Annotated in this window: 225 protein-coding genes, 25 pseudogenes and 1 riboswitch (2 of these 251 cut by a window edge); of the genes and pseudogenes, 104 read left to right on the forward strand and 146 right to left on the reverse strand. The window is 72.4% G+C overall.

The window, feature by feature from the left end:
• A pseudogene (locus FU792_RS15065) lies at positions 1-1,549 on the forward strand (efflux RND transporter permease subunit); its annotated part reaches 1,490 nt to the left of the window's first position; the annotation flags it as partial.
• A 91-nt stretch (positions 1,550-1,640) separates the two neighbouring features.
• Complete coding sequence (locus FU792_RS18630; protein WP_275100727.1) at positions 1,641-1,808, forward strand: hypothetical protein; 168 nt, start codon at positions 1,641-1,643, stop codon at positions 1,806-1,808.
• A 328-nt stretch (positions 1,809-2,136) separates the two neighbouring features.
• Here FU792_RS18630 and FU792_RS17415 read toward each other — a convergent pair whose 3' ends face one another.
• The 3 genes from FU792_RS17415 to FU792_RS15085 are packed head-to-tail and all read right to left on the reverse strand — an operon-like array spanning position 2,137 to position 6,783.
• Complete coding sequence (locus FU792_RS17415) at positions 2,137-4,824, reverse strand: nitroreductase family protein (RefSeq protein WP_202804762.1); 2,688 nt, start codon at positions 4,822-4,824, stop codon at positions 2,137-2,139.
• The gene (locus FU792_RS15080) at positions 4,811-5,194 is read right to left on the reverse strand and encodes a hypothetical protein (RefSeq protein WP_022925812.1); all 384 of its coding nucleotides are present in this window, start codon (positions 5,192-5,194) and stop codon (positions 4,811-4,813) included. The genes FU792_RS17415 and FU792_RS15080 overlap by 14 nt, the downstream gene beginning before the upstream one ends.
• A complete protein-coding gene (locus FU792_RS15085) occupies positions 5,194-6,783 on the reverse strand; it encodes a phenylacetate--CoA ligase family protein (RefSeq protein WP_022925813.1) in 1,590 nt (529 codons plus the stop codon). Before FU792_RS15085 ends, FU792_RS15080 begins: the two co-directional genes overlap by 1 nt.
• A gap of 123 nt (positions 6,784-6,906) precedes the next feature.
• Here FU792_RS15085 and FU792_RS15090 point away from each other — a divergent pair, with 123 nt between their 5' ends.
• A complete protein-coding gene (locus tag FU792_RS15090; protein WP_022925814.1) occupies positions 6,907-8,352 on the forward strand; it encodes an OmpA family protein in 1,446 nt (481 codons plus the stop codon).
• A 155-nt stretch (positions 8,353-8,507) separates the two neighbouring features.
• Here the strand turns inward: FU792_RS15090 and FU792_RS15095 are convergent, their stop codons facing one another.
• From FU792_RS15095 to FU792_RS15115, 5 genes are all read right to left on the reverse strand, one after another.
• On the reverse strand, positions 8,508-9,872 hold the full coding sequence (locus FU792_RS15095) for a glucose-6-phosphate dehydrogenase (RefSeq protein ID WP_022925815.1): 1,365 nt from the start codon (positions 9,870-9,872) through the stop codon (positions 8,508-8,510).
• A 57-nt stretch (positions 9,873-9,929) separates the two neighbouring features.
• Positions 9,930-11,183 carry an MFS transporter gene (locus tag FU792_RS15100; protein ID WP_022925816.1) on the reverse strand — a complete coding sequence of 418 codons (1,254 nt, stop codon included), beginning with the start codon at positions 11,181-11,183 and terminating at the stop codon, positions 9,930-9,932.
• Positions 11,184-11,264: 81 nt separating this feature from the next.
• Positions 11,265-11,846 carry a class F sortase gene (locus FU792_RS15105; protein ID WP_022925817.1) on the reverse strand — a complete coding sequence of 194 codons (582 nt, stop codon included), beginning with the start codon at positions 11,844-11,846 and terminating at the stop codon, positions 11,265-11,267.
• Positions 11,847-11,864: 18 nt separating this feature from the next.
• Positions 11,865-12,461: a hypothetical protein gene (locus FU792_RS15110; protein WP_022925818.1), complete on the reverse strand. Its 597-nt coding sequence runs from the start codon at positions 12,459-12,461 to the stop codon at positions 11,865-11,867.
• Positions 12,462-12,624: 163 nt separating this feature from the next.
• On the reverse strand, positions 12,625-14,544 hold the full coding sequence (locus FU792_RS15115) for a cation:proton antiporter (RefSeq protein ID WP_022925819.1): 1,920 nt from the start codon (positions 14,542-14,544) through the stop codon (positions 12,625-12,627).
• Positions 14,545-14,713: 169 nt separating this feature from the next.
• Between FU792_RS15115 and FU792_RS15120 the strand changes: the two genes are divergently transcribed.
• Positions 14,714-15,778, forward strand: a complete 1,065-nt coding sequence (locus FU792_RS15120; protein WP_022925820.1) for a hypothetical protein — start codon at positions 14,714-14,716, stop codon at positions 15,776-15,778.
• A gap of 99 nt (positions 15,779-15,877) precedes the next feature.
• Here the strand turns inward: FU792_RS15120 and FU792_RS15125 are convergent, their stop codons facing one another.
• Positions 15,878-16,486 carry a biotin transporter BioY gene (locus FU792_RS15125; protein WP_022925821.1) on the reverse strand — a complete coding sequence of 203 codons (609 nt, stop codon included), beginning with the start codon at positions 16,484-16,486 and terminating at the stop codon, positions 15,878-15,880.
• 181 nt (positions 16,487-16,667) lie between these two features.
• On the opposite strand from FU792_RS15125, the gene FU792_RS15130 reads away from it, so the two are divergent.
• Genes FU792_RS15130 through ilvA form a run of 3 tightly spaced genes read left to right on the forward strand, consistent with a single transcriptional unit; the run spans position 16,668 to position 19,422 of the window.
• Positions 16,668-17,687: a 6-phosphofructokinase gene (locus tag FU792_RS15130; RefSeq protein ID WP_028131170.1), complete on the forward strand. Its 1,020-nt coding sequence runs from the start codon at positions 16,668-16,670 to the stop codon at positions 17,685-17,687.
• A gap of 11 nt (positions 17,688-17,698) precedes the next feature.
• Positions 17,699-18,121 (forward strand): DUF3592 domain-containing protein, encoded by a 423-nt coding sequence (locus FU792_RS15135; RefSeq protein WP_022925823.1) that lies wholly within the window; start codon positions 17,699-17,701, stop codon positions 18,119-18,121.
• Between the two features lie 41 nt (positions 18,122-18,162).
• Positions 18,163-19,422, forward strand: a complete 1,260-nt coding sequence (gene ilvA, locus FU792_RS15140; protein WP_022925824.1) for a threonine ammonia-lyase IlvA — start codon at positions 18,163-18,165, stop codon at positions 19,420-19,422.
• Between the two features lie 124 nt (positions 19,423-19,546).
• Here ilvA and FU792_RS15145 read toward each other — a convergent pair whose 3' ends face one another.
• The gene (locus FU792_RS15145; RefSeq protein WP_149814875.1) at positions 19,547-20,383 is read right to left on the reverse strand and encodes a siderophore-interacting protein; all 837 of its coding nucleotides are present in this window, start codon (positions 20,381-20,383) and stop codon (positions 19,547-19,549) included.
• Between the two features lie 111 nt (positions 20,384-20,494).
• Here FU792_RS15145 and FU792_RS15150 point away from each other — a divergent pair, with 111 nt between their 5' ends.
• From FU792_RS15150 to FU792_RS15180, 7 genes are all read left to right on the forward strand, one after another.
• Positions 20,495-21,541 (forward strand): iron-siderophore ABC transporter substrate-binding protein, encoded by a 1,047-nt coding sequence (locus FU792_RS15150; RefSeq protein WP_022925826.1) that lies wholly within the window; start codon positions 20,495-20,497, stop codon positions 21,539-21,541.
• Positions 21,538-22,596, forward strand: coding sequence for a FecCD family ABC transporter permease (locus tag FU792_RS15155; protein WP_022925827.1), 1,059 nt, complete (start codon positions 21,538-21,540; stop codon positions 22,594-22,596). Before FU792_RS15150 ends, FU792_RS15155 begins: the two co-directional genes overlap by 4 nt.
• Positions 22,593-23,654, forward strand: coding sequence for a FecCD family ABC transporter permease (locus FU792_RS15160; protein ID WP_149814876.1), 1,062 nt, complete (start codon positions 22,593-22,595; stop codon positions 23,652-23,654). Before FU792_RS15155 ends, FU792_RS15160 begins: the two co-directional genes overlap by 4 nt.
• Complete coding sequence (locus tag FU792_RS15165) at positions 23,651-24,466, forward strand: ABC transporter ATP-binding protein (protein ID WP_022925829.1); 816 nt, start codon at positions 23,651-23,653, stop codon at positions 24,464-24,466. The genes FU792_RS15160 and FU792_RS15165 overlap by 4 nt, the downstream gene beginning before the upstream one ends.
• A 52-nt stretch (positions 24,467-24,518) precedes the next feature.
• The gene (locus tag FU792_RS15170) at positions 24,519-24,983 is read left to right on the forward strand and encodes a hypothetical protein (RefSeq protein WP_022925830.1); all 465 of its coding nucleotides are present in this window, start codon (positions 24,519-24,521) and stop codon (positions 24,981-24,983) included.
• 102 nt (positions 24,984-25,085) lie between these two features.
• Positions 25,086-25,502 (forward strand): hypothetical protein, encoded by a 417-nt coding sequence (locus FU792_RS15175; protein WP_149814877.1) that lies wholly within the window; start codon positions 25,086-25,088, stop codon positions 25,500-25,502.
• Between the two features lie 57 nt (positions 25,503-25,559).
• Positions 25,560-27,131 carry a fused MFS/spermidine synthase gene (locus FU792_RS15180; protein ID WP_022925832.1) on the forward strand — a complete coding sequence of 524 codons (1,572 nt, stop codon included), beginning with the start codon at positions 25,560-25,562 and terminating at the stop codon, positions 27,129-27,131.
• A gap of 10 nt (positions 27,132-27,141) precedes the next feature.
• On the opposite strand, the gene FU792_RS15185 is transcribed toward FU792_RS15180, so the two are convergent.
• Entirely contained in the window at positions 27,142-28,779 is a 1,638-nt protein-coding gene (locus FU792_RS15185) for an MMPL family transporter (RefSeq protein ID WP_238706002.1), read from the reverse strand.
• Positions 28,776-29,342: a hypothetical protein gene (locus tag FU792_RS18185; protein WP_238706003.1), complete on the reverse strand. Its 567-nt coding sequence runs from the start codon at positions 29,340-29,342 to the stop codon at positions 28,776-28,778. Before FU792_RS18185 ends, FU792_RS15185 begins: the two co-directional genes overlap by 4 nt.
• A 96-nt stretch (positions 29,343-29,438) precedes the next feature.
• On the opposite strand from FU792_RS18185, the gene FU792_RS15190 reads away from it, so the two are divergent.
• The 3 genes from FU792_RS15190 to moaA all read left to right on the forward strand — a co-directional run bounded on the left by FU792_RS15190 (position 29,439) and on the right by moaA (position 31,619).
• Entirely contained in the window at positions 29,439-29,906 is a 468-nt protein-coding gene (locus FU792_RS15190; RefSeq protein ID WP_022925834.1) for a MarR family winged helix-turn-helix transcriptional regulator, read from the forward strand.
• Positions 29,907-30,060: 154 nt separating this feature from the next.
• Complete coding sequence (locus FU792_RS15195) at positions 30,061-30,594, forward strand: MogA/MoaB family molybdenum cofactor biosynthesis protein (RefSeq protein ID WP_033419017.1); 534 nt, start codon at positions 30,061-30,063, stop codon at positions 30,592-30,594.
• The gene (moaA, locus tag FU792_RS15200) at positions 30,588-31,619 is read left to right on the forward strand and encodes a GTP 3',8-cyclase MoaA (RefSeq protein WP_022925836.1); all 1,032 of its coding nucleotides are present in this window, start codon (positions 30,588-30,590) and stop codon (positions 31,617-31,619) included. Before FU792_RS15195 ends, moaA begins: the two co-directional genes overlap by 7 nt.
• Positions 31,620-31,670: 51 nt before the next feature.
• On the opposite strand, the gene FU792_RS15205 is transcribed toward moaA, so the two are convergent.
• From FU792_RS15205 to FU792_RS15225, 5 genes are all read right to left on the reverse strand, one after another.
• The gene (locus FU792_RS15205; protein ID WP_022925837.1) at positions 31,671-32,543 is read right to left on the reverse strand and encodes a GNAT family N-acetyltransferase; all 873 of its coding nucleotides are present in this window, start codon (positions 32,541-32,543) and stop codon (positions 31,671-31,673) included.
• Between the two features lie 83 nt (positions 32,544-32,626).
• Positions 32,627-34,438, reverse strand: a complete 1,812-nt coding sequence (locus FU792_RS15210) for a purine-cytosine permease family protein (protein ID WP_202980387.1) — start codon at positions 34,436-34,438, stop codon at positions 32,627-32,629.
• 11 nt (positions 34,439-34,449) lie between these two features.
• Positions 34,450-35,736 (reverse strand): ABC transporter substrate-binding protein, encoded by a 1,287-nt coding sequence (locus FU792_RS15215; protein ID WP_202980388.1) that lies wholly within the window; start codon positions 35,734-35,736, stop codon positions 34,450-34,452.
• Between the two features lie 242 nt (positions 35,737-35,978).
• Positions 35,979-36,218 (reverse strand): MoaD/ThiS family protein, encoded by a 240-nt coding sequence (locus tag FU792_RS15220; RefSeq protein WP_022925840.1) that lies wholly within the window; start codon positions 36,216-36,218, stop codon positions 35,979-35,981.
• Between the two features lie 36 nt (positions 36,219-36,254).
• Complete coding sequence (locus FU792_RS15225) at positions 36,255-36,785, reverse strand: GNAT family N-acetyltransferase (protein ID WP_022925841.1); 531 nt, start codon at positions 36,783-36,785, stop codon at positions 36,255-36,257.
• A gap of 573 nt (positions 36,786-37,358) precedes the next feature.
• Here FU792_RS15225 and FU792_RS18190 point away from each other — a divergent pair.
• The gene (locus tag FU792_RS18190; RefSeq protein WP_157609219.1) at positions 37,359-37,628 is read left to right on the forward strand and encodes a hypothetical protein; all 270 of its coding nucleotides are present in this window, start codon (positions 37,359-37,361) and stop codon (positions 37,626-37,628) included.
• On the opposite strand, the gene FU792_RS18195 is transcribed toward FU792_RS18190, so the two are convergent.
• From FU792_RS18195 to FU792_RS15240, 4 genes and pseudogenes are all read right to left on the reverse strand, one after another.
• Entirely contained in the window at positions 37,611-37,922 is a 312-nt protein-coding gene (locus FU792_RS18195; RefSeq protein WP_168714884.1) for a hypothetical protein, read from the reverse strand. The genes FU792_RS18190 and FU792_RS18195 overlap by 18 nt on opposite strands.
• Positions 37,919-38,233: pseudogene (gene mobA / locus FU792_RS18200) on the reverse strand (molybdenum cofactor guanylyltransferase); the annotation flags it as partial. The gene FU792_RS18195 and the pseudogene mobA, both read right to left, overlap by 4 nt.
• Positions 38,234-38,238: 5 nt before the next feature.
• Positions 38,239-39,384 (reverse strand): ThiF family adenylyltransferase, encoded by a 1,146-nt coding sequence (locus FU792_RS15235; RefSeq protein ID WP_022925846.1) that lies wholly within the window; start codon positions 39,382-39,384, stop codon positions 38,239-38,241.
• A gap of 43 nt (positions 39,385-39,427) precedes the next feature.
• Positions 39,428-40,294: a glycosyltransferase family 2 protein gene (locus FU792_RS15240; protein ID WP_149814878.1), complete on the reverse strand. Its 867-nt coding sequence runs from the start codon at positions 40,292-40,294 to the stop codon at positions 39,428-39,430.
• Between the two features lie 142 nt (positions 40,295-40,436).
• Here FU792_RS15240 and FU792_RS15245 point away from each other — a divergent pair, with 142 nt between their 5' ends.
• Positions 40,437-41,108, forward strand: coding sequence for a response regulator transcription factor (locus FU792_RS15245; RefSeq protein ID WP_022925848.1), 672 nt, complete (start codon positions 40,437-40,439; stop codon positions 41,106-41,108).
• A gap of 7 nt (positions 41,109-41,115) precedes the next feature.
• Here the strand turns inward: FU792_RS15245 and FU792_RS15250 are convergent, their stop codons facing one another.
• Positions 41,116-42,855 carry an alpha-amylase family glycosyl hydrolase gene (locus FU792_RS15250; protein WP_022925849.1) on the reverse strand — a complete coding sequence of 580 codons (1,740 nt, stop codon included), beginning with the start codon at positions 42,853-42,855 and terminating at the stop codon, positions 41,116-41,118.
• 79 nt (positions 42,856-42,934) lie between these two features.
• A complete protein-coding gene (locus FU792_RS15255) occupies positions 42,935-43,129 on the reverse strand; it encodes a VOC family protein (RefSeq protein ID WP_022925850.1) in 195 nt (64 codons plus the stop codon).
• Between the two features lie 23 nt (positions 43,130-43,152).
• Here FU792_RS15255 and FU792_RS15260 point away from each other — a divergent pair, with 23 nt between their 5' ends.
• Entirely contained in the window at positions 43,153-44,394 is a 1,242-nt protein-coding gene (locus FU792_RS15260; protein WP_022925851.1) for a multidrug effflux MFS transporter, read from the forward strand.
• Positions 44,395-44,494: 100 nt separating this feature from the next.
• Here the strand turns inward: FU792_RS15260 and FU792_RS15265 are convergent, their stop codons facing one another.
• From FU792_RS15265 to FU792_RS15290, 6 genes are all read right to left on the reverse strand, one after another.
• Entirely contained in the window at positions 44,495-44,947 is a 453-nt protein-coding gene (locus tag FU792_RS15265; RefSeq protein ID WP_149814879.1) for a hypothetical protein, read from the reverse strand.
• 38 nt (positions 44,948-44,985) lie between these two features.
• A complete protein-coding gene (locus FU792_RS15270; protein WP_022925853.1) occupies positions 44,986-45,333 on the reverse strand; it encodes a formate dehydrogenase subunit delta in 348 nt (115 codons plus the stop codon).
• Positions 45,330-48,323 (reverse strand): formate dehydrogenase subunit alpha, encoded by a 2,994-nt coding sequence (fdhF, locus tag FU792_RS15275; RefSeq protein WP_022925854.1) that lies wholly within the window; start codon positions 48,321-48,323, stop codon positions 45,330-45,332. Before fdhF ends, FU792_RS15270 begins: the two co-directional genes overlap by 4 nt.
• The gene (locus FU792_RS15280) at positions 48,320-49,855 is read right to left on the reverse strand and encodes a formate dehydrogenase beta subunit (protein WP_028131173.1); all 1,536 of its coding nucleotides are present in this window, start codon (positions 49,853-49,855) and stop codon (positions 48,320-48,322) included. Before FU792_RS15280 ends, fdhF begins: the two co-directional genes overlap by 4 nt.
• The gene (locus FU792_RS15285; RefSeq protein WP_022925856.1) at positions 49,852-50,334 is read right to left on the reverse strand and encodes an NADH-quinone oxidoreductase subunit NuoE family protein; all 483 of its coding nucleotides are present in this window, start codon (positions 50,332-50,334) and stop codon (positions 49,852-49,854) included. The genes FU792_RS15280 and FU792_RS15285 overlap by 4 nt, the downstream gene beginning before the upstream one ends.
• A gap of 97 nt (positions 50,335-50,431) precedes the next feature.
• Positions 50,432-50,629, reverse strand: coding sequence for a hypothetical protein (locus FU792_RS15290; RefSeq protein ID WP_022925857.1), 198 nt, complete (start codon positions 50,627-50,629; stop codon positions 50,432-50,434).
• 81 nt (positions 50,630-50,710) lie between these two features.
• Here FU792_RS15290 and FU792_RS15295 point away from each other — a divergent pair, with 81 nt between their 5' ends.
• Positions 50,711-51,115: a VOC family protein gene (locus FU792_RS15295; RefSeq protein ID WP_022925858.1), complete on the forward strand. Its 405-nt coding sequence runs from the start codon at positions 50,711-50,713 to the stop codon at positions 51,113-51,115.
• A gap of 33 nt (positions 51,116-51,148) precedes the next feature.
• Here the strand turns inward: FU792_RS15295 and FU792_RS15300 are convergent, their stop codons facing one another.
• Positions 51,149-51,961 (reverse strand): MOSC domain-containing protein, encoded by an 813-nt coding sequence (locus FU792_RS15300; protein ID WP_022925859.1) that lies wholly within the window; start codon positions 51,959-51,961, stop codon positions 51,149-51,151.
• Between the two features lie 62 nt (positions 51,962-52,023).
• On the opposite strand from FU792_RS15300, the gene FU792_RS15305 reads away from it, so the two are divergent.
• Positions 52,024-53,292 carry an Nramp family divalent metal transporter gene (locus FU792_RS15305; RefSeq protein WP_022925860.1) on the forward strand — a complete coding sequence of 423 codons (1,269 nt, stop codon included), beginning with the start codon at positions 52,024-52,026 and terminating at the stop codon, positions 53,290-53,292.
• Between the two features lie 137 nt (positions 53,293-53,429).
• The gene (locus FU792_RS15310; protein WP_028131175.1) at positions 53,430-53,861 is read left to right on the forward strand and encodes a pyridoxamine 5'-phosphate oxidase family protein; all 432 of its coding nucleotides are present in this window, start codon (positions 53,430-53,432) and stop codon (positions 53,859-53,861) included.
• A gap of 346 nt (positions 53,862-54,207) precedes the next feature.
• Here the strand turns inward: FU792_RS15310 and acs are convergent.
• Positions 54,208-56,180, reverse strand: a pseudogene (gene acs, locus FU792_RS15315) (acetate--CoA ligase).
• Between the two features lie 230 nt (positions 56,181-56,410).
• Here acs and FU792_RS15320 point away from each other — a divergent pair.
• Positions 56,411-57,238 carry a SurA N-terminal domain-containing protein gene (locus FU792_RS15320; RefSeq protein WP_022925863.1) on the forward strand — a complete coding sequence of 276 codons (828 nt, stop codon included), beginning with the start codon at positions 56,411-56,413 and terminating at the stop codon, positions 57,236-57,238.
• A gap of 9 nt (positions 57,239-57,247) precedes the next feature.
• On the opposite strand, the gene FU792_RS15325 is transcribed toward FU792_RS15320, so the two are convergent.
• The 8 genes from FU792_RS15325 to FU792_RS15360 form a co-directional block, all read right to left on the reverse strand.
• Positions 57,248-58,759, reverse strand: coding sequence for a sodium/solute symporter (locus tag FU792_RS15325; RefSeq protein ID WP_022925864.1), 1,512 nt, complete (start codon positions 58,757-58,759; stop codon positions 57,248-57,250).
• A gap of 3 nt (positions 58,760-58,762) precedes the next feature.
• Complete coding sequence (locus FU792_RS15330; protein WP_022925865.1) at positions 58,763-59,137, reverse strand: hypothetical protein; 375 nt, start codon at positions 59,135-59,137, stop codon at positions 58,763-58,765.
• Complete coding sequence (locus FU792_RS15335; protein ID WP_028131176.1) at positions 59,134-59,895, reverse strand: LytR/AlgR family response regulator transcription factor; 762 nt, start codon at positions 59,893-59,895, stop codon at positions 59,134-59,136. Before FU792_RS15335 ends, FU792_RS15330 begins: the two co-directional genes overlap by 4 nt.
• Positions 59,896-59,935: 40 nt before the next feature.
• Positions 59,936-60,325 carry a type II toxin-antitoxin system VapC family toxin gene (locus FU792_RS15340; RefSeq protein ID WP_022925867.1) on the reverse strand — a complete coding sequence of 130 codons (390 nt, stop codon included), beginning with the start codon at positions 60,323-60,325 and terminating at the stop codon, positions 59,936-59,938.
• On the reverse strand, positions 60,322-60,543 hold the full coding sequence (locus tag FU792_RS15345) for a type II toxin-antitoxin system Phd/YefM family antitoxin (protein WP_022925868.1): 222 nt from the start codon (positions 60,541-60,543) through the stop codon (positions 60,322-60,324). The genes FU792_RS15340 and FU792_RS15345 overlap by 4 nt, the downstream gene beginning before the upstream one ends.
• A gap of 39 nt (positions 60,544-60,582) precedes the next feature.
• Positions 60,583-61,797, reverse strand: coding sequence for a histidine kinase (locus FU792_RS15350; RefSeq protein ID WP_149814881.1), 1,215 nt, complete (start codon positions 61,795-61,797; stop codon positions 60,583-60,585).
• A gap of 90 nt (positions 61,798-61,887) precedes the next feature.
• Positions 61,888-63,438 (reverse strand): NCS2 family permease, encoded by a 1,551-nt coding sequence (locus tag FU792_RS15355; protein ID WP_022925870.1) that lies wholly within the window; start codon positions 63,436-63,438, stop codon positions 61,888-61,890.
• The gene (locus FU792_RS15360; protein WP_420329318.1) at positions 63,419-64,069 is read right to left on the reverse strand and encodes an amidohydrolase family protein; all 651 of its coding nucleotides are present in this window, start codon (positions 64,067-64,069) and stop codon (positions 63,419-63,421) included. The genes FU792_RS15355 and FU792_RS15360 overlap by 20 nt, the downstream gene beginning before the upstream one ends.
• 94 nt (positions 64,070-64,163) lie before the next feature.
• Between FU792_RS15360 and FU792_RS18205 the strand changes: the two are divergent.
• Positions 64,164-65,351: pseudogene (locus FU792_RS18205) on the forward strand (molybdopterin cofactor-binding domain-containing protein); the annotation flags it as partial.
• Here the strand turns inward: FU792_RS18205 and FU792_RS18210 are convergent.
• The 4 genes and pseudogenes from FU792_RS18210 to FU792_RS15380 form a co-directional block, all read right to left on the reverse strand.
• Positions 65,244-66,194 (reverse strand): annotated as a pseudogene (locus tag FU792_RS18210) (2Fe-2S iron-sulfur cluster-binding protein); the annotation flags it as partial. The pseudogenes FU792_RS18205 and FU792_RS18210 sit on opposite strands and share 108 nt — an antisense overlap.
• Before the next feature lie 365 nt (positions 66,195-66,559).
• On the reverse strand, positions 66,560-67,561 hold the full coding sequence (locus FU792_RS15370; RefSeq protein WP_149814581.1) for an IS3 family transposase: 1,002 nt from the start codon (positions 67,559-67,561) through the stop codon (positions 66,560-66,562).
• Positions 67,558-67,920 carry a transposase gene (locus FU792_RS18985; protein ID WP_193559849.1) on the reverse strand — a complete coding sequence of 121 codons (363 nt, stop codon included), beginning with the start codon at positions 67,918-67,920 and terminating at the stop codon, positions 67,558-67,560. Before FU792_RS18985 ends, FU792_RS15370 begins: the two co-directional genes overlap by 4 nt.
• Positions 67,921-68,201: 281 nt before the next feature.
• The gene (locus FU792_RS15380) at positions 68,202-68,903 is read right to left on the reverse strand and encodes an HAD family hydrolase (RefSeq protein WP_022923697.1); all 702 of its coding nucleotides are present in this window, start codon (positions 68,901-68,903) and stop codon (positions 68,202-68,204) included.
• Positions 68,904-69,334: 431 nt separating this feature from the next.
• Between FU792_RS15380 and FU792_RS15385 the strand changes: the two genes are divergently transcribed.
• Positions 69,335-69,610, forward strand: coding sequence for a hypothetical protein (locus FU792_RS15385; RefSeq protein WP_161600280.1), 276 nt, complete (start codon positions 69,335-69,337; stop codon positions 69,608-69,610).
• 663 nt (positions 69,611-70,273) lie between these two features.
• Positions 70,274-71,474: pseudogene (gene dxr / locus FU792_RS15390) on the forward strand (1-deoxy-D-xylulose-5-phosphate reductoisomerase).
• A 327-nt stretch (positions 71,475-71,801) separates the two neighbouring features.
• Here the strand turns inward: dxr and FU792_RS15400 are convergent.
• Together FU792_RS15400 and FU792_RS15405 are read right to left on the reverse strand one after the other, a co-directional pair.
• Positions 71,802-72,182, reverse strand: a complete 381-nt coding sequence (locus FU792_RS15400; protein ID WP_237739965.1) for an HIT family protein — start codon at positions 72,180-72,182, stop codon at positions 71,802-71,804.
• Positions 72,183-72,954: 772 nt separating this feature from the next.
• On the reverse strand, positions 72,955-73,224 hold the full coding sequence (locus FU792_RS15405; protein WP_149814883.1) for a hypothetical protein: 270 nt from the start codon (positions 73,222-73,224) through the stop codon (positions 72,955-72,957).
• Positions 73,225-73,869: 645 nt separating this feature from the next.
• Between FU792_RS15405 and FU792_RS15410 the strand changes: the two genes are divergently transcribed.
• Positions 73,870-74,724 carry a glycosyltransferase gene (locus FU792_RS15410; RefSeq protein WP_202980390.1) on the forward strand — a complete coding sequence of 285 codons (855 nt, stop codon included), beginning with the start codon at positions 73,870-73,872 and terminating at the stop codon, positions 74,722-74,724.
• 69 nt (positions 74,725-74,793) lie between these two features.
• Positions 74,794-75,129 (forward strand): dihydrofolate reductase family protein, encoded by a 336-nt coding sequence (locus FU792_RS15415; protein WP_022923692.1) that lies wholly within the window; start codon positions 74,794-74,796, stop codon positions 75,127-75,129.
• Between the two features lie 36 nt (positions 75,130-75,165).
• Here FU792_RS15415 and FU792_RS15420 read toward each other — a convergent pair whose 3' ends face one another.
• The 5 genes and pseudogenes from FU792_RS15420 to FU792_RS15440 form a co-directional block, all read right to left on the reverse strand.
• Positions 75,166-75,525, reverse strand: coding sequence for an MFS transporter (locus FU792_RS15420; RefSeq protein WP_022923691.1), 360 nt, complete (start codon positions 75,523-75,525; stop codon positions 75,166-75,168).
• A 146-nt stretch (positions 75,526-75,671) separates the two neighbouring features.
• The gene (locus FU792_RS15425) at positions 75,672-76,655 is read right to left on the reverse strand and encodes a 2-hydroxy-3-oxopropionate reductase (RefSeq protein ID WP_275100785.1); all 984 of its coding nucleotides are present in this window, start codon (positions 76,653-76,655) and stop codon (positions 75,672-75,674) included.
• A pseudogene (locus FU792_RS15430) lies at positions 76,619-77,441 on the reverse strand (hydroxypyruvate isomerase family protein). The gene FU792_RS15425 and the pseudogene FU792_RS15430 overlap by 37 nt, the downstream one beginning before the upstream one ends.
• An 89-nt stretch (positions 77,442-77,530) precedes the next feature.
• Positions 77,531-78,617: pseudogene (locus FU792_RS19415) on the reverse strand (DUF6986 family protein).
• A pseudogene (locus FU792_RS15440) lies at positions 78,614-80,000 on the reverse strand (NAD-dependent malic enzyme). Before FU792_RS15440 ends, FU792_RS19415 begins: the two co-directional pseudogenes overlap by 4 nt.
• Positions 80,001-80,142: 142 nt before the next feature.
• On the opposite strand from FU792_RS15440, the gene FU792_RS15445 reads away from it, so the two are divergent.
• Together FU792_RS15445 and FU792_RS15450 are read left to right on the forward strand one after the other, a co-directional pair.
• A complete protein-coding gene (locus FU792_RS15445; RefSeq protein WP_028130768.1) occupies positions 80,143-80,922 on the forward strand; it encodes an IclR family transcriptional regulator in 780 nt (259 codons plus the stop codon).
• Positions 80,923-81,122: 200 nt separating this feature from the next.
• On the forward strand, positions 81,123-81,407 hold the full coding sequence (locus FU792_RS15450) for an ECF-type sigma factor family protein (RefSeq protein WP_337587840.1): 285 nt from the start codon (positions 81,123-81,125) through the stop codon (positions 81,405-81,407).
• Between the two features lie 43 nt (positions 81,408-81,450).
• Here FU792_RS15450 and FU792_RS15455 read toward each other — a convergent pair whose 3' ends face one another.
• From FU792_RS15455 to FU792_RS16905, 3 genes are all read right to left on the reverse strand, one after another.
• Entirely contained in the window at positions 81,451-83,046 is a 1,596-nt protein-coding gene (locus tag FU792_RS15455; RefSeq protein WP_022923683.1) for an MDR family MFS transporter, read from the reverse strand.
• A gap of 84 nt (positions 83,047-83,130) precedes the next feature.
• Positions 83,131-83,367 carry a MarR family winged helix-turn-helix transcriptional regulator gene (locus tag FU792_RS15460; protein ID WP_149814884.1) on the reverse strand — a complete coding sequence of 79 codons (237 nt, stop codon included), beginning with the start codon at positions 83,365-83,367 and terminating at the stop codon, positions 83,131-83,133.
• The gene (locus FU792_RS16905; RefSeq protein ID WP_161600281.1) at positions 83,364-83,537 is read right to left on the reverse strand and encodes a hypothetical protein; all 174 of its coding nucleotides are present in this window, start codon (positions 83,535-83,537) and stop codon (positions 83,364-83,366) included. Before FU792_RS16905 ends, FU792_RS15460 begins: the two co-directional genes overlap by 4 nt.
• A gap of 110 nt (positions 83,538-83,647) precedes the next feature.
• On the opposite strand from FU792_RS16905, the gene FU792_RS15465 reads away from it, so the two are divergent.
• Together FU792_RS15465 and FU792_RS15470 are read left to right on the forward strand one after the other, a co-directional pair.
• Positions 83,648-84,067, forward strand: a complete 420-nt coding sequence (locus FU792_RS15465; protein ID WP_022923681.1) for a VOC family protein — start codon at positions 83,648-83,650, stop codon at positions 84,065-84,067.
• Entirely contained in the window at positions 84,064-85,068 is a 1,005-nt protein-coding gene (locus tag FU792_RS15470; protein ID WP_022923680.1) for a sigma-70 family RNA polymerase sigma factor, read from the forward strand. The genes FU792_RS15465 and FU792_RS15470 overlap by 4 nt, the downstream gene beginning before the upstream one ends.
• A 2-nt stretch (positions 85,069-85,070) precedes the next feature.
• Here FU792_RS15470 and FU792_RS15475 read toward each other — a convergent pair whose 3' ends face one another.
• Positions 85,071-85,664, reverse strand: coding sequence for a DUF5701 family protein (locus FU792_RS15475; protein ID WP_022923679.1), 594 nt, complete (start codon positions 85,662-85,664; stop codon positions 85,071-85,073).
• 105 nt (positions 85,665-85,769) lie between these two features.
• Between FU792_RS15475 and FU792_RS19420 the strand changes: the two are divergent.
• From FU792_RS19420 to FU792_RS15490, 3 genes and pseudogenes are all read left to right on the forward strand, one after another.
• Positions 85,770-85,967 (forward strand): annotated as a pseudogene (locus FU792_RS19420) (GNAT family N-acetyltransferase); the annotation flags it as partial.
• Positions 85,968-86,211: 244 nt separating this feature from the next.
• Entirely contained in the window at positions 86,212-87,216 is a 1,005-nt protein-coding gene (locus tag FU792_RS15485) for an aldo/keto reductase family protein (protein ID WP_022923677.1), read from the forward strand.
• 93 nt (positions 87,217-87,309) lie between these two features.
• A complete protein-coding gene (locus tag FU792_RS15490; protein ID WP_022923676.1) occupies positions 87,310-87,933 on the forward strand; it encodes a hypothetical protein in 624 nt (207 codons plus the stop codon).
• Here the strand turns inward: FU792_RS15490 and FU792_RS15495 are convergent.
• Entirely contained in the window at positions 87,923-89,185 is a 1,263-nt protein-coding gene (locus FU792_RS15495; RefSeq protein ID WP_022923675.1) for a glycoside hydrolase family 32 protein, read from the reverse strand. The genes FU792_RS15490 and FU792_RS15495 overlap by 11 nt on opposite strands.
• A 35-nt stretch (positions 89,186-89,220) precedes the next feature.
• Between FU792_RS15495 and FU792_RS15500 the strand changes: the two genes are divergently transcribed.
• Positions 89,221-90,372, forward strand: a complete 1,152-nt coding sequence (locus tag FU792_RS15500) for a MalY/PatB family protein (protein ID WP_022923674.1) — start codon at positions 89,221-89,223, stop codon at positions 90,370-90,372.
• A gap of 98 nt (positions 90,373-90,470) precedes the next feature.
• On the opposite strand, the gene FU792_RS15505 is transcribed toward FU792_RS15500, so the two are convergent.
• Both FU792_RS15505 and FU792_RS15510 read right to left on the reverse strand, forming a co-directional pair.
• Positions 90,471-91,724: an MFS transporter gene (locus FU792_RS15505; protein ID WP_022923673.1), complete on the reverse strand. Its 1,254-nt coding sequence runs from the start codon at positions 91,722-91,724 to the stop codon at positions 90,471-90,473.
• A 44-nt stretch (positions 91,725-91,768) separates the two neighbouring features.
• Entirely contained in the window at positions 91,769-93,376 is a 1,608-nt protein-coding gene (locus FU792_RS15510) for an SLC13 family permease (protein WP_022923672.1), read from the reverse strand.
• Between the two features lie 211 nt (positions 93,377-93,587).
• On the opposite strand from FU792_RS15510, the pseudogene FU792_RS19425 reads away from it, so the two are divergent.
• From FU792_RS19425 to FU792_RS16910, 3 genes and pseudogenes are all read left to right on the forward strand, one after another.
• Positions 93,588-93,812: pseudogene (locus FU792_RS19425) on the forward strand (saccharopine dehydrogenase); the annotation flags it as partial.
• The gene (locus tag FU792_RS15515; RefSeq protein WP_149814885.1) at positions 93,813-94,490 is read left to right on the forward strand and encodes a Rossmann-fold NAD(P)-binding domain-containing protein; all 678 of its coding nucleotides are present in this window, start codon (positions 93,813-93,815) and stop codon (positions 94,488-94,490) included. It abuts the pseudogene before it with no gap.
• Between the two features lie 527 nt (positions 94,491-95,017).
• Positions 95,018-95,176 carry a hypothetical protein gene (locus tag FU792_RS16910; protein WP_022923670.1) on the forward strand — a complete coding sequence of 53 codons (159 nt, stop codon included), beginning with the start codon at positions 95,018-95,020 and terminating at the stop codon, positions 95,174-95,176.
• A gap of 19 nt (positions 95,177-95,195) precedes the next feature.
• On the opposite strand, the gene FU792_RS15520 is transcribed toward FU792_RS16910, so the two are convergent.
• From FU792_RS15520 to FU792_RS15530, 3 genes are all read right to left on the reverse strand, one after another.
• Entirely contained in the window at positions 95,196-95,789 is a 594-nt protein-coding gene (locus tag FU792_RS15520) for a LiaF domain-containing protein (RefSeq protein WP_022923669.1), read from the reverse strand.
• A 140-nt stretch (positions 95,790-95,929) separates the two neighbouring features.
• Positions 95,930-97,165: an acyl-CoA dehydrogenase family protein gene (locus tag FU792_RS15525; protein WP_237739963.1), complete on the reverse strand. Its 1,236-nt coding sequence runs from the start codon at positions 97,163-97,165 to the stop codon at positions 95,930-95,932.
• Positions 97,166-97,202: 37 nt separating this feature from the next.
• Positions 97,203-98,000, reverse strand: a complete 798-nt coding sequence (locus FU792_RS15530) for a PIG-L deacetylase family protein (RefSeq protein ID WP_022923667.1) — start codon at positions 97,998-98,000, stop codon at positions 97,203-97,205.
• 90 nt (positions 98,001-98,090) lie between these two features.
• Here FU792_RS15530 and FU792_RS15535 point away from each other — a divergent pair, with 90 nt between their 5' ends.
• Both FU792_RS15535 and FU792_RS15540 read left to right on the forward strand, forming a co-directional pair.
• Positions 98,091-98,783: a response regulator transcription factor gene (locus FU792_RS15535; protein ID WP_022923666.1), complete on the forward strand. Its 693-nt coding sequence runs from the start codon at positions 98,091-98,093 to the stop codon at positions 98,781-98,783.
• On the forward strand, positions 98,780-101,545 hold the full coding sequence (locus tag FU792_RS15540) for a DUF4153 domain-containing protein (RefSeq protein ID WP_022923665.1): 2,766 nt from the start codon (positions 98,780-98,782) through the stop codon (positions 101,543-101,545). Before FU792_RS15535 ends, FU792_RS15540 begins: the two co-directional genes overlap by 4 nt.
• On the opposite strand, the gene FU792_RS15545 is transcribed toward FU792_RS15540, so the two are convergent.
• Positions 101,535-103,286, reverse strand: coding sequence for an AMP-binding protein (locus FU792_RS15545; RefSeq protein WP_022923664.1), 1,752 nt, complete (start codon positions 103,284-103,286; stop codon positions 101,535-101,537). The two genes, FU792_RS15540 and FU792_RS15545, sit on opposite strands and share 11 nt — an antisense overlap.
• A 112-nt stretch (positions 103,287-103,398) precedes the next feature.
• On the opposite strand from FU792_RS15545, the gene FU792_RS15550 reads away from it, so the two are divergent.
• Entirely contained in the window at positions 103,399-103,710 is a 312-nt protein-coding gene (locus tag FU792_RS15550; protein ID WP_420329303.1) for a DUF3072 domain-containing protein, read from the forward strand.
• Between the two features lie 25 nt (positions 103,711-103,735).
• Here the strand turns inward: FU792_RS15550 and FU792_RS15555 are convergent, their stop codons facing one another.
• From FU792_RS15555 to FU792_RS15585, 7 genes are all read right to left on the reverse strand, one after another.
• Positions 103,736-104,164, reverse strand: coding sequence for a type II toxin-antitoxin system VapC family toxin (locus FU792_RS15555; RefSeq protein ID WP_149814886.1), 429 nt, complete (start codon positions 104,162-104,164; stop codon positions 103,736-103,738).
• On the reverse strand, positions 104,161-104,445 hold the full coding sequence (locus FU792_RS15560; protein ID WP_022923661.1) for a ribbon-helix-helix protein, CopG family: 285 nt from the start codon (positions 104,443-104,445) through the stop codon (positions 104,161-104,163). The genes FU792_RS15555 and FU792_RS15560 overlap by 4 nt, the downstream gene beginning before the upstream one ends.
• Before the next feature lie 47 nt (positions 104,446-104,492).
• Positions 104,493-105,401, reverse strand: coding sequence for a LysR family transcriptional regulator (locus tag FU792_RS15565; protein ID WP_022923660.1), 909 nt, complete (start codon positions 105,399-105,401; stop codon positions 104,493-104,495).
• 279 nt (positions 105,402-105,680) lie between these two features.
• Positions 105,681-106,391 (reverse strand): matrixin family metalloprotease, encoded by a 711-nt coding sequence (locus FU792_RS15570; protein WP_022923658.1) that lies wholly within the window; start codon positions 106,389-106,391, stop codon positions 105,681-105,683.
• A gap of 29 nt (positions 106,392-106,420) precedes the next feature.
• Positions 106,421-107,068, reverse strand: a complete 648-nt coding sequence (locus FU792_RS15575; RefSeq protein ID WP_022923657.1) for an FMN reductase — start codon at positions 107,066-107,068, stop codon at positions 106,421-106,423.
• A 32-nt stretch (positions 107,069-107,100) separates the two neighbouring features.
• Positions 107,101-108,255, reverse strand: coding sequence for an LLM class flavin-dependent oxidoreductase (locus FU792_RS15580; RefSeq protein WP_022923656.1), 1,155 nt, complete (start codon positions 108,253-108,255; stop codon positions 107,101-107,103).
• A 148-nt stretch (positions 108,256-108,403) separates the two neighbouring features.
• Positions 108,404-108,934 carry a transglycosylase family protein gene (locus FU792_RS15585; RefSeq protein WP_022923655.1) on the reverse strand — a complete coding sequence of 177 codons (531 nt, stop codon included), beginning with the start codon at positions 108,932-108,934 and terminating at the stop codon, positions 108,404-108,406.
• Between the two features lie 142 nt (positions 108,935-109,076).
• On the opposite strand from FU792_RS15585, the gene FU792_RS15590 reads away from it, so the two are divergent.
• The gene (locus FU792_RS15590; RefSeq protein ID WP_022923654.1) at positions 109,077-109,769 is read left to right on the forward strand and encodes a response regulator transcription factor; all 693 of its coding nucleotides are present in this window, start codon (positions 109,077-109,079) and stop codon (positions 109,767-109,769) included.
• Between the two features lie 24 nt (positions 109,770-109,793).
• On the opposite strand, the gene FU792_RS15595 is transcribed toward FU792_RS15590, so the two are convergent.
• A complete protein-coding gene (locus FU792_RS15595) occupies positions 109,794-110,606 on the reverse strand; it encodes an SDR family NAD(P)-dependent oxidoreductase (protein WP_022923653.1) in 813 nt (270 codons plus the stop codon).
• Between the two features lie 108 nt (positions 110,607-110,714).
• Here FU792_RS15595 and fucP point away from each other — a divergent pair, with 108 nt between their 5' ends.
• Positions 110,715-112,043, forward strand: a complete 1,329-nt coding sequence (gene fucP, locus FU792_RS15600; RefSeq protein ID WP_022923652.1) for an L-fucose:H+ symporter permease — start codon at positions 110,715-110,717, stop codon at positions 112,041-112,043.
• A 13-nt stretch (positions 112,044-112,056) separates the two neighbouring features.
• Positions 112,057-113,055 (forward strand): substrate-binding domain-containing protein, encoded by a 999-nt coding sequence (locus FU792_RS15605; protein ID WP_022923651.1) that lies wholly within the window; start codon positions 112,057-112,059, stop codon positions 113,053-113,055.
• A gap of 30 nt (positions 113,056-113,085) precedes the next feature.
• Here FU792_RS15605 and FU792_RS18635 read toward each other — a convergent pair whose 3' ends face one another.
• Positions 113,086-113,208 carry a hypothetical protein gene (locus FU792_RS18635; RefSeq protein ID WP_022923650.1) on the reverse strand — a complete coding sequence of 41 codons (123 nt, stop codon included), beginning with the start codon at positions 113,206-113,208 and terminating at the stop codon, positions 113,086-113,088.
• A 77-nt stretch (positions 113,209-113,285) separates the two neighbouring features.
• Here FU792_RS18635 and FU792_RS15610 point away from each other — a divergent pair, with 77 nt between their 5' ends.
• A complete protein-coding gene (locus FU792_RS15610; protein ID WP_022923649.1) occupies positions 113,286-114,218 on the forward strand; it encodes a LysR substrate-binding domain-containing protein in 933 nt (310 codons plus the stop codon).
• 93 nt (positions 114,219-114,311) lie between these two features.
• Here FU792_RS15610 and FU792_RS15615 read toward each other — a convergent pair whose 3' ends face one another.
• Positions 114,312-114,701, reverse strand: coding sequence for an ankyrin repeat domain-containing protein (locus tag FU792_RS15615; protein WP_022923648.1), 390 nt, complete (start codon positions 114,699-114,701; stop codon positions 114,312-114,314).
• A gap of 20 nt (positions 114,702-114,721) precedes the next feature.
• On the reverse strand, positions 114,722-115,645 hold the full coding sequence (locus tag FU792_RS15620) for a cation diffusion facilitator family transporter (protein ID WP_022923647.1): 924 nt from the start codon (positions 115,643-115,645) through the stop codon (positions 114,722-114,724).
• A 125-nt stretch (positions 115,646-115,770) separates the two neighbouring features.
• On the opposite strand from FU792_RS15620, the gene FU792_RS15625 reads away from it, so the two are divergent.
• The 3 genes from FU792_RS15625 (at position 115,771) to FU792_RS15635 (ending at position 118,484) form a co-directional block, all read left to right on the forward strand.
• On the forward strand, positions 115,771-116,568 hold the full coding sequence (locus FU792_RS15625; RefSeq protein WP_149814887.1) for a HEAT repeat domain-containing protein: 798 nt from the start codon (positions 115,771-115,773) through the stop codon (positions 116,566-116,568).
• A gap of 109 nt (positions 116,569-116,677) precedes the next feature.
• Complete coding sequence (locus FU792_RS15630; RefSeq protein ID WP_022923645.1) at positions 116,678-117,940, forward strand: AAA family ATPase; 1,263 nt, start codon at positions 116,678-116,680, stop codon at positions 117,938-117,940.
• 79 nt (positions 117,941-118,019) lie between these two features.
• Positions 118,020-118,484, forward strand: a complete 465-nt coding sequence (locus tag FU792_RS15635; protein WP_022923644.1) for a GNAT family N-acetyltransferase — start codon at positions 118,020-118,022, stop codon at positions 118,482-118,484.
• 37 nt (positions 118,485-118,521) lie between these two features.
• On the opposite strand, the gene FU792_RS15640 is transcribed toward FU792_RS15635, so the two are convergent.
• The 3 genes and pseudogenes from FU792_RS15640 to FU792_RS18215 form a co-directional block, all read right to left on the reverse strand.
• On the reverse strand, positions 118,522-119,346 hold the full coding sequence (locus FU792_RS15640; protein WP_022923643.1) for an SGNH/GDSL hydrolase family protein: 825 nt from the start codon (positions 119,344-119,346) through the stop codon (positions 118,522-118,524).
• A gap of 146 nt (positions 119,347-119,492) precedes the next feature.
• Positions 119,493-119,765 carry an HU family DNA-binding protein gene (locus FU792_RS15645; protein ID WP_022923642.1) on the reverse strand — a complete coding sequence of 91 codons (273 nt, stop codon included), beginning with the start codon at positions 119,763-119,765 and terminating at the stop codon, positions 119,493-119,495.
• 130 nt (positions 119,766-119,895) lie between these two features.
• Positions 119,896-120,015 (reverse strand): annotated as a pseudogene (locus FU792_RS18215) (IMP dehydrogenase); the annotation flags it as partial.
• A 109-nt stretch (positions 120,016-120,124) separates the two neighbouring features.
• Here FU792_RS18215 and FU792_RS15655 point away from each other — a divergent pair.
• Complete coding sequence (locus FU792_RS15655; protein ID WP_022923641.1) at positions 120,125-121,036, forward strand: aminotransferase class I/II-fold pyridoxal phosphate-dependent enzyme; 912 nt, start codon at positions 120,125-120,127, stop codon at positions 121,034-121,036.
• Here the strand turns inward: FU792_RS15655 and FU792_RS15660 are convergent.
• Both FU792_RS15660 and FU792_RS15665 read right to left on the reverse strand, forming a co-directional pair.
• Positions 121,020-121,220 (reverse strand): hypothetical protein, encoded by a 201-nt coding sequence (locus tag FU792_RS15660; protein WP_022923640.1) that lies wholly within the window; start codon positions 121,218-121,220, stop codon positions 121,020-121,022. The two genes, FU792_RS15655 and FU792_RS15660, sit on opposite strands and share 17 nt — an antisense overlap.
• Positions 121,220-121,813 carry an SRPBCC domain-containing protein gene (locus FU792_RS15665; RefSeq protein WP_022923639.1) on the reverse strand — a complete coding sequence of 198 codons (594 nt, stop codon included), beginning with the start codon at positions 121,811-121,813 and terminating at the stop codon, positions 121,220-121,222. Before FU792_RS15665 ends, FU792_RS15660 begins: the two co-directional genes overlap by 1 nt.
• Before the next feature lie 404 nt (positions 121,814-122,217).
• Here FU792_RS15665 and FU792_RS18640 point away from each other — a divergent pair.
• From FU792_RS18640 to FU792_RS15745, 20 genes and pseudogenes are all read left to right on the forward strand, one after another.
• Positions 122,218-122,598 (forward strand): annotated as a pseudogene (locus tag FU792_RS18640) (ABC transporter substrate-binding protein); the annotation flags it as partial.
• Positions 122,599-122,777: 179 nt separating this feature from the next.
• Complete coding sequence (locus tag FU792_RS18645) at positions 122,778-123,059, forward strand: ABC transporter substrate-binding protein (RefSeq protein WP_275100786.1); 282 nt, start codon at positions 122,778-122,780, stop codon at positions 123,057-123,059.
• Positions 123,060-123,087: 28 nt separating this feature from the next.
• Positions 123,088-123,594: pseudogene (locus FU792_RS18650) on the forward strand (iron chelate uptake ABC transporter family permease subunit); the annotation flags it as partial.
• Positions 123,595-123,698: 104 nt separating this feature from the next.
• Positions 123,699-124,166 carry a FecCD family ABC transporter permease gene (locus FU792_RS18655; protein WP_275100730.1) on the forward strand — a complete coding sequence of 156 codons (468 nt, stop codon included), beginning with the start codon at positions 123,699-123,701 and terminating at the stop codon, positions 124,164-124,166.
• Between the two features lie 101 nt (positions 124,167-124,267).
• A pseudogene (locus tag FU792_RS19430) lies at positions 124,268-124,687 on the forward strand (ABC transporter ATP-binding protein); the annotation flags it as partial.
• A gap of 500 nt (positions 124,688-125,187) precedes the next feature.
• Positions 125,188-125,331: pseudogene (locus FU792_RS19435) on the forward strand (cob(I)yrinic acid a,c-diamide adenosyltransferase); the annotation flags it as partial.
• The gene (locus FU792_RS19440; RefSeq protein ID WP_420876881.1) at positions 125,261-125,692 is read left to right on the forward strand and encodes a cob(I)yrinic acid a,c-diamide adenosyltransferase; all 432 of its coding nucleotides are present in this window, start codon (positions 125,261-125,263) and stop codon (positions 125,690-125,692) included. The pseudogene FU792_RS19435 and the gene FU792_RS19440, both read left to right, overlap by 71 nt.
• Positions 125,693-127,123 (forward strand): annotated as a pseudogene (locus FU792_RS19445) (cobyric acid synthase); the annotation flags it as partial.
• Positions 127,124-127,289: 166 nt separating this feature from the next.
• Positions 127,290-127,643: pseudogene (locus FU792_RS19515) on the forward strand (adenosylcobinamide amidohydrolase); the annotation flags it as partial.
• Complete coding sequence (locus tag FU792_RS19520) at positions 127,595-127,981, forward strand: adenosylcobinamide amidohydrolase (protein ID WP_149814888.1); 387 nt, start codon at positions 127,595-127,597, stop codon at positions 127,979-127,981. The pseudogene FU792_RS19515 and the gene FU792_RS19520, both read left to right, overlap by 49 nt.
• Complete coding sequence (locus FU792_RS15705) at positions 127,978-129,141, forward strand: CobD/CbiB family cobalamin biosynthesis protein (protein ID WP_022923632.1); 1,164 nt, start codon at positions 127,978-127,980, stop codon at positions 129,139-129,141. The genes FU792_RS19520 and FU792_RS15705 overlap by 4 nt, the downstream gene beginning before the upstream one ends.
• Positions 129,142-129,214: 73 nt before the next feature.
• The gene (cobU, locus tag FU792_RS15710) at positions 129,215-129,739 is read left to right on the forward strand and encodes a bifunctional adenosylcobinamide kinase/adenosylcobinamide-phosphate guanylyltransferase (RefSeq protein WP_022923631.1); all 525 of its coding nucleotides are present in this window, start codon (positions 129,215-129,217) and stop codon (positions 129,737-129,739) included.
• A 5-nt stretch (positions 129,740-129,744) separates the two neighbouring features.
• Positions 129,745-130,872 carry a nicotinate-nucleotide--dimethylbenzimidazole phosphoribosyltransferase gene (gene cobT, locus FU792_RS15715; RefSeq protein WP_022923630.1) on the forward strand — a complete coding sequence of 376 codons (1,128 nt, stop codon included), beginning with the start codon at positions 129,745-129,747 and terminating at the stop codon, positions 130,870-130,872.
• 6 nt (positions 130,873-130,878) lie between these two features.
• Positions 130,879-131,631: an adenosylcobinamide-GDP ribazoletransferase gene (cobS, locus tag FU792_RS15720; protein ID WP_022923629.1), complete on the forward strand. Its 753-nt coding sequence runs from the start codon at positions 130,879-130,881 to the stop codon at positions 131,629-131,631.
• Between the two features lie 150 nt (positions 131,632-131,781).
• Positions 131,782-132,789, forward strand: coding sequence for a phosphodiesterase (locus tag FU792_RS15725; RefSeq protein WP_337587837.1), 1,008 nt, complete (start codon positions 131,782-131,784; stop codon positions 132,787-132,789).
• 229 nt (positions 132,790-133,018) lie between these two features.
• Positions 133,019-133,978: an aminoglycoside phosphotransferase family protein gene (locus FU792_RS15730; RefSeq protein WP_022923627.1), complete on the forward strand. Its 960-nt coding sequence runs from the start codon at positions 133,019-133,021 to the stop codon at positions 133,976-133,978.
• A 55-nt stretch (positions 133,979-134,033) separates the two neighbouring features.
• A complete protein-coding gene (locus FU792_RS15735) occupies positions 134,034-134,429 on the forward strand; it encodes a hypothetical protein (protein WP_022923626.1) in 396 nt (131 codons plus the stop codon).
• A gap of 11 nt (positions 134,430-134,440) precedes the next feature.
• Positions 134,441-134,617, forward strand: a complete 177-nt coding sequence (locus FU792_RS16915; protein ID WP_022923625.1) for a hypothetical protein — start codon at positions 134,441-134,443, stop codon at positions 134,615-134,617.
• Between the two features lie 109 nt (positions 134,618-134,726).
• Positions 134,727-135,536, forward strand: a complete 810-nt coding sequence (locus FU792_RS15740; protein WP_238706005.1) for an aldo/keto reductase — start codon at positions 134,727-134,729, stop codon at positions 135,534-135,536.
• 179 nt (positions 135,537-135,715) lie between these two features.
• Positions 135,716-136,219 (forward strand): GNAT family N-acetyltransferase, encoded by a 504-nt coding sequence (locus tag FU792_RS15745; RefSeq protein WP_022923623.1) that lies wholly within the window; start codon positions 135,716-135,718, stop codon positions 136,217-136,219.
• Positions 136,220-136,244: 25 nt separating this feature from the next.
• Here the strand turns inward: FU792_RS15745 and FU792_RS15750 are convergent, their stop codons facing one another.
• Positions 136,245-137,612 carry a cryptochrome/photolyase family protein gene (locus tag FU792_RS15750; RefSeq protein WP_028130763.1) on the reverse strand — a complete coding sequence of 456 codons (1,368 nt, stop codon included), beginning with the start codon at positions 137,610-137,612 and terminating at the stop codon, positions 136,245-136,247.
• Between the two features lie 59 nt (positions 137,613-137,671).
• Positions 137,672-138,376, reverse strand: coding sequence for a DJ-1/PfpI family protein (locus FU792_RS15755; RefSeq protein ID WP_238706006.1), 705 nt, complete (start codon positions 138,374-138,376; stop codon positions 137,672-137,674).
• 279 nt (positions 138,377-138,655) lie between these two features.
• Here FU792_RS15755 and ald point away from each other — a divergent pair, with 279 nt between their 5' ends.
• Complete coding sequence (gene ald, locus FU792_RS15760; RefSeq protein WP_022923620.1) at positions 138,656-139,771, forward strand: alanine dehydrogenase; 1,116 nt, start codon at positions 138,656-138,658, stop codon at positions 139,769-139,771.
• Positions 139,772-140,223: 452 nt separating this feature from the next.
• On the forward strand, positions 140,224-141,501 hold the full coding sequence (locus tag FU792_RS15765; RefSeq protein WP_022923619.1) for a Shedu immune nuclease family protein: 1,278 nt from the start codon (positions 140,224-140,226) through the stop codon (positions 141,499-141,501).
• Between the two features lie 1,359 nt (positions 141,502-142,860).
• On the opposite strand, the gene FU792_RS16920 is transcribed toward FU792_RS15765, so the two are convergent.
• The 3 genes from FU792_RS16920 to FU792_RS18660 all read right to left on the reverse strand — a co-directional run bounded on the left by FU792_RS16920 (position 142,861) and on the right by FU792_RS18660 (position 144,183).
• Positions 142,861-143,175 (reverse strand): HIRAN domain-containing protein, encoded by a 315-nt coding sequence (locus tag FU792_RS16920; RefSeq protein ID WP_161600283.1) that lies wholly within the window; start codon positions 143,173-143,175, stop codon positions 142,861-142,863.
• 510 nt (positions 143,176-143,685) lie between these two features.
• The gene (locus tag FU792_RS15775; RefSeq protein WP_022923617.1) at positions 143,686-144,045 is read right to left on the reverse strand and encodes a type II toxin-antitoxin system death-on-curing family toxin; all 360 of its coding nucleotides are present in this window, start codon (positions 144,043-144,045) and stop codon (positions 143,686-143,688) included.
• Between the two features lie 3 nt (positions 144,046-144,048).
• A complete protein-coding gene (locus FU792_RS18660) occupies positions 144,049-144,183 on the reverse strand; it encodes a hypothetical protein (RefSeq protein WP_269087266.1) in 135 nt (44 codons plus the stop codon).
• Positions 144,184-144,680: 497 nt separating this feature from the next.
• Here FU792_RS18660 and FU792_RS15785 point away from each other — a divergent pair, with 497 nt between their 5' ends.
• Complete coding sequence (locus tag FU792_RS15785) at positions 144,681-144,986, forward strand: hypothetical protein (RefSeq protein WP_022923615.1); 306 nt, start codon at positions 144,681-144,683, stop codon at positions 144,984-144,986.
• A gap of 98 nt (positions 144,987-145,084) precedes the next feature.
• Here the strand turns inward: FU792_RS15785 and FU792_RS15790 are convergent, their stop codons facing one another.
• On the reverse strand, positions 145,085-145,312 hold the full coding sequence (locus FU792_RS15790; protein WP_022923614.1) for a hypothetical protein: 228 nt from the start codon (positions 145,310-145,312) through the stop codon (positions 145,085-145,087).
• Positions 145,313-145,417: 105 nt separating this feature from the next.
• Positions 145,418-145,732 carry a hypothetical protein gene (locus FU792_RS15795; RefSeq protein ID WP_149814890.1) on the reverse strand — a complete coding sequence of 105 codons (315 nt, stop codon included), beginning with the start codon at positions 145,730-145,732 and terminating at the stop codon, positions 145,418-145,420.
• A gap of 149 nt (positions 145,733-145,881) precedes the next feature.
• Between FU792_RS15795 and FU792_RS15800 the strand changes: the two genes are divergently transcribed.
• Positions 145,882-146,202: a hypothetical protein gene (locus tag FU792_RS15800; RefSeq protein WP_022923612.1), complete on the forward strand. Its 321-nt coding sequence runs from the start codon at positions 145,882-145,884 to the stop codon at positions 146,200-146,202.
• 97 nt (positions 146,203-146,299) lie between these two features.
• Here FU792_RS15800 and FU792_RS15805 read toward each other — a convergent pair whose 3' ends face one another.
• On the reverse strand, positions 146,300-146,671 hold the full coding sequence (locus FU792_RS15805) for a hypothetical protein (RefSeq protein WP_157609167.1): 372 nt from the start codon (positions 146,669-146,671) through the stop codon (positions 146,300-146,302).
• 88 nt (positions 146,672-146,759) lie between these two features.
• Between FU792_RS15805 and FU792_RS15810 the strand changes: the two genes are divergently transcribed.
• Entirely contained in the window at positions 146,760-147,170 is a 411-nt protein-coding gene (locus tag FU792_RS15810; RefSeq protein WP_022923610.1) for a VOC family protein, read from the forward strand.
• A 12-nt stretch (positions 147,171-147,182) separates the two neighbouring features.
• On the opposite strand, the gene FU792_RS15815 is transcribed toward FU792_RS15810, so the two are convergent.
• Positions 147,183-148,478 (reverse strand): DUF418 domain-containing protein, encoded by a 1,296-nt coding sequence (locus FU792_RS15815; protein ID WP_084484999.1) that lies wholly within the window; start codon positions 148,476-148,478, stop codon positions 147,183-147,185.
• A gap of 113 nt (positions 148,479-148,591) precedes the next feature.
• On the opposite strand from FU792_RS15815, the gene FU792_RS15820 reads away from it, so the two are divergent.
• Together FU792_RS15820 and FU792_RS15825 are read left to right on the forward strand one after the other, a co-directional pair.
• Positions 148,592-149,098, forward strand: a complete 507-nt coding sequence (locus tag FU792_RS15820) for a hypothetical protein (protein ID WP_022923608.1) — start codon at positions 148,592-148,594, stop codon at positions 149,096-149,098.
• Positions 149,076-149,585, forward strand: coding sequence for a putative immunity protein (locus FU792_RS15825; RefSeq protein WP_022923607.1), 510 nt, complete (start codon positions 149,076-149,078; stop codon positions 149,583-149,585). Before FU792_RS15820 ends, FU792_RS15825 begins: the two co-directional genes overlap by 23 nt.
• On the opposite strand, the gene FU792_RS19455 is transcribed toward FU792_RS15825, so the two are convergent.
• From FU792_RS19455 to FU792_RS15890, 13 genes and pseudogenes are all read right to left on the reverse strand, one after another.
• On the reverse strand, positions 149,540-149,845 hold the full coding sequence (locus FU792_RS19455) for a GNAT family N-acetyltransferase (protein ID WP_149814891.1): 306 nt from the start codon (positions 149,843-149,845) through the stop codon (positions 149,540-149,542). The two genes, FU792_RS15825 and FU792_RS19455, sit on opposite strands and share 46 nt — an antisense overlap.
• A 24-nt stretch (positions 149,846-149,869) precedes the next feature.
• Positions 149,870-150,136, reverse strand: coding sequence for a hypothetical protein (locus tag FU792_RS15835; RefSeq protein WP_028130761.1), 267 nt, complete (start codon positions 150,134-150,136; stop codon positions 149,870-149,872).
• Complete coding sequence (locus FU792_RS15840; RefSeq protein ID WP_022923606.1) at positions 150,093-150,407, reverse strand: VOC family protein; 315 nt, start codon at positions 150,405-150,407, stop codon at positions 150,093-150,095. Before FU792_RS15840 ends, FU792_RS15835 begins: the two co-directional genes overlap by 44 nt.
• 128 nt (positions 150,408-150,535) lie before the next feature.
• Positions 150,536-150,793 carry a type II toxin-antitoxin system RelE family toxin gene (locus FU792_RS15845; protein ID WP_028130760.1) on the reverse strand — a complete coding sequence of 86 codons (258 nt, stop codon included), beginning with the start codon at positions 150,791-150,793 and terminating at the stop codon, positions 150,536-150,538.
• Positions 150,793-150,984 (reverse strand): annotated as a pseudogene (locus FU792_RS17435) (type II toxin-antitoxin system Phd/YefM family antitoxin); the annotation flags it as partial. The pseudogene FU792_RS17435 and the gene FU792_RS15845, both read right to left, overlap by 1 nt.
• 320 nt (positions 150,985-151,304) lie before the next feature.
• Complete coding sequence (locus FU792_RS15855) at positions 151,305-152,075, reverse strand: ABC transporter permease (RefSeq protein ID WP_161600285.1); 771 nt, start codon at positions 152,073-152,075, stop codon at positions 151,305-151,307.
• A 151-nt stretch (positions 152,076-152,226) separates the two neighbouring features.
• The gene (locus FU792_RS15860; protein ID WP_168714891.1) at positions 152,227-153,174 is read right to left on the reverse strand and encodes an ABC transporter ATP-binding protein; all 948 of its coding nucleotides are present in this window, start codon (positions 153,172-153,174) and stop codon (positions 152,227-152,229) included.
• A gap of 298 nt (positions 153,175-153,472) precedes the next feature.
• On the reverse strand, positions 153,473-153,709 hold the full coding sequence (locus tag FU792_RS15865; RefSeq protein WP_149814892.1) for a hypothetical protein: 237 nt from the start codon (positions 153,707-153,709) through the stop codon (positions 153,473-153,475).
• Between the two features lie 146 nt (positions 153,710-153,855).
• Entirely contained in the window at positions 153,856-154,470 is a 615-nt protein-coding gene (locus tag FU792_RS15870) for a response regulator transcription factor (protein WP_022923599.1), read from the reverse strand.
• Positions 154,471-154,493: 23 nt separating this feature from the next.
• Positions 154,494-155,537 (reverse strand): sensor histidine kinase, encoded by a 1,044-nt coding sequence (locus tag FU792_RS15875; protein ID WP_022923598.1) that lies wholly within the window; start codon positions 155,535-155,537, stop codon positions 154,494-154,496.
• A gap of 68 nt (positions 155,538-155,605) precedes the next feature.
• On the reverse strand, positions 155,606-156,778 hold the full coding sequence (locus FU792_RS15880; RefSeq protein ID WP_022923597.1) for a sensor histidine kinase: 1,173 nt from the start codon (positions 156,776-156,778) through the stop codon (positions 155,606-155,608).
• Between the two features lie 536 nt (positions 156,779-157,314).
• A complete protein-coding gene (locus FU792_RS15885) occupies positions 157,315-158,355 on the reverse strand; it encodes a succinylglutamate desuccinylase/aspartoacylase family protein (protein WP_420329305.1) in 1,041 nt (346 codons plus the stop codon).
• 8 nt (positions 158,356-158,363) lie between these two features.
• Positions 158,364-158,852, reverse strand: a complete 489-nt coding sequence (locus tag FU792_RS15890; protein WP_022923593.1) for an ATP-dependent zinc protease family protein — start codon at positions 158,850-158,852, stop codon at positions 158,364-158,366.
• A gap of 25 nt (positions 158,853-158,877) precedes the next feature.
• Between FU792_RS15890 and rimK the strand changes: the two are divergent.
• Positions 158,878-160,124 (forward strand): annotated as a pseudogene (gene rimK / locus FU792_RS15895) (30S ribosomal protein S6--L-glutamate ligase).
• A gap of 148 nt (positions 160,125-160,272) precedes the next feature.
• Here rimK and FU792_RS15900 read toward each other — a convergent pair.
• From FU792_RS15900 to FU792_RS15910, 3 genes are read right to left on the reverse strand one after another with little or no spacing between them, the layout of a single operon-like run.
• Complete coding sequence (locus FU792_RS15900) at positions 160,273-160,959, reverse strand: SDR family oxidoreductase (RefSeq protein ID WP_022923591.1); 687 nt, start codon at positions 160,957-160,959, stop codon at positions 160,273-160,275.
• Positions 160,960-161,005: 46 nt separating this feature from the next.
• Complete coding sequence (locus tag FU792_RS15905) at positions 161,006-163,294, reverse strand: FdhF/YdeP family oxidoreductase (protein ID WP_022923590.1); 2,289 nt, start codon at positions 163,292-163,294, stop codon at positions 161,006-161,008.
• A gap of 41 nt (positions 163,295-163,335) precedes the next feature.
• Complete coding sequence (locus FU792_RS15910; protein ID WP_022923589.1) at positions 163,336-163,773, reverse strand: MFS transporter; 438 nt, start codon at positions 163,771-163,773, stop codon at positions 163,336-163,338.
• A gap of 92 nt (positions 163,774-163,865) precedes the next feature.
• Here FU792_RS15910 and FU792_RS15915 point away from each other — a divergent pair, with 92 nt between their 5' ends.
• A complete protein-coding gene (locus FU792_RS15915; RefSeq protein ID WP_022923588.1) occupies positions 163,866-164,576 on the forward strand; it encodes a B3/B4 domain-containing protein in 711 nt (236 codons plus the stop codon).
• Between the two features lie 76 nt (positions 164,577-164,652).
• Here FU792_RS15915 and FU792_RS15920 read toward each other — a convergent pair whose 3' ends face one another.
• From FU792_RS15920 to FU792_RS19460, 9 genes and pseudogenes are all read right to left on the reverse strand, one after another.
• The gene (locus tag FU792_RS15920; protein WP_022923587.1) at positions 164,653-164,859 is read right to left on the reverse strand and encodes a helix-turn-helix transcriptional regulator; all 207 of its coding nucleotides are present in this window, start codon (positions 164,857-164,859) and stop codon (positions 164,653-164,655) included.
• Positions 164,852-165,259 (reverse strand): hypothetical protein, encoded by a 408-nt coding sequence (locus tag FU792_RS15925; protein WP_022923586.1) that lies wholly within the window; start codon positions 165,257-165,259, stop codon positions 164,852-164,854. Before FU792_RS15925 ends, FU792_RS15920 begins: the two co-directional genes overlap by 8 nt.
• 3 nt (positions 165,260-165,262) lie before the next feature.
• Positions 165,263-165,538 (reverse strand): LacI family DNA-binding transcriptional regulator, encoded by a 276-nt coding sequence (locus FU792_RS18990; RefSeq protein ID WP_084484995.1) that lies wholly within the window; start codon positions 165,536-165,538, stop codon positions 165,263-165,265.
• 84 nt (positions 165,539-165,622) lie between these two features.
• Entirely contained in the window at positions 165,623-166,333 is a 711-nt protein-coding gene (locus tag FU792_RS15935; protein WP_028130756.1) for a sirohydrochlorin chelatase, read from the reverse strand.
• Positions 166,330-167,547, reverse strand: coding sequence for a uroporphyrinogen-III C-methyltransferase (cobA, locus tag FU792_RS15940; RefSeq protein ID WP_149814893.1), 1,218 nt, complete (start codon positions 167,545-167,547; stop codon positions 166,330-166,332). Before cobA ends, FU792_RS15935 begins: the two co-directional genes overlap by 4 nt.
• Before the next feature lie 127 nt (positions 167,548-167,674).
• The gene (locus FU792_RS15945; RefSeq protein WP_022923583.1) at positions 167,675-168,490 is read right to left on the reverse strand and encodes a thioesterase family protein; all 816 of its coding nucleotides are present in this window, start codon (positions 168,488-168,490) and stop codon (positions 167,675-167,677) included.
• A 71-nt stretch (positions 168,491-168,561) separates the two neighbouring features.
• On the reverse strand, positions 168,562-169,080 hold the full coding sequence (locus FU792_RS15950; protein ID WP_022923582.1) for an acyl-CoA thioesterase: 519 nt from the start codon (positions 169,078-169,080) through the stop codon (positions 168,562-168,564).
• Positions 169,077-170,162 (reverse strand): homocysteine S-methyltransferase family protein, encoded by a 1,086-nt coding sequence (locus tag FU792_RS15955; RefSeq protein WP_149814894.1) that lies wholly within the window; start codon positions 170,160-170,162, stop codon positions 169,077-169,079. Before FU792_RS15955 ends, FU792_RS15950 begins: the two co-directional genes overlap by 4 nt.
• A 41-nt stretch (positions 170,163-170,203) precedes the next feature.
• Positions 170,204-170,410: riboswitch (cobalamin riboswitch) on the reverse strand.
• Positions 170,399-170,905: pseudogene (locus tag FU792_RS19460) on the reverse strand (DNA glycosylase AlkZ-like family protein); the annotation flags it as partial. It overlaps the preceding riboswitch by 12 nt.
• 62 nt (positions 170,906-170,967) lie before the next feature.
• Between FU792_RS19460 and FU792_RS15970 the strand changes: the two are divergent.
• Entirely contained in the window at positions 170,968-171,525 is a 558-nt protein-coding gene (locus tag FU792_RS15970) for an LURP-one-related/scramblase family protein (protein ID WP_022923580.1), read from the forward strand.
• 17 nt (positions 171,526-171,542) lie between these two features.
• On the opposite strand, the gene FU792_RS15975 is transcribed toward FU792_RS15970, so the two are convergent.
• From FU792_RS15975 to fdhA, 3 genes are all read right to left on the reverse strand, one after another.
• Entirely contained in the window at positions 171,543-171,872 is a 330-nt protein-coding gene (locus tag FU792_RS15975) for a TfoX/Sxy family protein (RefSeq protein ID WP_022923579.1), read from the reverse strand.
• A 1-nt stretch (position 171,873) separates the two neighbouring features.
• A complete protein-coding gene (locus tag FU792_RS15980) occupies positions 171,874-172,443 on the reverse strand; it encodes a mycothiol transferase (RefSeq protein ID WP_022923578.1) in 570 nt (189 codons plus the stop codon).
• Positions 172,444-172,512: 69 nt separating this feature from the next.
• Positions 172,513-173,727, reverse strand: coding sequence for a formaldehyde dehydrogenase, glutathione-independent (gene fdhA / locus FU792_RS15985; RefSeq protein WP_022923577.1), 1,215 nt, complete (start codon positions 173,725-173,727; stop codon positions 172,513-172,515).
• Between the two features lie 94 nt (positions 173,728-173,821).
• Here fdhA and FU792_RS15990 point away from each other — a divergent pair, with 94 nt between their 5' ends.
• Positions 173,822-174,523, forward strand: a complete 702-nt coding sequence (locus FU792_RS15990; RefSeq protein WP_028130754.1) for a M50 family metallopeptidase — start codon at positions 173,822-173,824, stop codon at positions 174,521-174,523.
• 10 nt (positions 174,524-174,533) lie between these two features.
• Here FU792_RS15990 and FU792_RS15995 read toward each other — a convergent pair whose 3' ends face one another.
• The 5 genes from FU792_RS15995 to FU792_RS16015 all read right to left on the reverse strand — a co-directional run bounded on the left by FU792_RS15995 (position 174,534) and on the right by FU792_RS16015 (position 177,527).
• Positions 174,534-175,166, reverse strand: coding sequence for a sulfotransferase family 2 domain-containing protein (locus tag FU792_RS15995; protein ID WP_022923575.1), 633 nt, complete (start codon positions 175,164-175,166; stop codon positions 174,534-174,536).
• Positions 175,167-175,202: 36 nt separating this feature from the next.
• A complete protein-coding gene (locus FU792_RS16000; RefSeq protein WP_022923574.1) occupies positions 175,203-175,415 on the reverse strand; it encodes a VOC family protein in 213 nt (70 codons plus the stop codon).
• Positions 175,416-175,488: 73 nt separating this feature from the next.
• On the reverse strand, positions 175,489-175,677 hold the full coding sequence (locus tag FU792_RS16005) for a PspC domain-containing protein (RefSeq protein WP_022923573.1): 189 nt from the start codon (positions 175,675-175,677) through the stop codon (positions 175,489-175,491).
• A 160-nt stretch (positions 175,678-175,837) separates the two neighbouring features.
• Positions 175,838-176,335, reverse strand: coding sequence for a DUF2087 domain-containing protein (locus FU792_RS16010; RefSeq protein ID WP_022923572.1), 498 nt, complete (start codon positions 176,333-176,335; stop codon positions 175,838-175,840).
• Positions 176,336-176,552: 217 nt separating this feature from the next.
• Positions 176,553-177,527, reverse strand: coding sequence for a helix-turn-helix transcriptional regulator (locus FU792_RS16015; RefSeq protein ID WP_022923571.1), 975 nt, complete (start codon positions 177,525-177,527; stop codon positions 176,553-176,555).
• Positions 177,528-177,628: 101 nt separating this feature from the next.
• On the opposite strand from FU792_RS16015, the gene FU792_RS16020 reads away from it, so the two are divergent.
• Positions 177,629-178,207, forward strand: a complete 579-nt coding sequence (locus FU792_RS16020; RefSeq protein WP_022923570.1) for a TIGR03086 family metal-binding protein — start codon at positions 177,629-177,631, stop codon at positions 178,205-178,207.
• 22 nt (positions 178,208-178,229) lie between these two features.
• Here FU792_RS16020 and FU792_RS16025 read toward each other — a convergent pair whose 3' ends face one another.
• Both FU792_RS16025 and FU792_RS16030 read right to left on the reverse strand, forming a co-directional pair.
• The gene (locus FU792_RS16025) at positions 178,230-179,384 is read right to left on the reverse strand and encodes an alpha/beta fold hydrolase (RefSeq protein ID WP_149814896.1); all 1,155 of its coding nucleotides are present in this window, start codon (positions 179,382-179,384) and stop codon (positions 178,230-178,232) included.
• Between the two features lie 34 nt (positions 179,385-179,418).
• Complete coding sequence (locus FU792_RS16030; RefSeq protein ID WP_149814897.1) at positions 179,419-180,705, reverse strand: citrate synthase; 1,287 nt, start codon at positions 180,703-180,705, stop codon at positions 179,419-179,421.
• 51 nt (positions 180,706-180,756) lie between these two features.
• Here FU792_RS16030 and FU792_RS16035 point away from each other — a divergent pair, with 51 nt between their 5' ends.
• From FU792_RS16035 to FU792_RS16050, 4 genes are all read left to right on the forward strand, one after another.
• The gene (locus tag FU792_RS16035) at positions 180,757-181,899 is read left to right on the forward strand and encodes a citrate/2-methylcitrate synthase (RefSeq protein ID WP_022923567.1); all 1,143 of its coding nucleotides are present in this window, start codon (positions 180,757-180,759) and stop codon (positions 181,897-181,899) included.
• 16 nt (positions 181,900-181,915) lie between these two features.
• The gene (locus FU792_RS16040) at positions 181,916-182,377 is read left to right on the forward strand and encodes an aldose epimerase family protein (protein WP_161600286.1); all 462 of its coding nucleotides are present in this window, start codon (positions 181,916-181,918) and stop codon (positions 182,375-182,377) included.
• Positions 182,378-182,423: 46 nt separating this feature from the next.
• Entirely contained in the window at positions 182,424-183,026 is a 603-nt protein-coding gene (locus FU792_RS16045; RefSeq protein WP_022923565.1) for a rhomboid family intramembrane serine protease, read from the forward strand.
• A gap of 246 nt (positions 183,027-183,272) precedes the next feature.
• Entirely contained in the window at positions 183,273-184,289 is a 1,017-nt protein-coding gene (locus FU792_RS16050; RefSeq protein WP_022923564.1) for an LLM class flavin-dependent oxidoreductase, read from the forward strand.
• 122 nt (positions 184,290-184,411) lie between these two features.
• Here FU792_RS16050 and FU792_RS16055 read toward each other — a convergent pair whose 3' ends face one another.
• Positions 184,412-185,809, reverse strand: coding sequence for an MFS transporter (locus FU792_RS16055; RefSeq protein ID WP_238706008.1), 1,398 nt, complete (start codon positions 185,807-185,809; stop codon positions 184,412-184,414).
• 136 nt (positions 185,810-185,945) lie between these two features.
• Positions 185,946-186,428 (reverse strand): MarR family winged helix-turn-helix transcriptional regulator, encoded by a 483-nt coding sequence (locus FU792_RS16060; protein ID WP_022923562.1) that lies wholly within the window; start codon positions 186,426-186,428, stop codon positions 185,946-185,948.
• 100 nt (positions 186,429-186,528) lie between these two features.
• Here FU792_RS16060 and FU792_RS16065 point away from each other — a divergent pair, with 100 nt between their 5' ends.
• Positions 186,529-186,936: a VOC family protein gene (locus tag FU792_RS16065; RefSeq protein ID WP_022923561.1), complete on the forward strand. Its 408-nt coding sequence runs from the start codon at positions 186,529-186,531 to the stop codon at positions 186,934-186,936.
• A gap of 45 nt (positions 186,937-186,981) precedes the next feature.
• Positions 186,982-188,031 (forward strand): NAD-dependent epimerase/dehydratase family protein, encoded by a 1,050-nt coding sequence (locus FU792_RS16070; RefSeq protein ID WP_022923560.1) that lies wholly within the window; start codon positions 186,982-186,984, stop codon positions 188,029-188,031.
• Here FU792_RS16070 and FU792_RS16075 read toward each other — a convergent pair.
• The 3 genes from FU792_RS16075 to FU792_RS16085 all read right to left on the reverse strand — a co-directional run bounded on the left by FU792_RS16075 (position 188,021) and on the right by FU792_RS16085 (position 191,002).
• Positions 188,021-189,055 (reverse strand): lactonase family protein, encoded by a 1,035-nt coding sequence (locus FU792_RS16075; RefSeq protein ID WP_022923559.1) that lies wholly within the window; start codon positions 189,053-189,055, stop codon positions 188,021-188,023. The genes FU792_RS16070 and FU792_RS16075 overlap by 11 nt on opposite strands.
• A gap of 34 nt (positions 189,056-189,089) precedes the next feature.
• Positions 189,090-190,334 carry an alpha-amylase family protein gene (locus FU792_RS16080; RefSeq protein ID WP_022923558.1) on the reverse strand — a complete coding sequence of 415 codons (1,245 nt, stop codon included), beginning with the start codon at positions 190,332-190,334 and terminating at the stop codon, positions 189,090-189,092.
• Between the two features lie 107 nt (positions 190,335-190,441).
• Positions 190,442-191,002: an AMIN-like domain-containing (lipo)protein gene (locus FU792_RS16085; protein WP_022923557.1), complete on the reverse strand. Its 561-nt coding sequence runs from the start codon at positions 191,000-191,002 to the stop codon at positions 190,442-190,444.
• A gap of 97 nt (positions 191,003-191,099) precedes the next feature.
• Here FU792_RS16085 and FU792_RS16090 point away from each other — a divergent pair, with 97 nt between their 5' ends.
• Positions 191,100-193,142, forward strand: coding sequence for an NADPH-dependent 2,4-dienoyl-CoA reductase (locus FU792_RS16090; RefSeq protein WP_149814900.1), 2,043 nt, complete (start codon positions 191,100-191,102; stop codon positions 193,140-193,142).
• 30 nt (positions 193,143-193,172) lie between these two features.
• On the opposite strand, the gene FU792_RS18235 is transcribed toward FU792_RS16090, so the two are convergent.
• A complete protein-coding gene (locus FU792_RS18235; protein WP_022923555.1) occupies positions 193,173-193,601 on the reverse strand; it encodes a MarR family winged helix-turn-helix transcriptional regulator in 429 nt (142 codons plus the stop codon).
• 110 nt (positions 193,602-193,711) lie between these two features.
• Here FU792_RS18235 and FU792_RS17100 point away from each other — a divergent pair, with 110 nt between their 5' ends.
• Positions 193,712-193,921 (forward strand): hypothetical protein, encoded by a 210-nt coding sequence (locus FU792_RS17100; RefSeq protein WP_022923554.1) that lies wholly within the window; start codon positions 193,712-193,714, stop codon positions 193,919-193,921.
• Here FU792_RS17100 and FU792_RS16105 read toward each other — a convergent pair.
• The gene (locus FU792_RS16105) at positions 193,902-194,561 is read right to left on the reverse strand and encodes a pyridoxamine 5'-phosphate oxidase family protein (RefSeq protein ID WP_022923553.1); all 660 of its coding nucleotides are present in this window, start codon (positions 194,559-194,561) and stop codon (positions 193,902-193,904) included. The genes FU792_RS17100 and FU792_RS16105 overlap by 20 nt on opposite strands.
• Positions 194,562-194,642: 81 nt before the next feature.
• Between FU792_RS16105 and FU792_RS19465 the strand changes: the two are divergent.
• The 3 genes and pseudogenes from FU792_RS19465 to FU792_RS16115 all read left to right on the forward strand — a co-directional run.
• Positions 194,643-194,909: pseudogene (locus tag FU792_RS19465) on the forward strand (GntR family transcriptional regulator); the annotation flags it as partial.
• A gap of 325 nt (positions 194,910-195,234) precedes the next feature.
• Positions 195,235-196,188 (forward strand): annotated as a pseudogene (locus tag FU792_RS17445) (aminotransferase-like domain-containing protein); the annotation flags it as partial.
• Positions 196,189-196,247: 59 nt separating this feature from the next.
• A complete protein-coding gene (locus tag FU792_RS16115; RefSeq protein ID WP_022923551.1) occupies positions 196,248-196,514 on the forward strand; it encodes a YdeI/OmpD-associated family protein in 267 nt (88 codons plus the stop codon).
• A 144-nt stretch (positions 196,515-196,658) separates the two neighbouring features.
• Here the strand turns inward: FU792_RS16115 and FU792_RS16120 are convergent, their stop codons facing one another.
• Genes FU792_RS16120 through FU792_RS16135 form a run of 4 tightly spaced genes read right to left on the reverse strand, consistent with a single transcriptional unit; the run spans position 196,659 to position 199,179 of the window.
• Complete coding sequence (locus FU792_RS16120) at positions 196,659-197,339, reverse strand: nucleoside/nucleotide kinase family protein (protein WP_022923550.1); 681 nt, start codon at positions 197,337-197,339, stop codon at positions 196,659-196,661.
• Positions 197,340-197,389: 50 nt separating this feature from the next.
• Complete coding sequence (locus FU792_RS16125; protein ID WP_022923549.1) at positions 197,390-198,115, reverse strand: class I SAM-dependent DNA methyltransferase; 726 nt, start codon at positions 198,113-198,115, stop codon at positions 197,390-197,392.
• Between the two features lie 60 nt (positions 198,116-198,175).
• Positions 198,176-198,622 (reverse strand): helix-turn-helix domain-containing protein, encoded by a 447-nt coding sequence (locus FU792_RS16130; RefSeq protein ID WP_022923548.1) that lies wholly within the window; start codon positions 198,620-198,622, stop codon positions 198,176-198,178.
• Entirely contained in the window at positions 198,619-199,179 is a 561-nt protein-coding gene (locus FU792_RS16135) for a hypothetical protein (RefSeq protein ID WP_237739961.1), read from the reverse strand. Before FU792_RS16135 ends, FU792_RS16130 begins: the two co-directional genes overlap by 4 nt.
• Before the next feature lie 206 nt (positions 199,180-199,385).
• Between FU792_RS16135 and FU792_RS16140 the strand changes: the two genes are divergently transcribed.
• The gene (locus tag FU792_RS16140) at positions 199,386-200,042 is read left to right on the forward strand and encodes a DUF2461 domain-containing protein (RefSeq protein ID WP_022923546.1); all 657 of its coding nucleotides are present in this window, start codon (positions 199,386-199,388) and stop codon (positions 200,040-200,042) included.
• A gap of 587 nt (positions 200,043-200,629) precedes the next feature.
• Here FU792_RS16140 and FU792_RS18995 read toward each other — a convergent pair.
• The 8 genes and pseudogenes from FU792_RS18995 to glsA form a co-directional block, all read right to left on the reverse strand.
• The gene (locus tag FU792_RS18995; protein WP_338101191.1) at positions 200,630-201,253 is read right to left on the reverse strand and encodes a molybdopterin cofactor-binding domain-containing protein; all 624 of its coding nucleotides are present in this window, start codon (positions 201,251-201,253) and stop codon (positions 200,630-200,632) included.
• Positions 201,231-202,769 (reverse strand): annotated as a pseudogene (locus tag FU792_RS19000) (xanthine dehydrogenase family protein molybdopterin-binding subunit); the annotation flags it as partial. The pseudogene FU792_RS19000 and the gene FU792_RS18995, both read right to left, overlap by 23 nt.
• A gap of 13 nt (positions 202,770-202,782) precedes the next feature.
• On the reverse strand, positions 202,783-203,766 hold the full coding sequence (locus FU792_RS16155) for an FAD binding domain-containing protein (RefSeq protein ID WP_338101132.1): 984 nt from the start codon (positions 203,764-203,766) through the stop codon (positions 202,783-202,785).
• Positions 203,763-204,347, reverse strand: a complete 585-nt coding sequence (locus FU792_RS16160; protein WP_022923542.1) for a 2Fe-2S iron-sulfur cluster-binding protein — start codon at positions 204,345-204,347, stop codon at positions 203,763-203,765. Before FU792_RS16160 ends, FU792_RS16155 begins: the two co-directional genes overlap by 4 nt.
• A 4-nt stretch (positions 204,348-204,351) precedes the next feature.
• Positions 204,352-204,996: an alpha/beta fold hydrolase gene (locus tag FU792_RS16165; RefSeq protein ID WP_022923541.1), complete on the reverse strand. Its 645-nt coding sequence runs from the start codon at positions 204,994-204,996 to the stop codon at positions 204,352-204,354.
• Positions 204,993-205,664: a PAQR family membrane homeostasis protein TrhA gene (trhA, locus tag FU792_RS16170; RefSeq protein WP_022923540.1), complete on the reverse strand. Its 672-nt coding sequence runs from the start codon at positions 205,662-205,664 to the stop codon at positions 204,993-204,995. The genes FU792_RS16165 and trhA overlap by 4 nt, the downstream gene beginning before the upstream one ends.
• Before the next feature lie 230 nt (positions 205,665-205,894).
• The gene (locus FU792_RS16175; protein WP_149814901.1) at positions 205,895-206,827 is read right to left on the reverse strand and encodes a DUF559 domain-containing protein; all 933 of its coding nucleotides are present in this window, start codon (positions 206,825-206,827) and stop codon (positions 205,895-205,897) included.
• Between the two features lie 404 nt (positions 206,828-207,231).
• Positions 207,232-209,028: a glutaminase A gene (glsA, locus tag FU792_RS16180; protein WP_022923538.1), complete on the reverse strand. Its 1,797-nt coding sequence runs from the start codon at positions 209,026-209,028 to the stop codon at positions 207,232-207,234.
• 55 nt (positions 209,029-209,083) lie between these two features.
• On the opposite strand from glsA, the gene FU792_RS16185 reads away from it, so the two are divergent.
• Positions 209,084-209,476 (forward strand): hypothetical protein, encoded by a 393-nt coding sequence (locus FU792_RS16185; RefSeq protein ID WP_022923537.1) that lies wholly within the window; start codon positions 209,084-209,086, stop codon positions 209,474-209,476.
• Complete coding sequence (locus FU792_RS16190) at positions 209,446-210,021, forward strand: hypothetical protein (protein WP_022923536.1); 576 nt, start codon at positions 209,446-209,448, stop codon at positions 210,019-210,021. Before FU792_RS16185 ends, FU792_RS16190 begins: the two co-directional genes overlap by 31 nt.
• On the opposite strand, the gene FU792_RS16195 is transcribed toward FU792_RS16190, so the two are convergent.
• The 3 genes from FU792_RS16195 to FU792_RS16205 form a co-directional block, all read right to left on the reverse strand.
• Positions 210,013-212,010, reverse strand: a complete 1,998-nt coding sequence (locus tag FU792_RS16195) for a BCCT family transporter (RefSeq protein WP_022923535.1) — start codon at positions 212,008-212,010, stop codon at positions 210,013-210,015. The genes FU792_RS16190 and FU792_RS16195 overlap by 9 nt on opposite strands.
• Before the next feature lie 77 nt (positions 212,011-212,087).
• Positions 212,088-213,596, reverse strand: coding sequence for a SulP family inorganic anion transporter (locus FU792_RS16200; protein ID WP_022923534.1), 1,509 nt, complete (start codon positions 213,594-213,596; stop codon positions 212,088-212,090).
• Between the two features lie 175 nt (positions 213,597-213,771).
• Positions 213,772-214,239 carry an SRPBCC family protein gene (locus FU792_RS16205; protein ID WP_022923533.1) on the reverse strand — a complete coding sequence of 156 codons (468 nt, stop codon included), beginning with the start codon at positions 214,237-214,239 and terminating at the stop codon, positions 213,772-213,774.
• A 115-nt stretch (positions 214,240-214,354) separates the two neighbouring features.
• Between FU792_RS16205 and FU792_RS16210 the strand changes: the two genes are divergently transcribed.
• On the forward strand, positions 214,355-215,233 hold the full coding sequence (locus tag FU792_RS16210; protein ID WP_022923532.1) for an alpha/beta fold hydrolase: 879 nt from the start codon (positions 214,355-214,357) through the stop codon (positions 215,231-215,233).
• 81 nt (positions 215,234-215,314) lie between these two features.
• On the opposite strand, the gene FU792_RS16215 is transcribed toward FU792_RS16210, so the two are convergent.
• Complete coding sequence (locus tag FU792_RS16215; RefSeq protein WP_149814902.1) at positions 215,315-215,776, reverse strand: SRPBCC family protein; 462 nt, start codon at positions 215,774-215,776, stop codon at positions 215,315-215,317.
• A 122-nt stretch (positions 215,777-215,898) separates the two neighbouring features.
• Entirely contained in the window at positions 215,899-216,843 is a 945-nt protein-coding gene (locus tag FU792_RS16220) for an EamA family transporter (protein WP_052327703.1), read from the reverse strand.
• A 40-nt stretch (positions 216,844-216,883) separates the two neighbouring features.
• Between FU792_RS16220 and FU792_RS18245 the strand changes: the two genes are divergently transcribed.
• The 3 genes from FU792_RS18245 to FU792_RS16230 all read left to right on the forward strand — a co-directional run bounded on the left by FU792_RS18245 (position 216,884) and on the right by FU792_RS16230 (position 218,161).
• Entirely contained in the window at positions 216,884-217,066 is a 183-nt protein-coding gene (locus FU792_RS18245) for a helix-turn-helix domain-containing protein (RefSeq protein WP_238706011.1), read from the forward strand.
• The gene (locus FU792_RS16225; protein WP_238706012.1) at positions 217,063-217,755 is read left to right on the forward strand and encodes a LysR substrate-binding domain-containing protein; all 693 of its coding nucleotides are present in this window, start codon (positions 217,063-217,065) and stop codon (positions 217,753-217,755) included. The genes FU792_RS18245 and FU792_RS16225 overlap by 4 nt, the downstream gene beginning before the upstream one ends.
• Positions 217,756-217,867: 112 nt before the next feature.
• Positions 217,868-218,161 (forward strand): antitoxin, encoded by a 294-nt coding sequence (locus FU792_RS16230; protein ID WP_161600289.1) that lies wholly within the window; start codon positions 217,868-217,870, stop codon positions 218,159-218,161.
• Between the two features lie 18 nt (positions 218,162-218,179).
• Here the strand turns inward: FU792_RS16230 and FU792_RS16235 are convergent, their stop codons facing one another.
• Complete coding sequence (locus FU792_RS16235) at positions 218,180-219,079, reverse strand: LysR family transcriptional regulator (protein ID WP_022923527.1); 900 nt, start codon at positions 219,077-219,079, stop codon at positions 218,180-218,182.
• Between the two features lie 73 nt (positions 219,080-219,152).
• On the opposite strand from FU792_RS16235, the gene FU792_RS16240 reads away from it, so the two are divergent.
• The 3 genes and pseudogenes from FU792_RS16240 to FU792_RS16245 all read left to right on the forward strand — a co-directional run.
• On the forward strand, positions 219,153-221,210 hold the full coding sequence (locus FU792_RS16240) for an NADH:flavin oxidoreductase (RefSeq protein WP_022923526.1): 2,058 nt from the start codon (positions 219,153-219,155) through the stop codon (positions 221,208-221,210).
• Between the two features lie 87 nt (positions 221,211-221,297).
• Positions 221,298-221,480: pseudogene (locus FU792_RS18250) on the forward strand (aromatic ring-hydroxylating dioxygenase subunit alpha); the annotation flags it as partial.
• A 41-nt stretch (positions 221,481-221,521) separates the two neighbouring features.
• Positions 221,522-221,701, forward strand: partial view of an SRPBCC family protein gene (locus FU792_RS16245; RefSeq protein ID WP_238706013.1) — the 5' portion only. Its footprint extends 819 nt past the window's final position; only the first 180 of its 999 coding nucleotides appear in the window; its start codon is at positions 221,522-221,524; its stop codon lies beyond the right edge, outside the window.

Consider the following 221,701-nt stretch of genomic DNA (forward strand, 5'->3'; position numbering starts at 1 on the left):
CGCCACCGTGGCGGTCTTCCTGCCGCTGGGCTTCGTCGGCGGGCAGGTGGGTGAGCTGTTCCGCCCGTTCGCGGTCACCGTGGCGTTGGCCATGCTGGCCTCGCTGCTCGTGGCGTTGACGATCATCCCCGTCCTCGGCTTCTGGTTCCTCGGACGCCGCACCGGGGGCGGCAAGCACGAGCCGGAGGCACCGCAGACCGAGGAGGAGGACTCCCCCGACCGGCTCCAGCGGGCCTACCTCCCGGTCCTGCGCGCCGCGCTGGGGCGGCCCTGGCTCACCGTGCTGGTCGCCGTCGCGCTGCTCGGCGGCACGGGGTATGCCGCGACCCTGCTCAAGACCGACTTCATCGGGAGCACGGGCGAGAACACGCTGCAGGCGACCCTCACGATGCCGACCGGGACCACGCTGGAGGACACCGACGCGCAGGCGGCGCAGGTGGAGGAGTGGCTGGCCGAGCAGGACGAGGTCGTGACCTCGCAGGTGACCGCGGGGAGCCCCGGCGGCATCGAGGCGGTCTTCCTCGGCAGCGGGGCCAACAGCGCGACCTTCGCGGTGACGCTCGAGGAGGGAGCGGAGGGCGAGGCCTTCGGCGACGAGCTGACCACCGCGGTCGAGCTGCCCGAGGGAGCCACCTTCACGGCTCAGGTCGGCCAGCAGGGCGGGCCGTCCGCCGCCGGGCTGGAGGTGCAGGTACAGGGTCAGGACGTCGAGGACCTCCGGGAGACCGCCGACGAGGTGACGGCGCTCATGTCCGACGCCGGCGCGCTGGACGTGAGCAACAACCTCACCGAGACCGTGCCCGCGCTGCAGGTGCGGGTCGACCGTGCGGCCGCGGCGGAGGCCGGGATCGCCGAGGCCCAACTCGGGCAGGTCATCCAGGCCGCGACCGACGGGGCGACCGTCGGGCAGGTCGAGATCGACGCCAGCCAGGTCGACGTCGTGGTCAGCGACGGCCAGGTCGACGACCTCGACACGCTGCGCGAGCTGGAGGTCGGCAGCGGGGCCGACGGTGGAGCCGTGAGGCTCGGCGACGTGGCCGAGCTGGAGACGGTCGAGGAGGCGGTGAGCATCACCCGCATCGACGGGCTGCGCGCCGCGACGGTGAGCGGCCGCTCCACGGCCGACGACCTCGGTGCGCTCACGGCCGACCTGCAGCAGCGGATCGACGACCTGGAGACGCCCGAGGGCGTGCAGGTCTCGCTCGGCGGGGTCAGCGCCGACCAGGAGGAGGCCTTCGCCGCCCTCGGCCTGGCGCTCGTGGCCGCGATCGCGATCGTCTACCTCGTCATGGTGGCGACCTTCAACTCCTTGGTCCAGCCGCTCATCCTGCTCGTGTCGGTGCCCTTCGCGGCGACCGGCTCGATCGGGCTGCTGCTGCTCACCGACACCCCGCTGGACATCGCGTCCATGGTCGGGCTGCTCATGCTCATCGGCATCGTCGTGACCAACGCGATCGTGCTCATCGACCTCGTCAACCAGTACCGTGCCCGCGGTCTGGAGCGCACCGACGCGGTCGTGGAGGGGGCCCGGCACCGGTTCCGGCCGATCGTCATGACGGCGGCGGCGACGATCCTGGCGCTCACCCCGATGGCCTTCGCGATCACCGGGGGGGGCCTTCATCTCCCAGCCGCTGGCCATCGTGGTCATCGGGGGCCTCATCTCCTCGACGGCCCTCACGCTCATCCTCGTGCCGGTGCTCTACGAGCTGGTGGGCCGCGGGGCTGCCCGGGTCGCCCGGGTGGGTCGGCGCGAGGATGAGAAGAGCGGGCCCGAGCGGCGCGACGAGGCGGCCGAGCAGCCCGCCTGAGCGGCTGGGGCTGACGGTTGGCTCGGCGCACCTGTGAGGTACCTGCTGGACACCAGCGTGGTGTCCGCGCTGCGGGTCCGGGGAAGAGACCGCGCTCTCGAGGCGTGGGCCACATCGGTGCCGTTCGGCGATCACTTCGTGTCGGCGTTCACGATCGCCGAGATCGAGCGCGGCGTGATCGCGAAGGGGAGCGCGCCGACCCGCGGCAGGGGGAGGTCCTGCGTCGGTGGTTCGAGGACCATGTCGTTCCTGCGTTCGCGGGTCGCGTGCTGGCCTTCGACCTGGCCGCGGCACGCATCCTCGCCGGGTATCGAGTGCCCGAGCGCTGTCAGTCGGTGAGGCGCGGGCTGCGGTATGCCCAGGGCTTGGCGGGGCGCCCGCAGCGCCAGACGGCGTAGGCCTGGGCGGGACGGCCACGCACGCCGCTGACGTGGGCGTCGACGGCCTGTGCCGACGACGGCTCGTCCAGGAGCTCGCTGAGGGGGTGCGCCGACCACCCCTCCCGTTCTCCCGCCAGCCAGGCCGACAGCAGCGCACCACCCAGCGGCCCGAGCTCGTCCAGCGACAGATGGGGCGCGGCCCAGAGGGCGAGGACGGTGCCACGGGGTCGCGCCTCGCTCACCCGTGCCATGACCCGGTCGAGCCGGGTCCTGGCAAGAGCCGAGCGCAGACCCCGTGAGCCGGTGAGCAGCCCGAGCCCGGCCGCCTCTGCCCGCCCCAGGCCCAGCGCCAGCGCGCTGAGCCCGTCGAGATCGTGGCGCGGGTGCCGCTCGCTCAGCCGCAGCCACCCGGCCAGCTCCTGCGCCGGGGGCCCGGTGAGGGTGTGCGCTGTCGCACCGGGAAGGAGGTCGTCGACCAGGTCGTCCGGCAGCGCCAGCAACCCGGTGCCCTCCGGCAGGCCCGCGATCCGGGCGATCTGCGTGACCTGCGCGGTGGTGGGTCGCTCCGCGTAGGCCGCGCGCACGGTCGACCGCTTGTGCAGCTCGGCGAGCGACCACGGTGGGCCCGATCCTGTGTCCGGGGCGCTCCCCTCGGTCAGCCGGAAGGTGGCCGCCGTTCTGGCGTCCACGTCCACGTCCCAGTCGATCTGCGCCTCGAGCCCGAGGTCGGCCGCGACCACCTCCACCGACAGCGCGAGCGACCCGAGCGAGAGCAGCAGGTCGCGCCGCGTCGCGTCCGCGACGGGCAGCTCGCGATCGGCGTGCCAACCGAGGAGCAGGGTGGTGTCGTCGAGCGCCCGCAGGTCCCACGGCTGGGTGTTGTGGGCGCTGGGTGCCCGCCCCCAGTCGGCGGACCGCGCGAGCAGCCGCGCCGCCGGTGACCCGGGCCGTGCCCGTCCACGCGCGACCGGCGCCCCGGGCAGGGTCCCCTCCCGCGCGGCCTCTCCCCCTCCGGTGTCCTCGGCCGCGGCATCGACGGCCCGGGTGTAGAAGCAGGTCCCGTGCAGCGGTGCCCCTCCCATGGCGCGGAACTGCGCCTGCGACCCGACGTTGTCGTCCTCGACGAAGGTCACCCGCAGCGAGGCATACCCTCCGGCCTGCAACCCTTCCAGCAGCTCGCGGGACAGCCACCGCATGAGGCCCTGCCCGCGGGCGCCCGGCACGGTCCCCTTGATGATGAGCACCGCGTCGCGGCGGTAGCGGCCCTTGGTCACGAGCAGCCGCGCCATGTCCACGGGCGAGAGACGGCCGCCGGTGGAGCGCACGAAGGCGGTGAGGTCGGGCACGACGAGCACGAAGGCGACCGGTTGCCCGTCCTGCTCCAGCCACAGCAGCAGCCGTTCGTCGAGGAGGTGCGCCAGCCCGTCGGTCGCCGCGGCGAGCTCGTCGGCCTCGATGTGGGTGTAGTAGCCGAGCTCGGCGAACGAGGCGTTGAGCATCTGGCGCAGGAGCGGGAGCTGCTCGGCCAGGCGCCGCCGGTCCGCGCGGCGCAGCACGATGCCCTCGGGGAGCCGATCCACCGGGAAGACCTCGGCCGGGTCCATCGCTCCGAGGTCGCGGCAGACCCAGGTCGTCCCCTTCCAGATCCGCTCGAAACCCAGCGCCTCCCAGTCCCTCGGGTAGTGGGGCGGGCTCCACGGCCCGTCGAGGAAGCCCGGCTCGTCCCAGCCGGAGGTCACCACCCCACCGACCTGGTTCGGCAGCAGCGAGACCGGCCCCAGGAGCCGGGTGCGTCCGCGCTGCCGCGCGACCGCCTCGGCATACCGGACCATGGCGGTGAGCGCCGCCTCGCCGGCGAACTCGGTGGCCCCGAGCAGCAGGGTCGGCTCGCCGAGCTTCTCGTCCATCCGGGCGTCGGTGTGCAGGGTCGTGCGGCCGGCCACCGCGCCCCACGGGTCACGGACGACGACGAGCTCGACGGGCCCGTGCTCGCGGTGCGGCCCCTGGCCGGTGAACCACGAGCGGATCGTGCTGTGCCACAACGGCACCCCGTGCGTCTCCCGTCGGGTGCCCCAGGGGTGCACCGTGAGGAAGTCGCGCAGGTCGGCGCGGGTGCGCACCGGCTCGACCCGCAGGTCCTCAGCCCTGGCCTCCGTCGGCTCCCCCTCCGCTGCGGCGTGGGGGCCGTCGGGCGAGCGCGGGGCTGGGGAGCTGGTGGTGGGTTGGCCCGGTCGCCGGCCGTCATGGGCGCGCACCACGGTCGGCCCCACCTTCTCGGCTCCGATCGGGGTGAACCGCTCGATGTGGCGCATCAGGTGGTCCTCGGCGCGCCACACCCCGTTGCTGTAGCCGTCGGGGTGGGCGTGGTGCTCCTGCACGTCGCACCTCCCGACCGCCCGCTCCACGGTATGCCGCGCCGCCGCCGCCTGCTCCGGCGACGCGAACCACGCCACCACCCCGGCCGGACGGGCGCCGTCGAGCAGCCACTCGCGGCGCACCAGCCCCTCGGCCCGGCGCACCGCCCGGGCCGCCCCGGCGAGCCAGCGCGGCGAGGCTCGACCCGAGGCGGGGGCGAGCGTCAGCATCGCCGAGGCCTGCGCCACGGGCGGGGCGTGGGAGAAGTCACGGGTGCGCATCGGCACCCGTCTCGACGTCGGGGGCCGGAGCCGTCGCGGTGAGCGCGCTGTCCGCACGCCCGTCCGGAGCACCTGGCAGCTCGTAGAGCCGGATGTAACCGCCGGTGGCGTTCTCCGTGCCGTCGGTCACCCACTGCATGAGCTCACGGTGGACACCGCTGCGGGCGAAGCGCATGAGATCCTCGCGGGTCGCGAACCAGCCGATGGTCCCGAGCGTGAAGGGCGGGTCGTAGTAGACCTGGTGGTGGACGTAGCCGGGCATCCGCCGCATCTGTCGCACCATCGCGCGCCACCGCGGGGCGAGCCGCGCCCAGGCGAGCGGGGAGGCATACCTCGTGGCGCCGACGAAGACGGCCCCGGCCCGCTCCATCAGGCCGGACCCGAGAGGTAGACCCGCTTGAGCTTGTCCGGGAGGTCGGCGAAGGGCCCGGTGCCCGCGTCGTGCACCCGCACCTCGATGTCTTCGCTGCGGTCGCTCTCCTCCAGCGACTGCGCGAAGTCGCGGCTCGTCCGGGCGAGGTAGTCGACGACGCCCTCGCGGACCTCCGCGGCCAGCGCCACCCGGCCCGGCGCGTCCACGTCCACCCCCTCGCGCAGCTCGAGGTGGATCGTCGGCTGCTGCCGGGTCGCGTCACCCTCGACGTCCTCCAGCGTCAGCGTGAAGGAGCCGATCTGGGCGGCCCGGCGCGGGTCGGTGTAGAGGCCGTTCTCCACGTCCTGCGGGTAGATGTTGGCGCCCATGAAGGAGATCGTGGCGTCGGCCCGGCCGAAGAGCAGCAGCAGCGGCAGCTTCATCCCCTGCTTGGCGAAGGCCTCCCGGGCCGGGGCCTGCCACTGCGGCTGGCTGCGCAGCACCGCGGCCAGGTCGTGCCAGTCCATGAGCCGCGCCTCGTCGCCGATGTTGTAGCGCAGCTTGGGCGAGAGCACCGCGGTCGAGGTGAGCGTGCAGAGCAGCTGCCCCTCCTCGGTGGTCTCGAGGTAGGTCTCCAGCGGGTTGTACTGGAAGATCATCGGGGTCCGCGACTCCCCCGGGCCGAGCACTGCCTCGCGCAGGTCGTGGTCCTGCAGCAGCGCGCGCCGCAGCCACACAGTGAGGTCGGTCTCGCCGCCGATGCCGATGGTGAGGTCGGACGCGCCGTAGCCGGAGCGGACGGTGAGGAAGCGCTCCTCGCAGTAGTCGCGCAGCGCCTCGGTCATGCCCTCCCCGCCGACCAGGCCGTGCATCCGCCAGGCCGGCCAGTCCCAGCCCTCGGCGTCGAGCCGGTCGCGCAAATCCTTGAGGAAGGGCGGGTAGGCCGCGACCAGGTAGGTGAAGCCGGGCCCGAAGTGGCGCAGCGTGTCGACGATCTTGTCCAGGTCGGGCCCGGTGTTCTTCACCATCGCGATCTTGGCCATCGCGATGCCGGTGTTGGTCCCGGTCGCCCACGCGCCCATGGAGTAGGCGTTGACGACGAAGAGCCGCTCCTCGTCCCGCATCATCAACGCGGTGAAGCCGGCGACGTTGCGGTGGATGTCGGCGAGCTCGTCCCGGCCACGGACCCAGTTGAAGGGGGTGCCGGAGCTGCCCGAGCTCTCGTCCACCAGCGTCCCCCGCAGCTCCAGGCGACCGGCGCGCGTGCGGGCGGCCTCGTCATACCGCTGGACGTAGCCCGACTTGTCCGTCGGCGGGTAGTTGGTGAGATCCCACCAGCGGAAGCGCCAGTCGTGCTCGGCCAGGTGCTGGCGGTATGCCGGCACGTGCAGCGACCCGAGCTGGCAGGTCATCCACGCGTGCAGCCGGGCGAAGTCGCCCATCCACGGCTGGTAGTGGGTCGCGGTGAAACGCCAGGTGGCCGGGTGCACCTTGTAGAGGCTGTAGGTGGTGGTGAGCGCCCGCGTCCCCGCGCGCAGGGTGCCGCGCCGGGCCGCGGTGAGCGGCCGACTCATCCAGACCTTCTCCCCCACGTCCCGCCAGCGCATGACGAGACTCTAGCCTGCTGCCGCCGGGAGCCGGGGCGAGCGCGCACCACCGTGCGACGATGGTCGGGCTCCACCCCCGGGGGACCACCACGGGAGGCACGCACCCCGTCGGAGGCACCCGCGATGGCCCGCACCACCCGCACCACCCGCACGCTCCTGCCGCTCGCCGCGCTGGCCACCGCTGTCGGGCTCGGCGCCTGCACCGGGCAGGAGCAGCCGGTCGCCCCCACCGGTGAGGCCAGCACCGAGGCCCCCGCCGCCACCTCGCCCGAGGTCACCGCGGAGCCCACCCCGGACGTCCCGCTGGGCGAGAGCTATCCCGTCCCCGACGACCTCGACCGCGCCCTGCCGGAGTCCGTGGACACGCTGGAGGGTCCGTCGGGGCAGAGCTTCGACCTCACCGGCGTCCACCGGCTGGGTGCCGACCGGGTGGTCGTGAGCGGCGTCGTCACGCTGGAGGACGGTGGCTCGGACACCATCGACCCGCACGAGTGGCGGGAGGAGGGCTACCCCGAGATCTCGCTGGCCCGCGGCTTCGAGTTCGCGCCCTTCGTGCTCACCGTCGAGGGCGACGAGGCGCGCTACCTGCCGGTGCGCGCGGCGGACGACGCCTGCCTGTGCAGCGTGCTCCGGCCCGGCTTCCAGGAGGGTGGGGCCGAGCTGCCGGTGATGACGGTGATGTCCGCGCCGGCCGACGCCGAGAGCGTGGACCTGGAGATGCCGGGATTCGGCGAGCTCACCGACGTCCCCGTGGCCCCGATCCCCGACGCAGGCGGCACCAGCTCCGCGTGGGGCAAGACCGAGGCGTTGACGGTGCGCTCCGCGACCCGGGCGGACGGCGTCGTCACCGCCCGGGTGACGGTGGGAATGCCCGAGGATGCCTCGGGCTACGGCTACGGCGTCTACAACTTCGGGCAGGAGCAGCTGTGCTTCGCCGGGCTCAACGCCGCCGGCGCGACCAGCCTGGCCGGGAAGCCCACGGTGGAGGGCGAGGACTGCGTGCGCGGGATGCTGCCCGCGGCCGGCGAGGCCGTGGACCTCGAGGTGAGCATGCCGGACCCCGGCACCGACGAGCTCGTGCTGCTCCCGTGGAACGGCTACCCCGTGACCGTCGAGCCCACCGGCGAGCCCCAGGAGGGGTCGGGCGAGACCCTCGTCGCGTATGACGCTCGCACCAGGACCGAGGGCGCCACCGTCGCGCAGGGCCAGGAGGTGAGCGTCAGCCTGGACACCTCTGTCCTGTTCGACTTCGGCGAGTCGACGCTCACCAGCGAGGCCACGGAGACGCTCGCCGTGGCGGTCGAGGCGCTGGAGCAGCAGGAGGGTCGCTCGCTGACCATCGAGGGGCATACCGACACCCAGGGCGAGGAAGAGTTCAACCAGCAGCTGTCGGTCGAGCGTGCCGAGGCGGTGGGTGACGCGCTCGCCGGGGAGCTGGGCGAGGGGTGGACCTTCTCGGTCGAGGGCTACGGCGAGGAGCAGCTGCTCGTGGAGGAGCAGGGCGGCCCCGAGGAGGTCGAGGAGGCCCAGGCGCGCAACCGCCGGGTCGAGATCACCGTCGGGGACTGAGTCGGTTCGCGACGTCTGCCGGTCTCAGGGGCAACCACCCGCGGCGCTCGGTGGGGTCAGGGGCAACCACTCGCGGCGCTCGGTGGGGTCAGAGGTAACCATTCGCGGCGCTCGGTGGGGGTGCCGGCGCCGGCAGGATCACCGGCCCCGGGTCATCACCAGCCGCCGGGGCCGTCCGAGCCCGCGGCATACTCCTCCAGCGGCACCTCGCCCGCCCGCCAGGCGGCGTAGACGGGTTCGACGATCCGCCACAGCTCCTCGGCCTCGTCGCCGCGGATCGTCAGCAACGGGTTGCCGTCGAGGATGGCGCCGAGGATCTCGCCGTAGGGCAGCATGCGGGACTTGCCGAGCTCGGCGGCGAGCTCCTTCTGCTCCAGGTCGAAGGGGTCGCCCTCGGCGTTCATCGACAGCTCCAGCGCGACGCTGCCGGGCTTGAGCTCTAGCACCAGCCGGTCCGGGCCGGGTGCCGGGCTCAGGCCCGTGGGGGTGTGCGCGGGCTCGCGGAAGACGACCACGACCCGCTTCGCCGTGTCCCCGAGCGCCTTGCCCGAGCGCAGCACGAAGGGCACCCCGCTCCAGCGGGCGTTGTCGAGCTGCACGGTGAGCTGGGCCAGGGTCTCGGTCTCGCGCTCGGGGTCGACGCCCTCCTCGGAGGCGTAGTCCGGGACCTGGGTGCCCTCGACCTCACCGGCGGTGTAGCGCGCCCGGCGGGAGGCGGCCGCCGGGTCGTGCCCCCACGGCTGGACGGCCCGCAGCGCCTGCGCCTTGAGCCCGCGGATCTCCTCCGGCTGCATGGTCGCCGGGGCCTCCATGGCGAAGAAGGCCAGGATCTGCAGCAGGTGGCTCTGGATCATGTCCATGAGCGCACCGGCGTGGTCGTAGTAGCCGGCGCGGCCCTCCAGCGCCAGGGTCTCGTCGTAGCAGATCTCGACCCGCTCGATGTGCTCGGCGGTCCAGATCGGCTGCAGCAGCCGGTTGGCGAAGCGCAGGCCGATGAGGTTGAGGATGGTGCTGACGCCGAGGAAGTGGTCGATCCGGAAGATGCTGCCCTCGGGTACCACCCGCAGCAGCTGCCGGTTGAGCTCCTGCGCGGACTCCAGGCTGTCGCCGAAGGGCTTCTCCAGCGCGAGCCGGGTCCCCTCCGGCACCCGCAGCTCCTCCAGGAGCACGCAGACCTTGACCGTGACCGCGGGCGGCAGCGCGAAGTAGAGCGCCAGCGGGGAGCCGGTCTGCTCCAGCAGTGCGCGGAGCTGGTCCTTCTCGAGCAGGTCGGTGCGGTGATAGGTCGAGTCGGCGACGACCCGCTCGGCCACCTCCTGCGGCACCTCGGCCTCGGCCAGGCTGTCGCGGACCTTGGCCTGCCAGTCCTCCTGGCTCAGCTCGACCCGGTCCGCCCCCATGACCCGCACGGTCCGCCCCGGCTCCTCGCGCAGCAGGGTGCCGAGCCCGGGGAGCAGCAGCCGGCGGGTCAGGTCGCCGGAGGCGCCGAGGATGAGCAGGGTGGTGGTCTGATCAGGCATACGAGCGGTCCCTCCCGCGGGTTTGTCGGGTCGGCGTCAGTCTGGCAGGTCCGGGGCTCAGCCGCGTGCCGCAGCCCGGGCGCGGGGTCCGACGTCCCGGCGGTGGACGAGCAGCGAGACGCCGAGGACGGCGAGCCCGCCGAGCGAGAGCGCCGCACCGACGAGCGCCGGGGCGCGGTAGCCGTAGCCCGCCGCGATGACCAACCCGCCGACCCAGGCGCCGAGGGCGTTCGCGACGTTGAGCGAGGCGTGGTTCATCGCGGCACCCAGGGTGCGCGCGGAGCCCGCGACGTGCATGAGGCGCAGCTGCAGCCCCACCACCCACGCCGAGCTGGTCAGCCCGATGGCAGCCACGGTGAGCAGCGCCGGGACCGTCGCGCCGGAGCTCCAGAAGAAGACGAGCAGCGAGAGGGCGGAGCCGGCGCCGGTGAGGACCAGGGTGCGCAGCACCGACCAGTCCCCCAGCCGACCGCCGAGCCAGGTGCCGAGGACCGACACCACGCCGTAGACGAGGAGGAAGACCGGGACCCACCCCTCGTCCAGCCCGGTGACCTCGGTGACCGTGGGGGCGATGTAGGAGTACGTGGCGAACATGCCGCCGAAGCCGATGGCGCCGATCGCCAGGGTCAGCCAGAACTGCGTGCTGGTGAAGGCCCGCAGCTCGGCCCGCCGCGACTGCGTGCGGTCCCGTGGCGTCCGCGGGACCCAGACCCGCACCAGCAGCGCCGCGAGCAGACCGATGACCGCGACGGCCCAGTAGCTCACCCGCCACCCGAAGACCTGCCCGGCCCAGGTGCCGAGTGGCACCCCCAGGAGCAGCGCGATGGGGATGCCCAGCATGACCGTGCCCACGGCGCGCCCACCGCGGCCGGGGGCAGCCAGGGAGACGGCCACCAACGAGGCGAGTCCGAAGAAGCCGGCGTGCGGCAGCCCGGCCACGAAGCGTGCGACCACGAGCGTGCCGAGCGACGGGGCCAGCGCCGCCGCGGCGTTCGCGAGCGCGAAGAGCAGCATGAACCCCACGAGCAGGGCCCGGCGCGGCGCCCGGGCCGCGCCCACCGCGGCGACCGGCGCCCCGACGACGACCCCGAGGGCGTAGGCGGAGATGGCATACCCCGCGGTCGGGATGCTCACGTCCAGCCCGGTGGCGATCTGCGGCAGCACGCCCATGGTGACGAACTCGGCGACCCCGATGCCGACGCCACCCAGGATGAGCGCCGCGAAGGCGAGGGTATGGCGCGGCCCGGCGGCGGGGTCGGGCGCGCCGTCGGTGGCGGTGCCGGGGCGGACGGGGGTGTGCGGGGTCGACAAGGAGAACCTCTGATCGGAGGAGCACGACGGTGGGGAGGCCTCCAGCCTACGCCCGCCGCCGGGGGATCGTCGACGAGCAGGTCAGCCGTCGACCGCCTCGGCGATCGCGACGAAGTTGGCCTTCTGAGCGCCGTCGCTGCGCTGCCCGAGCGAGGGGTCGCAGGTGATGAGGGCGATCCGGGCGACCTCCTCCTGGTCACCCCACACCGCGTCGCTGCGCTGGAGGCCCTCCTTGGAGATCTGCTGGGTGGAGGTGACGACGAAGTCCCTCGTCCCCCCGTGCCCGTAGCCGACGGTGACGATCTCGCCGTCCTCGACCTCGGCGAGGTCGTAGAAGACGTCCGGCTCGTCGTAGTAGCTGACGTGCGCCGCGATCACCGCCGTCCCCACCTGACCGGGCACCACCCGGTCGGACCCGGCATACCAGATCGCCTCGCCCTGGTCCGGGTTGATGGTGCCCTGCGGGGTGAGGCCCTCCGGGGCGATGGGTTCGTGCTCGAGGCCAGCGCCGGGGACGGTGACCCAGGTCGGTGCACCCTCGCCCTCGGCGTGGACCGGGCGACCGTCGGTGCCCTGGATCGCCCCCACGGCCTGCACCGCGAGAGCGCTCACCCCGAGCGTCCCGACCAGCAGCCCGGTGGGCAGCAGCAGACGCGCGTTCACCGGCCAGTCCTGCGGAGGTCAGCCCTGCTGGCTGCCCCGGCGACGCACGCCCACGGCGGCCGCCCCGGCGCCGACCAGCGCCAGCACCGCACCGCCGACGAGCAGCGGCGACATCCCGGTCTCTTGGAGCGGGCCTGCGGTCTCGACGGCCGGGCCGGCCGTCTCGTCGTCGGCCTCGTCCTCGCCGGTGGCGGAGTCGTCGTCGGAACCGTCGGCCGCCTCGGCGTCGTCGCCGGCTTCGTCCTCCGCGGGGGCCTCCTCGGCGTCAGCGGCGGCCTCGGCGGCCGTGCCCTGGCACAGGGTGATCTCGCGGATGATCGCGCCACCCTCGCTGCCGTAGGTCTCGCCGTACTCCGGGTCCTCGACCGCGACCTCGCCCTCGTCGGAGGTCAGGGTCAGGGCGACCCACTCGTTGTCGCCGTCGAGGTAGGGCCCGTGGACGGCCTCGTCGATGTAGGTGGCCGTCGCCGTCCCGGGCATCGCCATGACGTCACAGCTGACGTCGGCGTAGCCCTCCAGGTCGTCTTCGTCGACCGCCACGGCCGGGGTGGCGAGCGCGAGCGCGAGGCCCGCACCGCCGGCGATGGTCAGCGTCCGCAGGGTCGTGGTGCTCATCGTCGATCCTTTCCCGGGCGACCGGGCAGCGGTCGCGGTCCTCGTGCGCGCCGGTCTGTCAGCCATGATCACGTGAACCACATTCGTCACATCCAGCGCACGAGCACCATAGCGTCGGGCCGGTGTCGACCCCGTGGCGATCAGGCGGCGTGTCGCGGATGCCTCACCCGCCGCGCACCAGGGCGACCAGCGTCGCGCCCTCCTGCGGCAGGTGCGTCCGCGGCGTGACCACGGTGGCGACGCCGTCGACGACGAGGAACATCAGGACCGCGTCGGGCTCCCGGGCGCGGAAGTCGTCCAGGGTGTGCTGGTCGGTGAGCTTGGTGCGCCGCACCTGCATGCCCTCGCGGGTCGCGGCGTCCAGCTCCGGGGCGGACATCGGCGGGGAGAAGGCGACCCGGGCGGTGAGCTTGCTGGCGGTCTGCTGCTTGGCGCGGGACTCGGTCATCCGCTGCTCGTCCTGGCCGACCTCCCGCTCCTTGGGTTGCGACCTGCGCGGGAGCGGCTCCCCCTGCCGGCGCAGCTGGTAGGTGTTGGCCTGCCCCAGCGCGTGCCCGAACTCCCGCGCGGCGGTGGAGTTGGTGTCGTCGTCGTGGGTGGCCGCGACCAGCGAGCCGATGCCGGCGAGCTCCATGTCCTCGACGGCATACTCCGACAGGATGTGCGTGCGCTCGACCTTGAGCCCGGACATCCGCCCCTGCGCGACCTCGCTGGGGGCCAGCGAGACGAGCAACGTCGGCACCTTGAGCTCGCCGAGCACGCCGGCCGCCTGGCGGGCCCACACCGGAGCCCCGGCGAAGAGCACGCCGTGCGGCGAGGTGGTCGCCAGGCCGAGCCGTTCGGCGAGCCGCCCGACACCGAGGCCGTAGAGGGCCACGGTCACCACGATGGTCACGAAGACCAGCGGCACCAGCCCGGAGGACTCGAGCACCAGCTGCTCCAGGCGCTGCGCCGAGGCCTCCAGCGCCAACGTCTCCTGCGGGGTGTCGCCGCCGAGCGCGGCGGCGTGCCTGGCCTCGTCGGCCGCGTGCTCGATCTCCAGCGCGAAGATGCTCGTCACCGCTGCGGCGACGATGCCGCGCGGCGCCATGAAGGCGAGCAGGGTCCGCTCCTCGCGGGTCGCCTCGGTGCCCAGCAGCCCGAGAGCCACCGACACCGGGCGGACGACCAGCACGAGCAGCAGCACGAAGAGGGCCGCCGTGGGGGCGATGGCGACGACCTCGCCGGGGCTGACCCGCCCGGCGAGCAGCACGAAGAGGGCACCGACGATGAGCACCTGGAGGTGCTCCTTGAACTCCCGCACGTGCTCCAGCCGCAGCCCGGGCCGGTTCGCGAGGTAGATGCCGAGCATGGTCACGGTGAGCAGCCCGCTCTCGGCCTGCAGCTCGTTGGAGATGACCAGGGACCCCACGGCCACCGCGAGGAAGGCCACGCCCTCCAGGAAGTCGGGGATGAGGTGGCGGCGCATCGCCACCTCCAGCAGGACGCCGAAGACGAGCGTGAGGACGGTGGAGATGAGCAGCGTGCGCCCCAGCGTCAGGGCGGCCGTCGTGAGCGCCCCGTCCGGACCGCCGACGATGAGCGCCTGGAAGACGAGGACGGCCAGGATGGCGCCGATCGGGTCGACGACGATGCCCTCCCACCGCAGCATCGAGGAGACCCGGCGGGTGGGGCGCAGCTGGCGGATGATCGGGGCGATGACGGTGGGGCCGGTGACCACGAGCACCGCACCGACGAGCAGCGAGAGCTGCCAGTCCACGCCGGCCACGACGCCGGCCGCGGCGGCGAGCCCCCAGGCGAGCAGGACGGTGACCGAGCAGAGCCGCAGGACCGCGCTGCTGAGGCCCCGCAGCTCACGGAAGCGCAGCGAGAGCGAGCCCTCGAAGAGGATGATGCCGACGGCCAGGTTGACGCCGGCGAAGAGCAGGTCGCGCCCGAGCACGCTCTCCGGCGAGACCCACTGACCCAGGCCGAAGCCGGCGATCAGGAGCAGCAGGATCGAGGGCACCCGCAGGCGGTAGGCCACGAGCTGGCAGAGGATGGCGACCCCGAGCACGAGGGCGAGGTAGGGAGCGGGCGTCACCCGCGCCAGTGTGCCAGCCGCACGGCGGCAGTCCCGGGTGCCAGATGACAGACCGGCGCTCAGACAGCCTGGCCGGCTCGGGCGGGCAAGGGCACCGACCCGCGCGACAGGCGGGCTAGCTGTACTGACCGGACCAACCTGTCCGGTCAGTACAGCTAGCCTGCCGTGCATGGTGGAGGAGGCTGACGAGGAGGCGCTGCGCGCGGCGGTCTCCGCCGTGTATGCCGTCGCCCCCGCCGACTTCGTCGCCACCCGCAAGGAGTGGGTCGCGCGGCTGCGCTCCGAGGGCCGCAAGGACACGGCGAAGGAGGTCGCGGGGCTGCGCAAGCCGAGCGTCTCGGCCGCCGCCGTCAACGCGCTCGTGCGCGCCCAGGACCCGGTGGTCGAGGCGCTCCGGGACGTCGGCGCGCGGCTGCGGCACGCGCAGTCGGCCATGGACGCCGCCGGGCTCGCGGGGTTGCGCGGCGAGCGGGACGAGCTCCTGCGGGCCTGGGTCACGGCCGGCCGCGAGCACGCCGCAGCACCCCTGACGGGAGCCGTCGAGAGCGAGGTGCGGGACACGGCCGTCGCGGCCCTGGCGGACGCAGAGGCGACCGAGCTCGTGCTCGGCGGCACGTTGACCCGTGCGCTGTCCTACAGCGGGTTCGGCGAGGTCGACGTGGCCGACGCCGTGGCGCGCACCAGCACCGGGGTGGTGCTCACCCGCATCGACGGTGGCGGGCAGAGGGCTGAGGAGGACGCCCGCGAGAGTGCCGACACGGAGGTGGGGTCTGCGTCGGGCGGCGAGCGGTCGGCCCCGGGCGGCGACGGACCGGCTGCCGGGGGCGACGGGTCTGCTTCGGGCGGCGACGGACCGGCTGCGGGCGGCGACGGGTCTGCTCCGGGCGGCGGGGGCTCGGCTCCGCGCGCCGAGGGCTCGACCGCCGAGGACACGGACCTGGAGGCCTTGCGGTCGGCGTTGCAGACGGCGGAGAGCGAGGTGGAGGCGGCGCGTGAGCGGCGCAGGGCGGAGGCAGAGGCGGCGACCTCGGCGCAGGACAAGGTGCGGGTGGCCGAGGCCGGGGTGGACCAGGCCCGCCGCCTGCTGGCGCAGGCGGAGCAGCACGCCGCGAAGGCGCAGCAGTCGGTGGAGCGGGCGCGGGAGGCGCGGGAGCAGGCCGACGAGCAGCTCACCGAGGCGCGTGCCCGGCGGGACGCCGCCCGGACCGCCCTCGAGGAGGCCGAGGACCGCTGACCCCCGCGGTGAGGAGGAGCCGGACGCCTGGCCCGACCGACGCGCGGACCCGCGCTCAGCGGTCGCCCCCGAGTCGGCTCACGAGGCGCGGACCCGCGCTCAGCGGTCGGCGTCGAGGCGGCGCACGACCGCCCAGGCCGCCGGGAAGATCGCGGCGGCGACGCCGGCCTTGATGATCCCCGGCACGATGAACGGCGTCACGCCGATCGCGGCGATCGCGGCCGGGTCGCTCAGCTGCAGGAGCGCCGCCATGTAGGGCACACCGACGAGGAAGGGCGCGGCGGTCGCGAGCAGGAAGCCGACCAGGGCCAGCCCGACGTGCCGGTCCCAGGCCCGCTCGGCGGCCCAGCCCGCGATGGCCGCAGCGGCGACGAAGCCGATGAGGTAGCCGAACGAGGGCGCCGTGACATAGGCCGGCCCCCCACCGCCGGCGAAGACCGGCGCCCCGGCGAGCCCGACCAGCAGGTAGGTCACCAGCGTGGCGGCGCCCCGGCGCATACCGAGTGCGGAGCCGACGAGCATCACACCCAGCGTCTGGCCGGTGATCGGCACCGGCCCGATCCGGAACTGCACCAGCGCGAGCAGCGAGACCACGACGACGCCGCCCGCGACCAGCGCGACGTCGGTGAGCACGCCACGACGCGGCACCAGCCGGTCGGCGAGGACGAGCGAGGAGGTGTGCGAGGAGGGCGCGGCGGCGGTCGACATGGCGCACACGATGCCACAACGTCGGTGCCGCCGGTCGGCGGGCGACGGCCGCGCCGACGCCCGGCGAAAGTGGAACCGAGGTGACGTGACGTCATACCCTGGGAGCGCATCGGCGCCGGTCACCGTCCCTGGGGTGGCTGGCGCCCACGCGCATCACCCGCCCTGTCGTGAAGGACACATGATGAAGATCGGCCTGCTGACCTCAGGCGGAGACTGCCCCGGCCTCAACGCCGTCATCCGCGGCGTCGTGCTCAAGGGCGACCGGATCTACGAGCACGAGTTCGTCGGGATCAAGGACGGCTTCCGCGGCCTCGTCGAGGACGACATCATCCCGCTGCCCCGCAAGAAGGTCCGCGGGCTGTCCAAGGTCGGCGGCACCATCCTCGGCACCTCCCGGATCAGCCCGATCCGCACCGGCGGCACCGACCGGGTCAAGGAGGTGATGGACAAGCACGAGATCGATGCGCTCGTGGCGATCGGCGGCGAGGGGACGCTGACCGTCGCCCGGATGTTCCACGACGAGGGCATCAACGTCGTCGGCGTGCCCAAGACCATCGACAACGACCTGTCGGCCACCGACCGCACCTTCGGCTTCGACACCGCCGTGTCGATCGCCACCGAGTCGATCGACCGGCTCCGGACCACCGGCGAGGCGCACTCCCGGTGCATGATCGTCGAGGTCATGGGGCGGCACGTCGGGTGGATCGCGCTGCACGCGGGCATCGCCAGCGGCGCCCACGCCATCCTCATCCCCGAGGTGCCGGTGTCGCCGGAGCAGCTGTGCGAGTGGGTGCAGAACGCCATGGACCGTGGCCGCGCCCCGACGATCGTCGTCGCCGAGGGCTTCACCTTCGCCGGGGCGGACCAGGTCGCCAGCGACCGGGTCGACGGCTTCGGGCGCCCGCTGCTCGGCGGGATCGGCGAGGCCGTCACCCGGCTCGTCGAGGAGCGCACCGGCATCGAGACGCGCAACACCACGCTGGGGCACCTGCAGCGCGGCGGCGTCCCGAGCTCCTACGACCGGGTGCTCGCCACCCGCTTCGGCACCGCCGCGATCGACGCCGTGAGCGCCAAGAAGTGGGGGACCATGGTCGCCCTGCAGGGGATCGACATCGTCGGTGTCAACCTCCGTGACGCCACGAGCGCGATCAAGACCGTCCCGCGCGACCAGTGGGACGAAGCCGCGATCATGTTCGGCTGACCGGGGACGTCATGGAGGGCCCTCCGATCGCCGCGATCATCGGCATCGTCGGCGCCGTGGCCGGCATCTCGCTCATCCTCCTCGGCGGACGCAGCGTCGCCCGGCAGGCCTCCCGCGCCAGCCGGTGGCGACGGGAGCGGGCCACCGTCGTCGGCTACGACTGGCGCGGAGCCGACGACTACGCGGTCCAGCACTGGCGGATCGAGCGCACCGACGCGCGTGGCACCGTGCACCGCACCACCTCGCAGCTCGGGATGTCGCACGGCACGATGCGGCGCTTCCCCTTCGACGTCGACGTGCTCGTCGACCCGCACGACGAGTCCTCCTTCGTGCTCGCCGGGGGGTGCCGGTCCGGCTGGGGCGGGCTGCTGGCGGTCTTCGCCGGGCTGTTCACGATGCTCATCGCCGGGTCGATCGTCGCGCTCATCGCCTGAGCGGGCTCGGCCTGACCCGGCGTCACCCCTACGATCGGGGTATGCCGGTCCACTCCCCCTCGCTGCCCACCGCCGCCGACGTCGACGCCGCGGCGCAGCGGATCGCCGGCAGGGTGCACCGGACGCCGCTGGAGCGCAGCACCCGCCTCTCCGAGGAGACCGGTGCGCAGGTCTGGGTGAAGCGGGAGGACCTGCAGCCGGTGCGGTCCTACAAGGGCCGTGGCGCGGCCAACCTCATCGCCCAGCTCGACAGCGAGCAGATCTGGGCCGGGGTGGTCTGCGCGAGCGCCGGCAACCACGCTCAGGGTGTCGCGTATGCGTGCGCGACCCTCGGCGTCAACGCGCGGATCTATCTGCCCGCCAACACCCCGCGGCAGAAGCGCGACCGGGTCGCCACCATCGGCGGCGACTGGGTCGAGGTCGTCGTGGTGGGCCGGACCTACGACGAGGCGGCCGCCGCGGCGGTGGCCGACGCCGAGCGGACCGGGGCGACCCTGGTGCCGGCCTTCGACCACCCGCACACCATCGCCGGTCAGGGCACCATCGCCCGGGAGATCAGCGAGGACCTGCCCGGCCCGCCGGACGTCGTCGTCGTGCCCTGCGGGGGCGGGGGGCTGCTCGCCGGGTGCCTCACCTGGTTCGGCGAGCACGCGCCGCAGGTGCGGGTCGTGGCCGCCGAGCCCGCCGGCGCCGCCAGCATGATGGCCGCCACCCACGCCGGGGAGCCGGTGGCGCTGCCCGAGATCGACCGCTTCGTCGACGGGGCGGCGGTGCAGAAGGTCGGCGCGCACACCTTCGACGTGGTGCGACGGCACACCCCCGAGCTCGTCGCGGTGCCGGAGGGCCGCATCTGCACGGAGATGATCCGGCTCTACCAGAGCGACGGCATCATCGCCGAGCCCGCCGGGGCCCTGGCGGCGGCAGCGCTGGACGCGGTCGGCGACCTGACCGGGCTCGACGTCGTGGTGGTCGTCTCGGGCGGCAACAACGACCTGCTGCGCTACCCCGAGGTCATGGAGCGCTCGCTCATCCACGAGGGCCTCAAGCACTACTTCCTCGTCGACTTCCCGCAGGAGCCGGGCATGTTGCGCCAGTTCCTCGACGAGGTGCTCGGGCCGGACGACGACATCGCGCTGTTCGAGTACGTCAAGCGCAACAACCGCGAGACCGGCCCGGCCCTCGTCGGCATCGAGCTCGGTGCCCGCGAGGACCTGCAGCCGTTGCTCCGCCGCATGGACGCCAGCTCGCTGCAGATCGAGCCGATCCAGCCGGACAGCCCGCTCTTCCGCTTCATCCTCTGAGGACGGTCCCGACGACACCCGCCTTCTCATCTGCTGCAGCGTTCACCTGAACGCTGGGGCCGGTGCCTCCCGGCGAGTCCGCGGCACGGATCCGGTCGGGCCACGCCGGCGCCGACACCGGGCCTCAGTGGCTGGCGCCGGCCTTCCAGTAGCCGCAGAAACTGATCCGCGTCTTGGGTATGCCCGCGCGCACCCAGTGCCGGCGCAGCGCGGTGGCGAGGTCGGACTCGCCGGCGACCCAGGCATACACGTCACCGTCGGGCACGGGCACGCGCGCCATCTCCGATTGGGCCGCGGTGCCGGGGCGGTCCTCCGGCCCGCGTACCACCCAGCGCACGTCGACGCCGATCGGCTCGTCGAGCACCTGCCGGTCCGCGGCGTCCGGCACCTCGACGACCGCGGTGCCGACGGTGTAACGCGGCGCGTGCCGCAGGATGCCCGCCAAGGCCGGCAGCGCGGACTCGTCGGCCGCGAGCAGCAGCGCCGAGCCCGGCGGCGGGTTGAAGATCGCGCCCTCGTCGATGATCGCGACCTCGTCGCCGACCGAGCAGGACTGCGCCCACAGCGAGGCCGGCCGGGCGTCCCCGGCCTCTTCGGTGCCGTGGACGACGAAGTCGACGTCGATCTCAGGGCCCTCGCCCAGCTCGCCGTGCGGGCGATAGGCGCGGACCGTGTAGTTGCGGATGACCGGGCGCTGCGCCGCCGGGATGAGCATGTAGCGGGCATACGAGGCGGTCGTCAGCTTGTCCGGCACGTGACGGAGCGACTCGCTGCCACCGGTGGGCAGGAAGAGGCGGAACCACTGGTCGTCGCCCATCGGCCCGAAGTCGGCCAGCTCCGCCCCCCCGAGCGTGATCCGGGCGAAGGTCGGCGTCGGTCGGTGGGCGCCGCGGACCTGCAGCCGCAGCGGGCGGGCGTGCGCCGGCTTGCGGCGTGCGGCCTGCGTCTCGTTCCTCGCCATGTCGTTCTCCTCGCGGTGGGCTCCGGTGCGCGGCGGTCCGGGTACATTCGGACACATCCAGGGACAGGATATACATTAGGTGCGCCTTACCTAACTTCACTAAGGAGCATCATGCATACGCTTCGCGTCCTGGGGACCGCCACGGCCCTGTCCGCAGCCCTGGTCCTCAGCGCCTGCGGCGACGACGCCGACACCGCCGCCGGCGACGGGACGGACTCGGAGACCTCCGCCGACGCGGCGTCGGGCGCCTTCCCGGTCACCATCGAGCACGCCTTCGGCGAGACCACCATCGAGGAGCAGCCCGAGCGCGTGGCGAGCGTCGCCTGGGCCAACCACGAGGTCCCGCTCGCCCTCGGCGTCGTGCCGGTCGGCATGAGCGAGGCCACCTGGGGCGACGACGACAAGGACGGCGTCCTGCCGTGGGTCGAGGACGCGCTCACCGAGCTCGACGCCGAGACCCCGGTGCTCTTCGACGAGACCGACGGCATCGACTTCGAGGCGGTCGCCGACACCGAGCCCGACGTCATCCTCGCCGCCTACTCCGGCCTGACGCAGGAGGAGTACGACACGCTCAGCCAGATCGCACCGGTCGTCGCCTACCCCGAGCTGGCGTGGGGCACCACCTGGCAGCAGATGATCGAGCTCAACAGCCAGGCCCTGGGCCTCGCCGAGGAGGGCGACGCGCTGGTCGAGGAGATCGAGGGCTACGTCTCGGACACCGTGGCCGACTACCCGGCGCTCGAGGGCAAGAGCGCGATGTTCAGCTCGCACAGCACCGACGACCTCAGCCAGGTCGGCTTCTACACCACGCACGACCCGCGCGCGCTCTTCTTCGAGGAGCTCGGCATGACCACGCCCGAGCTGGTCAGCGAGCGCTCCGCGGAGAGCGAGACGTTCTACGAGACGGTCAGCGCCGAGAACGCCGACCTGCTCGAGGACGTCGACGTGCTCGTCACCTACGGTGACGACGCCCTGCTCACCGAGCTGCAGGACAACGCGCTGGTCTCGGAGATCCCGGCCGTCGCCGACGGTGCCGTCGTCATGCTGGAGAACGACACCCCGCTCGCCGCGGCTGCCACCCCGTCGCCGCTCGCCATCGAGTGGGGCCTGACCGACTTCCTCGACCTGGTCTCCGCCGCCGCCGAGAAGAGCCGGTGACGGACACCCTCACCTCCGCCCCGCCGGACGCGCCTGCACGCGCAGCGCGGCGGCGGGGTGGCACGAGGGCATACCGCACCACGACGCTGCTCGTGGCGCTCGGCGCCCTGGTGCTCGCCGGCGTCCTGTCGGTCACCTTCGGCGCCCGCGAGATCGGGTATGCCGATCTCGTCGCCGCCCTCGGCGGCGCGCAGGACAACATCTCCCAGGCGGCGGTCGCCCAGCGCGTGCCGCGCACCTTCCTGGCGATGCTGGTGGGCGCTGCCCTCGGGCTGGCCGGCGCGGTGATGCAGGGCGTCACCCGCAACCCGCTCGCCGACCCCGGCATCCTCGGGGTCACCTCTGGCGCCTCGCTCGCGGTGGTCGTCGGCATCGCCTTCTTCGGCCTCAGCACCTCCGGCGGCTACATCTGGGTGGCCATCGTCGGGGCCGCGGTCGCGGCGGCCGTCGTCTACGCCATCGGCTCGATGGGCCGCGGCGGCGCCACCCCGCTCAAGCTGGCGCTGGCCGGGGCGGCCATGTCCGCGGCGTTCTCCTCCCTGGTGAGCGCCATCCTGCTGCCGCGCATCCAGGTGATGGACTCCTTCCGGTTCTGGCAGATCGGCGGCGTCGGCGGCGCGACGCCGGAGAAGATCCTCACGGCCCTGCCCTTCCTGGCCGTCGGCACCCTCATGTCCGCCGCCGTGGCGCGTGGCCTCAACTCGCTGGCGCTCGGCGACGACCTGGCAGCCGGCCTCGGCGAGCGGGTGGCGCTGACCCGGGGGCTCGCCGCCGTCGGCGCGGTCACGCTCTGCGGCGCCGCGACCGCGGTGGCCGGACCCATCGGCTTCGTCGGGCTCGTCGTGCCGCACGCCTGCCGGCTCGTCGTCGGGACCGACCACCGGTGGCTGCTGCCGCTGTCGATGCTCGTGGGCGCGGTGCTGCTCACCCTGGCCGACGTGGTCGGCCGCGTCGTCGCCCGACCCGCGGAGGTCGACGTCGGCATCATCACCGCGCTCATCGGAGCGCCGGTCTTCATCATCATCGTGCGGCGGATGCGGGCGAGGGCGCTGTGAGCACGCGCACCGGTGACGCCACCGACGCCCGTCCGGCCCCGTCCGCGCTGCGGCTGGGTCGCCGCCGCCGTGCCGCGAGCCGGCGCCGCGCCGTCGGCCTGCTCGGGCTGCTCGTCGTCGCGCTCTTCGCCGTCAGCCTGATGGTGGGCCAGACGTTCTACGGGCCCGGCGAGGTCTGGCGGGTGGTCCTGGGCCAGGACGTGCCAGGCGCGACCTTCACCGTCGGGACGCTGCGGCTGCCGCGCGCCGTGCTGGGTCTGGTGGCCGGGGCCGCCCTGGGTATGGCCGGCGTCACCTTCCAGACCATGCTGCGCAACCCGCTGGCCTCGCCGGACATCATCGGGATCAGCGCGGGGGCCAGCGCCGCGGCGGTGATCGGGATCGTCGTGCTCCGCGTGGACGAGGCCCTCGTCTCCGTGCTGGCTATCGTGGCCGCCCTCGTGACGGCCCTGGTCATCTACCTGCTCGCCTACCGCGACGGGGTGCTCGGGACCCGGCTCATCCTCATCGGCATCGGCATCGCCGCGATGCTGGACTCGGTCGTCGCCTACGTCATCGTCCGCGCCGCGGCGTGGGACCTGCAGGTCGCGATGCGCTGGCTGACCGGCAGCCTCAACGGCGCGACCTGGGGGGTCGTGCTGCCGCTCGTCGTGGCGGCCGTCGTCCTCATGCCCGCCCTGCTCGCCCAGTCGCGGCAGCTCGACCTGCTGCAGCACGGCGACGACACCGCCAGCGCGCTCGGCGTGCGGGTGGAGCGGACCCGGCTCACCGTCATCGTCGCCGCCGTGGCCCTCATCGCCTTCGCGACCGCCGCCGCCGGCCCCATCGCCTTCGTGGCCTTCCTCGCCGGACCGATCGCCGCCCGCATCGTGGGGGCCGGTGGCTCGCTCATGGTGCCCGCCGCACTCACCGGTGCGCTGCTCGTGCTGGCCGCCGACCTCGCCGGGCAGCACCTCTTCGGCACCCGCTACCCCGTCGGGGTCATCACCGGCGTCCTCGGGGCGCCCTACCTCGTCTACCTGCTCGTCCGCACCAACCTCGCCGGAGGTTCGCTATGACCGCCTCGCACACGCTCGTCGCCGAGCACGTCCACCTCGGCTACGGCGACCGCACCGTCGTCGACGGACTGGACCTCACCGTCCCGCCGGGGCAGATCACGACCATCGTCGGCGCCAACGCGTGCGGCAAGTCGACGCTGCTGCGCGCACTGTCCCGGCTGCTCGCGCCGAGCGAGGGTCAGGTGGTGCTCGACGGCAAGGCGGTGCACACCCAGCCGACCAAGGCGGTCGCGCGCACCATGGGGTTGCTGCCGCAGAGCCCCATCGCGCCAGAGGGCATCGCCGTCGCCGACCTCGTCGCGCGAGGCCGCAGCCCGCACCAGCGGATGCTCACACGCTGGTCGGCCGCCGACGAGCAGGCGGTCGAGGAGGCCCTGGAGCTCACCGGCACCACCGACCTCGTGGACCGCGCCGTCGACGAGCTCTCCGGCGGGCAGCGCCAGCGCGTCTGGATCGCCATGGCACTGGCCCAGCAGACCGACATCCTGCTCCTGGACGAGCCCACGACCTACCTCGACATCTGCCACCAGATCGAGGTCCTCGACCTGCTCACCGACCTCAACCGCACCCGCGGCACGACGATCGTCATGGTGCTGCACGACCTCAACCTCGCCGCCCGGTATGCCGACCACCTCGTCGCCATGTGCGGCGGGCGGCTGCTGGCCGGCGGCACCCCCGAGGAGGTGCTCACCGCGCCGACGGTGGAGCAGGTCTTCGGGATGCGCAGCCAGGTCGTCCCTGACCCGGTCTCCGGCAAGCCCATGGTGCTGCCCATCGGCCGCCACCACGCCGCCGCCGGCGTGCTCGGTTGACGCGACTGCCCGCTCCGGCGGCGGTATGCGTCATACGGTGACAGGATCAGGTATGCCGTCGGTCCGCATCCGCGCTCCCCGCACCCAGCACTGGCTCTTCGTCGCCGTTCTGGCGCTGCAAGGCCTCAGCTGGATCCCCCAGGCACTCGGATGGACGGACCACTCTGCCCGGTGGCGCCTCCTGGCCGTGGTCGTGGGCCTGGTGACGGTGGCGCTCCTGGTGGCGCTGCTCCGTGGGGTGGACGACACCAGCGCCAGTGCAGATGGCCTGCACCGGAGCCTCTTCCACGGCCGCGGGCACGTCGCGTGGACCGACGTCACCGAGATTCGGCCCGCCCCGGGGAACCCCGAGCGCCTCGTCATCCGGGGCGCGAGCAGCCGGACGATCTTCGAGGGTCAGATGCCCACCCAGGACGAGGTCGGGCAGCTGCATACCTGGCACCGCGCCGCTCTCGAACAGGCCCGTCCCGGCGACACGCCGGACGAGAACGGCTCAGGCGTTCACGTGCGCGACTGAGCCGGTCGGGTCGGGCGTGGCGACGGGCTCAGGTTCGCGGTGACAGACTCCGGTATGCCCTCGGTCCGGATCCGCGCGCCCCGCACCCGACACTGGGTCCAGGTGGTGTCGTCCAGCCTGCTGATCCTGGTCTGGTTCCCCGCCGTGATGGGCTGGACCGGCCTCTCCACCTCGATGCGGGTCGTCGCTGGAGCCCTCCTCGTGCTGGTGCTCGTGATGCTGGCCACGCTCCTGCGCGGCGACGACGACGTCACCGCTGACGCGGAGGGCCTGCACCGCGGCCTCCTCCAGGGTCCGCGCCTCATCCTCTGGACCCGGGTGACAGAGGTCCGGCCGGCTCCCGGCCGCCAGGACCGGATCGTCTTCCGCGGCGAGGACCGGCGGACGCTCGCCACCGGCCTCATGCCCGGCCAGCGCGAGGTCGACCAGCTACATACCTGGCACCGCGCCGCTCTCGAACAGGCCCGTCCCGGCGACGCGCCCGACGAGAACGGCTCAGGCGTTCACGTGAACGACTGAGCCGGTCGCGACCGGCGAGTCGCCGGCCCTGCCCGACCGGCCCGTAGGCTCGACCGGGTGAGTCCCCGACCCCCACCGCAGGACCCCCGCGGGGACGCCACCCCGCGCGCCACCCCCCGAGCCGACACCCCGAGCGACGCCGCCCCCGCCGCCCTGGCCCCGTGGGTCGCGGCCGTCGTCACCTTCGGCTCCTCGGCGGCCGTCCTGGTCCTGGAGATCACGGCGCTGCGGCTCATCGCGCCCTACGTCGGGATCACCCTGGAGACCAACACCGCGGTCATCGGCCTGGCGCTGGCGGCGATCGCCTTCGGCGCCTGGGCCGGGGGCGCGAGCGCCGACCGCACCTCACCACGCGGTCTCATCGGCCCGCTGCTCGTGCTCGGCGGCGCGTTGACGCTGACGATCAGCCCGGCGGTCCGCTGGGTCACCGCGTTCACCCCGCCCGAGCAGTCGGCGAGCATGGCGATCCTGCTCGCGGCGGTCACCGTCTTCGCCCCTGCCGCGGTGCTCTCCGCGATCCCGCCGATGGTGGTGAAGCTGCAGCTCGGCGCGCTCACCGAGACCGGCTCGGTCGTCGGCCGCCTCTCCGCCATCGGCACCCTTGGTGCGATCGCGGCCACCTTCGTCACCGGATTCGTCCTCGTCGCGCTGCTGCGCACGAGCGTCATCCTGCTGGCCACCGGTCTGGTGCTCATGGCCGCCGGCTTCGCTCTCGTCGTCACCGCCCGGCGCGGCGGGGTCGAGCCCGGCGTCGGCACGGCTGGCGCTCTCACGGTCGCGATCGTCGGCGCCGGCCTGGGGCTCATCGCGCCGGACCCGTGCCAGGTCGAGACCCGCTACCACTGCGCCTCGGTCGTCGCCGATCCCGACCGCGAGGGCGGCCGCACCCTGGTGCTCGACACGCTGCGGCACAGCTACGTCGACCTGGACGACCCGGCATACCTCGAGTTCGCGTATGTCCGCACGCTCGCGGGCGCGCTCGACACCTGGGCGCCCGCGGACGAGCGCCTCGACGTGCTGCACGTCGGCGGCGGCGCGATGACGCTGCCGCGCTACCAGGTGGCCTACCGCGAGGCCGGGGCCAACTCGGTCGTCGAGATCGACCCGGGCGTCGTCGAGCTGGTGCGCGAGCGGCTGCCGCTGCCGGACTCCGACCGCCTCACCGTCGACGTCCAGGACGGCCGGGTCGCGGTCGCCGGGCTCGCGACCGACAGCTACGACGTCTATGTCGGCGACGCCTTCGGCGGGGTCGCCGCGCCGTGGCACCTCGCGACGGCCGAGACCTTTGCCGACGTCGAGCGCGTGCTGCGGCCGGACGGGCTCGTCGCGCTCAACATCATCGACTACCAGGAGCTGGGCTTCCTCGCCGCCGAGGTCGCGACGCTGCGCACCCTCTTCGACCACGTCGAGGTGCTCACGCACGACGACCGGCCGGTGCCGGGCGGCAACTTCGTCGTGCTCGCCTCGGACACCCCGCTCGACCCGGCGGCGGTGGAGGCGGCGACCGACGAGCACGGTGGGGGTATGCGCGCGCTCACCCCGGAGCGGGTCGACGAGCTCGCAGAGGGGGCCGAGGTGCTCACCGACGACCACGCGCCGGTCGACCAGCTCTTCACCGGCCGCTCCTGACCGTGACCGCTCAGACCGTCGCGGGCTCGGGCTCGTCCTCCCGGTGCCGGCCAGCGTGATCGACCCGCCGCGGCCACCAGAACCGCTCGCCGAGCACCCGCACGATCGCCGGCACCAGGACCGTGCGCACCACCAGGGTGTCGAGCAGCACGCCGATGCAGATGACCACACCGATCTGCGCGAGCACGACGAGCGGCAGCACCCCGAGCACCGCGAAGACCGCGGCGAGCAGGATGCCGGCGCTGGTGATGACGCCACCGGTCGCGCCCAGCGCCCGCAGCACCCCGTCGCGGGTGCCGTGCTCGCGGGCCTCCTCCAGCGTGCGGGTGATGAGGAAGATGTTGTAGTCCACGCCCAGCGCGACGAGGAAGAGGAAGGCCAGCAACGGCATACCGGCATCGATGGCACCGAAGCCGAGGACGCCGGTGAACAGCCACCACGAGACACCCAGGGCCGCGCAGAACGTCGCCACGACCGAGGTCACGAGGATGACCGGCGCGAGCAGCGAGCGCAGCAGGCCGACGAGGGTGAGCAGCACCAGCGCCAGGACCAACGGCATGACCACGAGACGGTCCCGCACGTTGCCCTCCTCCTCGTCGAGCGCGGTGGCGTCACCGCCGGTCACGTGGGTGTCGGCATACCCCTCGACCGCGGCGCGCACCTCGCCGACCGCCGCCTGCGCCTCGTCGCTGCCCGGCTCGGCCTGGAGGACGACCTGCACCTGGCCGATGCCGCCCTCCGGCTCGACCGGGGTCACCTGGGTGACGCCGTCGACGTCACCGACCGCGGCGGCCAGCTCGTCCACCTGCGCCTCGTCGCCCCGCGTGACGACGACGAGCGGGTCGGACGTGCCGGCGGGGAAGGACTCGCCGAGCCGCTCGGCGGCGGTGATCGCCTCCGGGGTCTCGAGGAACTGGTCCTCCGGCGCCAGCCCGCTGCGCAGCTGGGTGAGCCCTAAGGCCATCGCCGCCAGGAGCACGAGGGTCCCGGCGATGTATGCCGTCGGCGCGGCCGCGACGGCGTCGCCGATGCGGCGCCACAGCGACCGGGAGTCGGCGAGCACCGCCTGGCCCTCGCGCGGCACTTGCGGCCAGAAGATCCAGCGACCGAAGAGCACCAGCGCACCGGGCAGCACGAGCAGGACGAAGGCCATGGCGACGAGCACCCCGACGGCGCAGGCGAGCCCGAGGCCGCGGGTGGACGGGAAGGCCGACAGCAGCAGGCACAGCACCCCGACGACGACGGTGCTGGCGCTGGCGAGGATCGCCTCGGACGCCCGCCGCAGCGCCAGAGCCATCGCCTCGTGCCGCGAGGAGTGGGTGCGCAGCTCGTCGCGGTAGCGGCTGATGAGCAGCAGCGCGTAGTTGGTGCCGGCGCCGAAGACGAGCACCGAGAGGATGCCGATGGTCGACTCGTCCCAGGGGATGCCGACCGCCTTCAACACGTGGGTGGCGGCGCTGGCTGCGGCCTGGTCCGCGACCCCCACGACCAGCAGCGGGACGACCCAGAGGATCGGGCTGCGGTAGGTCACGATGAGCAGCAGGGCGACCACGCCGGCGGTCACTGCGAGGAGCGTCACGTTGGCGCCGTCGAAGACCGAGGCCAGGTCGGCCTCGATCGCGGCTGGGCCGGTGACCTGGGCGGTCACCCCTCGGGCACGCCGTCGGCGAGGTCCGCCCGGAGCGTGGAGACGACCTCGGCCGTCTCGGTGGCGGTGGGTGCGTCGAGGTCGAGCACACTGATCGCCGCCGTGCCGTCCTCGGCGGGGATGACCGGGAACTCGCCGGTCAGGCCTGGCGGCGGGCCGCCCTCGGCGCTCGCCTCGCCACCGGGCTGGTGGCCGGCCTCGCCCTCCGCGCCCTCGGGTGCCTGACCGCCGGTCTCGCCCTCGACCTGCCCCGTGCCACCGGAGGGGGCCTGCGTCCCCTCTGGCGCGACGTCCTCCAGCAACGTCGCGAGGTCGGGCAGCGACTCCTCGATGCCCTCCTCGGCGGTGAAGAGCACGATCGCCGCCTTGCTGCCCTCGTCAGGGAGCTCGTCCAGCAGCCCCTGACCCTGGGTGCTGTCGAAACCGGCCGGCAGCGTGTCGAGCGCCGAGGCGTCGCGCTCGGCCTGGCCGACGCCGCCGATGAGCGCGACCCCAAGGAGCAGGCCGACGAGGGCGACGATCCAGGATCGTCGACCGGTCAACGTGGCGAGCAGTCGGGACATGTCGGGGCTTGACCTCCGGGGCTAGTGTGGGACACAGTCGTCAGGTAGATACCTAACTAAGTGAGATATTTCGTGACAGAACGTAGCACGGGCTCGGTGCCGCACGGAAGTCGCGGCCCGCAGAGCGAGTGGGTCGACGGTTGGGAGCCGGGGCCGGTCCTCGACGCCCTGCGCCGGCTCCTCGACTCCGGCCGCCGCGCCACGCCGGCCCTCGCCCGCCGGGCCGGCCTCACGCATACCGAGCTGTCCGTGCTCGAGCACGTCATGGACGAGCCGGTAGGCCCCACCGAGCTGGCGCAGCGGCTCGGCGTCACCTCCGCCGCGGCGAGCGGCATCGTCGACCGGCTGGTCGCTCGTGGGCACGTCGAGCGGCAGGCACACCCGACCGACCGCCGCCGCACCGCGGTGGTGGCGACCGAGAGCGGGCGTGAGGAGCTCATGGGACACCTCGTGCCGATGTTCGCCGAGCTCCAGCACGTCGCGCAGGGTCTCAGCGAGGACGAGCGCGACGTCGTGCTCCGCTTCCTGCTCGCGGCGGACCGCGCGGTGGGTCGGCTGCTCTGAGGCTCGGCCCCTCCATGAGCAGGGGAGCGCTCGGCCACGCGCTCTGGTCCCTGCCCCCGCGACACCGCGGCTGCCCGTCCGGACCGGGGGGAGGCCGGCCGAGGGCGGGTCGGCCGCGCGAACCGGCGTCGCCGGCGGCTCCTAGACTGAGGTGATGAGTGTGGACCCGCAGACCGAGCCGCTCCGCGAGGGGGCGGTCGCGATCACCGTGTCCGACCGCAGCTCCGACGGTCGGCGCGAGGACGAGTCCGGCCGCCTGCTCGTGCAGGCGCTGCGCGCGATCGGGTATGCCGTCACCGAGCCGGTCGTGGTGCCGGACGGGGTGGACAGCGTGGCCGGCGCGCTGCGCGACGCGGTCGGGCAGGGCGCGCGCCTGGTCGTCACCACCGGCGGCACGGGGATGGGACCGCGCGACCTCACGCCCGAGGGCACCCGGGAGGTCATCACGCGGGAGAACCCCGGCCTGGCCGAGCTCATCCGCCGGGAGGGCTCCCGGCAGACGCCCTACGCCGCAGTCTCCCGCGGCGTCGTCGGCGTCGTCGACTGGCCGCAGGAGCGCGGCGTCGGGGGCACCCTCGTCGTCAACCTGCCCGGACGGCCCGCCGCGGTGACCGAGGGGATGGACATCATCAGCCCGCTGCTCGCGCACGTGCTCTCCCAGGTGAGCGGGGGTGACCACACGTGGTGACCCGTGAGCCGCTCGTCGACGGCTACGGCCGGGTCCACCGGGACCTGCGGATCTCGGTGACCGACCGGTGCTCGTTGCGCTGCACCTACTGCATGCCCGAGGACGGCGTGCCCTGGCTGCCCCGGGCGACCATGCTCAGCACCGAGGAGGTCGTCCGGCTCGCCGACGTGGCCGTCTCGATGGGGATCGAGGAGATCCGGCTCACCGGCGGCGAGCCGCTGCTGCGCCGCGACCTCGTGGACGTCGTCGCCGGGCTGGCCGCGCTGGACCCGGCACCCGAGATCAGCATGACGACCAACGCGGTCGGGCTGGCCAAGAACGCCTCGGCGCTGCGCGAGGCCGGCCTGACCCGGGTCAACGTCAGCCTGGACACGCTGCGACGCGACGTCTTCATCGAGCTCGCGAAGCGCGACCGGCTCAAGGACACCCTCGACGGCGTGCGCGCCGCCGCGGAGGCCGGGCTGGTGCCGGTCAAGATCAACACCGTGCTCATGCGGGGGATCAACGACGACGCCGAGGACGTGGTCGGGCTGCTGACCTTCGCGCTGGAGCACGGCTACGAGCTGCGCTTCATCGAGCAGATGCCGCTGGACGCCCAGCACGGCTGGGACCGTCGGCAGATGATCACCGGCGAGGAGATCCTCGACAAGCTGCGCACCGGCTACGACCTCACCGCGCAGCCGGACGAGACACGGGGCAGCGCCCCGGCCGAGCTCTTCGACGTTCGTCCCCTCGGCGCGGACGTGGAGAATGAGCCGCTGGGCACCGTGGGCGCCATCGCGTCGGTGACGATGCCCTTCTGCGGCAGCTGCGACCGGGTCCGGCTCACCGCGGACGGCATGATCCGCAACTGCCTCTTCGCCACCGGCGAGACCGACCTGCGCACGCCGCTGCGCGACGGTGCCTCGGACGACGAGCTCGCCGCCCTGCTGCGCTCCTCGATCACCGCCAAGCTGCCCGGTCACGGCATCAACCAGCCGACCTTCCTGCAGCCCCCGCGTCCCATGAGCGCCATCGGCGGCTGACCTCGCTCCCTTCCCCGCACCACCTGGGGTCAGGTGCGTGCCGGCGCTCGCTCAGTGGCGGCAGCGGTCGCGGCGGTCGGGCAGCCGCTCGAAGCCGGCCGAGGTATACGTCGCCACCGCCCCCGTGTTCGCCGCGGTCGTCGCCACGACGACGGCCGCGGCACCCAGGTCTCGCAGCGCCGCCGCACCGGCGAGCGTGACAGCCCGGCCGTGGCCCTGACCACGGTGGTCCGGGTGCACGCCCATCGGCTCGATCACGCCGACGCGCCCGGCACCGGCCGCCCAGACGATGATCGTCGCCGCCGGCTCGCCCCGGTCGCTCCGCAGCAGGAGGCCACGCGCCTCGCGGAAGGGCGTGCCCGCCGCGAGGGCCTCCCACCGCGAGCGCATCTCCGCCATGCCGAGCCGACCGCCGAACGCCGCCCGGTGCACCTGCGCCCAGTCGCCCGCGGTGGACGTGTCGACGGTCTCGACCGGCATACCGGGGTCCTCCACCGGCCGGTCGAGGTCGCGCCGCAGGACCGCCCAGGGCTCGTCCTCGCCCCACCCCTGCTCCCCCAGCAGGTCGTGCGCGAGCGCACCGCTGGGCGTCTCGACCGCGACCTCGCCCTCGGGCAGGACCCCGTGGCCGGGGTCGGCCGCGTCGGCGACCACCTGCTCCGCGAGCGCAGGGTCACGCTGGTGGTCGGGTCGGAGGCCGACGCGCAGCAGGTCCGGCCCGTCGAGCAGGCCGACGGCCAGGATGCCGTCCCGGCTGCTCCAGACCCGCAGCGCCGCGGCCGTCGCCTCCGGTCCACGGCTCCAGAACCACCCGACGTCACCGGGGTGCAGCTGCACCGGCGCCTCCGGCCCCTGCCACGAGGCCAGCACGGCCACGATCGCGCCGAGGTCGTCGACGCCGGGGGTGGCGAGGCTGATGCTCATCGGCCCATCCGACCGCCTCGGCCGCTCCACCGCAACGGGTTTGCGCGGATGCCGGCTCGCCGACCGGGCCCGTGGCATACCCGTCAGGCGCGCGCGCCGACCGACTCCTTCTCGCCGCCCTCGCCGTCGTCGCCGGAGCTGCCGGCGTCGGCCTCGGCCCGGGCCTTCTCGTGCGCCCGCTTCGAGACCGCCTTGCCGCGCTGCAGCTCCCAGTAGGCGCAGACGAAGTAGACGATCGTGCCGGTGATGGCGATGGTGTAGAAGGTGTTGCGCTGCGTGAGGTAGGTGTAGATGTCCGGGCTGTCGAAGAACACGATGAGCGCGTAGACGAGGATCACCGCGAGCGCGAGCATCCACACGACCCGCAGCGCCCGGCTGATAGGCGTCGTGTCCTTGACGTGACCGGGCAGCGACTCGGCCTGCTTGCGCTTGAAGTCCTGCGCCCGCTCGAGGAAGAGCTCGTGGTCTCGCTTCTCCTCGGTGTAGTCCTCCCCGGCCCCGGCCTGCTTCGCGAGCGCGACGTAGAGCAGCGCCGCCACGATCCAGGCCGGCACGAAGGCGAAGTAGGGCGAGATGATCTGCGTGAGGTTGAGCACGATCCCGAGGCCGAAGGCGACCGCCCAGGCGACGATGGCCGGCGTGTTGGTGACGCCCTTGAAGCGCGCCCAGTACTCCGTCAGCCCGAAGCGCGGGAGCAGCTTGTGCTCGGCCCAGACGATGCCGCCGACCGGGGCCAGCAGCACGCCGGCCCAGGTCACGAGCGGGGCGTAGTTGCGGTAGACGAACGGGAAGCACGCGACCACCACCACGATCACGCCGACGATGAGCGTCGCCCGCGCCCGCGAGATCGAGGGAAAGACCCCCTGCGTCGCCAAGCCGGCGCGGTAGAGGTTGGCGTTGGCCGTCGTCCACCCGGCGACCACGACGGTGACGTAGCCGGCCCAGCCCAGGGCCACCCAGGAGACGTCGCCGGGCGAGAGGACCGTGATGCTGGTCAGCGTCAGCGCGGCGGTGGCGGCGCCCATGAGGCCGGCGGAGAACCACGCGACGTAGTGGCCGAAGAGCATGCCGGTCGAGGTCATCAGACCGTGCCAGCCCTTCTTGGCATACCGCAGCAGCGCCATGTCGATCATCCCCGCGTGCGCGAAGCTGTTGGCGGCCCACGCCAGACCGGCGACCTCGATCATCCCGATGCCCTCCTCGCCGCCGGGCGTGACCCTGGTGAAGACGGTGGCACCGGCGATGTCGACGAACTCGCCGAAGCTGCCGATCTCGGTGACGCCGGTGACCGACTCGGCCACGGCCGGCAGCAGCACCAGGCCGCCGACGGTGAACATCGTCGCCAGCCACGGCCCGCAGATCGTGGCGAACTCGGCGAGCGCGTTGAAGCCGAAGACCGCCACGAGCACCGCCACGATGCTGAAGGCCACCACGAGGATGATGAACCCGAGATGCGTGGGGTATGCCTGCTCCTGCGTCGGGATGCCGATCACCCGTTGGACGGCGGTCGCCGAGACGGTGAGCATCGCCGCCGAGATCACCGCGAAGACGATCGCGTTGGCGAGGTTGTAGATCTTGGAGATGGAGCTGCCGCCGAAGCGCAGCAGGTAGGTGTAGACGCTGAGCCCGACCTCGCGCGCGACCGGCGTCGTGACCAGCCAGAAGGTCAGGACGGCCAGGGTGTTGCCGATGAGCAGCCCGATGAGGACGTCCCAGATCCCGGCGCCGAGGATGACGAAGGTGGCGCCGAAGACGAACTCGGTGCCCGCGACGTTCTCCGCGGCGTAGAGGCCGGCGAAGTGCTTGGCCCCGTGCTTCTCGTGCTCGCCGACCGGGAGGAGCTCGGGGTCGGTGTTGGCGATCTGCTTGTCGATCTGCTCCACGCTGCGTGCCATGGCGATCTCCCTCAGTCCTGGTCCTGCTCGGCGAGCAGACGGGTCTGCTCGATCGTCTGGTCGGCGACCCACTGCGATCGTTCGAGCACCTCGTCCAGGCTCAGCTCGCCCTCGATCGCGGTGGTGTACTGCTGCCCCACGGCGTTGCCGAGGCTCTGGAAGGCGGGCACGTCGACGTACTGCATCCCGACGTAGGGCACCGGCTGGGTCGTCGGCTCCCCGATCTGGGAGGTCTGGATCGACTCCAGCGCGAGGTCGGCGAAGGGCGCGGCCTCGGTGTAGTCGGGGTTCTCGTAGAGGTCGGTGCGGTTGCCCGCGGGCACCGCGGCCCAGCCCTGCTCGTCGGCGACGAGCCGGGCATACTCCGAGGAGGTCGCCCAGGTGACGAACTCCTTGGCGAGCTCGGGCTGGTCCGAGCTGGCGGGGACCGCCAGCGCCCAGGCCCACAGCCAGTTGCTCGCGCGGCCGGCCTCGGTGCCCGGCGCGAAGGCGAAGTCCACGTCGTCGGCGACGCTCGAGGCCTCGCCGTCGGTGACGAAGCTCGCGGCCGTGGTGGCGTCGACCCAGATGCCGCACTGCCCGTCCTGGAAGAGGGCGAGGTTCTCGGCATACCCGGCGTCGGCGACACCCTCGGGCGCCATCCCGGCGAGCGCGAGGTAGGTCTCGCTCGCCTGCCGCCAGGCGTCACTGTCGAGTTCGGGGCTCCACTCCTCGTCGTACCACCGGGCGCCGTAGGAGTGCGCCATGGCGGTGACGACGGCGGCGTTCTCGCCCCAGCCCGGCTTGCCGCGCACGCAGGCGCCGGCGGTGTCGGTCTGCTCGTCGATCGCGGTCGCCGCCGCGACGACGTCGTCCCAGGTGGGTCGTTCGGGCATCTCGACGCCGACCTCGTCGAGCAGGTCGGTGCGGTACATCGTGAACGTCGACTCGCCGTAGAACGGCGCCGCCTGCAGGGTGTCCTCGTGGGTCAGCGCGTCGGCCACCTCGGGGATGAAGGCGCCGGCGTCGAAGCCCTCGGGCATGTCGGTGAGCGGGGTCAGCAGCTCCTGGTCGGCCCACACCTGGGCCTCGTAGGTCCCCACTGTGACCACGTCGAAGCGGCCCGCACCGGTGCCGACGTCGGTCGTGACGGTCTCGCGGAGCTCGTTCTCCCCCTCCCGCACCCACTCGATCTCGACCTCGGGGTGCTCGGCGAGGAAGGCGTCGCTCATCTCCTGCAGCGTGTCGAGGTCGCCGTTGTCGACGACGGCGATGGTGAGCGTGTCACCGCTCGCGGACTCGTCGTCGCCCCGCCGCACCCGGTGAGCAGGAGCAGCGCCCCGGCACCCGTGAGCGCCACCGCCCTCGAGCGTGCGCCCCGTCGGGGCGTCGTCCGCGTGACCCGGACTCCTCGCATGTGTGACTCCTTCGTCATGGCACCCACCCCGTCGGGCTCGCCGCACAAACGAGCGCGGCGTCGGTGCACATATGAGAGTCCTAGTGAAACTCTCCGCCTGCGCCCTGTCAAGGGTTGACGCCGCGTCAATCAGAGGGTCGGGGCTCAGCCCCCGGCGAAGGGTGGCAGCACGTCGAGCACGGCGTCGTGCGCGAGCGGCAGCTGCGGGTCGGAGACGTACTGCCCCTCGTGCAGCACCGAGCTCAGCGCGAGGACCCGCGTCAGCTCGGCGCCGTGCCGCTCCCGCAGGTCGGCGAGCAGCGCGCCCAGCTCGTCGGCGTCCACGCGCTCGCTCTCGGTGCCGGCGGCCTCGGCGGCCCCGGCGAAGTACCTCACCGTCGCCATGACGTCAGTCTCGCAGACGATCGGGTATGCCGCCGCTCACCCCGGCCGGGCCAGGTCCAGCACCCGACGGTTCTCCCGCAGCTCGTGCTCACCACGCCGGTCGAGCTGGGTCCCGCCGTCCTCGACCCACCCGTGCTGCTCGTAGAACTCGGCCGCCCGCGCGTTGCCGTCGAGCACCCAGAGGTGGGCACGGGTATACCCCTGGGCACGCAGGTGCTCCTCGACGGCGACCATCAGCCGGTGCCCGATCCCGGCCGACCAGAGTCGGGGGATGACGTAGAGCCCGTAGAGCTCGCCGTCCTGCGGCCGCTCCGGGTCGCGGGAGTGGCCGGCGACCGCCCAGCCGCAGACGAGACCGTCGACCTCGGCGAGGAGGTCGGTCCCCCGCGGGTCGGCGTGCTGCTCCGCCCACCGCGCCCGCCGTCGTGCGGCCTCGTCAGGGACGTCGAGGGCGTGCAGCAGCGGGGACGGCAGCAGGCCCGGGTAGGCACCCCACCACCCGGCCACCCGCACGGTCGCGACCGCCTCGGCGTCCTCCGGCGTCGCTGCCCGCAGCACCACGTCCATACCGCCCAGCCTGCCAGAGCGACCCGGACGTGGTCGGCGCCACCGACCGCCGGTTGGTCAGCCGAGAGCCGGTTCGTCATCTGAGAGCCTCCTCGAACAGGCTCCGATGTGACGAACCGGCTCCCAGTGGTGCTCAGGCCTCGCGGCGCGGCACCAGGGCCAGAGCGACACCGAACACCAGCCAGGTCCCGAGGACGAGCACCGGGGCCCCACGCGCCCGCACCGTCGAAGAAGGCGGTGGACCGCAGCAGCGACCCGGCGGCACCCGGGGGGGCAGCAGCTGACCCAGGGCGCCCCACCCGGCGGGCAGCATCTCCGGGGCGCCGGAGACACCGGACAGCGGGTTGCCGCAGCATCATCACGGCCGCGCCCAGGCCGACGCCCGGCAGACCGAGGACACGGTGCAGGCCCACGAGGCTCGCGCCGATCGCGCCGATCCCCAGGGCGATCGCGCCGGAGTTGGCCCACCAGCTTGACCCTCGAGCTGGGCGAGCGCCGGGGCGGGGGCGAGGACGCCGAGGAGCACGTCACCCCCGGGGGGGGGCCGAGCTGACGGCCGGCCACGCGAAGGCCGTGACCAGCACGGCGAGCAGCGCGCTGATAGCCAGGGCGATCCGCAGCACCGGGGGTCACCTCGTGGCCTACCTCGAGCGCCTCCAGGACGCGGGACGCCTGTCCCCCGAGGCCGACCCGGTGGCGGTGGCGCAGGCGACCTTCGGCACGATCCCCGGCTTCGTGCTGCAGCGCCTCGTCATCGGCGACGTGTCGTCCGGCACGTATGCCGCGGGCTGGGCCGCCCTGACCGGCGCGCCGTGGCCACCGGGGTCATCCGTCGAGGGCTGAGGACCACCGCTCCAGGTCCGCCGGGGTGTCGACGTCCCCCAGGTGCACCCCGTCGAACTCGAGCTCCCGCCAACGCAACGGCGCCACCAGCGAGCGCACCGAGGCCCCGGTCTCGGCGACCCCGGCCCGCCGCGCCCGCGCCGCGTCGAGCGCGGCCCGGCGGTAGACCGCGAGCAGCCACTGCGCCCGCCCGTCGTGGCGCGGGCATACCGCGTCGATCTCCCCCCCAGCCCGGCGAGCGTGTGCCGCAGCGCCGCAAGAACCTGCGGCGCGCCCGGCTGGTCGACGGCGCACACGGCGACCCAGTCCGGACGCGACGGGTCACCGGCCGCAGAAGGGGCTCGCTGCGACCAGGGCAGTGCGTCGAGACCCGCGCCGATGCCCGCGACCGGTCCTCCCCCCGGCGGGTCCTCCACGGTGCGCCGCACGCCGTCCGGGACGGCGGTCTCCCCCACCACGACGACCCGGCCACCCAGGTCGGCCGCCAGGACGCGCTCGAGCAAGGTCCGCCCGCCCAGCTCGATCGAGGCCTTGTCCCGGCCGCCCATCCTGGTCCCGCGTCCGCCGGCGAGGACGACGAGGTCGACGGGAGGCAGCGCGGGCATGTCGCTCAATAGCTCGGCAGGCTCGGGTCGACCTGCTCGATCCAGCCGAGGATGCCGCCGCTCATGACGCTGACGTCCTCCCGGCCGAGGCGGACGAGGTGGGCCGCGGCCCGCTGCGCGCGGGGGCCCGCCTTGCAGTAGACGACGACCGGGCCCTCCGGCAGGTGGTGGTCGAGATCGTCCCAGTTGAGCACCTCCCCCACCGGCACCAGGAGTGCGCCGGGCAGCGTGCCCAGCTCGTGCTCGGCAGGCTCGCGGACGTCGAGGAGGGTCGGCGCGCCGGAGCGGAGATCCGGTGCGAGCAGGCCTTCGACCTCGCGCGGCGAGACCTCGGGCAGCGGCACGATCTCGCGGACGTGTTCGCGCTCCACCGGCTGCACGACCGCCCCGACCGGGCGCAGCGGCACCTCACGGGTGCGCTGGGACAGCGCGTCGACGAGCAGCACCCGCCCGACCAGCGGCTCACCGAAGCCGCAGAGCAGCTTGACCACCTCGGCGGCCATGATCGAGCCCACCTGTCCCACCAGCGCGCCCAGCACACCGGCCTCGGAGCAGCTCGGCACGTCTTGCGGCCGGGGTGGCACCGGGAAGAGGTCGCGCAGCGAGACCGCGTCCTCGATCCCCGGCACGAAGGTGGACACCTGCGCGTCGAAGCGCAGGACGGCTGCCCAGACCAGGGGGATCCCGAGCGCGCCGCAGGCGTCGGAGACGGCATACCGCGTGGGGAAGTTGTCGGCGCCGTCGAGCACCACGTGGTGGCCGCGCAGCAGGTCCTCCGCGGTGTCCGCGTCGAGGCGGGTGTGCCGGACCTCCACCGAGACGTCCGGGTTCAGCCCCCGCACGAAGGCGGCGGCGGACTCGCCCTTAGGGGTCCCGACGGTGTCGGCACGGTGGATGACCTGCCGCTGCAGGTTGGTGGCGTCGACGTCGTCGTCGTCGATGATCGTGAGGTGACCGACCCCGGCGGCGGCGAGGTAGGCCAGCACCGGGCTGCCCAGCCCCCCGGCCCCGACCACCGCCACCCGTGCGGCGAGGAGCCGGCGCTGCGCCGCCATGCCCATCCCCGGCACCAGCAGGTGCCGGGAGTAGCGCGACACCTGGTCGGGCCGCAGCGCTGGACCGGGCCCGACGAGGGGCGGGAGGCTGGTCATGGCTCCAGTGTGCCCGCTGCTGCCAGGACGGCCGACGCCGGTCTCAGCGGCGCGGCGGGTCGGGGATGCGGCCCGACCCGTCCCGCTGGATGATGCCCTCGGCGACCAGCCGGGTCAGCCACGGGTGGTCCGGTTCCTCGTCCCACCGCTCGCGCCAGGTCGCGGCGTGCCGGCGGGCATACCGAGCCTCCTCCTCGGGGGTGAGCGGCTCGGTCGGCTGACGGTAGGCCTCGGCCCCGCCGACCCATGCCAGCGAGCCGCCAGCCCGGTCCAGGACCCGGGCGAAGTCCGCGGTCTCCAGGCCGGGCCCGGCGTAGTCGGCGCAGAACCCGCCGACCTCGGCGTAGTCGTCGGCGCTCATCGCGAAGCTGCCCGGGGAGAACAGGTGGGACCGCTCCTCGACCCGGATCTCGCCGGGCGCGAGCCTCGGCGCGCCGGGAGCCCGCCGGCTCAGCTCGTCCAGCTTCTGCAGGGGGTAGCCGACGGCCGGGTTGGCGACCGGCGGCAGACGGAGCACCGGCGAGCACCAGACGACCGGGCCGTCGGGTATGCCGGAGGTGTCGCGCTCGGCGACGGCCCGGGCATACCGCTCCAGGGTCCGGGGGCCGGGGATGACGGAGGAGTGCAGGAAGACGAGGACGTCGGCGCCCGCGTCGACGGCGAGCTCGGCCGCGAGGTTGCGTGCTGCCGCGTAGGGCAGGGCGCGACGGTCGGTCTGCACAGGTTTGACGACGGTCTGCCACCGGTCGGTGCCCAGCGGCAGTCGTCCACGGGTGAGATCGCGGTCCCCCATGGAGATCACGACGTGCACCGCAGGTGGCGTGGTGCCGACGGAGAGTCCGTCGACCTGCGCCAGCAGGTAATCGTGATGTCCGCGCGACATCGTCAGTACAGCAACGGTATCGGGCACGGCCGCAGTGTAGCCATTGCCGCCACCCAGCCACCACATCCGAAAGGGTGAAATGCGGGGGAGACGCGCTGACCTGCGACGACGGGGACCCCGGTGACGGCTCACCGCGCCCGCCCGGGGGCGGCGGCGTACAGTCTGGGCCATGGTCGCCGGTTCCCCGCTGCGGGTGGCCCTGATGAACGACTTCGAGGTGGTCGTCCGGGGCCTCCAGGGGATGCTGGCGCCCTTCGAGGACCGGGTCTCCGTCGTCGAGATCGGCGCCCAGGTCGACGTGAGGCAGTCCGTCGACGTCACGCTCTACGACACCTTCTCCGAGCCCCAGGTGGACGGCGAGGACTTCGACGACGTCCTGGAGAGCCCCAACCCGGGGGCCGTCGTCGTCTACACCTGGCACCTCGACCCGGCACTGATCGAGGTCGCCCTGGCCAAGGGGTGCCGGGGATACATCGGCAAGACCGTGAGCGGCGCCGAGCTGGTCACCGCCCTGGAGCGGGTGGCGTCCGGCGAGGTCGTGGTCGAGCCGGTCACGAGCCAGCAGCCCGAGCCTGAGCCGCACTCCCCCGGTGACTGGCCCGGCCGGGCCGAGGGGCTCTCCGCCCGGGAGGCGGAGATCGTCAGCCTCATCACCCTGGGCCTGACCAACAACGACATCGCGCTGCGCAGCTACCTGTCGATCAACTCGGTCAAGACCTACATCCGCACCGCCTACCGCAAGATGGGCGTGACCCGGCGCTCGCAGGCGGTGCGCTGGGGTCTGGAGCACGGCATGACCCCGGACGTCCTGCGCCGCCAGGTCACCGACCAGGCGCCCTGAGCAGGCCTCAGGCGGGCGAATAGATCACGACCGAGTAGGGCCCGAGGTCCAGCGTGCCGTGCCCGTCTCCTGCGTCGATGTCCGGTGTCGCGTGGTCGCCGAAGAGCTGGCTGTAGGCCCGGGCGTCGCTGTTGAAGCGCAAGCGCCAGTGCCCGCCCGGCAGCTCGACCGGGCGCTGGACGGCGTGCGCGGAGAGGTTGATCGCGACCAGGACGTGCTGCCCGTCGCCCGTGGACCGGACGTAGGCCAGCACGTTGGCGTCCTCGTCGCCGGCGACGACGTTGGTGTGCGGTCCGGCGAGGCCGGCGCTGACCCCGTCGGCGTCGAGCCGCAGCCGGATCAGGTCCCGGAACATCTGGGTGATGTCGCGGAAGGCCCACGCTCGCTCCCAGTCCAGCGGCACGTTGTCGCGGAACCACTCGTCCTCGAGGAACTCCTGCCCCTGGAACAGCATGGGCAGGCCCGGCGCGGTGAGCACCAGGGCCGCGCCGAGGGTGGCGCGCTTCTGGGCGTTCCACCCGCTGGGGTTGTCGCCCTGGACCTCGGAGGTGATCCGCGCCTTGCCGTTGGACACCTCGTCGTGCGACTCGGTGTAGATCACCCGGTCGAAGGCGTGCTGATAGGTATGCGTCACGGCGGCCGCGACCGCGGCGATCGAGCGGTGCGCGTCGTCCTGGGTGATGAGGGCCTCGCGCACCGGGTGGACGAACTTGGTGTCCCACTGGGCGTGCATGGCCGCGCCACCGGGCTCGGTGGAGGTGACCGCCGCGACCCCGTGGAGGTCCTCGGCGATGACGAGGTGCCGGGGGAACTCGGTGCGGACCATCTCACCGATCCGGCGCATCATCTCCCAGCCCTCGGGGATCTCGTCGCCGTGCGTCCCGTCGACCCGGCGCATGTAGGGCGTCATGTCCAGCCGCAGCCCGTCCGCGTGGTAGTCGCGCAGCCACATGCGGGCGTTGTCGAGGATGAAGTCGCGGACCTCCTGCCGCCCGTAGTCGGGCCGGGTGTCGCCCCACGGCGTCGAGGAGCGGTGGTCGTTGTAGAAGTAGATGCCGCCCTTGCCGTTCTCGGACCAGCCGTCGAACTGCCAGGTCGGCAGGTCCGAGGGGCCGAAGTGGTTGTAGACCACGTCGACGTAGACCGCGAGACCGCGCTTGTGCGCCTCCCGCACGAAGGTCTTGAGGGCCTCGGGCCCGCCGTAGCTGGACTCGACGGCGAAGACGTGGGCCGGGTTGTAGCCCCAGGAGTAGTCGCCGGCGAACTCCATGAGCGGCATCAGCTCGATGGCGTTGACCCCGAGCCCGACGAGGTAGTCGAGCTTGCCCATGAGGTCGCCGAGGTTCGCCGGCCGGCCGTCCTCGGTGGCGACGAAGGACCCGATGTGGGTCTCGTAGATGACGGTCTCGTGCTGGCGGGGCGGGGTGAAGTCGTCGCCCTCCCAGTCGAAGGCGCCGTGGTCGTAGAGCAGGCCGTTGCCGACGGAGTTCGTCACCGCCAGCGCCCGCGGATCGATGCGGTGGAAGCTGTGCTCGCCGTTGCTCACGAGCAGCTGGTACTCCTGCCACATCTGCGCGCCCGGGACCTCGGCATACCAGTGGCCGTTGCCCTCGTGCTCCATCCCGTGAGCCTCGGGGTCCCACCCGTTGAAGTCACCGATGACGCTCACGCCGGTGGCGTTCGGTGCCCAGACGCGGAAGGCGTAGCCGCCCTCGATCGGGATGGCTCCCATGCCGGCGACGCTCACGGACTCTCCTTGCTGCTGGGGTCATGACGAGAGGGCGCGGAGCCGTCGTGGCCGCGCCCTCGCGCCATGATGGTACCCCTCAGGCCCTCGCGGACTCCTCCTGCGGGGCGGCCTGCATGACCATGAAGGCGGCGCCCTGCGGGTCGGCGACCGTGGCGAGACGACCGACACCGGGCATGTCGTCCGGGCCGTGCACGAGGGCTCCGCCGAGCTCGGCGACCCGCTCGATCGCGGCGTCGGCGGCATCATGACCGTGCCGCCGACACCCGTCCACAGTCCCGGCACTACCGTGACCGGGTGACCACCAGTCCGCCGCAGCCGCAGACCGGCGCGACGGCATACCCTCGGCGCGCCACGCTCTTGGTCACGACGACGCTCGCCGCGCTGGCGATGATCGGTCCGTTCACCATCGACACGGTCTTCCCCGGCTTCGAGGCGATCGGGCGGGACTACGAGGTCGACGCGACCGCGCTGCAGCAGATCACCTCGATCTACCTCATCAGCTTCGCGGTGATGAGCGTCTTCCACGGCCCGATCTCGGACGCGCTCGGGCGCAAACCGGTGATGATCGGCGGGCTGCTCGGGTATGTCGTCGCCTCCGTCGTCTGCGCGCTCGCGCCCAGCTTCGGGGTGCTGCTCGCGGCCCGGGTGATGCAGGGCCTCTTCGCCGGGGCGGCGACCATCGTGAGCCGGGCGGTGATCCGCGACCTCTTCTCCGGCGCCGAGGCGCAGAAGCTCATGGCGCGGGTGATGATGATCTTCGCCATCGCGCCCGCGATTGCGCCGGTCATCGGGGGCGAGATCCTGCGCTTCGGGCCCTGGCACTGGATCTTCTGGTTCGTCGCGGCCTACGGTATCGCGGCGGCGGTGCTCACCGCGGTGGTGCTGCCGGAGACGCACCCGCCGGAGCGACGCAGTTCGCTGCGGGTGGGCTCGGTGCTCGGGTCGCTGTGGGGCGTGGCACGGTCCGGACGCTTTGAGCGGCTGGCCTTCTCGGCCGCCTTCGTCTTCGCCTCCTACTTCCTGTATGTCGTCGCCGCACCGATCATCGTCGTCGACCTCCTGGGGCGCGGCGAGCAGGACTTCTGGATGCTCTTCGTGCCGATGATCGGCGGCATGGTGACCGGCTCGATGCTCACCAACGGGCTGGCCGGGCGGGTGGACCCCGGGCCGATGGTGGACGTGACGATGGTGGTCCTGCTCGGCGGGACGCTGGTCAACGTCGTGCTCTGCTGGCTCGCGCCGGACCTGCCGTGGGCCGTCCTCGGGCCGGCGCTGATGGGCGCGGCGATCGGCGTGGCCTTCCCGGTGCAGCAGTTGGCGATGCTCGACCTGTTCCCGGAGCAGCGCGGCGCCGCCGCGTCGATGGCCTCCTTCGCGGCGCTGGTCTTCAACGCGCTGCTGGCCGGGCTGATCTCGCCGCTGGTGACGGGCACCCTGCTCAGCACCGCCCTGACCAGCGCCTGCTTCGCGCTGCTCGGCGCGGGCCTGTGGGCCTGGCACCGCCGCGCCACGGCGGGGGATCCGCCCGCCGACTGAGGGGTGCCTCTCGCACTGAGAGCCGGTTCGTCACACCGGAGCCTCCTCGAGGAGGCTCTGATGTGACGAAGAGGCTGTCAGTGGGCGAAGCGGCTGCCAGTCAGCGCAGGTTCCGGGTCGACCGAGCCATGAGCACACCGGCAGCCAGCCCGGGCAGGGTGGCCAGTGCCAGCGGGACGAGCATCCAGGACGTGCCCGCGACCTCTACGCCCCCCGCCTGGACCAGATAGGTGAAGAGCAGGACCGCCGCGAGCGCCCAGATCCCGGCTGTCAGCACCAGCGCCGCCCACCAGTGGGCACGCCGGCCCGACACGGCCGGCAGCACGACCGCACAGAGCAGGCCCGAGATCGCCCCCAGCAGCGCATACACCGCCGCTCCGTACAGCATCCCGAAGACGGTCAGCCCGACGTCGGGGTCCTCGCCGCGAGACTCGACCAGCACGAGGATCGCCAGCACGGCACCGGTGACCATCCCTACGAGGACGCCCCAGCCCAGCCCGGCGAAGGCATATCTCGGCTCGAACCACTGCCGCCGCCGCACCGTTTCGGTCATGGGGGCAGTCTGCCCGCGCGCCCGTGTCAGCACCGGGATCACCCGCCGGAGGGCTCGGCGACCTCGCCGCGGTCGATCTCACCCTGGCGGTAGAGCGTGACGCCGGCGCGCAGCAGCTCGTCCATCGACTCGCCCCGCTCCATCCGCCCGACGATCGAGGCCCGCATGCGCGGGTCCCAGAACTTGCGGATGTGGGTGGCGATCTCTTCGGCGGCGCGCTCCGGCGGGTGGTGCGCCATCGCCCGTGCGATGTCCTCGCCCATCCGCACGTCGGCGGGCTGGTGCTGACGGGTATGCACGTCGACGCCCTCCCCTGTCGGCGGGCCCTGATCCGGGCTCGGGTCGGCGTCGGTCGGGGCGTCGAGGTCCGGCTCGCGCCGGCTCACCGGCGCGCCCCCACCACGTCGACCGCCGGGTCGACCGGCTCGTGCCCGTCGCTGACCCCGGCCGCCTCCGCCGCCTCATGCTCCCGGCCCGCGTTGGCGACCCCGACCTGCACCGCCGTCACCTTGTACTCCGGGCAGTTGGTGGCCCAGTCGGAGTTCTCCGTCGTCACGACGTTGGCGCCGGTCACCGGGTGGTGGAAGGTCGTGTAGACCACGCCGGGCTGCATCCGCTCCGACACCAGGGCGGTGAGCGTCGTGGCCCCGACCCGGCTCGCGAGCTGGACCCGGTCGCCGGTCCTGATCCCCCGCATCTCGGCGTCCGCCGGGTGGACCTCGAGCACGTCCTCGGGGTGCCAGGAGGAGTTGGCGGTGCGGCGGGTCTGGGCGCCGACGTTGTACTGCGACAGGATCCGCCCGGTGGTGAGGATGAGCGGGAAGCGGCGGTTGGTCGTCTCGGTCGTCGGGACGAAGACCGTGGGGATGAGCTTGCCCTTGCCGCGCACGAAGGCGTCGACGTGCATCGTGGGCGTGCCCTGCGGTGCGCTGTCGTTGACCGGCCACTGCATCGAGCCCTCGGCGTCGAGCCGGGCGAAACTCACCCCGGCGAAGGTGGGCGTCGTCGCGGCGATCTCGTCCATGATCTCCGATGCGGAGGCATACTCCATCGGATAGCCCATCGCCGTCGCGATCTCGCACACGACCTTCCACTCGTCCTTGCCGACCCGGCTCGGCATGACCGGACGCACCCGCCCGAGCCGCCGCTCGGCGTTGGTGAACGTGCCGTCCTTCTCCAGGAAGCTCGAGCCCGGCAGGAAGACGTGGGCGTAGCGCGCGGTCTCGTTGCGGAAGAGGTCCTGGACCACGACCATGTCCATGCTGGTCAGCGCGGCGCGGACGTGCTGCAGGTTGGGGTCGGACTGGGCGATGTCCTCGCCGTGCACGAAGAGCCCCTTGAAACTGCCGCCGATCGCGGCGTCGAACATGTTGGGGATCCGCAGCCCCGGCTCGGGGTCGAGGGTGACGCCCCACATGTCCTCGAAGATCGAGCGGACCTCGGGCAGCGAGATATGCCGGTAGCCGGGCAGCTCGTGCGGGAAGGAGCCCATGTCGCAGGAACCCTGGACGTTGTTCTGGCCGCGCAGCGGGTTGATGCCGACGCCGGGGCGGCCGATGTTGCCGGTGACCATCGCGAGGTTGGCCATGCCCATGACCATCGTCGAGCCCTGGCTGTGCTCGGTGACGCCGAGGCCGTAGTAGATCGAGCCGTTCGGTGCGGCGGCGTAGAGCCGGGCCGCCTCGCGCACCTCCTCCGGGTCGAGGCCGGTCGCCTCGGCGGTCGCCTCCGGTGAGTTCTCCGGCGAGCAGATGAAGTCGAGGTAGGCCTCGACGTCCTCGCAGCGCTCCTCCAGGAAGCCCTTGTCGTGCAGGCCCTCGGTGACGACGGTGTGCGCCATCGCGTTGACGAAGGCGACGTTGGAGCCGGGCCGCAGCGGCAGGTGCGCCGACGCCTCGACGTGCGGGGTGCGCACGAGGTCGATCTGGCGCGGGTCGGCGACGATGATCTGCGCGCCCTCGCGCAGCCGCTGCTTCATCCGTGAGGCGAAGACGGGGTGCGCGTCGGTGGGGTTGGCACCGATGAGCAGGACGACGTCGGTGTGCTCGACCGAGGCGAAGTCCTGGGTGCCGGCGGAGGTGCCGAAGGTCTGGTTGAGGCCGTAGCCGGTGGGGCTGTGGCAGACCCGGGCGCAGGTGTCGACGTTGTTGTTGCCGAAGGCGGCACGCACCATTTTCTGGACGACGTAGACCTCCTCGTTGGTGCAACGGGAGGACGAGATGGCTCCGATGCTGCCGGCCCCATGACGGTCCTGGATCGCGCGGAAGCCGTCGGCGACGCGCTGGATCGCCTCCTCCCAGCTCACCACGCGCCAGTCGTCGTCGATGGTGTCGCGGACCATCGGCGACATCTGCCGGTCGGCGTGGTCGGTGTAACCGTAGGCGAAGCGGCCCTTGACGCAGGAGTGGCCCTCGTTGGCCTTGCCCGCCTTGAGCGGCATCATCCGCACGACCTCGGTCGTCGTCTCGCCGGTGGCCTCGTCGCGGGTGTCCGTGACCTCGGCGCGGAAGGAGCAGCCGACGCCGCAGTAGGCGCAGGTGGTCTCCACGACGCGCTTCGGCATACCCAGGGAAATCACCGACTTCTCGGTGAGCGCGTCGGTCGGGCAGGCCTGCACGCAGGCGCCGCAGGAGACGCACTCGGAGGCGAAGAAGTCGGTCGGCCCCGGGACGATCCGCGAGTCCGGGCCGCGACCCTCGACGGTGAGGGCGAAGGTGCCCTGGATGTCCGAGCACGCCCGCACGCACCGCGAGCAGGCGATGCAGGCGTCGGGCTCGTAGTCGAAGTAGGGGTTGGAGGTGTCGCGCTCGCCGCGGTCGAGCGGGTCGGGGAGTCCGTAGCGCACCTCGGCGACCCCGGTCTGGCGGGCGAGCGCCGCGACCTCGCAGGAGCCGCGGGCGCAGCCGGCGCAGTCGGCGGGGTGGTCGGAGAGGTAGAGCTCCATGACCCCGCGCCGCAGCTGGCGGACCTCGTCGGTGTCGGTCCGGACGACGGCCCCGTCGGAGCACGGCGTGGTGCAGGACGCGGGCTTGCCCTTGCCGTCCTCGATGTCGACGAGGCAGAGGCGGCACGAGCCGAAGGCCTTGAGCGAGTCGGTGGCGCACAGGCTGGGGATCTCGACGCCGGCCTCGCGGGCCGCGCGCATGACCGAGGTGCCCTGGGGCACGGTGACCTCGCGGCCGTCGATGGTCAGGGTGACGGTCGTCCCGCTGCGCATTTCGGGGGTGCCGAAGTCGGGCTCGGGCAGGTATGCCGCGCCCGTCGCCCCGTCGGTGGCGCCAGGGGTGACCCCCGGCATCCCGGTGACGTCGCCCTCGCGGCTGGCCTGCCCGAGCCGGCTCGCGACCTGCTCGGCGGTGGGGATGATGGCGGTCATCGCGGGCTCCCTCCGAAGTCCTCCGGGAAGTGGGTGAGCGCGCTGCGGACCGGGACGGGGGTGAGGCCGCCCATGGCGCACAGCGAGCCGGTGGTCATGGTGGCGCAGAGGTCCTCGAGGAGGACGAAGAGCTGGTCGCGCCCCTCGGCGCCGGCGGGCGTGCTGGTGATCTTGTCGATGGTCTCGACGCCGCGGGTGGAGCCGATCCGGCACGGGGTGCACTTGCCGCACGACTCGACCGAGCAGAACTCCATCGCGAAGCGCGCCATGCGCGACATGTCCACGGTGTCGTCGAAGACGACGACGCCGCCGTGCCCGAGCATCCCGCCGGCCTCGGCGAGCTCCTCGTAGCCCATGGGGACGTCCAGCCTGTCGGCCGGCAGGTAGGCCCCCAGCGGCCCGCCGACCTGCACCGCGCGGACCGGACGGCCGGTGCGGGTGCCGCCACCGACGTCCTCGACGAGCTCGCGCAACGTGATGCCGAGCGGCGCCTCGTAGACGCCGCCGCGGGCGATGTTGCCGGCGAGCTGGAAGATCTGGGTGCCGCGCGAGCGGCCGACACCGCGGTCGGCATACGCCTGGCCGCCGTCGGCGAGGATCATCGGGATCGCGGCGAAGGAGAGCATGTTGTTGACCACCGTCGGGCTGCCCCAGAGGCCGTGCAGCGCGGGGATCGGCGGCTTGGCTCGGACCTCGCCGCGACGGCCCTCGAGGGACTCCAGCATGGACGTCTCCTCGCCGCAGATGTAGGCGCCGGCGCCGACGCGCACCTGGAGGCGGAACGCCCGGCCGCTGCCGGCGACGTCGTCGCCGAGGTAGCCGTGCTCGGCGGCGACCGCGATGGCGTCGCGGAGCCGGGCGATGGCGTCGGGGTATTCGCTGCGGCAGTAGATGTAGCCGTCGGTCGCGCCGACCGTGACCGCCGCGATGGTCATGCCCTCGACGAGGGTGAACGGGTCGGCCTCGGCGAGGACCCGGTCGGCGAAGGTGCCGGAGTCGCCCTCGTCGAGGTTGCAGGCGACGAACTTCTGGTCGCTGTCCGCCTCCAGGACGGTGCGCCACTTGATGCCGGTGGGGAAGCCCGCGCCGCCGCGGCCGCGCAGGCCCGAGGTGAGCACTTCCTCGACGACCTCGGCCGGGTCGAGCTCGAGCGCCCGCCGGAGCCCGGCCCAGCCGCCCTGGGCCTCGTAGGCGCCGATGTCGGTCGGCTCGGCCAGCCCGATCCGCGCCAGGCTCACCCGGTCCTGCCCGGTGAGCCACGGGTCGTCGTCGACCACCCCGATGGAGGTCTCGTGATCGGCGCCGGTGAGCATCCCCGCCCCGACCAGGTCGGGTATGCCGTCGGCCGTGACCGCGGCGTAGCCCACCCGCCCGCGCTCGGTCTCGACCTCGACGAGCGGCTCGCGCCAGAGCATGCCCCGGGTGCCGTTGCGCCGGACGGTGACTCCCTCGACCTGCGCGAGGGCCGCGGCGACCTCGTCGGCACCGACGGCGCGGGCCGAGGAGTCCTGCGGCACCCAGACGGTGGTCATGGGGACCACCCCGACTCCGCGGCGGCGAGATGCTCGGCGGTCACACGACCCCGGAGGCGCCCGTCGACGCTGGCGCTGGGTCCGAGCGCGCAGTTGCCGAAGCAGAAGACCTCGCGCACCTCGACGTCGTCCCGCCCGGCGAAGCGCTCCTGCGCCGCGGTGTAGAGGTCCGCGGCACCGACCGCCTGACAGGCCTCGGCACGGCATACCTGCACGGTGTGCTCGGGCGGTGGGGTGCGCCGGAAGTCGTGGTAGAAGCTCACCGTCCCGTGGACCTCGGCGACCGAGAGGTTGAGGACGTCGGCGATCTCGGCGACGTCCTCGTCGGCGACGTAGCCGTGCGCGGCCTGCACGGCGTGCAGGATCTCCAGGAGCGGCCCCCGCTCCCCCGCCTGTCGCGCCGCGATCTCCCGGACTGACTCCGCCCGGGCCGACTGGGGCGTCAGCTCCTCGGTCTGCTGCCGACCAGCACGTGGCACTGGTGTCTCCCGTCGTTGGGTGCGGCCTAGCCTACGGCCCGTGGCGGCCCCGCGACAGTGGGCTTGCCGCCTGGCCAGGACAGGTCCGCCTGCGCTGTCACCCCTGGCGCGCCGCGAGCCACCCAGGCAGGTCGTCGGTGACGAACTCGCCCTGCTCGGCCGGCAGGCTGGGCAGGGCCATCTCAGCGACACCGTCGAGGTCGGTCAGGGCCACCGTGAGTCCCCGCTGACGCGCCCCCTCGGCGACGAGCGACGCGAGGGTGCTCTTGCCGCTCGCGATCGGGCCCGTGATCATCACTAGACGCGGCGCCAGCCTCTCCATCCGCCCACCTTAGGCAGACCCGAGTATCTTGATGTCAAGACACCGGGAGGTCGTATGCACCTGCACCACGTCCAGATCGCGATGCCCGCGGGAGGGGAGGCGGAGGCCCGACGCTTCTACGCGGAGGCGCTCGGCCTCGTCGAGGTGGACAAGCCGCCGGCGCTGCGGGGCCGGGGCGGCTGCTGGTTCCGCTCGGGGGAGGACGGTGCCGTCCCCGCCGAGATCCACCTGGGGGTCGAGGACCCGTTCGCGCCGGCGAGGAAGGCGCATCCTGGTCTCCTCGTCGGCGATTCGAGCAGCCTCGAGCAGCTCGCCGCCCGGGTGGAGCGGGCCGGCTTCGAGGTGGACTGGTCCGAGCGCCACAGCTTCGAGGGCTACGAGCGGTTCCACTGCCGGGACGGTTTCGACAACCGGATCGAGGTCATGGCGCCGGGGCAGGAGCGCAGCGGGCGAGCCTGACGGTGACGCTGCGGGACGGCGTCCCGCGACGACTCACCCGGGAGCGACCTCGTCGCCGACCGAGACCTGCGCCGGCCCGCCCTCCAGCCCGACCGGCACGAGCCGGATGCCGAACCACGTGGCGCCGTCCCACCGCCGGTGCTGCGCCAGCGTCCGGATCGGCTCCTTGCCGGTCTCCAGCGTCTCGCCGTCGATCTGCGTCATGACGCACCGGTCGCACAGCTCGGTGCGGCGGTAGCGGACCTCCCCGATCGTCACGAACTCCCAGTCGTCCTCGGCGAAGGCGCTCTCCCCGTCGATCACGACGTTGGGCCGGAACCGCGACATCGGCACCGGCTCGCCACCTCCCTCGAGGATCCAGTCGCCCACCCGCGTCAGCGACGCCTCGCTGGTCAGCAGGACCGGCCCGGTGTCGGCGAGCGACATCGACTCACCCTCCTGCCCGCCGTGCGCGCCGGAGATGCGCCGCACGGCCGGATCCTCCTGCCAGACCAGCCGCAGCCCGCGCCCGAGCTTCTCGGAGATCCACTCGCTCACGTCCGCGTCCGCGGGTGGCGCGAAGCCCTGCCGCGAGTGGCCGACCGGCACCACCGGCACCCCGAGCGGGGTCTCCACCAGGATCGAGTCACCGTCACGCGCGGCGATCCGGATCGTCTCCTCGTCGACCTGCCGCGCGGTCAGCCCCAGCAGCCCGTGGCACTCGCGCGCGGTCACCGGGAAGCCGTCGGGACCGACCACGCCCCAGCGCCGGTCCCCCGCCAGCCCCCACGGCTCGACGCCCGAGGTGTCCACCGCCTCCCCGGCGAAGGACTTGACGGGATACCTCCACAGCTCGGTCACGCGCATACCTCAGCCTGCCACGCGCCCGTCCCGCGCTGGTCGACGCGCACCCGGTGTAGACAGGACCCATGACGACGCAGTCTCAGACCGCCCCCGACTCCCGCGCCGGGTGGAGCCTCGTCGGCCCCGGCCTCATCGTCGCCGCGACCGGTGTCGGCGCCGCCGACCTGGTGGCGACGGTCATCGCCGGGCAGCGGTTCGGGTATGCCCTCCTCTGGGCGGTCATCGTCGGCTGCCTGATGAAGGTGGTCCTGGTGGAGGGCGCCGGCCGCTACTCGCTCGCCACCGGCAACACGATCTACGAGGGCTGGGCGACACTGGGCCGCTGGACGACGTGGTACTTCGCGCCCTACATCGTCATCTGGGGCTTCGTCTACGGCGCCGCCGCCATGGCAGGGACGGGACTACCGCTCGCGAGCCTCTTCCCGGCGCTCCCCGTCACCTGGTGGGGCATCCTGTCCGGCCTCGTCGGTGCGGCGCTGGTGTGGTTCGGCCGGTATGCCCTCTTCGAGAAGGTCTGCGCGGCGCTGGTCGGCCTCATGTTCGTGACGATGTTCGTCGCCGCGCTGCTCACGCTCCCCAACATCCCGGAGCTCGTGACCGGCCTCGTCCCCCGGATCCCCGAGGGCGGGCTCATCAACGTCCTGTCCGTCGCGGGCGGGGTGGGCGGCACGATCACGCTGGCCGCCTACGGCTACTGGATCCGGGAGAAGGGGTGGACGACGCCCGGACACATGCGGGTCATGCGGCTGGACAACACCGTGGCCTACACCGTGACCGGCATCTTCGTCATCTCGACCCTGATCGTCGGAGCCGAGCTGCTCTACTCCGCCGGCATCGCGGTCGAGACCGGCGACGAGGGTCTGCTCGACCTCTCCGAGGTGCTGCGCGACCGCTACGGCAGCTGGGCCGGCACCGTCTTCCTCGTCGGCTTCTGGTCGGCGGCCATGTCCTCGCTCGTCGGCGTGTGGAACGGCGTCTCGATGATGTTCGCCGACTTCGTCGGCCACGTCCGCAGGCTGCCCAAGGACGACCCCAGCGTGCGCCTCGGCGGTACCTGGTACAAGGCCTACATCCTCTGGCTGACCTTCCCGCCGATGATCATGCTGTTCCTGGGCCGACCGGTCTGGCTGATCCTCGCCTACGGCGTGCTCGGGGCCTTCTTCATGCCCTTCCTCGCGGTCACGCTGCTGTGGATCCTCAACACCGCGCGGACCCCGAAGGAGTGGCGCAACGGCCCGGTGGTCAACGTCCTCATGGGGATCTGTGCCCTGCTGTTCGCCTGGCTCGCGGTCACCCAGGTGCAGGGCGCCGTCGAACGGGCCCTCGGAGGGTGACCCCGCAAGCGACCGGCCGGGGGGCCGTCCGGTCGCCGGCCGGGGGCCCGGCCAGGGTGTGAGGTCCGGGACCTACGGCCGGGCGACGTACGACCTCAGGTAGTAGCATGGTCGTAGTCGGACGACAGGAGCAGATGATGAGCGACTCGCCCACGACCACCCTCTCCGAGCGGGAGTGCTGGGACCTCCTCGGCCAGCACGAGTTCGGCCGCCTGGCCTACCACCTCACCGACGAGGTGCACATCGCCCCGGTCAACTACGCCGTCGACCGGGACCGCCTCGTCTTCCGCACCGCGGAGGGCTCCAAGCTGCTCGGGGTGGTGATGGACTCCGACGTCGCCTTCGAGATCGACCAGGTCGACGACGACGCGGAGACCGCCTGGAGCGTCGTCGCCCGCGGCACCGCGGGGATCCTCGAGGGGCAGGAAGCCCGCGAGGTCGACAACCTGCGGCTGCGGCCGTGGGTCGGCACGGAGAAGTTCAACGTCGTCGCGATCACCGTGACGGAGGTCAGCGGGCGGCGCTTCGCTCTGAGTCGGCCGTGGAGGCATCTGCGGCGGCACGGCTGACGCGCAGCGCCGCCACGACGTAGCTCACCGCGCCCAGCCAGGCCGCGACGACCACCGGCCGGACCCCACCCGCCCCCCCGGTGGCGTCGGGGAAGCCGGCGACGAGCCCGAGCGAGGCGAGGAAGCGACGGCGCAACGGCTGGCCCCGGCCGCCGACCAGATCGCCGTCGGCGACGTCATCCGCGCCGTCGACGGCACGTTCGCTCCCCGGTGTCCGCGCTGCTGGACCAGCCGGACGCCTGGGAGAGCCGCTGAGGCGCCGCGACCGGGAGCCTCCACGTCGCAGGAGAGCCTCCTCGAGGAGGCTCTCCTGCGACAGGCCGGCGCTCAGTGCGTGCGAGGCTCCTCAGTCGCCGGAGTCCATGCCCTTGCTGATGAGGTCCATGACCGAGGAGTCGGCCAGCGTGGTGACGTCGCCGACCTCGCGGTTCTCGGCGACGTCCTTGAGCAGGCGGCGCATGATCTTGCCCGAGCGGGTCTTGGGCAGCTCGGGCACGACCATGATCTGACGCGGCTTGGCGATGGCGCCGATCTCCTTGGCGACGTGCTGGCGCAGCTCGGCCACGAGGTCCTGCCCCTCGCCGGCCTCGTCGCCTCCTCGACAGCCTCCTGCCGCAGGATGACGAAGGCGCAGATCGCCTGACCGGTGGTCTCGTCCGCCGCACCGACCACCGCCGCCTCGGCGACCTTCGGGTGGCTGACCAGCGCCGACTCGATCTCCGCGGTCGACATCCGGTGGCCGGAGACGTTCATGACGTCGTCGACCCGGCCGAGCACCCAGATGTTGCCGTCCTCGTCCAGCTTGGCGCCGTCCCCGGCGAAGTACATGTCTTCAAACCGGCTCCAGTAGGTCTCCTTGTAGCGCTCCGGGTCGCCCCAGATCCCGCGCAGCATCGAGGGCCAGGGGTCGGTGACCACGAGGTAGCCGCCGGACCCCTTCTCCACCGGCTGCCCCATGTCGTCGACGACCACGGCGTTGATGCCCGGGATGGGGTGCTGCGCCGAGCCGGGCCGGGTCTCGGTGACGCCGGGGATCGGGGAGATCATGATGCCGCCGGTCTCGGTCTGCCACCACGTGTCGACGATCGGGCAGCGGCCCCCGCCGATGACCTCGCGGTACCACATCCACGCCTCGGGGTTGATCGGCTCACCGACCGACCCGAGCAGCTTGAGGCTGGAGAGGTCGAACTTCTCCGGGATCTCCTTGCCCCACTTCATGAAGGTCCGGATGGCCGTGGGCGCGGTGTAGAGGATCGTCACCTTCTTGTCCTGGACGATCTCCCAGAACCGGCCCTGGTGCGGGGTGTCCGGCGTGCCCTCGTACATCACCTGGGTCGCGCCCAGCGTCATCGGCCCGTAGACGAGGTAGGAGTGCCCCGTCACCCAGCCGACGTCGGCGGTGCACCAGTAGACGTCGGTCTCCGGGTGGATGTCGTGCACGACGTGCGAGGTGTAGGCCGTCTGCAGCAGGTAACCCCCGGTGGTGTGCACGATGCCCTTGGGCTTCCCGGTCGTGCCGGAGGTGTAGAGGATGAACAGCGGGTGCTCGGCGTCGAAGGCCTGCGCCTCGTGGGTCGCGTCGGCCGCCTCGAGCACCTCGTGCCACCAGACGTCGCGGCCCTCGGTCCACTCGACGTCCTGCCCGGTGCGTCGCACCACGAGGACGTGCTCGACGGGGGTGTCCCCCTCCAGCGCGCCGTCGACCACGGACTTGAGCCCGGAGGGCTTGCCGCGGCGGTAGCCACCGTCGGCGGTGATGACGACCTTGCTGTCGGCGTCGGCGATGCGGTTGCGCAGGGCGTCGGAGGAGAAGCCGCCGAAGACGACGGAGTGCGGCGCGCCGAGCCGGGCGCAGGCCAGCATGGCGACGGCGGCCTCGGGCACCATCGGCAGGTAGATCATCACCGTGTCGCCCTCGCCCACGCCGAGGTCGGTGAGCGCGTTGGCGGCCCGCTGCACCTGCTCGTGCAGCTCGGCATACGTGATGTCGCGGGTGTCGTCCTCGGGCTCGCCGACCCAGTGGATCGCGACCCGGTCGCCGTGCCCGGCCTCGACGTGCCGGTCGACCGCGTTGACGCAGGCGTTGAGCCGGCCGCCGACGAACCACCTGGCGAAGGGCGCCTCGGACCAGTCGAGCACCTGGTCGAAGTCAGTCTCCCAGTCCAGGTAGGTCCGCGCCTGCTCGGCCCAGAAGCCCTCCCGGTCCTCCCGGGCCCGGTCGAACAGCTCGCTCGAGCCGTTGGCCTGGGCGGCGAACTCATCGCTCGGGGCGAAGGTGCGCTCCTCGTGCAGCAGGTTGGACAGTCCCTCGTCGGACATCGGTGCTCCTCGCGCTCGGGGTCGGTCCCGAGTATGCCGTGCCCCACCCCCGGGGCGCAGGTCCGGCCGGTCACCGGGTGCTGATCCTGCGGCGAGCGGCGCTCGACGCGCGCCCGGCGGCCGCATCCTCCGCACCTGCGTGAAGCCTGGGAGAATCCCGGGTGGGTGGCCCATGCAGGCGTGCTAGGTTCCGCGGCTTGCACACCCGCACCCGACCAGGGAGATGGACGATGTCCGCTCGACGGAAGCTCGCCACGATCAGCCTAGGCCTGACCCTCAGCCTCGCCGGCCTCACCGCGTGCAGCACCGACGGCGGTGGCGACGGCGACGCTGCCGCCGCGAGCAGCAGCAGCCCCGCGCCGGACGACGCCGCCAGCAGCAGCGCAGCGCCGGAGCTCCCCGAGGCCATGCCCGAGCCGGACCTGAGCGAGGTCCCGGACCCGGTCGCCACGGTCAACGGGGAGGACGTGGCCAAGGACGAGTTCGCCACCTACTACGAGAGCCAGTTCGCCAGCGCCGCCGGACAGGCTCAGATGAGCGGCGAAGAGCTGGACACCGAGCAGCTCCAGGCCGACACCCTCGACACCGTCGTCGACAGCGTGGTGCTGCGGCAGGCGGCGGAGGAGGCCGGCCTGGAGCCCTCTGACGAGGAGGTCGACACCCTGCTCGAGGAGCTCGCGACGGGCAACGGCCTGGAGTCGGTCGACCAGTTCCTCGAGGTGCTCGAGCAGCAGGGCATGGACGAGGAGACCGCGCGCCGCGAGGCGGCCAGCCAGCTCGCCATCCAGGCCTACATCGAGGAGGAGGCGCAGGTCGAGGACCCCTCGGACGAGGAGCTGCGGGACTACTACGACGAGCTCGTCGCCCAGCAGGAGGAGGCGGCCCCCGAGGGTGAGTCGGGCGCGAGCGGCACCGCTGCCCCGCAGCCCGAGATCCCCGAGTTCGACGAGGTCAAGGACCAGCTCGCCGAGCAGCTCCGGGCCGAGGAGCAGGCCGCCGCCACCGACGAGCTCATCGCGGCCCTGCGCGAGGACGCGGAGATCACCAGCCACCTCTGACGCTCCAGGTCAGACCGTGAGGTCCTCCGGGGTGTGCAGCCGCACCAGCGTGCGCGCCGCCCCCGGGGGGATCCCGGACGGGGTGAGCAGCGAGACCCCGACCATCACCCCGCAGACCAGCGGCACGATCCAGGCCGCCGGCTGGGCCAGCAGCGCCGAGGCCCACCCCTGCGACCCCTCGGCCAGCACGGTGCTGGCGACCGCACCGGTCGCCAGCACCGTGCCCGTCACGAGCCCGGCGGTCGCACCCTGCACCGACAGCCGGGGCCACCACACGCCGAGCGCCAGAAGGGGGAAGAACGTCGAGGCCGCGATGACGAAGGCCAGCGTCACGAAGGCCGCCAGCGGCACCTCGGGAAAGACCCCGACCCCGGCCACCGGCACGAGCACGGCGAGCACCGCGGCGATCCGGAAGCCGGCGACCTCCGAGGCGTCCCCCGGCACCACCCGGGCCAGCACCGGCCGCACGACGTCCTGGTTGAGCACGCCGGTCACGGCCAGGGCCAGCCCGGAAGAGGTGGAGAGGAAGGCCGCGAAGGCCCCGCCGGCCAGGGCGGCGAGGAGGAGCTCGGCGCCCAGCCCGGGCAGCACCTCCGCGGGGAGCCGCAGCACCACCGTGTCCGGCCGCTCCCCCGCGCCCAGGGTGGGCAGGTAGGCCCGGCCGAGGAGGGCATACACGACGGTGACGACGTAGAACAGGCCGAGCAGCACGAGCACCCGCACCGTGGTGCGGCGGGCGGCGGTGCCGTCGGGGTTGGTGTAGTAGCGCACGACGACGTGCGGCAGCCCCATCGTCCCGAGCGCCAGCGCGAGCACCAGCGACAGGGTGCGGTAGAGCGCGTGCCCACCGCCCGCGGGGCCGCCGCCCGGCAGCACCCAGCTCTGCGCGACGTCCAGGCCGGGCCCCTGGCTGCCCCACCACACGGCGAGCAGGATGCCCGCGGGGACCGCGAGCGCGGTGAGCTTGATCCAGTACTGCACCGCCTGCACCAGGGTGATCGAGCGCATACCCCCTGCCGCGACGGACAGCACCACGACGACCACGACGACGACCGGACCCAGCCACAGCGGCGCGCCGGACACCAGCCGGAGCGTGAAGCCGGCGCCCTGCAGCTGCGGCACGAGGTAGAGCCAGCCGATGAAGACGACCAGGACCGAGCACAGGTGGCGCACCAGGCGGGACTCGAGCCGGGCCTCGGCGAAGTCGGGCAGCGTGTAGGCCCCCGAGCGGCGCAGCGGGGCCGCGACGAGCACGAGCAGCACGAGGTAGCCCACGGTGTAGCCGATCGGGTACCACAACGCGTCCACGCCCTGGTCGTAGATCAGCCCGGCGACGCCGAGGAAGCTGGCGGCGGACAGGTACTCCCCGCCGATCGCGGCGGCGTTGCGCTGCGGCGAGACCGCGCGGCCGGCGACGTAGAAGTCGCTGGTCCGCCGGGACAGCCGCAGCGCGAAGGCGCTCAGCGCGACCGTGACCAGGCAGACGAGCAGCACCGCGCCACCGGCGAGGCTGGCGGCCACCGCTCAGCGCTCCTGCGCGGTCGCGGAGAGCCGGCGCTCGACCCGGGTCGCCGCCCGGGTGTACCACGCGGCCACCGCGACGAGGACGGGGTAGACGAGGACCGCGAGCACCGGCCAGACGACCGGGACCCCGGCGAGCCGGACGTCCCGCGCAGCAGGCAGGACGGCATACAGGACGGGTATGCCGCCCAGGACCAGCGCCAGCCCGGCCAGCACGAGCAGCGCGAGCCGGAGCTGGGCCCGCAGCAGACCACGCAGGTAGAGCTCACCGGCGCCGGTCTGCTCGACGAGCGAGGCGGCGAGCGGACGGCGGCGTGCGGTGGTGGCGCCCCGGCGGGAGGAGGTGACGCGGACCCGGGCGCCGTGCTGCCCGCTCATTCGCCGGTCGCGAGCACCCGCTCGCGCACCGCCCGTGCGTGTCGGCGGGCGACCGGCAGCTCGGGGCCGTCGGGCAGCAACCGGAGCGCGAGCCTGCCCTGCCCCTGGCGGACCTGCCCGACGTGGGCGAGGTTGACGAGGGTGGAGCGGTGGATGCGGACGAAGCCGGCGTCGGCCCAGCGGGTCTCCAGCGTGGTGAGCGGCACCCGGAGCAGGTGCGAGGCTGAGCCGGTGAAGAGCCGCACGTAGTCGCCCTGGGCCTGGACGTAGCGGACCGCGGAGCGGCGGACGAACCGCGTGACGCCACCGAGCTCGACCGCGATCCGCTCGTCCGCCGGCTCACCGGTCGTGCCGGTGGAGCGCTCGAGATCCTGTGCCGGGTCGGCGGCAGTGCGCTGCGCCAGGGCGCCGACCACCCGGTCCACCGCCTGCGCGAGCCGAGCCGGTGAGACCGGCTTCATGACGTAGTCGACCGCCTGCACCGCGAAAGCGTCCACGGCGTGCTCCTCGTGCGCGGTGACGAAGACGACGAGCGGCGGGTGCTCGGACCGGGCGACCACCCGGGCCAGCTCCATGCCGTCGAGACCCGGCATGGAGATGTCGGAGAAGACGACGTCGACGCCACCGGCCTCGAGCACCCGCAGCGCATCGGCCCCCGACCCGACCGGCTGCACGCTCTCGCACCGCCCGTCCCGCTCGAGCAGGAAGGTCAGCTCGGAGAGGGCAGGCGGTTCGTCGTCGACGACGAGAGCGCGCATGCCGGCCATCGTAGGGCGGCGCACACGGGGCGGCGTCGGGTCACACCATCCAAAGGCGGGGTGCGGGCAGTTGCCTCATCGCGCTGTCCCGGGTCACCAGGGTCGCGGACTCGACGATGCCCTGGGCCACGAGCAGCCGATCGAATGGGTCACGGTGCTGCCAGCTCATGGACCCCGCCAGCAATGCGTGCGTGCCGGTGATGGGAAGCTCTTCGGCACCGATGTCGGCTATCCGGCGCGACCAGGCGTCCACCAGCCCCGGGGCTACGAGCTTGCCGAGTCGCACCTTCGTCGCTACCTCCAGGGCCGACACCGCGGAGACGAGCAGGACCTTGCGACGGTCGGCGAGGTGGCTTCGCTGCTCCTCGTCCAGCTGTCCAGGATCCCCGATCAGCCACAGCAGTACGTGGGTGTCCAGCAGATACGTCACTCCCACCGGTCGAGCTCCTCCTCAGGGAGCGAGTCATCGAAGTCCTTCGGAACGGTGATCTCCATGGGGCCGAAGGCGCGCGGCGGCGCCGCGACGACCGGTCGCAGCTCGGCGATCGGGACGCCGGCTCGGGAGATGGTCACCCGCTCTCCCGCCTCGACGCGGGCCAGGAGCCGCGACAGATGCGTCTTGGCCTCTTGGACATTGACAGTCTTCATGCTTCTAGTCTGGTTGGTCTGGTCAACGTGGTCAAGAGCTCATGCGTCCGGGTGGACGCCGGGGGCATACTTCGGCACCCGGAACGTCACCTTGGTGCCCAGGCCGGGAGCGGTCTCGACGACGAGGCCGTGGTCGTCGCCGTAGACCTGGCGCAGCCGGGCGTCGACGTTGCCCAGGCCCATCCCCTCGCCGCCGCTGCCGTCCGCCGCCGCGGACTCCCCGTCCAGGGCGCGCCGGACCAGCTCGGGGTCGGACCCGACGCCGTCGTCCTCCACGGCGATCTCGGCCAGGTCGCCGAGGTCGGTGCCGGTGATCGTCACCGTGCCGACCCCCTCTTTGCCGGCCAGCCCATGCCGCACGGCGTTCTCCACCAGCGGCTGCACCGCGAGATAGGGCACCGCGACCGGCAGCACCTCCGGAGCGATGAGCAGATTGACCCGCAGCCGCTCACCGAAGCGCGCCTGTTCCAGCACGAGGTAGCGCTCGACGTTGCGCAGCTCGTCGGCGAGGGTCGTGTAGACACCGCCGCGGCGCAGGGCATACCGGGTGAAGTCGGCGAACTCGAGCAGCAGCTCGCGCGCGCGGTCGGGGTCCGTGCGCACGAAGGAGGCGATCGCGCCGAGCGAGTTGTAGATGAAGTGGGGGCTGATCTGGGCGCGCAGGCTGCGCAGCTCGGCCTCCATCGCCCGGGTCCGCTCGCGGTCGAGCTCGCCCAGCTCGAGCTGGCCGCTCACCCAGGTGGCGAGCTGCTCGGTCGCCCGGGCCAGGCCCGCGGAAGGGCGCGGGGAGTATGCCGCGAGCGCGCCGATGACGCGGTCGTCGACCACGAGCGGGGCGACGACCCCGGCGCGGACCGGGCACTCCGGCACCTCGCACGGCAGGTCGGCCCGGGTCAGGACGGCGACGTCACCGCTGGCGAGGACCCGGGCGGCGTGACCCGCGGCCTGCTCGCGGTGATGGTCCCCGAGGCCGGACCAGGCCAGCGCCTGCTGGCTGTCGCAGACCGCGAGCGTGGTCGCGCCGAGCATGGTGCGCAGGTGCCGGGCGGCGGGGTCGGCGTGGCTCTCGGTGAAGCCGGCGCGCAGGCTGCGGCCGGCCTGGGCACCGGAGCGCAGCGTCTCGTAGGTCTGCTGGTCGGTCTCGGAGAGAAAGCCGCGGGCCGTGCGGCGCCGCCACCACCACGCGACCAGGTGCACCAGCACGACCACGGCGAGCACCAGCAGGGCGGTGGGCAGGTGCAGGTCGCCGGGCATGGCCGGACCCTACCGCCGAGGGATCGGCGGCAGGGTCCGGTCACCGGGCCTGCCAGGTCGCAGCTGCGCCCGGCCGGGCATCGACGAGGGCTACTCGCCGAGCCAGACGTAACGGGCCAGCAGCAGCGCCGCGACGATGTAGAGGATCCAGTGGACCTCCTTGGCCTTGCCGGTCAGGGCCTTGATCGCGCAGTAGCTGATGATGCCCATCGAGACGCCGTTGGCGATGGAGAAGGTCAGCGGCATCACCATGATCGTGAGGAAGGCAGGCACGCCCTCGGCCACCTGGTCCCACTCGATGTGCCGGATGCCGTCCATCATCAGCGCGCCGACGAGCACCAGGGCCGGTGCCGTCGCGGCCCCCGGGACCACCCCGGCGAGCGGCCACAGGAACAGCGAGAGGCCGAAGAGCAGGCCGGTCACGGTGGCGGTGAGGCCGGTGCGCCCGCCCTCCTCGATGCCGGACGCGCTCTCGACGTACGCCGTGGTCGTCGACGTCCCCATCGCGGCGCCGAACATGCAGGCCAGGCCGTCCATGGAGAAGACCGTCTTGGCGCGCGGCATGTCACCCTTCTCGTCCAGGTAGCCCGAGCGCTGGGCCAGGCCGGTCAGCGTGCCGGTGGCGTCGAAGAAGTCGACGAAGAAGAAGGTGAAGACGACGCTGAGCAGGCCCAGGCCGAGCGCGCCCATGATGTCCATCTGACCGACGAGGTCCGAGGGCCACACCGGCGCACCGACGATGCCGTCGGTGAACCCGCCGAAGGCCGCCGGGGACCCGTCCGCTCCCGTGTAGACCTCGGCCCGGGTGACGATCGCCAGCAGCGAGGTCACGAGGATGCCCCAGAGGATCGCTCCCTTGACCCGCAGCTGCAGCAGCACCGCGGTGAAGATGAGGCCGATGACCGCCAGCCAGGCGCTCGGGGCTCCCAGGTCGCCGAGCCCGACGAGGGTGGCCTCGTCGGCGACGACGATGCCGGCGCTGCGCAGCCCCAGCAGGGCCAGGAAGGAGCCGATGCCGGCGGTGATCGCCAGCTTCAGGCCCATGGGTATGCCCTGGACGATCGCCTTCCGCACACCGAGCACGCTGAGCACGACGAAGAGGACGCCGGAGATGAAGACGGCGCCGAGCGCGGTCTGCCAGGCCACCCCCATCCCGAGGACGACCGTGAAGGCGAAGAAGGCGTTGAGCCCCATCCCGGGAGCCTGCGCGAAGGGGTAGCGCGCGATGAGCCCCATGACGAGCGAGCCGAACATCGCGGCGATGCAGGTCACCGAGAGGAGCTGGACGAAGGTGGTCGGGCCCACGTCGATGGCGTTGCCGAGCACGTTGGGGTTGACGAAGATGATGTAGCTCATCGTCAGGAAGGTCGTCAGCCCCGCCCGCAGCTCGATCGGCACGGTGGAGCCCGAGGAGCTGATGCCGAAGAAGCGGTCGAGCCCGTTCTTGGGCTCGGTGGGCGCGCCGGCACGTGCTGCGTCGCTGCCCCGGACGAGCCCGCCGCGGTGGTCGGCCTGCTGCGCGGCGACCTCGGCCCGCGAGGTGTCGTGGGTGCCGGTGTCGAGCTGGTCGGGGGTGGCCGAGTGCGGATCGGCCAGCGAGCCGCCCTCGGTGGGCGGACGGTCAGGGTCGTGCGTGGACATGGCTGCTCCTTGCGGTGTGGTGGGTGGGCGCGGGTGCGTGGCCGGACACGAGCCGGCCCCCCACCCAGGTGGCGACGACGTCTCCCGGGGTGCCCAGGACGAAGATCCGGGCCAGCCTCTCAGAGTCTCCGGGCGCGTGCCGCAGTGCCGTGTCCAGCGTGCTGCCGGCGGGCGGTGCGAGCGAGGCCGCGTCGAACTCCTTGCCGACGCCGAGGTCGCCGACCTGCTGGCCGAGACCGAGCGCGCCGGCCCCGGCGGCGGTGGCGAGGTAGAGCAGGTGCGCCGGGGTGAGCGGCACCCCGTCGGCGCCGAGCAGCTGCTGGAGGTAGTAAGCCTGCAGTCCCTCCTTGAACATGCTGAACCCGGCACCGGCACCGACGTCGGACCCCAGCGCGACGGCCACCCCGGCGTCGAGGTGGCGCCGCAGCGGGAACATCCCGCTGCCGAGGGCGGCGTTGCTCGTCGGGCAGTGCGACACCGCGGCACCGCTGGCGGCCAGGAGCCGGAGCTCGTCGTCACCCGGGATGACATTGTGCGCCAGCACCGAGCGGGGACCGACCAGCCCGTGCCGGGCATACGTCTCGAGGTAGTGCTGACAGGTCTGCGAGAGCTCGGCGGTGTCGACGGGCAGCCGAGGTCGACCGACGTGCCCTCCGGCCCGAAGGCGGCGCACGCCTGGCGCGGCGCCTCCCGGACGCTGCGGGCGAGCATGAGCGGCGGCTCCCCCGACCGTGGCGCGCGGCGACGTCGACTCCGGTATGGCTGCCGCCACCCACGTCTTCTCCGGCGAGTTCGAGCTCGGCGGGCAGGAGGACTTCTACCTCGAGACGCACTGCTCGCTCGCGTCGGTCGACGAGAGCGGTCAAGTCTTCGTCCAGTCCAGCACCCAGCACCCGTCCGAGACGCAGGAGATCGTCGCGCACGTGCTGGACCTGCACTCGCACGAGGTGACCGTGCAGTGCCTGCGGATGGGCGGCGCCTTCGGCGGCAAGGAGATGCAGCCGCACGGGCTCGCGGCGGTCGCCGCGCTCGGGGCCACCCTCACCGGCCGCCCGGTCCGGTTGCGGCTCAACCGCACCCAGGACCTCACGATGGCCGGCAAGCGGCACCCCTTCCACGCCACCTGGCAGATCGGCTTCGACGACGAGCTGCGGACCCGTGCCCTGCGCGCGACCCTCACCAGCGACGGCGGCTGGAGCCTGGACCTCTCCGAGCCGGTGCTCGCCCGGGCGCTGTGCCACATCGACAACGCCTACTGGATCCCCGACATCGAGGTCCAGGGCCGGATCGCCCGCACCAACAAGACCAGCCAGACCGCCTTCCGCGGCTCCGGCGGCCCGCAGGGGATGCTCGTCCTCGAGGACATCCTCGGACGGGTCGCGCCCCGGCTCGGGGTGCCGGCGCACGAGCTGCGCCGCCGCAACTTCTACACCGAGGGCCAGGCCACCCCTTACGGCCAACGGGTCCGCCACGCCGAGCGGATGGGCCGCATCTGGGACCGGCTCTCGGAGACCTCCGGCCTCGCGCAGCGGGACGAGGAGGCCCGGGCCTTCAACAGCGCGCATCCGCACACCAAGCGGGGCATCGCCATCACCCCGGTCAAGTTCGGGATCTCCTTCAACCTCACCGCCTTCAACCAGGCCGGCGCCCTCGTCCACGTCTACAAGGACGGGTCGGTGCTCATCAACCACGGTGGCACCGAGATGGGGCAGGGGCTGCACACCAAGATGCTGCAGGTCGCGGCGACGGCGCTGGGCATACCCCTGGCGGCGGTGCGGCCGCCGCTCGATGTCGGAGAGGCTGAGGGCGGCGCCGATCTCGATCCGGTCCTCCTCCACCGTCAGGGTGCGCAGCTCGGGCAGGTGGTCGATCGCCACGCTCAGCGGTGCGCGTCGGTGGCGCAGGGTGAGCTCGACGCCCTCGTCGGTGCTGCCGGCGACCAGCACGGCGTCCGGGTGCTCGGCCAGCAGCTCGAGCGTCTGCGCCAGGTCGGCCGGGCGCCGGAAAGAGCCGTGCTCGCCGTCGATGCTCGTGACCCGCGCGGCCGGGGCCGGCTGCTGCTGCCGGGACGCGATCTCGTCGCCGTCTTCGGGCATACCCAGGGCGTATGCCGCGTCCTGGATCGGCCGGTAGCCGGTGCAGCGGCACAGGTTGCCGGAGAGGGCGTGCAGGTCGAAGCCGTTGGGACCGCACTCGTGGTCGTCCGCGGCGGCACCGGGTGCCGGGTCCGCCTCGGTCGGGGCGCGCCCGGGACGGTAGAACTCCGCGGCCATCGAGCAGACGAAGCCGGGCGTGCAGTAGCCGCACTGCGAGCCGCCGCGCTCGGCCATCTCCTGCTGCACCGGGTGCAGGCTCTGTGGCGTGCCCAGGCCCTCGGCCGTGATGACCTCCTGGCCGTCCAGCGCGGCGGCGGGCACGAGGCAGGAGTTGATGGCGGTCCACCGGCTGCCCTCGCCGTCGGGGCGACGGACGAGGACCGAGCAGGCACCGCACTCCCCCTCCGCGCAGCCCTCCTTGGCGCCGGTGAGGCCATGGCTGCGCAACCAGTCCAGGGCGGAGAGGTATGCCTCGGGCTGCTCGCCGGGGTAGCAGCGGCCGTTGACGGTGATCTCGACACCTGCCGCAGCGTCAACTGCAGTGGCGGCCTGGGGCGTTGTCGTCGTCATCGACGTCTCCTCACAACTCTCACGACGCGGCCGCTCTGCCGCGTCCCATGGTTGCCGGATCATCCGTCTGGCGCCGTCCTGGTTATCCATGCCAACAGGTCGGTGCCAGATGGCGGATCAACATTCTCCTGTCAAGACCTGACGGACAGAAGTCTGTGAAAATTCTTTTCCGTCATGTGGAGTCGCGCGGTAGGTTTGGCTGCTCAAAAGTCGCCCCGCTCACGGGTACCGAGCCGCTGACCCTTTCGGGCCGGGCTTTCGAGCACATGCTGTCGTCGCGGGACGGGAGCACGCGGCTGAGCCGCGCGCCGGTCCACGACGCCGGCAGCGCGGACACTCTGAGCCGACTCGTCAACTGAGAGCCCCTTCGTCACTCGACAGGCCGTCCGTTGACGAACCGGCTCACAGACAAGACGTCCGATCGGAAGGTGTCAAGGCGGGTGAGACAGTTTCCGTCAGGCGGTCTGTATGAGGGCCTCCTGTGAGGGTTGGTTGATCCACGCCGCGGTGGGCAGGTTCGGCGCTTGGGGTCGGCGGTGGCCGAAGCGTTCGGGGTGGGCGGCGTAGGCCGCGTCCAGGGTGGCCTGGCGTTGGGCGCGGACCTGGGTGGCGGTGCCGTAGTGGACGCTGGCGGGGGTGTGCAGCCCGATCCCGGAGTGGCGGTGCTCGTGGTTGTAGTAGGCGAAGAACTGCTCCGCGAACGCGCCGGCGTCGGCCAGCGACCCGAAATGCTCGGGGAAGATCGGGGCGTACTTGAGGGTCTTGAACGCCGCCTCGCTGTAGGGGTTGTCGTTCGAGACGTGCGGTCGGGAGTGGGACCGGGCCACGCCCAGGTCCACCAGCAGCTGGGCGACCGGTTTGGAGGTCATCGAGGTGCCCCGGTCGGCGTGGAGTGCGTCCGGGACCCCGTGGATGCCCATCGCCTGCTCGAGCAGGTTCTTGGCGATGTCGGCGTCCTCGCGGGCGGCGATCGTCCAGGCCACGACGAACCGGGAGAAGATGTCGAGCACGACGTACAGGTCGTAGTACACACCCCGCTCCGGGCCGCGCAGCTTCGTGATGTCCCAGGACCACACCTGCCCCGGGCCGGTGGCCACCAGCTCCGGTCTGGTGCGGGCCGGGTGGGTGGCCTGGCGGCGTCGTTCGCCGGCCATCGCGTTCTCCCGCAGGATGCGATGCATGGTGGACTGCGAGCACAGGTAGGTGCCCTCGTCCAGCAGCGTGGCCCAGACCTGCGCGACCGACTTGTCCGCGAACCGTTCGCTGGTCAGCACCGACAGCACGTGGGCCCGCTCGGCCGGTGTCAGCTTGTTCGCTGGCACAGGCCGCGGTGCCCGTGCACGTGGCGGTGGCGGGTTCTTGGCCCGGTAGTGGCCGGCGCGGGAGCGGCCCAGCAGCGCGCACGCCCTGGCGGTGCCGACGTGCTCGGCCACCTCGTCCACGGCTGGGTTGATCACCGCGGCGACCGCGGCGGTCTGTCCGCGCTCTCGGAGAGCGTCTCCAAGAGCGCGTGTGCTTTTCCCATCAGGTCCAGCGCCGCCTTGGTCCTGGCCAGCTCGGCCTCGGCCTTCTCCGCCCGGACCCGTAGCGCCTGCATCTCCCGCTCGCGCCGGTCCCGCGGTCTGCTGCCCAGCCCGGCCTGTGCACCCTCCGCAGCGGCCTTGCGCCACTCGGCGATGTGGGAGGTGTACAGACCCTCCCGGCGCAGGATCGCGCCTCGCTCCTCCCGGTCCGCGGCGTCGTACTCGGCCAGGATCGCCGCCTTGAACTCGGCGGTGAACGAGCGCCGCTTGGGACGGTCAGCACGAGGAGCCATGGCCCCATCATCGGCGCCGACGTCAGCAACCGTCATCGTCATCTCAAAATGTCCGTTTCTCGCCCCGTGCGAGGTCAGTAGCAGATCAGCGGTGGTGTCTCACCCCATCCTGACGCACAGGGTCGGGACCGGGGTTGCCTGACTCGAAAACGGTCGTCACTGTGCCGGGCCGTTCTTGGCTCCCGGGCGTCGGAAACTGGACGTTATGGCCCGATCAGCGCGCTGCGTCCAGGCGCGGAGGCCGTGACAAACCGACTCTGCTGATGGCCGCGCCCTATCACCTACTGCTCTCTGGAGCGTAGAAACTCGAGCAACTCGCGAAGAGACCGAATTCGTGTGGGTTCATCAAACGGACCAGCGTCGTCACGATCAAGGTGAACGGCCTGGAGACCGGCCTCTCGTGGAGCTGTGACGTCCAGCGCGTACACGTCGCCCACGTGGAGCGCGCGATTGACCTCGACGTTGAGGGCCTTGCAGACGCTGCGATACGTGGATAGGTCAGGCTTGGCCGCCCCCAAGCTTTCTGCCGTGAAGACCTGACTGACGAGTCCCGCCAGGCCGACCTTTTTGATTTTCGCGTGCTGCTGTTCATCTGTGCCGTTAGTCAGGACTGCCGTCTTAATCGGCAGCCGGGAGATCTTCTGCAACGTCTCCCGCGCGTCGTCGAAACATGTCCAGGCAGCCTCGTAATGCCTCAGGTAGCCGGCGAAGACGTCATCCAGTTCCGCGTCGAGTCCGACCGGGCTGTCGATGAGAGGCAGGAAGTCGCGCAAGCGACGGCGGCGCTGCTCCGCGAACGTAACCTCACGGGCACGCCAAGCGGGGAAGTGCTTCTCCTCGGCCACGAGCCAAGCGCCCCTCAGCTCCGCGGTGAGAGTCGCGCCGAGTTCGGGGAGCCACCCTTCGAGCGCCTTGGTCGCGGACCCAACGTGGTCAACGAGGGTGCCGTCGAGGTCGAAAATCACGGCCCGAATCTGAGTCATCAGGAAGAGTCTATGAGGCCCTCAAAGACCCCGCTCGAAAGTCGGCGGTGCGGGGATCCCGGACAGACCCGGTGCCCGCATCGCACGGTGCAGCTGCCCGGCGGGGCCGAGGGCAACCTGCGTAGGCACCGCTCGGATGTTCTGAACGTTCTCGGGGCCGTTGAACCATCTGCCTGCTGATCGTGGGCGTCCAGACCCATGCTCGCAGCGCCCTTACTCCGCCACTGCTTCCCCACCGGCCGGCGAGCCACCTCCTGGGCGACGAGCACCTGGTCGGCACGGAACCGGGCTGAGGGTACGGCAGGAAGGAGGTCGTCCCAGTGCGACAGGAAGGTGCCGCGCAGCTGCAGCATCCCGGTGGGCCGGGCATACAGCCACCAGTGCAGGTGCTCGGTCCCGTCTCCCCACAGCGCCGCCTGGACGCGAGGTATGTGGAGCACGTGCTGAGCGGCGGCGTCCACGGTGGCGAGGAGCTCACCTTGGCGATGGGCTTCCTCGGGCGTGAGGTCACCCAGCTCGGCGTGCCGACGAGGCATGAGGAAAAGCGCGAACGGCAGGCTACGGGGCTCGTGAGGCATTCCCAGCATGAAGACGTCGTCGTGCCACACGACGTACGCCGGGTCGAGGGTGCTCGACCCGTCGCAGATGAGACAGTTCTCACTCCCTGCGCCACGGCGGGCGGGCTCACTCTCGACCGGCGGCTCTAGCAACTTGGGGGTGAGCGTCCCCGTCCAGGGCCAGGAGCTCCATCGCTGCAGGTCGCTCTCGCGATGCCCCTCGCTCGCCACCGCCGCGCTGACGCGTGCGTACCATTCCTGAGGCGTTTCCGGCATTCCTTGATTCTACTGTCCATCGTCCACCGTGCTCAGTTGACAGGGAGTGAAGATTCCACGGTTGGCGTTGCGGACTGACACAGGGGGGCTGCTGAAGGTTGGAACGGGACTGCTGCACGGATAGGTGACGTGGTCGGCCACGCAGCCCCGCGCTGCAAGCCAGCGCCGTGAAGGTGAACTGGATCCACGGATGGAGACCACTGTCACCGCACGCTCAGAGGCGATCAGACGGCGCGAAAACGGTCGTCACTGCGCCAGGCCGTCTGATCCTCCTGGGAGTCGAAAGCAGAGCGTTATGGCCCAATGGGCGCGCTGCCCTAGGCGCGGGGTGTCAAACGGCGGCTGAAAGTGTCTAGGTTCCGACGGGTTGAGTGGAACCCACCCATGCGATTTGATGCGGCACGTGACCAGCAGGTGACGGACGAGCAGATCAGGATTGGGCCAACGAGGCCGAAGCTCGACGACGGGGCCTGGGCCGTGCGCTCGATAGCGCCCGAAAAGGTCGTCCACCAAGTCGCTAGGGGTGACAATGGGCCGGTGACAAGCACCCGCAGCGTGGTCCTGCTCGGTTCCACGGGTTCCATCGGCACCCAGGCGGTGGAGGTCCTGGAACGGCACCCGGACCAGTTCCGGGTCGAGGCCCTGAGCGCGGGCGGGTCCAACCTCGGCCTGCTGGCCCGCCAGGCCGTGCGGCTGCGCGTGGACCAGGTCGCGGTCGCCGACGCCCGTGCCCGCGGCGACCTCTGGGACGCTCTGGCCGAGGCGGCTTCGGCTGCTGGTGACCCGGCCTACCGTCCGCAGATCCTCACCGGTCCGGACGCCTCCGAGGAGCTGGCCGGCTCGGGCGCCGACCTCGTGCTCAACGCCATCACCGGCAGCATCGGGTTGCGACCCACCTTGGCCGCGCTGCGAGCCGGGAGCACCCTGGCCCTGGCCAATAAGGAGTCGCTCATCGTGGGCGGCGCCCTTGTCACCGCTGCAGCCGCGCCCGGGCAGATCGTGCCGGTCGACTCCGAGCACAGCGCCATCGTCCAGTGCCTGCGCGGCGGCAGGCCCGACGAGGTGCGCCGGCTCGTGCTCACCGCCAGCGGCGGGCCGTTCCGCGGGATGCGCCGGGCCGAGCTCGCCGGAGTCACCCCGCAGCAGGCGCTGCGACACCCCAACTTCGCCATGGGCACGGTCATCACGACCAACTCGGCCACCTCGTAAACAAGGGCCTAGAGGTCATCGAGGCCCACCTGCTCTTCGGGGTGCCCTTCGCCCGCATCGACGTGGTCGTGCACCCCCAGCAGCAGATCCACTCGATGGTGGAGTTCCACGACGGGTCCACGATCGCCCAGATAGGCCCGCCGCGGATGTTCGTGCCCATCGCGCTGGGACTGTCCTGGCCGCATCGGTTGCCCGACGCCGATACGCCCTGCGACTGGGGCGCACCAGGCAGCTGGGAGTTCCACCCCTGGACGACGAGGCCTTCCCGGCGGTACGGCTAGCCCGCCAGGTGGGGGAGGCAGGCGGCACCTATCCCGCGGTCTACAACGCCGCCAACGAAGAGTGTGTCGCGGCCTTCCACGCCGGCCGGATCGGCTTCACCGACATCGTCGACTCCGTCTCCGCCGTCGTCCACCGACACGCCGAGGGGAACTCTGTTGCCGGTTCGTCGGTTGACCTCACAGTGGACGACGTGCTTGCGGCCGACGCCTGGGCAAGGAAGGCCGCCTGCGCGATGATGGCACCGTGACCGACGACCGGCACCAGAAGGGGACCTGATGCCCTCTACACCCTCGTGTGCTCGTGATGAGGATGGACAGCGAAGCTCGACCCGGGTGGCTCACCGGGAGCACCTGGCAGCACCCCAACGGCGTATACATCGTCCTGGAACAGTCACCAGACGTGACCGGCGTCCGCGAACGAACCCGCGCTGGGCTGCACCACCTTTCGCTGCGCGTAGGCGACCGCGAACAAGTAGACGCCCTGCGCGAGCAGTGCGGCGACATCGATGGACCGAACTGTTCCCCGACGGCACTGTCTGATGGGAAGGTCTGTCGCCGGCCAGACCCGAGACGCGCTAGGAGAACGAGGTGGGCAACTGCAGACTGGTGCGCAAGAGGTCAGCGAAGGGGCGCCGTTCGTCGGCTGGCACCCATCGGGCCTCAAGATGCCGCTGGTACAGGTCATCGTTCTGGTAGCGCGGAAGCACATGAACGTGTAGATGCCATACGTCCTGACCACCCGCCGGCTCATTGTGTTGTCGAGTGGACACCCCCTCGCAGCCGTACGTGGAACGCATCGCCGCGGCGACCCGCTGTGTGAGGTCCCACACCGCGTGGCCATCGACCTGCGGGATCTCGTACAGATTCTCCACGTGGTGTCGTGGGATGACCAGCGCACCGCCCGCGTTGGCGGGCCACCACTTCGGGGCGATGCGCGCATAGGCCCGCTGCGTCACGGCAACCACATCGCTGGCCCGATTGCGGTCGTCAAAGATGTCAGCCTGAAGCCGACAGAAAGGACAGTCGTCCCCAGCCGCCTTGCACCTCCCTTCTCGCATCCTCCGATGCTGCCACGCGCCTCCGGTATCGACCTCTGAGGCGCGGCAAGCTCAGCCGTTCAGTCTCAGAGCCGGGTTCCCTCGAGTCCGGCTCGAAAAGGGTCGTCACTGGGCCAGCACCGCCAGCAAGGCGTCCGACGCGTCCGCGCGTCGACTTTGAGTCGGGGTCGCCGTCCCGCAGGTCGGACTCCCGGTCAGGCGCGACGCCGAATGGAAGGTCACGGTGAGCAACTCCGGCTCACGCCGCACTCGGTCACGAGCAGACCGTCCGGGCCAACAGGAGCTTGCGGTTGTGGCACTACGAGCCGCCGGTGTTCTGGGCACGGCACGATCTTGAATTCGCACGGGTCAATCCGAGACGCAAGGAAAGCTGGCCGGTAAATTTGTTTGCCTAGTACTGAAAAGCCGCCACGAAAAAAGGGATGGAAGCCAAGAATAGGCAGCCCGCGGCAAGAAACAAGGGAATAGCTAGCCTTGAGCCGAGTCACCCCGCCGCGTCTTCTTTTGAAAGAATAGATTATCAATCCCATACCCACCACCAAGCCAATAATGCCGATGGTTACCAAAGTCGTCGCGTCCACGTCGCCACTGTATATGGCCCAGCGTGGGCGGAGGCACATCAAGGGACCTGGCCAACCTGTCGATAACGCCTTCACTCGGGTTGCTCGTGTCACAGCGGGCGAGGAGGGCAAGAAGTGGACCCCGGTGAGGCGCCAGCTCTGCGTTCGTCGGACGAGACGGACGACCGGGCGCGCCAGGCATAGAGGGCGGCTCCTTGGTAGGTGTCGCGTTTCCAGCGCCAGGCGCTCATGTCATGCGGGTCCAGGTTCAGCAGCAAGGTGATCACCATGCCCGTGAGGACGTCGAAGACCTCGACCCACAGGCCACCACAGTCGGACTGCGTGCTGCCCTCGTCAAGAGGGGGTTCGGCGTTGGCCACCCAGATCTAGAACGGTGCCGCAGAGTCCGGCGGATCACCCACCTGGATGCCGGTGTGGGACTCCTCCACCCCGTAACTCAACCGACGCTCGAGGACGCCCCGCTCCACCAAGCCACACGACGCATCTCACCAGCGGTGACGGCCGGGCTGCGTCACGGCTCGATCTCCGGATCCATGCTCAGGATGCTGGTGCGGGCAATGTAGAAGGTGTGCTGGGCGTGACTCGAAAACGATGGTCACCGAGCCACGACTTCCTTGCACGCATCGCGGGCAAACACACGGGTATGACCGTGTGCGCGTGGCGGGACCGACGCAGCCGTGACGGCCGCGCTCGCGCCGGCGTGGCGGCATCGCGGGTGACGAAAGGGCGTCATGTCTCGCATCCTTGGTCTGTGTCCAGCCCGCTCGTGGCCACGTGGGCCCGACGGCACCGCTGGTCGGTGCCTTGGTGGATCGTGGTCACGAGGTCACCGTCATCACGGGGCAGCGGTACCGGCATACCTTCGACTCGCTCGGTGCGCGCACGACTCCCCTGCCACCGAGGTCGATTTCGACGACACCGACCTCGACGGCTCAATCCCCGGCCGCGCCGGCCTGTCCGGCCTGCGGCTCGCGCGCTTCGACCTCACCCGGTTCGTCGAGGCCATGCCGCACCAGCTGCGGGTCGTGGACGAGGAGCTCGACGCCAGCCCGGTCGACGTCGTGCTCTGCGACCCCCTCTTCCTCGCCGGTATGCCTCTGGTCCTGCGACCGCGCACCGAGCGGCCACGGGCCCTGGCCCTGGGGTTCCTGCCGCTCATGGCCCCGCTACCTGCGCTTCCCCCAGCGACCAACCCGCTCGCCTCCGCGCGCAACGCGGCCATCCGGCGCGTCGCGCGCCGCTTCCTGCGGCCGATCACGCGCCTGGCGCACGAGCAGGTGCGCGCGCTGACGGGCGCCGGCACCGACCTCCTCCCCCTCGACCGGCCCGCCCGGAGCGAGGGCATCCTGCAGATGACTGCCCCCGGCTTCGAGTACCCGCGAACCACGGCCGAGGTCCCCGCGCCGATCCACTTCGTCGGCCCCACCACGACCAGCGCCACCACCTGCGGCGGCACGCTGCAGATGGACCCGTTGCCCGACAACGTCCGCGTCGCCGACTTCCTCCCCTACGACGAGCTGCTGCCGCGCTGCGACGTCATGTTCACCAACGGCGGCTACGGCGGGGTCAACCACGCCCTGAGGTATGCCGTCCCCCTCGTCTGCGTCGGCGCCTCGGAGGACAAGCGCGACGTCGCGGCCCGGGTCACCTGGTCCGGGGTGGGCGTCGGCATCTCCCGACCCGCGCTGAGCCGGCGCGCCGCCCGCCGCGCGGTCCACCGCGTCCTGGGGGGCACGGCATACCGCAGCCGGGCCAGAGAGCTCGCCGACCAGATCGCCGCCGGACCGAGCACGGACGAGGTCGTCGCGCTGATCTGCGGAGCGGACCCGACCCGAGGTGGCCCGCGGGTCGCGAGATGAGTTGGTGGACCCGGACGGGTCTACCTTGACGAAAGAGACCTTCTCGATGCAACGTCTGGAGGCAGCACGATGATCGCCGCAAACCTGAGCGTCTCGGTCGATGGCTACTTCACCGGCCCGGGAGCCGGGCCGCAGCAGACCCTGGGCCAGGGCGGGGAGGTGCTCCACGGATGGTTCGCCCACGACGTCGCCGACCGGGACCAGCTCAGCGCTGCAGACGCGCTCCGTCCGGAGCTCGAGCGCGCCGGCGCCCTCGACGAGCTGCAGCTGCACGTCGTCCCTGTCTTGCTGACGCAGGGGCGCTGGCTGTGGGAGGACATCGGGGACCTGCCGATCGAGCTGGAGCCCGTGCGGACGCTCGAAGGGGTCGGCGTCACCCATCTGAAGTACCGGGTCCGGCGCTAGTCAGGACCCGGCGCTCGGGCGGATGGTCCCCGCGGGCTACGGGCGCGCGGCCAGCCGGTCCGCTCGTGCCCGGTGAGCCATGAGCCGGTTGAGGCGCTCGGACATGAGCAGGCCGAGGGCGACCAGCGCGAGGAGGAACAGCGGGAGGGTCCAGGTGCCGACCCACGTCGAGAGCAGGCCGAAGAGAGGTGGGGCCAGGGTGGAGCCGGTGTAGGCGGCGGCCATCTGGATGCCGATGATGGCCTGCGAGTTGCGGTGCCCGAAGTTGGCCGGCGTGGAGTGGATGATCGCCGGGTAGATGGGCGCGCATGCGAGCCCCGCGACGACGAGGCCGACGAGTGCCAGCAGGTTCGTCCCGACGGGCAGGGCGAGCAGGAGGGCGCCGAGCCCGACCACGGCGAAACCGCCCCGGAGCAGCTGCTTGTCACCGATGCGGTCGGCAGAACGGGTTGATCGCGGCGCCGGGGACCCCGAAGGTCTGGGTCGCCCCCTCCTTCTCCAGGATGAGGACGGCGGCGTCGGCCGCGCGCATGCGTGCCATGTCAGTCTCCTTCCGGGGAGGCGTCGCCGCGGCCGGACAGGCGCTCGACGCCGCGCAGCAGCGCGGAGTGGTCCAGGCCGCCGTCGCCCTGGGCGCGGGCGGAGGCCATGAGCTGGGCCACGACCGCACCGAGCGGGATGACGACCCCGGCCTCGCGGGCGGCGGAGGTGACGATGCCGAGGTCCTTGTGGTGCAGGTCGATGCGGAAGCCCGGGTCGAAGGAGCGGTCCAGCATGTTGCCCCGCTTCTGCTCCAGCACCTTGGACCCGGCCAGGCCGCCGCCCAGGACGTCCATCGCGGCGGCGGTGTCCACGCCGTAGGCCTCGAGGAAGACCAGCGCCTCGGCCACGAGCTGGATGTTGCCGGCGACGATGAGCTGGTTGGCCGCCTTGACCGTCTGCCCCGAGCCGGCCGGTCCGACGTGCACGACCGTCCGGCCCACCGTCTCCAGCAGGGGACGGGCCTCCTCGACGTCGGCCTCCTCGCCGCCGACCATGATCGAGAGCACGGCGTCGACCGCGCCCTTCTGACCACCGGACACCGGGGCGTCGATCATCCGCAGCCCGGCGTCGGTGGCCCGCTCGGCGAGCGAGCGCGCGACGTCGGGGCGGATCGAGGAGAAGTCGATGACCAGGGCGCCGCGGCGGGCGTGCGCCAGCACGCCGTCCTCGGCGGTGAGGACCTGCTCCACGTCCGGGCTGTCCGGGACCATGACGCAGATGACGTCGGCCTCGGCGACGGCCTCGGCGAGGCTCCCGGCGGCGCGTCCGCCCGCCTCCTCGAGCGGGCCGTAGGCGTCGGGCGAGCGGTTGAAGCCGACCACCTGGTGACCGGCGGTGGCGAGGTGGACGGCCATCGGGCTGCCCATGATGCCCAGGCCGATGAAGGCGATGGTGCTCATCGTGTCTCCTTGGTGTCGATGTCCGGGGAGGGTGTCAGGGGGTGAGGTCAGGGTGTGCCGGCGCGCCGCTCGCGCGGCAGCCAGCCGTCGAGGCCGGTGACGGTGTCCTGGGCGGCGGTCTTGTACTCCAGCCCCACGTGGCCGCGGTAGCCGAGATCCTGGATCCGCTCCAGCCAGGTGTCCAGGGGCAGGTCGCCGGTGCCCGGCTCGCCGCGCCCGGGGTGGTCGGCGATCTGCACGTGCGCGGTGCGGTCGGTGTAGGCCTCGACCGCCGCCGCGGGGTCGTCCCCGTTGGCGGCGAGGTGGTAGAGGTCGAGCAGCAGGCCGAGGTTGGTGACGCCGGTCTGCTGCGCCACGCGGTCGATGACGGCGACCGCGTCGGCGGCGGTCTTGAGGGGGTATGCCGGTGCACCGCTGACCGGCTCGACGAGCACCGTGCCGCCGACCCGGGCGGCTGCCCTGCCGGCGGCCGCGAGGTTCTCGGTGGCGACCTCCTCGGAGTGCTCGACGTCGGCACCCTCGGGGCGGTTGCCGTAGAGCGCGTTGAACGCACGGCAGCCGAGCTGCTCGCCGATCCCGACGGTGGCGTCGATGGTGTCGAGGAACTCCTGGCGACGCTGCAACCAGCAGACCAGACCGCGGTTCCCCTCCCGGCATGTCGCGCCCGGCGAAGAAGTTGAGGCCGACCAGCTGCACGCCCGCGTCCCGGACGGCCGAGACGAACTCGTCGGCCTCCCGGTCCGTGGGCACCGCGGTGGCGAAGGGCCACCAGAACTCGACGGCGTCGAAGCCCGCAGCGCGCGCGGCCGCCGGACGCTGCAGCAGCGGCACCTCGGTGAACAGGATCGAGCAGTTGACCAGGTAGGGCAGGTCGTGAGCCATGTCGCCTCCTCGCAATTCCGTATGTTGGAAAATTTCGTTCCGTGATGCGATACGTCAGGCCGCGACCCGACGAGGTGTCAACCCCTATCGTGAGCTCGGGCCGTCAGCGCAGCAGCGTGACCAGCCCGTCCCGGTCCAGCCCCGAGGCGGAGCGCACCTCGGCCCTCGTCGAGCGCCCCGCAGTGCAGCCCGCGCAGCACCGCCGAGACGAGCATGCGGGCGGTGGCCGGCTCGTCCATGACGTCGCCGCCCGCCTGGTCGACGTAGGCGCGCAGCCGCCTGGCCGACGCGGGCAGGGCCGCCCGGAAGAAGGCATACGTCGCGAGGTAGCGGGTCGGCAGGTGCCCGGGGTGCATGTCCCAACCCTGGTAGTAGCCGCGCTCCAGCGCCCGGGTGACGAGCCGGTGGTGCAGCGCCCAGGTCGAGGCCGCATCGTCCGCGGTGCCGAAGGCGATGACGTTGGTCGAGCCGTCCGAGCAGCGCACTCCGGTCTGGGCGGCGGCGAGCTGCATCGTGGCCTTGGCGTGGTCGGCGGCGGGATGCTCCAGCGTCTGGTGCGCGGCCGCGATGCCGAGCCCCGCGGAGTAGTCGAAGGTGCCCTAGTGCAGGCCGGTGCACCTGCCCGCGGAGGCGTGCCCGAGAGGGGCGACGGTGGCCCGCCCGTCGGCCCCGAGGATCGCCTGCGGCGTCTCGACCTGGATCTCGAACCCGAGCGCGCTCCGCTAGCCGGAGCGCCTCCTCGATGCGTGCACAGGCGGCGACCATGGCCTCGACCTGGTCGGTCGAGGTGACCTTGGGCAGGGTGAGCACGAGGCCGGGCGGCACCTCGGCCCCGCTGGCCATCCCGGCGACCGCGTCGACGAGCGTGCGCAGCCCCCGGTCGCGCGGGAGGACCTCGTCGGCGAGCGCCGCGTCCATCCCGGTGACCCGGGTGACCGCGGCGGCGTCGGGGAGGTGGTCGTCCATGAGCTCCAGCGCCGCGGCGCCCCAGCGCCACGGCGTCTGCTGCTCGAAGGCGTCGGCCGGGACGTAGACGGTGTGCACCGGCTGCCGCGTGGCCGGGTCGCCCGGGTAGAGCCGGGCCAGGTCGGCGTCGGCCGGCGCGAGCCGCTCGTCCGCCTCCGCCTGCACCGCGGCGACGAGCTGCTCCAGGCCGGCGCTCATCGCTCCTCTTCGGCCACCCGCGCCACGGCCTGGGCCACGGCAGACGCGACGTCGGGGTGGAAGACGCTGGGGATGATGAAGCTGGAGTTGAGCTCGCCGTCGGCGACGCACCCGGCGATCGCCTCGCCGCCGCGCTGAGCATGGCGTCCGAGATCGACGTCGTCTGGGCGTCCAGGAGCCCGCGGAAGAAGCCGGGGAAAGCCAGCACGTTGTTGATCTGGTTGGGGTAGTCGCTGCGTCCGGTGGCGACGATCGCGGCGTGCGCCAGGGCCTCGACCGGGTCCACCTCCGGGTCGGGGTTGGCCAGCGCGAAGACGATGGCCCGGTCGGCCATGGTGGCGATGTCGTCCCCGGTGAGGATGCCCGGGGCGGAGACCCCGATGAAGACGTCGGCGCCCTCGAGCACGTCCTGGAGCGAGCCGGTGACCTGCCGCGGGTTGGTGTGCTCGGCGAGCCAGACCCGCATGGGGTCGGGCAGCTCCGCGCCGCGGTGCACGGGCCCGGTCCGCCCCACGCCGACGATGTCGGTCACCCCGGCCCGCAGCAGCAGCCGGATGATGGCGCTGCCGGCGGCGCCGACCCCGGAGACCACGACCCGCAGGTCGGCCATCTCCTTGTCGACGATGCGCAGCGCGTTGATGAGGGCGGCGTAAACGACGATCGCCGTGCCGTGCTGGTCGTCGTGGAAGACCGGGATGTCGAGCTCGTCCCGCAGCCGGCGCTCGATCTCGAAGCACTTCGGCGCAGCGATGTCCTCGAGGTTGACCCCGGCATACACCGGCGCGATCGCCTTGACCACCGAGATGATCTCCTCGGTGTCCTGCGTGGCGAGGCAGACCGGCCAGGCGTCCACGCCGGCGAACTGCTTGAAGAGCGCGGCCTTGCCCTCCATCACCGGCAGCGCCGCCTCCGGGCCGATGTTGCCCAGGCCGAGCACGGCCGAGCCGTCGGTGACGACCGCGACGGTGTTGCGCTTGATGGTGAGCCGGCGGGCGTCGCTGACGTCCGCGGCGATGGCCCGGCTGATCCGGGCGACGCCGGGGGTGTAGGCCCGGCTGAGGTCGTCGCGGTGCACCAGCGGCACCTTGGGCACGACCTCGAGCTTGCCGCCGAGGTGCAGCAGGAAGGTCCGGTCGGAGACGTGCCGGACGGTGAAGCCCTCCGCGGCGTCCACCGCCGCCCGGATCTGCTCCCCGTGCTCCTCGCTCGTCCCATGGACGGTGACGTCCACCGTGACGTGGTCGCCGCTGGACTCGGCGACGTCGAGCGCCTGGACGGCGGCACCGGCCTCGGCGACGACGTGGGCCAGCCGGGTCGTCGCGCCGAAGTCGGGCGGCCGTCCACCCGCAGGGTGATCGAGTATCCGGGGCTGGGTGTCGCCATGGGCGCTCCTGGGTGACGTCGGGGCAGGGGTGCGAGGCATACTCTTGCACTTCTATGATGCGGAGTCCACGTCTCATTCTGCGAAAGTTCGTGCGGAGTGGTGTTTCCGCATCGCGAGAACGCGCCCGATAGACTTCTCCCCGTGAGCCCAGACAGCGAGTCCCCCGCCCCCAAGCGCGCCACGGGTGTGCAGTCGGTCGGCAAGGCCATCGACGTGCTCGAGATCCTCACCACCTCCCCCACCGGTGAGCTGTCCCTGAGCGACATCACCGCCGCGACCGGGCAGCCGATGCCCACCGTGCACCGGCTCGTGCGCACCCTGCTCGACCGCGGCTTCCTGCGCCAGCTCCCCAACCGCCGGTATGCCCTCGGCACCGAGCTCATCGTGCTGGGCCAGGCCGCGCGCTCCTCCTTCGGCAGCTGGAGCACGCCGGTCCTGCACGAGCTGGTCGGCGAGTTCGGCGAGACCGTCAACCTCGCCGTGCTCGACGGGGACGACGTCGTCTACATCGGCCAGTCGCCCTCCCCCCACGCGGTGCGGATGTTCACCGAGATCGGCCGCCGCATCAAGCCGCACGCCACCGGCGTCGGCAAGGCCCTGCTCGGCCGGCTGCCCGACGACCAGGTGCTGGCGCTGCTGCGCCGGACCGGTATGCCCGCCCGCACCCCCCACACCATCACCACGCCCGAGGCCTTCCTGGACAAGGTCCGCGAGGCGCGGAAGCAGGGCCACGCCCTGGACAACGAGGAGATGGAGCTCGGCGTCCGCTGCGTGGCCGTCTCGCTGCCCGAGGCCCGGCTCAACCTCGCGCTGTCGATGTCCGGGCCGGCCACGCGGATGACCAATGCGCTCATCGGCCGGGCGCTCCCCCGGCTGCACGAGGCGGCCGACCAGCTCGCCGCGGACTTCTCCGCTGGCTGAGCCCGCCGTCGTGGGGACCTCGCCGGCGACCCCTTGACGCCTCGCCGATGACGCTATACTTTCGGTATACGGAGTATTTCTTCCACTATACGGAGAGTCGGCGATGGCGCACCAGCCGAGCGCCCAGACCGACGACGCGCTGGACCTGACCAGTATCCTCCCGCAGCTCCGAGAGCGCCGCGCGCCAGCCGAGGCTCGAACTGCTCCAGCCCGCCGATCAGCAGGTGGTGCAGCTGCGCCTCGACGGCTACTCCATCGCGGAGGTCGCCGCGATCCTGCACTGCTCCTACGCCGCGGCAGCCAAGAGGTGCGCCCTGACCTTCCTGGCGGCGCTCCCGCTGACCTATCTCGCCGCGTCCTTCGGCGGTCGGGCCCTCGACCACAGCTACGGCTGGCTCTGGGTCCTGCCGGCAGCCAGTGCGGCGGGATGCTGCCTGTTCCTGCTCGCGGCCTTCCTGCGGGTGCCCGCGACGGCGACCGACTGACGCGCCGCGTCAGCGGCACGCGCTGCTCGACCGGTGGCCGGGCTCAGCCGTGGTCGCGCGGGGCGTCCTCGAGGGTCTCGCGCAGCGGCACGTGCCGGATCATCGCGGTGGCGACGAAGACGACAGCGAGGATCGGCAGGCCGACGAGGAAGGCGTCGTGGAGCTGGTCGGCCAGACCCGCCCGCAGCGCCTGCTCGACGACCGGCGGCACGTCACCCAGCGCGGAGGGGTCCAGCACCGCGCCCACGTCGAGGTCGGCGGCCCGCTCGGCCGCCGCGTCCCGCATCGACGCCGGCAGGTGCGCGGCCACCGCCGCGCCGAGCCCGCCGGTCATGATCGAGCCGTAGACCGCGATCCCCACCGTCGAGCCGATGTTACGGCTGAACTGCGTGGTGGCGGTCGCGACACCGAGGTCGCGCCGGGCGACGACGTTCTGCACGACGAGGGTGTACTGCTGCATCGCCATGCCCAGCCCGACGCCCACCACGGCCATCGCGCCGAAGAGCTGCCAGGCCGTCGAGGTCTCGGAGAGCAGCGTGAGCAGCCACACACCGAGGGCCATCACGGCGACGCCGGTGAGCATGAACGGCTTGTAGTGCCCGGTGCGGGTGACCAGCAGCCCGGTGAGGATGCCCATGACGATGAGGCCGAGCATCATCGGCATGAGGATCAGGCCGGACTGCGTGGCGTCGACGCCGATGACCCCCTGCGCGAAGACCGGGATGTAGATGATCGAGCCGAACATCACCATGGCCAGCCCGAGCCCGGCGAGGTTGGCCCAGCTGAAGATGCTGTTGCGGAACAGCCGCAGCGGCAGCAGCGGCTCGGCCGCCCGCAGCTCGACGACGACGAAGGCGAGCGCGAAGGCCAGGCCGAGGGCATACAGACCGAGGACCTGCGCCGAGACCCAGGGGTATGCCGTCCCGCCCCAGCTCGTGGCGAGCAGGATCGAAACCATGGCGACCGAGAGGGTGATGATGCCTGCGACGTCGATCTTTGCCTCGCGGCGCTGGTGCGGCAGGTGCATGTAGCGGGCCACGAAGGCGAGCGCGAGCAGGCCGACCGGCAGGATGGCGAAGAACAGCCAGCGCCAGCCCAGGTGGTCGGTGATGAGCCCGCCGGCCAGCGGTCCCGCGACCGAGGTGACGCCGAAGACGGCACCCATGAGGCCTTGGTACTTCCCGCGCTGCCGGGCCGGGATGATGTCGCCGATGATCGTCTGCGACAGCGGCATGAGGGTGCCCATGCCCGCGCCCTGGATGGCGCGTCCGGCGACCAGCACCCAGAAGCTGCCCGCGAGACCAGAGACGACCGAGCCGACCATGAAGATCACGAGGCCGGCCAGGTAGAAGGTCTTGCGGCCGTAGAGGTCGGACAGCTTGCCGACCACCGGCACGACCACGGCCGAGACGAGCATCGCCGCGGTCGCCACCCAGGAGTAGTGGTCCATGCCGCCGAGGTCGGCGACGATCTGCGGCAGCGCCGGGCCCACGATCGTCTGGCTGATCGAGGCGACGAACATGCCGAGCATGAGGCTGGCGAAGACGATCTTGTGCTCCCGCCCCAGCCGGAACGGGGTGGCGGCGGTGTCGCCGCCGGTGCTGCGGCTGGTGGGCGCGGTGGTGCTGGCGGTGGCCATCGGGGTCCTTGCTTGGGTCTGCTGGGGGGTTGCGGTCAGGGGGTGTTGCGGTCAGGGGGTGGTGCGTGGCGGGGTGGCGTGCTCCTACGCCTGCTCGATCGAGTCGGCGAGGCGCGCGAGCATGTCGGCGAGGCGCTGCTGGTCCTGCGCCGGCCAGTCGGCGAGGGTCGCGGTCACGAGGTCGACGCGGCGGGAGCGCTCGGCCGCGAGGGCGGCGCGGCCCGCCGCCGTGAGGCCGAGCACCTGGGCGCGGCGGTCCTCCGGATCCGGGTGCCGCTGCACAAGACCGCGCTCGGCGAGCGAGGCGAGCCGGCGGCTCATCGTCGAGGGGTCCAGCCCCTCGGCCCGGGCCAGGCCCGGGGGCGGGTGCACTCCTGCCCGGCCAGTCGGACGAGCACCCCCACGTCGCTGCGCGACAGCTCCCCCTCGCGCTCGCGCAGCAGACGGCTCATCGCGGTGAAGGTGCGGGCCAGTTCCTCAGATAGTTGCATGCTACACACATCATAGCACCGATGAGTTCCGCCCCCGTCGGTCGTCACACCTCGCACGACCCGCCGACCGGGCCGGCCGGCATGGGGCATACCGAGGGAGAGGACCGCGCGTGCACCAGCTGATGTTCGTCAACCTGCCGGTGGAGGACCTGGGGCGCTCCCGCTCCTTCTTCACCGAGGTCGGCTACACCTTCAACGCCGACTTCTGCGACGGCTCGGCGCTCTGCCTCGAGCTCGGTCCGACCCTTCACGCGATGCTGCTCAACCGGGAGCACTTCGCCTCGTTTCACGACTCGCGCGTCGCCGAGCCGGGCACCGTCGAGACGCTGGTGTGCCTGTCCGCCCCGAGCCGGGAGGCGGTGGACGCCGTGGTCGACCGGGCCGTCGCGGCCGGCGGCACCGACGTGCGGCGGGCGGATCACGGCATGATGTACGGCAGGACCTACGCGGACCTGGACGGGCACGTGTGGGAGGTCATGTGGATGGATCGCGACTGGACGGACCGTGGCGCGACGAGGGAGCGAGCATGAGCACGCAGCTGGAGCAGACCGGGCAGGCCGACTTCGAGGAGACCACCGCGCCGCTGCGCGGGGAGCTCATCGCCCACTGCTACCGGATGCTGGGGTCGGCCAGCGAGGCCGAGGACCTGGTGCAGGAGACCTACCTACGCGCGTGGAAGGCCTACCACCGCTTCGAGGGGCGCTCCACGGTGCGGACGTGGATGTACACCATCGCCACCAACGCCTGCCTCACCGCGCTGAAGCAGCAGGGTCGGCGCCCGCTGCCCAGCGGGCTCGGCGGCCCGCCCGGCGACCCCCGCCAGCCGGTGGTCGAGGACCGCTCCCGCGACTGGCTGGAGCCGCTGCCGGACCAGCTCGTCTGGGGGCGGGACGCGGTGCCGGTGGACCCGGCCGACGCGACCGAGGCGGCCGAGGGCACCCAGCTCGCGTTCATGGCCGCGCTGCAGGAGCTGCCGCCGCTGCAGCGGGCGGTGCTCGTGCTGCGCGACGTGCTGCAGTTCTCCGCCGCCGAGACCGCCGCCGCCCTCGATACCACCGTCGCCTCGGTCAACTCCGCGCTGCAGCGCTCCCGGGCGACCATCGGCGAGGGACTGGACCGGGCGGGCCGTAGGGTGAGCGAGCTGACCGCGCACGACCGCGAGGTCTTCGCCGCCTTCTGCGACGCCTTCGAGCGGCACGACATCGACGCCGTCGTGGGGGTCATGACCGAGCAGGCCGTGTGGCAGATGCCGCCCTTCGACCGCTACTACGTCGGCCGCGAGGACATCGCCGCTCTCATCGAGCACCAGTGCCCCGCCCGCGTGGGTGGCGACCTGCGGATGCTGCCGGTGGTCGCCAACGGGCAGCCCGCGGTTGGGATGTACCTCCGCGGCCCGGACGGGGCATACCAGCAGTTCCAGCTGTGCGTGGTCGACCTCCGCGACGGGGTGATCACCGGCGTGGTCGGCTTCTTCGACGGTGACGCCTTCGCGCACGCCGGGCTGCCCGAGCAGCTGCCCGCGGCCGGCTGAGCTCAGGAGCGACCGCCGACGGAGGCGATGCCGAGCCAGGTATGCCGGTTGCCGGCCCAGCACCACCCCAGCTTGGGCGCGTCCTTGCGGTCCCGACCGTCGCGGCCGGTGCCGTTGCTGATCCACAGCGCGGGGACCCGTGCGTCCAGTCCAGACGCCTTGGGCCGGCGAGAGCCCGTCGTCATGAAGCAGTGGTTGCGCTCGATCACCTCCGGGCTCTGCAGCGCCCAGCAGACGCCCTCGGCGACCGTCATGAGGTCCCGACCCGCCGCCCTGATTCGCGGGTCCACCTCGTCCGGGCTGCGGTCGGCGTGCTCGTCACCGCGGTCGGGCGTGTCCACCGCGTAGAGGTCTGCCTCCGGCACCTGGACTCCCGGGGCGGCGCCGAACTCGTCGAGGTCGGTGAGGTCCTCCACGACGAACCCTCGACGGTCGCCGAGGGCCAGGAGCGGCACGAGGCGGGCGGTCGACACCAGGCGGGGGTGCACCACGAGCAGGTCGCCGCCGAGGTCCTCGGGCAGCGCGGGCAGCGTGAGGCCGAGGTCGGTGAGACGACGGTGCTGGGCGGGCAGGTCGGGCAGCGCGGGAACGGGCACGGTCCTCCTCGGGGTGGGTCCACCGCAACGCCGTGGCACGCCCGTCGATTCCCGCGCGACCGGTCGGCGCCGAAAACCGCTCGGTCGGTGGCGGCCGGCACGGTCGTGGGGTTGCTGCACTACACGATCCTGTGGGCGACGGTGCCCTTCCTCAGCCTCATCGTCCTGGCCGAGGACGCCCGCGGCCGCGGGCTGTCGCGGGTGCTCGTCGACGACCTGGTCGCGCGGTTGCGGGAGCAGGGCTACGTCGCGCTGCTCAGCTCGTCGCAGACCGACGAGCCGGAGCCGCAGGCCTGGCACCGCCACCTCGGCTTCACCTCGAACGGCATCATCGAAAACATCGCCGACGAGGGCATCGGTGAGGTGGTCTTCCGGCTGTCCTTCCGACCGCCCGCGCCCGACGGCTGGGTCGACCTCTCGTCCACCCCGTCATCCCCCGGTATGACGTGGGCCCAGCCGTCGCGGGTCCGCCTCCCACGACCCGTGCCGGGTCGGACTGACACCCCCGAGGGTCGGGCCTGTCGGACGCGAGGCATACGGTGCCGCCATGGAGTTTCGATACCTGGGCAACAGCGGCCTCAAGATCAGCGAGATCACCTACGGCAACTGGCTGACGCACGGCAGCCAGGTCGAGAACGACGTGGCCCACCAGTGCGTGCGCGCGGCGCTCGATGCCGGCATCAGCACCTTCGACACCGCCGACGTCTACGCCAACACCAAGGCCGAGAGCGTGCTCGGGGACGCGCTCAAGGGAGAGCGGCGCGAGAGCCTGGAGATCTTCACCAAGGTCTACTGGCCGACCGGCCCGGGCGGCAAGAACGACACCGGCCTGTCCCGCAAGCACATCATGGAGTCGATCGACGGCAGCCTGCAGCGGCTGCAGACCGACTACGTCGACCTCTACCAGGCGCACCGCTACGACACCGAGACGCCGCTGGAGGAGACGATGCAGGCCTTCGCCGACATCGTCCGGCAGGGCAAGGCGCACTACATCGGCGTGAGCGAGTGGACCGCCGACCAGATCCGCGCCGGGCACGCCCTCGCGAAGGACCTCGGCATCCAGCTCATCTCCTCTCAGCCGCAGTACTCCATGCTGTGGCGGGTCATCGAGCCCGAGGTCGTCCCCGCCTGCGAGGAGCTCGGGATCTCGCAGATCGTGTGGAGCCCGATGGCGCAGGGCGTGCTGTCCGGGAAGTACCAGCCGGGCCAGGCCCCGACCGAGGGCCGCGCCGCGGACGAGTCGATGGGCAAGGGAATGCAGGGCTTCATGCGCGAGGAGGTGCTCACCGCCGTCCAGGGGCTCACGCCGCTGGCGGAGGAGGCGGGCCTCACGATGCCGCAGCTCGCGGTCGCCTGGGTGCTGCAGAACCCCAACGTCGCCGCCGCGCTGGTCGGCGCCTCCAAGCCCTCCCAGGTCGAGGACAACGTCAAGGCCGCCGGCGTGAAGCTCGACGCCGACCTCATGGCCAAGATCGACGACATCATCGGCGGGGTCGCGGAGAAGGACGCCGGCAAGACCGCGGCGAACGCCCCGCAGACCCGCGTGGCCTGAGCCACCCGCGTCACCCCCGCCTCGCGCCGCGTCCGGACACCGGACGCGGCGCGAGGCGTTGTGCCGTCCCGTGGGCGGTGGCAGTCTTGGACCATGAGACTGGACGAGGTCTTCGCCCGCCACAGCGACGGCAGCTCTGACCAGCCGTTGCTCGTCACCCCGGCCATCCGCCCCTCCGCGCGCGAGCAGCTGGCGACCCTGGAACGCCTGGGCCTCAGCGCCCAGGACGGCGTCACCGAGGCCGACCTGCTCGCCGACCGTGAGGTCGCGCAGGCCATCCGCCGGCATCCCTACCTCGCGCTCCTGCACTGCCTGGCCCGCGACGCCGACGGGGAGCTGACCCACCACCCGCACGTCACCACCGTCGACCTCGAGCACGTCGTCGGCCCGGACTCCTACCCCGACCTGGTGCGCAAGCTGGCCGCCGCCGCCGGGTCGACGGGCGAGCTCGGGGAGGTGCACGGCGGCGTGGACCGCGAGCGCAACCGCTGGGTCGTCCGCTTCCGGGTCGGCCGGATCACCCGCGAGCTGCACCCGCGCCTGGACCACGACTACGCCGACATGGCCGTCCTGCCGTGGATCTTCGACGCGGTGTGCCTGCCCGGCCAGGCCAGTGCCTTCGTCCGGCACGGCCAGCGCATCACCGTCGCCTACGTCCCCCGGTGGCACGTCGACGAGCTGCAGCGCGTCCTCGACCGCTGGGCCTTCACGGCCTGAGCACCGGCCGCAGCTCGGCGTCGCCCCGCACCTGCCACGCGACCGGGTGCCGGAAGGTCGCCGGGACGGCGTCGGGCGGGTAGACCTCCAGCACGTCCCCGTCGACGACGGCCCTGGTCCCCTCGGGCAGGGCCCGGGTGCCGATCGCAGGGTGCACGAGCTCCGCACCGGCGGGCCCGACCTCGACCACCGCCGCGGGCGGGAGCTCGCCCTCCGCGGCACGGGCCGGGCCGAGGGGCAGCGTCTCACCGACCGCGGGGTCCAGCTCGAGCCGGACCCCCGACGGGTCGACCGTCAGCCGTCGCGGCAGCGTCAGGCAGCCCGCCTGGTCCTTGCCGCCGGGCTGCTGGCCGTCCTCGCGGACCCATCCCATGAGCCACCACCCCTCGCCGCCGTCGTCCGCGATCTGCGGTGCGTAGAACGCGTCACCGCGGTCCAGCACCCCCACGTCCTCGACCTCGAGCCGTGGACGCCCGCCGTCGTCGACGAGCCGGCCCGCGCAGGCGACCACGTCGCCGAGCACGCCGTCGTCGTGCAGCGAGAGCAGCAGGGCGGCACGCTCACCCTCGACCGCGAGCTGCGGGCACTCCCACACGTCGGCCGGGCCGGCTCCCGGTGACGGCAGGTCCGCGCCGCGCAGCCAGACGCCGAGGTAGTCCCACGCCTCGATGTCGTCGCAGGAGTAGAGCAGCACCGCGGGCGTCCCGTCGTCGAGGCCGGCGCCCACGAGGGCGAACCGATGACCCTCGTGCGTGAGCACGAAGGGGTCGCGCATGACCGCGACACCGTCAGCCTGCGGCTGGCGGGCCACCACCACGGGTGCCGACCATTCGTCGAGGTCGGCACCGGACCCCCAGCGCAGGCAGACCGTGCTGGTCAAGCCCGGCCCGGCGAGCCCGGAGTAGACGACGGCCGGGCGCGACAACCCGGGCACGAAGACCCCGGACCAGCAGCCGGAGCCGTCCGGACCTCCCGGCGTGGGGGTGAAGGCGACGGGGTGCTCGCGCCAGGTCACGAGGTCGGCGCTGCTGCAGTGGCCCCACGCGATGGCGTCGTGCCGGGGCGCGTCCGGGTTGTGCTGGAAGAAGGCGTGCCAGCGCCCCTCGTGCCGGACCATGCCGTTGGGGTCGTTGAGCCAGCCCTGCGCCGGGCGCAGGTGGAAGGTCGTCGTCGCACCCGGCCCAGCTTCGGGTACGAGCGGTGTGGAGCCAGGCGTGGAGCGAACTGCGTGGCCGGGGGTCGCGGGGGGCATACCGATGATTGTGACGGGTAGGGCAGGCTGGGCGGATGAACTCACCCTTCGACCTGTCCCTGGAGCAGATGCGCACCCACCGCAGCGCCAAGTGGAGCCGGGTCCCGGACGACGTGCTCCCCGCCTGGACGGCGGAGATGGACGTCAGCACCGCCCCCGCCATCGCGCAGGCGCTGCAGACGGCGATCGAGCGCTCCGACTTCGGGTATGCCGGTGAGCCCTCTGCCGTGATCGATGCCTTCGCCGGCTTCGCCCGCGACACCTGGGGCTGGGACCCGCAGAGCACGCCGGGCCGCACCAGGCTCTTCGCCGACGTCGGCCAGGGGGCCAAGGAGACGCTGCGCGGGCTCACCTCCCCGGGTGACCGGGTCGTCCTCAACCCCCCGGTCTACCTCTCCTTCTACCCCTGGCTGCGCGACCTGCGCCTGGAGCCGCTCGAGGTGCCGATGCTCGACGTCGCCTCCGGCGGCCGCCTCGACCTGGACGGCATGCGCGCCGCGCTCGCCGACGGGGCGAAGGTGGTCCTGCTGTGCACCCCGCACAACCCGCTCGGCTACGTCTACTCGCGCGAGGAGCTGGCCGCGCTGGCCGAGATGGCCGCCGAGCACGACGCCGTGGTGATCTCGGACGAGATCCACGCCCCGCTCGTGCACCCCGGCAGCCCGCGGCCCTTCGTGCCCTTCCTCACCGTGAGCGAGGCGGCCCGCGAGGTCGGCATCGCCCTGCACTCGCCCTCCAAGGCGTGGAACACGGCCGGCCTGAAGCTGGCGCTCGGGGTGACCGCGGTGGAGGGACGCTGGCCGCAGGCGCAGGCCGAGACCGACTGGGCACCCAGCATCCTCGGGCAGTATGCCGCGATCGCCGCCTACACCGAGGGCCGCGAGTGGCTCGCCGGCACGGTGGCCGAGCTGCAGGCGCGCACCCAGGAGCTGCCCGCCCTGCTCCAGGAGCACCTGCCGCAGGTGCGCTTCCACCCGGGGCACGCGTCCTACCTTGCCTGGCTGGACTGCCGGGACCTCGGCCTCGGCGACGACCCGTCGCAGGCCTTCCTGGAGCGGGGCCGGGTGCTGCTGTCGCCGGGGCCGGCGTTCGGGGCCACCGGCGAGGGCTTCGCCCGGCTCAACATCGGCACGAGCGCCGAGCTCATGGGCGAGGCGGTGCGCCGGATGGCAGAGGCCCTGCAGTGACGTGCTGACGACACGCCGGAGGAAAGCGGCTCAGGCGTTCACGTGTGCGGCTGAGCCGGTCGCGGTCGGCGTGTCGCCGGAACGCGCGACCTCCCGGCTCACGGCTCGCGCGGCGGCGTGACCTTGGAGCGTCCGTAGGTGAAGGGCTCGCGGGGAGGCCGGGCCAGCAGGTCGGCGGTAAAGAGCCGGCGGGAGAGCAGGATGAGGGCGCCGGCGAGCGCGAAGCAGCCCGCGGCCACAGCCCAGGTCACGGGGAAGCCGGCGGCTCCCGAGAGCCCACCGAGGACCGCCGGGCCCAGCGCCCCGCCCGCGAAAGCGCCCGACTGGATCGCAGCCGACGCCTGGGCCGGGTTGTCACGCCCGAGCCGGGCGACGGCATACAGCAGCAGACCGGGCCAGGACCACCCGATGCTGAAGGCGAGCAGCCCGAAGACCCACACCGCCCAGGGTGCGTCGATCATCAGGCCCAGGCACCCGAGCGCGCCGACCCACATCTGGGTGGCGACGACGGGCAGGTTCGCCCCGTGCCGGTGGTCGGCGCGCCACCCGGAGAAGACCCGGATCGCGATCGAGCCGCCCGAGCCCACGGCCATGAGGACGCCGGTCTGGGAGGGTGTCAGCCCGACCTCGAACCCCCAGGAGGCCGCGAAGGCGCCGACGTAGTTGGCCGCCGCGCTGGCCAACGTGATCGCCACGGCGGCGAGCACGAGCGGCAGGGTCGGCGGGGACTCGAGCAGGTCGGCGGCGGACGCAGCGGGTCTGCGCGGTCCGCGACGCCGGCCACGCAGCAGCAGCCCGACCGCCCCGAGCATGACCACGACCCCGAGGCAGCAGGTCACGACGAAGGTCGAGCGCCACCCCCACAGCGCCCCGGTCGTCGGGACCGCGAGCCCGCCCAGCATGATCGCCAGCGGCACGGCGGACTGCTTGACGCCGAAACCGAGCCCGCGCCGACCGGGCGGGAGCGTGCGCGCCATCAACGAGTTCGCGGTGGCCTGGCAGGCGGCGTTGCCGAGACCCAGCACCACCATGACCGCCATGAGCGACCACCACCCGGAGACGAGCAGGCTCATGGCGAGGCCACCGGCGGTCACGACACCTCCGGCCAGGAGCAGCAGCAGGCCGCGGCTCATCCGGTCGACCAACGTCGAGGTGGACAGCGTGGCCACCGCCGCCGTGGCGAAGAACAGGCTGACCGCGACACCGAAGGCTCCAAGCCCGAAGCCGAGGTCGTCGCGGATCGCCACCGCCTGAGCCCCCAGCAGGAACGGCGGCAGGGCGCCCAGCGTGGTGACGGCGGAGGCGACCGCCATCACCAGGGCGGACCGGCCACGGCGGGGGGCAGGGGACATGCGGTGCCGCGTCCTCCTCCCGTGATCGGACCTGCCGCCGGCCGTTACAGCACGAGCCCCAGGGCGAAGGGACCGATGAGGACGGTGAAGAGGGTGATGAGCACCACCCCGACGACGTTCAGGACGATTCCACCACGGGCCATCTCCTGGATCTTCACCGCCCCGGTGCCGAAGACGATCGCGTTGGGCGGGGTGCCGACCGGCAGCATGAAGGCGCAGGTCGCCGCCAGGGCCGCCGGGATGAGCAGCGTCATCGGGTCGACACCGATGCCGACGGCGACACCGCCCAGGACCGGGATGAAGGTCGCCGCAGTCGCGGTGTTGCTCGTGACCTCGGTGAGGAAGAGCACGATCGTCACGACAGCGGCGAGCAGCAGCACGATCGGCAGCGAGCCCAGCCCGGTGACCTGCTGGCCGAACCACTCGTCCAGGCCGGTGCCGGCGACCGCGGCGGCCAGGCTGAGGCCACCACCGAAGAGCAGCAGCACGCCCCAGGGCAGGCCCTCCTCCGCGTCGTCCCACTCCAGCGTCATCCGGCCCTCGCGGTCGCCGGGGATGAGGAAGAGCACGATGCCCGCGCCGATGGCGATGGCGGTGTCGTCCAGCTCCCCGAGCCAGGGCAGCGCCTCGCCGAGGGCGGAGATGTTGGACAGCAGGCCCGGGACGATCCACAGAAAGGCGGCGCCGCAGAAGACGGCGAGCACGACCTTCTCCCCCTGGCTCATCGGGCCCAGCTCATCGACCTCGGTGTCGATGAGCTGGCGGCCGCCGGGGATCTCCTCGAGCGTGAAGCGGAACATCAGCCGCGTGATGAGCAGCCAGGCGATCCCGATGAAGACGACGACGATCGGCACGCCCAGCATCATCCAGGCGAGGAAGCCCACGTCCTGGCCGACCTCGTCCGCGAGATATCCGGCGACGATGGCGTTGGGCGGGCTGCCGAGCAGCGTGCCGAGCCCGCCGATCGAGGCGGCCCACGCGATGGACAGCACCAGGGCGACGCCGAAGATGCGGACGTCCGGGTCGTTGACGACGTCGCTCACCGCCCGCCCGCTGGAGACCTCCTTGGTCACGTCGCCGTCGGCGGCGGCCACGCCACGCTGGCTGTTCTCCACGACGAGCGCCAGCACCGAGATCGCGATGGGCAGCATCATCAGCGTGGTGGCCGTGTTGGAGACCCACATCGACAGGAAGGCCGTCGAGATCATCATCCCGAGGATGATCCGGCGCGGGTGGGTGCCGACGCGGCGCAGCGTGAGCAGCGCGATCCGGCGGTGCAGGTTCCACTTCTGCATGGCGATGGCGATGAGGAAGCCGCCGAGGAAGAGGAAGACGATCGAGTTGGCGTAGGGCGCCGTCGCGTCGGAGACGCCCAATCCGGTGAGCGGCGGGATGAGCACGATCGGCAGCAGCGAGGTGGCGGCGAGCGGGATGGCCTCGGTCATCCACCACACGGCCATGAGCACGGCGATGGCGGCGACGAAGCGCGCGTCGCCGGACATGTCGGCGCCCCCGAGGAGGAGGTAGACGAGGGCGGCGAGGGCGAGGCCGCCGAGTCGGAAGGCCCAGGTCCGGCCCGCAGGGCGTGGCGGCTCCCGGTCGCTGGGCTCGTCGTCGAACTCGCCCTGCTCGCGCACGATGTCGCTGCTCATGTCTTGCTGCCCCGTCCACGTCGGTGTGTTTGGGCCCAACCTAACCCAAGGGCAACCGGTGCGGGCGCATACGCTGAAGGCATGACCCGACCGCACCTGTGGATCCGCGCCGAGGCCCGCCCCGGCGAGCAGCGCGTGCCGATCGTCCCCCCACGCGCAGCGCCTCGTCGCCGACGGCTATGTCGTCACCGTCGAGGAGTCACCGAGCCGCGTCGTCGACCTCGAGGACTACGTCGCGGCCGGGTGCTCGGTCGCGCCCTACGGCTCGTGGACCGACGCCCCCGAGGGCGCCGTCGTCGTCGGGATCAAAGAGCTGCCGCAGGACCCGCCCGGCCTGGCGCACACGCACGTCTTCTTCGCCCACGCCTACAAGGGGCAGGAGGGCGCGGACGTCACGCTCGAGCGATTCCGCCGCGGCGGTGGCGAGCTGCTGGACGTGGAGTACCTCACGCTCGACGGCAAGCGGGTCGTCGCGTTCGGTTTCTGGGCGGGGTATGTCGGTGCCGCGCTCGCCGTGCTCCGGCACCGCGGCCTGCTGACCGGCGGGGTCGCACCGATGGGCCGCGAGGAGCTGGACGGCCAGCTGCGCGAGAGCGCGGCCGGTCACGAGCCGGAGCGCGCGCTGGTCATCGGCTCCCGCGGGCGTTCCGGCCGCGGCGCGGTCGAAGCGCTGGAGCTGGCCGGCTGCGCGGTCACCCGCTGGGACCGGGCCGACACCGTCGAGCTGGACAAGGCAGCGCTGCTGGACCACGACATCCTCGTGAACTGCGTCGTGAGCAGCACCCCGCGCGAGCCCTTCGTCGGCACCGAGGACGTGGCGGCCACCCGTCGCCTGCGCACGATCGGTGACGTGACCTGCGACGTCACCTCCGACAACAACCTGCTCCCCGTCAACACCGCGATCACCACGTGGGCCGAGCCGGTGCGTCAGGTCGGCACCGCCGACGCCCCGCTCGACGTCATCGCCATCGACAACCTCCCGTCGCTGCTGCCGCTGGAGTCCTCGATCAGCTTCTCCGCGGAGCTGACGCCGTTGCTGGAGGACCTCGCCGAGCGGCGCGGCCCGTGGGCGGCGAGCCTGGAGTGGTTCCGCCGGCACGTGCCCCTGGGCTGACTCGAACATCGTGGGCCTGTGTTCAGTGATATGAGCGCGAGGGCTTGACTAGACTGCGATGCTCTGCTGGAGTGAAGCCGAAGCTGCCCCGATCAGTGCAGACGGAGTTGCGTCAACCACAGCGGCTGACGCTTGGTGTTATCACGGTGATGTATATCTTTCTCGAAAGAACGCTTTCGGTAACACACTGTATGAACTAGGTTACCGGTTTCACTGGTGCGTCCGGAATGGGACTACGGTCTACTCACAGTGGATAAGCGGACAGTGGCAAGATGCTCACCTCACGTGGGATGTAGGCGTGACGCTCAACAACCAACATGTCCTGTCCAACAACATCGCTAGAGCCTTGTATCAGAGACAGTTCGTCGCTAGAGGTCCCTTCGATGAGTACAGGCACCTCTGCATTCGGGCAAAGGGGTACGCAAATGCAACGTACAACAGCAGCGGAACCTGCAACATCTACGGGTAGCCTTGCCGCGCTCGCGGTAGCCACCCTCCTAGTCGGTGCACTGGCCCCTGCGCTCGGGGTGGCGCTGGGCGTGATCGGTCTCCTCATCGTCTCGGTGCAGACCGTGACCGGCTCGGCCCTTCGCCCACGGCTGCTCGTCCTCTTCGGCCTACTCGTCGTCGTCTTCCTGGTGCCGATCCTGGTATTCGGCCGCTGGGGCATGTTGCCGCTCTGGTAGAGACCCGACCCACCGGCGCTCAGCGTTTCCGGGTCCAGCGCCAGCCGCGGGGAGGCTTGGTGCCGTCGTCGGGCGGCATCGTGCGCACCAGGACGTCGCCGAGCAGGCTCGTGGCGTTGATGCGGACGCAGGCACCCGTGTCGGCCGAGGACTGGGCCTGCGGGTCGACGTCGTGCCGGATGTTGCCGAGAAGGTTGAAGCCCGAGAGTTCCACCCGGGTGCCGGCAGGCACCGCGATCCGGATGTCGCCCATCCCGGTGAAGGAGGAGATCTCCAGCGTCTCGTCGGGCCGGATCACCTCGCGCAGGTCGAGCTTGACATCGCCGACGAGCAGCATCGTGGTCGTGCGCTCCGCCGCGTCCCACGCGCCGGTCCGCACGACGTCTCCCATGAGGGTCCCCAGCGTCTGGGTCGGCGCGCGCATGGGCACCGGCGCGTCCCGGTCCGCCGCGGCGGCGGGGTGGTTGCCGCGCCACTGCGCCGGCAGCTCCTCGCGGGGCGTGGGCCGCTGCCCCGGGACCGGTATGTCGGGCCGCCAGTCGGGCGGCACGTCCGAGGGTCCCTGGGCGGAGGGGTCGGGCGCGGCGGGATCGGGCGCGGCGGGATCGGGCATACCGTCACCCTAGTCAGGCCGCGTGACCGCCGGACATGACAGCCGTCACCAGACCCGACGCCCGGTCGGACCGGAGCCAACCACTCACGACGCCCGGTCGGACCGGAGCCAACCACTCACGACGCCCGGTCGGGGGCGGCTCAGCGGAAGGCGCTGGTGCCGGTCACCGAGCGGCCCACGAGCAGCGACTGCACGGTGCGGCTCCCCTCGTAGGTGTAGGTCGCCTCGAGGTCGGCGAAGTGCCGGGCGACGTGGTGGTCCAGCAGGATCCCGTTGCCCCCGAGCATGTCGCGGGCGATGCCGACGACCTCGCGCGCCACCGTGGTCGTGTGCAGCTTGGCCATCGCGGCGTGCTCGATGGTGCAGCGGCCCTCGTCCTCGAGCTGGCTCATCCGCGTGCAGGTGAGCTGCATCGTGGTGATGAGCGTGACCATGCGGGCGAGGTCGTCCTGGATGAGCTGGTTCTTGGCCAGCGGACGACCGAACTGCTCGCGGCGCAGGGCATAGGTCAGCGCGCCCTCGTAGGCCGCGACCGCATGGCCGATCGCCTCCCAGGCCACCGCCTGCCGCGAGCGTGCCAGCACCCGGTTGGTGTCGGCGAAGGTGCGCGCCTGCGCGAGCCGGTTGTCGGCCGGGATCCGCACGCCGTCGAGGCGGATGTGCGCCTGCCACACGCCGCGGTTGCTGATCTTGCCCTGGATGACCTGGGCGTCCCAGCCGTCGAGCTGCTGCGGGGACTCGACGACGAAGCCACCCACGTCGCCGTCGTCGTCGCGCGCCCAGACCACGACGAGGTCGGCCACCGACCCGTTGCCGATCCACCGCTTCGCGCCGTCGAGCACCCAGTGGTCGCCGTCGCGGTGGGCCCGGGTCTCCATGCTCACGACGTCGGACCCGTGCGTGGGCTCGGTCAGCGCCACCGCGCCGACCGTCTCCACCCGGGCCATCCCCGGCAGCCATCGCTCCCGTTGATCCTCGCTGCCCAGCAGGTGCACCGAGGTCATCGCCAACCCGGAGTGGACCGCGTTGAAGGTCGCGATCGAGCCGTCCCCCCGGGCCAGCTCGGCGCACATCATCCCGTCGGCGAGGGTGGAGACCCCGGCGCAGCCGTAGCCCTCGATCGAGGCACCGGCGACCCGGGTCGCGGCATACCCCGGCACCATCTCGACGGGGTATCGCGCCGCCTCCCACCACTCCTGCGCCGCCGGGACGACCTCGTCGTCGCACCAGGCGCGCACGCCGTCCCGCAGCTCGCGCTCGGTATCGGTGAGCAGGTCGTCCAGGTGCATGAAGTCCGTGCCCAGGGACCGACCGAGGTCGGCGCCGTCCGGCTCCGCGCGGTCGGACTCGGGCATCGGCTGCGGCGCGTCACTCATCCTTCGAGGGTAGGCGCCGCCTCCCCCGGTCGCGCCCTCAGCCCACCGGGTGAGCGTCGGTCATCCCCGGATCCCGCCCGGGCTCGATGAACCACTCGTCCCCGAAGGCCGCGGCGAACTGCTCCTCCGGCATACCCAGCATCCAGCCGACGTCCTCCTGGCTGGCGTGCGCGGACAGCGCCGCCCGCTTGGCCGCGAGCACCGGCCGGGCGTCGACGTGCCAGTGGATCTCCGCCTCGGGGGTGCCGACCGGGTTGCCGTCGTCGGCGGGGGCGTCCGGATCCCAGTCCGCGTCCTCGGGCGCCATCCCGGCCGCCGTGGCCGCCTCGAACATGCGCCGCATGTGGTCGCGGTTCATCGTCGCCTCGAGCAGCCGTGGGCGCCGTGCCGCCAGCTCCGCCGCCCGGTGCACGACGGCGTGGACCTTGACGTGGTCGGGGTGGCCGTAGCCACCGTGCCAGTCGTAGCCGACGACCACGTCGGCGTCCTCCTCGTCCAGGACCCGCGCCAGCCGCGCCGCGGCCTCGTCGGTGCTGCAGGCGTGGAAGGACTGCTCGTGGCTGTTCTGCTCCCACCCGGTCATGCCGGAGTCGGCGTAGCCGAGCCACACGACCCGCGCCGTGCCGAGCGCGACGGCCGACGCCTGGGCCTCGGCGCGACGCCGGTCCACCACCGTCTCCCCCTCCCGCAGGTCCGCGGGCACGGTGCCGTGGTCGCCGTTGGTGGCGTAGACGCACACCACCCGGTGCCCGGCGTCGGCGGCCAGCCGCATCGTGGCCGAGGTCTGGCTCGCCTCGTCGTCGGGGTGGGCGTGCAGGAAGACGATGGTGCTCACGGCGCCAACCTAGGGCCAGGCAGCGACATTCACACAACCTCCACATCTGCCCAGCACCCTCTCCACCAGCGCAGACCTAGGCTCGAACCCATGACCGAGACGACGCGCACCGTGCTGGTGGTCGAGGACGACCTCACGATCAACCAGGCGCTGGCCGACCGCTTCACCGCCGAGGGTTTCGCGGTCGCGCGGGCGGTCGACGGGCCGACCGCCCTGACCGAGGCGGCCGGGCACACCCCGGACGTGGTCGTGCTGGACCTCATGCTGCCCGGCCTGGACGGCCTGGAGGTCTGCCGTCGGCTGCAGACCGAGCGCCCGGTCCCGGTCCTCATGCTCACCGCGAAGACCGACGAGACCGACATCCTCGTCGGCCTCGCCGCCGGCGCCGACGACTACGTCACCAAGCCGTTCCGGATGCGGGAGGTCGTCGCCCGGGTGCAGGCGCTGCTCCGGCGCGTCGAGCGGGCCACCGAGCTCGCCGACACCCGCCTGCCGGTGCAGACCGTCGGCGACCTGGAGATCGACGCCTCCGCGCGCCGGGTGCGGGTTGCCGGCGAGGAGATCCACCTGACGCCGCTGGAGTTCGACCTGCTCGGTGCGCTCGCGGAGCGGCCGGGCAGCGTGCGCGGCCGCGAGGACCTGATGACGCAGGTGTGGGGCTGGTCGGACGCGCACGGCACCCGCACCCTCGACAGCCACGTCAAGGCCCTGCGCGCCAAGATCGGCAGCGCCCGGGTCCGCACCGTGCACGGCGTGGGGTATGCCCTGGAGAGCGGCCGGTGAGCCGGGCACCCGAGCGCCCGCTCGACGGCGTCGGCTCGATCACGGTCAAGATCGGCGTGCTCGTCACGCTGAGCATCCTGGCCGCCGTCGTCGTCTCCGAGGTCGGTGACCGCGCGGGGGTCTCGGCCTGGCTGACGATCCCGGTGTCCGTCGCGGCCGCGCTCTTCGTCACCCAGTGGCTGGCCCGGGGCATGACCTCGCCGCTGCGGCAGATGACCGTGGCCGCCGGGCGGATGGCCGGTGGGGACTACTCGACCCGAGTCACCGCGAGCGCCAGCGACGAGGTGGGCCAGCTCGGCACCGCCTTCAACACGATGTCGGCCGAGCTGGACGGCGCCGACCGGCAGCGGCGCGAGCTGCTCGCCACGGTCTCGCACGAGCTGCGGACGCCGCTGGCGGCGCAGCGCGCGCTGCTGGAGAACCTCGTCGACGGCGTCGTCACCCCGGACGACCGGGCGCTGCAGACCGCGCTGGACCAGTCGGAGCGGCTGAGCGCGCTGGTGCAGGACCTGCTCGACCTCAGCCGGGTGGAGGCCGGCGTCGCGACGCTGGACGTCGAGCCGGTGCAGGTCGCCGACCTGCTGGCGCGCTGCGCCGACGAGGCCCGGGCCACGGTCGCCGCCCGCGGCCACGCGGTGTCCGTCGAGGTCGACGTCCCCGAGGGCCTGGAGGTCCGGGCCGACCGGGCCCGGCTGGCCCAGGTAGTCACCAACCTGCTCGACAACGCCGTCCGGCACAGCCCCGCAGGCGGGACGGTCCGCGTGGTGGCCGACGTCACCGGCACCGGCTGGTCGCTCGAGGTCCACGACGAGGGGCCGGGCTTCCCGCCCGGCCGCAGCGAGGAGATGTTCGCCCGGTTCGGCGTCGGCGACGACGCCGGCGGCGGCACCGGCCTCGGGCTCTCCATCGTCCGCTGGGTGTGCGAGCTGCACGGCGGCACGGTCCGGGCGCTCGAGGCGGAGCCGCGCCAGACGGCGACCGGAGCCCTCGTGCGGGTCGAGCTGCCACTCACGCCCCCGGCATACCGACGTGGACAACGGGACGTGGGACCCCCTCCCCAGGAAGCGATGTCCAGAACGACAGCTCAGACGACCGACGACCGCGAGGAGAGTCCGATGGCCACCCATGACAGCCCGCCGCTCCCGGCGCAGCGCACCGCCGACGACGCCGCTGACCGGCCTGCCCACGTGCCCGCGTCACCAGTCTCGGGCACCCAGATCCCGGTGCCGACCCCGTCGGTATTCGACACCCTCTTCGGCCGGCTCTGGCCGGAGCCGACCTCACGCCTGCGGACCGCGCCCGTCGCGCTGTGGGCCTCGGTGGGGATCGGGGCGCTCGCCGCCGTGCTCCTGCCCTACCGCGGCATCGGGATCGCGTATGCCCTCGTCCTGCTCGCCGCGGGCGCCCTCGTCCTGCGGCTCTCGCCGCGGCGGCGTGACCCGTGGACCCTCGCCTCGGCCGCGCTCTGCGTGGGCCTCGCCGGCCTGCTCGTGCTCCGGGCCGCCGAGTGGCTCGCGGTCCTGGCGCTGCTCACCGCGGCGCTGCTGGTCACGACCGCGCTGACCGGCGCCCGCGGCATGCCCGCGATGGTCGCCGGCGCCGCGGCGTGGGTGCTCAGCGGATTGCGCGGGCTGCCGCTCCTGGGCCGCACGATCACGGCGACGTCCCGGCACACCCTGCTCTGGCCGGTCGTGCGCACGGCCGCGATCTCGCTCGTCGCGCTCGTGGTCTTCGGCGGGCTCTTCGCCTCCGGCGACGCGGTGGTCGGGGCCTGGGTGAGCGACCTGCTCCCGGAGGTCGACATCGCCGAGTCCCTCGTGCTCCGCAGCTTCACCTGGTTCGTCGTCGGCGGCATCGTGCTGGCGGCGTGCTACCTCGCGCTCAACCCGCCGAGGGTCGACCTGGTCGAGCTGCCGGCAGGGCGCCAGGTCACCCGCGCGTGGGAGTGGGTCGTGCCGGTCGGCGTGGTGATCGCGACCTTCGTCGTCTTCCTCTTCGCGCAGGGCGCCGCGATGTTCGGCGGGCACGACTTCGTGCAGCGCACCACCGGCATGACGTATGCCGAGTCCGTCCACCAGGGCTTCGGCCAGCTGACGCTCGCGACCGCGCTGACGCTGGTGACGGTCGCGATCGTCGGCCGCCGGGCCTCGCGAGAGACCGCGCGCGACCGGGTGCTGCTGCGCAGCGTGCTCGGCGTCCTCTGCGGCCTCACGCTCGTCGTGGTCGGCTCGGCGCTCTACCGGATGCACGTCTATCAGGAGGCCTACGGCTTCACCGTGCTGCGCGTGCTCGTCGACGCCTTCGAGCTGTGGCTCGGGCTGCTGGTCGTGCTGGTCATGGTGGCGGGCTGGCGGCTGCGCGGCGGCTGGGTGCCGCGCGCGGCGCTCGCCTCGGGCGCGACCTTCCTGCTCGTCATCGGCCTGGCCAACCCCGAGGCGTGGGTGGCGCAGCGCAACATCGACCGGTACGCCGAGACCGGTCGCCTCGACGTGGGCTACCTGCAGACCCTCGGGGCCGACGCCGTGCCGACGGTCCGGGAGGGCCTGGCGGGCCAGACGATCCCGGGCCTGGCGGACGGTGACGACCTGGCCGACTGCGCCGTCGGTTGGCATCCCGACGTGGAGCTCGACGAGGACCTGCTGAGCTGGAATCTCGGTCGAGCCCGCGCCGAGACGGTGGGCGGGATGCGCCTGACCGACGTCGACGGCTTCGGCTACCCCACGTATGCCGTCGGCAACTGCCCGGTCGAGCTCAGCCCCTGAGGTCGGGGAAGTCGCTGTCCCGCCACTCGGTCTGGCTCTCCCCGGACCCACCGGCGCCGCCCGCCGCCTCACCGGCGCCGGCCAGCTCCTCCTCACGGGCCCGCAGCTCGACCCGGCGGATCTTGCCGCTGATCGTCTTGGGCAGCTCGTAGAACTCGACCCGGCGCACCCGCTGCCAGGGCTGCAAGTGCTCCCGGGCATGGCTGAGGATCGAGCGCGCGGTCTCCGCGGTGGGCTCGTGCCCGTCGACCAGTGCGACGTAGGCCTTCGGCACGGCCAGCCGGACCTCGTCCGGGGCGGGCACGACGGCCGCCTCGGCCACCGCCGGGTGCTCGATGAGCACCGACTCCAGCTCGAAGGGGCTGATCTTGTAGTCGCTGGCCTTGAAGACGTCGTCGGTGCGCCCGACGTAGGTGATGAGACCGTTCGCGTCCCGCTCCGCGACGTCGCCGGTGTGGTAGAAACCGCCGGCCATCGCCTCGGCGTTGCGCCCCTCGTCGCCCTGGTAGCCGGTCATCAGCGCCACCGGCGAGGCGGACAGGTCCAGGCAGATCTCACCCTCGCCCGGGCCGTCGACCACCTGCCCGCTCTCGACGTCGACGAGCACCGAGGGGACGCCGGGCAGCGGCATACCCATCGACCCGGGCTTGACCCGCCCGCCCGGGCAGTTGCCGATCTGCGCGGTGGTCTCGGTCTGGCCGTAGCCGTCGCGCAGGGTGAGCCCCCACTGCTTCTGGACCTGCGCGATGACCTCGGGGTTGAGCGGCTCCCCGGCGCCGATGACCTCCCGCAGCGCGCCCGGCCCACCGGACAGGTCGGCGTTGATGAGCATCCGCCAGACCGTGGGCGGGGCGCAGAAGGTCGTGACCCGGTGGCTGCGGATGACCTGCAGCAGGGCAGCAGGATCGAAGCGGGTGTAGTTGTAGACCAGGATCGTCGCCTCGGCGATCCACGGCGCGAAGAAGCAGCTCCACGCGTGCTTGGCCCAGCCGGGGCTGGAGATGTTGAGGTGCACGTCACCGGGCCGCAGGCCCAGCCAGTAGGTCGTCGACAGGTGCCCCACCGGGTAGCTCACCTGGGTGTGCTCGACCAGCTTGGGCCGGTTGGTGGTGCCGGAGGTGAAGTAGAGCAGCAGCCGGTCCTGCGGTGCGGTGCCTGGATGCTCGACCGGCTCGACGTGCTCGCGGTAGGCCGCGCGCAGGTCCTCCCAGCCGTGTGCCTCGCCGACGCTCACCCGCAGGTAGTCACCCGGCACGTCGTCGAACTTGTCGACCTCGGCGGCGTTGACGACGACGGCGCGGGCAGCCCCGCGCTCGAGCCGGTCGCGCAGGTCGGAGGGGCCGGCGGCGGTCGTCGTCGGCATGATGACCGCGCCCAGCTTCATCACGCCGAGCATGGTGTCCCACAGCTCGACCTGGTTGCCGAGCATGACCATGACGCTGTCGCCCTTGCCGATGCCGAGGTGGGCCAGCCGCGCGGCGACCTGGTCCGAGCGGGTGGCGACCTCGTCGAAGGTCAGCGTGACCTCGCTGCCGTCCTCCTCGACCACGATCAGCGCGGGCTGGTCGTTGCCGCGCGCGATCGCGTCGAACCAGTCGACGGCCCAGTTGAAGCGCTCCCCCAGGTCGGGGTAGCGGAACTCCGCGCGGGCGCGCCCGGGGTCGCCGTGCAGGTCGACGAGCTGGTCGCGGGCGGCCCGGTAGGCCGCGGTGGTCGGCTGGTCCGTGGACGTCGGCGTCATGACCCCATGCCTACACCCGCGCCCGTATGCCTGCCAGCCGGGCCCGGGCCGGGCCCGATCGCCCGACGGCTTCGTCGCGACGCTGTCGGACCCCGCACCTACAGTCGGTGGCATGACGAACCCCACGGACGACACGACCCCCATGACCGACCCCGACCACCCAGCCCAGCCCGACCAGCAGTCTGGTGGGGCCGAGATGCTCGGCGCGAGCAGCCCGCAGTCGCCGCAGGAGCAGGTCGAGCGCGACCCCGAGGACTGGGCCACCGGCGACGACCCCGCCACCGAGGCGCAGAAGTCCTACCTCGACCGGCTGGCCAGCGCCGCCGGCGAGCAGATCCCCGCCGACGGCCTCACCAAGGCGCAGGCCTCCGAGCACATCGACCGGCTCCAGGGCCAGACCGGGATGCAGCCGCGCGAGTCCTGACGGCACGGGCGGCCTCGTGCCGGCGTCAGCTCGTCGCGTCCGCCGGTCCGAGGTCACGTGGATCGACGCGATCCAGACCGGTGATTCCCTCGAAGTCCTGATCGGTGGTGACGATCTGGGCGAATCCCGCGCACAGCGCCGTGTCCGCGTGGACCGCATCACGGCCTCGGGCCTCCTCCGCCTCGACGAGATCCCGGCTCCGGCGCAGGACGGCGGAGTCGAAGTCATGCCAGACGACCAGCCGATCGAGGGCGTCGAAGTCCTCGACGGCCACGGCGGTCGCACCACGCCGGAGGCGGTGGAAGAGGAACTCCTGCCCGGCCTCGACGCTGGCGTGCAGCCGGACCCGCCCCGTCGCGGCCAGCTCGAGCAGCCGGGAGCAGGCCGCGCGGTCCGGGTGCTCGCCACCGAAGGGGAGGAGCAGGACGGAGGAGTCGACGAAGATGGCCTTCATCGACGAGCCAGCTTGGCGTCCACCGACGTCGCGTAGGCCCGCTTGAGATCATCCGGACCCTCGCCAGGATGTGTCGCGTCTGCCCGGGCGAGACGAGCGCGCTCGAGGAGCTCGCTCCCGGCTGCGCGGAGAGCCGCGTCGTCGTCCGGGGCGAAGCGGGCGTCGATGGCTTCGCGGATCACCGCCGCCACGCTCCGGCCAGAGGCCGCCGCCTCCTGGGACACCCGGGCATACCGCTCCGCGTCCAGCAGAAGCTGCAACCGACGATCCATGACCGACATCGATCCAGGGTAGCAGGCGGCATGCGCATGCCCATGTGTATGCAGGGTCAGCCCTGTTGGTCCGCCCAGATGCGCCGGATCTCGCGCCCGACGGCGACGACCGCGGGGCGGCGCACGCTGGAGTCGCGGTGGACGAGCATGATGCGACGGGTCGGAGGGTTGCGCACCGGGAGGGACACGAGCCCGTCCGGCAGTGGGGGCCTGCCGAGGCGGGGGATGAGGCCGATGCCGAAGCCGGCGGCCACGAGCGCGATCTTGCTGGGGAAGCTGTCGGCCGTCGCGGCGATCCGGTAGTCCAGGCTCCGCTGGTGCAGGGCCGAGAGCAGCCACTCGCTGAAGACGCCCGGGGAGTCGTCCACCCACTCCCGGCCGTCGAGGTCGGCGAGGTCCACCGAGCCGCTGCGGCTCAGGCGCAGGCCGTGGTCCCCGCGCGCGATGAGGTCGACGACGTCGTGCCCGAGCTCGGTCGGCGTCAGCCCGCCGGGGAAGGTCATGTGGTGGTCGGTCCAGTCGTGGACGAGGGCGAGGTCGACCTCGCCGCGGCGCACGGCCCCGAGCGAGGCCTCGGGCGCCAGCTCACGGACGGTGAGACGCAGCAGCGGATAGGTCTGCAGCAGTCCGGGGAGCGCCTGCGACAGCAGCCCGACGACCCCGGTCGCGAAGGATGACAGCACCAGCGGCCCGGAGACGTCGCTGGTCAGGTGCTCCAGCTCGGCCCGGGCGGCCTCGTCGAGCTGCTCGACCTGGGTGGCGAGCCGGACCAGGACCTCGGCGGCGTCCGTGGGCACCACGTTGCGTCCACGGCGCACGAGCACGGGCTGCCCGGCCTCCTGCTGCAGGCGGCTCAGCTGCTGGCTGACAGCCGAGGCGGTGAGTCCCAGGCGGTCGGCCGCGGCGAGCACCGTGCCCTCCTCGACGACGGCCTTCAGACTGACCAGCTGCTCGGGGGAAAACATGTAGCAAGTCTGACACATACTCGTAAGGAATGTTCGCTTGTCCTAACAGAAAGATCCTGTCAGAGTAGTACCTGTCAGACCCCGACATGAAGAAAGGTGGCCATCATGACCGCTCTGTCCAAGGCTCTCCGCAGCAGCACCCACGTGATCCTCGAGATCGGTCGCTCCTGGCGCCCGATCGAGCACCTGCGCGGCTGACCCTTCAACACCCGCGAGAGCCGCCCCGGACCTGGTCCGAGGGCGGCTCTTGTCGCATCCGGGTGCCGCTGGCGGCGCGGATCAGCCGCAGGCCGCGTCGTCCAGCGCCGCGAGACCGGCCAGGTCGCCCTTGCCGAGCTCGTCCTGCCCCGAGTTCTCGGCCGCCATGAGCTGGTCCGGGTCCTCGGAGTGGCCCAGCCCCAGGACGTGGATGAGCTCGTGCACCAGCACGGTCTGGTCGTCCAGGCCCCCGAGCCACCCGCCGGGCTGGTCGGTGTCGAGAACGACCACGCCGCCGACCGACCTGGCCCCGCCACCGGGGCCGATGACGTAGGACGCCCCGCCCAGGCCGGCGGTCGGCCCGGTGAGCTCGGGCACCTCACCCTCGTCCGCCCAGCCCAGCAGGACCGGCCCCCTGCCGCGGCCGGTGAACTCGCGGTCGTCGGTCTCGCCGATCACCTCGAAGGTGAAGCCCGAGACCTCGTCGACCTGCGCGACGGCGGCCGCGACGAGGTCGGCATACCCCTCGGGCGCCCGCTGCGGGTTCACCTCGAGCTCGATGACCGCGCCGCACTCCCAGGTGACCGGGCCACCTCCGTCGGTGACCTGCATGAAGGTGTAGCCCTCGCCCCCGGATCCCGGCACGCCCGCGGCGCGGTCGGGAGAGACCGTCCGGCGGACGTCGCCGAGGTCGAGGCCGGGCGAGACGTAGACCACCATGCTGATGACCAGGCCGAGGACGAGGAGCAGGCTCAGCACGCTCGTGCACCCGCCGCCGCGCCGCTCGCTCATGGTTCCAGTGTGCCGGGGCGCACGGGGTCCTACTGGCCGAGCCCGGCGAGCAGGTCCTCGAAGTCGGTGACCTCGCCCGCTGTCACGCCGCGGACCGAGCGACGTCGCGCCTCCTGGCCGAAGCCCTCCACCCCGGCTGCGACGACGGCGGTGGCCAGCTCCCCCGCGGCGCGGCTGATCCGGTGCCCCAGGTCCTGCGAGCCAGGCCCACCGAAGTCGTCGGTTGCCGCGAAGACGCCGGTCGGGACGACCGCCGCGCGCAGGTAGCTGAACAGCGGCCGCAGGGCGTGGTCCAGCACGAGCTGGTGCCGGGCCGTGCCCGCCGTCGCCGCGATGAGGACCGGCATACCGGCGATCGACTCGGGGTCGAGCACGTCCACGAACATCTTGAACAGTCCGGAGTAGCTCGCGGCGAAGACCGGGGTCACGGCGATCACCGCGTCGGCTGCGGCGACGGTCTCACGCGCCGCCTCCACAGCCGGCGTCGGCAGCCCGCCGGTGGTCATGGTGGTCGCGAGGTCGTGGGCGAGCTCGCGCAGCTCGATCACCTCGACGCTCGCGGCCTCGCCGCGCGCCGAGACCTGTGTGGTCACGGCGTCGGTGAGGCGGTCGGCAAGCAGCCGGGTGGAGCTGGGCTGCGACAGGCCCGCGGTGAGGACGACGATGCGCCTGGTCATGGGCGTGCTCCCTTCGGTATGCCGCGCGCCGCTCAGGCGCTGGCGCGCGCTCCGGTGGTCGGGACGGTGAGGTCGACCTTCGCCGCCGGGGCGACCAGGTGGTGCGGCGCGCCCAGCCCGTCGGCGACGAGCGAGGCGTGCGTGGGTGGGTCGCTGGGCACGTGGGCCGGGCGGCGTGCCTCGAACTCGCGGCGCAGCACCGGCACGACCTCCCGGCCGAGGATCTCGATCTGCTCCAGGACGACGTCCTGCGGCAGGCCCGCGTGGTCGATGAGGAACATCTGCCGCTGGTAGTCGCCGACCGCGTCGGCGAAGCCGAGGGTGCGCTCGATGACCATCTCCGGCGTGCCCACGGTGAGCGGGGTCATCCGGGTGAACTCCTCCAGGCTGGGGCCGTGGCCGTAGACCGGGGCCTCGTCGAAGTAGGGCCGGAAGGTCTTCTTCGCCTCCGCCTCGGAGCCGGCCATGAAGACCTGCCCGCCGAGCCCGACGATCGCCTGGTCGGCCGACCCGTGCCCGTAGTGCTCGAACCGGCGGCGGTAGAGGTCGACCATCTGCGCGGTGTGCTCGATGTTCCAGAAGATGTGGTTGTGGAAGAAGCCGTCGCCGTAGTAGGCGGCCTGCTCGGCGATCTCGGTGGACCGGATGGACCCGTGCCAGACGAAGGGCGGGGTGCCGTCCAGCGGTCGCGGGGTGGCGGTGAAGCCCTGCAGCGGGGTGCGGAACTTCCCCTTCCAGTCCACGACCTCCTCGCGCCACAGCCGACGCAGCAGGTGGTAGTTCTCGATCGCCAGCGGGATGCCCTGGCGGATGTCCTTGCCGAACCACGGGTAGACCGGGCCGGTGTTGCCGCGGCCCATCATGAGGTCGACGCGGCCGCCGGACAGGTGCTGGAGGAAGGCGTAGTCCTCCGCGATCCGGACCGGGTCGGTCGTCGTGATGAGGGTGGTCGAGGTGGACAGCTGCAGCCGCTGCGTCTGCGCCGCGATCCACGCGAGGTGCGTCGTCGGGGCGGAGGTCATGAAGGGCGGGTTGTGGTGCTCGCCCGTCGCGAAGACGTCGAGCCCGACCTCCTCGGCCTTGAGGGCATACGCGCTCATCGCGGAGATGCGCTCACCCTCGCTCGGCGTGCGGCCGGTCGTCGGGTCCTGCGTGACGTCACCGACGCTGAAGATCCCGAACTGCATCTGACTCACCCTTCCTGGGATGTGGAGCGGCTGATCGACGTCTGATTGACGAATCAACTATATCAAGGCAGGACGGCCCGAGATATTCCACGCGCACCGGCCGGGCCACCGCAGGGGAGTCGGTGGCCCGGCCGGGTATGCGGTGGCGTCAGCGGGAGCAGTCGCCCGCCGCTCCGCCACCGCGGCCCGCGCCGTGGGCCCCGGCCCCGCCCGCGTCGCCCGCGGCGGTCGTCGTGCTCGTGTCACCCACGGTGGCCGCCGTGCCCGTGTCGGCCGACATCGTGTCCGTCGCGGTCGCCGTCTCGCCCGAGCCGCTGGTCGACTCGAAGCCCATGCCCTGCCAGCAGGAGGCGGAGGCCAGCCACGGGGTGGTGCCCTGCTCGGTGTAGAGCTCGATCGCGGCGGCGTCCTGGACCGACTCCGGCGCGTCGACGGCGCGGGCATAGCCGGCGGCGGCGTCCATGCCCTGCCAGGTGCTGTCGAGGAACTGGTAGGCGCCGGACGCCGTGGACGTCGGGTTCTGCGCGGTGTAGCTGCCGCCGCTCTCGCACTGCTTGATGGCCTCGAGCACCGGGATCCCGGTGTCGGCGGCCGAGGCGGAGCCGGCGATCACGACGCCGGCGCCCGCGAGCGCCACGGTGGCACCAGCGGTGCCCAGGGTGCGGGTGATGAGCTTCATCTGTCACTCCTTCGATCGGGGTTGCGCTGTCAGGCTCACCCGCACAGGTGTGCCGCCGATGTGCCGTCCGTGTGCCGGATCCACATCTCGGACCGGCGCGCAGCACAGGACGGGCACAGCGAGCGCCGGGACGGTGGGAGACATGAGGGTCCTGCTGATCGATCTGGGCGACGAGGGGTCGCAGCGGTTGGCTCGTGCTCTGCATGCCGAGGGGTGCGTGGTCGACGTGCTCGGCGGCATCGCCGAGGCGGTATGGGCCTGCGGCCAGTCGCCCCCGCAGAGCCCAGGGGGCATCGCGGTGGCCGTGGCCTGCGTGCCGACCACGGGCCGGGTCGAGCGCGACCTGTCGCTGCGCCTGCGCGCGGCCGGGATCGCCACCCCGCTGCTCGTGGTGGCCGGGCGCGCTGCCACCCACGATGTCGTCGCGGCCCTCGACAGCGGTGCCGACGACGTGGTCTGCCGACCGGTCCGGCTCCCGGAGATCGTCGCCCGGCTGCGGGCCCTGGCCCGGCGCGAGCCGGTCGTGCCGACGCCTCGGCTCGTCGTCGGGGACCTGACGCTGGACCTCGGCGCACAGCGGGTGAGTCGGGGCGAGGACCCCATCGTGCTGTCGCCGCACCTGTTCACCCTGCTGGAGACCTTCGCCCGGCACCCCGGCCAGGTCCTCACCCGCGCGGTGCTCGTCGAGGCGGTGTGGGACCCGGCCCACGACCCGACCTCCAACGTCGTCGAGCAGTCGGTCGCGGCCCTGCGTCGACGCATCGACACCCCCTTCGGCCGCCGGTCGCTGCAGACCGTGCGGGGGCGCGGCTACCGCCTCGACCCGGCCGCCTGAGCCGGGTCGGCACGACAGCGCGGCTCAGCCGAGCAGGTCGGCCATACGCCTCGCGACGAGGTCGGTCGCCCGCTGCGGCGAGACCCGTGACAGGCGACCCAGCAGGGCGACGTCGGAGCCGACGCTCACGTGGAAGCCGCCCTGGCCCACCGCCTTGTCGACGATCATGCTCGCGGCCTTGGCGGCCGACAGCGTCCGGCGACCGGCCTGGTCCCGCCGCGCCTCGGCATCACCACCGGGCACGCTCACGCCGGAGTTCGTCGTGATCTCGGTGCCGACCGCACCGGGGAAGACCACGCTCACCGCGACCGCCGTGCCGCGCAGCTCGGCATACAGGCCCTCGGTCAGCAGCCGGACCGCGGCCTTGCTCGCGCCGTAGAGCGTCTGCCCGGGCACCGGGACCAGGCCGCCCATGCTGGAGACGTTGACGACGCAGGCCTCGGGCCGCTCGACCAGGTGCGGCAGGCAGACCTGGGTGGTGTGGACCGTGCCCCAGAGGTTGACGTCCACGACCCGGTGCATGGCCTCGGGCGAGAGCTCGGCGAAGGGGACGAACTCCTGGATCACGCCGGCGACGTTGAGCAGGCCGTCCAGGTGGCCGTGGTGGGCGACCACGGCCTCGGGCAGCGCCGCCACCGCCTCGCGATCGGTGATGTCGAGCGTGTGCACCGACAGCCGCTCCCCCGCCGCCGCGAGCCGGGCGGTCTCGGCGAGTGCCTCCTCCCGCAGGTCGACCCCCGCGACCCGGGCGTCCCGGCGCAGCAGCTCGAGGGCGATCTCGCGCCCGATGCCGTTGCCGGCGCCGGTCACGACGAAGGTCTGGTGGGAGATCTGCACGGGTGCTCCGTCTCGTCGCTGGCTGGAGGGCTCAGGGTAGTGCGCGCGTCGTCACTGGGTTACAGTCAGCCGCACGACAGAGTTGACGTTGCGTCAGAAGGAGGCGGTATGGCGACGGTGCCGACCGAGACGAGCACGGATGAGCGCGCAGCACCGCTGGTGGCCAAGCACCTGCGGGTGCCGTTCATCCTGCTGCTGCTGTGCTTCGCGGCCTGGGGGATGGCCGCCAACCTGACCGACATCCTCGTCGGGGTCTTCCGCGGCATCTTCGACATGTCGAACTTCCAGTCATCACTGGTGCAGTTCGCCTACTACGGCGCCTACTTCCTGCTGGCCATCCCGGCGGCCTTCATCAACTCCCGCTTCGGCTTCAAGGCCGGCGTGCTGGTGGGCCTGGGGCTCGCGGCTCTCGGTGGCTTCCTCTTCATCCCGGCGAGCCAGATGCTCGCCTACAACATGTTCCTGCTGGCGCTCTTCGTGCTGGCCGCGGGGCTGTCCATCCTGGAGACCTCGGCCAACCCCTTCGTCATCGCGATGGGCGACGAGGCGAGCTCGACCCAGCGGCTCAACCTGGCGCAGTCCTTCAACCCGGTCGGGGCCAACCTCGGCGTGCTCATGGGTGCGGTGCTCATCCTGCCCAACCTCACGCCGGAGGAGAGCAAGACGATCATGAGCGAGGCCGAGCTCCTCGCCGCGCAGGAGGCGGACCTCTTCCAGGTGCTGCGTCCCTACGTCTTCATCGCCAGCGTGCTCGTGCTCATCTGGCTGCTCATCGCCTTCCGCAAGATGCACCTGCCCACGCAGCCGGAGGCGGTCGACCTCACCTCCGGCGGGGGCGGGACCTTCGCCCGGCTGTGGGCCAACCGGCACTACCGCTACGGCGTGGTCGCGCAGTTCTTCAACGTCGCGGCCCAGACCTGCACCTGGACGTTCACGATCCTCTACGCCCAGGACGTCGTGGGGCTCAGCCAGGACGCCGCGGGCTGGTGGCTGCAGGCCAGCCTGCTGATCTTCCTGGTCTCGCGCTTCGTCATGACCTGGCTGCTGGGCATCTTCCGGCCGGCCAAGCTGCTGCTCGTCATGGCGCTCTTCGGCGCCGCCTGCTGCCTGACCTCGATGTTCGTGCTCAACATCGTGGGCCTCATCGCGGTCGTGGCCATCTCGGCCGGACTGTCGCTGATGTTCCCGACGATCTACGGCCTGGCGCTGCAGGGGCTCGGCCCGGACGCGAAGTTCGGCTCCGCGGGCCTCGTCATGGCGATCCTCGGTGGGGCGCTCATCCCGATGGTGCACGCGGCGGTCATGGACGTGTCGGGTTCGGCGATGGGGTATGTCGTTCCCGGCGTCTGTCTGGCGCTGGTCGCCTGCTATGCGGTCTTCGACCTGCGCAACACGCGGCCCGCACCCGGGTCGACGCCCGAGACGGTGGAGGCCTGAGGTGAGGACGAGCATGCGGACCACGACGCGGGTGGTGCTGCTGACCGGCACCCTCCTGGCCGGGACGGCGCTGAGCGGGTGCACGGGCGAGGAGCAGGAGCCGGTGACCGTCGGACTCATCACCAAGCAGGAGGAGAACCCCTACTGGGTCGAGATGCGGGAGGTGGCCGAGGAGACGGCCGAGGAGCTCGACGTCGAGCTGCTCACCGCGACCGGCACCAGCGACACCGACGTGGCCTCCCAGGAAGCCGCGATCGCGGACATGGTGGAGCAGGGCGCCGACGGCATCCTCATCGCGCCCACCGACGCCGAGGCGCTCGACCCGGCCATCACCGCCGCGCGGGAGGCGGGGGTGCTCGTCGTCGCCGTGGACACCCCGACCGATCCCCCGGAGGCGGTCGACGCGACCTTCGCCACGGACAACGAGCGGGCCGGCGAGCTGATCGGCGAGTATGCCGCGGCCAAGGCCGAGGAGCTCGGCCTCGACCCCCAGATCGTCACCCTCGACCTCACGCCAGGCGTCAGCACGGGTGAGGAGCGGCATACCGGCTTCCTGTCCGGCTTCGGGGTCGAGGAGGGCGACGAGGTGGTCGTGGCCTCGGTGGACACCGAGGGAGACCGCGACAACGCGGCGGTCGCGATGACGCAGGTGCTCGCCGACCACCCGGACGTCAACGTGGTCTACACGGTGAACGAGCCGGCGGCGCTCGGGGCGCTGGCCGCGCTCGAGGACGCCGGTGCCGACATGGACGAGATCGTCGTGGTGTCGGTCGACGGCGGGTGCCGGACGATGCGGGAGGGCGTGCGCCCCGGGCTGATCGACGCGACCGCGTCGCAGTACCCGCAGAACATGGCGCGCGAGGGCGTGGAGGCGATCGTCGACGCGGTGCGCGAGGGCGATGAGCCGACCGGCTACCTCGACACCGGGACCGAGCTGATCAGCGACCACCCCGCAGAGGGCGTGGAGTCGCGCCGGGTCGAGTTCGGGGTGCGGACCTGCTGGGGGTCCTAGGACCTCAGCAGGTGATGCGCCGAGCCGGGCTCAGCGGGTGCTGCGCTGCGCGGCGGTCGGCCAGGCGACCACGGCGGCGCTGCGCGTCGCGGGGAGAGAACGGATGTCGTGGCGGGAGCCGGCGACCATGAGCGAGAGCAGGAACTTGGCCATGCCTCTACGATCCGGCAGCAGCCACCCATACGTCCAATGTCGGTCGTGACCCCAAATCATGCGCTAGCGTCATAGGTATGGACGTCGCTTCCCTGCGTTGGTTCCAACTCGTCGCCGACGGGGTGACCGTCACCGAGGTGAGCGAGATCGAGATGGTCTCCCAACCCGCGGTCTCGCGGGCCCTCGGCCGGCTGGAGCAGGAGGTGGGGGCTCCGCTGCTGCGCCGCGAGGGGCGGGTGCTGCGGATGACCCACGCCGGCACCGTCTTCAAGCGGCACGTCGACGGGGTGCTGCACCAGCTCGACGACGGGCTCGCCGCAGTCCACCAGCTCCTCGACCCGGAGACGGGCACCGTCACCGTCGCCTTCCAACCCTCGCTCGGGACGTGGCTCGTCCCCGACCTCGTCACGAGCTTCCGCGCCGAGCACCCGGTCGTGCGGCTCGACCTGCGGTCCAAGGAGGACGAGACGCTCGCGGCGGTCGGGGCGCACAGCGCGGTCGACCTGGAGCTGTCCACCCTGCGCCCGCACCCGGGCGAGGACCAGCCACGCTGGCGGGCGCTCGTGGCCGAGCCGCTGCGCCTCCTCGTCGGGCCAGAGCACCGGCTCGTCGGGCGGTCCCGGGCCGAGCTCGCCGAGGTGGCGCAGGATCCGTTCGTCGCCATGGTGCCGACCTCGGTGCTGCGCAAGCACACCGACCAGCTGTGCCGCGAGGCCGGCTTCGCGCCCGAGGTCGCCTTCGTCGCCGCCGACCTGCCCACGCTGCGGGGGTATGTCGCGGCCGGGCTCGGGGTCGCGGTCGCGCCGACGGGGTGGGGCGGCTCGGTCGCAGCCCCCGTGGCCGGGCTGCACGTGCTCGAGCTGAGCGACCGCACCGCGACCCGGGACGTCGGGCTGTCCTGGGCCCCCGGCCGCCGGCTGCTGCCCGCGGCCCAGCTCTTCCGCCGCCACGTCCTCGACCGCGCCGAGGCCGGCCTCCTACCGCGCCCGGTGCCCCCGACCGACACCTGACTCCCCCCACCGAGCGCACGGTATGCACCCAGCGGCCGCGCGCTCTGCGCGGACCGACCGCACGGTATGAGGCAGAACCGGCCGCGCGGTGTGTCAGGCGAGCAGGTCCTCGCGGCCGAAGATGGCAGCCGTCTCCCGCGCGGTCGGCTGCCCGGCCTCGGGGTCGGCGCCGTGCCGCAGCAGGGTCGCGACCACCTCCGCCTCGCCCTTGAAGACCGCCCCGGCGAGCGGCGACTGACCCCGGTCGTTGAGCCGGTCGACGTCGGCGCCGCGGTCGGCGAGCTCCGCGACCGTGGACGGATGCCCGTGGTAGGCCGCCAGCATGAGCAGCGTGTTGCCCGCCGGGTCGGTGAGGTCGACCGGGGCGCCGGCGTCGACATACGCCGCCAGCCGCTCGGTGTCCCCCGCCCGGGCGAGGTCGAAGAGCGCGTGCGCGAGCTCCACCGCCGCTGCGGCGGGATCGGGCTGCTCGGAGTCGGTCATGGTCGCGCAGCCTACGTGGGTCAGCGGTGGTGCTCGTGCTCGTGCTCGGCGTGCTGCGGCGGCTCGAGCTGGAAGGTCGAGTGCTCCACGCTGACGTCGAAGTGGCCCGCGACGCAGGTCTGCAGCGCATCCAGCATCTGCGGGGCGTGGCCGTCCTCGAAGCAGCCGGACTCCACCACCACGTGGGCCGTGAGGACCGGGGTGCCGGTGCCGATGCGGGAGGCGTGCAGGTCGTGCACGTCGAGCACGTGGTCGACCCCGAGGATGTGCTCGCGCACCTCGGTGAGGTCCAGCCCCGGGGGCACGGACTCCAGCAGCACGCTGCCCGCCTCGCGCAGGATGGAGACCGCACGCGGGATGATGAGCAGGGCGATCACCAGACCTGCGACGGCGTCCGCCCTGGTCCAACCCAGGGTCTGGATGAGCACGGCCGAGACGATGACCGCGACCGACCCCAGCGCGTCAGCGGCCACCTCGAGGAAGGCCGCGCGCAGGTTGAGATTGCTGTCCCGCCCGCCGGCCAGGATGAGCAGGGAGGCGATGTTGCCGAGCAGCCCGACGACACCGAAGACCAGCAGCAGTCCGCCGGTCACCTCGGTCGGCTCGCTGCTCAGCAACCGCTGGACACCCTCCACGACGGCGTAGATCCCGACCGCCAGGAGGACCGTCGCCTGCGCCCCCGCCCCCAGCACCTCCGCCCGCGCGAAGCCCCAGGTGCGCCGCTGCGACGGGGGCCGGGCCATGAGCCGCGCGGCGAGCAGGGCGATGAGCAGGCCACCGGCGTCGGTGAGCATGTGCCCGGCATCCACGAGCAGCGCCAGACTGCCGGTGAGCACCGAGCCGACCACCTCGGCCACGAGGATCGTGGCGGTGATGAGGAAGGCCAGCAGGAGTCGTGTGCTGCTCGCCCCGGCCGCGTGGTCGTGGCTGGGCTCGGCGCTCATGGTCCGAGTATGACACAGGATAGGCATACCCCCCAAGGGTATAAATCCGCTTGACCCTCACGCCGCGTGAGGAATGAGGATAAGAGCAGACGCGTTCCGCGTCGGAGCACACGAAGGAGAGACCAGTGACCACCCTGGAGCAGGCCCGCCGGGCCGTGTACGACGTCAGCCCCACCACCCGCCAGCGTGCCGCCGTGCACCTCGGGACGCACGGTGACGACTCGCACACGGCCGAGCTCGTCGCGCTCCTCGTCGCCGAGCCCGACTTCTTCGTGCGCGAGACGCTGACGTGGGCGGTCTGCCGCCACCCGCGGGTGGCGCTGCCGCACCTGCTGGCGGCCCTGGACTCCTCCCCGGGGTCCCGCGTGCAGGTGCTGCACGCGCTGAGCAAGATCCAGGCGCCCGAGGCGGTGGCGCGCATCCTGCCCTTCGCCGAGGACGACGACCCCGCCGTCGCGATGAAGGCGTGGTGGGCGCTCGGCCGCACCGGCACCCCGGAGGCCGCGCCTGCCCTGCTGCCCCATCTCGGCCGCGGTGGCGAGTTGCTCCAGCGCGAGCTCTCGCGCGCGCTGGAGCAACTCGGTGAACCCGGCGTGACAGGCCTGGCCGCCGCGCTCGCGGACGACGACGTCGAGGTCAGGCTGCACGCCGCCCGCGCCCTCGTGCTGGTCGGCGACCCCGCCGCCCGACCCGCCGCCGCGGCCCTCGTCGCCGCCGCCGAGGGTGACGAGCGGGAGGTCGCGATGGTCGCCCTCGAGGCGCTGGCGGCGCTCGACAGTCCCGAGGTGGAGCCGGCGCTGGAGCGGCTGCGCGACGGCGAGGACAGGTTCCGCTCGCTCACCGCGCAGTGGCTCCTGGCCGACCGCGCCGAGCGTTCCGCTCGACGACTGAGCACCGGTCTCCTCGACGGCGACTGCCTCTGAGGTGGTCGCCGTCGGCATACCGGCAACCACTCGCGGCGCTCGGTCGGTGTGAGGACAACCACTCGCGACGCTCGGTGGGATGTCGGTGGTGAGCCCTAGCGTCGCGGGCATGTACTCGACCGTCGCCGTCAGCGGCTACCGCTCGCTGCGCGACGCGGTGCTGCCGCTGGGCGACCTCACCGTGATCACGGGCGCCAACGGCTCGGGCAAGAGCAGCGTCTACCGGGCGCTGCGCCTGCTCGGCTCCTGCGGGCGCGGCGAGGCGGTGCACGCGCTGGCGCAGGAGGGTGGCCTGGGCTCGGTCCTCTGGGCCGGGCCGGAGTCGCTCGTGCAGGCACGACGCGGGTATGCCGTGGAGGGCACCATGCGGTCCGGTCCCGTCTCGCTCCGACTCGGGGTGGGTGGGCAGGACGACGAGCTGTCCTACCTCGTCGACCTCGGCATCCCGGTCCAGTCGCAGACCCCGCTGCTGCACACCGGTGACCCCGACCCGCGACCGACGCTGTTCAACCGCGATCCGGAGATCAAGCGCGAGGTGGTCTGGCGGGGGCCGGTGATGCGCCCCGCACGGCAGGTCGCCCGACGCCGCCACCAGCGGGTGGAGATGCGCGACGACGAGGGACGCTGGGGCCAGGCCCCGGCGAGCCTGCCACCCTGGACCAGCCTGTTGACCGAGGTGGTCGACCCGCACGGGGCTCCCGAGCTGTGGGCGGTGCGGGACGCGCTGCAGACGTGGCGCTTCTACGACGGCTTCCGGGTGGATGCCGCCGCCCCCGCCCGTCGCCCGCAGGTGGGCACCCGCACCTGGTCGCTCGCCGAGGACGGCTCCGACGTCGCCGCGGCCCTGCAGACCATCCGGGAGGACTCCCGGTCCCTCCTGGACGACGCGGTCTCCGACGCCTTCGACGGCGCCCGGCTCTCGGTGGCGGAGTCCCACGGCCTGTTCGACCTCGAGGTGCACCAGCCCGGGATGCTGCGGCCGCTGCGATCCGCCGAGCTGTCCGACGGCACCCTGCGCTACCTGCTGTGGCTCGCGGCCCTGCTCACCCCGATCCCACCGCGGCTCCTCGCGCTCAACGAGCCCGAGACGAGCCTGCACCCCAGCCTGGTGCCGCCGTTGGCCCGCGCGGCGGCGACGGCGTCGCGGCGCACCCAGGTCGTCGTCGTCACCCACTCGCGGCACCTGGTCGACGCCCTCGCCGAGGCCGTCCGCGAGCAGCGGGGCCTGGACGAGGACCCCCGTGACCTCGAGCCGGAGCCCGACGAGCTGGTCCCGCTGCGTCTGCACGAGCTGACCAAGGACCTGGGCGAGACCGTCGTCGCGGGCCAGGGCCTGCTCACGACCCCGGCCTGGGAGTGGGGCCGGAGATGAGTGCCACGCTCTTCGCGCTCGCGAAGACGCAGGTCAGAGGCCCTTTTTTATGGCGGCCCCCGCGTGACACAGTCCTTCCGTGGACGTCTCGATCCGCCCCTACGCCCCGGACGACCGTGACGCCGTCCTGTCCCTCGCGGCACGGCTCACCACGGCGACGGCGCCGTGGCGGGACCCGGTCGCGGTGCGGCGCACGGTCACCGCCTGGGTGACCGAGGCGCTCGACGTCGTCGACCCGGAGACCGGGCCGGTCTGGGTGGCGCTGGACGGGGACGCGGTCGTCGGCGTCGTGCATGCCGGCACGCGAGCGCACTGGTCGGGTGAGGTCGACGCCTATGTCGGCGAGCTGGTGGTGGCGCCGACGCACGAGCGCACCGGGACGGGACGCCGACTCATGTCCAGGGCCGAGGGGTGGGCGCGCGAGCGGGGGCATACCCGGCTGACGCTCGAGACCGGGGCCACCAACACCGCGGCGCGGTCGTTCTACGCGGCGCTGGGCTACGTCACCGAGGAGGTCGTGCTGACCCGCGACCTCGGCGGGTGAGCACCCGTGACGACCCGTGGCCAGGCGGTTCGAGACCTCAGGGGGCCGCCGGCAGGTCGTCCACCGGTGTGATCTGCGGGCGCTTGGGCACGCGGTTGTCGCCCGAGCTCTCGCCGCGGATGCGCCGCCGGATCCAGGGCCGCAGGTGGGCGGCGACCCACTCCCGGTCCGCCTGCAGCGACTCGATGCGGCGAAGCGGTGGCGCCGCCTCCAGCGGCGTGGTCCAGTCGAGCTCCTGCTCCAGGCCGAGGGTCCACAGCGCCTGCGACGCGATCCGGGTATGCCCCTCGCTGCTGAAGTGGATGCGGTCCGGACCCCACATCCGGGCGTCGTGCAGGGCGCGCAGGGTGTAGACGTCGACGACGAAGGACCCGGTGCGCTGGCCGACCGCCCACAGGTGGGCGGTGTACTCCACCATGCGTGGGTGGACCCGGTTGACCAGCGGCGCCCAGGAGACGTCCGGAGCGGTGACGAGTATGACATCGGCGCCCGTCTCCCGGATGCGCAGCGTGGCCTCCTCCAGCCGCTCCATGACGGCGGGCAGCGACACCCGGGGCCGCAGCACGTCGTTGCCGCCGGCCGAGAGGCTGACCAGGTCGGGGCGCAGCGCCAGGGCGGGCTCGAGCTGCTCACCGATGACGGCGTCGATGAGGCGCCCGCGGATCGCGAGGTTGGCGTAGCCGAAGGGCCGGTCGAGCTCGGCGTTGCGGGCGGCGAGTGCCGCCGCGACACGGTCGGCCCAGCCGACGTGGTCGTCCGGGCGGTCGGGATGGGCGTCGACGAGGCCCTCGGTGAAGGAGTCCCCCAGGGCCACGAAGCGCTCCCAGACCCGCGGTTGCGGGGAGTCAGGGCGTGTGGGCATACCGGCAGGATAGGAACTGACGCTGCGTCAAGCGGAAGCCGGACCCGGCGTGGCGACCTCCCCCACGGCATGGTGCCGGGACGCACGACGCCCGGCAGACCCTCGCGGGCCGACCGGGCGTCGTGGATGGTGCGTGGAGCCTCGGCTCAGGAGACGCGCTCCTTGAGCTTGGAGCCGGCCTTGAAGGCGGGGGCCTTGCTCGCGGCGATCTGGATCTCGGCGCCGGTCTGCGGGTTGCGGCCGGTGCGGGCGGAACGCTCGCGGACCTCGAAGGTGCCGAAACCGGGGAAGGAGACCTTCTCACCCTTGGCGAGCTCGGCCGAGATGGCCTCGAGCACGGAGCTGACGATCTTGTCGGCAGCGGCCTGGGTCATGCCCGCCTCGCGGGCGACGGCCTCGACGATAACCTTCTTGCTCATGCTGACAGCCTTTCGATAGAGCCAATGAGTCGGCCACACCGTAGGCAGACACCAGCGCGTTTTGCCAACTCCGAAGCCCGGCGCGTCGCGGAATTCTGGCTCTCGACGGTGTGTCGTGGGCCCCTGAGAACGTCAGCATGACCGTGGTGGCACGACGCTCGTCCATCGCCCGGTAGTCCTCGGCGGCCTCCTCCAGCGGCAGGGTCAGGTCGACGACCTTGCCCGGGTCGATCGTGCCGTCCCAGATGAGCCGGCCGGGCGGGCAGGGACGTGCCCGGGTCGCCGTCCACGGTATGCCCGTGCCACGACCCGTGGGAGGGCCTGCTGGTGCCCCCCGGCCCGGCAATAGGCTGGGCCGGGTGAGCAGCGTGCGCCGGGTGCCGGCGATCCCGCCCGCCGGGAAGCACGGCGGGGACGGGCCTGCGGTCGCCTGGGCGCTGGGCCTGGACCCGGCCAACCTGCTCGACCTCAGCCAGACGATGAACCCGCTGGCCCCGCCCGTGGAGCCACTGGTCGGGCGGCACCTGGGCGCGCTCCGGGCCTACCCGGACGACCGCGCTGCGGCTCGCGAGCTGGCCCGGGCGCTGGACGTGGCCTCCGAGGCGCTGCTGCTGACCAACGGCGGCAGCGAGGCGATCTCGCTCGTGGCGGCCGAGCTGGGCGGCGGGGTCCGCGAGGAGCCCGACTTCGGCCTGCACCCGCGCCACCCGCACGGCCCGCGCTGGCGCTCGGACCCGCACAGCCCGAGCGGCCGGCTCGCCGCGTCGCACGAGCAGGCCGACGTCTGGGACGAGGCGTTCTACGCCCTGGCCACCGGGCGCTGGACCGCAGGCCGGCCCGGTGTGACGGTCGGCTCGCTGACCAAGACCTTCGCCTGCCCCGGCCTGCGGCTGGGCTACGTCATCGCCGATCCCGGTCTCGTCGAGCGGCTGCGTCGTCGGCAGCCGCGCTGGTCGGTGAGCACTCTGGCCCTGGCAGCGCTGCCCGACCTGCTCGACTCCGCCGACCTGCCGGGGTGGGCGGCAGGCATACGCGAGCTCCGGGCCGGTCTCTTGACGCTGCTGCGCGGGCACGGCCTCACCGTCGACGACACCGACGCGCCCTGGGTGCTGGTGCACCAGGAAGGGCTGCGGGAGACCCTCGCACCGCACGGGGTGCTGGTGCGCGACTGCGCCTCCTTCGGTATGCCCGGCGTCGCCCGGGTCGCCGTCCCCGACGCGGCGGGGCTCGCGCGGCTGGGGTCGGCGCTGCGGGTCAGTCGCGACCGCTGACCTCCTGCAGCAGCCAGGTGTTGCCGTCCGGGTCCTCGAGGTTGGCGTAGCTGCCGTCGTCGATCCGCTCGGGGTGGACCCCCGGCCCCTGGCCGCTCTCGCCGAAGTGGAAGGGGTCGCCGAACTCCTTGGCACGGTCGACGTCGGAGACCGGGAGGACGAGGACTTCGAGGCGGTACTTCATCACAGCGCTCCGTCCAGGAGGAGCTCGTCGATCTGCTCGTAGCCCTGGACGACGCCCGTCTCCATGCCGGAGGCGAGCATGGCGTCCCGCGCCTCGAAGCCCTCCACGATGCAGAAGACCTCGAGCCGGGTGCGCCCCTCGCCCAAGTCGGTGAGGGTGTGCCGCTCCAGGCTGACGCCCTCGGGGTAGCCCTCGAAGGTGAACGTCTGGACGATCCGGGTCGGCCCGACCTCGTGGAAGCAGCCGTGGAAGGCGTACTCCTCCTCGCCGCGATGGTGCACGTAGCGGTACTCGCCGCCGGTCCGGGCGTCCCACCGGTCGATGGTCATCGTGAGGTCCCGCGGGCCCAGCCAGCGGACGACGAGGTCGGGGTCGGTATGCGCCCGCACCAGCTGCTCGGGCGTGGCGTCGAAGACGCGCTGGATCCGGGCGCCGGGCACGTCGGGGTCCGCGCTGATCTCGGTGGGCTTGGTCCGGCTCACCAGGCCGCAGGCCCCGAGCACCTTGAGGTGCTTGGACACCGCCTGCAGGCTGATGTCGTAGGGCGCGGACAGCTCGGTGACGGTGGCGTCCCCGTCGGCGGGCCGCGCCACGAGGTCGCGCCGCGCGGATCCGCCGCGGCGCTACACTGGCGTTCGTCGTGCAGACGAAGTCCGGTGCGAACCCGGCACTGTCCCGCAACGGTGGAGTCCTTCGCGAAGGACCGAGTCCGGTCGAGCTGCCCGACGATCCGAAGCCACACGCCCGCGAGGACCCAGGGCCGGTTCGGACGGCGGAGGAACCCTTCGGTCGCTCGAGCACTCCCTCCTCGACCGACAGGAGACACCGTATGCACCTCCGCCAGCCCCTCCCGCTCGTCGGCGCCCTGGCGCTCGGCCTCACCCTCGCCGCCTGCGGCGGCGGCAGCACCGACTCCGACGCCGGCGACACCGCCTCCGAGCAGGAGAGCGCCTCGGACCAGGCGGGCGACGACGCCGACATGACCTCCGAGGGGGAGATGGCCGGCTCCGGAGACTTCCCGGTCACCGTCGACACCGCCGCCGGTGAGGTGACCCTGGAGGAGCAGCCGCAGCGCATCGTCTCGCTGTCGCCGTCGGCCACCGAGATCCTCTTCGCGATCGGCGCCGGCGACCAGGTCGTCGCGGCCGACTCCTTCTCCACCTACCCGGAGGAGGCACCGACCACCGACCTGTCGGGCTACGAGCCCAACGTCGAGGCCATCGCCGGCTACGAGCCCGACCTCGTCGTCATCTCCGGCGACACCGGCGACCTCACCGCCTCGCTCGGCGAGCTCGACATCCCCGTCATCGACAACCCCGCGCCCACGACGATCGAGGCCGGCTGGGACGGCATGGCCGCCCTCGGCCTGGCCACCGGCCACGTCGACGAGACCGCCGACACCATCGCCGACCTGCGCCAGCAGGTGGACGACGCCTTCGCCGGCTTCGATGGGGCGGAAGGGCTGCGGGTCTACCACGAGCTCGACGACACCTACTTCTCTCCGCGAGCAGCAACAGCTTCATCGGCGACGTCTACAGCCAGTTCGGCGCGGTCAACATCGCCGACGAGGCCGACGCCGACGGCACCGGCTACCCGCAGCTCACCGAGGAGGCCATCATCGAGGCCGACCCGCAGCTCATCGTCATCACCGACCAGGTGTCCTACACCGCCGAGGACGTCGCGCAGCGCCCCGGCTGGTCCGAGATCAGCGCGGTGCAGAACGACAACATCGTCACCGTCGACGCCGACATCGCCTCCCGCTGGGGCCCGCGCCTGCCGCAGCTGGTGTCCACCCTCGCCGACGCCATGAGCGAGGTCACGGTCCCGGCGGGCCGCTGACCGGCGACACTGGGCACGGGCATACCCGATGAGCACCCGCACGCACGCGCCGACCGACGCGCTGGACGAGGCGGCCGACCGCGCGTTCCGGCTGTCCGTGCCGGCGCTCGTCGGCTGCACCGCCCTGCTCGTGCTCGCGGTGCTCGCCTCGGTCACCCAGGGCGCGGCCGGGTTGCCGGTCGAGGGTGTCGTCCGGGCGCTCGTGGGCGCCCTCCCCGGTGTGGAGCCGGCGCAGACGCTCAGCTCGACGCAGGAGGCGGTGCTCTGGCAGATCCGGCTGCCGCGCACGATGCTGGCGGCGCTCGTCGGCGCGAGCTTGGCGATGGCGGGAGCCGGCTACCAGGGCGTCTTCCGCAACCCACTGGCCGACCCCTACCTGCTCGGCGTGTCCGCCGGGGCCGGGCTGGGAGCGGTGCTCGCCCTCGGCTTCGGGCTCGACCTGTCGTGGGGGCCGATCGCGGCGCTGCCGATGGCGGCCTTCCTCGGCGCCCTGCTCGCGGTGACCGGGTCGGTCCTGGTGGCGCGGGGCTCGTTCCGCGACCCGGCGACGCTGCTGCTCGCCGGGGTCGCGATGGCGGCGCTCTTCTCCGCAAGCAGACGTATGCCCTCACCCGGCTCGACGAGACCCGCTCCCGCGAGGTGCTCTCCTGGCTCTTCGGCCGGCTCGCGACGAGCGGGTGGGGGCCGGTCACGCTGCTCCTGCCCTACGTGCTACTCGCCGGAGCGGTGCTGTGGCTGCACGCGCGGCACCTGGACGTGCTGCGGCTCGGCGACGACGAGGCGAGGTCGCTGGGACTGCAGCCGTCGCGGTCCCGGCTGGTCGTCGTCGGCGCGGCGACGCTCATCACCGCGGCCGCGGTGTCGGTGAGCGGGCTCATCGCCTTCGTCGGGCTGGTGACGCCGCACCTGGTGCGGCTGCTCGTCGGGCACTCCTACCGCCTCATCGTGCCGCTGTCGGCCATCCTGGGCGGGGCCTTCCTGGCGACCGTGGACATCGGGGCGCGCACCCTCGTGGCACCCGCCGAGCTGCCGGTCGGGGTCATCACGGCCTTCGTCGGAGCGCCCTTCTTCTGCGTGGTCCTGTGGCGACGGAAGGCGGGGATGTGACCAGCGACGACGACACCGTCGGCGACGGCGAGGTCCGGCCGCTCACCCCCGCCCACGCGGTCCGTACCCGCGAGGTGCGGGTCGCCTTCGACGGCGCCGAGGTGGTCGGCGGGGTCGACCTGGACCTGCGGGCCGGCGAGTGGCTCGGCCTCATCGGGCCCAACGGCTCGGGCAAGTCGACCCTGCTGCGGGCGCTGGTGGGGCTGGTCGCGCGCACCGGGTTCGTCGAGCTCGGCGACGGCAGCGAGCCCGGGCCCACCGACCTCTCGCTCATGCCGCAGTCCCCCGAGCTGCCGCCCGGGATGAGCGTGGTGGAGTACGTCCTGCTCGGGCGCACCGCGCACCTGGGCTGGCTGGCGCTGGAGTCGCGGCGGGACCGCCGCATCGCGACCGACGTGCTGCGGCGCCTGGGCCTGGCCTCCTTCGGCCGGCGTGAGGTCCGCAACCTCTCCGGCGGCGAGGCGCAGCGGGTCGTCATCGCCCGTGCGCTCGTGCAGCAGAGCCCGGTGCTGCTGCTGGACGAGCCGACGAGCGCGCTCGACGTCGGGCACCAGGTCGAGGTCCTCGAGCTGGTCGACGAGCTGCGGCGCAGCGACGGGCTCACCGTGGTCGCCGCGATGCACGACCTCGGGATGGCTGCGCGGTATGCCGACCGCCTGATGCTCCTGGAGCGCGGCACCCCGGTGGCGCTCGGGACCCCCGAAGAGGTCCTCGACGAGGGCCTGCTCAGCCGCGTCTACGCCCACCCGGTCCGGGTCCACCACGTCGACGGCCACCTGGTCGTGCTTCCCGAGGCGCGCAGCGGGCATACCCCGGCGGCGGAGCCGATCTCCCTGCCGGACCGGGCCACCCCGCCCCCTCGCCGTCCTGGACCGAGCACCGTGGACGACGGGCCTCGGGGGCCCGATGTCCGGACGTCCCCGTCAGCGGGGCGCCATCGAGGAGGTCTCGTGACCGAGCACGACGCACCGCCACGAAGCGGCCCTACGACCGGCGCGAGTTGCGCTCAGCGCCGTCGTTGGTGCTGGTCAACACCGGGCACGGCAAGGGCAAGTCGACCGCCGCCTTCGGCACGCTGCTGCGCAGCCGGGGGCGTGACTGGCCGACGGCGTGCGTGCAGTTCCTCAAGTCCGGGAAGTGGCGGACCGGCGAGGAGGCGATGCTGCGCCAGCTCGGGGTGGAGTGGTTCAGCGCCGGCGACGGCTTCTCCTGGGACAGCACCGACCTCGACGAGAGCCGCGGCCAAGGCGGTCGCGGCCTGGGAGTTCAGCGCCGGGCTGATCGCGGCAGGCGAGCACCGGATGGTGATGCTCGACGAGATCTCCTACCCGATGAACTGGGGCTGGATCGAGACCGACGCCGTCGTCGCGGCGCTGCGCGACCGGCCGGCGGACGTCAGCGTCTTCCTCACCGGGCGGGAGATGCCGCAACCGGTCGTCGACGTCGCCGACACGGTGACCGAGATGGTGCCGGTCAAGCACGCCTTCGAGCAGGGCATCCGGGCACGGCGCGGGATCGACTACTAGGTGGGCGCGCTGCTCGTCGCCGGGGCGACCAGCGGTGCCGGCAAGTCCACGGTCACCGCAGCGCTGTGCCGGGCGCTGGCGCGGCGCGGGGTTGACGTCGCGCCGTTCAAGGCGCAGAACATGTCCAACCACGCGGCCGTCACCCCGGACGGCGGTGAGATCGGGCGGGCGCAGGCCATGCAGGCGCTCGCCGCGCGGGTGGCGACCGACCGGCGGATGGGGCCGGTGCTGCTCAAGCCCTCGGGTGGCCGCTCGCACGTCGTCGTCCTCGGCGAGGAGGTCGCGGTGGAGGACGCGGTCGGCTACGGCGACCGGGCGCGGGCGCTGCGGCCGGTCGTGCTCGACGCGCTGACCTCGCTGCGTCGCGAGCACGAGCTCGTGGTGTGCGAGGGCGCCGGGGGTGCCGCGGAGCCGAACCTCCTGGACCGCGACGTCGTCAACCTCCCGCTCGCCGCAGCGGCCGGTATGCCCGCTCTCCTGGTCGTCGACATCGACCGGGGCGGCGCCTTCGCCGCGGCCTACGGCACGTGGGCGCTGCTGCCCGAGCGGCTGCGGGCATGCCTGCGCGGGGTGGTGCTCAACGGGATGCGCGGCGACGTGTCACTGCTCGGAACGGCGGTCCGCGACCTCGAGGCGCGCACGGGCATACCGGTGCTGGGGGTGCTTCCGCACCTGGGCGACCACCTCATGCTCGGCGTCGAGGACTCGCTGGACCTGCGGGCCCCGGGGCGGCCCGGGCTCGGGATGGGCGAGAGGCCGGATCGCCCGGTGCGGATCGGCGTGGTAGCGCTGCCCCACCTGGCGAACCCCTCCGACCTCGACCCGCTCGTGCTGGAGCCATCGGTCGAGCTGCGCTGGGTGACGCGGCCGGGTGAGCTGCACGACCTGGACCTCGTCGTGCTGCCCGGCACGCGGGCGACCGTGGCCGACCTGGCCTGGCTGCGCGAGCGCGGCCTCGCCGACGCGATCGTCCGGGCGGCAGGGGACCCGGTGGGGCCGCACGTGCTCGGCATCTGCGGCGGCTTCCAGATGCTCGGGAAGAGCGTCGAGGACGACGGCTTCGAGGCACCGCGGTCGGAGCCGGGGACCACCCGAGGGACCTCTCAGCCCGCCGTCGTGCGCGGGCTCGGCCTGCTGCCGGTGACGACCCGCTTCGCCCGGCCCAAGGTCGTGCGGTTGGCGACCGGACAGACCGCCGGTCCCCCGGGGCTGCCGGTCACGGGCTACCAGATCCACCTCGGTCGGGTGCGTCGGCACGGCGACGGCGAACCGTGGCTCACGCTGCTCGCTCCTGTCCCGGACGACGAACAGCGCGGCGGGCAGGCGGCGCGCGGCGAACCCGAGGGGTGCGTGAGCCCGGACCGCCGCGTGCGGGGAACGACGGTCCACGGGGTCCTGGACGCGGACGACGTCCGGCACGCCCTCCTCGGGGCGGTCGCGGCGGTGCACGGGCGCGACTTCCGACCTGCTCCGGTGCCCTACGCCCTGGCGCTGGAGACCATCTCGACCACCTGGCGGACTGGGTCGAGGAGCACCTCGACGTCGCCGCGGTCCGCGCGCTGGCGTACACCGCGACCTCGCCCGACGAGGCGCCCGGATGGTGAGCGTCGAGCTCGAGCGCGCCGAGGGTGCGCTGGTCTGGAGGGTGCCCCGCGGCTGGTGGGGGCTCAGCTCGGCGGCAGTCGGTGGCGGGCTCGTCCGGCCGTGCTGGGTGCTCAACCTCGGCGTCGGGGACGACTTCACCCGCACCGACCTCGACCGGTATGCCTCCTCCCGCGCGGACGGTCTCGGCGTCTCCGGCCCGGGGACGGCACTGCTCACCGCGGCCGACGTGTCGCAGGTCGTGGCGACCGAGGTGGACGGCGTCAGGGTCTGGGCGACGGTCGGCGTCACCAAGCCGACATGGGCGGTGCCGCCGGAGCGGGCTGGTCACGACGGTGTGTCCGGTCGGGAGGGCTATGTGCCCGGCACCATCAACATCGTGGTCGTCGTGACGGTGCCGCTGTCGGCCTCGCGCTGGTGCAGGCAGTGGGTACGACCACGGAGGCCAAGGCGCAGGCCCTCGTGGAGGCGGGCGTGCCCGGCACCGGCACCGCCAGCGACGCGGTGGTCGTGCTCAGCCCGGAGCCACCGGGCGACGCGGGGCATGCTGGGACCGTCGTCTTCGCCGGGGTCCGCTCGGAGTGGGGCGGGCGGATCGCCGCTGCGGTCCACGGCGCGGTCCGCGACGGACTGGCCGCCCACCCGTGGGAGCCCGACGCGGCGGGTGGGGCAGGTGTGGTCTGGTGAGTCTTGGCCACCCGCGGACGACGTCGGTCCGGCGCGTCCTCGCCCGGCGCGCGGTCGGCGTCGCCGCCGGGCTGCTGCTGGACCGCGGCCTCGGCGAGCCGCCGGACGCGTGGCACCCGGTCGCGTGGTTCGGGACGGTGATGGGCCGTCTCGAGCAGGCCCTGTACGCCGATCGCCGCGACGCAGGCGCGGCCTACGCCGCGGCGGGTGCGGGCCTGGGTGCCGGGGCCGGGCTCGTGCTGGGCCGGGCCGGTGTCCCGGGCCTCGCGCTCGCGGTGGGGGTCGCGAGCGCCGGGCGGATGCTGCGGCATACCTCGCGCGACATCGAGCAGCTCCTGCGCGCCGGCGACCTGACCGCCGCCCGCGAGCGCCTGCCCTGGCTGGCGGGTCGCGACCCGAGCGGGCTCGGCGGGTCCGGCGTCGCCGCAGCGGTCGTCGAGTCGCTCGCCGAGAACACCGTGGACGCCGTCATCGCCCCGGCCTTCTGGGGTCTCGTCGCGGGAGCACCGGGCGTGCTCGTCCACCGCGCGGTCAACACCATGGATGCAATGGTCGGCCATCGCAGCCCCCGGTATGCCCGCTTCGGCACCGTCGCCGCGCGCGCCGACGACGTCCTGGCCTGGGCGCCGGCACGGCTCTTCGCCGGCCTCGTCGCCCTGGACGCCGCCTGTGCACGCTTGCTGGGGCAGAGCGGCGGATATTTCCTCCGCTCCGGTCCAGGAAGCGTGCACAGGTCCGGACAGGGGGCAGGAACCGTGCACAGGTCCGAGGAGTGGGTCGACGAGGAGGGCGCGGGCCCGGGTCCGCGGCCGACCGGGATCGAGGTGCTCCAGATCGTCCGCCGGGACGCACCGGCCCACCCCTCCCCCAACGCCGGCGTCGCGGAGAGCGTCGTCGCGGGGGCGCTGGGCGTCGAGCTCGGCGGCCCGCTGGAGTATGCCGGCCGCCGCGAGGAGCGGCCCCGGCTCGGCTCAGGCCCACGGCCCGGTCCGGCCGACATCGCCCGGGCACGGCAGCTGGTGGGTCGGGTCGAACTCGCCGTCGTCGCCGGATGCCTCGGTGCCGCGGCCCTCGTGGGACGTCGCCGGCACCCGAGGGGCGCAGGATCGGCGCTACCGGCTCGGCGGTCGCTCACCCGGACGCCATCGAGTCACCGATGACGCCGCGCCGACAGGCGTGGGACGCTGGGGCGGCACGCCCCGCCACCGCGCCGACCCGCCGAGGAGCACCCGCATGAGCCTGACCCTGCTCACCGGGGGCGCGCGCAGCGGCAAGTCCGCCCTCGCCGTCCGCCGGGCACGGCACGGCGACGACCCGGTGGTCTTCGTCGCCACCGGCCAGCCGCGGGACGCGGAGATGGCCGACCGGATAGCCCGCCACCGTGCCGAGCGCCCGACGGGCTGGAGCACCGTCGAGGCGCCCGTCGAGCTGGTCGACGCCTGCGCGGCGCTCGACCCCGGCGCCTGCGTCGTCGTCGACTGCCTGGCCCTGTGGGTCTCCAACCTCCTGGAGCACGGCGACGACGAGGCGACCACCCTCGGTCGGGCACGCTCGCTGGCAGGGTGGGCCTCGGCATACCGAGGGCGCGTGATCGTCGTCACCAACGAGGTCGGCCTGGGGATCGTCCCCCTGCACCCGGTGTCGAGGGACTACCGTGACCGTCTGGGCCGGGTCAACGCCGTCCTGGCCGCGGAGGCCGACCTCGCGCAGCTCGTCGTCGCCGGCCGTACCCTCACCCTCGACCCTCCGGAGGACTGACCAGCATGAGCGAGACCGGGCAGAGCGCCGACCGCGCCCTGATCGACCGCACGATCGCTGCCATCGGCGGCCCGGACCACGAGAGCTCGGCCGCGGTCGCCCGCGCCTTCGACGGCAAGGTCAAGCCGCGGCAGAGCCTCGGGCGCCTGGAAGGGCTCGCCGCGCGCGTCGCCGGCATCCAGCGCACCACCACGCCCCGGGTCGACTCCCCGGTCGTCCTGGTGTGCGCCGCCGACCACGGGATCGCGCGCGAGGGCGTCAGCGCCTACCCGCAGGAGGTCACCGCGCAGATGCTCACGACCTTCGTCAGCGGTCGAGCGGCCGTGTCGATCCTCGCGCACCAGGCCGACGCGCAGCTCGTCGTCGCCGACCTCGGGGTGGTCGAGCCGCCGCAGCTGCACCCCACGCACACGTATGCCCCGGTGCTGGACCGGCGGGTGCGCGCCGGGACCGACAACAGCGCCGAGGGCTGGGCCATGACCCGCACCGAGGCCGAGCAGGCGGTCGCGGTGGGGATCCGCCTGGCCGAGGAGCTCATCGAGGACGGCGCCGACCTCATCGCGCTGGGCGAGATGGGCATCGGCAGCACGACGACCGCCAGCATCCTCACCTCTGCGATCCTCGACCGCGACCCGGCACGCGTCGTGGGTGCCGGGACCGGGCTCGAGGGAGAGGCGCTGGCGCACAAGGTCGAGACGGTCGACGCCGTCCTCGCGCGGCACGACGACGTCGAGCAGCCGTGGGACGTGCTGGCCGCGATGGGCGGCCTGGAGATCGCCGCGCTGGCGGGAGTGGCGCTGGGGTGCGCCGCGCACCGCGTGCCGGCGCTGCTGGACGGGTTCATCAGCACCGCGGGGGCGCTGGTCGCCTGGCGTCTGTGCCCGTCCGCCGCCGACGCGATGATCGCCGCGCACCGCTCGACCGAGCCCGGCCACTCCATGCAGCTGGAGGAGATGGGGCTCACCCCGCTGCTCGACCTGCAGATGCGGCTCGGCGAGGCCAGCGGGGCGGCCCTCGCGATCCCGCTCATCCGCTCCAGCCTGGCGCTGCTGCAGGACATGGGCGAGCTGGCCGATCTGAGCAGCGATCCTGCGGGCGCGGACGGCGGCGGTGCGACGGCCGACGGAGCCTGAGCACCGATGATCGCCGCGCTGCGGGACGCGACGAGCTTCCTGACCCGGGTGCCGCTGCCACAGCGCGAGGGCTTCGACCTGGCCCGGGCGGCCTGGGCGTTCCCGATCGTGGGGGCTGGTGTCGGGGCGGTCGTGGGTGCGCTCGCCTGGGGCGCCGGCCTGCTGGTGCCGCCCCTCGTGGCCGCGACCCTCGCCGTGCTGGCCGAGGTCCTGCTCACCGGTGCCCTGCACCTGGACGGGCTGGCGGACTGTGCCGACGGCTGCGGCGGGCACGACCGGGAGAGCCGGCTGCGGATCATGAAGGACCACGCCGTCGGGGTCTACGGCACGGCCGCAGTGGTGCTGGCGCTCGTGCTGCAGATCGCGGCCGTCCAAGCGCTGCTGGGGTCGCTCGAGTGGTGGGGCGTCGTCGCGGTGCTCGCCTCGGTCGGCGCGCTGTCGCGCTCGGGCATGCTCACCGTGGCGCTGCGGCTGCCGTCGGGGCGGCCCGAGGGGACGGCGGGGCCGCTCGTGCGGGGGTTGCGGACCGGCCCGGTGGTCGTGGCAGGCGGCCTGGCGGGGCTGTCGACGCTCGCGCTCTGGCCGATCGGGGTCTGGGTGGGGGTATGCGTGCTGCTCGCCGCCCTCGTCGTGCCGCTGCTCGTCGAGGTGTGGGCGGAGCGGACGCTCGGCGGCGTGACCGGTGACGTGCTCGGCGCGACGGCGGTGCTCACCCAGCTCGCTGCCCTGATCGGCGCCCTGGCGCTGCCCGGTCTCTGAGCCACCGCTCACTGTCTCTCGCCTCTGCCTCGATGAACGGTGCGCCCCGACCGACTCTCCGGTCCCGCCGCCCGAGGACAGAGCCGGCTGCCCCTTATCCCGAGGGCAGAGCCGGCTGCCCCCGGGCCCTCGGTGGGTAGGTTGGCCCACGTGAGTGAGTCAGGACGCCCGGAGTCAGGAGACCAGCCGGAGCCGGAGCAGCGATCCCATCGTGCCGACCCCTCCGACACGCCGGCCGACCCGGTGCAGTTCGGCCAGCACCCGGCACCGCTCCGCACGCTGGTCCACCTCAGCGACACCCACCTCCTGGCCGACGGGGCGCTGCAGTTCGGCGCGATCGACACCACCGCCCGGCTGTGCACCGCCCTCGAGCGGCTCGCCCGTCTCGACCCCGCGCCCGACGCGATCGTCGTCACCGGTGACCTCGCCGACAAGGGCGAGCCAGGGGCATACCGGCAGCTGCGCGACCTCCTCGACCCGCTCGCCGCGGACCTCGGAGCCCAGATCGTGTGGGTGATGGGCAACCACGACGAGCGACCGGCCTACGCCGCGGGCCTCTTCGACCGCGAGGCGACTACGGACGAGCCGCAGGACGCGGTGCACGACATCGGCGGGCTGCGGGTGATCTCGCTGGACACGACGGTGCCCGGCTACCACCACGGCGAGCTGCGGGAGGCCCAGCTCGCCTGGCTCGCGGAGGTTCTGTCGACACCTGCCGAGCAGGGCACCATCCTCACGCTGCACCACCCGCCGATCCCCGTCCCGCTGGTGCCGGCGGCGGCGATCATCGAGCTGCTGGACCAGGACCGGCTGGCCGCGGTGCTCGCCGGCACGGATGTCGTCAGCATCCTCGGCGGGCACTTCCACTTCTCCTCCCACTCGACGTTCGCGGGGATCCCGGTGAGCGTGGCCGCGGCGACCTGCTATCTCGAGGACCCTGCGCCGGACGCGCGCTTCACCTCGGCGGTCGACGCGCACCAGTCGGTCAACGTCGTCCACGTGTATGCCGACCGCGTCGTCCACTCGATCGTCCCGGTCGCTGCGGGCCCAGAGGTCGCGGGGCACCCCGCGGAGGCAGCCGCGCAGCTCGCGCAGATGAGCCCGGAGCAGCGCCGCGAGCTGGTCTCCCGCAAGGACTCGCCGCTCAACAGCGGGTAGCGGGTCGGGTTGCTGTGACGGCCGACCGTCGAATGCCTGCCCCGGCGCCATTTCCCCGGTCAGTAGCCCGGCCCGTCTCCCACGTGACCGTGGAATGCCTGCCCCGGCGCGACTTCCCCGGTCAGTCGGAGGGCTCCCGTCGGGGGTGACCGTCGAATGGTTGCCCCGGCAGAACTTCCCCGGTCGGCCGGACGGCCAATAGCGATCCATCGAGCCCTAGGCTGACCCGGTGCCCGACCTCATCCCCCCGGCCTTCGCCGACCTGGTCCGGGACCGCCCTGCCGACGAGCTCCTCCAGAGCCTGCCCGGGCGGGCGGGGCAGCCCCGGGCGGTGGACGGCGCCATCTGGCTGCGTCAGCTGCCGGCCCAGGTCGAGCGGCTGCTGCACGACTGGCGGCTCGAGGTCGACGGGCCCAGCCGGCACGGCGAGTGCGCGCTCGTGGTGCCGGTGCGACGGCATACGGGCGCGGCGGCCGCGCTCAAGGTGACCTGGCCGCACGCCGAGGCCCGGCACGAGCACCTGGCGCTGCGCGCCTGGGACGCCCAGGGCGCCGTGCGGCTGCTCGCCGCAGAGCCCGCCTCCTCGGCGCTGCTCCTGGAGCGCCTCGACCCCGAGCAGTGCCTGCGGGACCAGCCGCTGCTCGAGGCCTGCGAGGTCATCGGCACCCTCATCCGCGCGCTCGACCGGCCCGCACTCCCCCGCATCGACACCATCGAGACCAAGGCGCAGCGCTGGGCCGAGCAGCTCTCCCACGGCACCCCGCTCGTGCCGCGCCGGCTCATCGAGCAGGCCGCCTCGACCCTCCCCGACCTGTTGACCGGCACCTCCGCCTCGCTGGTGCACGAGGACCTGCACGACCTCAACGTGCTCGCCCCGCTCCCCGGCGCGATCGACCGCGGTGACTGGCTCGCGATCGACCCCAAGCCGATCGCCGCAGAGCAGGCGTATGCCGTCGCCCCCGTCATCTGGAACCGCGCCGAGGAGGCCGCGCGGGCCAGCAACCTGCGCACCCATGCGCGACTGCGTGCCGACGTCGTCGCCGAGGCGGCGGGGCTGGAGGAGGACCGGGTGCGGGCCTGGACGTTCGTCCGGCTCGTGCTCAACGCCGTGTGGGCGGCGCCGCACGCGCCCGCCTCCGACGACTTCCGGGCGCGGATGATCGCCCTGGCGAAGGCGTTCACCGACTGAGCGCCGCCGCGGGCCCCTGCATACGCTCGACAGGAAGCACTCCAGGGAGGAGCAGATGGTCCAGCAACCCAAGGATGCAGCGCGCGAGCTGTGGACCTGGTGGCGGCTCGTCGTCGTCGCGGTGGCCTGCGGCCTCGGCACGGCCGCGCTGCAGGTATGGCTGCTGGGCCAGGACAGCGGCACGGCGACAGAGAGGGCAGGGTGGACGGTCCCCATGGTGCTGACGGTCGCGGCGGCGCTGGCGGCAGGGTGGGTCGCCTCTGCAGGGTCGCGTCGCGCTCTCCTGTGGCTCGCGGTGGCGGGCTATGCCGCCCTCGGGGTGTCGAGCCTGCTGTCGGTGGGCGTGGGCTACCTCGCGGCGGGCGGGATGCTGGCGGTGGCCGCTGCCACGTGCTCAGACTCCCGCCGCAGCGGCTCGCTGCTGACCGCAGATCACGGGCAACAGCACTAGGCTCCCCGTTCATGGGCCAGGCATGGGAGCGCACCAAGGAGTACCTCGGTCTGCGACCGCGCGACCAGGGTGCGCAGGCGATCGTCGACGGCCCGCGGGTCTGCGAGGAGTGCTTCGCGCTGGTCCCCCGCGCCAACGTGGACGACCACACCGCCTGGCACCGGAGGTTGGCGCAGCGGACCCGGTGACTGGCTGAGCGCCGCCGCGACCCCCGGAATACGCTCGAGGGATGCAGACACGGACGATCGGCAACTCCTCCGTCGGCGAGCACCAGGTCGGTGCGATCGGCCTGGGCTCATGACCTTCGACCAGAGTGGCGAGCAGCCCCGCGAGCAGCTCCTCGACACCGTCCGCGCCGCGCTGGACGCGGGCGTGACGCTCTTCGACACGGCGGACGCCTACGGCCCGGGCGACAAGGGAGCCGGCGCGCAGGGCGAGAACGAGCGCCTCATCGCCTCCCTCCTCGACGAGCTCGGCGTGCGTGACCAGGTCCTGCTCGCGACCAAGGGCGGGCACGTGCGCACCGACGGCGGCGACTGGGCCACCGACAGCACCCGCAGCCACCTCACCTCCGCGGTCGACGCCAGCCTCGAGCGGCTCGGGGTCGAGCAGATCGCGCTCTGGCAGCACCACCGCCCCGACCCGGACACCTCGGACGAGGAGACGTTCGCCACGCTCAAGCACATCGCGGACTCCGGCAAGGTCAGGATGATCGGCCTGTCCAACGCCGACCCGGCACAGATCCGCGCGGCGCACGAGGTCCTCGGCGACGCGCTGGTGAGCGTGCAGAACCAGTTCAGCCCCAAGTTCCGCAGCAGCCACCCCGAGATCGAGGTCTGCGCCGAGCTAGGCCTCGCGTTCCTGCCCTGGTCGCCGCTGGGTGGCCTCAACGACGCCAAGCAGCTGGCCGAGCACCACCCGGCCTTCGCCGAGGTCGCACAGGAGCGCGGCGTCAGCCCGCAGCAGGTCGCGCTGGCCTGGGAGCTGGCGCAGTCGCCGGTGGTCATCCCCATCCCCGGGGCCAAGCGCCCCCAGTCGGTCACGGACTCGGCGGCCGCCGCCGACCTGCAGCTCAGCGACGAGGAGCTGGCCCGCCTGAACGGCTGACCCTCCCGCGCGAGCCGGGTTGTCGCTAGGCTGCGGCGGATGAGCGCACCGGCGGGCGTGGCCGTGGACGTCGACTGGGCGCGGGTGGCGACCGAGTTCCACCGCGACCGGGACGTGATCGCGACGCGCACCGCGATCCACGCCTCGCGGGTCGACCTCGGGGAGTTCACCGGAGCCAGGTGGTCGTCGCGCTCGACGGCACGAAGCCGGTGGGGGTGTCGGTCGTCGTCGTCGACGCCGGCGCTCCCGTGGCGCTGCTGTCCTACCTCGCCAGCCACCCGACGCGGCGGGCGCACGGGGTGGGGTCGCTGCTGATGGAGCAGGTCCGGGCTCGCGAGCCGATGCTGCTCATCGAGATCGAGGACCCGCGCGAACACGCCGAGCGGGGCTTCGGCGACCCCTGGCGCCGGGTCGGGTTCTACCGTCGGCACGGGGTGCGGGCGCTCGACGTGCCGTTCTTCCAGCCGCCGGTGGCGCCAGGCCGGCCGCGGGTCGAGGGCATGCTGCTCGGGGTGCTGACCCCGGCGGCGGTCCCCGACCAGATGGCGACAGCACCGATCCGTGTCTACCTCGAGGACTACCTGCGCGGCTCCGGGGAGGACCTCGACCAGCCGCCGGCCAGCACGCTGCTCGCGGCGCTCACCGGACCGACGGTGCGGGTCGTCGACCTGCCGGCAGCCTGACGGCGTTCGCCCACGCGGCCCGCCCTCACTTGCGCGACGACTCGTAGCGCGCCAGCGCCTCCTTGCGCTCCTCCGCGTGGTCGACGATGCGCTCGGGGTAGCCCTCGGCATACCCGTCGTCGTGGTCCCACGGCTGGTGCGCGGACTTGCCGGAGAGGTGGCGCAGCTCGGGCACCCAGCGGCGGACGTAGTCACCGGTCGGGTCGAACTTCTCGCCCTGCGTGATGGGGTTGAAGACGCGGAAGTAGGGCGAGGCGTCGGTGCCGGTCCCGGCGACCCACTGCCAACCGTGATTGTTGCTGGCGATGTCGCCGTCGACGAGCCGGTCGAGGAACCAGCGGGCGCCGGTCGGCCACCACACGTGCAGGTCCTTGGTGAGGAAGCTGGCGGTGATCATCCGCACCCGGTTGTGCATCCAGCCGACCTCGCGCAGCTGCCGCATCCCCGCGTCGACGACGGGGAAGCCGGTGCGCCCGTCCTTCCATGCCTCGATCGCGTCGTCCGGCTCGTCGTAGTCCATCCCGGGCAGCGCGTCGCGCAGGTCCTCCCACGCGCTGCGCGGGTTCTGGAAGAGCACGTCGGCGTAGAACTCCCGCCAGGCGATCTCCTGCTCGAAGGTCTGGGCGCCCTTGGAGCGCTTGTCTGCCAGGTCGGCGAGGATGGTCCGCGGGTGGATGGCGCCGATCTTGAGGTAGGCCGAGAGCCGGCTGGTGCCGTCGATGGCCGGCTTGTCGCGGTCGCCGTCGTAGTCGTCGAGCGCCTCGTCGCGGAAGTCGCGCCACCGCTGCAGCGCGGCCTTCTCCCCCGCCTCGGGCATCGTCGGCAGGTCGTCCTCGCGCAGCGCCTTGTCGAGCATGTCGAGCGCCTTCTGGTGGCTGTCCACCTCGACCAGGTCGAGGGAGCGCGGGTATGCCGCGGGCTCGGGCCAGCCGTGGTCGCGCCAAGCGCGGTGGAAGGGGGTGTAGACCTTGTAGGGGTCGCCCGAGCCGTTGCGGACGAGGCCGGGGCCGACGGCATACGGCGTGCCGGTCTCCACCCAGTCGATGTCCTTGTCCTGCAACGCGTCCCGGACGGCCTTGTCGCGGCGTACCCCGGCGGGCGTGACCTCGCGGGTGACGTGCACCGAGCCGGCCTCGATCTCGGCGGCGACCTGAGGCACGACCTTCGCCGGGTCGCCGTGGCGGATGACCAGCCGCCCGTCGAAGTCTTCCTTGGCGGCCTGCAGGCTGGCGGCGAGCCAGGCGCGGCGCACCGGGCCGCCTCGCTCCCAGAGGCCCGGGTCGACGACAAAGAGCACGGCGATGCCCTCGTCCCCGCCCGCGTCGCGCGCGGCGAGCAACGCCGGATGGTCACCACGGCGTAGGTCGCGACGGAGCCAGAGCAGGGCGGTCAACGGCATACCTCACAGGTCATGGACCCGACCCTAGGTCGGCCGGGGGCGGGCGGCCAGCGCTAGTCGCCGAAGGACTCCAGCAGCGCCTCGACGGCGTCCTTGCCGAGCTGGTGGGCGGCCAGCGGGCTGTCGCCGGTGAGGACGTTGCGGTCGCGCGTCGTGGCGCCCGACATGTCGTCGTTCTGCACGGTCAGGCCCTGCTCGGTGAGGGTCTCGCCCAGCTTCCACGGCATCTCGCCGGGCAGGTAGCCGATCTCCAGGTTGGCACCGAAGTCCAGGGCATCGGGGAAGGCGACGACGGAGTAGCCGGACAACGGGTTGGTCTCGCGCCCCATCCCGGCGGCGACGAAGGCTGCAGGCCCGTGGCAGATCGAGATGATGAGGCGGTCGTGGTCCAAGAACCAGTCGAGGGCGCGCTGCACGTCCGGGCTGGAGGGGAGCCCGTTCATCGCGCCGTGGCCGCCGGGGATGAAGACCGCGGCGTAGTCGTCCAGGCCGGCGTCGATGACGTCGGCCAGCCGGTGCGGAGCCTTGAACGCCGCGCGCGTCGCGTCCCAGGTGCCGGTGACGGCCTCGTCCTCGCGGGGGAAGGCCCACCACTCGACCTTGCCCGGCCCACCGGAAATGGTGGCGATGTCTACGGCATACCCGGCCTGCATGATGTGGTGCATCGGCAGCAGGGTCTCGACGGGGTGGTTGCCGGTGGAGAAGAAGGTGCCGTTGCGCGTGAGCATGTAGCGCTCGTCGGTGGCGATGACGAGCACCTTCCACCGGTCGCCTGTGTAGGTCTGCTCGGTCCCAGACCGTCGAAGTTGGTCGTGTCGGCGGTGTTCTGGCTCAGCGAGTAGGGCGAGGGGAAGAAGGCGTTGTCCTCGGCCGGGTCTGCGGTGGGCTGACGGTCTTCGGTCTGCGACATCGGTGCTCCCTGTCTCGTATGTCTGACTCCCCTGCCCGGTGGACAGGACCTGCCAGTGTGCACGACGAGGCAGTGGTGCGTGAGCGAGACCTGTCGCTCGCACGCGCGGTACGGCATAGTGGGGCCCATGAAGATCGCGGTGCCCACAGAGGTCAAGAACAACGAGTTCCGGGTGGCCATCACCCCGGTCGGCGTGCACGAGCTGGTGCGGCGCGGGCACGAGGTCTTCGTGCAGCAGGGCGCCGGGCTCGGCTCCTCGATCAGCGACGAGGAGTATGTCGCTCAGGGCGCCACCATCGTCGAGGGTCCCGACGACACGTGGGCCGCGGGCGAGATGGTGCTCAAGGTCAAGGAGCCGATCGAGCAGGAGTACTCCTACCTGCGCGACGACCTGACGCTCTTCACCTATCTGCACCTGGCCGCGGACGAGCCGCTGACCCGGCGGCTGGTGGAGGCGGGCACGACGGCGATCGCCTACGAGACGGTGCAGCTGCCGAGCGGGATGCTGCCGCTGCTCTATCCGATGTCCGAGGTCGCCGGGTGCCTGGCGCCGCAGGTCGGGGCGCACACGATGATGAAGGCCTCCGGCGGGCGGGGTGTGCTCATGGGCGGCATCGGCGGCGTGGCCAACGCCAAGGTGCTCGTGCTCGGCGGTGGCGTCGCGGGGCAAAACGCTGCCAACATCGCGCTCGGCATGGGCGCCGACGTGACCATCCTCGACACCGATCTCGACAAGCTGCGCACGCTCTTCTGGCGCTTCGACAACCAGGTCAAGCAGCTCGCGTCCAACAACCTGACGATCAGCGAGCTCGTGCCGGAGGCCGACATGGTCATCGGCACCGTGCTCATCCCCGGCGCGAAGGCGCCCAAGCTCATCACCGACGACATGGTCGCGACGATGAAGCCCGGCTCGGTGCTCGTGGACGTCGCCATCGACCAGGGCGGCTGCTTCGAGGGATCGCGGCCGACGACCCACGCCGACCCGACCTTCCCGGTGCACGACTCCCTCTACTACTGCGTCGCCAACATGCCCGGCGCCGTGCCGCACACGTCGACCTGGGCCTTGACGAACGCGACACTGCCGTATGCCGTGCAGCTCGCGGACAAGGGGTGGGAGCAGGCCCTGCGCGACAACGCCTCCCTGGCGAAGGGGCTCAACACCCACGCGGGGAAGCTCACCTACGGCGCTGTGGGAGAGGCGTTCGGTATGGAGTCGGTTGCCGTCGAGGAAGTGCTCGCCTGAGGCTGGGCGTCTGTGCCAGACACTGCCGGCTGGGCGCACCCCGGCAGCTCTACCGGTGGCAGTCACACCACGCCTGCCTGGGCAGGGTCCTCCTTTTGCAGGCTAGTCCGACGCTCGTGACAGACCGGATTTGCCGATCGGCTCGCCCTCATCAGGGATGTATGGGTGATCGGCCGCGCCGAGGGCCGGCACATCGCTGTCATGCCGAGAGTCGGATGGTTGGCCACGGACTCCTTCCGACCGGACACCCGAGAGTCGGGGGTGACATCCCCGACGTGCGCTTCTGGTGACGCTTCTCGGATTGCCGATCCGAGTTTCGCCCTCTAGCTCGACTCGCAAGGGACCGGTTCGCTACCTTTCGTGGTGCACGCGTAAGGTCTGCCTTGGAACTACTTGAGGGCGCGGGAGGTCCAGTCGTGGATGCGCTCCGACCTGTGCGATAGGGGGAATCGATGCCGATCACGTTCGCGGACCTCTTCAGGGAGCCTGACGAAGTCACCTATGCCACCGGACGCCTGCCGAGTCGCATCTACGTGAGCAGCACGTTCAACATGGCTTTCGGCAACGACCAAGGGCAACCTGCTCGCTACATCCGTAAGGTATTTGACGAAGAGGTGACCCCTGATGAAGATGACTGGGAGTGGACCACCGAGGTGGTCTATGTGACCCCGCGAAAGCAACTCACGCTTAACGTAGCCCGATCGGCTGGCGCTGTTCGAAAGATCAAGATTCAGAAGGTGCCTACCAACCCTGACGCCACACGGCTGGAGCCGGTCCTCGAACTGGACCGTGATCAGTCAATGCGGCTGATCGAGCTGATCAAGGCTCTCGACTCGATCCCCATTGAGGGCGACAACACGGTGAAGGTGGACGACCAAGTCCTACGCGACCTGTTCGCCGACCCCGATGGCATCAATCGCGTGTATGCGAACGATCCTGATCGATTCAAGGCTCTCATCGAGGCCGATGCCGATGCACGCGACGTGGTGGCCCTGCAGCACCGACGCGAGGTCGTCGAGACCATGCGCACCTGGTTGAACGACGATGCGGCCTTCGAGCTGGCCAAGCAAGAGGCGGGCGGCCGCCCCGAAGGCGCCTGGCAGAGGCTTCTCGAGGAGAACCCGTGGATCCTCGGCCTCAGCCTCGGCGGCCAGTTATACACCTCGTGGGATGAGGAGCAGCTTGAGCAGGTAGTCACTGGCCGCCACATTGGGGGCGTCGGCAAGCGCACAGATGCTCTTATGCGCACGGCGGGCATCATCCGGTCAATGGTGTTCGCTGAGATCAAACATCACCAGACGGACCTGTTGGCTAGTGAGTACCGCCCTGGTTGTTGGCGCCCGTCAGCCGAGCTCAGCGGTGCCCTGGTGCAGGTGCAGCAGACAGTTCACTTGGCTGTCCAGACGCTCAGCGACTACTTGCCGGACCATGATGCCGAGGGTGCCATGTTGCCGTCCGGGACGTTTCTGCTGAGGCCGCGGAGCTTCGTGATTGCCGGGTCGATGAAGCAGTTGCTAGGGAGCTCCGGTGGGCCGATCCCCGACAAGGTGCGCAGTTTCGAGCTCTTCCGGCGGAATCTGCAGGAGCCGGAGGTCATAACTTTTGACGAGCTTCTGGCGCGGGCGGAATGGCATGTGCAGGTGGCCGAGGAGCTTTCGAACGCAGACGAGGTCGATGAGGACATCCTTGGCTTCGAAATCGATGAGAACGGCGTGATCCTCAGCGACTAGTCCAAGTTCTGATCCCCGGCTTCCGTGGCCCCTCGTCAGCCGAGTGTCGAGCGTTACCGTCCAGCATCGCCGCGCCCAACCATCGCGTGGTGGCCTCGGGGCATGACGCAAGCGTCTCAGGAGGGCCGCCTCTTGCACCTGACCGTCCCCGCGCGGTCCACGCTGATGCCCCATAAACGCCGGTTCACGTAACTCAAGAGCTCGCGTTCAGCCCCCGCGTATAGGCCAGTTTACGAGAACGCCTTCTCCACTGACCTTCAGCTGCGCCTTTCGATCCGTGGCGTACACACCGAAGGGATCCATGGGCTCGACCCGCATGCTCGCGCCGGGATGGAACAGAGTCACGGTCCCTTGTGGGTTCGGCCCAGACAAGATCGGCAGTCCGGTACGGCGGCTGACGTCCTTGTTACCCCAAGCTGTCTTGTGAAGTAGAAGGTCGTAAGCTGCCCATTCTAGCCTGGGCAGGAAGGGGACCACATCCGCGCTTGACGCGACGTAAGTGTCTCCGTGCATCACTTTCCCTCGGAGAGCTATCCATTTATCGGTCTCTTTCTTGCTGTAGTTCATGCCGTATGGGCTGCTCTTTAGAAACTCGTACAACGGCTTCTTCAGTTGGCCGACGCCCGCCCCGAAAGCGGCTTCGATCAATCGATAATATTCCCGTGCGCGTCCACCGGGAGACTCCTCAGATAACCCGCTCGCTAGGAGTCGAAGCCCCTCTGGCCTTCCCCATACAAGATCAGGTAGCCTGTCGGCGCACCGCTCCAAGAGAATTCGCGCCGAGGCAGGCCGAGAATCCTGCTCCATTGAGAGTTGCGTGGCTGGACCGAACTCGCCGGCTGTCTCAGGCACGAGAGCGATGCATGTTTGCGGTGACCGAATCGTGCGACGGCACTGATGTGCCACGGCCAGTAAGTCAGCAAACTCCTCGATCGTGGCCTCTGCCAAGCGGCGGACCTCAGTGGGACGACGACCCGTCCTGCGTCATCCAACTCCGCTGGGAGCCCAGCGGCACGACTGTGCACTCCAAGAATTGCTGGGCCTTGGTCATCGTGCGGCCACTCGACGATTAGTCCTGCACCTGCATCGAGCTCGCTAGGCGTATAGCTGGGCTCCGCACCATGCACTGTGTCGACGGTCACCTCGAGCCCCGATGTCGCTCGGTAACGCAACATAAGGACTGCCGCAGGAGCAGGTGAGGACAGTCCGATCACGGCAAAACGGTGCAACTCCATACTTCAGTATGACGCTCATCCCCGGACTCCTTGGGTGTCCGACTCAGCCGCGTACCCCGCCGCACTCATGGCAACAGCGGCCAAGGCCAAGTACCCCGTCTGCCCCCGTTCGGCCCCAATCCTGCTATTTCGTCACGTCGCGGACGAACCTTCGGAGGGCGTCTACCCTCGGCACGTCTACCCAAAGCACGATGCTGGAAGCCGTCGCGCCAGCACCCGAAACCTTAAACGCGTCGGCGTCCAACTGAGCAAGCAAGGGGGAAAGAGACGCAGCACGGGCAGTCGACACATACCCGACGCGCACGCCCTTCATCCCGTAGACCGCGACGGCCGAGGGGTCAACCTCGTTGTCCGGCTCCCGAATCAGGAGGTACTCAGCGCCACCCTGACGACGCCTCTCTGCGTCGCTCACGGCATAGGCGCTCCCCTTGATCCTCATGCGGACCGCATCCAATGCGCTCAAGTCCATGGTCCGCAATTCGTCCAACTTGACCTTACGTCGCCTGATCACCCCACGTGGGCGAGACTGATCCGCCTCGATCTGGGCCAGAACCGTACCGGGGTCCAACCCCTCGGCAGCAGCAGTTTGGGTGAGGATGTCGTAAGGCACCCCATCGGGATGGCGGGACGCCAAGGAGCGAGCCATGCGCTTGATATGGGGACGCCCGGGCGGTTGGTGTGGATTGGAAGGATCTCCGCTGGTCGGTGCTGCTGCAGACTCCTCCGGCCGCACCTCTAACCGGTCGGGGGGCCTCCTCGCGTTCTCCGGTCCAGCGAATAGGGCGCGCTTGATCCTGTCCAGGATCCCCACGACGGAAGCCTCTCACAACGCCGCCAAAGAGCGTCTCCGGGGAAGGCGACAACTGGTAGACAGCCGGGCATGGATTCGACTCGCAGCGCCGGCCGCGGCTCAAACCATCCGCTCTTGCCGCGGGCCGGCAGCTTAAGACTAGTGCCATCGCGCCAATCCGCGGGCTGCTACTCGGTGGTCGGCGGCGCCGCTGGCGACGGCGATGACCAGGTCGTACGCGTCGTCGTCAGGCGCATGCAGATCGATGTCGTTGAGTCCGTAGAACACGACTACTGCGAGCCATCCCAGGCGCTTGTTGCCATCGACGAGCGGGTGGTTGACGACGATGGACTCCAGCATCGCGCCCGCCTTGGCGTCGATGTCTGGGTAGGCGTCACGTCCGAGGACACTGGAGCTGGGGCGGTGTGCCGCTGAGTCCAGCAGGCCAAGGTCCTGGATCGGACCTACGCCCAGGTCCGTTGCCAGGGTGAGCAGATCCTCGGTCGTCAGGTACTCCAAGGGTCAGCGCCCGAGACGCTCGAGCAGGTCGGCGTACCGCTCTCGGCCCCGTGCGGACAGCTCGCGTACCTGCTCCTCATGCCCGCGCCGTGCAGCCGCCTCCCGGATGGCCCGAACGGTCGCCTCCTGCTTGCTCACACCCTCAGCCTCGGCCAGAGCCGCCAACGCTCGCTCATCCTCTGAAGACAGTCGCAGAGTCATCGCCATGCGATCATGGTACCACTTTGGTATCTAGCGTCCATCCCGCCGTTCGTGCGGTGGGCTGCCACCCGTCGCGTCGTGAAGCAGACGGAACTGGCCGTTTCCTACACACTTTCCGTGAACGGACAACTGGTCCTCGTAGCGGCGCTGGCAGCGATCGGAGGGAGCTGGCTCCGGGGAGGGGCGAGTTCACCCATACCCGACTTGTCGGGCGGCAACTCAGCCTTCCAGCGGCTTCCTGAGGCGCACGTCGGCGGTGACGGGTCCAGAGGAATGGTTCACCGGCCTCCACTCCCGGGGAGTCACGGATCTCTCGTTGGTCACCGACCTGCCCACCACAGGGCTACTGCCTTCGCGCCGCCCCGGACTCCCGGATCTGGTCAGTGTCTGCGCACGGCTCGTCGGCGGAGGGCCTCAGAGCACCACAGGTCGGCGTGACAGAGGCCAGGACGGCGCTACAGGTCGCGCTGCATGACATCGGGGGCTTCGCCCAGCAGTTCGACGAACTCCACAGGTGGGCGTCGTGGTTCACGAAGGCCGAGAGCCTCCTCACCGACCCGACCCCGGCTGCCCCCTACCACCAGGACCTGCTTCCGCCCGATGCCGACCTCGAGCGTCGCCAGCTGGCAGCCGCGGTCGTGCAGGGTTGGGTGTTCGGCGGGATGGGGTCGTGGAACGACGGCGGACCTGCGGATCCCGGGGCGCAGCGAGAGTACGAGCGCGTTGGCGCGCACTTGTAGTCCGCTCTGCTCACCGCGCTTCCGGCCGCGACCAACGGTGCGTGACGCCCGCCCTGCCTCGCCCGGAGGTCAGGCAGCGACGAGCGGCAGTCCGTACCTCAGAGCTTCTCGAGCTTGTGGAACGGACTCGGGATGCGCATCGTGCGAGTGCCGAAGTTCACCGTGACCGCGGCGCTCTCCGTGCCCACGACACGTCCGAGGCCCAAGGCCTGGTGCGAGACCCTGTCGTCGACCTCGAAATGCTCGACGTCCGGCTCGACTCGCGGCTTGAAGGGGCTGGAGGCAAGGTGGCGCCGCTGGGATCCGGACCGGTTCGATGTGATCACCCCTCAGTATGCGCCCCAGAGCCATGCCAGCCACACCCGCTGCTCACGTGCGTCCAAGGCGCGGGGCCGGGCTCGTGGTTACCCTCCCGTGGCAGGTGGAGGGCGTCACCTGCCCGCGGGTCCCTCTTCGGGTTCGCGGATGAGCCGCAGGTGGCGCTGCAGCCAAGGGCGGGCCTCATCGAGCACCGCGTCCAGGCCGCGCACCGCTGGGTCGGGGTAGAACCCGGAAGTGTCGTTGGCGCGGTAGTAGAGGCCGGCTGGGCGGTCGGCACCGTCGACCTCGTGCCGCCACGGGAGATAGATGACCGTGACCGGTTCGCCCTCGAGGTCGACCTCCCGGCTGCGGGGGGCCTCCTGCTCCGTGGGGAAACTCAGGATGGTGGCACCCTCGTCCCCGGTCCCTGGGCCCTGCTCCGTCATGTGGATCACCGTACCGCTCCGGTGAGGGTCCCGCCGGATGCTGCCGGCCCAGTTGCGGGTGGGGAACCGCATGGCCAGGATGAGCATCCAGGACAACGTGAGTCTGCTGCGAGCACGGCGTAGGACAGGGACGACCAGGGAGGCCGACGATGCGCTGCTACCGACGTGCGCTCTCGATCGCTGTTCTTCTCTTTGCCACTGCCTGCTCGGAGTCGGAGGGGCAGGACTACGTGCTCTACACCCACTGCGGGATCGACGAGCTCCGCTTCGAAGGACAGTGGTACGAACGCGCTCAGGGCCGTCTCGATGACGGCTCCGGGAACCCGCCCGACGGTTGGGACAACCCGGAACAGATGGGCACCCTCACCCGGGTCGACGAGACCACCCTCGTCTTCACCGACGAGGTGGGACACCGAGAGGAATTCGTCCTCCGTCCGGGGGCGAGCGAAGCGAAGCGGGCCTGCGACTGAGCGAGCACCGCCGTGTGCCGCTCGGTCCTCTCAGGCAGCCAACATCCCCTGCGCGTCGCCCGTGACCGCTCGTCTGCGGCATCGCCAGCGCGCAGGATCAGCCGAGGGAGTACTCACCAGCGAGGTCGACGTCGATCTCGAGAAGGACGCCGGTGAACTCCTCTGTCCTGGGGTACTCAGCCGTCGGAACCACCTGCCGTCCCACGCCGCAGCGCTCGACCTCCTCGTACCGAGCGCTCGAGGACTCGAAGACCCACGTTCCGTCCCCGGCAGGGTCCTGGACGTACCAGCGGTGCTCGGTCCACATCCGGGCCACCAAACCCTTGATCTCGGGCCAGTCAGGCGGGGCGACGTAGGTGTCGACCGACAGCACCCCGGTCACCACCCCAGGACCAGGGTCCATCTCCTCCGGCCATTCGCAGTAGACCGGGACCGGGCCGATGTCCAGGCGGTAGGCGTGGTAGCCCAACGCCAACCCCTCTCACGACTTCAGCGGGGTCACGACTGCCACGTCGGTGGACGTGCCGCCCCCGTCCAGGACCGCTACGGTCCACGGCATGGACGACTACCCGCGGCTGCTGCATACCGTCCTCGACACCCCTGAGGTGCGACAGCTCGCCGAGTTCTACCGCCAGCTGCTCGGTCTGCAGTACCGGCCCGGCGACGAGCCCCCGGCGGACGAGAATGACGACGCCGACTGGTTGGTCCTCACCGACGCCCAGGGCGACCGCACCCTGGCCTTCCAGGAGGTCGACCGCCTCGAGCGGACGACGTGGCCGCGGCCCGACGTGCCGATGCAGATGCACCTGGACCTCACGGTGCCGGACCGTGACGCGCTCGAGACGCAGCACCGACGGGCTCTCGACCTGGGCGCCGAGCTCCTCCTCGACCGCACCGACGACCCGGACGAACCGTTGTACGTCTTTGCGGACCCGGCCGGTCACCCGTTCTGCATCTTCGTCGCCTGACAGACGGGTCCGTCAGCGCGCCTCGCCGACCGTGGCGACGGAGCGATCTCGGTGGAGGTAGGTCACCCGGCGCAGCACCACCTCCGCCGGACCTGGCCGGCCGGCGCGGTCCAGCCAGGCGCACCACCCCACCGACGCCAGCCAGATGAGGATCGCGACCGCCGCCGCACCTGCCGACCCGATCCGTCCGCCGAGGCCGAGCCCCCAGGCCGCCATCAGCGGCGCCATGACGACCGACTGCCAGAGGTATGCCGACAGCGAGCGCCGACCCACCGCCGCCAGCACCCCGGCCACCGGCCCCGGTGCGCCCCCGTCTGCGGACTCGGGCTCGGCCGCCCCGACCCGGGACTGCAGGCGGGCCGCAATCAGGCCGAAGACCGCGGCATACCCGAGGCCCCCGGCGAGCCCAGTGAGCATCTGCACGCCGATGAACATAAAGCTGAGCTCCGGCGTCAGCCAGACGCCGGTGTGCACGAGCATGAGCGGCACACCGCCGAGCCAGGCCACGGGCAGACCGACCACCGCGGTGCGGCGCAACCGGGGCAGGTGCTCGGTGGGCCGGTCCAGCACGCCCTCCCGCGCCCACAGCCACCCGGTGAGGATCGCGGCCGGCACGCTGAGCGAGAAGACGCTGAACCCGAGGATGAAGGCGTACTCGCTCAGGCGCGGCAGGACCGACGCGGCGTAGGACGAGATGCCGTTCGCGTCCGTCGTCGCCGGCATCCACATCGCCGTGTCCCACGATTCCTGCGGCACCGACAGCAGCGCCACGCCGGAGACCACCGACAGCGCGGCGAAGACCGCGAGCAGGCCGACCAGCACGCCACGGACGATCCTGATGGCGCGGGTGCTGCGCCAGAAGAGCAGCGGCACCAGCACCAGCCCGAGGATCCCGTATGGCCCGAGCACGTCGCCGTACCAGAGCAGCGCCGCGTGCAGCGTGCCGATGACGACGAGCGCGACGTGCCTGCGCCGGAGCATGGCCCGGAATCCGGCGACCGGGGTGCCGCGGGCCTCCTGGGCGCGGGCGAACTGCACCATCCCGTAGCCGAAGAGCAGCGCGAACATCGGCAGGGCCCTCGCGTCGACGAGCACGATCATGAGGGTCTGGACCACCCGGTCCGCCCCCGTCGCGCCGGTCGGGTGGCCGACCGACAGGCCGTGCGGGGCGCCCTGGAGGAACCACGGGATGTTGGCCAGCACGATGAGCAGCAGCATGAAACCCCGCGCCAGGTCCGGGGCCAGGGCCCGCGGTGGCCCCACCCGAGCGGTGTCGGCCACCCGCACCGAGGTTGGTTTGTCCGTCATGCGTCTCAGTGTGGCAGCGGCGGCGACCACCCGGGACTGACGTCTGTCGCGACCTCGACGGCGCAGCCGGGACGACCTCGCGGGTTGTCAGAGGTCGGTTCTAGCGTGGACCCATGGCTGAGTGGGACGACATCCTGGCGGCGGTGGGACTGGCGCTGAGCGGTGACCGGGAGACCGGCCTCGAAGGCCTCCTGAGCGCCTGGGCGGGGACGCGCGAGAGCGACCATGCGCACCGGTGCGTGGTCGCGCACTACCTGGCCGACCTGCAGCCCGATCTGGACGACGAGGTGCGGTGGGACGAGGTCGCGCTGGCCGAGTACGCCCATGTCGCTGACGCCGACCTGACGCCTGTGGGGATCACCTCGGCCGCCGGCATGGCACCGAGCCTCCATCTGAACCTCGGCGACGGATACCTCCGTCAGGGACGGTTGCCGGAGGCCGCGGCGGAGCCCGAGGCGGGGGCGCGACATCAGTGCCACCTTCCTGCGGACAGCTACGGGGACATGATCCGCGGTGGGCTGGACCGGCTGCGCTCCCGCCTGGAGAAGGCGACGACACAGCAGAGCCACGAGGGGTTGACGGTGACAGGAGGGGTCGATGATCCTCCCCGAGGTGCGTGACCCTCGTCTCGTCACGGTCAGGCGCGGCGGGCTCCTGACCGACACCGATCACGCCCTCCTCGCCCTCTGGGCCGCCGAGTGCGCCGAACACGTGCTCCATCTCTTCGAGCAGCAGCTGCCCGAGGACCACAGACCCCGCGACGCCATCACTGCCACTCGCTCGTGGGCGGCTGGCGGCGTGGGGATGATGCAGGCCAGGTCGGCGGGCGGTCATGCCATGGGTGCCGCCCGAGAGCTGCGCGGGCCGGCCCGGTTCGCTGCCTACGCCGCCGGACAGGCCGCCTGCGTCGGGCACGTCGCCGAGCACGACCTCGGGGCCGCCGCCTACGCCATCAGGGCGGTCCAGGCGGCACACCCTCACGATCCCCACGTGCGCCGCGCGGAACGCGACTGGCAACGGACCCAGGTCCCCGAGCACCTGTCCGCCCTCGTCGTCGAGGATCAGGCTCGGCGCGACGACATCTGTTGGTCGGTGTTCGCCGACTGAGCCGGCAGCGTCAGAGCACGCGCTCGAAGAGGTGGAACTGGTCGAGGTCGGTGCCCTCGTAGTGCAGGGTGCGGACCCCGAGGTCGGTGAAGCCGCACCGGGGTAGAGGGCTCGAGCGGCGGGGTTCTCGACGTAGGGTCCAGCCGGACCGCCCGGCACCCCTCGCCTCTCGCCACCTCCAGGGCGGCGTCGACGAGGAAGCGCGTGACCCCCTGACGCAGGAAGGCGGGGCACACCCCCAGGGCGTGCACCACGAGCACCTGCTCGGGCGACGCGTCGACGGCCTAGGGCGCCTGCCGGTACGCGTCGGGGGCGTCGTGGTTCAGCGCCACCACGCCGGCGACCTGCCCGCCCTCGCGGTCGATGGCCAGGTACAGCTCGCCGGCGTCGATCCACTCCTGCACCTCGGCCGCGCTCGGGCGGTTCTCCGTGTGCCAGTGCGGGAAGTCCGCGGTCACGGCCAGGTGGTCGATGATCTGCCGGTATGCGTCCAGCGCCGCCGCGGTGTCAGCCGGCCTCGCCGCCGTGCGCGAGACCGTCCCAGTAGCCACGCAGCTCCGCCTCGTCGTCGCCGCTGAGGTTGAGCGAGACGTTGCCGTCGGAGCCGGCCGCGGGCATACCGGGCGGGCTGTCCGAGGCCATGAGGGTGACGCCGGCCGGGGTGGTGAGCTGGGCGTGCATGACGCCGTCGCTGCCCTCGCCCTGCATGCCGTACTCACCGAAGGTGTTGATCACCAGCTCGCCGCCGAAGACCTGCTGGTAGTGCTCCCTCGCGGCCTTGGCGGTGCCGTCGAAGGAGACAGAAGGGATGAGCGTGGACATGCCGGGACCTCCGTGGTCGCTGACGGCCCGTCCGTCAGGGTGAGGCGAACCTACTCCCGCGCCGCGCCAGGCCGCTCGCGCGCGGCATACCGCGGCCAAGTCTCCCCCGAGCTGTCTCGCTGCGACCGTCAGCGATAGACGTCTGCCCGATGCTCGATGGCGATGATGGTCACGTCATCATCGATCCGACAGATGATGCGGTAGTCGCCGCGCATCGCGCTGTGCAGCCCGTCGAGATCGAAGCGCAAGCCCATCCCCAAGCGCTGCGGATTCGTCGCCAAAGAACCGTAGATGAATTCGATGGCTGCAGTGGCCACCTTCTCGGGGAGTCGGCGCAGTGCACGCTTGGCCGTGGGCGTCCATGCGACCTGGTATGGCCCCTCCATCACGCACGAAACGTCGCGAGCGCCTCCTCCTTACTGAGGACCTCCGCCTCGCCCCCAGCAAGCTCTGCGAGGCTGTCGCGGACCTGAGTCACGAGCTCGGGCCGACTGGCGACCTTAAGCGTCTCCTCCAGCGACTCGAGGTCGTCAGCGCTGATCACCACGGCCGCCGCCTTGCCATGACGCGTGATCGTGACGCGGTCGTGCTAGAGCTCGACCTAGTCCACCACTTCGGAGAGACGGTTCTTCACATCGCGCAGGGCCATCGCAGGATCGACAGTCATGGCCACAAGTGTAGCCATTTATGGCGTGGATACGCACCGCCGCGTTGATTCGATCGATGCGCTCCTGCATGGACCGCGACCTCGCACCAGGCGCACCATGACCGCGCCGACCACGATCGCGAGCAACGGCAGGGCGAGGACCACCAACACGCTCACCGTCTCGAAGACGACCAGCTACCACACGGGGCTCCGGCTCGGTACAAGGTAGGCCCGGATCAGGCCCAGCAGCCTCAGCCCCGAGGCTCCCAACGCCAGCCCCGACGCGCCACGGCGGCGAAGATCACGACCCAGAGCACGGAGACCACGACGGCCGCGATGCCCATCAGCGTGTGTGCGGACATCCCGATCCGCTCGGCAAGGTCCACCATCGGAGCGGGCGTCGCCAGCATCTCGGCGGGCGCGCCCAGGGCGCGTGCCGCCAGATCGCTGGAGGCAGCGAACGGCAGCAGGAGCGCCAGTCCCCGGTAGTGGTCAGGGGCGGCCGGGTTCAGGACGAAGATGGCGGCCACGAGGCCCGTCATCATGACCGGCAGGACGGCGAACTGCACGCGTTCACTCGTCGCGGCGATGGTGGCCGTCGCGAAGCCGGCGATCACCGCCAGCAGGGCTGTGCCCACCATGACCGCCAGGAAGGGCCCGTAGGAATCCACCGCCGGTGCGCCCAGGAACTGGTAGGCCGCGCCCACCACGACGATCTGGAGGACCCCGACGACCACATAGGGCAAGGCCAAGGACACCAGCATCTGCGAGGGCACCAGCTCAGAGGTCCGCAGCCGCTTCAGCACCTGGCTCTCGCGGCGGGCAACGACGGTGCTGGTCGTGGTGTTGTAGACGGCCAGGACCATGACCAGGATCGACATTGATGCGAGCATGCTCACCCAGGCCGCCGGCATCGTTGGCCGATTCATCAGAGCCATCGCGATGGCGAGCGCCGGCGCCAGGATGATCGACATCAGGGCCGCCTTCTGGCGCAAGATCATCCCCGACTCGAAGAGCGTCATCCGGGTGACGCGCAAGACGCTACTGCCTGGCCGACTCCTGCCTCTTGCGGTCATCGCCTCGGGGCGATGCGTGCCGCCGTCGACGCGGGTCTGGTCCGTCACTGCTGCACTCATGCTGACACCTCGCTGTCCTGCTGGTCGTGGCTCTGCATCAGGTCCATGGAGCGGACCCGGAGGAAGACCTCTTCGAGTGAGGCCGGGTTGCCCTCAGGCGCTCCAGGTCCACGCGTGAGCGAGCGGCCGCATCCAGCAGCCACCGCAGGTTCGCGACGGGGTCAGCTCCACTCACCTGGACCTCCATGCGAGCGCCATGCGGCCGACGGACCTCTCGATGGCTGAACGCGACGCCGCGCGGATGATCCGCCAGCCAGCCCGTCCCAGCAGCGACCGCCACATCAAAGGTCACCCGCGCCGGCTCCGTGGCCAGGACCTCGTCCAACGTGCCGGAGACTGCGACCTTGCCCTGGTGCATAATGGCGACCCGGTCGGCCAGGCTCTCGGCCTCCTCCAGCTGGTGCGTCGTCAGGACGACCGTCGTGCCGTGATCGCGCAGCTGCCGCACCAGAGACCACAGGGTCATGCGCGAGGCGGGATCCAGGCCGGTCGTGGGCTCGTCCAGGATGATCAAGTCCGGGCTTCCCCAGATCGTCACCGCGAGGTCGAGCCGCCGGCGCTCGCCACCGGACAAGGACTGCACCCGGGTGGTGCGCTTGTGGCTCAGGCCCACCCGCTCGATGATCGAGTCGACGTCGTCCACCCGCGAGGACAGCTCTGACCACAGCCGCACGGTCGAACGCACCGTCAGCTCCGGGAAGAAGCCGGCCTCCTGGAGCATGGCCCCGGTGCGGCGGCGGATCAGGGCCTGGTTGGCCCGGGGATCCACCCCCATCACGCTGATTGAGCCGGACACCGGCCTGCGGAAGCCCTGGATGAGCTCCAGGGTCGTGGTCTTGCCGGCGCCATTCGTCCCGAGGAGGGCATAGACCTCGCCGGGCTGCACCTCGAGGCTGACGCCACGCACGGCGTGGTGGTCGCCGTACCGGAAGTGCAGGTCGCGCACCGCGATCATCGGCTGCGTTGGATCCTGGAGTGTTCTCATACCGGCGAGTCTGGTCCGCAGACCCCGAGACCAGTAGGGCTCGCAGACACAGGCTCAGGTGACAGCTGTCACCGCGAACCCATCGGCTCGCAACGACCACGGCACCGCTGACGCCAGCAGCGGCTCTGGGTGCGGGATCGAGATCCAGCCCCGCGGCGTCGGCGCCGTGTCCCGCCGCAGCTGCGCGACGACGTCCTCGGCGCGGCAGGCGCGCAGCCGGGAGACGAGGTCGGCGACGACGGCGTGACCCCCCCCCGGTCCAGCTGGACGCTGAAGCGCTGCGCAAGGCCCCGCGCTGTCAGCCGAAGGACCGATCGGTCACCGGAGAGACATCGCCCCGGGTGAGCACGAAGATGAATCGCCCGATGATCCAGGCGAGAAGAAGTCCGATCAAGGTCATGTTGAACACGCGAGACGTGTCGACAAAGACGAAGACGAGCACACCGAGGGGCACGACGAGCAGCAGCGATGCCACCATCACTGCCGTCTCGCGTCGAAAGGTGGGGGCCGGCTTCACGCTGCTGATGTCCTGCAAGAGATGTCCCATGAGTGTGACTACCTTTCGCTGAAGCGGCTTTGATCCAAGCTATTGACGTCGCCTCTCGACGTCACCTTCAGCATGCCGCGCGCGGCGGCGGTGCAGAAGTCCCAGCTGTCATCACCACAGATGACAGGCGCGTGTCAGAACAATCCGCGTCTCCGCGCGATCTTCACGGCCTCGGTCCGCGTCGTGGCATTCAGCTTGCTCATGGCATTGGACAGGTAGTTGCGCACCGTTCCTGGGGAGAGAAAGAGCTCCTCAGCGATCGTCGCGGTCGGGATCTCCTGATCGACGAGGCGCAAGATGTCGATCTCGCGATCAGTGAGTGGCGTCGCATCCGACCTCATGGCAGATGCCGCTATCCCCGGATCGATCACGGTATGTCCGTCCGCGACCGCTCGGATCCCTCCGATGAGCTGTTTCGCCGTGGTCGACTTCAGCAGGTACCCCGAGGCCCCGGCATCCATGGCTCGTGGGAGGTGCCCGCTACCGGGGAGGGCCGTAAGCAGGATGACCTTGCAGTCCGGAAGAGCTTGCGTCAGCTCGGCGCAGGCCTCGATGCCCGAGGCACCCGGCATGTCGATGTCCAGCAGGGCGATGTCTGGACGGTAGAGACGACCAGCCTTGAGCACCTCGTCCCCATGCTCGACGCGGGCCACGATCTCGTAGCCGGCCTCCGTGGTCAGCAGTGCCTCGAAGGCCTCGCCGACGATCGCGACATCCTCGGCGATGAGGATTCGCAACGGCACCTCCACGATTGACTCCTTCTGTCGTTGCTTCAGGAGGCGGTGTCGTCGGCGAGCTCGCCGACCCGAACGGGGACCCGGGCGCTGACCTGATACCGATCGCCCCCGAGGCGACCGGTCTCCAGCACACCGCCGAGCTCGGTGACAGCACGCCTCCAGCGCCGCTGGCCCGAACCGTCTCGCCCAGACTCCGCCATCTCCTGGACCCCGTCATTGGTGAACCCGAAGAGCGCCTCCTCGCCGTCGGCGCGCACCACCAGGGTGCAGCGCGTCGCCAGAGCATGCTTGAGCATATTCGTGACAGCCTCCCTGAGCATCAGGGCGAACAGCTCCGCGGCAGGCCCAGGTACGTCCTCGCCGGAGGAGGTGAAGTCCACCCCGAGCCGACGACACAAGGTGGTCGCGGCGCGAATCTCGTCAGCCAAGGAGCTCACCATTGGCTCGTGCGCGAGCCGCTTCAAGGTCACCTGACTGCGGTCGAGGAGGTCGCTCAGCTCACCCACCTGACGCTGAAACTCTGGGTGGTCAACGTCTGCCGTCGCCGAACGAATCCGAGATGTCTGCACGTCGGCCTGCATCAGGATGCCACCGAGTGTCTGATTCACCTGCTCGGCTAGCCGGGTCCGCTCGTTGTCCACCTCGGTCAGCGCGAGTTGCTCTTGGACGTCGGCCAGCTCGATGCCCTTCGTTCGGATCCGATCGAAGAGATAGATCACCAAGATGTTTGGCACCAACCCCAAGGCGCTTTGCAGCACCGTGTCCGGCGGGTAGGCCTGCCACCAGATCACGGCGAGAACCGCGATTGCGGAAGTCACGATCGGCAGCCGCCAACGCAGCGGTACGGTCAAGGCCACCTGGGCCAGACCCAGACACATCGTGAAGTGCCACTGGAAGACGTTGCCCAGGGCGAAGATGACGACCCCGACGATCGGCCCCCAACGGCCGAAACGCTCGCGCGTGAGGTCCCACACCAGGAAGGAGGCGGACAGACTCACGAAGATGGCCACCTGACCGGGGCCCCGCGGCAACTGCCCAACCAGACCGACCGTGTTGAGGATGACGACGAGCCACACCATGGCACGGGGCAACTGCCCCGTGCCGGTGATCCGGGCCCAAGCCGACCCTGTGGTCCTCGATGCTCCACTCATCGGGGCACCACACCTCGGGTATGTCGCGTCACCGGGAGAAGAACTCTCAGCGCATACGTGCCACCCTCGAGGACCTGGTGCGACACACGGCCCCCGCAGGCCTCCACCGATCTCGTCAGCCGCGAGTCGGTCGGCCCCAGATCAGAGCGCGCTCGTCCAGTGGGTACCCCGTCGTTGGCCACCGTTACGGAGATCTCATCGCCCTCGGCGTCGATCGTGATCGAGCACCAGGACGCGGTGCTGTGCTTGAGGACGTTGGTCACCGTCTCGCGGACGAGGATGCCGAGGATGGGGTCCATCGACCCGGGGGGGTCGGCGCGCAGGTCAACCCGCGTCGTGATGCCGACCCGCTCGCACAAGGATTCGGCCGCCGCCAGTTCACCCTCCAGGTCCGTCATCGCGGGGCCACTCGCCAGGGCCCTCAACTGGGCCTGCCCACGAGCCAGGATCTCGTGGTTCCGTTCCAGCTCCTCGACGATGGGCCGTCGCGACTCACCGATCAGCCGCAAGGCGGTCTGATTCCGCAACGACGCCGCGACCAGCGTGCGGCCCATGAGGTCGTGCAGATCCCGGGCGATGCGGTCTCGTTCCACGTCGACCCGGCGACGTGCCAGCACCTCCCGGGTCAGGTGAATCTGGTCGAGCCGGATGGCGAGCACGGTCGCGGCCACGATGATGGCGACGTACAGAGCTGATTCCGCCACGTATCCCACGAAGAAGAAGGGGGTCGGCCGCGGCAGTGCCATGGCGAGAACCCCAGCGACCACGAGGCATCCGATGAGCCTCGTCGTGCCCCGGTAGGAGATCACGACGGCAGCCCCTGCAGGGATGAGGCCGAACATCAGAACGCCCGACAGCGAGGGGAGGGCACTGACGGCGACCAGGACAGGCACCACCCACGGCCGCCTCAGGTGCGCACCACCGCGACTGGCCGCGAGCTGCACCCAGGCCAGGAGCACGACACAGGTGAACTCCGATGCCGCGCGACCCCAGACGCGCACCGCGTCGAGTCCGGGGGTCCGCTGGTCGGCCAGCACTGCTCCGCCGACAATGCTGAGCAGCACCAGCCAGGTCAGCGCCAACGTGACCCGCGTCTCCGGTGACTGCAGCCGGAAGACTGTCAGGGGCCCGGGCCTCGCCCCGTGGATGCCCGCCGGCGCCGAAGTCACGCGTCCCGCGCGTCGACGCACGTGGTCCAGATGGACCACCCCGCGGACTGCGGGCCGGCCTCGGAGCCGATCCGCGGCTGATCCTCGATGGTCAGTGCGTGCATCTCGTGAAGCGTCATTGCTCTACTTCCATGGAGGGCGAGGAGTCGGCGCGGCGTCGCGCCCACCGGACACTCCTGATCCTCGCCCATGACGGCACCGGCAGGAACTCTCGGGCGACATTCATCCGGATGACACCTGTCATCAACCCTGGTGGGGCTGTAGTGGCCCGATGTCGTCGAGCAAGGGGATGCCCCGCGTCCCCCAGGCGGCGATCACTCCGGCCGTCCCCGTCGCCAGATCGTCCGAGCAGCGTAGCCGCGCCTCGCCTCCCCGATGACGCTCCACCCCGTGGGCACAGCCAGCCGATGGTGGTTCACGCCCCGGAGGGGCCCGAAGAAGGTCCCCATCCCGGAGGTCGTCACGACCACTCGGGATAGAGGGCGCAGTAGCGATCCTGGTTGGCCTTTCCGGCAGCCGCGCGGAGGCACCACCCATCACCGAGTCGGTTCCACCTCACCGATGTGCACCAAGGCATCCCCCCGGTTGACCAGGGGCGCCTCGGCCCGGCCGATGACGACCCCGGCGCGGTCGGCCTTGACGATCGCCAACCGCTTGCCGAAGGAGTTGAACAGCTCGCCGAGCTTCTCCCCCTCGCTCACCCGCTGCCCCAGCGCGACGTCCATGTGCACGATGCCGGTCCGGCGCGCCCGCACCCAGCCGCTGCGCCAGCACACCTCGCTCGGCGTCCCGACCGGCTCCACGTCGACCTCGTCGGTGTCGATCATCCCCAGGTGCGCCAGCACCCGCAGCACCCCGACCACGCCGGCCTCGATCGCCCACTCGTCGAAGCGCCAGGCCTCGCCGCCCTCGTAGAGCAGCACCCGCGCGCCCCGCTCGCGCGCGGCATACCGCAGCGAGCCGTCGCGCAGCTTGGCGTGATACATCACCGGCGCGCCGAAGGCCTCGGCCAGCGCCCGGGTCTGCCGGTCCTCGAGGTCGCAGCGGATCTGCGGGAGGTTGGTGCGCCGGTCGGCACCCGTGTGCAGGTCGATCCCCACGTCCGAGGGCCCGATGACCTCCTTCATCATGAGGTGCGCGATGCGTCCGGCCAGCGACCCGCGGGCCGAGCCGGGGAAGCTGCGGTTGAGGTCACGCCGGTCCGGCAGGTAGCGGTCCCCGGACATCACGCCGAGGACGTTGACGATCGGAACCGCCAGCACCGTGCCGCGGATCGTCTTCGGGTCCAGCACCGCCATGACCCGGCGCACGACCTCGATGCCCACGACCTCGTCGCCGTGGATCGCGGCGGAGAGCCACACCGTCGGCCCGTCCTCGCGCCCGTGCAGCACGTGCACCGGCAGGCTCACCTCGGCGCCGGTGACGAGCCGGGAGATCGGCATCGACACCTCGCGGCGGCTACCGGAACGGACCTTGACCGTGCCGATGGGGAAGGAGGGCCGCAGCTTGCGCGCCCGCGGTCGGCGCGCCGCAGCCTCGCCCGGTCGCACGTCCGCTGCGGTCGCCGACCCCGTCATCGCCTCGCTCACTGCTTGCCCCAGTTCTTCCGCCGCACCGCCCGCTCGGGCCGGCCCCCGGCATAGCTCAGCGCCGGGTCGACGACGTAGCCCTGCACCAGCGCCTCCCGCCCGATGAGCATCCGGAAGCCCATCTCGTCACGGTCGGTCAGCGTGACCTCGACCGGCACCTCCCGACCGACGAGGACCACCGGCAGGCGCACGACATACCGCTCCTCCTCGTGCCCCGAGGAGGAGCGGACCGAGCGGGAGTCGTGGACCGGCAGCTCCACCTCGACGGCGTCGGAGGCGGTCGCCTGCCACGGGTGGACGGCGAAGCTGACCCAGTCGCGCCCGTCACGGTCGAAGGAGCGCAGGTCGAAGGCGTGGATCGCCGAGGTCTTGGCGCCGGTGTCGATCTTGGCCTTGATCCACGGCACGTCGACCTGCGGGATCTGCACCCACTCGCGCCACCCGACGACCGTCTGCTCCGTGATGGAATGGTTGGACCCTGTCACCCGCGCATCCTCTCAGGACGTCCCCATGAAACTCGCCATCCTCTCCCGGTCCCTGCGCGCCTACTCGACCCAACGGCTGCGCACCGCGGCGCTCGACCGCGGGCACCAGGTCAAGGTCCTGGACACCCTCCGCTTCGGCATCGACCTGGCCGGCGACGAGCCCGACCTGCACTTCCGCGGCAAGCCGCTGTCCAGCTACGACGCGGTCCTGCCCCGGGTCGGCGCGTCGGTGACCTACTTCGGCACCGCGGTCGTGCGGCAGTTCGAGCAGATGGACGTCTACACCCCCAACACGTCCAACGGGATCATGAACAGCCGCGACAAGCTGCGCGCGAGCCAGATCCTGTCCCGCCACGGCATCGGTATGCCCGCGACCGCCTTCGTGCGCAACCGCGCCGAGATCCCGCACGCCATCGAGATGGTCGGCGGTGCCCCGGTCGTGGTCAAGCTGCTCGAGGGCACCCAGGGCATCGGCGTCCCATCCTCGCGCCGACGATGAAGGTCGCCGAGGCCATCATCGAGACCCTGCACGGCACCAACCAGCAGGTGCTCATCCAGCGCTTCGTCAAGGAGTCCAAGGGCAAGGACGTCCGTGCCCTCGTCGTCGGCGACCGGGTCGTCGCGGCGATGCGGCGGGTCGCCCAGGGCGACGAGTTCCGCTCCAACGTGCACCGCGGCGGGCGGGTCGAGCCGGTCGACCTGGACCCGGCATACCAGGAGATCGCGGTGCGCGCGGCGCAGATCATGGGCCTGCGCGTCGCCGGCGTCGACATGCTCGAGGGCAACGACGGCCCGCTGGTGATGGAGGTCAACTCCTCGCCGGGGCTGGAGGGCATCGAGGCCGCGACCAAGCTGGACGTCGCCGGCGCCATCGTCGACTACATCGCCGACCAGTCCGGCTTCCCCGACATCGACGTGCGACAGCGGCTCGCGGTGTCGACCGGGTATGGCGTCGCCGAGATCGCGGTCATGTCCGGCTCGGACATGGTCGGGCAGGCGCTCCAGGACTCCGGCCTGTGGGAGAAGGACATCCAGGTGCTCACCCTGCACCGCGGCACCCGCGTCGTGCCCAACCCCTCGGGCCAGAAGGTGCTCGAGGACGGCGACCGGCTGCTCTGCTTCGGCAAGCACGAGAACATGCGCTCGCTCATCCCCGCCCGCTCACGGCGACCGAGGCGCGTGCGTCAGCTGCCCAAGCAGCCGATCCACGATGACGTGCCCGGCGTCTCCGTGCCCCTCGCCCAGCAGCTGAGCCCTCCCGGGTCGCCCTGAGTGCCCCTGTGCACGGCATCTCAGGCCCTCACAAGTCTGAACACAGTTATTCAGCCGGAGCGCAGGTTATTTCCTACGCTTCGACCGAATAAGCGTGCACAGGTTCAGACCTTCGAGCACGACGTGCCGACCTTGCCCGGGTATGCCCTCAGGCGCCCTTGGCGACCTCGTCGAGCGCCTGGTCGATCGGGGTGTCGCCGCCGACGAACTCGATCATCCGCCCGGTGAGGTCTTCGCGCCCGATGACCGCGGCGATGACGGCCGCGACGTCGGCGCGGGGCACCGAGGCGAGCTCGCTGCCGTCCGAGGGCTGCGGGTCCGATCCCGGCCCGGAGCCGCGCACCTCGATCGAGCCGGTGGGCTCGTCCAGGCTCAACTGGCCCGGCGCGACGATCGTCCAGCCCAGGCCGGAGTCGCGCAGGTGCTGGTCCGCGGCCGACTTGGCCTCGGCGTAGGCGAAGAAGGCGTTGTCCTCGGGCACCCCGTGGTCCCGGCGGGCACCGAGGTAGCTGACCATGAGGTAGCGCCCGACTCCGGCCTGCTCCGCGGCGTCCATGGTGCGGGTGGCGGCGTCGCGGTCGACGGCGTAGGTGCGCTCCGGGTCACCGCCGCCGGCACCGGCCGACCACACGACGACGTCGTGCCCACCGAACAGCTCGGCGAGCTCGTCGGTGCTCATGTCTTGCACGTCGGCGACGACGGGCGTCGCCCCGGTCTGCTCGACCTCGGACGCGTGTTGCGGGTTGCGGATCACCGCACTCACCTCGTGCTCGCCCAGCAGCGGGCTGAGCAGCATTGCGACCTTGCCGTGTCCTCCGATGATGGCTATACGCATACCTGGTCCAACAGCGCACCCCGCCCCGATGTTCCACGGGTATGCCTCAGCCCCGGTCCCGCAGCTCCACGACGACCGACTTGCTGGCCGGCGTCCCGCTCCGCTTCGAGCGCTGCCCGAGCGGCACGAGCACGTTGGTCTCCGGGTAGTAGGCGGCGGCGCAGCCCGGGGCGGTGTCGTAGGACACGATCCGGAACTCCTCGGCGACCCGCTCGCCGTCCTCCCAGTGGCTCACGAGGTCGACGTGCTGCCCGTCCCGCAGGCCCCGCTCATCGAGGTCCGCAGGGTTGACGAAGACGACCCGGCGACCGTTCTCGATGCCGCGGTAGCGGTCGTTGAGCCCGTAGATCGTCGTGTTGAACTGGTCGTGGCTGCGCAGCGTCTGCAGCAGCAGCCGACCCTCCGGGACCTTCGGGTAGACCAGCTCGTTGCAGCTGAGCTGCGCCTTGCCGAGGTCGGTGTCCCCCCATTCCCGCGACCTCGCCACGTGCGGCAGCACGAAGCCTCCCGGGTCGTTGATCTTGTCCTCGTAGTCCTCGAAGCCGGGGATCACGCGGGAGACCGCGTCGCGGATGGTGCGGTAGTCGTCCTCGAAGGCCTGCCAGTCGGTCACCGCGGCGACCCGCTCGATGGAGCGTGCGAGGCGGCAGATGACCGCGACCTCGCTGAGCAGGTAGGGCGAGGCCGGCGGCAGCGGCCCGTGGCTCGCGTGCACCGCCGACATCGAGTCCTCGACGGTCACCCGCTGCGGGCCGCTGGCCTGCTCATCCCGCTCGGACCGAGCGAGCACGGGGAGGATGAGGGCGGTCTCCCCGGTGACGACGTGAGAGCGGTTGAGCTTGGTCGAGACCTGCACCGTCATGTCGCAACGGCGCAGCGCCGCCTCGGTGACGTCGGTGTCCGGCGCGGCCTTGGCGAAGTTGCCGCCCATCCCCATGAAGAAGCTGACCCGGCCCTCACGCATGGCCTCGACCGCAGCCGCGGTGTCGTAGCCGTGCTCCCGCGGGCTCTCGAAGGAGAACTCCGCATCGAGCAGGTCGTGGAAGTCGTCGGGCATCTGCTCCCAGATACCCATCGTCCGGTCGCCCTGCACGTTGCTGTGGCCGCGGACCGGGCACAGCCCTGCACCGTCCCGACCGATGTTGCCCTGCAGCAGCATCACGTTGACGATCTCGGTGAGCATGGGGACCGAGTGCTCGTGCTGGGTCAGCCCCATCGCCCAGCAGACGATGGTGCGGCGGCTGCGGGTCATCCGGTCCGCGAGGTCCTCGATCTGGCGGCGCTCCAGGCCGGTCGCGGTGAGCACCTCGTCCCAGTCGAGGTCGGCCAGGTGCTCGCGGTATGCCTCGAGCCCCTCGGTGTACTCGGCGAGGAATTCGTGGTCCAGCACCGAGCCCGGGTCGGCGGCCTCCCGCTCCAGCAGCAGCGCGCCGAGGGCCTGGAAGAGCGCCATGTCGCCACCGAGCCGGATCTGCAGGAAGTCGTCGGCGAGGTCGGTGCCCGACCCGACGGCCTTGATCGGGTTCTGCGGGTTCTTGAACCGCTGGAGCCCGGCCTCGGGCAGGGGGTTGACCGCGACGATCGCCGCGCCGTTCTCCTTGGCCTTCTCCAGCGCGCTGAGCATGCGCGGGTGGTTGGTGCCCGGGTTCTGCCCCGCGATGATGATGAGCTCGGACTCGTGCAGGTCCTCGAGCAGCACGGTGCCCTTGCCCAGCCCGATGGTGTCGCCGAGGGCCGCGCCGGAGGCCTCGTGGCACATGTTCGAGCAGTCCGGCAGGTTGTTGGTGCCGTAGGCGCGGACCATGAGCTGGTAGACGAAGGCCGCCTCGTTGGAGGTGCGTCCCGAGGTGTAGAAGATCGCCTCGTCCGGGTCGGCGAGCGAGGTCAGCTGGTCGGCGATCACCCGGAACGCTTCGTCCCAGCTGATCGGCTCATACCTGTTGCTGTCGGCCCGCTTGACGACCGGGTGGACCAGCCGTCCCTGCTGGCCCAGCCACCAGTCGCTGCGCGTAGCGAGGTCGTCGAGGTCGTGCTCCTCGAAGAAGTCGGGCCCGATGGTCCGCAGCGTGGCCTCCTCGGCCACCGCCTTGGCGCCGTTCTCGCAGAACTCGGCGGGCGAGCGGTGGTCGGGGTCGGGCCAGGCGCAGCCCGAGCAGTCGAAGCCGTGCTTCTGGTTGAGCCGGGTCAGGGTGCGCACCGTGCGCGTCGCGCCCATCTGCTCGTAGGAGATCTTCAGCGCGTGGTAGACCCCGGGGACGCCGGCGGCCCAGTCCTTGCGCTCGTGGATCTCCAGGTCGTCGTCGGTGAAATCCTTGCGGGGTGCGTCGGTCGCCACGTCCGCCTCCTTCTCGCGTTCGGGTCAGTCGAAGAGCTGGGTCACGCGGGCGATGGTCTCGCCCACGCCGTAGAGCAGACCGGCGCTGAGATGTAGCCCAGCCCCAGGCCTGTGCCGCCGAGCACGCCGTAGCCGAGGTAGACGATCCACAGCTGTCCGGTGGCGATGCCGAGCGCGGAGACGAGGAAGCCGGCGACCCAGAGCGCCGCCGCCACGGCCATCGTCTTGCGCGGGCCGTTGCGCTCGACCCAGGTGCCGAGGATCGCGGCGGAGAGCCCGAGCATGACGATCGAGATCGAGAAGATGACCGACACCGCGGTCGCTGAGGCGCCGAAGCGCTCCTCCAGCGGGATGTTGAAGACGCTGAAGGCATACACCTGGCCGATGGACAGGTGGACGGCGAGCGCGGCCGGCGGCACGAACCAGCGGTTGAAACCCGGACCCGCGACGGTGCGCTCCCGGTCGAGCATGGCGAGCATGAGGCTCCTCGCGTCGTCGAGCTGAGCGGTGGTCTCCCAGCGTCACACACCGTCCTCGGTCCGGCACCTCGAAGGTGGGGCAGGATGCGGGTATGGGCGGACACGACCTCGAGGGGTTCCTGGCCGGCGCGGAGATCGAGGCGGAGGTGCGTCGGCTGCGCCCCGACTACCGCGCGCTGCTCGTCGTCGTCGCGGGCATCGTGCCGGCGCCGGCTGACGAGCACAGCGAGGCGCGGCTCCGGCGTGCCGAGGCCGCGGCGTCCGAGGCGATGGCCGACGCCGACCTGCTGGACCTGCCGCACGTCGCGGCGTGGCGGGAGGCATACCGGGCGTTCGGCGCCAAGCCGCAGCGCACCCGCCCCAGCCTGGAGGCGTTGCTGCGTCGGGTCGAGGGCGGGCTGCCGCGGGTCAACCGCCTCACCGACCTCTACAACGCGGTCTCGGTGCAGCACCAGATCCCGCTCGGCGGCGAGGACCTGGACCGGTATGCCGGTCCGCCCCGGCTGGTGCGCGCGGCCGGGGACGAGCACTTCGAGACCCTGGCCTCCGGTGAGGCCGCCGTCGAGCACCCGCTGCCCGGCGAGGTCGTCTGGCGCGACGACGAGGGGGTGACCTGCCGGCGGTGGAAGTGGCGGCAGACGCGGCGCACCGCGCTGACCGACGACACCACTGCCGCCCTCTTCATCCTCGACGCGCTCGAGCCGGTGAGCGACGACGCCCTGATGGCTGCCGGCGAGGACCTCGTCACCGAGCTCGCGCGCCTGGGACCCGACGTGCGCTCCGCGCAGCGACTGCTGAGGTGATGCTTGTGCGGGACGTGGTGTCACATGCGTCGCCGGGACCACGGATGTGACACACCGTCCTGCACACGGGTGCCGGTCAGCGGTCGGCGAGCGCGAAGATCTCCTCCACCGGGAGGTCCAGGAGCTGCGCGATCCGCAGGGCCAGCGGCAGGCTCGGGTCGAACTTCCCCGTCTCGATGGCGTTGACGGTCTGCCGGGACACCCCCAGCTCCTCGGCCAGGGTCGCCTGGCTCCACCCGCGCTCGGTGCGCAGCGCGCGCAGGATGCTCGTGGTCTCAGCCACGCAGCCGGTCCAGCCGCACGGTGTAGCGCACCCAGAAGGTCGCCAGCATGACCGTCAGGCACAGCAGCGCCCAGAGCCAGGGCAGTTGGCCCGGTGCCACCACCAGGGCGAGGAGAAGCAGGAGCACCAGGATCAGCGAGACCTCGAAGGTGTCGCTGCGAGCGGCCATGGCTGCCTGGTGCTCGATGCTGTCCGGGGAGTCCTCCCGGCGCTCGCGTCTGCGACGGCCCAGGGTGAGGTTGAGCGCGATGCCGAGGGGCCCGGCGACGAGCCAGATGCCGAGCAGCTGCACCCAGAACGCCGGATCGGTGACGAGGTAGAGCAGGGCCATGCCCACGACGGCGCACAGGCCCACGACGGCGCACAGGCCCGCGACGATCCACAGCGCTCGGGTACTCATGTGTCAAGTGTGCTTGACAAGAACGAGAGTGTCAAGCGTGCTTGACCTTGCCAGACCGGACAGCCCTGGTTCGCGCCATCCGGCGACCGGCCCCACTGGTCTCCGTCCGGGGAGGTGCACACCAGGGGTGTCCGGTCGCAGGGAGGGGCCACTCAGCGGGCCTCGACCGACCCGATGTTCCACGACCTCGCGCAGCGCGGGGTCCACGGTGCTCGCCCGGTTGACGACCCGGGAGACGGTCGCGCGGGACACCCCGGCATACCGGGCGACCTGATCCAGTGTCGGTCGTCGCTCCGTCCCCGATCGGCGTGCAGCACTGACGGACCCGTCCTCGGGTCGGCGACTGGTCGCCGGGAGAGCGCTCTAGGAGCTCCTCGGACCCACGTCTGGGAGCCGCGCCTCGCGGTAGCGCCGGGCGACGAGGCGTGCCAACAGGTCGTGGGTGGCCAGCGGCTGGGTCCGGGAAACGCCGGCGGCGTCGGCGACCGCGTGCGCCTTGTCGAGGAAGAAACCCGGGGAGAGCAGGTGGGCGGCCACCGCGACCCGGGTATGCCCGTCCTTCCGCAGCCGGACCAGCTCCTCCTCGGGGCGGGGGCCGGGTCCGCTGAGGAAGGCAGTGCCGGCCGCGCAGCCGAGGTCCTCCGCGACCCGCTGGGCGACCGTCGCGACCTCGCCCCGCGCGTGGTCGTCGCTGCTCCCGGCGCCGAGGACGAGGACGGCGTCGGGCGACTCCCCCGCGGGCAGCGTCTCGCGCACCCGGGCGGCCAGGGCCTGCACGACCTCGTCGGCGGTCCCGAGCGCCGGGGTCGCCGTCGCGCCCGGGACGTCGGCGAGCGCCGCGGGCACGTCGTGGTTGACGTGGTATCCCGAGGCGAGGAAGAAGGGGACGACGACGGGGTCCTCGAGGCCCACGAGGACCTCCGCGAGGGTCGGCCCGCAGACGTCGACGAAGCCGACGACGGGAGGGGCGGGCATACCCAGCACCTCGCCCGCTCGGGCGGCGCAGGCACGCACGACCGCCTGCCCCTCGGGGCTCGCGGTGCCGTGCGCGGCGACGACGAGCGGCCGGCTCACGCGACCGCCCCGGCGCCCTCCGCCCGGGCCGGCCACCCGTGCGCCAGGGTGACGACGTCGCCGACGACGACCACGGCAGGCGAGGCGACGCCGACGCGCTCGGCGCGGTCCGCGATGTCGGCGAGCGTGCCCAGGGTGACCCGCTGCTGCGGGGTCCAGCCGTTCTCGACGATGCCGACCGGGCAGCTCGCGGGACGCCCCGCCCCGACCAACCGGGCGGCGATCTCGCGCAGCCCGGCGACGCCCATGAGCACGACGAGCGTGTGGTCGCCGCCGGTCGGGAGACCGGGCAGCTCCTCGTGGCCGGTCACGACGGTGAAGCCGCGGGCCAGGCCGCGGTGCGTGACGGGGATGCCCGCCGCGGCCGGCACCGAGACCGCGCTGGTGATGCCGGGCACGACCTCCACGGAGAGCCCCATGGCCTCGCAAGCCGCACGCTCCTCGCCGCCGCGGCCCAGCACGTAGGGGTCCCCGCCCTTGAGGCGCACCACGCCCCGGCCCCGGAGCGCCTCCTCGACGAGGATCCGGTTGATCTCGTGCTGCGGCACCGGGTGGTGGTGCGGCGACTTGCCCACGTCGACGACGCGCGTGCTCTCCGGGAGGCGGGCGAGGAGGGCGCGGGGCACGAGCCGGTCGGTGACGACGACATCGGCGGCGGCCAGGAGCGTCGCGGCGCGGCGGGTGAGCAGCTGCTCGTCCCCGGGGCCGGCGCCGACGAGCGCGACCCAGCCGCCGTGCGGGCGGCGGCCCCGCAGGTTGACGACGCCGCTGGTCAGATGCTCCTCGAGCCCGGTGCGCACGGAGGCGGCGCGTGCCGGGTCGCCGCCGGCGTGGACCGCGATGCGCACCTCCCCGGTGGGGGTCGGCACGACGGCCCGGGCCGGGACCTGGGCGCTGCCGGCCGCGGCGTCACCGGCGTTGACGCAGAACGTCTGCGCCGCCTCCGCGTCCGCCGCGACGCGCCGGTCGGTGTCGGGGTCGCCGGTCGCGGTGTGCACGAGGAAGGCGCCGGCGAGGTCAGGGGCACCGGCATACCGGCGCGGGGTCCAGGTGATCTCCCCGCGCTCCGCCCACGCCGAGAGCTCGGGCGCCACCTGCGGCGCGACGACCTCGACCACGGCGCCCTCGGCGAGCAGGTCGCGCACGCGGCGCACGGTCACGGCTCCCCCGCCGATCACGACGACCCGGCGCCCGCCCAGCGACAGGCCGAGCAGGAAGGGACGGGCGACATAGGACCATCATGCACCGTTACCGAAACGGTCACCAAGTCTTGGGTATGCCTGTGGCCGCGCCGTCGGGCGGCGCCTGCCACCCCTCGGCCCGGCGCCCCGGTCGGCAACCCTAGCGCGGGACCCGGGCGAACTGGCGGGATTGCGCGACGAGGCGACCGGCGGAGTCCCACACCTCGCAGTCCTCCTCGAACATCCCGCCCGCCATGGTGCGGGTCGCGTGCCGCACCCGCAGCCAGCCGGGTGCCGGCACCGCGCGGACGTGCGCGGTGAGCTCCATGCTCGGCGCCCACCCCGTCCGGCCGAGGTCGAAGGTCACCGGGGGCAGCGCGTCGACGACGGTGAGCAGCGAGACCGGGTCCGGCTCGCGCCCCTCCTTCAGGCGGAACCACGCCTGCAGCGCGCCGCGACCACTCGGCTCACCCACCGCCCAGCCGGCGTAGGCCGGGTCGAAGAGCATCTCGAACCGGTCCATGAGCGGCGCGAACCGGCGCAGCTCCTCGGGTGCCATCGTGTTCGGCACGCACTCCTCGGGCGGGGGCAGGACGAGCTCGTCGGCGGTCGTAGCGACCTCGTCGGTGAGCCGGCAGAGGTCGCCGTAGGTCGCCAGCGCGGTGATCCGCACCTCCTCGCCCTGGACCAGGTCGGCCGCGACGGTGGTGGTGCTCCGGCCCTCGCGCACGGTGCGGGTCTGCACGGTCGCCGGACCGGCGACCGAGGCCGAGAGGTAGTACGCCGACATCGAGATCGGGTCCGGCTTCGTCGGGTTGGCTGACCGCAGGGCGTTGCCGATGACGGCCAGCAGATAGCCACCGTTGAGGCCGCCACCGACGGCCCACCCGTCGGTGAGGTCGGCGGCATACCCCCTGGGCCACCTCCGAGTCCTTCCAGCGCCCCGGCAACCGCTCCGTCCCGGCGACGCGCCCATCGCCGACGGCTCCAGCGTTCACGTGAACGCTGGAGCCGATCCGGACGGGCGTTTCGGCGGGACGAAACCCGCTACCCCTGCGCCGGCTCCGGGTCGATCGCACGCGAACTCACGATGGCGTCGCGGCGCGCAAGGCGGTGCGAACGCCGGATCTCCGCCTCCCGGAACCGCCGCCGCTCCTCCTCGGTCTGCGGCAGCAGCGGGGGGACCTGGCGCGAGCTGCCCTCCTCGTCGACCGCGACGAAGACGAGGTAGGCGCTCGCGACGTGGATCGGCGGGTCGGTGCGGTCCCACCGGTCGGCCATGAGCCGCACCCCGGCCTCCATCGAGCTCGTCCCCGCCCAGTTGACCTGGGAGTGCAGGTGCAGCACGTCGCCGACCTGGACCGGGGTGACGAAGACCATCTCGTCGATGGCCACGGTGACGGTCGGGCCACCGCTGTGACGTGCGGTGACGACGCCGGCGAGCGAGTCGGCCAGGCGCATGAGGACACCGCCGTGCACCGTCCCGAGGAGGTTGGTGTCGGTGGCACCCATGATCTGCGACAGGGTGAGCCGCGACTCCTCCGGCGCCTTGCCGGCAGGCGTCACGCGGTCCCGCCGAGCGCCTTGATGTGCTCCGGCAGCCGGACGTTGTCGCCATACATGAAGTGGTTCTGCATGTTCTCCGAGAAGCGGCTGGCCTCGGTGGTCAGGCCGACCGCCTCGGCGACCTGGCGCAGGAGCATGGGGGAGGCGCCGCAGCACACGCCGAGGTAGTTGATGCCGAGCGCGTAGGCCTCGGCGGCGAAGGCCCCGACCTCGTAGCGGTTGCAGGACAGCGGGTCCAGGGCGGTCGGGAAGGTGCGGCCGTGCGGCGAGGGCACCATCACGCCGTTGTCGTCGGTGAGGTTGAAGAAGGTGGGCTCGGCGTCGGTGGTCCGGTAGGGGACCGGCAGCGCAGCGACGTGGCAGCTCACGGCCTCCCGGATCTGCCGCAGCCACGGCAACATCGTGGCCGGGCCGCGGAAGCAATTCATGCCCACGACGTCGGCGCCGCCCTGCTCCAGCCGCTGGCACACCTCGACGATCCCGACGTCGTCGCGCATCTGCTCGCCGGCCATCGGCGCGACGGTGAGGACCACGGGGAGCCCGCTGGCCTTCGCGATCTCCAGCGCGGCCTGCGCCTCGCCCGCGTAGTAGAAGGTCTCGCCGACGATGAGGTCGGCGCCCTCCTCGACGGCCCACCCGACCATCTCCTCGAACATCGAGCGCACCTCGCGCTGGGCGTCGGGGTCGCTCGGGTCCCACAGGTTGCTGTTGGAGATGTTGCCGGCCACGAGGTTGCCGGGCAACTCGTCGGCCACGGACCGGGCGATCTGCAGGGCGGCCCGGTTGAGCGGCTCGAGCAGCTCCTCCTTGCCGATGACCCGCATCTTCTCGCGGTGGCCGTTGTAGGTGAACGCCTCGACGATGTCGCTGCCGGCGCGCTGGAAGTCACGGTGCAGCGCCCGCAGCGCGTCGGGGAACTCCAGGGCCACCTCGGGGACGAACTCCCCAGCGGTGAGGTAGCCGCGCCGCTCGAGCTCGAAGAGGAAGCCCTCGGCGCAGATCACCGGGCCCTCGTCGAGGCGCTCGACCAGGCCGGGTGCAGGAGTGGTGGTGGGGTCGTTGGGGGTATGCGTGTCGGTCATCCGTGCTCATCCCTCGCGAGCTCGTCGGGCACCGGGCCCGGGCAGGCCCTGCGGTCACGGCAGGTCTTCGGACTCGCGGGCTCGCCTCGTGCAAGGCACCTACCGGCGTCGCTTCCCAGGCACATCCGCCCAGTGCTTCGTGACGCGCTCGTTCCCACATACCGCTGCGGGGCAGTCCAGGACTCGCACCTGGTTCCCTCTTGCGACGACCCTCCGGAGGGCGTCGAACCGCGACGCGACGATGCTACTCCAGCGCCTGTCGTCGTCAGGTGCCGCCAGGGCCCTCGGTCCGGGCGTCGAGGACACCTGCCACCCCAGCCGCAAGGACCTGCTCGTCCGCCGTCATGAACGTCGCCCCCAGGGACTGGGCCTGGGCCAGCAGCAGGGCGGTCGAAGGGGTCACGGTGCCGGAGCGGGCTCGATCGGACCCCCAGGACCCACCGCTCCATCTCGGCGCGGTAGAGCGCGACGTCCTCGCCCGGCCGGACGAAGCCGAGGATCTCCACCAGGGTCCGTTCGGCCAGTAGCCGGTCCAGCTCGCCCGGGTCGTAGGCGCTCCCGAGCCGGCTCCACAGCACAAGGTGCTGGGCCGGGGCGACCGCCTTGACCGGGTCGATCTGCAGCAGGGTGAGCTCGCGCACGGTCTCCACGACGTCGCCGGGCCGCTGCGCCGTCAGCAGCTGGGCGCGGACGGCCACCGGCCGGGCGTCGCGCTTCAAGAGGTGGTGCACCACGGTCACCACGTCCCCCGCGGTGCCCGGGCGACCGCGGGCGAGGCACCGGGGAGACGTGCCAGGATCGAGCCATGCACCTTCTCGAGCACGACGTCTGGGTGATGGACCAGGTCACCGGTTTCCTCGGCAACGACTTCGTCATCCACGCCGCGGACGGTCAGGAGATCGGACGGATCCGCACCGGCGGGAGCGCGCTCGGGCGGATGCTCATGGGCAGCCGCGAGCTGACCGTGATCGACCGTGACGAGACCCCGCTGCTGCGGCTGCAGGACAGCATGACCCTCGGGCGCGAGCGCATGGTGATGACCGACGGCACCGGTGGGCCGCTGGCGCAGCTGGTCAAGCGGTTCTCGCTGTTCAAGACCCGGTTCACGGTGGACTTCGACGGGCAGCCGCTCGACCTGACCGGCAGCGTCTGGGGCTTCGACTTCACCATGTCCGGCCCGCGCGGCCAGATGGCGACGGTCGCCCGCAGCTGGTCCGGCGTCACCCGGGCGCTGCTCGGCCGCAGCAGGTATGTCGTGCACCTCACGCCCGAGCTGGCGGCCAGGGAGCGCCTCGTCGTGCTGGGCACGGTCATCGCCCTTGACCTGGTCCGGGCCAAGCAGCACCGCTCCTCCGCCGGGTAGGCCGCGCGCGAGGACCTTCACCGCGGTGGCTGCGCCCGCGCCCACCCGACCCCCATCCACACCATCTCCTCCAGCAGGTGGTCGTCCGCCCCGACGTCCTCGCTGCGCACCCACTCCCGCATCGGACGGCCGCGCATCTCCATGGGGGCGATGCCCTCGCGGGCGCACAGCTCGCGCGCCATCGCCTCCTCGATGTGGATCATCACCCCCTGGTCCCCCGTGGCCGCGACCGCCATGCGCCCGTCGACGAGGAAGGCCAGGCCGCCGAACATCGCCTTCTCGGTAACCCCCGGCTCCCCCGCGAGCAGGTCGCGGATGCGCTGCGCCAGCGCCTCGTCATAGGCCACCTCAGGTCCACTCCGCGGGCGGCGCCCAGTCCGGCGGCGGGTCCTCACCCACCCGGCCGTCGACCGCCTCGCGCAGCAGGTCGGCGTGGCCGGTGTGCCGGGCATACTCCTCGAGGATGTCGAAGAACATCCGGCGCAGGCTCATGTCGACGCCCCACTGCTTGCCCCACTCGATGATGTGGTCCAGGCCGTGCTCCTCGATGTATGCCCGCTGCCGGGCCCGCGTCGCGGCCACGGCCTCGACATACCCCGAGTAGAGCTGCTCGGGGCTGTCGTCCGCGGCGCTGGTGAAGTCCCAGTCGGGCTGGGCCTCCCAGTCGACGTCGGTCCACGGGCTGCCGGGCGAGGAGCCGTCCATCCGCCAGGTCCCGGCCGTCACCTCGACGCCGGTGAGGTGCTTGAGCAGCCCACCGAGGGTGAGGGAGGTGGCTCCCACGCGGGCGCGCAGCCCTTCGGCGTCGAGGCCCTCGGCCTTCCACCAGAACGTCATGCGCTGCCGGTCCAGCGCGCCGAGGAGGTGGCCGATCTCGTCGCCCGCGACCGGGGGCTCCCAGGGAGGTGCATCGCTCATGACAGGACAGTAGTGCCCGCGGCGGACAGGCGGTGTCCGCCGCGGGCACCCCGCGGTGTCAGGGCAGGGTCAGGCGACCATGCCGTGCGGGTCGATGACGTACTTCGTCGCCGCGCCCTGGTCGAACTCGGCGTAGCCGCGCGGCGCGTCGTCCAGGCTGATCGTCTGGGCGTTGACGGCCTTCGCGATCTGCGCGCGGTCGTGCAGGATCATGTTCATCAGCTGCCGGTTGTAGCGCTTGACCGGGCACTGGCCGGTCGTGAAGTGCTGCGACTTGGCCCACCCGAGCCCCAGCCGGACCCCGAGGGTGCCCTGCTTGGCGGCGTCGTCCACGGCGCCCGGATCCCCGGTGACGTAGAGGCCCGGTATGCCGATCCCGCCGGCCGCGCGCGTCACCGCCATCGCGTCGTTGAGCACCGTGGCCGGGGCCTCCTCGGCGCCCTCGCCGTGGCCCCGGGCCTCGAAGCCGACCGCGTCGACCGCGGCGTCGACCTCACGTTCGCCGACCGCCGCCTCGATCTTGTCGACCAGCTCGCCGCCGGTGCTCAGGTCGATCCCGACGCAGCCGAAGCTCTCGGCCTGCGCGATCCGGTCGGTGTTCATGTCGCCCACCATGACGACGGCCGCACCGAGCAGCTGGGCGGCGTGCGCGGCGGCGAGGCCCACCGGACCGGCGCCCGCGACATACACCGTCGAGCCCGTCGTCACGCCGGCCGTATAGGCGCCGTGGTAACCGGTCGGGAAGATGTCGGACAGCATCGTGAGGTCGAGGATCTTCTCCAGCGCCTGCTCCCGGTCGGGGAACTTCAGCAGGTTGAAGTCGGCGTAGGGGATCATGACGTACTCCGCCTGCCCGCCGACCCAGCCGCCCATGTCGACGTAGCCGTAGGCGGCGCCGGCACGGGCGGGGTTGACGTTGAGGCAGACACCGGTATGCCCCTCGTGGCACATCCGGCAGCGGCCGCAGGCGATGTTGAACGGCACCGAGCAGATGTCGCCCTCGTCGACGAAGAGCACGTCGTCGCCCTTCTCCACCACCTCGCCGGTGATCTCGTGACCGAGGCTCTGCCCCTTCGGGGCGGTCGTCCGACCACGCACCATGTGCTGGTCCGAGCCGCAGATGTTGGTGGTGACCAGCTTGAGGATCGCCGCGTGCGGGGCGGCCTTCGCGATCCCGAAGTGGTCGGCGACCTCCGCGGGGATCTCGAGCTTGGGGTAGTCGACCGTCTCCACGGCCACCTCCCCCGGCCCGGTGTAGACGACGACGCGATTTCCCTGTGCCATGACGCTCGACTCCTGTGTCGGGGGGTGGGAAATCCAGCGTGAACCAGTGCCCGGCTCCCCGCAACCGCTCAGCCTCCTCTGGCAGGCTCGGCGGGTGCTCGTCGACCTGTGGGACCGTGCGACCACCACGCAGCCGCCGCTGTCGTGGCAGGTCAGCCTGCTCCTGGGAGTGCTCGCGCTCCTGCTCACGTGGAGCCCGGTGGGTTATCGCCTGGTGAGACACCTGGTCACCCTCATCCACGAGGCGGGGCACGCCCTGGTCGCCGCGCTCGTGGGCCGGCGGCTGACCGGCATCCAGCTGCACTCGGACACCTCCGGGGTCACCGTCTCGCGCGGGCGGCCCCGCGGCCCGGGGATGGTGGCGACGGTGCTCGCCGGCTACCCCGCACCGGCGCTCGTCGGCCTCGGTGGGGCGCTGTTGCTCGGGCAGGGGTATGCCGCCGGCCTGCTGTGGGCATTAGTCCTCACCTGCGCGCTCATGCTCGTGCTCATCCGCAACCTCTACGGGCTGTGGGTGGTCGCCGCGACCGGGGCCAGCGTCGCGCTGCTGTCGTGGTCGGCGACGGGCACGGTGCTGTCCGCGGCGGCATACCTCGTCGTGTGGTCGGTCCTGCTCGCCGCGCCACGGGCCGTGGTCGAGGTGCAGCGGCAGCGGCGCCGGGGGGCGCGCGGGAGCGACGTCGACCAGCTCGCGCGGCTGACCGGGGTGCCCGGGGCGGTGTGGTTCGGGCTGTTCTGGCTGGTGTGTGTCGCCGCGCTCGTGCTCGGTGCGCGCGAGCTCGTGCCCCTGGGCTGAGGCCGGGCGATCAGGGCTTGCGGTAGCCGAGCTCGCGGAAGTCGCCGCGGTAGAAGCGCCGGATCATCCGGCGGGTGCCCCTCGTGATCTCGACGTCGGCCGAGCGGCGCGGACCTGAGCTGCTGTCCTTGAACTGCTCCGGGCCGCCCTCCAGGCCGAGGTCGTGCTCCCGGCTCAGCCGCCTCATCGCGGCGCTGAGACCGTCCTCGAGACGCACCACGGTCGTGCCGGGGACGAGGAACTCGTGCTGCGGCCGGACGTGGTTGTCGAAGAGGTAAGGGTTCTTCGCGTAGCGCTTCTGCACCCGCTCGAACCACTGCTGCACCGCGCGACCGCCCAGGTCGACCTCGTCCTTCTTGCGGTGCCGCCAGACATACTCCGAGCGGAAGCGGGCCACCGGGTCGCGGACGACGGCGAAGACGAGGTCGAAGCGCTCGACCCGGAAGAGCTGCTGCAGCGGCTCCCCGTGGAGGTGCTGCGGGCCGCACCACATCAGGGCGTTGCGGGTGCCGGGGCCGTACTTCGCGTCGAAGAACGACTGCTGCCAGCCGTTGGCGCGGAAGAGGTGCTCGACCGAGGTGCCGCCCGTCTTCGGGACGTGGACGAACAGCACGGACCGGCCGTCCTTGCGGTAGACGGGCACGCGGGTCTCCTCACGGTCGGCGTCGGGCAGCAGGGCTCAGGCTACGACGATCTCCAGCGCGGAACCCTGCACGTTCTCCACGAAGAGCGCCGTATGCCCCGGGCTGCCCGCGTGCGGGTAGGCGTCCGCGATCAGCTCGGACCAGCCGTTCTCAGCAGCCCCGGCGCGCAGGGCGTCCAGCGTCGGGCGGTCCTCGACCTCGGCGAGGTCGTGGGTCCAGAGCTCAATGTGGTGGACCGGGTTGCTCACGCGGGTGCCTGGCAGCCGGCCGTGCTGATCCTCGTCCGAGCCGTGCCAGGAGCATGCCACCGACGAGGCGAGGTCAGTCGGAGGGCATGACGACCCAGAGCACGAGGTAGGCCAGGACCTGCGGGCCGGGGAGCAGGCAGGACAGCACGAACAGGACCCGGACGAGCGTCGGGCTCATGCCGAAGCGGCGGCCGAGGCCGGCGCAGACGCCGGCGATGACACGGTCGTGACGGGGACGGGCGAGGGCGGGTGCAGAAGCCATGACCACCACGCTAGGCGCGCCGCAGGGTGGCGGCCATCGGGGTCGCCACCGGACCGCGGTGGGGTTGTCCCCCGTCCCGGCGTGCTTCCGGGCACCCCGCGGCCGGACCGACGTCGGCCTAGCCTGACCTCCATCGGGACGTTCGCCGATGGGGGTCGTGCTATCCCGTGGTCACTCCCGGGTGGGGGGTATGCCCGGCCGCCGCCCTCGGCACCCGGGCGAGCCGGGCGACCTCGTCGGTCGGCACCTCCTGGGCCTCGTTGGGGTGGCGCTGCGGCACCTCGTCGGCCACCCGGTAGACGCCGTCGGTCCGGGTGAACCACCGGTAGTCGACGAGCTCACGACGCAGCGAGGCGACGTCGTCGTGCGCGGTGGCGAGGATCGCGTTGACCTCGCGCTCGGCATACTCGCGGCCCCGCTCGAAGCGGGTGAGCAGCTCCATGAGCACGGCGGCCCGAGGGCGCCGCCGGGTCGGGATCGGCAGCCGCTCGCCGTCGAAGAAGGAGCGCACGGCCCGGTCCGCGGCGAGGTCGGTCTCCACCACGAGGGCGCGGGGCGGCGGGGCTGAGAGCAGCGCCGCGCGGGCGGTCGTGTAGTTCTCGCCGGTGCGGGCCATCCGCTCACGCACCCGGGCCTTGAGGTCGGCATCGGTCGTCATGTCACTCGCTCCCGGATCGTCACCCCAGCCGCGGCCGATCCTGCTGCGGGTTCCAGACAGGTATGCCGTCTCTCGCCTGCGAGGATCCGCTCCCCTTCGCCCCGGTGACCGGCCGGCTGGGGGCGGGTCGGGCTCGGCGGTGCAGCGCCGCCGTGGGTCCGAGCATACCGACCGATGCCGGCACGGCCCGGCCTGCCGTGGGCACCGCCCTGCGCCGTCAGCTGGTCGGCTCTGCCGGGTGTGCCTCCAGCACCTCCCGCGCGACCTCGCGCATGAGCGCCACCGCCTCCGGGGGCTCGACCACCTGCACCCACGAGCCGAAGCCGGCCATCATCCCGACCAGGCCGCGCAGCGAGCCGACCGGAGCCCGCAGCAGCACATGGCCGGGTCCGTCGTCGGTCCGCTCGACGGGTCCGCGGAGCACCATCGCGAGCTGCCGCCGCGCGAGGTAGGCCTGGTCGGCCCGCACCCGCAGCGTCACCGGCATGCTCGGGCGCTGCTGCCAGGTGTCGCGCAGCTCGTGCCAGGTCGCCAGCAGGTCCAGCCCTGCCGGTCGGCGGGCCTGCGCGTCCAGCACCTCCAGCCGCTCGAAACGGTCCACCCGGTAGGTATGCGGGCGCCCGCGGTGGGCGGCGACGAGGTACCAGCTCTGCCCGGCGAGGACCAGGCCCCAGGGGTCCAGCGTGCGTCGCCCGCTCCAGCCCGAGGACGCCGCACGGTAGACCGCCCTGATCCGACGGTCCGCCTCGACCGCCGCCATGAGCTCGCGCAGCCGCGCCGGCTGGTGCCGGCTGCCCGACCACCCGCCCGGGTCGACCACGACGCGCTCCAGGGCGTGGCCGATGTCGCCCGTACGGCGCTGGGGCAGACCCGTCGCCAGCTTGCGGAGCGCGGCCGCGTAGTCCTGCCCCATCCCGAGCGCGTCCGCCACCCCCGCGCCGCCGGCGACGAAGAGGGCGCGCGACTCGGCGTCGGTCAGCTCCTCGACGTCGGGCCGGTAGCCGGGCAGCAGGGTGTAGCCGCCGCCCCGCCCGCGCTCGGCATACACCGGGACGCCGGCGAGCGAGAGGGCCTCGACGTCGCGCATGACGGTGCGGCGACTCACCTCCAGGCGACGCGCCAGCTCGGTCGCGCTGAGCCTCCCGTGGGCGCGCAGCAGCCCCACGAGCTGGAGCAGGCGTTCGGTGCGCACGGGTCGAGAATGGCACGGAACGGTGACACCAGGTGTCAGGTATACCGGTCGAGACTCGGTGCATCGGGGGACCTCCCGACACCGAGACGAAGGAGACGACCATGACCCAGCAGCCCGACCTGCGCCCCGTCCTGGCACGCACCCAGGAATGGGTGGCGGACCTCGTGGACGGCGTGCGCGCCGATCAGATGCAGACCCGGACGCCGTGCGCGCAGTGGAACGTCGCAGAGCTCGTCGAGCACCTCTTCGCCGTCGAGCACCGCGTCGCGGTCCTGCCCGAGAAGGGCACCGTCGACGACGAGCCGGTCGCCATCCCGCTACCGAACGACGTCTCCGCGGGGTTCCGCGACGCCGTTCGCCGGGCCCAGGACGCGTGGGCCGACGACGCGGTGATGGACGCCGAGCTCTCGCCGCCGTGGGGCACCATGCCGGGGCGCGCGGTGCTGGGCGGCTACGTGCAGGAGCACCTCGTGCACGGGTGGGATCTCGCGTCGGCCACCGGCCAGGACGGCGAGGCGCTGGCCGAGGTGTCCGAGCAGGTGCTGCCGATGATCAAGGCGTTCCTGCCCGCGGAGACGCGGTCCGAGGACTGGATCCCCTTCGACGCGCCGGTCGAGCCGGCCTCCGACGCCGGCCCCACCGAGCGGCTCGCCAACTGGCTCGGGCGCACGACCCGCTGAGAGAGGCGGGCTGGCAGTGGCGCTACGGGGTCAGCCCGGACAGAACCGCTCTGCAGACCTCGTCCGGTGCGTCCAGCCAGGGATAGTGGGCGGCGCCCTGGATCTCCACGACCCGACCTCTCGGGAACAGCGTCGCCAGCTCGTCGGCCTGGCGCGGGGTGGGCCCGACGTCGAGGCGTCCGGTCATGACGGTGACGTCCCCGGGAAAGGCCGTCGCTGCCGCGCGGAGTCGGCCGGGGTCGGGCCGGGGGGCGGCGTAGTAGGCGGCTAACCGCTCGCCCTGGTCGACCGAGCCGGTGCCCGCCAGGGCGGCCACCTGGTCGTCCCACCGACCGAAGGTCAGCCGCAGCTCCTCGGGGTAGGTCGCGCCCTCGAGCCAGCGGACCTTCCGCGACTCCTCGAAGCCGGGCTCCGCGCGTCGGGCGCGCACGATCCGGGCGGCACCGTCGACGTCGTCAGCAATCCCCATGGCCCGGACCGCGGGGCTCATCAGGACGAGACGCGCGACGCGATCGGGGTGCGCCGCGAGGTAGGCGAGTGCGAGCACGGCGCCGGCTGAGTGCGCGAGCACGTCGATGCGGGAGAGCCCGAGGTCGTTTCGCACTGCCTCGACGACGGGGACCAGGTCCTCCACCCTGGTGCGCGGAAGGACGGGAACAACCATCCGGCGTGAGGCCGCCAGACCGCCGAGGTCTCCCAGGTAGTGCCCATCCCGCACGGGCCCGCCAGGCAGCACCACGAGTGGATCACCGTCGCCGACGACGCGGTAGGGCGCGTCCTCGACACCCCTGAGATCGTCCGGGGTGAGGATCAAGGTCAGCGCACGCACGCGCCCGGCGAGGTCGACCGGCCCGGGCGCGCAGGCGGCATACCTCCGTGCCTCGGCGAGCAGGCCGAGCCTGGCCAGGCTCTCTCCCGGACTGAACCCCTCGAAGTGTGCCGCGAGAAGGTGGTCGCCCTCGCCGGTCAACCAGAGGTCGCCGCAGCCGCCCTCGTTGCCGGAGACGTCCGTGATCTGCGGGATGTGGGGGAGGGCGTCGGCGAGCAGGTCGTGGGCACAGCAGAAGCCGACGTCCGACGGACCGCCCCCGTCCGCGCCGACGTCCCCTTGCGCCCAGGACCCACCGAAGGGCGCCAGCAGCCCGCCGATGGTCCTGAGGAGGTCGTCCCACGTCATCAGGCCACCCTGGCAGATCGTGGAACGGCACGCCTCAGGGTTTTGCCTGTCGGGGACCGGTGTAGATCCCACGCAGCCGGAAGCGCATCCCGGGCTCCGCGAGCTCCTCGATCGCGTGCGCGGTCCAGCCGGCGGTGCGGGCGCAGGCGAAGATGACGGCGCCCGCGTCGCGTGGCAGGCCGTGCTCCAGGGTGAGCAGCGCGAGTGCGATGTCGACGGTGAGGACCCAGCCACGTCGCTCGAGCAGCTCGCCCTCCAGCAGCTCCAGCGAAGCGCGCACCTCGAGAGCAGCACCGGGCAGGATCCGCTCCAGCAGCAGCTGGGCCCGCGGGTCCTGCTCGGTGTAGACGACGTGGCCGAAGCCGGGCGGCGGCCCGCCGGTGAGCGCGGCGTCGAGGGCGGAGCGCGGGTCCTGCAGCGCCGGCCGCAGCCAGTCGACAGCGCGCATCGACGCGCCGCCGTGCAGCGGGCTGTCGGCGGCGGCGAGCCCCGCGAGCAGCGCCGAGTAGGCGTCGCTCCCGGCCGACACGGCGACCCGCACGGCCGTCGTCGACACCGCCAGGTCGTGGTCGGCCAGCAGCACCAGCGCCACGTCGACCAAGTCACTCGGCAGGTCGAGGTATGCCCGCAGCGCCTCCGCGAGCGCACCCGCCCCCGGTGACCCCGTGGACGGGTCCGACCCGCACGCAGCGCTCGGCCCAGAGCTGGCCCGCGCCGGACCGGCGCCGGATGACGCGGGCGAGCCGGCCATCGCTGCCGCAGCCCGGGCCCCGGCCGCCGCGAACCCCTCGGCGCTGCGGTCGTGCCGGCCCAGGTCGTCCTGCGCCGCGAGGAGCACGGCGTGCTTCATGCGGTCGAGCGACGGCGTCCCCGCAGGCAGCGCCGCGAGCACCCCTGACCGGATACCCCTCCCGTCCGGTCCCTCACCCGACCGGACACCCCTTCCGTCCGACGCCCGGGAGGCGTCGGCGAGCGGCACGCCGGTGAGCAGGTCGCGCACCTCCTCGAAGGTCCGCGACCCTGCCAGGTCGCGCACGTCGTGACCCCGGTAGGCGAGCGACCCCGGCCCGACCTGCGTGATCCGGGTTCGCACGTCATCGCTGGTGGCGCGCCCCCCGCCGCGGCTCCCCCGGTGCCCCGAGCGCCCAGGACGGCCCGCGAGCGCGCTCACCTCCTCGACGTCGAAGAGGCTGCCCACCCCTGGTTCGCGCCGCACCGGCGTCAGCACGCCACGGCTGACGTAGGCATACACCGTCTGCACCTTGACCCCGAGGTAGTCGGCCGCCTGCGCCGTGGACAGCAGCGCGACCGGCCCGCTCACATTGATCCGATCAACGTTGACACCCGATCAACCTAGCGGCAGTCTCCCCTCATGACCAGCACCGTGCAGCACGCCCCGCCCGGCCTCAAGGGCCTCGTCGTCGCCCGCACCCGCACCGGGGGTGTCGAGGGGCAGGAGGGCTTCTACCACTTCCGGGAGTACTCCGCGCTCGACCTGTCCCGGCACCGGTCCTTCGAGGACGTCGTCCACCTCATGATCGAGGGGCACCTGCCCGACGCGGCGGAGTCACGCGCCTTCGCCGACGAGCTCGCCGCCGCCTCGATGCTCCCCCACGAGCTGCTCGAGCAGTTGCTGGCCATCGCCCGCTCGGGCCCGGACCGTGCGTCGCTCGCCCGGCTGCGCACGGCGGTGTCGCTGCTCGGCTCGGTGGAGGACTTCCCCGCCACCTACGGCGCCACCCACGAGAAGGTTCGGGCCGGCGTGCTCCGGCTCGTCGGCGTGGTCCCGGTGCTCCAGGCGGCGCTCTTCCGGCTGCGCGCGGGTATGCCACCGCTCGAGCCCCGCCCGGAGCTCGGCGCCGCCGGCAGCTGGCTGTGGATGCTCACCGGGCAGGAGCCGGCACCCGAGCACGCGGAGGCGGTCACGGCATACCTCATCAGCACGGTCGACCACGGCTTCAGCGCCTCGACCTTCACCGCCCGCGTGGTGACGTCGGCAGGTGCGGACGTCGCGTCCGCGGTGTGCGCCGCCCTCGGCACCTTCTCCGGACCGCTGCACGGCGGAGCACCCGACCGGGCGCTCGACGCCCTCGACGAGATCGGCACGCCGGACCGGGCGCGCGACTGGGTCCGTGAGCGGGTCTCGAAGGGCGAGCGGATCATGGGTTTCGGGCACGCGGTCTACCGCACGACCGACCCGCGTGCCGTGCTCATGCGGGAGCACGCGCAGCGCCTCGGTGGGCCGCTCGCCGAGCTGGCCGTGGCGGTCGAGCGGGAGGTCGTCGGCGCCCTCGCCGAGCTCAAGCCGGGCCACGAGCTGCACACCAACGTGGAGTACTACGCGGGCGTGGTCATGGAGCAGTGCGGCATCCCGCGGGCGATGTTCACCCCGACCTTCGCGGTGGCGCGCGTCGTCGGGTGGGGCGCGCACATCCTCGAACAGACCGAGGACCCGCGGATCATCCGGCCGTCCGCGGAGTATGCCGGGCCACCCGCCCCGGCGCCGCTGCCCTGAGCCCTGGTCTGCTGCGGTGACCCCCGACCCCACGCAGCACACCCTGACCACCGCGGGCCTGCGGCTGTCGACCCTCTCGACCGGCGACTCGGTGACGTCCTGCGAGGTCGAGGACGCCGACGGCGGGTGGAGCGAGGTGGTCCTGGGCCACCGCGACCTGCGCTCCTACGCCCGCGGGGGCTACCTCGGTGCCACCATCGGCCGGGTGGGCAACCGCATCGCCAGCGGCTCCTTCGAGCTGGACGGCACGGCATACGACCTCACGGTCAACGACCGCGGCAACACGCTGCACGGCGGCGCGGCGGGTTTCGACCTGCAGGAGTGGCTCGTCGAGGAGGGTCCGGCCCACGTCACGTGGGGGCTCGTCTCGCCCGACGGCGACCAGGGCTTCCCGGGCGAGGTCGAGGTCGAGGTGAGGTATGCCCTCGCCCCGGAGACCTTCACCTCGTGCACGCTGTGGCGGCTGAGCACCTCCTGACCGCCGTGACCGCCATCCGGCGCCGCCGCGGTGGGAGACTGGGGCGATGAGCCAGCCCGCCACCCGCCGACCCGACCTGCCCGCCTGGGCGCGGCGCGTCATGCCGGTCCTCGTGCTCGTGGCGCTGATGTGGGTCAGCGAGATCGTCGACCTCGTGCTGCCGCTGCGGCTCGACCAGTTCGGCATCCGGCCGCGCGACCCCGGGCATCTTGCGGGCATCGTGCTCAGCCCGTTCCTGCACCTCGGCTTCGGGCACCTGCTCGCCAACACGGTCACCTTGCTCGTGCTCGGCTCGCTGCTCGCCCTGACGACGCGCCACCTGTGGCTCGTGACCGGCGGCGTGGTGCTGCTCGGCGGGCTCGGGGTCTGGCTGCTCGGCGGGCCGGGGACGGTGCACATCGGGGCCAGCGGCGTGGTCTACGGGTATGCCGCCTTCCTCGCGGTCTACGGCTTCGTCGCCCGCCGGGTGTGGCAGGCGGTGCTCGGGCTGCTCGTGGTCGTGGTCTACGGCTCGATGCTGTGGGGCGTGCTGCCGGTGCGCGAGGGCGTCTCCTGGCAGGCGCACCTCTTCGGCGCTGCTGCGGGGGTGGCGCTGGCGGTCTGGCTGGGCCGCCGGGACCGCTCGCGCGTGCCGCTGGCCCCTCGGTGAGCTGAGACCACGCCCACCGACCGCGGGGTCATCGCCCACCGACCGTAGAAGTCTCGCCGGGGCAGGCATTCCACCGTCGGCGGGCGGCCGCAGCGAGTGTGGTGACCGTAAGAGTCTCGCCGGGGCAGGCATTCCACGGTCAGCGCGTCAGACGAGCACGAGCAGCGCCACCACGACGAGGAGGATGAGGACGTCGACCATGACGCACCGGAGGAATGTCGCGCAGCCTCGCGCGTTGACCTGGGTATGAAGCGCATCGGCTTTCTCTCCTTCGGCCACTGGACCCCGCACCCGCAGTCCGCGACGCGGTCGGCCTCCGACGTCCTGCTGCAGTCGATCGACCTCGCCGTCGCCGCGGAGGAGCTCGGCGCGGACGGCGCCTACTACCGGGTGCACCACTTCGCCCGGCAGCTCGCCTCGCCGTTCCCGCTGCTGGCGGCGGTCGGCGCGCGGACGGAGCGGATCGAGATCGGCACCGGGGTCATCGACATGCGCTACGAGAACCCGCTCTACATGACCGAGGACGCCGGCGCGGCCGACCTCATCTCCGGCGGCCGGCTGCAGCTCGGCATCAGCCGCGGCAGCCCCGAGCAGGTCGTCGAGGGCTACCGGCACTTCGGCCACGAGCCGCGCGAGGGTGAGACCGATGCGGACATGGCGCGGCGGCATACCGCACGGTTCCTGGACGCGCTCTCCGGCGAGGGCTTCGCCGAGCCGAACCCGCGCCCGATGTTCCCCAACCCGCCCGGGATGCTGCGGCTGGAGCCGCACTCCGAGGGCCTGCGCGAGCGCATCTGGTGGGGCGCCGGCACCCGCGGGACCGCCGAGTGGGCCGCCGAGCAGGGGATGAACCTCATGTCGTCCACGCTGCTCACCGAGGACACTGGCGTCCCCTTCCACCAGCTGCAGGCCGAGCAGATCCAGCGCTACCGCGACGCCTGGACCGCGGCCGGGCACACCCGCGAGCCGCGGGTGTCGGTCAGCCGCAGCGTCTTTCCGCTGCGCACCGACCAGGACCACGCCTACTTCGGGCTGGAGCGGCGCAGCACCGACCAGGTCGGCATCATCGATGGTGCACGGGCCACCTTCGGCAAGACGTATGCCGCCGAGCCCGAGGATCTCGCGCGGCAGCTCGCGGCCGACGAGGCGGTCGCCGCGGCGGACACGCTGCTGCTGACGGTCCCCAACCAGCTCGGCGTCGACTACTGCGCGCACGTCATCGAGGGCGTGCTGGAGGTGGCGGCCGAGCTCGGCTGGCGCTGAGCCGTCGGCCGGGGAGTGCGGTCGGTCTTGCCTGACCTACATCGGGCTGTAGGGCGATGAAGGTTGCACGAGACCGACCAAACTCCGGCCGAGGACGGGGGGAGCCCGTGATCGTGCTCGGGTCAGTCGTCGACCCGGACGCCGCGACCGCGGTGGGTCAGCGCGACCCAGGTGGCGGCGCCCAGGCAGGTGAGCGCGCCGAGGAGCGCCGACCAGGCCGGGGTCGTGAGCCCGGCGACCAGGCCGGCGCGGGCGTTGCCGATGTCCGGGCCCGCGACCCCGATGACGTGCTCCACCGAGGACACCCGGCCCAGGTGGCTGTCCGGCGTCGCGAGCTGGACCATCGCCGCCCGTGAGGTGACCGAGACGGTGTCCGCCGCCCCGGCCACGACGAGCGAGCCGAGCGCCGCCCACGCCAGCCCGGTGAGCGCGGCCAGGCCGAAGCCGAGCAGAGCCAGCCCCCATACCCCGACGGCCAGCAGCTGCACGACGCCGAGGCGACGCCGCCGCGTGACCAGCCCGGACATCAGGCCCGCGCTCACCCCGCCGATGGCGATGCAGGTGAGGAACAGGCCGAGGGTGCGCGGGTCCCCGCCGAACAGAGCCTGGTTGACCATCGGGAAGAGCGCGACGGGGAACGCGAGCAAGGTCGCCGCGAGGTCCAGCAGGAACGACCCGCGCAGCACCGGGTCACGCCGCACCTGCGCGACCCCCTCGGCGAGCAGGACGAGGGCGGTGCGCACGCGTCGGCGCAGCCGGGCACCCCGCGCGCCGGGGTATGCCCTCCCACCGGTCTCGGTCCGGGGCACCGGACGGCGATCCGGGGCGGCGTCGCTGCCGTGGTCCGAGGACTCACCCCGCTCGGGAGGTGTGTCCTGCTCGGGCGGCGTCCCCCGGTCCGAGGACTCGCCCCGCTCCGGCGGCAGCAAGGGCAGCGCCCAGACGGTCCAGGCGCTGAGCGCGAGGGCCACGGCGTTGACGAGGTAGCAGGCCGCCGGGGAGGCCACGCCGAGCAGGAGACCGCCGAGCGCGGGGCCGACCATCATCGCGGCCTGGAAGCTGATCATGTGCAGAGCGATCCCGGCAGGGACGAGCGCGCGCGGCAGGAGCCGCACGATGAAGGTGCGCCGGGCCGGCGAGCCCAGCGCGCTGCAGGCCGTCTGCAGGCTCAGGACGCCGAGCAGGAGCGGGAGCGGGTAGAGCCCGACGACCAGCTGCGCGGCGAGCGTGGTCGCCGCCAGGGCCTGTCCGGTGGTGGCGGCCAGCGCCACCCGGCGCCGGTCGAGGACGTCCGCGACCGGCCCGCCGACCAGCCCGAAGACGATCATCGGCACCGCCTGCGCCACGCCGATCAGCGCCACCGAGAACGGGTTGCGCGTCATCTCCCAGACCTGGAAGAGCACGGCGACGACCGCGACCTGGTGGCCCAGCCCAGAGAGCGCACCTCCCGCCCAGATGCGGCGGTATGCCTGGCTGTGCCGCAGCGGCGTGAGGTCGATCAGGGCGCCGCGCGGACTCACCTCCCGCCCCACCGGGCGTCGCGAATGGTTGCCACAGTCCCCACCGAGCGCCGCGAATGGTTGCTCCTGAACCGACCGAGCGTCGCGAATGGTTGTTCCTGAACCCACCGAGCGTCGCGAATGGTGGCTGCGCGGCTCACTCCGGCCCGTTCAGGTGGTCCGCCAGCCGCTCGGCGAACGACCGGCGCCCGAGCGCCGCCGCCAGGTCCGCGGCGGCCTGGCTGAGCGCATACGGCAGCTCGGCCTCGACCTCGGCGATCGCGGCCTCGGTGGCCCGCCACTCGGCCTCGGCGAACGGGACGAGCGCCCGACCGCGATCGGTCAGGGTGACGATGCGGGTGCGCCCGTCCTGACCCGCCTCGCTGGTCACGAGACCGGCTCGGCGCATCTGCGCGATGGTCTGGGAAAGGGCCGAGTGGCTGCGGTCGACCTCGGCCGCGAGCGCCGTGATCGTCATCGGCCCCAGGCGGGCCAGCCGGATGAGAGGGAGCGCGAAGCGCGGTCGCACCTCCCCCTCGCCCCGCTCGCGATAGACAGCAGCGACCGCGGCATCCATGTCCCCCAGCACGGCGAAGAGCTGCTCGAAGCGGCTCTCACGGGTCGGGTCGGGTGATGTCATAGCGCTAATAACAGCACTGTCAGGATCAGCGCTCGGCTTCCAGCCCCGGTCCACGGGCCCGACCGATGACTCTCGCACCGGCCGGGGGTCACACTGGGGCATGAGCACCGATCTGCCTCCCGCCCTCCTCGGCCTGGACGACGCCTTCAACGGCTTCTCCGTCGACGACCTCGACGCCGCGGAGGCGTTCTACCGCGACACCCTCGGCATACCTGTCGAGCGCAGCGAGGAGCCGATGGCCATGCTCTCGCTCCGCCTCGGCGCCCGGTCCGTCCTGGTCTACCCCAAGGGCCCGGTGCACACCCCGGCGTCGTATACCGTCCTCAACTTCCCCAGCGACGACGTGCGCGCGACGGTGCAGGAGCTCACCGACCGCGGGTTGGAGTTCCTGCGCTACGACGGTATGCCGCACGACGAGCTCGGCGTCATGACCGGCGGCGGCCCGCTCATCGCGTGGTTCACCGACCCGGCCGGCAACGTGCACTCGGTGATCCAGCGGGAGGGGTGAGCGGGGCCCCGGCCGCCAAGCGGGCAGGGCTGGTAGACCTGAGCCATGAGACTGCTGCTGCTCGGCGGGACCGCCTTCCTGGGCCGCGCCGTCGCCACCGAGGCCGCCGGCCGTGGACACGACGTGACCTGCCTCGCCCGGGGCAGCGCACCTCCACCTGACGACGTCACCTTCGTGCGTGGTGACCGGGACGAGCCGGACGGCCTGGCGCAGGTGCGGGACGAGGAGTGGGACGCCGTGATCGACGTCACGCGACAGCCCGGCCAGGTGCGGCGCGCGGTGGCCGAGCTGCGCACGCCGCACTGGGTCTTCGTCTCCACCGCCAACGTGTATGCCCCCGCGCCGGGTGTCCGTCCGGTCGAGACCGACGCGCTGGTCGAGCCGCTGGCGGGTGACGTGATGGGGTCGATGGAGGAGTACGGCCCGGCCAAGGTGGCCTGCGAGAAGGCGGTGCAGGACGGGATGGCCGCCGCCGGACGGAGCGGGACGCTGGCGCGTGCCGGGTTGATCGGTGGGCCGGGCGATGTCTCCGGGCGCCTGGGCTACTGGCCGTGGCGGTTCGCGCACCCCAGCGGACCTGACGTGATCGTGCCCGACGACCCCGACTTCCCCGTGGCCGTCATCGACGTCCGGGATCTCGCCGCGTGGCTGGTCGACGCCGCGGAGCAGCGGCTGGACGGGGCCTTCAACATCACCGGCGAGGTGGTGCCGCTGGGCGAGGTGCTCGCAGCCGCGGCCCGGGCGGCCGGAGCGAGGGTCCGTGCGCGGCCCGTTGACCTGCCGACCCTGGCCGAGCTCGGGGTCAACGCGTGGATGGGCCCACGGTCACTGCCGCTGTGGATCGACGACCCGGACCTGCGGCAGGCCATGGCTCTGGACATCTCGCGCGCCGTCGCGTCGGGGCTCCGGCTACGGCCGCTGGCCGAGACGCTGGCGGACACGCTGGCCTGGGAGGAGACCCGCGACGCCCCGCGCGCGGCCGGGCTCACCGATGCCGAGGAGCAGGAGATCCGGACCAGGCTGGACAGCCCACTCACGACGCCCGGTGGGTCAGAAGGCAACCATTCACGACGCCCGGTGGAAGTCAGACGGTGATCGAGCGGGCCCAGTTGGCGCCGGCGCCGGTGTCGTAGCGGCCGACCTCGGTCAGGCCGCCGTCGGCGTCGACCGAGACCAGCGCCACGTCGGTGTCCTGCTCACCGGTGACGACGGCGAGCTCGCCCCCGGCGAGCACGGTGAAGCCGCGCGGCTGGGTCACCGTGTCGATGATCGACACCGGCTCGCCCACCGACCCGTCGTCGGCCACCGGCAGGCTCGCGAGCGTCGACTCGCAGCGCTCGCTGGCCAGCAGGACGCGACCCTCCCACGCGAGGTGCAGGTCGGCGCCCCAGACGAGGTGTCCCTCGATCGGGTCGGCACCGAGCTCGCTGCGGCTCAGCCCCCGGTCCTGGGCATAGGCCGGCACCTGGCCCGTCAGCACCAGGTCGCCGCTGCCGTCCCGGGCGTAGGTCAGGACCTCCCCGGAGAACTCGGTCATGACGTAGGCGTGCGACTCGTCCGCGTCGAGCACGAGGTGTCGCGGCCCGGACCCCTCCGGCGCGGCAGCCGTCGGCGGCGCGAGCGGCGACAGCACGCCCGCGGGCGACAAGGCGTACTGCGCGACCACGTCGCCGCCGAGAGCCACGACGTAGACGTGCCGGCCGTCGCCGGCGACCGCGACGCAGTGCGCGTTGGGCCAGCTCACGGCGGCGGTGGGCTCCTCGACGTGCCCGTCGCCGTCGACGCCGAAGACCTGCGCGCTCCCCCCGCCGTAGGACGCCCCGACGAGCAGGGTCCCGCCGTAGGCCAGCGCGAGATAGGTCATCGAGCTCTCGACGTCGGTCCGCGACAGGTGCTCGAGCCGGCCGCTGCTGCGCTCTAGCGCGAAGACGTCGATGCCGGGCGGGTCGCCCTTGGCGGCGGCATAGACGAGGTCGCGCTCGGCGTCGATCGCGAAGGTGCCGCACCCCTGCCCCACCTCGCTCACCGCGATCCGCTGCAGCGCCGGCCCGTCAGGGTCGACCCGGAAGGTGCTCACCGTGCTGTCGCCGGCGTTGGCCACGAGGACGAGTTCGGTCATACCTCCACGGTATGCCGTCGCGCGGACAGCGTGGTCAGTCGCCCGCCGCCCAGCGGAAGAGCTCTCCGTCGGCGCCGGTCACGATCACCTGGGCCTGCGGCGCGAGCGAGAGCTCCACCCGCAGCCACTGGTCCTGCCCCGAGGAGACATAGGTGATCGCCTCGTTGCTCTGCGTCTCCACCTCGGTGCGGGCGCGCGCGAGCCAGGCGTGCTGGCGCCGCAGCCCGACGAGCCGGCGGTGCAGCGATCGCATCCACTCCCCGGCCGGGTCGAGGTCGGCGGGGGTGGCCGGGAGCTCGGGGCGGATGGCGTCGTCGCCGCCGAGCCGCTCCTCCTTGAGCCCCTGGTATGCCTGCTCGTCGCCGTAGTAGATCGACGGCATGCCCCCGACCGTCATGAGCACCGCGAGCGCGAGCGCCGCGCCCTCCTCGCCGACCTGCGTGGCGATGCGGGTGACGTCGTGGTTGCCGACGAAGGTCTGCGGCACGAAGGAGTCGAGCAGGGCGTCGTGCCGTCCCAGCGCGTGCGCGAGCTCCCAGCAGTTGGTGTCGTGGATCGAGCTCCAGACCGCCTTCCACAGCTCGTACTGCGTCACGGTGTCCAGGTCGCTGTCGGCGACGACCTGCGCGTAGTCGCCGTGGATGACCTCGCCGACGAAGAGCGCGTCGGGGAACTCCTCGCGCACCCGGGCGGTGACCCGCGCCCAGAAGTCGGCCGGCACGGCATACGCCACGTCGAGCCGCCACCCGGCGATCCCGCGCCGCAGCCAGCGCAGCATGACGTCGACCACGAGATGCTCGACATCGGGACTCCCGTGGTCCAGCTCGACCAGCCCCTCGTGCCCCTCCCAGGCCGCGGGCCGGCCGTCCTCGCCCTGCTTGAGCAGGTGCGCCCGGTCCGGGTCGTGGACCATCGGGTGGTCGGCGCCGACGTGGTTGAAGACCCCGTCCAGCAGCACCGACAGGCCCCGCTCCCGGGCCTCCTCGATGAGCTGGTCCAGGTCACCCTCGTCGCCCAGCCGGGGGTCGACCCGGTCGTGGTCGAGGGTGTCGTAGCCGTGGCTCGACGCGGCGAAGACCGGCCCGAGCAGCACCCCCGAGCAGCCGAGCTCGACGACGTGATCCAGCCAGGCCACGAGCCGCGGGAGCCGGTGCTCGACCGGCGCGTCGACCCCGCCCTCCAGCACGGCGGGCGCGCCGACCGCACCGAGCGGGTAGACGTGCCACCAGATCGCGTGGTCGAGCAGCCGCTGGGCGCCGGGGGCTGGGGTGTGGGCCATGCGCCCATCCTCTCGCAGGTCCTCCTCCCCGCACTGCCAGCCGGTCCGTCAACCGCCAGCCGGCACGAGCAGGCCGACAGCCGACGAACCGGCGGGCAGTGGCGTGCTCACCAGCGGTGGGCGACGTCGATGACCAGCCGCTGACCCGACCCGGGGCCGTCGAGCACGAAGGCCCGCATGGGCAGCCGCGCCCGCACCCCGAGCCCGATCGAGGTCTGGCCCTCGTAGCTCCCGCCGAGGCGCGCCTGGCGCAGCGTGCGGTAGCCGTCGGTGCCGACCAGCTCGGCCGGGCGGCGCGGGTCGTAGACCGGGTCGCCGTCGCCGTCGTAGGTCGGGTTGCCGACCACGACCTCGATCTTGGCCCCGCCGCGCAGCGACAGCGCCTGCCCGCTCCCGGGGGCACGGTACGTGCTGACGTAGCGCACCGAGTACTCCCCCGCGTCGCCGGAGACGTCGAGGACGACCCGGTCGAAGCAGGAGTGCCGGCCGGCCCGGACGTCCGTCAGCGGCGCGGGCTCGGTGTCGTAGCCGGTGACCTTGGGCAGCGAGCCCCAGGTGATGCCGCAGTAGGGCGCGGCGGTGGCGGCGGGTGCCGCGAGCGTGACCGGTGCGAGCGCCAGGCCCGCCAGCAGGGCGCTGGCCAGCAGGGCGCGTGGTGTGGTTCTCATGACGACCTCCTCGTCGTGACAGTGGTATGCCCATGTCGCACCGAGGAGGTGGAAGGTTGCCGCCAGATACCGATGCACCGGCGGTTACTGTGGGGTAATGACCCCCGGCGCGAGCGCATACCCGCACCTGCTGCGCCCGCTGGACCTCGGCCACCTCACGCTGCGCAACCGCGTGGTCATGGGCTCGATGCACACCAAGCTCGAGGACCGCGCGCGCGACATCGACAAGCTCGCGGCCTACCTGGGCGCCCGCGCCGAGGGCTGGGTCGGGCTCATGGTCACCGGTGGGTATGCCCCGAGCTGGCGCGGCTGGCTGCTCCCCTTCGGCTCGAGCATGGTCCGCGCGGCGCAGGCGCGGCGGCACCGCACGGTCACCGACGCGGTGCACGAGCACGACGGCGCGATCCTGCTGCAGCTGCTGCACGCCGGGCGCTACGCCTACCACCCGTTCGCCCAGGGGGCGTCCCGGGAGAAGTCGCCGATCACGCCGTTCCGGCCCTCGGCGCTGTCGACCCGGGAGGTCGGACGCACCGTCGACGACTTCGCCCGCTCGGCACGGCTGGCCCAGCGCGCCGGCTACGACGGCGTCGAGATCATGGGCTCCGAGGGTTATCTCGTCAACCAGATGCTCACGGCACGCACCAACGACCGCACCGACGAGTGGGGCGGCTCGGCGGCCGCCCGGATGCGCTTCCCGCTGGAGATCGTGCGCCGCACCCGGGAGCTGGTCGGCGACGACTTCGTCGTGCAATACCGCATGAGCCTGCTGGACCTGGTGCCCGACGGTCAGAGCTGGGCCGAGACGGTCGACCTCGCCCACGGGCTGGTCGAGGCCGGGGTCACCCTGCTCAACACCGGGATCGGTTGGCACGAGTCGCGCATCCCGACGATCGTCACCTCGGTGCCGCGGGCCGCCTTCACCTGGGTCACCGCGCGGCTGCGGCAGGAGGTCGACGTGCCCGTCATCGCCTCCAACCGGATCAACCGCCCGGAGGTCGCCGAGGAGATCCTCGCGGCCGGGGAGGCGGACCTGGTGTCGATGGCGCGCCCGCTGCTCGCCGACGCCGACTGGGTCCGCAAGACCGAGCAGGGCCGGGAGGCCGAGATCATCCCGTGCATCGCCTGCAACCAGGCGTGCCTGGACCACACCTTCGACAACAAGCGCGCCACCTGCATCCTCAACCCGCGCTCCGCGCACGAGACCGAGCTCGTGCTGCACCCCACCCGGTCGGCCAGGCGGGTCGCCGTCGTGGGCGCCGGGCCGGCAGGGCTCGCCTGCGCGGTCGAGCTGGCGGGGCGCGGGCATACCGTCGAGATGTTCGAGGCCGCCGACGAGGTGGGCGGGCAGTTCCGGCTGGCCGCGCAGATCCCGGGCAAGGAGGAGTTCCGCCAGGCGATCGCCTACTACGAGCACATGCTCGGGGTCCGTGGTGTGCGCGTCCACCTCGGTATGCGCGTCGTCGCGTCGGACCTCGAGGGCTTCGACGAGGTCGTGGTGTCGACCGGTGTGGCGCCGCGGGTGCCCGACATCGAGGGCATCGACCACCCCAGCGTGCTCACCTATCCCGAGGCGATCCGGGAGCCGGACCGGGCCGGGCGCCGGGTCGCGGTGATCGGCGCCGGGGGCATCGGCTTCGACGTCAGCCGGGCGCTGCTGCACGAGCCCGACGAGACCGTGGACGCATGGCGCGAGCGGTGGGGCGTCGCCGACCCGTGGGAGGAGCGCGCCGGGCTGGGCGACAAGGAGCACCCGCCGGTGCCGCGCGAGGTGCACCTCGTGCAGCGCAAGACCTCCCGGCACGGCACGGGGCTGGGCAAGACCTCGGGCTGGGTGCACCGGACCGAGCTGCGGGACGCGGGTGTCGGCTTCGTCGGCGGGGCGGAGTACGTCCGGATCGACGACGACGGCCTGCACCTCACGCTGCCCGTCGAGGGCGGCGACAAGGGCGAGCGGCGCCCGCACGTCCTGGCGGTCGACACGGTCGTGCTGTGCGCCGGCCAGGAGTCGGTGACCGACCTGGTCGAGCCGCTCGCCGCGCTCGGGGTGCCGGTCCACGTGGTCGGCGGGGCCGACGTCGCCGCGGAGCTGGACGCCAAGCGCGCGATCGCGCAGGCCACCGAGCTGGCCGCCCGGCTCTGAGGCGCCGGGCGTGGTCCGACGCCGTGGGCCTCAGGCCTGCGCGGTGCCGTCCTCGTGGTCCTCGCCCGCCTCCAGGGTCGCGGTGATCCGGCGCAGCCGCCGCTGCAGGTCGTGCGCCTCCTCCAGCGGGATCCCGACGTCCTCGACGACGCGGCGCTGGATCCGGTCGCTCTGGGCATACAGCTCTCGCCCCTGGTCGGTGAGCTCGAGCACCCACGACCGATCGTGCTCGGGCGGGTGGCTGCGGGCGACCGTCCCGGCCGCCTCGAGTCGATCAGCGTGCGCACCGTGGCGCGGGAGGCCGGGATCGGCGCCAGCACCCTGCGGCACTACTTCCCCACCCAGGCCGACCTCTTCGACGTGCTGCTCGAGCCGGCGCTGGACCGGGTGCTCCCCGACCTCCGCATCGCGGACCGTCGCGTGGCCCCGCGCCGCCGGCTCACCGGGTGCCTGATGCAATACTTCCCGTCAGAGTTCCTGCGACCGGAGCACACCGCGATGTGGTTCTCGTCGTATGCCGTGGCGGTCGGGCCGGGCGCGACCGCCACGGCACCCGCACCCTGGAGCGGATGGCCGCGCTGTCCCGAGACCGGATCGAGAGCTGGCTGGTCCGGCTCGAGGAGGAGGGGGCGCTGCTCGTGGAGCGGGACCGGGCGATGCGGCTCGTGCTGAGCGTCCTGGACGGCATCTGCGTCCAGCTCATCACGCCGGGCACGATCTTCACCGTCGACGACGTGCTCCCCACCGTGGAGCAGGCGGTCAGCGCGGTGGTGCGCTGACCGGGGTGGCGGGGTGCGCGTCGAGCACCGCCTGCACCGACGGCGGCACCGGCGCCGTGACGCCGGGGGTGGGTTCGGGCATACCCGCGACGACGCGCAGCGGGACCACCCCGGACCAGACGTCGGCGTCGGTCGCCGGGTCGGTGCCGCCGGTCCGCGCCTTGAACAGCCACGCCCCCTGCTCGATCGGCAGGGCCAGGCACGTCGTGGCGGCGAGCTCGCGCCGCGTGCTGCTGCGCACCTCGCGCGTGCGCCCGGGCAGCAGCCGCTCGGTCAGCCGGTCCAGCCCGGCCCGGGCGTCCTCCCCGGTGAGCTCGACCGGCGTCCCGCGCAGCACGGCGCTGCGGTAGTTCGCCGAGGAGTCGAAGGCGCTCTCGGCCACGACCAGCCCGTCCATCGACATGACCGTGAGCGTGACGGGCGCGCCGGCCCGCAGGTGCCGCAGCGCACCGGCGCCGGTGGAACCGTGCAGGAGCACCCGGTCGCCGTCCCGGGCGATGAGCAGGGGCACCGTCCACGGCAGACCGTCGACCACGGTGGCCAACACGCCGACAGGCACCTCGTCGAGCAGCTCGTCCAGGCGGGCGCGGTCGTCGGTGTAGCGCTCGGGCTTGCGGGTCGGGGTCGACAGGTCCGTCATGGCTCCACCCTCCCCCGTCAGTGGTCCTGCACCAGATCCACTCCGCGCACGAATCGGCGGACCACTTCTAGACTCAGTGGTATGCCCCTGCCCGTCACCCGGACCACCGCCCGACGTCCCTCCGTCCGGTGGCCCGGGCCCATCTCGGTCCAGGCCGGAGACGGGTCGCTGCCGCACCGGCTGAGCGGCGCCGTGGTCACCGCGATCGCCCGCGGTGAGCTCGCGCCGGGGGACGCGCTTCCCTCGACCCGCGCGCTGGCCACGCAGGTCGGGGTCGGCCGCGGCGTCGTCGTCCATGCCTACGACGAGCTGGCGGCCGCGGGCTACGTCGAGGCTCGCCGGGGCAGCGGCACGGTGGTCCTGCCCGGCGCCGACGTCGCGGCCCGCGCGGCACACCGGCCGGACCCGACCGGACACCCCGTCCGTCCGCGCGGGTCCGGGGAGACGGCGGACGCACGGGGTGTTCGGTCGGAGGGAGACGCGGACGGACGGGGTGTCCGGTCGCAGATGCAGGCGGACAGCAGGCCCGTCCGGTCGGCCGCGGGCGCGCTCGACCTCCGCCCGGGCCACCCCGAGCCCGCCCTGATCTCCGACCGGGACTGGCGCGCGGCGTGGCGGCAGGGCATACGGCACACCGGGTGCCGAGGCGCTCAGCCGAGCCCGGCACCCCGAGCTCGAGGCCGCCCTGGCCGACCACCTGCGCCGGATGCGCGGGCTGGTGGTCAGCCAGGACGAGGTGGTCGTCGTCCCGGGCGCCAGCGCGGCCTTCCGCATCCTCAGCGCCGCGGCCGGGCTCGCCGACCGGACGGTGGCACTGGAGGACCCCGGCTACCGCCGGGCGCGGGCCGCGTTCGTCCAGGAGGGCGCCCGAGTCCGCCCCGTCCCGGTGGACGACGACGGGCTCGACCCGGCGCTCCTGCACGACAGCGACGCTGCCGTCTACGTCACGCCGGCCCACCACTACCCGCTGGGCGCACGGATGCCGGTCGCGCGGCGGGTCGAGCTCGTGGAGCGGGCCCGCGCGTGGGGCCAGCTGGTCGTCGAGGACGACTACGACGGGGAGTTCCGCTACGGCGTGCCGCCGCTGCCCGCGCTGCGCTCGATCCGGGGCGCCGACGCGTGCACCGCCTACGTGGGGACGGCCAGCAAGATCCTCACCCCCGACCTCGGGCTGGCGTGGCTCGTGCCGCCGAGCCTGGTGCTGCCGGCGGTGCGCGAGGCGCAGGACAGCCTGTCGCTGGGAGCCTCACCGGTCGCGGCCCGTGCGCTCGCCCACCTCATCGACACCGGAGCGCTCGGCCGTCACCTGGCTCGGGCCGCACGCCTCTACCACGCCCGGCGGGACGCGCTCGTGGCCGCGCTCTCGGCCCGCCTGCCCGACCTGCGGGTGAGCGGCGTCGAGGCAGGGCTGCACCTGGTGCTCCTGCTGGCCGACCCGGCCGCGGACGACCGCGCGACGGCATCCCGGCTGCTCGAGCGCGGCATACGGGTGGAGGCGCTGAGCGACTACTACCTCGCCGCGTCGCGACCCGGGCTCGTCATCGGGTATGCCCGGATGCCGGAGTCGCGCGCGACGGACGTCGCCCGAGCCGTCGCCGCGTCGGTCGCGGAGGCGGTGCCCCGCTGAGCGGATCCGTCCCCTCGGGGGTGTCGCGCTTGCGCTGCGCAGTCCCTACAGTCGGGACCATGGCGACCACGACGGTGCCCGGCGGCGCGGTGCACGACCTGCCCGACGACCTGCGCGCGGAGCTGACCGACCACGGCGACGCGCTCGAGGCGTGGCTCGACATCACGCCGCTGGCCCGCAACGAGTTCATCTGCTGGGTCGAGGACGCCAAGCAGGACCGGACGCGCGCCCGGCGGATCCGCCGGACCCGGGAGGAGCTGCAGGAGGGGATGCGGCGCCCATGCTGCTGGCCCGGCTGCAGCCACCGGGAGCGGACCGGGTCCTGACCAGGCCCAGCCGCGCTAGGTCGCGCTCGGCACACCAGTCGCGGGCCTGGGTGACGTCGTCGGCGACGTAGCTCGGCGTGGCGACCCCCCGCAGCGGCCTCCTGGCGTTCATGCGGCCTCCTCGTGATCCGGTGACGCCCGAGCCTAGCCAGCAGCGCCGACGGACCCCTCGGTCCCGACCCACGTCCCGTCCGGGCCCGCCTGCACCACCAGGTCCGGGGCGTCCGACCGGTCCCGGATCGCGCGGGCGTTGGCCTCGTCGACCCGCTCGACCCAGGCGCGGGCCTCCTGCGGACTCTTGCCGAACTCGACGTGCCGCTCGACCAGCCGGGTCTGCCGCAGCTGCTCGTCGACCTCGACCCACCAGACCGCGTCGAGCCGGGCCCGCGAGGTCCGCCAGCGCGGGTGCGGGTCCAGCAGGTAGTTGCCCTCGGTGACGACGAGCCGCACCGCGGGCAGCACCACGAGGGCCGCGGCCACCGGCTGCTCGAGGGTGCGCTCGAAGCCGGGGGCGTAGACCGGGTCGGTCGTGTCGTCGCGCAGGCGGGCCAGGAGCGCGGCATACCCCTCGGCGTCGAAGGTCTCCGGGGCTCCCTTCACGTCCAGCAGCCCGAGCCGCTCCAGCTGGGCGTCGGCGAGGTGGAAGCCGTCCATCGGCACGTGCCCTACGTGGCCTGACCCGTGCCGCTCCGCGAGAGCGGCGACCAGGTCCAGCGCGAAGGTCGTCTTGCCCGAGCCCGGCAGCCCGGCGATGCCGAGCAGCGCGCACCCTCGCGCCGGGACCAGGGCATCGGCGAGGTCGAGCAGGTGCGGGGCGAGCGGCATACCCTCAGCGTCGCAGACGACCGGTGCTCTCCCCCGTGGAACCGCCCGGATCAGGCGCGCCAGACCGAGACGTGGCTCTCGCTCTCCGCGGTGAACGGCGCGCCGCGCCAGTCCGCGGTCCGGCTCTCCAGTCGCAGCCCCGCCAGGCGGGCCATGAGGTCGAGCTCGCTGGGCCAGACGTAGCGGAAGTGGTGCGGCCAGTAGCTGTAGGACCCCTCCGCCTCGCGCGAGTAGTGGTGCGACATCGCCTGCTGCGTCACCGGGTCGTAGGTGTCGAGCCCGACGTGCTCGGCGGAGACGTCGAAGGGGATCGCGACCTGGCCGGGCGGAAGCCGCCGCAGCGCCGGCACCCCGACCTCGACGACGAAGCGGCCGCCGGGCCCGAGGTGCCGCGCGGCGTTGGCGAAGCACGCCACCTGCTCGTCCTGCGTGGTGAGGTTGCCGATGGTGTTGAAGACGAGGTAGACCAGCGCGAAGGTGCCCTCGACCTGCGTGGTCGCCATGTCGCCGATGGTCACCAGGAGGTCGGGCGCCTTGTGACGCAGCTGCTCGGCCATCGGCTCGGACAGCTCGATCCCCACGACCTCCACCCCCCGCTCCGCCAGGGGTATGCCCACGCGCCCGGTCCCGATGGCCAGCTCCAGCGCGCGACCCTCACCGGCCAGCTCGGCGAGCCGGTCGACCGTCGGGTCGAGCACGTCCGGCGCGAACATCGCGGCGGAGGCCTCGTCGTAGCTCGCGGCCGTCGCCTCGTCCCACAGGTCGCTCGTCGTCATGGCGCCCAGCCTGGCGCGACACAGACCAGGACGCGAAGGGTTATCGCGCCTGAGCGGCCCCTACCTCGACGTCGCGGCGCCGGCTGCCCGCCGCATACGCATCAGCAGCGCGGCCGACGGCACGACCGAGCCGGAACGATAGGTCGACAGCCGGGAGGGGGACGTGCCGATCCGGCGGGCGAAGTCCGCCGCCGTCAGACCGCTCGCCCGGATCAGGCGCGTGACCTCGTCGCGGACCTCCGCACGCTCCGCGGCCGCTGCCTCGGCGCGGGCAGTGTCGATCGCGCGACCCAGAAGCACGGTGACTCCCGAGGCATCGGCATAGTCGAGGTAGTCCTCCACCTGACGGGCTACCGGCCCCCACGGGTCCTGGCGGATGCGCGCCGTGATCCTGGCCCAGTCACGGACACCTCCACGCTCCAGCAGTGCGATGACCGCCTCGTAGGGCCAGGTGTCCATCGGCTGCCCAGGGTCGACCTCGACATTGCGGGCAGGACGGGCCGTCACGGTTCCACCGCCCGGAGCAGCCCGTCGGACAACTCCTGACACACGCTCTCGACGGCGTGCCAGTCGTGCCATCGCGCATCCAGACCCCGGTAGCTGCCGAGCTGCTCGATCACCCGAGAGTCGCGGGGCCGCGGGGCGGCCAGTCGCTCCACCAGCGCTGTCAGCACCGAGTCTGCCTCGCCCGAGCGGTCGGCGTAGTAGTCGTCGATGCCGACCAGCACCCTGGTGGCCTCGCCGAGCCCCAGCCGGTCGGCGAGCGCCACGGTGTCCAGGTAGTCGCGCACCGCGTTGCGCTGCACCACGAGGTATGCCTTGATCCGCAGCATCTCCGGAAGGGGCGGGACGCGGACCGCCGTTCCCACGCGACCGCCGACGGGGACCTCCTCGACCTCGAGCGGGCGGGTGCGACGCAGCTGGCGCAACCCCGCTTCGATCCCGTCCAGGGAGCCCAGCAACGTCAGCGGCGGCGTGCTTGCGCGAACACTGGTGACCCACCCCTCGCTCGCCTCCACCGCCTCCACCACCTGGGCATACCGCTCTGACAGATCGCTGAGCACGTGGTCATGGTCCAAGGAGAGACGGTGCCCAGCGTGCAGGGCAGCTGCGGTCCCCCCGACGAGGACGGCCTCAGGGACCATCTGCTGCAGTCGAGCTGCAGAGGCGAGGACTGCGTCCAGGTCGACATCCATGGCGAGGATGTTATCGGAACAGATAACTCACTGTCAGCCTGCCGCCGCGCCGCTCGTGCGGGCACACTGGACCCATGTCCTCCTTCACCGGCATCCCGCACGCCGCGACCGACTTCTACGCCCGGCTCGAGGAGGACAACACCAAGGAGTTCTGGGCCGCGCACAAGGAGGACTACGAGCGGGACGTCCGGGCACCGCTGGTGGCGCTGACCGAGGCGCTCGCGCCGGAGTTCGGCGAGGCCAAGCTCTTCCGCCCGCACCGCGACGTGCGCTTCTCGAAGGACAAGAGCCCCTACAAGACGCACCAGGGTGCCTACGTGCAGACGGCCGAGGCCACCGGGTGGTACGTCCAGGTGTCCGCCGACGGGCTGCTGCTCGGCGGCGGCTGCTACCACATGGACTCTCCCCGGCTGAAGGCCTACCGCGCCGCGGTCGACTCGCCCGGGACCGGCCAGCAGCTCGAGCAGATCGTGGCCGACCTGCGCGGCGGGGACTGGGAGATCAGCGGCGAGCGGGTCAGGACGGCGCCCCGCGGGTGGGACCGGGAGCACGAGCGGATCGAGCTGCTGCGGCACAAGGACCTCGCCGGCATGCGGTGGGTCGAGAACGGCGACATCGTCACCACGCCCCGGCTCGTCGACGAGGTCCGTGAGCGCTGGGAGCAGGTGCGTCCGCTGGTCGACTGGCTGGCCGCGACCGACGCCGGTCGACCAGCAGCCGCCGCCCGATGATGATCCGCCCCGCCGAGCTGGCGGGGATCAAGGCTGGCGACGTCGCCTGGCCTTCCGCCGGTGGGACCGTCCCCGGGTCAAGGTCGGCACACGGCTGCGCACCGGGGTCGGACTCGTCGAAGTCACCTCGCTGGAGCAGGTGGCCGCCTTCTCGCTGCGCGCCGAGGACGCCCGCCGTGCCGGGGCCGCGAGCCTCGCTACGCTCCGCACCGGAACCTCTCGTGCGAGGTCCTCACCCTCCCCCGGCAGGTCCCACGTCAGCCGGAGCCGCCCCTGCGCCTGCGGCACGTCCCCGGACTCCTCCACCTCGACCACCTCGACCACCTCGACCGACAGCGGCACCTCCCCCGGGCCCGCGTGCGCGCGCTCCAGCTGGGCTGTCGCGTCCGCGGGGGTGCTGTCGACGAGCGACACCGCGGAGAGGTCACCGCTCTCCAGCCCTGCGGCCAGGTCGGTGGCCACCTGTTCCGGGCTCCCCTGCGGCCCGGCGTCGCAGGCCGCCGTGGTCCCGAGGAGGGCGGTGGCCAGCGTCAGGACGAGCAGGCGTCGCGCGTCCCCCCCGCCCGACGTGGTGCGACGGCGTCCGGTCATCGCGTGGAGGTCGACGTCGCCGCCTCCCACGCCTCGAGCACCCGCCCCGGGGTGAACGGCAGCTCGCGCAGCCGGACCCCGGTCGCGTCGAAGATCGCGTTGGCGATGGCGGCCGGGACCCCGACGATCCCGACCTCGCCGATGCCCTTGGCGCCGGTCGCGCCCATCCAGGGGTCGGGCTCGCCGACCCAGCCGACCTCGATGTCCACGACGTCGGCGTGCGCCGCCACGTGGTAGCCCGCGAGGTCGGCGTTGACGACGTGGCCGAAGCGCGGGTCGCGGTAGGACTCCTCGAAGAGGGCACCGGACAGGCCCATCGTCATGCCGCCGACGAGCTGGCTGCGCGCGGTGCGCGGGTTCATGATCCGGCCACCGTCGAAGTGGCCGTAGAGGCGCCGCACCCGGACCTCGCCGGACACCTCGCTCACCGCCACCTCGGCGAAGTGCACGCCGAAGGCCATCCGGGTCACGCCCCACCCCCTTGGGCATCCGGGTGCGCGCGCGGGCCGTGGCGCCCTCGGCGGGCGCGCTGCCGTGCTCCTCCCGGAAGGCCTGCGCCGCCTCGACCACCGCCGAGCCCCACCCGAAGGTGCCCGTGCTGCCGCCGGCGATGATCGCATAGGGCGCGTCGGTCGTGCCGATCCGCGCCTCGACCTGGTCCTGCGGCACGTCCAGCGCCTGCGCGGCGATCTGCGCCAGCACGGTCCACGCGCCGGTGCCGATGTCGCTGGCCTGCATGCTGACGACGTAGCGCCCGCCGGTATACGTGATCCGCGCCAGGCTCGGGCCCATGCCCATCTGCGGGAAGGCCGCGCACGCCAGGCCCTGCCCGAGCAGCCACTCGCCCTCGCGCCGACCGCCCGGCTCCCGCTGCTGCTCGAAGCCGAAGATCCGGGCGCCCTCGGTGAGGCAGGTGCTCACGTGGCGGCTGCTCCACGGCTTGCCCGACTCCGGGTCGACCTCCGGCTCGTTGCGCAGCCGCAGCTCGACCGGGTCGATGCCGGCCTCCCGGGCGAGCTCGTCCATCGCCGTCTCCAGCGCGAACATCCCGGTGTACTCCCCCGGCGCGCGCATGAAGGTGCCCGGCGCGATGTCGAGGTGCTGCGCGCGGTAGCCGATGCGACGGGTGGCGGAGTCATACATCGCCAGGCTCGGACCGGCGGTCGGGTCGATCCACGGGATGACCCGGGACACGGGGGCGAAGACGTCGTGCTCGATGGCCTGCAGCCGCCCCTGCTCGTCGGCCGCGAGCGCCACCCGCTGCCGGGTCTCGGGACGGTAGCCGGTGCCCGCGAACATCTGCGGCCGGGTGAGCGCGAGCTTGACCGCCTGCCCGGGCAGCATCCGCGCCGCCATGACCGTGACGATGAGGTGCGGGTGCGGCATACCCTTCGTGCCGAACGAGCCGCCGACGTAGGGCGAGACCACCTCGACCTGGGTCGGCAGCAGCCCGAACGCGCCCGCGAGCACGCCCTGCGGCGCGACGACGCCCTGGTTGCTGTCCCACACGGTGAGCCGCGTCGTGCGCGGCTGCAGCCTCGCCCACCGATCGTGCTCCTCGTGCCAGAGCGCGACGACGCTGTGCGGCTCGATCGGGTTGTGGTGGTTGGTGGGGGTCGCGTAGTCGCCCGCGACCCGGTATGCCGCCCCCGCCAGGGCGGCGTCGACGTCGCCGACGGTGTGCTGACCTGGGTAGATCCCCATGACCCGTCGCAGCGACCGGACGTCCCGACCGTGCTCGTCGACCCGGACGTCCGGCTCGCCGGGGGCGTAGTCGACCTGGACGAGGGAGGCGGCATACCTCGCGGTCTCCAGGCTGTCGGCGACCACCGCGGCGACGATCTCCCCCCGGTAGCGCACCCGCGGCTTGCGCAGGACGGTGAGGGTGGGCAGCGTCGGCAGGGCGAGGCGCGGGGCGTTGTCGTGGGTGAGGACGAGCCGCACGCCGGGCACCGCGCTCGCCGCCTCGGTGTCGATGCCGGAGATCTCGCCGGCGGCGATCGTGGACAGGACGGGAGCGAGGAAGAGCGCCTCGCCGACCTCGTGCTCGTAGGCGTAGGGCGCCAGACCTGCGACCTTGAGCGGGGCGTCGACCCGAGCGCGGTCCCGGCCCTGCTCGGTCGCGGCATCGCTCATGCGTCCTCCTCGGTCAGCGCGTCCAGCACCGCCGGGACGGCGCGCTGCAGCTGGAGCACCTTGTAGGCGTTGTCGGGACCGGGCGGGCCTGCTCCAGCTCGGCGGCGATCGCCGCGGCGTAGGCCTCGTGGGTGGCCGGGCCGCCGCGCAGGGCGTCCTCGGCGCGCCGGGCGCGGTGCGGCCTGTGGGCGACCCCGCCGAGCCCGAGCCGCACGTCCGCGACCCGGCCGTCCTGCACGTCGAGCGCGGCGGCGACGGAGACCGTGGCGAAGGCGTAGGACGCGCGCTCGCGCAGCTTGCGGTAGCGGGAGTGCCCGGCGAAGCCGGGACCGGCGATCTCGATCGTCGTGATGAGCTCGCTGCGGTCCAGCGTGGTGTCCTGCTCGGGGTGGTCGCCGGGGAGGCGGTGCAGGTCGGCGAAGTCGATCCGGCGCTCGCCGAGCGGTCCCTCGACGACGACGGTGACGTCCAGCGCGGCGAGCGCGACGCACAGGTCGGAGGGGTGCACCGCGACGCAGGCGTCGGAGGCGCCGATGAGGGCGTTGTAGGTGCCCAGCCCCTCGATCGCCGAGCAGCCCGAGCCCGGCTCCCGCTTGTTGCACGGGGTGCTCGGGTCCTGGAAGTAGACGCACCGGGTGCGCTGCAGCAGGTTGCCGCCCATGGTCGCCATGTTGCGCAGCTGGCCGGAGGCCCCCGCGAGCATCGCGGCGCTGACGACGGGGAAGCGTCGACGGACGAGCGGGTGCGCGGCGACGTCGGCGTTGCGCGCCAGCGCCCCGACCCGCAGCCCGCCGTCCTCCAGCTCGGTGACCTCGGTGAGGTCGAGGTGGCTGACGTCGATGAGCCGGTCCGTCTCGCGGATCCCCAGGCGCAGATGGTCGATGAGGTTGGTGCCGCCCGCCAGGTATGCCGCGCTCGCCCCGTCGTCGGTGGCGCCGACCGTGCGGCGCAGCGCGTCGGCGACGCTCCTCGCCCGCTCATAGGTGAACGGCCTCACGACGTTTCCTCCTCGGAGGCCCCGGTCGCGGCGGCGCGCTGCGCGGCGGTGTCGCGGATCGCGGCGACGATGTTGACGTAGGCGCCGCAGCGGCACAGGTTGCCGCTCATCCGCTCGCGGATCTCGGCGTCGCTGAGCTCTAGGGCGGCGTCCGGGTCGGCCAGCGCCGAGGGGTCGGTGACGTGGCTGGGCATACCAGCCGCGGCCTCGGCGAGCATCGCCTGCGCCGAGCAGACCTGCCCGGGCGTGCAGTAGCCGCACTGCAGCCCGTCGCGGTCGACGAAGGCCTGCTGCAGGTCGCTGAGGTCCTCCGGGCTCCCCAGCCCTTCGGCGGTGACCACCTCGGTGCCGTCCAGCGACGCGGTGAGCGACAGGCAGGAGACCACGCGTCGCCCGTCGACGAGGACGGTGCAGGCGCCGCACTGGCCGTGGTCGCAGCCCTTCTTGGCCGAGGTGACGCCCAGGTGGTCGCGCAGCGCGTCCAGCAGCGTGGTGCGGACGTCGTGGGTGAGCTCCTGGGGCGTGCCGTTGACGACGATCTTGGTGGAGAGGGTGCTGACTCCCCCGGTGTCGTGCTCCATCCCCTCAGTCTGCCTCGCGACCTCCGGGCGCGCATGCCGATGTCGTGAGGGCGTCGACGAGGTGAGCGGTGGCCAGCCGGTGCCAGGTCACCCGGTGCCGCATCATGCCGTGGGTGTCGGCGAGATCGGCACGAAGGGTGACCTCCGCGCCCAGCTCACGCAGCCGCTCGGCGGCGCGCAGCGAACCCTCGGGCGAGGTGAGCTGGTCCTCCGTGCCGTGCAGGAGCAGCGCGCGCCCGCTGGCCGGTGGGCGCAGCAGCAGCAGGTCGGACTCCTCCACCCAGGCGGCCGCCGTGACGAGGGCGTCGACCTCGCCGGCCAGGCGCAGCGCAGCCCGGCCGCCCATCGAGTAGCCGAGCAGCCCCACCGGTGTGCCCGGGTGCTCGTCCCTGACCCGCTCCAGCGCCCAGGCCGCGTCCCGCAGCGGCGCGCCGTCGTTCCAGCCGCGCCGGGCATACCGGAGGAAGGAGACGCCGATCCGGTGCCGGGCGCCGGCCCTCGCCATGGCGGAGGCGAAGAGGCGGCTCCGCAGGACCGAGAGCTGGCGCCAGCTCGTCGGCTCGGTGCTGTGCTGCTGGCCGCCGTGCAGGACGAGGACGTGGGCGCGCTCGTCCCGGTGCTGCCGGACCGTGCGGAGCCGGGGCGTCACAGGACGTAGAGGTACATGAGCAGGAAGTGCAGCGCCGCGGCGATGACGACCAGGACGTGCCAGATCTCGTGGAAACCGAGGACGCCCGGGACCGGGTTGGGCCGCTCGAGGATGAAGATGACGAAGCCGACGCTGTAGACGACGCCGCCGGCCGCCATCAGCGCCAGCGCACCCAGGGGCAGGCTGAGGCCGCCGAGGACCAGCACGACGGGCATCCAGCCGAGCACGATGTAGAGCGTGTTCGTGACCCACTTGGGCAGGTCCCGCCAGACCGAGCGGGCCGCGATGCCGAGCGCCGCGATCAGCCAGACCGCGCCGAGGACGGTCCAGCCGAAGACCGTGCGGTCCAGCACCAGGACCAGCGGCGTCACCGTCCCGGCGATGAGGAAGAAGACCGAGGTGTAGTCGAGCGTGCGCAGCACCTCGTTGGTGCGCACGCTGAGGTCCAGCCCGTGGTGCAGCGTGCTCGCCACGAGCAGCGTGAGCAGCGACGCGGCGTAGATCGACAGCCCGACGACCTTCCAGGGGTCGCCCTCGGCGCCGGCCTGCGCCACGAGCAACCCGCCGCCGAGCAGCGCGAAGCAGGAGCCGACGAGGTGGGAGATCGTGTTGATCCGCTCGTCGGTGACGTGGACGCTGCCGTCACGGCTGTGCTGCGGTGGGTCCATCGCTCGCTTCCGGTGGAGGTATGCCTGCCTCACCAGGGTAGACGCGACACCAGCCTGGTAAGGCTCACCCACGAGCCCCCGCGGTCACACGCGTCACGTCCCGCCGAGATGTGCACATCCGCGGGGTCTATAACCCCCGCGGACGGGCATACCTCCGCAGCGTGGTGCCCACGAGACGGGTGAGATCCGAGGTATGCCGCCCGGCCGCAAGGGGTGGCGAGGGGCGACCCTCAGCGGCGACGGGCACGGGCCCGCGCGAAGGCGCCCTTGACCTTGCGGGCCACGGCGGCAGGGTCGTCCAGGTCGGCCCAGGTCAGCCGGACGACCTCGTAGCCCAGCTCCCGCAGGCGGTCCTCCCGGAGCTTCTCGCGGCGGAGCGCTGCGGGGTCGTCGTACTTCTGCATCCCGTCGAACTCCACGACCACCTTCTCGGCCCGGTAGAGGAAGTCGACCCGAGCCACGAAACGGCCATCACCGTCGACGATCTCCGCCTGCTGCTCCGGCAACGGCAGGCCCAGGGTCAGCACCACCCAGCGGCAACGGGACTCGCCGGCCGACTCGCTCAACGGCGAGGCCAGCGCCACGGTTCGGGCGGCGGAGAGATAGCCCCGACCCCCACCGAGGACCGGCAACGCCTCCTCCAGCTGCGCAACGGTGACCCGCCGATCGCGCAGCACCGCATCGGCGCTGACCAAGCCTGCTTCGACCCCGAAGCGGGCCGCCACCTGCAACGGCGCCAGGGCCAGCGTCACCGCGGGCCCCCACTCGAGATCCACGAGGAACTCCCGGGGCACCCGACGGTGCATGACCATCACGGCATCCTGCGAGGAGCGGCCACCATCGGTGCGGCAGAAGTGAGCGCGGTCATCGACCCCGTGGACGCCCACCCCCTGCACGGTCAGCGAGCTGTGGAGGCCGAACGCCACCCCAGCGCCGGGGCCGAGCCCCCGCAGCACCGCCCTCGCCCGCAGCTCGTGACGCGCCCACGGCGCGGTTGCCCGCCATACCGGTCCAGCGACGAAGGTGGCCCGACGCAGCCGCACCAGGCTCCCGTCCGCGACCATCGCCTGCGTCTCGCGCGGCCCCACCCCCAACGCCGCCAGATTGGCCGTGGCAGCGACGTGCCCCAGACCGTCCAGCAGATTCACCATGTCCCCCCGCATCGGCCCAGCATGCCCGAACCGGACGCCCTTCTCGGCGGCTGTCCACAGGCCCGCGCAGCTCGCCACCCCAGGCACTCTCGCCCCACCGTCCCCCGCCTGCGGAGAGATGTTCAGATGCTGGGGTCATAGCCCCGGCATCCGGACATATCCCCGCATCGTGGTGCCCTGGGTGCTGAGACTCGCGGTGGGTCGGGCCCGTGACCGGGCGGCGAGGCATCGGTGGGCGTCACCACTGACGTGCTCCCCGACGGCACACCGGAGGGTATGCCGGTCCGGGCGCCGCGCTGCGTCCGGCCTCCCGCGACCGGCGAGTTACACCGGTGTCGTTCTCCACAGGATGTGCACATCCTGTGGACAACATATCGACGCGATGGCCGGTCGGGCCCTCACCGGGTTCCGGGCCCTCAGCCCACCCGCACGGCGCTGCGGCGCAGCGCCCGGTCGGCGACGCGGTAGCCGTCGCGGGCGATCGCCCGCCAGATCTGCAGCGCCGCCGCCGGGTCCTTGGCGGTGATCCGCTCCAGGTCCGCCGCCGAGAGCACGAGCAGCTCCAGCTCCGTCTCGGCCCGGATCGTCGTCTCCTGCCGGTCCCGGGTGCCGAGGGCCAGCTCGCCGAAGGACGTGCCCGGCCCCAGCTGGACCAGCGTCGTCACCTCGCCGTCCGGCCCCCTGTCCTGGGCCACCGCCTGACCACGCACGATGACGTGGATCCCGGCGAAGTCGGTGCCCTCCGCGAGCACGACCTCCCCCGCCGGCACGACCTGCCGGGTCATCGCCGCATCCAGCGCGGCCCGCCCCGTCTCGTCGAGGTCGCGCATGAGCGGGTGGTCCTCCACCGGGTCGGGCTCCTCGCGCGGGCCGCAGTAGGTGCGGATGAGCATCTGCTCGCACCACTCGATCGCCGACGGCAGGTCGGTGAACCGGGGCGAGGCCTCGTCGGTGCCCTCCGCCGGGTCGGGGATCACCCCGCTCGGGTCGACCGCGATCACCTCGCTGCCCTCCTCACGCAGCCGGTCGCGCAGCGCGAGCAGAGTCAGCCGGCTCACGTCGGCGATGTCGTTGACGTGCGTGAAGTCGAAGACCGCGAGCTCGGGGGCGTCCTCCACGACGGTCCGCACGATCTTCTCCGCCCCGGCGAAGAGCAGGTCGCCGTGCAGCTCGTAGACGACCGCCCGGTCCGCGACCCGGTCCAGCACCTCCTCGTCGGCACCCTGCCAGTGGGTGTTGGAGCGGGCGCTGGCCAGCGAGTAGCTGCTCCGCACGGCGTTGCGCGAGCCCCGGCTGACGTGCATGAGGTGCATCTCCATGTCGGTCGACATCCGTTCGAAGAGCGCGACGCCGCGGGCGCTGTTGCCGTGCGGGTCCAGCCGCGGCGAGAAGACCGCGATCCCCACCTGGCCCGGCAGCACGCCGATGATCCCGCCGCTCACCCCGCTCTTCGCCGGCATCCCGACGGCCGTCACCCAGTCTCCGGCGGCGTCATACATGCCGCACGTCGTCATCACCGAGAGCACGTGCTCCACGAGCGCGGGGTCCAGCACCTGCTCCCCGGTGCGCGGCTGCCGGCCCCCGTTGGCGAGGGTGGCCGCCATGAGCGCGAGGTCCTGGGTGTCGACGGCGACCGAGCACTGCCGGACGTACTGGTCGAGCACCTCCTCGGGATCCCCCTCGAGGATCCCGAACTCGCGCAGCATGTGCGCGATCGCCCGGTTGCGGTGGGCGGTGCCCAGCTCCGAGGAGTAGATGGAGGAGTCCAGCTCCAGCTCCCGCCCGGCGAAGCGGCCGTACCACTCGACCGCCCGCGCGAACCGCTCGTCCCCGGAGTCGCCCGCGACGAGCGAGGAGGCGGTGATCGCCCCGGCGTTGATCATCGGGTTCTTCGGCCGCCCGGTGTCCGGGGAGACGCTGATCTCGTTGAAGGCGTCGCCGGAGGGCTCGACGTCGACCTTGCGCGCGACGGCCTCGATCCCCTGGTCGTGCAGGCCGAGGGCATACGTGAACGGCTTGGACATCGACTGGATGCTGTAGCGGTGGTCGCTCTCGCCGACCTCGTAGACCTGGCCGTCGACGGTGGCGAGGCACAGCGAGAAGCGATCGGGGTCGGCCGCGGCGAGCTCGGGGATGTAGCCCGCGACCTCACCCCCGGCGTCGCCGCACTGGGCCACGATCTGCTCGAGATAGTCCTGCACCGGGTTGCGCATGCTGCCTCCTCCTGACGTCCGACACCGTGAGCCTACGGGTGCCAGGATGGGGGGGATGGGAGCAGATCCGAGCCGGGTCGTCGACGCCGTCCGCCGGTATGCCGTCGCGGTCGACGCGCAGGTGCTCACCGGGCCGGGCGTGTGCTCAGGGCTCGGCGCCTGGCTGCTCCTGGCCCTCGTGGCCGGGAGCGGCCCGGCCCGGGCCGATGACGCGGCTGCGCTCGAGGAAGCGCTCGGCCTGCCCGCCGACGAGGCGGTGGAGGCGCTCACCGCGCTGCTGGACGACCCGCACCCGGCGGTCGCCGCGGCGGTCGCGCACTGGGCCGACGCGGAGCGGCTCACCGAGGACTTCGCCGCGTGGTCGGTGCCCGACCGGGTCGAGGACGGGCCGCTGCCCGACCAGGAGGGCGCCGACCGATGGGCGCGGGGCTGGCGGTCGTCAGCGTGATCGCCGACCCGCAGGTGCCGCGGGGGCAGGTGCTCGCCGCCGCGCACGAGGCGGCCGCGCGGATGACCACACGGCGCGCCCCGGCCGCTCTCGAGGTCACCCGGGACGGGCACGCCTGGACGGTCACCGAGCACCGCGAGACGCGCCCCTCCTTCCGGGACGTGATCGAGGAGTGGACCGGCTGGGTGCCTCCGTGGCGCCTCGTGAGCGACCACGACCTGACCACGGCCCCCGGCTTCGGGGCGGCGGCCGCGGCGCTCGAGGCGTTCGTGCTCCCCGCCGAGCGCCCGGCCGACTGCGAGGTCCGCCAGAGCGCGGTCGCGGCCTACACCGCGACCGGCTTCGAGGCGGCTGCGGTGACGGGTATGGCGGTCCGCGCGGCCGGGATGCCGCAGGAGCAGGAGGTGCTGGTCCGCCGGATCCACGTCCGCCTGGACCGACCGCACGCCGTCGTGGCGGTGGCGCTCCACGACGGCAGCCCGTGGGACCGCCTCCCGGTCTTCACCGCCTGGGTCGACCCGGGCGAGGTCGCCGGCTCAGCCTGAGGCGCCCCGAGCTGCGGGCTCGGACTCCTGCGCCTCATCGGCCTGCGGCGACGGGGCCGACCCGCCCTGGTCGAGGTACTCCTGCGACGAGGTGAACTCCGGGGTGTCGAAGACCTCCCCGGCCAGCGGGTCGTCGACCCGCTCCACCTCGGTCTGCCCGGTGCGTTCGTCGATGCGGACCTCACTGCTGCTCAGCGGACGGTAGGAGACGACCCGACCGTCACCGTTGGTGTGCGGCGTGCTGTCCGGCTCGAAGCCGGCGAGGGTGGACGACACCGACCCCAGCTCCTCGCGGACGGTGCGCCGACGACCCCGGGTGGCCGGCTGCAGCCCGCCCTCGCCCAGGTCGGACTCCTCATGGGTGCCGCTCGGCATGACCTGCATGTAGTGCGGCATCGAGGCGACCTCGTGGCGGAACGCCCGCAGCAGCGAGACGCACGCCAGGACGAGGATGATCGAGAAGGGTGCGGCGGTCGAGATCGACAACGTCTGCAGTGCCGTCAGGGCGACGTCACCGCCCACGACGAGCAGGGCGGCCGCAGCGACGCCCTCCAGCACGGCCCAGTAGACCCGGGTGGTGACGGGGGTCTCGGTGCTGCCGCCCGAGGCGAGCATGTCGATGACCAGCGAGCCGGAGTCGGAGGAGGTGACGAAGAAGAGGATGACGACGCACATCGCCACGACGGACAGCACGGTGGTGAGAGCACCGGGCATTGACTCGAAGAACTGGAACAGCGCGGTGTCGCTGTTGAGCGTCAGGCCGCCCTCGCCGTCGTCGGTCGCCAGCGAGCCGGACTCCCGCTGGAAGAGGATCGCCGCGTCACCGAAGATCGTGAACCACACCAGGCTCGCCGCCGTCGGCGCGAGCAGGACGCCGAGGACGAACTCGCGGATGGTGCGGCCCCGCGAGATGCGGGCGATGAACATGCCGACGAAGGGCGCCCAGCTGGTCCACCAGCCCCAGTAGGCGATGGTCCAGGCGCCCTCCCAACCGTCGGTGGAGAACGGGCCGACGTGCAGGGCGGTCTGGGGCAGCAGGCTGAGGTACTGCCCGAGGTTCTGCGGGATGGCCTTGAGCAGGAAGATCGTCGGGCCGAGGACGAAGACGGTGAGGGCCATCAGGGCGGCCACCGACATGTTGATGTTCGACAGCCACTTCAGGCCCTTGTGCACGCCGGACACGACCGACCACACGGCGACCGCGGTGATGCCGCCGATGAGGCCGATGATGAGCCAGGTCGAGCGCTCGGCCCAGCCGAGGAACTCCAGCCCGCCGAGGATCTGGCTGACGCCGAAGCCGAAGGAGGTCGCGACCCCGAAGAGGGTGCCCACGATCGCGACGGTGTCGATGGTATGCCCCATCCAGCCCTCGACCCGCTCGCGCCCGATGAGCGGCTCGAGCAGCCAGCGCACCGCGAGCGGGCGACCACGGCGGAAGGACATGTAGGCCAGCCCGAGACCCACCACTGCGTAGATCGCCCACGGGTGCAGCCCCCACTGCAGCATCATCAGCCCGACCGACTCCTGCGCGGCACCCATCGACTCCGGCGCGTTGCCGAAGGCCTCCGGCGGGGCGATGTAGTGCCAGAGCGGCTCGGCGACACCGAAGAAGACCAGACCGATCCCCATACCCGCGCTGAAGAGCATGAGGAACCAGGAGACGACCCCGAACTCGGGCCGCTCGTGGTCGCGGCCGAGCCGGATCCGGCCCACCCGGGAGACCGCGCAGTAGATGACGAAGCCGAGGAAGAGGTTGACGGCGATGACGTACCACCAGCCCACCCCGTCGGTGATGGCGGTGTTGAGCGAGGTGGTGGCGCTCTCCAGGGCGTCGCCGGCGGAGCGGGCGAAGACGATGGTGGCGATGATGAGGCCGAAGATGACGACCGAGGCCGGGATGAAGACCGGCTTGAGGATCGCCGACCACCCACCCCCGGGGCCGGTCGGCTCGGCCGGCGACTCCGGCGGGGACTGGGTGGGCGACGACATCGGCGGCTACCTCCTGAGGGACCTCGGACGCCCCTCAGTCTCGCGGAGCCGGGCGGACCTGTCGACCGCGCCGCTGATCACATGCTGCCGAGGTGCCCCGCGAGCTGCCGGTGCCGGGTGAGGCTGGAGTCGTTGAGGCCGCGGATGTCGACGGTGGTGCCGTGCGCGGCATACTTCCGCTCGATCGCGTCCAGGGCCGCGACGGTCGAGGCGTCCCAGATGTGGGAGTCGGTCATGTCGATGACGACGCTTCGCGGGTCGCCGGCGTAGTCGAACTGGTGCACCAGGTCGTTGCTCGAGGCGAAGAAGAGCTCGCCGACGACCTTGTAGGTCGCCACCTCGGGGTCGTCGTTCGGCACACTGACCACCTGCGTGAAGTGCGCCACCCGACGGGCGAAGACGACCATCGCGGTGAGCACGCCGACGACGACACCGATCGCCAGGTTGTGGGTCGCGATGGTGGTGGCGACGGTCGCGATCATGACGATGTTCTCGCTCTTGGGCATCCGGCGCAGCGTCGACGGCGCGATGCTGTGCCAGTCGAAGGTCGCGACCGAGACCATGATCATCACCGCGACGAGGGCGGCCATGGGGATGGACGCGACGAGGTCGCCGAGGACCACGACGAGGATCAGCAGGAAGACACCCGCGAGGAACGTCGAGATCCGGGTGCGCGCGCCCGAGGCCTTGACGTTGACCATCGTCTGGCCGATCATCGCGCAGCCGCCCATGCCCCCGAAGAGGCCGGTGACGACGTTGGCGACACCCTGGCCCCAGCCCTCGCGGGTCTTGTCCGACCCGGTGTCGGTGATGTCGTCGACGAGCTTGGCGGTCATGAGCGACTCCATGAGGCCGACGAGCGCCATGGCTAGGGCATACGGAGCGATGATCTGCAACGTCTCCCAGGTGAGCGGGACATCCGGGACGACGAAGGAGGGCAGGCTGTCCGGCAGCTGCCCCTCGTCGCCGACGTCCGGCAGCCCCATCCGTGCGGTGAGCGCGAGCGTGGTGAGCGCCACGATCGCGACCAGCGGGGCGGGCACGGCCGTCGTGACGCGGGGCAGCGCCACCATGACGAGGATGCCGGCGGCCACCATGGGGTAGACCAGCCAGGGAACGCCGACCAGGTGCGGGATCTGCGCGGTGAAGATGAGGATGGCCAGCGCGTTGACGAAGCCGACCATGACCATCCGGGGGATGAAACGCATGAGCCGGGCGACGCCCGCCAGGGAGAGCACGATCTGCAGCACGCCGGCGAGCAGCACGGTCGCGATGAGGTAGTCGAGGCCGTGCTCGCGGACGACCGGTGCGATGACCAGCGCGATCGCGCCGGTGGCCGCGGAGATCATCGCCCGGCGGCCGCCGACGATCGCGATCGTCACCGCCATCGTGAAGGACGCGAAGAGCCCGACGCGCGGGTCGACCCCGGCGATGACGGAGAACGAGATCGCCTCGGGGATGAGGGCCAGGGCGACGACGAGGCCGGCGAGCACCTCGGTGCGCAGCCGGGCGGGCGAGCGCAGCGCGGCGCGCACCGAGTGCGGGTCGGAGGTGCTGGTGGTGGAGGGCGCGGGGGCAGGCAGCATGGACAGGGCGAGTCCTCGCAGGATCGTCGGTGGTGTCAGGGAGGTATGCCGCTGGTCCGGTCCGGGCGGGCGCCCACCGCCGGCGGCGTCACCAGTCTACCGTCGCGCCGCGACGCCCCCGCTCGCCGTCGTGCGCCGTCCTCCCGGCTCCGGCCCCGGGGCTGCTCCGTCGGCCTCAGCCGCGGGCGACCGCCACCTCCGCGAGCCGGTCCAGCGAGGCCTGCAGGTGGTCGGTGGTCGTGCTCCGCGCCTTGTCCATGCGGGACTCGTCGGTCAGCTCGCTCCAGTCGTAGACGTGGGTGACGCGGCTGCGACCATCCCCCAGCGGCTCGACCTGCCAGCCCCACTCGTGCCCGGCCGGGTCCTGGCCCTCGCTCGCCGGACGCCACGCGACCCGGCGGCCCTCCTCGAAGGCCACGACGTGGTTGTCACGCACCTTGCCGTTGGTCAGCCGCATGGAGAAGACCTCGCTCACGGCCCGGATCCGCTCGCCGCCGACCACCTCGTCGAGGTTGTCGTTGCCGTCCCACTCCGGCTGGCGGCGCGGGTCGGCGATGAGCTCGAAGATCACCTCCGCCGGTGCCTCGATCTCGCGGCTGGCGGTGACGACGCGCTGCTCAGTCTGCGCTTGCTCGCTGCTCATGGCCCCAGTCAACCGTCCCGGGCCGGTGCGCGTCGAGCGATGAGTCCGCGCCGGCAGGCGTGTCACACCCGGCACAGGACGCGCTCGACGTCCCACACACCGGCAGGATGCACCCATGACCGCAGCACAGCGCAGCAGCGAGACCCGCACCGTCGGCGAGGGCGCCGACCTCATCACCTACGACGTCCACGGCGACCTCGCCGGGGCCGCACCGGACCGCCCGGTCCTGCTCGCCGTCGGCTCGCCGATGGACGCGGTCGGTTTCCAGGCGCTCGCCGAGCAGGTCGACGACCGCCCGGTCGTGACCCTCGACCCGCGTGGCGCGGGTCGCAACCCCACCGCCACCGACCTGCTGACCCCAGAGCGGCACGCCGCCGACCTGCACCGTGTCGTCGAGGCGCTGGGCGGCGGACCGGTGGACGTCTTCGCCTCCAGCGGTGGCGCGGTCAACGCGCTGGCGCACGCGGCGGCATACCCGCAGGACGTGCGCCGGGTCGTCGCGCACGAGCCGCCGCTGGCGACCTACCTGCCCGACCGGGAGCCGCTGCTGGCCGCGTGCGAGGACCTGCGCGCGACCTACGAGCGCGACGGCCACGGGGCGGCGATGGCGAAGTTCATCACCCTGGTCATGGTGCTCGGCCCGATCGACGACTCCTACCTGCAGCAGCCGACGCCCGACCCGGCCGCCTTCGGTATGCCCGCCGGCGACGACGGGTCCCGCGACGACGCGCTCTTCCGCAACCTGCCCGCCTGCAACGCCTACGAGCCGGACCTGGAGGCTCTCGGCGCCCTGGGCGACCGGCTCGTGGTCGCCGTCGGTGAGGAGTCCGGGGAGACCTTCGCCACCCGCGGCGCTCGCTCGGTGGCGCAGGCGCTCGGCCAGGAGGCCGTGGTCGTGCCCGGTGACCACGGCGGCTACATGGGCGAGGTCTACGGGCAGCCCGCGGGCAAGCCCGAGGAGTTCGCCGCCGCGCTGCGCGAGATCCTGGGCTGAGCGGCCTTGGTGCAGGGACGGTGCCTCACGTCCGTCGCTCGGACGGCGGAGGTGAGGCACCATCCCTGCACCTTCACCGGGTCAGGCCTCGACGACTGCCTTCATCCGCTCCAGGGTGGTGCGCATGCCGCGGACGTTGGTGCGGCCGCGGGCACGGCCAAGCACGGCCCAGTAGAGCCGCAGCGGCAGGATCGGCTCGAGCCGGAAGTACTCCGTGACCTCGGTGCCCTCCCCCGACGGCTGCAGCCGGTAGCCCCAGTTGTTGACGACGACCTTCGTGGTGCCGACCGAGAACTCGAAGAGCCGTTCCGGCTGGCACCGGGTCACCCGGCAGGCGGACCAGTAGGTCGGCCCCACGCCGTTGCGCACCACCTTCCCGGCGAAGGTCGCGCCCACCTCCGGGCCGGTCGAGCCGCCGGTCCACCGCCCCGCCACCGTCTCCGGGCTGAACTCCCCGATCCGGGCGACATCGCTGACCAGCGCCCACACCTGCTCGGGCGGGGCGTCCATGTGCAGAGTGACCTCGTCGGTCAGGGGTCGCATCGATCCGTCTCCTCCGTCCCCGCTGAGCACGCTTGTGCCCAGCCTGGTGCCTGACCTCGCGACCCATGCGTGCCCCGGGGCACCGATGGGTCGCAAGGTGAGGCACCAGCATGCCCCACGGGTCAGCGACGGGCAGCCGGACGGGGTCTCGGGTCGGGCCGCGCCCCCCGACCAGCCATGGTCACCGCGTTGGCGACGACGATGACCGCCATGCCGACCCACTCGTGCAGCGCGAGCAGCTGGCCCAGCAGGACGACCCCGACGAGCGCGGCGAGCACCGGGTGGGCGCTCATCGCGATGCCGAAGACCCCGGCCGGCACCCGCCTCAGCACCAGCAGGTCGAGGGTGTAGGGCACGACCGTCGACAGGACGCCGGCGACGACGGCATACCCGAAGGCCGCGGTGGTGAAGCGGTCGGTGAGGCTGAGCCAGACCAGGACCGGGAGGTATGCCGTCGCCGAGACCGCGGTCGCGAGCGCGGTCCCCTGCACCCCCGGCAGCGCCGCGCCGACCGCGCGGTTGGCGAGGATGTAGCCGCCCCAGCAGGCCGCGGCAGCCAGACCGAAGGCGACGCCGAGGTAGTCGCTGCTCGGGCCGGGCAGCACGAGGACGTAGACCCCGATCCCGGCCGCGACCGCGAGCGCGAGGTCCCGTGCCGACCGGGAGCCGAGCAGCGCCACCGCCAGCGGGCCGAGGAACTCCAGGGTCACCGCGAGACCGAGGCCGATCCGCTCGACCGCGGCGTAGAGCCCGAGGTTCATCCCGGCGAACATCGCCGCCAGCCAGACGACGCGCAGCCACTGGGCCCGCGTCAGCCGCCGGACCTGCGGTCGGGTGAGCGGCAGCAGCACCGCGGAGGCCACGAGCTGGCGCACCGCGACCACCCCGGCGGGACCGATCGCCGAGAACGCGTGGCTGCCCCAGGCGGCACCGACCTGCGTGCTGCCCGCGGCGGTGAGCATGAGCAGCACGTCGCGCGGGCTGGTGCGCGACGCGGGCGGGCGAACGGCGGCGGGAGCGGGGGCTGGGTCACCGACATACCCGCAGTCTCCGGCGCACGGACTCATACGAGAAATGCACGAGTCCTGATCTGCATACACTTGTCGTATGCCTCCGACCGACCTGTCGTTGCGCGACCTGCGCTCGTTCCTCGCCGTCGTCGACGAGGGCACCTTCACCGACGCCGCGATCGCGCTGCGGACGACGCAGGCGTCGGTCTCGCGCCACGTGGGGGCGCTCGAGCAGGCGCTCGGCGTGCGGCTGCTGCAGCGTGGCGGTCGGGTGTCGTGACCCTCACCGTCGCCGGGCGGCGCGTCGTGGCGTACGCCCGCCGGTTGCAGGACGAGGCCGCCGGGTTGGTGCGGGCGGCCCAGGACGAGGGTGGCGAGGTCCGGGTCGGGTTCGCCTGGGCCGCGCTCGGCATGCACACCGCGACCGTGCAGCGGGAGTGGGCCCGGCGGCACCCGGGCTCGGAGCTGACCTTCGTCAACAGCACGACCCGCTTCGCCGGGCTCACCGAGGGGATCGCCGAGGTCGCCGTGGTGCGCCGCGACCCCGGCGTCTCGCAGCTGGCGAGCGCGGTGCTCGGTCACGAGGAACGGATGGCGGCGCTGCCCGTCGAGCACGAGCTCGCGCGCCGCCGCAGCCTGCGGATGGCCGACTACGCGGGTCAGACCGTGGCCCTCGACGTCGCCACCGGCACGACGACCCCCGACCTCTGGACCCCGCAGCAGGCTCCCGGGTCCTACCGCGAGGTCCGGGGCACCGACGAGTGGCTCACCGCGATCGCTGCGGGCCGGGCGATCGGGCTGACCTCACAGGCGACGGCGGCGCAGTACTCCCGCACCGGGGTGGTCTTCCGCCGGGTCCGGGACGCGCCGACCGTGGCGGTCCACCTCATCTGGTGGCGGCAGGACCCGCCGGCCTGGCTCGACGAGCTGGTGGCCGTGATCCGCGAGACCTACGCGCGGACCGCCTGATCCGCCCCGCCGCCGCGGCGCCGCCCGAGCCGCCCTGAGCAGCAGCGGCGGGAAACTTCTGACCCGGCGGGGCGTTGACACACCTCCAGAGCAGTCCGACGAGAGGATGAGCATGCCCCGCAAGACCGCCGCGCTCGGCGCCGCCCTGGATGCGGCCCGCCGCTTCGCGCGCAAGAACCCGGACAAGACGCAGTCCTACCTGGACAAGGCCGCCGACTTCGCCGACCGGCAGACCAAGGGGAAGTACTCCTCGCAGATCCGCTCGGCCAGCGACAAGGCGAGCCAGGCGGCGCTTGGGAGGGACGGTCGCGACCCGGCGAGCGACCCGCAGGACCGCCCGGTCGACGACGGGCGGGACACCGGCTCGACCAGCCGCACGCCGCCGCCCCCGCCGCCGTCCGCCTGAGCCGCTGACCGGGCGCGGTCAGCGGGCGGCGGCCGCCTCCCGGAGCGCCCCGAGCGCGGTCGCGATGCCCGGGTGGTCGGCGCTGCCACGACGGATGCCGGTCCGCAGGTAGCGCGCCGGAGCCGGATCACCGTGCAGTGGCACCCTGACCACCGGGTAGGCGGTGGGGATCTGGGCCAGGCGCGGCACGAGCGCGATGCCCAGGCCTGCCCCCACGAGCGCCGCGCCGGTGTCCCACTCCGCGGCGTAGTGCGCGACCGTCGGGGTGAAGCCGGCGCCGGTGCAGGCGGTCTGGAGCAGCTCGTGGTAGGGCCGCCCCGGCCGGTCCATGATCCAGCGCTCCCCCGCGAGATCCCGCAGGGGCACCGACTCCCGGCTCGCCAGCGGATCGCCCGCACGCACCAGGAGGTCGATCGGGTCCTCCACCAGCGGGCGCTGCTCGAAGCGGCTGTCCGTGCTGGGCGGGAGGGTCGAGAGCGCCACGACGACGGCGACGTCGGCCCGCCCGGTGAGGAGCAGCTCGAAGCACTCCTCGGGGTCGGCCTCGACGATCTGGACCTCGGCGCCGAGCTCGGCGTGGACGCGCGCCGCCACCTCGGGCAGGAGCGCCGAGGCGGCGGTCGAGAAGCCGGCCAGGCGCAGCACCCCGCCGCCGGTCTCGGCCACCCGGGCGACCTCGGCGCGGATCTCCTCCCACCGGGACACCAGCTCGTCGGTGCGGTCCAGGAGCACCTGCGCCGCGGGGCTGAGCCGCACGCCGCGCCCGTCGTGCACCAGCAGGTCGACCCCCAGCTCCCGGCCCAGGGTCCGCAGCTGCTGGGAGACCGCCGAGGGGGTGTAGCTCAGGGCCTCGGCGGCACCCGTCACGGTGCCGCGCTGGGCCACCATCCGCAGCACCTGCAGGCGCCGGTCGATCATGCAGCCAGTGTGCACGACATCGTGCATTTTCCGGCGCTGGTGCGCGCGAGGACCCGCACCGCAGACTCGCGGTATGCGCACCCTCGACCCGCTCCTGGACCCCTTCACGATCAAGGGGCTCCGGCTGCGGAACCGGGTCGTGAGCACCAGCCACGAGCCGGCCTACGCCGAGGGTGGGCTGCCGCGCGAGCGCTACCTCGCCTACCACGTGGAGAAGGCCCGAGGCGGTGTCGGTCTCACCATGATCGGTGGCTCGGCGGTCATCGCCCGCGACAGCCCGCCCGCCTTCGGCAACCTCGAGCTGCACCGCGACGAGATCGTGCCCTGGATGCGCCGCCTCACCGACGCCGTGCACGAGGAGGGTGCCGCCGTCATGTGCCAGGTGACCCACCTGGGGCGGCGGACCAGCAACTACACCGGCGACTGGCTGCCGACGGTCTTCCCCTCGCCGCTGCGCGAGCCGGCGCACCGGGCCTTCCCCAAGGTCGCCGAGGCGTGGGACCTCGACCGCATCGTCGAGGACTACGTCAGCGCCGCCCAGCGCTGCGTCGAGGGCGGGCTCGACGGCATCGAGCTGCAGAGCTACGGCCACCTGCTGGACGCCTTCCTCTCCCCCGCGACGAACCACCGGGACGACGAGTGGGGCGGCTCCCTCGAGCACCGGATGGCCTTCCCCCGGCGAGTCATCCGTGCCGTGCGTGCCGCGCTGGGGCCGGAGCCGGTCCTCGCGATCCGCATGTCGATGGACGAGGACCGGCCCGACGGCCTGCAGCGCGAGGAGGCGCTCACCGCGCTGCGCGCGTTCACGCAGGACGGCGTGGACCTGCTCAGCGTGATCAAGGGCACCATCGAGAGCGACGCGACGCTCGCCCGGGTCATCCCCTCGATGGGCACCCCGTCCGCGCCCTTCCTCGACTTCGCCGGGGAGATCCGCCGTGAGGTCGACATCCCCGTCATGCACGCCTCGCGGATCTCCGACGCGGCGACCGCCCGGCACGCGATCCGCGACGGGCTGCTCGACCTGGTGGGGATGACGCGCCCGCAGATGGCCGATCCCTACCTCGTCGCCAAGATCGCCGCCGGCGAGGAGGACCGGGTGCGGCCCTGCGTCGGCGCCAACTACTGCCTGGACGCGATCTACGCCTCGGGCGACGCCAAGTGCCTGCACAACCCGGCGGCCGGGCGCGAGCTCACGCTCAGCCACGTCGTCCCGCCCGCACCGGTGCGCCGCAAGGTGGTCGTCGTCGGCGCCGGTCCCGCCGGGCTCGAGGCCGGCAGGGTGCTCGGCGAGCGCGGTCACGACGTCGTCGTCCTGGAGGCCGACGACCTCCCGGGGGGCCAGGTCAAGCTGGCCTCGCGCCCGGGCCGCCGGCGCGACCTCGTCGGGGTCGTCGACTGGCGGGTCAGTGAGCTCAAGCACACCGGTGTCGACCTGCGCCTCGGCGTCTTCGCGGAGGTCGAGACGGTGCTCGCCGAGGAGCCGGACGTCGTCATCGTGGCCACCGGGGGTATGCCGAACCACGACTTCCTGCTCGAGGGCACCGGGCTGGTGCGTGACACCTGGGACGTGATGTCCGGCGAGGTGCGGGAGGGTGGCAGCGTGGTCGTCTACGACGACAACGGCGCCGAGCCGGGCGTCGACGCCGCCGAGCTGCTGGCGGGCCGCGGGGCCCGGGTGGAGTTCGTCACGCCCGAACGGATGATCGCGCCCCTCGTCGGGGGGATGAACTCACCTGCCTACCTGCGGGCCTTCGACGAGCACGACGTCGTGGTCACCCTCGCGACCCGTCTGGTCGGCGTCACGCGCCACCCCGAGGGCGGGCTCGTCGCCCGGTTGCGCCACGACTACTCCGGTGCCGAGGTGGAGCGCCGGGTCGACCAGGTCGTGGTGGAGCACGGCACCCTCCCGCTCGACGACCTCTACCACCAGCTCGTGCCGCTGTCGGTCAACGCCGGCGCGGTCGACCACGACGCGCTGCTCGCCGTGCAGCCGCAGCTCGTGGGGGTGGGCGGCGGCCTGCCCCACCCTGCCGGCTCGGGCTTCCAGCTCTTCCGGATCGGCGACGCCGTCGCCAGCCGCAACATCCACGCCGCGATCTACGACGCGCTCCGCCTCTGCCTGGCCATCTGACCGGCATACCCGAAAGAGGATCCGATGACGACCACCCTCACCAGCACCCCCACGCAGATAGCGACCGGGACCACCGACCTCGCCGGGATGGTCGCCCGGCGGGTGCCGGGCTTCAGCCTGGACGCGCCCTTCTACACCAGCCAGGAGGTCTACGACGCCGACCTGGCGGCGGTGTGGGCACGGTGCTGGATCTTCGTCGCGACCGAGGCCGAGGTCGCCGAGCCCGGCGACTTCGTCACCGTCGACATCGGCCCGCACTCGGTCATCGTCGTGCGCGACGACGACGAGGAGGTGAGCGCGCTGCGCAACGTGTGCCGGCACCGGGGCTCCGGGTGCTCACCGAGCGTTCCGGGTCGGTCGGCAACATCGTCTGCGGCTACCACCGGTGGACCTACGCCACCGACGGCACCCTGCTGCACGCCGGCGACCAGGCACCGACGTTCGACACGTCCTGCTTCGGGCTGCGACGGGTCCACGTGCGCACGGTCTCC

It is taken from the genome of Serinicoccus marinus DSM 15273 (genome assembly GCF_008386315.1).
Lineage (GTDB): Bacteria > Actinomycetota > Actinomycetes > Actinomycetales > Dermatophilaceae > Ornithinicoccus > Ornithinicoccus marinus.

Bases quoted from the DNA above. Each gene is read 5' to 3' on its own strand.
- FU792_RS15235 (WP_022925846.1), bottom strand. From the start codon at position 39,384: ATGACCAGCCTCCCGCCCCTCGTCGGGCCCGGTCCAGCGCTGCGGCCC.
- FU792_RS16005 (WP_022923573.1), bottom strand. From the start codon at position 175,677: ATGGCTTCTGCACCCGCCCTCGCCCGTCCCCGTCACGACCGTGTCATC.
- FU792_RS18185 (WP_238706003.1), bottom strand. From the start codon at position 29,342: ATGTCCCGACTGCTCGCCACGTTGACCGGTCGACGATCCTGGATCGTC.
- FU792_RS15335 (WP_028131176.1), bottom strand. From the start codon at position 59,895: ATGCGCGCTCTCGTCGTCGACGACGAACCGCCTGCCCTCTCCGAGCTG.
- FU792_RS15570 (WP_022923658.1), bottom strand. From the start codon at position 106,391: ATGAGCGAGCGGCGCGGCGGCGGGTGCACGAGCGTGCTGAGCCTGCTC.
- FU792_RS15120 (WP_022925820.1), top strand. From the start codon at position 14,714: ATGGTGGAGGAGGCTGACGAGGAGGCGCTGCGCGCGGCGGTCTCCGCC.
- FU792_RS15330 (WP_022925865.1), bottom strand. From the start codon at position 59,137: ATGAGCGGGCAGCACGGCGCCCGGGTCCGCGTCACCTCCTCCCGCCGG.
- FU792_RS15980 (WP_022923578.1), bottom strand. From the start codon at position 172,443: ATGAGCGATGCACCTCCCTGGGAGCCCCCGGTCGCGGGCGACGAGATC.
- FU792_RS15580 (WP_022923656.1), bottom strand. From the start codon at position 108,255: ATGCAGTTCGGGATCTTCAGCGTCGGTGACGTCACGCAGGACCCGACG.
- FU792_RS15630 (WP_022923645.1), top strand. From the start codon at position 116,678: ATGTACTCGACCGTCGCCGTCAGCGGCTACCGCTCGCTGCGCGACGCG.
- FU792_RS15095 (WP_022925815.1), bottom strand. From the start codon at position 9,872: ATGCCTGATCAGACCACCACCCTGCTCATCCTCGGCGCCTCCGGCGAC.
- FU792_RS16045 (WP_022923565.1), top strand. From the start codon at position 182,424: ATGAGCCAGCCCGCCACCCGCCGACCCGACCTGCCCGCCTGGGCGCGG.
- FU792_RS16185 (WP_022923537.1), top strand. From the start codon at position 209,084: ATGGGAGCAGATCCGAGCCGGGTCGTCGACGCCGTCCGCCGGTATGCC.
- FU792_RS15145 (WP_149814875.1), bottom strand. From the start codon at position 20,383: ATGGCGAGGAACGAGACGCAGGCCGCACGCCGCAAGCCGGCGCACGCC.
- FU792_RS17100 (WP_022923554.1), top strand. From the start codon at position 193,712: ATGGCCGCGCTGTCCCGAGACCGGATCGAGAGCTGGCTGGTCCGGCTC.
- FU792_RS15195 (WP_033419017.1), top strand. From the start codon at position 30,061: ATGAGTGTGGACCCGCAGACCGAGCCGCTCCGCGAGGGGGCGGTCGCG.
- FU792_RS16920 (WP_161600283.1), bottom strand. From the start codon at position 143,175: ATGAGGATCAAGGGGAGCGCCTATGCCGTGAGCGACGCAGAGAGGCGT.
- FU792_RS15485 (WP_022923677.1), top strand. From the start codon at position 86,212: ATGGAGTTTCGATACCTGGGCAACAGCGGCCTCAAGATCAGCGAGATC.
- FU792_RS15455 (WP_022923683.1), bottom strand. From the start codon at position 83,046: ATGGCCACCGCCAGCACCACCGCGCCCACCAGCCGCAGCACCGGCGGC.
- FU792_RS15090 (WP_022925814.1), top strand. From the start codon at position 6,907: ATGGCCCGCACCACCCGCACCACCCGCACGCTCCTGCCGCTCGCCGCG.
- FU792_RS18635 (WP_022923650.1), bottom strand. From the start codon at position 113,208: ATGGCCAAGTTCCTGCTCTCGCTCATGGTCGCCGGCTCCCGCCACGAC.
- FU792_RS15545 (WP_022923664.1), bottom strand. From the start codon at position 103,286: ATGACGCCGACGTCCACGGACCAGCCGACCACCGCGGCCTACCGGGCC.
- FU792_RS15495 (WP_022923675.1), bottom strand. From the start codon at position 89,185: ATGCCCCCCGCGACCCCCGGCCACGCAGTTCGCTCCACGCCTGGCTCC.
- FU792_RS15955 (WP_149814894.1), bottom strand. From the start codon at position 170,162: ATGACCGACACGCATACCCCCAACGACCCCACCACCACTCCTGCACCC.
- FU792_RS15150 (WP_022925826.1), top strand. From the start codon at position 20,495: ATGCATACGCTTCGCGTCCTGGGGACCGCCACGGCCCTGTCCGCAGCC.
- fdhF (WP_022925854.1), bottom strand. From the start codon at position 48,323: ATGACCGCCATCATCCCCACCGCCGAGCAGGTCGCGAGCCGGCTCGGG.
- FU792_RS15165 (WP_022925829.1), top strand. From the start codon at position 23,651: ATGACCGCCTCGCACACGCTCGTCGCCGAGCACGTCCACCTCGGCTAC.
- FU792_RS17415 (WP_202804762.1), bottom strand. From the start codon at position 4,824: ATGCGCACCCGTGACTTCTCCCACGCCCCGCCCGTGGCGCAGGCCTCG.
- FU792_RS16090 (WP_149814900.1), top strand. From the start codon at position 191,100: ATGACCCCCGGCGCGAGCGCATACCCGCACCTGCTGCGCCCGCTGGAC.
- FU792_RS15825 (WP_022923607.1), top strand. From the start codon at position 149,076: ATGATCCTCCCCGAGGTGCGTGACCCTCGTCTCGTCACGGTCAGGCGC.
- FU792_RS15610 (WP_022923649.1), top strand. From the start codon at position 113,286: ATGGACGTCGCTTCCCTGCGTTGGTTCCAACTCGTCGCCGACGGGGTG.
- FU792_RS15245 (WP_022925848.1), top strand. From the start codon at position 40,437: ATGGTCGCCGGTTCCCCGCTGCGGGTGGCCCTGATGAACGACTTCGAG.
- FU792_RS16050 (WP_022923564.1), top strand. From the start codon at position 183,273: ATGAAGCGCATCGGCTTTCTCTCCTTCGGCCACTGGACCCCGCACCCG.
- FU792_RS15640 (WP_022923643.1), bottom strand. From the start codon at position 119,346: ATGCCCACACGCCCTGACTCCCCGCAACCGCGGGTCTGGGAGCGCTTC.
- FU792_RS16175 (WP_149814901.1), bottom strand. From the start codon at position 206,827: ATGCGGGGGGACATGGTGAATCTGCTGGACGGTCTGGGGCACGTCGCT.
- FU792_RS16070 (WP_022923560.1), top strand. From the start codon at position 186,982: ATGAGACTGCTGCTGCTCGGCGGGACCGCCTTCCTGGGCCGCGCCGTC.
- FU792_RS16080 (WP_022923558.1), bottom strand. From the start codon at position 190,334: ATGGCCCACACCCCAGCCCCCGGCGCCCAGCGGCTGCTCGACCACGCG.
- FU792_RS16060 (WP_022923562.1), bottom strand. From the start codon at position 186,428: ATGACATCACCCGACCCGACCCGTGAGAGCCGCTTCGAGCAGCTCTTC.
- FU792_RS15505 (WP_022923673.1), bottom strand. From the start codon at position 91,724: ATGTCCCCTGCCCCCCGCCGTGGCCGGTCCGCCCTGGTGATGGCGGTC.
- cobU (WP_022923631.1), top strand. From the start codon at position 129,215: ATGAGCCTGACCCTGCTCACCGGGGGCGCGCGCAGCGGCAAGTCCGCC.
- FU792_RS16905 (WP_161600281.1), bottom strand. From the start codon at position 83,537: ATGCAACTATCTGAGGAACTGGCCCGCACCTTCACCGCGATGAGCCGT.
- FU792_RS16105 (WP_022923553.1), bottom strand. From the start codon at position 194,561: ATGACGGACCTGTCGACCCCGACCCGCAAGCCCGAGCGCTACACCGAC.
- fdhA (WP_022923577.1), bottom strand. From the start codon at position 173,727: ATGGCACAGGGAAATCGCGTCGTCGTCTACACCGGGCCGGGGGAGGTG.
- FU792_RS16020 (WP_022923570.1), top strand. From the start codon at position 177,629: ATGACCCAGCAGCCCGACCTGCGCCCCGTCCTGGCACGCACCCAGGAA.
- FU792_RS16210 (WP_022923532.1), top strand. From the start codon at position 214,355: ATGACCGCAGCACAGCGCAGCAGCGAGACCCGCACCGTCGGCGAGGGC.
- FU792_RS15585 (WP_022923655.1), bottom strand. From the start codon at position 108,934: ATGAAGCTCATCACCCGCACCCTGGGCACCGCTGGTGCCACCGTGGCG.
- FU792_RS15345 (WP_022925868.1), bottom strand. From the start codon at position 60,543: ATGAAGACTGTCAATGTCCAAGAGGCCAAGACGCATCTGTCGCGGCTC.
- FU792_RS15765 (WP_022923619.1), top strand. From the start codon at position 140,224: ATGCCGATCACGTTCGCGGACCTCTTCAGGGAGCCTGACGAAGTCACC.
- FU792_RS16240 (WP_022923526.1), top strand. From the start codon at position 219,153: ATGCGCACCCTCGACCCGCTCCTGGACCCCTTCACGATCAAGGGGCTC.
- FU792_RS15845 (WP_028130760.1), bottom strand. From the start codon at position 150,793: ATGGAGGGGCCATACCAGGTCGCATGGACGCCCACGGCCAAGCGTGCA.
- FU792_RS15305 (WP_022925860.1), top strand. From the start codon at position 52,024: ATGACGACGCAGTCTCAGACCGCCCCCGACTCCCGCGCCGGGTGGAGC.
- FU792_RS15820 (WP_022923608.1), top strand. From the start codon at position 148,592: ATGGCTGAGTGGGACGACATCCTGGCGGCGGTGGGACTGGCGCTGAGC.
- FU792_RS16200 (WP_022923534.1), bottom strand. From the start codon at position 213,596: ATGCTGCCTGCCCCCGCGCCCTCCACCACCAGCACCTCCGACCCGCAC.
- FU792_RS15555 (WP_149814886.1), bottom strand. From the start codon at position 104,164: ATGAAGGCCATCTTCGTCGACTCCTCCGTCCTGCTCCTCCCCTTCGGT.
- FU792_RS16065 (WP_022923561.1), top strand. From the start codon at position 186,529: ATGAGCACCGATCTGCCTCCCGCCCTCCTCGGCCTGGACGACGCCTTC.
- FU792_RS18985 (WP_193559849.1), bottom strand. From the start codon at position 67,920: ATGGCTCCTCGTGCTGACCGTCCCAAGCGGCGCTCGTTCACCGCCGAG.
- FU792_RS15560 (WP_022923661.1), bottom strand. From the start codon at position 104,445: ATGTCGGTCATGGATCGTCGGTTGCAGCTTCTGCTGGACGCGGAGCGG.
- FU792_RS15355 (WP_022925870.1), bottom strand. From the start codon at position 63,438: ATGTCCACGCACGACCCTGACCGTCCGCCCACCGAGGGCGGCTCGCTG.
- FU792_RS15265 (WP_149814879.1), bottom strand. From the start codon at position 44,947: ATGACCGAAACGGTGCGGCGGCGGCAGTGGTTCGAGCCGAGATATGCC.
- FU792_RS16140 (WP_022923546.1), top strand. From the start codon at position 199,386: ATGTCCTCCTTCACCGGCATCCCGCACGCCGCGACCGACTTCTACGCC.
- FU792_RS15910 (WP_022923589.1), bottom strand. From the start codon at position 163,773: ATGCTCGCCATGCTCGACCGGGAGCGCACCGTCGCGGGTCCGGGTTTC.
- FU792_RS15815 (WP_084484999.1), bottom strand. From the start codon at position 148,478: ATGACGGACAAACCAACCTCGGTGCGGGTGGCCGACACCGCTCGGGTG.
- FU792_RS15645 (WP_022923642.1), bottom strand. From the start codon at position 119,765: ATGAGCAAGAAGGTTATCGTCGAGGCCGTCGCCCGCGAGGCGGGCATG.
- FU792_RS15945 (WP_022923583.1), bottom strand. From the start codon at position 168,490: ATGGGCGCGTCGCCGGGACGGAGCGGTTGCCGGGGCGCTGGAAGGACT.
- FU792_RS15085 (WP_022925813.1), bottom strand. From the start codon at position 6,783: ATGCGCTGGCGGGACGTGGGGGAGAAGGTCTGGATGAGTCGGCCGCTC.
- FU792_RS16025 (WP_149814896.1), bottom strand. From the start codon at position 179,384: ATGACGTGGGACGACCTCCTCAGGACCATCGGCGGGCTGCTGGCGCCC.
- FU792_RS16010 (WP_022923572.1), bottom strand. From the start codon at position 176,335: ATGACGACCGATGCCGACCTCAAGGCCCGGGTGCGTGAGCGGATGGCC.
- FU792_RS16035 (WP_022923567.1), top strand. From the start codon at position 180,757: ATGACCAGCACCGTGCAGCACGCCCCGCCCGGCCTCAAGGGCCTCGTC.
- FU792_RS15500 (WP_022923674.1), top strand. From the start codon at position 89,221: ATGAACTCACCCTTCGACCTGTCCCTGGAGCAGATGCGCACCCACCGC.
- FU792_RS15860 (WP_168714891.1), bottom strand. From the start codon at position 153,174: ATGAGAACACTCCAGGATCCAACGCAGCCGATGATCGCGGTGCGCGAC.
- FU792_RS15875 (WP_022923598.1), bottom strand. From the start codon at position 155,537: ATGGTGTGGCTCGTCGTCATCCTCAACACGGTCGGTCTGGTTGGGCAG.
- FU792_RS15915 (WP_022923588.1), top strand. From the start codon at position 163,866: ATGGGCGGACACGACCTCGAGGGGTTCCTGGCCGGCGCGGAGATCGAG.
- FU792_RS19520 (WP_149814888.1), top strand. From the start codon at position 127,595: ATGGGCGGTGCCGCCGGAGCGGGCTGGTCACGACGGTGTGTCCGGTCG.
- FU792_RS15460 (WP_149814884.1), bottom strand. From the start codon at position 83,367: ATGAGCCGCCGGCTCGCCTCGCTCGCCGAGCGCGGTCTTGTGCAGCGG.
- FU792_RS15855 (WP_161600285.1), bottom strand. From the start codon at position 152,075: ATGACGCTCTTCGAGTCGGGGATGATCTTGCGCCAGAAGGCGGCCCTG.
- FU792_RS15125 (WP_022925821.1), bottom strand. From the start codon at position 16,486: ATGTCGACCGCCGCCGCGCCCTCCTCGCACACCTCCTCGCTCGTCCTC.
- FU792_RS15800 (WP_022923612.1), top strand. From the start codon at position 145,882: ATGCGCTGCTACCGACGTGCGCTCTCGATCGCTGTTCTTCTCTTTGCC.
- ilvA (WP_022925824.1), top strand. From the start codon at position 18,163: ATGCCGGTCCACTCCCCCTCGCTGCCCACCGCCGCCGACGTCGACGCC.
- FU792_RS18995 (WP_338101191.1), bottom strand. From the start codon at position 201,253: ATGCGATCATCGCCGGCGGCAGCACGGGCACCTTCGGGTGGGGCTCGG.
- FU792_RS15795 (WP_149814890.1), bottom strand. From the start codon at position 145,732: ATGACGGAGCAGGGCCCAGGGACCGGGGACGAGGGTGCCACCATCCTG.
- FU792_RS15225 (WP_022925841.1), bottom strand. From the start codon at position 36,785: ATGGACGTGGTGCTGCGGGCAGCGACGCCGGAGGACGCCGAGGCGGTC.
- FU792_RS15885 (WP_420329305.1), bottom strand. From the start codon at position 158,355: ATGACGGGGTCGGCGACCGCAGCGGACGTGCGACCGGGCGAGGCTGCG.
- FU792_RS15290 (WP_022925857.1), bottom strand. From the start codon at position 50,629: ATGATCACGGGCCCGATCGCGAGCGGCAAGAGCACCCTCGCGTCGCTC.
- FU792_RS15410 (WP_202980390.1), top strand. From the start codon at position 73,870: ATGCCGCACCAGCTGCGGGTCGTGGACGAGGAGCTCGACGCCAGCCCG.
- cobT (WP_022923630.1), top strand. From the start codon at position 129,745: ATGAGCGAGACCGGGCAGAGCGCCGACCGCGCCCTGATCGACCGCACG.
- FU792_RS15970 (WP_022923580.1), top strand. From the start codon at position 170,968: ATGCACCTTCTCGAGCACGACGTCTGGGTGATGGACCAGGTCACCGGT.
- FU792_RS15130 (WP_028131170.1), top strand. From the start codon at position 16,668: ATGAAGATCGGCCTGCTGACCTCAGGCGGAGACTGCCCCGGCCTCAAC.
- FU792_RS16205 (WP_022923533.1), bottom strand. From the start codon at position 214,239: ATGAGCAGCGAGCAAGCGCAGACTGAGCAGCGCGTCGTCACCGCCAGC.
- FU792_RS15520 (WP_022923669.1), bottom strand. From the start codon at position 95,789: ATGCCCGATCCCGCCGCGCCCGATCCCGCCGCGCCCGACCCCTCCGCC.
- FU792_RS15415 (WP_022923692.1), top strand. From the start codon at position 74,794: ATGATCGCCGCAAACCTGAGCGTCTCGGTCGATGGCTACTTCACCGGC.
- FU792_RS15535 (WP_022923666.1), top strand. From the start codon at position 98,091: ATGACCGAGACGACGCGCACCGTGCTGGTGGTCGAGGACGACCTCACG.
- FU792_RS15300 (WP_022925859.1), bottom strand. From the start codon at position 51,961: ATGCGCGTGACCGAGCTGTGGAGGTATCCCGTCAAGTCCTTCGCCGGG.
- FU792_RS15565 (WP_022923660.1), bottom strand. From the start codon at position 105,401: ATGTTTTCCCCCGAGCAGCTGGTCAGTCTGAAGGCCGTCGTCGAGGAG.
- FU792_RS15660 (WP_022923640.1), bottom strand. From the start codon at position 121,220: ATGAAGTACCGCCTCGAAGTCCTCGTCCTCCCGGTCTCCGACGTCGAC.
- FU792_RS15590 (WP_022923654.1), top strand. From the start codon at position 109,077: ATGAGGGTCCTGCTGATCGATCTGGGCGACGAGGGGTCGCAGCGGTTG.
- FU792_RS15210 (WP_202980387.1), bottom strand. From the start codon at position 34,438: ATGGCACGCAGCGTGGAGCAGATCGACAAGCAGATCGCCAACACCGAC.
- FU792_RS15490 (WP_022923676.1), top strand. From the start codon at position 87,310: ATGAGACTGGACGAGGTCTTCGCCCGCCACAGCGACGGCAGCTCTGAC.
- FU792_RS15380 (WP_022923697.1), bottom strand. From the start codon at position 68,903: ATGACTCAGATTCGGGCCGTGATTTTCGACCTCGACGGCACCCTCGTT.
- cobS (WP_022923629.1), top strand. From the start codon at position 130,879: ATGATCGCCGCGCTGCGGGACGCGACGAGCTTCCTGACCCGGGTGCCG.
- FU792_RS15810 (WP_022923610.1), top strand. From the start codon at position 146,760: ATGGACGACTACCCGCGGCTGCTGCATACCGTCCTCGACACCCCTGAG.
- FU792_RS16220 (WP_052327703.1), bottom strand. From the start codon at position 216,843: ATGAGTCCGTGCGCCGGAGACTGCGGGTATGTCGGTGACCCAGCCCCC.
- glsA (WP_022923538.1), bottom strand. From the start codon at position 209,028: ATGCGCAACCCGGTGCAGGACTATCTCGAGCAGATCGTGGCCCAGTGC.
- FU792_RS16190 (WP_022923536.1), top strand. From the start codon at position 209,446: ATGGGCGCGGGGCTGGCGGTCGTCAGCGTGATCGCCGACCCGCAGGTG.
- FU792_RS16115 (WP_022923551.1), top strand. From the start codon at position 196,248: ATGGCGACCACGACGGTGCCCGGCGGCGCGGTGCACGACCTGCCCGAC.
- FU792_RS16235 (WP_022923527.1), bottom strand. From the start codon at position 219,079: ATGATCGACCGGCGCCTGCAGGTGCTGCGGATGGTGGCCCAGCGCGGC.
- FU792_RS15470 (WP_022923680.1), top strand. From the start codon at position 84,064: ATGAGCACGCAGCTGGAGCAGACCGGGCAGGCCGACTTCGAGGAGACC.
- FU792_RS16075 (WP_022923559.1), bottom strand. From the start codon at position 189,055: ATGACCGAACTCGTCCTCGTGGCCAACGCCGGCGACAGCACGGTGAGC.
- FU792_RS16195 (WP_022923535.1), bottom strand. From the start codon at position 212,010: ATGTCGTCGCCCACCCAGTCCCCGCCGGAGTCGCCGGCCGAGCCGACC.
- FU792_RS15900 (WP_022923591.1), bottom strand. From the start codon at position 160,959: ATGCGTATAGCCATCATCGGAGGACACGGCAAGGTCGCAATGCTGCTC.
- FU792_RS15525 (WP_237739963.1), bottom strand. From the start codon at position 97,165: ATGAGTGACGCGCCGCAGCCGATGCCCGAGTCCGACCGCGCGGAGCCG.
- FU792_RS15575 (WP_022923657.1), bottom strand. From the start codon at position 107,068: ATGACCAGGCGCATCGTCGTCCTCACCGCGGGCCTGTCGCAGCCCAGC.
- FU792_RS15310 (WP_028131175.1), top strand. From the start codon at position 53,430: ATGAGCGACTCGCCCACGACCACCCTCTCCGAGCGGGAGTGCTGGGAC.
- FU792_RS15840 (WP_022923606.1), bottom strand. From the start codon at position 150,407: ATGTCCACGCTCATCCCTTCTGTCTCCTTCGACGGCACCGCCAAGGCC.
- FU792_RS15615 (WP_022923648.1), bottom strand. From the start codon at position 114,701: ATGACCGACTCCGAGCAGCCCGATCCCGCCGCAGCGGCGGTGGAGCTC.
- FU792_RS15605 (WP_022923651.1), top strand. From the start codon at position 112,057: ATGCGGACCACGACGCGGGTGGTGCTGCTGACCGGCACCCTCCTGGCC.
- FU792_RS15620 (WP_022923647.1), bottom strand. From the start codon at position 115,645: ATGAGCGCCGAGCCCAGCCACGACCACGCGGCCGGGGCGAGCAGCACA.
- FU792_RS15280 (WP_028131173.1), bottom strand. From the start codon at position 49,855: ATGACCACCGTCTGGGTGCCGCAGGACTCCTCGGCCCGCGCCGTCGGT.
- FU792_RS15170 (WP_022925830.1), top strand. From the start codon at position 24,519: ATGCCGTCGGTCCGCATCCGCGCTCCCCGCACCCAGCACTGGCTCTTC.
- FU792_RS16125 (WP_022923549.1), bottom strand. From the start codon at position 198,115: ATGACGACGAGCGACCTGTGGGACGAGGCGACGGCCGCGAGCTACGAC.
- FU792_RS15320 (WP_022925863.1), top strand. From the start codon at position 56,411: ATGTCCGCTCGACGGAAGCTCGCCACGATCAGCCTAGGCCTGACCCTC.
- FU792_RS15205 (WP_022925837.1), bottom strand. From the start codon at position 32,543: ATGAGCATCAGCCTCGCCACCCCCGGCGTCGACGACCTCGGCGCGATC.
- FU792_RS15080 (WP_022925812.1), bottom strand. From the start codon at position 5,194: ATGGAGCGGGCCGGGGCCGTCTTCGTCGGCGCCACGAGGTATGCCTCC.
- FU792_RS15135 (WP_022925823.1), top strand. From the start codon at position 17,699: ATGGAGGGCCCTCCGATCGCCGCGATCATCGGCATCGTCGGCGCCGTG.
- FU792_RS15110 (WP_022925818.1), bottom strand. From the start codon at position 12,461: ATGAGCACCACGACCCTGCGGACGCTGACCATCGCCGGCGGTGCGGGC.
- FU792_RS15925 (WP_022923586.1), bottom strand. From the start codon at position 165,259: ATGAGTACCCGAGCGCTGTGGATCGTCGCGGGCCTGTGCGCCGTCGTG.
- FU792_RS18245 (WP_238706011.1), top strand. From the start codon at position 216,884: ATGCCTCCGACCGACCTGTCGTTGCGCGACCTGCGCTCGTTCCTCGCC.
- FU792_RS16915 (WP_022923625.1), top strand. From the start codon at position 134,441: ATGGGCCAGGCATGGGAGCGCACCAAGGAGTACCTCGGTCTGCGACCG.
- fucP (WP_022923652.1), top strand. From the start codon at position 110,715: ATGGCGACGGTGCCGACCGAGACGAGCACGGATGAGCGCGCAGCACCG.
- FU792_RS16230 (WP_161600289.1), top strand. From the start codon at position 217,868: ATGCCCCGCAAGACCGCCGCGCTCGGCGCCGCCCTGGATGCGGCCCGC.
- FU792_RS16085 (WP_022923557.1), bottom strand. From the start codon at position 191,002: ATGAGAACCACACCACGCGCCCTGCTGGCCAGCGCCCTGCTGGCGGGC.
- FU792_RS15220 (WP_022925840.1), bottom strand. From the start codon at position 36,218: ATGGCGACGGTGAGGTACTTCGCCGGGGCCGCCGAGGCCGCCGGCACC.
- FU792_RS15510 (WP_022923672.1), bottom strand. From the start codon at position 93,376: ATGAGCAGCGACATCGTGCGCGAGCAGGGCGAGTTCGACGACGAGCCC.
- FU792_RS16215 (WP_149814902.1), bottom strand. From the start codon at position 215,776: ATGCGACCCCTGACCGACGAGGTCACTCTGCACATGGACGCCCCGCCC.
- trhA (WP_022923540.1), bottom strand. From the start codon at position 205,664: ATGGACCCACCGCAGCACAGCCGTGACGGCAGCGTCCACGTCACCGAC.
- FU792_RS16120 (WP_022923550.1), bottom strand. From the start codon at position 197,339: ATGCCGCTCGCCCCGCACCTGCTCGACCTCGCCGATGCCCTGGTCCCG.
- FU792_RS15550 (WP_420329303.1), top strand. From the start codon at position 103,399: ATGACGAACCCCACGGACGACACGACCCCCATGACCGACCCCGACCAC.
- FU792_RS15735 (WP_022923626.1), top strand. From the start codon at position 134,034: ATGGTCCAGCAACCCAAGGATGCAGCGCGCGAGCTGTGGACCTGGTGG.
- ald (WP_022923620.1), top strand. From the start codon at position 138,656: ATGAAGATCGCGGTGCCCACAGAGGTCAAGAACAACGAGTTCCGGGTG.
- FU792_RS16160 (WP_022923542.1), bottom strand. From the start codon at position 204,347: ATGGAGCACGACACCGGGGGAGTCAGCACCCTCTCCACCAAGATCGTC.
- FU792_RS15350 (WP_149814881.1), bottom strand. From the start codon at position 61,797: ATGCCCGGCGACCTGCACCTGCCCACCGCCCTGCTGGTGCTCGCCGTG.
- FU792_RS15295 (WP_022925858.1), top strand. From the start codon at position 50,711: ATGCACCTGCACCACGTCCAGATCGCGATGCCCGCGGGAGGGGAGGCG.
- FU792_RS15740 (WP_238706005.1), top strand. From the start codon at position 134,727: ATGACCTTCGACCAGAGTGGCGAGCAGCCCCGCGAGCAGCTCCTCGAC.